This window comes from Pseudonocardia nematodicida (assembly GCF_040105385.1).
Classification (GTDB): domain Bacteria; phylum Actinomycetota; class Actinomycetes; order Mycobacteriales; family Pseudonocardiaceae; genus Pseudonocardia; species Pseudonocardia nematodicida.
Genome location: NZ_JBEDNQ010000007.1, coordinates 57,672 through 285,344, shown reverse-complemented (window position 1 = coordinate 285,344; position 227,673 = coordinate 57,672). Strand labels below are relative to the sequence as shown.

The window sequence follows — 227,673 nt, the reverse complement described above, 5'->3', positions numbered from 1 at the left end:
CGATATGACGGCTCCGGCGATCAGCGTAGGGGACGATCCGGACGCCGGGGTCACATGGGGTAGCCCCCCTCGTGGCCGAGAGTGACCACTCCGCCACTCAGCCGACCGAGCGACGCTCCCCGCGCTGCGCGGCCCGGCGGACCCGGCGCGCCGAGGTGAGGGTGCGGCGGACCTGGCGGACCGGCCCGATCTGGGTCGCCCGGTGCAGCCGGTAGTGCAGGCGGCCCATGTCGCCGCGCCGGTCGAGCAGCGCCCAGGCGAACTCGACCGGGTCCTCGCCCCGCTCCAGCCGCTGCCCGGCGCGCTCGAACCACTGCATGTTGCGCCGGGCCATGTCCTGCACCGGTCCCAGTGCGGCACGCCGGCGGGCGTCGTAGGCGGCCAGCGCGGCGCCGCGCCCGCCCGGTCCGGCCGGGTCCATGTCGATGCGCGGGCGCCCGGGCGAGCCGTAGAGCGCGTCGGCGAGGGCGACCGCGTCCTGCACGGCCAGCACCGTGCCGGAGCCGATGCCGAAATGCGTGGTGTGCGCGGCGTCGCCGGCCAGGACGAGGTCGCCGTCGCGCCAGGTGCGGTTGCGCACCTCCTGGAACCGCAGCCACGGCTTCTCCCCCGGCCGCCCGGCGGGCGGGAGCAGGCGGTGCCCGCCGAGCGCGCCGGAGAAGACCGACTCGAGCAGCCGGTACCCGTCCGTGACCGGCATGGTGTCCAGGCCCAGCCCGGTCCAGGTCTCCGGCGCGCACTCGACGATGCAGGTGCTGGACCCGTCGGCCGAGGGGTAGGCGTAGAACCAGATCCAGCCGGAGTCGGTGCGCTCGAAGGCGAAGGTGAACACGTCCACGACGCGGTCGGTGCCCAGCCACACGTACCGGTTCCCGCCCGGCTCGACGACGGTGCCGAAGTGCTCGGCCCGGGCGGTCCGCAACCGGCTGTTGATCCCGTCGGAGGCCACGACGACGTCCGCGTCGAGCTCCTCGCGGGACCCGACGGTCGAGCCGAACCGCAGATCCACCCCGAGCTGCTCGGCCCGGCGGGTCAGCACGTCGAGCATCGTGGTGCGGGCCATCGAGTAGCCGTACTTGCCGCCCAGGTGGACCGGTCGCAGGTCGCCGATCCGGACCATCTGGTCACTCCACAGCCGCGACGCGCGGCGCAGCGCCGGGGCGCCGTGCGGGTCGGTGCGGAAGAAGTCGTCGAGCAGGTCCTCCCCGAAGGTGACCCCGAAGCCGTGGGTGCGTCCCGGCTCGTTCCGCTCGTGGAGGACGACCTCGTCACGGCCGTTGGACCGCAGCCTGGCCAGGATGGCCAGGTACAGGCCAGTGGGTCCGCCGCCGACGCACGCCATACGCAACTGAAGCCCCCTCGGTTCACCGGTTCACCCCGTCGGAGGCACGGTAGCGCAGCGGTTGCGGCCCCCGTTCGGGTGTGCAAGGGGGTGTCCCGGGAACCCGGACCGTTACGATCGAGAACGGCTCGTTAGCGTGGTCGTGTGTACGCTCCCCCGCCGACGGCCCCGCCCGCCACGCACTGCGCGGCCCCCTGGTGAGCGTGGGCGGCGTCGTGGCCGGTCGTCTCCGGTCGGCACGGCGGGAGATGAACAACCCGCTCTACCGCAACGCGTACGCGTTGATGCTGAACACCGTCGTCAACTCCGGGTTCGGCCTGCTCTACTGGATCTTCGCGGCACGCACCTACTCGCCCGAGGACGTCGGCCGCGGCTCCGCGCTCGTCAACCTGATGATGCTGATCTCGGTGCTGACGTCGCTCAACTTCGGTCAGGCCCTGATCCGCTTCCTGCCGACCGCCGGGAACGACTCGTCCCGGCTGGTGAACCGGGCGTACGTGGTGTCGGCCGGGCTCGGCACCCTGGCGGCCGCCGGGGTGATGACCTACCTGAACCTGACGAACTCCCCCGGCGACCCGCTGTGGGTCTCGCCGCTGTTCGGCTTCTGGTTCGTCGTCTCCACCGCCGCGTGGTCGATCTTCAACCTGCAGGACCAGGTGTTCACCGGGCTCCGCTCGGCGGTGTGGGTGGCGTTGAAGAACGGCGTCTACGGCGTCGTGAAGCTGATGCTGCTGGTCGCGGTGTCGTTCACCTCGGTGTCCGACGGCGTGTTCACCTCGTGGTCGGCGCCGGTCCTGGCGCTGCTGGTGCCGTTCTCGCTGCTGATCACCCGCCGGGTGCTGCCGCGGCACGTGACGTCCTCCGCCGCGGAACCGGGAGCGGGGGCGCCGGACGGCGGCACCCTGCGCCGGTACATGGCCGGCGACTACATGGGCCAGGTGTTCAACCAGGCGACGTCGTCGTTCCTGCCGGTGCTGATCATCGCGCTGCTCGGGGCGCAGCAGAGCGCCTACCTGCTGCCCGCCCAGACGATGTTCATCGCGCTCAACCTGCTCAGCGTGGCGATCATGTCGTCGCTGGTGGTCGAGGGCTCCCGGGACCCGTCCCGGTCGCACCTGCTGGCCAGGGCGATCCTGCGCCGCATCATGATCGTCGTGGTCCCGGCCGCGCTGGCGGTAGGCCTGGCCGCGCCCTGGCTGCTGCTGCTGTACGGCGGCGACTACGCCGACAACGCGACGCTCCTGCTGCAGCTGCTGATGGCCTCGATCATGCCGCGGGTGGTCGTCACGCTGTGGATGACCCGGTCCCGGCTCGCGAGCCGCACCTTCCCGCTGGCGGCGCAACAGCTCTTCCACGCGGTCGTGGTGATCGGCGGGACGACGCTGCTGGCCCCGGTCATGGGCCTGGAGGCGGTGGGCTGGTCGTGGCTGGCCGCCGAGTTCGCGCTGGCGGCGTTCCTGCTCCCGATCGTGGTGCGGTGGCTGCGCGGCACCAGCCCGCTCCCGGCCCGGGACGTCGATCTCGACACGGAGACGACCCGCCGGATCGACCCCGTCGACCCGGTCGCCGAGACCACCGAGATCCCCCGGGCCCGCGACTGAGCCGGGCCGGCTCCGGGACGGGGCCGGTCGACGGGACGGGGTCAGCCCCGGTCGATGAACCGTTCCGGGATCGGGGTCCCGTTGCGCCAGAGCTCCCCGAGGGCGAGGTCGAACTCGCGCGGACGCAGCCGCACCAGCCCTCCGCCCGGGTTGTGCGTGATCTCCCCGAAGTAGACCTGTCCGTCGTGGTCGTAGAGGTCGATCCGCGCGAAGGTGAAGTCCTTGCCCAGCGTGCGCGCGATCTCGAGCATGCGCTCGTAGCCCGCCGGCTTCGGCGGCAGCGCCTCCGCCTGGCCGAACCGCCCGGAGATCCGGAACGGCACCCAGTCCGGGTGCAGCATCGTCGAGGTGTGCGCCACGAAGCGGTTCTGGTCGACGACGACCATCGCCGGCTCGCCGTGGAAGACGAAGAACTTGTAGTCGTTCGGCGCCTTCGTCCCGTCGCCGAGGAAGTCCTCGACCACCGCGCGCGGGGTGAGACCCTTGTACGGCCGCTCCCGCCAGCCGTGGCGGAAGAAGTCGGTCCGCAGCCAGCGCGCGACCTTCGCGCGGATGCCCGCGTGGTCGGCCGCGTCGGGATGCGGCACGAGGATGGTCATGTCGCACCCGTGCGTGCCCTTGACGACGTAGGGCCGCTCCGGCGCGGCCAGGTCGAGGTCCTCGGCCCGCTCGACGACCTGGAGCAGCGGGATGAGGTGCTCGGCCCCGATGCGGTCGGCGACGTGCTCCCGCACCCGGTACTTGTCCGCGGTGATGTGCACGAGTTCGGGCTGCTCGGCGAGATTCTTGCGCGCGAGCAACTGCGCATACGTTCGAGGATTGCGGAATGTCGTGATCTCGCCCTGGAACAACGCGTGATGCGCGATCGCGAAAGCGCGATGCGGCAGGAAACGAAGCCGCCTGGACAGCATCACGCGGGTGTCGAACGACATTCTTCGATCCTAGTGCGACACGGGTCACGACTCACCACGGGGTCCTACGTTGACTCACCCAAGGTGCACACAAGATCACGCAGCGCGACCACGGCGCAAGGCCGCCACACGACTTGTTCGGATCCGGAGACGTTCCGGTTCGCAGACGATCATCACACTTCCGGACCAGCGCGGATGCGCCGCAGACCAGCGCGGTTGCCCTTCGGAGCAACGCGTCGGGGTGCATGGTGGGGTGCATCGACACGGACGGATGCTTGATAGCGTGCCCGCCGTGCGGAACAACGTTCTCGTGACCGTGATCACCCCGGCGTACAACGTCGGGCCGTGGATCGGCGAGGCCATCGACTCCGTCCTCGCGCAGACCGAATCCCGATTCGAGTACCTCGTGGTGGACGACGGGTCGACCGACGACACCGCTCAGATCGTCGCGGGTTATGCCGAACGCGATCCGCGCGTGCGTCTGATCCAGGTCGAGAACGGCGGGTCCGGCGCCGCACGCAACCGCGCGCTGGCCGAGAGCGAATCCCCGTTCGTCGCGTTCCTCGACGGCGACGACCGCTGGCACCCGCAGTTCCTGCGGCACATGCTCGAGACGATGCACACCGCCCCGCCCGGGGTCGGCATGGCCTACTGCCACACCCGGGTGATGCTCGAGAGCGGGCAGGTCGTGGCGCTGCGCTGGCAGCCCGCCGGCAAGGTCGACATCGACAAGCAGCTCGTCGAGAACAACCCGCCGCACAACGGCAGCTCGCTGATGATCCGGCGGTCCTGCTTCGACCAGGTCGGCGGTTTCGACTCGACGCTGCCGTCCGCCGTGGACTTCGAGATGTGGCTGCGGATCGCCGCGTCGTCGAACTTCCCGCTGATGTGGGGCACCCGCCGGTTCCTGCTCGACATGCGCCTGATGCGCACCGGCTCGATCAGCTCCAACCGCACGCGGCGCTTCGAGTGCCTGGACAAGGTGATCGCGGACTACGCGCCGTCGATGGCCCGGCTGCATCCGGGGATGGCCTGGATCCGCCCCGCGGTGTTCGCCTACCGCGACGGGCTCGACGACTACGGCGACCGCTGGGCGATGCTCGCCCGCGAAGCCGGCACCTCGGCGCTGGCGCGGGACCCGTGGGGCCGCACCCTGCTGGCCTGGAACAGCGCCGGCAGCGAGCGGCGGGGCCAGCTGCGCGCGCTGCGCGACGGCGCCCGCAGCAGCGCCTACAAGGGTGTGGCCGGTGCGCTCCGGACGGCGGGACGGATCGGCGCCCTCAGGAACTGAATGTGAGGTCGCGCCCGGCGTGGGTATCCCGCCGGTGTGCGACTCACCCGTGCCGAGCCGTACCGCGCCGGCGTCACCCGCCGCCGGCGCGGACGGGGTTTCAGCTACCACTCCCCCTGCGGCACCGTCGTCGCCCCGGAGGTCCGCGCGCGGATCGACGCCCTGGTGATCCCGCCGGCCTGGCGCGACGTGTGGATCTCCGACCGGGACTCCGACCACATCCAGGCCGTCGGCTACGACGCGGCCGGACGGCGGCAGTACGTCTACCACCCGCGCTGGCACGCCGACCGCGACGGCGAGAAGCACGACCGGGTGCTGAGCCTGGCCCGCCGGCTGCCCCGTTTCCGGACGCGGGTCGACGCCGACCTCGCAGCCCGCGGCACCGGCCGGGTCCGGGTGCTCGGCGCGGCGATGCGGATCCTCGACCTGGGGGTGTTCCGCACCGGCGGTGAGCAGTACGCCACCGAGAACGGCACCTACGGGCTGTCGACGCTGCGCCGGGAGCACGTCCGGCTGCGCGGCGGCGGGCTGGAGTTCTCCTACACCGCCAAGGGCGGGATCCACCGGCGCGTCCGGATCTCCGACGACGGCCTGGTGCGGCTGATCCGCTCCCTGCGGCGCGCGCGGCCCGACACCGACCGGCTGCTCGTCCACCGGGACGGGCGGGTGTGGCGCGAGGTGCACTCCGACGACGTCAACGACCACTTCCGCGCGCTCACCTCCGACGAGCACACGGCCAAGGACCTGCGCACCTGGAACGCGACGGTGGTCGCCGCCGTCGCGCTGGCCGAGCAGGAGACGCCGACGTCGGCGACCGCGCTGCGCCGCGCGGAGGCGGCCGCGATGCGGGCGGTCGCCGACGCGCTGGGCAACACCCCGGCCGTCGCCCGCAGCTCCTACGTGGACCCACGGGTGGTGCACGCCTTCGAGAACGGCCGCACCGTCGCCGACGGGCTGCGGCGGATCGGTGAGGACGCCGGTGAGGCGCGGATGCGGGCCGGCGTCGAGCGGGCCGTGCTGCGGCTGCTGGAGGCCGAGGCGGGGTAGCGCGGCACCGTAGGGCACCCTGGACGCCCGTGGCGGAACGGACGGCGGCACCGGGGCGGACGGAACGACGGGCCCGGCTCGGGGTCGCGGTGGTGTTCGCGACCAACGGGCTGGTGTACGCGAACGTCCTGCCGCGGTTCCCGCAGATCAAGGACTCGCTCGGGCTGAGCAACGCCGAGCTCGGGCTGGCGGTCGCGGCGTTCCCGCTCGGCGCGCTGCTGGCCGGGCTGACCGCCGGCGCGCTCGTCGCCCGGTTCCGGTCCTCGCGGGTCGCCTCGTTCGGGATGGCGGTGATCGCGCTCGGCGTGACGCTGGTCGGTCTGGCCCCGACCTGGGGGCTGTTCGCGGCCGCGATGTTCCTGGCCGGGGCGGCGGACGCGATCGTCGACGTCGCCCAGAACGCGCACGGGCTGCGGGTGCAGCGGCGCTACGGCCGCTCGATCCTCAACTCGTTCCACGCCTGGTGGTCGGTCGGCGCGGTCGCCGGCGGGCTGATGGGCTCGGCCGCGGCCGGCGTCGCGTTGCCGATCGCGGTCCACCTCGGACTCTCCTCGCTGCTCTCGGTCGTGATCGCGATCGCGGTGTACCCGCTGCTGCTGGCCGGCCCGGAGGACGCCGAACGCGGCTCCCCGGTCCCGGAGGAGGCACCCGGGGCGGCGCGCCGCCCGTGGGCCGGGCTCGGACTGCGCACGGTCCTGCTGCTCGGGGTGTTCGGGATCATCGCGAACTCCGGGACGCTGGTCGAGGACGCCGGCGCGACCTGGGCCGCGGTCTATCTGCAGGGCCTCGGCGCGGGTGCGGCACTGGCCGGGTTCGGGTTCGTCGCGCTGCAGGGCTGCCAGTTCGTCGGGCGGGTGCTCGGCGACCGGATGGTCGACCGGTTCGGCCAGCGGGCGGTGGCCCGGGCCGGCGGCGGGTTCGTGCTGCTCGGGATGGGCACGGCGCTGGCGTTCCCGACCGTGCCGGGCACGATCGCCGGGTTCGGGCTGGCCGGGTTCGGCGTCGCCACCCTGGTCCCGGCCGCGATGACGGCCGCCGATCGGCTCCCCGGGCTCGCCCCGGGTACCGGCCTCACCGTGGTGACCTGGCTGATGCGGGTCGGGTTCCTGGCCTCGCCCCCGGTCGTCGGCGTGATCTCCGACGCCGCCGGGCTCCGGGTCGGGCTGCTGGTCGTCCCGCTGGCCGGGCTCGCCGTCCTCGTCGCGGCCGGGGCGCTCGCCGGACGGTCCCGGCCCGCTCCGGCATCCGGGTCACACTGAGAGCGGACCACTGTCTCATCTCGACACGAAACGGGCGGGCGTTTACGGTCGGCGCCCATGTCCTCCGTCCCGCCGGCGTCGCCGGGACAGCACACCGGAGCCACCCTCCGGTCGTCCCGCAAGGTCGCCACCGCCAGCCTCATCGGCACCACCATCGAGTGGTACGACTTCTTCATCTTCGGCACGGCCGCGGCCCTGGTGTTCGGCCAGGTGTTCTTCCCGTCGGTCGACCCGGTCGCCGGCACGCTGGCCTCGTTCGGCGCCTTCGCCGTCGGGTTCATCGCCCGCCCGTTCGGCGGTGCGGTGTTCGCGCACTTCGGCGACAAGGTCGGGCGCAAGCCGATGCTCGTCTACTCGCTGCTGCTCATGGGTGGCGCGACCGTCCTCATGGGACTGCTGCCGGGATACGACACGCTCGGCATCTGGGCCCCGGTCATCCTCGTGACGCTGCGGTTCCTGCAGGGCTTCGGGGTCGGCGGCGAGTGGGGCGGGGCCGCGCTGATGGCCGTCGAGCACGCCCCGGCGCACCGCCGCGGGTTCTACGGCAGCTGGCCGCAGGTCGGCGTCCCGCTCGGCCTGGTCCTGGGCACCGCGACGTTCGCGGTGCTGTCGGCGGTGCTCACCGACGAGCAGTTCCTGACCTGGGGCTGGCGGGTGCCGTTCCTGGCCAGCATCGCGCTGATCGGGGTCGGGATGTGGATCCGGCTCGGGGTGCACGAGTCGCCGGTGTTCACGAAGGCGATGGACGAGAAGGCCGCGAACCGGATGCCGGTGTTCGAGGCGATCACCACCTACCCCAAGGAGATCATGCTGGCCGCCGGGTCCTTCCTGGCGACCAACTCGACGTTCTACGTCGGCTCGGTCTGGCTGGTCACCTACGCCACCCAGGAGCTGGCCTACGACCGCACGACGATCCTCACCGCGAACGCGGTCCTGTCGCTGTCCGACATCCCGCTGATCCTGGCGTTCGGTCTGCTGTCCGACAAGCTCGGCAGGCGGCCGATGTTCCTGGCCGGGATGGGGCTGCTGGCGCTGTTCGCGGTGCCCTACTTCTGGCTGGTGTCGACGAGCAACGTCTGGCTGTTCCTGCTCGGCGGCCTGGTCGTACAGGCCTGCCGCAGCGCCGTCTACGGGCCGCAGTCGGCGTTCTTCGCCGAGCAGTTCTCCACCCGGATGCGGTACTCCGGGGCGTCGCTGGCCTACCAGATCGCCTCGATCCTGGGCGGCGTCGCGCCGCTGCTGTGCACCGCGCTGGTCGCCTGGACGGGCTCGCTGTACGCGGTCGCCGGCTACGTCGTAATGATCTCGCTGGTGTCGCTGGGCTGCTCGTACCTGATGACCGAGACCCTGCGCTCCGGGCTGCGTGACGAGACCGCGCAGCCGGCGGCCCGCCGCTAGTCGCCGCCGGTCGGCCCGCTGAGGTGGGTCGGCCGGTGCACGCCGCACCGGCGACGGGCCCGGCGGCGCGCCGCGACCAGGTCGGAGACCCCCAGCGCCAGCGCGACGGCGACCAGCCCGACGGTCACCCACAGCCCGTGCGAGATCGCCGTCGCCCAGTCCCCGGTCGCGGTCAGCTGTCCGAAGAAGACCGCGCCGACCGCGGACAGCCCGAGCGCCGTCCCGATCCGCTGCCCGGTCTGCAGCACGCCCCCGGCTGTCCCTCCGGAGGTGTGCGGGATCTCCGAGAGCGCCATCGTCTGGTTCGGCGCGACCACCAGCCCGCCGCCGGCCCCGGCCACCAGCAGCGGCCCGGCGACGGCGACCCCGGCCCACGGGCTCCCGGCGGTCACGGCGAGCACGACGTCGGTGGCGACCAGCCCGGCGAGCACCACGGCCAGACCGGTGACGATCATCCGCTGCCCGAACCGGGAGACCAGCCGGCCGCCGAGCGCGGACGTCACCGCCGAGCCCAGCGCGAACGGGGTCAGCGTCAGGCCGGTCTGCAGCGGCGTGTAGCCGAGACCGTTCTGCAGGTAGAGCGTGAGTACGAAGAAGATCGAGGTGAACCCGGCGAAGTAGGTCATGCCGAGGGTGACGCCGACGGCGTAGCTGCGGGTCCGCAGCAGCGAGAAGTCGATCAGCGGGTGCCCGTGTGCGCGCTTGGCCCGCCGCTCCCAGGCGGCGAAGGCGAGCAGCGCGGCCGCCGAGACCGCGAGCACCCACCACGGCGCGGACGCCGGGTCCCGCTCGGAGAGCACGAGCGGCAGCATGAGGCAGACCACCGCGACGCCGAGCAGGACGGCGCCGACGACGTCCAGCGGCCGCCGCTCGGCGCCACGCACGGTGTCGTGCGGCAGCAACCGGGCGGCCGCGACGAGCGCGGCGAGCCCGATCGGGACGTTGACGTAGAACACCCAGCGCCAGCCGTCGGCGTCACCGGCCCAGGCCAGGAGCAGCCCGCCGAGCAGCGGGCCGACCGCCGTCGAGATGCCGACGACGGCGCCGAACATCCCGAACGCGGTGCCCCGTTCCGGCCCGCGGAACAGGTCCTGGATGAAGCCGACGACCTGCGGGCTCAGCAGTCCCGCGGAGACGCCCTGCAGCAGCCGCACCACGACGAGCACGTCCGGGTTCCACGCGAGCCCGGCGACCGCGCTGGTGAGGGTGAACAGCGCCAGCCCGGCCAGGAACATCCGGCGCCGGCCGCGGTCGTCGCCGAGCCGCCCGGCACCGACGAGCACCAGCCCGAAGGTCAGCGCGTAGCCCGACACCACCCAGGACAGCTGCGCCGCCGACGCGCCCAGGTCGGCCTGCATCGACGGCAGCGCGACGTTGACGATGCTGACGTCGAGCAGCGTCATGAACCCGGCGACCAGGCAGACCGACAGTGCCTGCCAGCGTCGTGGATCGGGCAGTCCAGGATCGGGCGCAGCGGTCTCCCCGGAGGTGCTCACCCGACCATTCCCCGCCCGCCCGGTGCGCGGCGCAACTCGAGTCCGGGGTTCACCGCACGGGGTCACACCGTGTCCACTGGGACCATGACCGGTTCGCCGACGATGCCGTCCCCCGTCCCGTCCGTCCCCTCCCCTCCCCGCAACGGCGCCGAGTCGCTGGTCTCCTCGCTGGCCGGGGCCGGGGTCGACGTCTGCTTCATGAACCCCGGCACGTCCGAGATGCACTTCGTGCAGGCCCTCGACGCGGTGCCGGAGATGCGCGGGGTGCTGACCCTGTTCGAGGGCGTCGCGACGGGCGCGGCCGACGCCTGGGCCCGGGTCACCGGCAGTCCCGCGGCGGTGCTGCTGCACCTCGGGCCCGGGCTGGGCAACGGGCTGGCGAACCTGCACAACGCCCGCCGGGCAGGCACCCCGCTGCTGTGCGTGGTGGGGGCGCACGCCACCGACCACGTGCGGCACGACGCGCCGCTGGAGTCCGACATCGGCTCGGTGGCGCGGACGGTGTCGGGCTGGGTGCACACCTGCGGCGACGTCCGGGACGTGGCCGCGGACGCGATGCGCGCGGTCGCGGCGACCGGCGAGCGGGGCGGGCAGATCGCGACGCTCGTGCTGCCGGCGGACGTGTCCTGGTCGGACGGCGGGGTGCCCGCACCGCCGCGGACCCGGCCGGCACCCGAGCCGCCCGCCGAGGAGCGGGTGGCGGCCGCCGCGGCCGCGGTCGCCGAGCCGGGCGCGGTGATCCTGCTCGGCGGTCCGGCGCTGACCGCCCGCGCGGTCGACGCCGCGGGCCGGATCGCGGCTGCCACCGGGGCCCGGCTGCTGGTCGAGACGTTCGCGCGCCGCTGGGACACCGGCGCGGGCCGGCCGCCGATCGAGAAGCTCGGCTACTTCGACGAGCAGGCGATCGGCCAGCTCGAGGGCGCGCGGCACCTGGTGCTCGCCGGGGCGCGGTCCCCGGTGACGTTCTTCGGCTACCCGGGCCGGCGCGGGGACCTGGTGCCGGACGGGTGCACCGTCGTCGGGCTCGCCGACGCCGCCTCCGACGCGGCCGCCGCGCTGGACGCACTGGCCGAGCTGGTGGCGGGCGACGCGCGGGCCGAGGTGGCGCCGCTCGACGCCCCGGAGCCCGCGCCCGGTCCGCTGGACGTGCGGTCGATGTGTGCCGCGATCGCGGCCACCCTGCCCGAGGACGCGATCGTGATCGACGAGTCGGTCACCGCCCGCGCGGCGCTGGGCCCGGCGCTGCAGACGGCCGCACCGCACACCCAGCTGGCACTGACCGGCGGCGCGATCGGCTGGGGCCCGGCGGCGGCGGTGGGTGCGGCGGTGGCGGCGCCGGACCGGCCGGTGGTGGCCGTGCAGGCCGACGGCAGCGCCCTCTACACGATCCAGGCGCTGTGGACCCAGGCCCGGGAACGGCTCGACGTGACCACCGTGGTGATCAACAACTCGGCGTACGCGATCCTGCGGGTCGAGCTGGCCCGGACCGGCGCCGGCGAGGCGGCGCACTCGGGACGGGCGGGCCGGATGATGGACCTGTCCGACCCGACACCGGACTTCGTCGCGCTGGCGGGCGGGTTCGGCGTCCCGGCCCGGCGGGCGACGACGACCACCGAGCTGCTCGACGCGCTGCGCTGGGCGCGCTCGGAGCCGGGCCCGCACCTGATCGAGGCGATCGTGCCGGCGGTGGGCTGACGCGTGCTGCGTGCTGCCGGGTGGGCCGCCGGGTCGCGGCGACCCACCCGGGTCCTGCGGGGTCCTCGGGACCCGGTCCTAGAGGGCCAGCAGCCGGTCGAAGAACTCCCGGTAGCGGCCGAGCGCCAGCCGGAGGTCCTCGGTGGAGGCGTCCTGCCGAGAGAACTGCTGCTCCAGGTCGTCGCGCTGGTTGCGGAACAGCGTCTCCAGCTCGTCGAGCACCTCGCCGACGAGCTGGTTGGCGCCGTGCACGGCCTGCCGCGGCTCGTCGACGAACTCGCCCTTCAGCACGGTCCAGCGCTCCTGGTACTCACGCGTCCGGTCGGGCGGGATCAGGGCGCTCTCCCCCGGTGCCCCGGCCCCGGCATCCGCGGCCGGCACTCCCGCCCCGGGGTCACCGGCCATCTGGTGCCGCGGGCCGGACCGGTCGGCGGCCACGCCGGCTGCCGCACCCGCCCCGGCCGCGGCCGCGCCGCCGCCCGCCACGTGGGTGGGTGGGACGTCGCCGGTCGCACCGGCCGGTGCGCCGCCGGTCGCCGGGTCGGCCCCCGGCCTCCCGGTCTGCGCCCCGAGGTGCTGGTCGGCGGGTGCTGCCGGGGCGGCCGTGCGCGACGCCGCGCCCGGGTCGCCGGGTCCGCCGGGCGACGCCGGCGGCATGCGGTCGCCGGCGCCACGTGCTGCGGGGTCGGCCCCCGGGCCCGCTCCACCGGGACCGCCCGCGGCGGGCGCGCCGGCCGGCGGGTTCACCGGCGGGGTGCCGGCTCCCGGGTCCACGCCGGCCCGTCCCCCTCCGGCCGTCCCCGCCGCACGGTCCGGGGTGCCGGCACCACGCAGGTCTCCCCCGCGCAGATCCCGATCACGCGGATCTCCGGCACGCGGGTCCGTCTCACGCGGGTCTCCACCGCGCGGGACTCCCCCTTGCGGATCTCCGCCACGGGGGTCTCCCGCACGCAGGTCCCCGCCGCGCGGGTCCCCACCGAGCGGAGCTCCACCCCGCGGATCGGCCCCGCGGGGGTCCGCACCACGTGGATCGGCCCCGCGCGGGTCCGTCATCCGCGGATCGGCGCCCGGCGCACCGGCCCCGGGTGCACCGGGCTCGGCGCCGGGCGGCGCCGCGTACGGGTCCGCCGCCGGGGGCTGCCCGCCCGCGTACGGGTCCCCGGGCCGGTCGCGCTGGTCGGGCACGTCCGCCGGTCCGCCCCCCGCAGCCGGCGGTGCACCCGCCGCGCGCTCGTCGGCCCGCTCGTCCTCGGGCCGGCCGACCAGCTTGTCCTTGATCTCTCCGGCCAGCCGCGCGGCGCGGCCGCCCGGCTGCTGCCGGTCCGATCGATCGCTCATGCCCGTGTCCCCCGTCGTGTGTCGTATCCGGGATCGGCCCCGCCCGGGCCGTCCGCGTCGCCCTGGCCGGTCGGCCCGCCCGGAGCGACCGCGCCGTTCGTGCCCCCGGCGTTCGTGCCCCCCGCGCCGGTCGTGTGCCGCCCGCCGCCGTCCCGGTCGTCGAGCAGGGCGTCGACCAGTGCGCGGTAACTCGTGACGGCCTGCCGGAGGTCCTCGGTCCCGGCCCGGCCGGCCGAGTGCGCGTGCGAGATCGTGAGCGCCTCGCGGTAACGCTGCGTCACCACCGGGTACTCGACGGACAGGTCCTCGGCACGCTGCTCGAAGTCGTCGACCGGGTAGCCCCGGGCGGACATGATCTCGGCGACGAGCCGGTCGGCGTCGTTCACGGCCGACCCGGGGTCGTCGACGAAGGCCTGCTGGACGTGGTTCCACCGGGCCCGGTACTGCTCGCGCTCGCCCGCCTCGAGATCGCGCAGCTCCAGCTTGCGGTGCCGCTTCCGCCGCTCCTCCAGCGCCTTCTCCGCGTCCCGCGGGTCGTCGGCGTCCCGGACGGTGCGCTCGTACTCCGGCCCGAACTGCTCGCGCAGCTTCTCCGAGTGCCGCTTGCGCTGCTGCATCGCGACGACGACGGCGATCGCCGCGACGACGATCACCACCACCGCCACGATGATGATCGTTGTGAGCTGGTTCATACGCGGGAGTACCCGTCCGAAGGAGACGGAAACACGCAGCGTGGAGGCACTGCTCCGAATCGGCTTGACCTGAACCCGGGTGCAGGGCGCAGGCTGGCGGGCGTGGTCGGAACGGCGGGCGGACGCGCGGCGGAGCGGGAACCGGGAGTGTGGTCGGCGGGCCGGGCACCGACGACCGTCGGCATCCTGTTGCTGATCAGTCTCACCGCGTTCGAGTCGATGGGGGTCGGCACCGCGATGCCCGACGTCGTCGCCGATCTCGGCGGGATCGATCAGTACGCCTGGCCCTTCGTGTCCTTCCTGGCCGCGGCGGTGTTCGGCACCGCGTTCGGCGGCCGCTGGTGCGACGCGCGCGGCCCGCGGGTACCACTGGTGATCGCGCCGGCCGTGTTCGGCGCCGGACTGCTGGTCGCGGGGACGGCGTCGACGATGGCCGTCCTGCTCACCGGCCGGGTGCTGCAGGGCCTCGGTGCCGGCGTCGGCGGTGTCGCGGTCTACGTGCTGGTCGCCGCGGTGTACTCCGCGCGACAGCGGCCGGTGGTGTTCGGGCTGATCTCCTCGGCGTGGGTCGTGCCGTCGCTGACCGGACCGCCGCTGGCCGGGCTGGTCAGCGAGCGGCTGTCCTGGCACTGGGTGTTCCTCGGCCTGCTGCCGCTGGTCGGGCTCGCGCTGCTGCTGGTGCTGCCCGCGGTCCGGGGTCTCGGCCCGCCGGCGACTCCGCGTTCCCACCCGGCCGGCGGCGCCGGGCGGCCCGCCCGGCCGGGACGAGGGGCCCGGCTGGTCGTGGCCGCGCTCGGCGCCGCCGCGGGGGTGTCCGGGTTGAGCTGGGCGCTGGAGAACCTCGACGTCCGGGGCGCCCTGGCGGGCGTCGCGGCGCTGGTGGTGCTCGTCCCGTCACTGCGGGCGCTGCTGCCGCGGGGGGTGTTCGCCGCCCGGACCGGGATCGCGTCGGTCGTCGCGGCGCGCGGGCTGGTCGCCGGCGCCTTCTTCACCGTCGGCGCGTTCCTGCCGCTGGTGCTGACCGCGACGCACGGGTGGTCGCTCACCGAGGCCGGGGTCCCGTTGATCGTGGCGTCGCTGGGCTGGTCCGGCGCGGCCGCCTGGCAGGCCCGCCATCCCGACCGCGACCGCTCGGCCATGCTGCGCGCCGGTTTCGCGACGATCGCCGCCGGCCAGGCCGGCCTCGTCCCGGTCGCGGCGGGCTGGTGGCCGGGCTGGCTCGCGATCGGGTTCTGGGGGCTGGCCGGGCTGGGGATGGGCGTGGCGTTCTCCGCGATCGCCTACCTGACCCTCGCGCACTCCGCGGCCGACGATGTCGGGTCGCACTCGTCGGCCGCGCAGCTGCTCGACCAGCTCGCGACGGCGTCGTTCATCGGGCTGGGCGGGGCGATGCTGGTGCTGCTGGGCTCCCCGGACGTCGCGATGCCGGTGCTGATGGTGGTCGTGGCGGCGCTCGCGCTGGCCGGGGCCGCCACGGCGGGCCGGACCCGGCTGCCCGAACCGGGATGATCGGCGAGCGGGGGTTGAGCGGCCCGTCGCCGGGCACCCGGCGCCGGTGAGCGTTCCCCACGACGACATCGACCGCCTCGCCGCCGAGCGGTTCGGCTGGCCCTCCCTCGCCCCCGAACAGCGGGTGGCCGTCGAGCACGCCGTCCGCGGCGACGACGTCCTCGCCGTGCTCCCCTCCGGTGCCGGCAAGTCCGCGATCTACCAGCTGGCCGGGATGCTGCGGTCCGGCCCGTCGGTGGTGGTCTCACCGCTGGTGGCGTTGCAGCGCGACCAGCGGCTGTCGCTGACCGCCCGGGACGTCGACGCCGTCGAGATCAACTCCTCGCAGCGCTCCGCGGAACGCACCGACGCCTGGGAACGGCTGGAGTCGGGCACCGCGCAGTTCGTGTTCGTGACCCCCGAGCAGCTGGCCGTGCCGGAGGTCGCCGACCGGCTGGCGGCGACCCGGCCGGGGCTCCTCGCCGTCGACGAGGCGCACTGCATGTCGGACTGGGGCCACGACTTCCGGCCCGACTACCTGCGGCTCGGCGCGGCCCGCGAGCGGCTCGGCACACCCCCGGTCGTCGCGCTGACCGCGACCGCCGCACCGCCGGTGCGGGCCGACGTCCGCACCCGGCTCGCGATGCACGACGCCCGCGAGGTCGTCGCCTCGTTCGACCGGCCCGCCCTGCACCTGGCGGCCCGCACCTACACCGACGCCGGCACCCGCCGTCGCGAGCTCCTCGACCGGATCGTCGGGCTGCCGGGACCCGGGCTGGTGTACTGCGCGACCCGCCGCGACACCGAGGACGTCGCCGAGGCGCTGTGCGGCAAGGGACTGCGTGCCGCCGCCTACCATGCCGGGCTGCGCCGGGCGGTCCGCGACGACGTGCACGGCCGGTTCACCGACGGGTCCCTGGACGTGGTCGCCGCGACCTCGGCGTTCGGCATGGGCATCGACAAGCCCGACGTCCGGTTCGTGCTGCACGCCGCCGGCTCGGGCTCCCTCGACGCCTACTACCAGGAGATCGGGCGCGGCGGGCGGGACGGCGAGCCGACGGTCGCCGAGCTGCACCACCACGCCGGGGACTCCGACCTGCACCGGTTCCTCACCGCGGGCAAGCCGCGGCCCCGGTCGATCCGCGCGGTCCTCGACGCGCTCGCCGACGGCCCGCTCACCCCGGCCGAGCTGGGCCGCCGGGCCGGGATGAGCGCACAACGGCGGACGACGGCGGTGAACCTGCTCGACGAGACCGGCTCCGTGCGCGTCGACGGCGAGGGCCGCCTGGTCGCCGAGGTGTCCGACCCCGACGGCGCGGTCTCGGCCGCCGTCGCGGCCGCGCAACGGCACCGGCGCCTGGTCCGCAGCCGCGTCGAGGTCCTCGCCGAGTACGCCGGCACCGCGGGCTGCCGGCGCCGGCACCTGCTCGGCTACTTCGGTGAGGAGCTGGGCCGGACCTGCGAGAACTGCGACACCTGCGCGGCCGGCACCGCCGGGGACCACCTCCCGTCGGCGGGCGACGCGTTCGCCCCGAGCACGCCGGTGCGCCACGAGCGCTACGGCGACGGCACCGTCCTGGGGACCGACGACGACCGGCTCACCGTCCTGTTCGACGAGCGCGGCTACACCACGCTGTCCCGCTCCGCCGTCGAGAAGGGTGATCTCCTGGCGGTGCGCGGGTGAACTGCCGGGCGTCCCGCACCGAAGGACGGGTGACCGCGCAGTCGTGACCGCCTCCGGAGGTCCTGTGTCCCCCAGCCCCCGCCGGCTCCGCGTCCTCGGCGCGGGCGTCGTCGGCCTGCTCCTGGTCGCCGCGGCCGTCACCGTGTCGCTCACCCGGGCCGAGCCGCCCGTCGCCGGCGCCGCGGAATCCGGGGTCGTGCTGGACGTGATCAGCGACGTCCAGGGCGATCTCCCCGATCTCGAGCACGCCCTGGCCGGCCTGCACGAGGCCGGCCCGGCGGACGCGCTGGTCGTCGTCGGCGATCTCGTCCAGACCGGGGCGGTCGAGGAGTACGAGGCGTTCCGCGACGTGCTGGACGGGGGCCCGACCCCGGACCGGACGCTGTTCGCGATCGGCAACCACGAGTACATGACCGGCGAGCCGGCGGAGGTCCTCACCGACCGCTTCCTCGAGTACACCGGCATGCCCGCGCCGTACTCCCGCACCGACGTCGGCGACGTCCCGGTCATCGTCCTGGGCAGCCTGACCGCACCGGACGACGAGGTCCTCGCCCGGCTGGGGCCCGAGCAGCTCGACTGGTTCGACCGCGAGCTCGACCGCGCCGCGGCCGGCCCCGGACCGGTCCTGGTGTTCGCCCACCACCCGCTGCCGGACACCGTGTCGAACACCGGCGTCGCGCGCGGCAACGACCGGCGGGCGCAGTACCCGCCCGAGGAGCAGGACCGGCTGCTGCAGATCCTCGGCGAGCACCCGGACGCGGTGCTGTTCACCGGGCACACCCACCGCGACCTGCGCTACGACGACTGGGCCGTGCGCCGGGAGGTGCCCGGCGGCCATCCCGACGGGTTCACCGCCGTCAACACCGGTGCGGTCCAGACGCCGTGGTTCTTCACCCCGGACGGCGAGGAGGTCCCGGGCAGCCCGGAGGAGTTCAACCAGGGCCTGCGGGTCCGGGTGGCGGGCGACTCCGTCGACATCGAGGCGCACGACTTCCGCACCGGCGAGATCGTGAACCGGCTGGAGGTCGACGCGGGCTAGTCAGCTCCCGTCGTCCTCCAGGTCGCCCTCGGTCTCCAGGTAGGCCGCCCGCAATGCGTCCAGGGTGGACGGTTCCGGTGACTCCCACAGCCCGCGGTCGACGGCCTCCAGGAGCCGCTCGGCCATCCCGTGCAGCGCCCACGGGTTGGACTCGGTGAGGAACTTGCGGTTCTCCGGGTCCAGGACGTACTCGGCGGTGAGCGTCTCGTACTGCCAGTCCGCGATGACGCCGGTGGTGGCGTCCCAGCCGAACAGGTAGTCGACGGTCGCGGCCATCTCGAAGGCGCCCTTGTAGCCGTGCCGGCGCATCGCGGAGATCCAGCGCGGGTTGACCACCCGGGCCCGGAAGACCCGGGCGGTCTCCTCGTGCAGGCTGCGGGTCCGGACGGCCTCGGGCCGGGTCGAGTCCCCGACGTAGGCGGCCGGCGCGGAGCCGGTCAGCGCGCGCACCGTGGCGACCATCCCACCGTGGTACTGGTAGTAGTCGTCGGAGTCGGCGATGTCGTGCTCGCGGGTGTCGATGTTCTTGGCCGCGACCGCGATCCGCCGGTAGGCGTGCTCCATGTCGTCGCGGGCGGGGACGCCGTCGAGGCCGCGGCCGTAGGCGTAGCCGCCCCAGGTGGAGTAGACCTCGGCGAGGTCGGCGTCGCCGCGCCAGTCCCGGGAGTCGACGAGCTGCAGCAGCCCGGCGCCGTAGGTGCCCGGCTTGGACCCGAAGATCCTCGTCCGGGCCCGGCGGTCGTCGCCGTGCCGCTCGGTGTCGGCGGCGACGTGCGCACGGACGTAGTTCTGCTCGGGCGTCTCGTCGAGCTCGGCGACCAGCTTCACGGCGTCGTCGAGCAGGGCGAGGACGTGCGGGAACGCGTCCCGGAAGAACCCGGAGATGCGGACGGTGACGTCCACCCGCGGGCGGCCCAGCTCGTCGAGGTCGATCACCTCGAGGTCGCGGACGCGGCGGGACGCGTCGTCCCAGACGGGGCGGACGCCGAGCAGCGCGAACACCTCGGCGACGTCGTCGCCGGAGGTCCGCATGGCGCTGGTCCCCCACACGCTCAGCCCGACCGAGCGCGGGTACTCGCCGTGGTCGGCCCGGTAGCGCTCGACCAGCGACTCGGCCATCGCCTGACCGGTCTCCCAGGCGAGCTTCGACGGGACGGCCTTGGGGTCGACGGAGTAGAAGTTCCGCCCGGTCGGCAGCACGTTCACCAGGCCGCGCAGCGGGGAGCCGGACGGGCCGGCCGGGATGAACCCGCCGTCCAGGGCGTGCAGCACCTGGTCCAGCTCCTGCGCGGTGGCGTCGAGCCGAGGCACGACCTCGTCGGCGGCGAAGCGCAGCACCGTCTCGACAGCCGCCGGATCCGCGCCGGGCAGCGCTGCCGCCCCGGTCCCAGGGGTCCGTTCGTGGGACGGAGAGGGGGTGTCGGCGGGTCGGGTGTGCAGGTGCTCGGCGACCACCACCGGCGCCGCCCCGGCGTCCCAGCCAGCCGCCTCCATCCCGGCGACCAGCGCCCGGGCGACGGTCTCGACGGCGTCGGTGCGGGAGTTGGTCTCCGTGCCGTCCTCGACCAGCCCGAGCGCCTGGCGCAGCCCGGGCACGGACTGCTCGCCGCCCCACATCTGCCGCGCCCGCAGCACCGCGAGCACCAGGTCGACCCGCTGCTCGCCGGACGGGGCCAGCGCGAGGACGTGCAGGCCGTCCCGGATCTGGACGTCCTTGATCTCGCAGAGCCAGCCGTCGACGTTCATGAGCATGTCGTCGAAGACGTCCTCGTCGGGCCGCTGCTCCAGGCCGAGGTCGTGGTGCATCTGGGCCGCGGTCATCAGCGTCCAGATCTGCTGGCGGATCGCGGGCAGCTTCGCCGGGTCGAGCGCGGAGATGTTGGCGTGCTCGTCGAGCAGCTGCTCCAGGCGCGCGATGTCGCCGTAGGACTCCGCGCGGGCCATCGGCGGGATGAGGTGGTCGACCAGGGTGGCGTGCGCGCGCCGCTTGGCCTGGGTGCCCTCGCCCGGGTCGTTGACCAGGAACGGGTAGACCAGCGGCAGGTCACCGAGCACGGCGTCGGTCCCGCAGGATGCCGACATCCCCAGCGTCTTGCCGGGCAGCCACTCCAGGTTCCCGTGCTTTCCGATGTGGACGATCGCGTGCGCGCCGAACCCGCCGTCCGACGCCGGCGCGGCCAGCCAGCGGTAGGCCGCCAGGTAGTGGTGCGACGGCGGCAGGTCCGGGTCGTGGTAGATCGCGACCGGGTTCTCGCCGAACCCGCGCGGGGGCTGCACGATCAGCGTCACGTTCCCGGACCGCAGCGCCGCGACGACGATGTCGCCGTTCGAGGTGTACAGCGAACCCGGGGCCTCGCCCCAGTGCTCCTCGACGCCGGACCGGAAGTCCTCGGGCAGCGTGGCGAACCAGCGGCGGTAGACGTCGGCGGAGATCCGGATCGGGTTCCCGGCCAGCTTCTCCTCCGACAGCCAGTCGGGGTCCTGCCCGCCGGCCTCGATCAGCGCGTGCATCAGCGCGTCGCCGTCGCCGGCCTCGACGCCGGGGAACTCCCCCACCTCGTAGCCGGCCGCGTCCATCGCCTTGATCAGCGCGACGGCCGACGCCGGGGTGTCCAGCCCGACGGCGTTGCCGATCCGCGCGTGCTTGGTCGGGTACGCCGACAGCATCAGCACGATCTTCTTGTCCGCGTTCGGGACCCGGCGCAGGTTCGCGTGGTTGACCGCGATCCCGGCGACCCGGGCTGCGCGCTCGTGATCCGGGACGTAGACCGACAGGCCGTCGTCGTCGGTCTCCTTGAACGAGAACGGGACGGTGATCAGCCGGCCGTCGAACTCGGGGACCGCGACCTGGGTGGCGACGTCGAGCGGGGACAGCCCGTCGTCGTTGGACTCCCAGGTGGCGCGGGAACTGGTGAGGCACAGGCCCTGCAGGATCGGGACGTCGAGCGCGGCGAGCGCGGTGACGTCCCACTCCTCGTCCTCGCCGCCGGCCTGCGCGGACGCGGGCTTCGTGCCGCCGGCGGCGAGCACGGTGACGACCATGGCGTCGGCCTCGCGCAGCGTCTCGAGCAGCGCGGCCGGGGCCTGGCGCAGCGAGGCGCACCAGATCGGCAGCGGGCGCGCTCCCTTCGCCTCGACGGCCTCGCACAGTGCCTCGATGTAGCGGGTGTTCCCGGCGAGGAACTGCGCGCGGTAGAAGAGCACGGCCACCGTCGGGCCGTCGACCTCGGCGGTCCCCCGCTCCAGGACACCCCACTCCGGCAGCTCGACCGGGGCCTCGAAGCCCTCGCCGGTGAGCAGCACGGTGTCGGACAGGAACCGGTGCAGCTGCGCGAGGTTCTCGGTGCCGCCCTGGGCGAGGTAGGTGTGCGCCTCGGCCGCGATGCCCGCCGACGTCGTCGACAGCTCCATCATCTCAGCGTCCGGGGCCATCTCGCCGCCCAGGCAGACCAGCGGGGTGGACCGGGTCCGCAGCAGGTCCAGGCCGTCCTCGAAGTAGCGGTAGCCGCCGAGCACCCGCACGACGACGACGTCGGCGGCGTCCGCCATCGCCGCCAGCTCGTCGTGCAGCACGCGGTTGGGGTTCGCGAGCCGGTAGTCCGCACCCGAGGCGCGGGCGGAGAGCAGGTCGGTGTCCGAGGTGGACAGCAGCAGGATCACCGGGCTGCTCCGGTGCGGGCGCGCGTCATCGGCGGACCGTCCTCTCAGATCCTCGTCTGGATGTGGACGCGGCGGGACGCGGTCAGTGTCTGGCTCCCCGGGGATCACGCACCCGGGATCACAGTGGCGGGACCGCGCCGGACTCGCACCGGCTTCCTGGTCCGCACCCGCCGTCTTCGGTTGTCGGTTCACCTTCGGCGGCGGGCCGCGGTCACGTCAAGATGCGCTCGACCAGGGTGGTGATCCGCACGTGCGACGGCGTGGGCGGCGCCGAGCCGAACCCGAACCGGACCGGCGGGTCGACCGGGGCGAGCCCGCCGGCGTCGGCGCCGTCCCAGCGGACCCGCGCGCCGGCGATCCGGTGCAGGTCACGGGCCCCGTAGAACTCGCGACGCCCGCCGACGGCGCTGCCGACCGTCCGCACGCCGGGCAGCAGGCGCCGGGCGACCGGGTCGATCCCGGACAGCCAGCGGGGGTCGGTGGCGAGCCGGGCGGGCACGAGACGCAGCAGCCGGCCGAGCGCGGTGCGCTCCCCGACCCGCCAGGTCACCTCCAGCGGGCCGGCCACGACCGCGTGCACGTCGCCGACGTCGTAGCGGGTGTGCCGCACCGGGACCACCACCACGTCGTCGAAGGTGTAGGTGGCCCGGACGAAGTCGGCGACCTCGTCGGTGGGGGCGAGCAGGGTCCGGTGCCCGCGCGCGTCCTCGGTCATGACGTCGGTGAAGGGCCCCAGCGGGCTGTGCGGCCAGTGCCCGATCACCACCCGGCGCCCGCTGCGGGTACCCAGGCCGGAGATCCAGCCGTCGAACCTGTCGATCACACGCCAGGAGTACCCGCTGGTCCGGGTGCGTACCGGTGCGGGGTAGAACCGTCGCTCGACCCGAGGAGGTTCCGCGATGTCCGATCCGACGTCACCGGTCGGCCCGGTGGACGCCCAGGCCGTCCCCCGGTTCGCCGGCCCGGCCACGTTCGCCCGGCTGCCGCGGCTGGACGAGGTGGAGCGTGCCGACGTGGCCGTGCTCGGCCTGCCGTTCGACACCGGAGTCTCCTACCGCCCGGGCGCCCGGTTCGGCCCGGCGCACGTACGGGCGTCGTCGAAGCTGCTGCGGCCCTTCCACCCGCCGCTGGGCGTCTCGCCGTTCGCCGCCCAGCAGGTCGCCGACGCCGGCGACCTCGGCATCGACCCCTACGACATCGGCGCGGCGGTGCGCACCATCGAGCAGGCCGCCGACTCGCTGCGGGCGGCCGGGACGACGCTGCTCGCGATCGGCGGCGACCACACCGTCGCGCTGCCGCTGCTCCGCTCGGTGGCGCGCACGCACGGCCCGGTCGCCGTCGTGCACTTCGACGCGCACCTCGACACCTGGGGGCCGTACTTCGGCGCCGACGTCACGCACGGCACCCCGTTCCGCAACGCCGCCGAGGAGGGGCTGCTCGACCCGGCGCGCTGCCTGCACGTCGGGATCCGCGGACCGCTGTACTCCTCGGACGACCTGACCCGCGACGAGGTGCTCGGGTTCCAGGTGATCGGGACCGACGCGTTCCAGACCGAGGGGCTGCCGGCCGTCGTCGAGCGGATGCGGAACCGGCTCGGCACCGGGCCGGTGTACGTCTCGGTCGACATCGACGTCCTGGATCCGGCGCACGCCCCCGGCACCGGGACCCCGGAGGCGGGCGGGCTGACCAGCCGGGAGCTGCTGCACACGCTGCGTGCGCTGGCCGGATGCGACGTCGTGGGCGCCGACGTCGTCGAGGTCGCCCCGGCCTACGACCACGCCGAGATCACCGGGATCGCCGCCGCGCACGTCGCCTACGAGCTGCTGTCGGTGCTCGCCGCGAACCGCGGGAAGGGAGCGTCGTCATGATCGACGTCGCGGTGGTCGTCCTCTACCTGGCGGCCATGATCGCGTTCGGGTTCTGGGGGCGGCGGCGCACCCGGGACCGCACCGACTTCCTGGTCGCCGGGCGCCGGCTCGGGCCGTGGCTGTACTCGGGCACGATGGCCGCGGTCGTCCTGGGCGGTGCCTCGACGATCGGCGGCGTCGGGCTCGGCTACGAGTACGGCATCTCCGGGATGTGGCTGGTCGTCGCGATCGGCACCGGCATCCTGGTGCTGTCGCTGCTGTTCTCCGGCCGGATCCAGCGGCTCGGCGTGTTCACCGTCGGGCAGATGCTGGAGCTGCGCTACGGCAGCGGACTGGGCGCGCCCTCGGGCGTCGTCATGTGGGCCTACACGCTGATGCTGTCGGTCACCTCGACGATCGCCTACGCGACGATCTTCGGCGTCCTGTTCGGCATGCCGCGCGTCCCGGCGATCATCATCGGCGGGGCGGTCGTGGTGATCTACTCGACGCTCGGCGGGATGTGGTCGGTCACGCTCACCGACTTCGTCCAGTTCCTGATCAAGACGGTCGGGATCTTCCTGATCCTGCTGCCGGTGGTGCTGTGGCGGGCCGGCGGCTGGGACGGCCTCGCCGCGGCCGTCCCGGCGGACGCGCTGTCACTCACCGCGATCGGCGGCGGCACGATCGGAACCTACTTCGTCACCTACGGGTTCGGCCTGCTCATCGGGCAGGACATCTGGCAGCGGGTGTTCACCGCGCGCTCCCCCGAGGTCGCGCGCTGGGCCGGGGTCGGTGCGGGCGTCTACTGCCTGGCCTACGGGGTGGCCGGCGCGCTGATCGGGACCGCGGCACAGGTGCTCGTGCCCGGCCTGACCGACCCGGACGACGCGTTCGCCACGATCGTCGAGCAGGCGATGCCGCCGGTGCTGGCCGGGCTGGTGCTGGCGGCCGCCCTGTCCGCGGTCATGTCGACCTCCAGCGGGGCGCTGCTGGCGACGGCGACGGTGTTCAACCAGGACCTGCTCGGCCGGATCCGGCGGAGCGACCCACCGTCCGATGACCACGAGAACACGGCCAACCGGTGGGCGGTGGCCGGCTTCGGCGCCGTCATGATCGTGATCGCCTGCCTGCTGCAGGACGTCGTCGCGGCACTGACCCTGGCCTACGGGATCCTCGTCGGCGGGCTGCTGGTGCCGATCCTGGGCGGGCTGTTCTGGCGGCGCGCGACCCGGGCCGGGGCGCTGGCCGCGATGGCCGTCGGGACGGTGGCCACCCTCGGCACGATGGCCGCGCTGTGCGACCTCTACGCGAACGAGCCGGTGTTCGCCGGGCTCGGGTCCGGCGCGGTCGCGTTCGTCGTGGTGTCGCTGCTGACCCGCCCGACCGGCGATGACATCCGCGCCGAGTGGGACCGCCGGAGCCGCGGCACCGCCGAACGGGCCGGCGCCACGGAGGACTGAGGGACCCGTCCGCGGGCGGCCCGGGTCCGGGTCACCCCGGACGGGCGCCGGTCGGTGCCTGTCCGGCACGACGCGCGCGACCCGGACGTCATGATCATCGAATCGGTTCCGGCCGGTGCCGCCGATGGCACCGACCGGGACCGGAACGTCGATCACGGCGGCCAGGGCCGCCGGACCCGGGCCCGGCCGGCGCCGTCCCCCGGACGCGCGGCGGGACCGCCCGCCCGGGGGACCGTGCCGGTGCGCCTCCTTGCCGCGCGGCGAGCCCGCACCGAGGCTGCCCCCGCACCGTCCCGGCGACCCCTGGAGCGCCCGTGTCCCGACGCCCGTTGCTCCGCGTCCTCGTGGTCGGTGCCCTCGCGGCCCTGAGCGTCGGCCTGACCGTGCCCGCCGCGCAGGCGACCCCGGCGGAACAGGACGGCGAGCAGGTGTTCGTCGGCGTCACGGTGGCGACCGTGTGGACGTCGCCGGACAGCCCCCGACCCGGTGACCGGGCCGCCCTCGCCGCGCCCGCCGACCCGGCGGGCTGGCTGACCTCGATGTCACCCGGCGACCGCCGGGAGCTGACGACGGCCTCGCGGACCCAGACCCAGGCGCTCTACGGCGACCCGGTGCTGGTGCTCGAGCGGCGTCCCGGGTGGGCCCGGGTCGTGGTGCCCGGCCAGCCCAGCGCGAAGGACGACCGCGGCTACCCCGGCTGGATCCCGGACGCGCAGCTGACCCGGGCGGACGAGTTCCGTGGGCTGACGAGCGTGCTGCCCGCCGCGACCGTCGACGGCGTCGCCACCACCTGGCTGTACTCCGACGAGACCCGCACCGACCGGCTGCGCGAGATCAGTGCCGGCACCCGGCTGCCGGTGCGGGCCGGCGGCGGCGAGACCGTGCAGCTCGCCCTGCCGGACGGCGGGCAGGCCTGGGCCGACGCCCGGCACGTCCGGATCGGTGACCCCGAACCGCCCGGCGGCGCGGACCTGGTGCGGACCGCGGAGCTGTTCCTCGACCGTCCGTACCTGTGGGGCGGTCGGTCCGGGTTCGCGCCGGACTGCTCCGGGCTGACCGGGCTCGTCCACCAGCTGCACGGGATCGACCTCGGCCGGGACGCCGCCGACCAGGCCCGCGGCGGGCGCGACGTCCCGCGGGACGCGCTGCAGCCCGGCGACCTGTTGTTCTGGGGCGACCCCGCCACGCACGTCGCGATCTACGCCGGGGACGGCACGATGATCGAGGCCCTCGACGCGGCGACGCCGGTGCACCGCACCCCGGTCCGCGACGACTGGACCTCCGCCCGCCGGTACCTGCCCGATCCCGCCTGAGCCGGGCCCGGCCACCACCGTTCCCCGCCGAGTGGCACCTCAGGTGTCCCGCGCGCCCCGGTCCGAACACGGGGTGTGCCACTCCGCCGCGGTGGGAGCGTGTGACCGATCCCCCCGCGCCGGACCGGCTCGCGACGGCCCCCGATGTGCCTACAGTGACCGGCGTGCCGACGACCGCCCGTACCCGCACCGACGCCTGCCCGGGCGTGGTCTCGCCGCACCTCGCGGCGGACGGCGCGCTGGCCCGCGTCCGGCTGCCGGGCGGGGTGATCACCGCAGGCGGACTGCGCGCGGTGGCGCAGCTGGCCCGCGACGCCGGTGACGGCGCGGCCCATCTGACCTCGCGCGGGAACCTGCAGCTACGTGGCCTCGACCCGGGCGATCCGCGCCCGGTGCGCGTGCTCGGCGGCGCCGGGCTGCTGCCGTCGACCACCCACGAGCGGGTCCGCAACGTCCTCGCCTCACCGTGGTCCGGGATCGCCGGCGGGATCGCCGACGTCCGCGGGCTCGCCGCCGACCTGGACCGGGGCCTGTGTGCCCGCCCGGCGCTCGCCGCGCTGCCGGGCCGGTTCCTGTTCGCCCTCGACGACGGCCGCGGCGACGTCGCCGGGGAACGTCCGGACGTGTGCTGGGCCGCGACCTCCCCGACCGCGGGTGAGCTGCTCGTGGCGGGCACCGGTACCGGCCTGATCTGCGCGCCCGCGGACGCCCCGGCCGTGCTGCTGGACGCCGCCGCGGCGTTCCTGGACCTGCGCGCCGAACACGCCGGGGACCCGGAGACCCGGGCCTGGCGCGCCCGTGAGCTCCCGGACGCGGCTCGCCGCGTCGCGCACGCACTGGGCGGTCCGTTCCCCGCCGTCGACCGGGCATCTCGCCCGCGCCGCGAGCAGGTCTCGAACGTGACGGCCGGCTCGCCCACCGATCTGGCGTCGCAGCCCCGCCCCCGGCGGGGCGCGAAGGTGACCTCCGGCCCTTCCGCCGACCCCGCGTCACGTTCCCGAGCCCAGCCGGGCGCGAACGTGACGGCCGAGCCCCGTCCCGGGGGAGGACCGGGTGCGAGCCGGGCCGTCGGCGAGCTCGGCGGCGGCGCCGTCGGGGCGGCGCCGGTGCTCGGCGAGCTGTCGGCCACCCAGCTGGAGGTCCTCGCCGGGCTCGCGCCGGAGCTGATCGTCACCCCCTGGCGGACGCTGGTCCTGCCCACCCCGCACGACACGGCGGCGGTGCCCGACCGTCTCCGTGAGGCCGGGCTCGTCGTCGACCCCGGCCATCCGGCGCTGCGGGTCGGGGCCTGCGCCGGCCGTCCCGGGTGCGCGAAGTCGCTGGCCGACGTCCGCGCGCACGCCCGGGAGCTGATCGCGGCCGGTCCGGCGCGGCCGGTGTACGTCGCCGGCTGCGGCCGCCGGTGCGGGGCCCCGCACACCGGGCACGTCGACGCCGTCGCGACCGGACCGGACAGCTACCTGGTCGACGGGATCCCGGCCCGGCCGGCAGGCATCATCGACCACAGCTCCGTCGACCACAGCTCCGTCGACCACGGCTCCGTCGAACCCGAACACCGCACGAATCAGGAGGGTCAGCGCTGAGCGCCCACGAGTACCTCACCGACGGCGCCGAGATCTACCGGCGCTCGTTCGCGACGATCCGCGCGGAGGCGGACCTGTCCGGGCTCCCGCCCGGGACGGCCGACGTCGCCGTCCGGATGATCCACGCCTGCGGCCAGGTCGACCTGACCGCCGACATCGCCGCATCGGACCACGTCGTCGAGAACGCGCGGCGCGCCCTGCAGGCCGGCGCGCCGATCCTCTGCGACGCCATGATGGTCGCCTCCGGGGTCACCGCCGCCCGGCTGCCCGCCGGCAACGAGGTGCTGTGCCTGCTGCGCGACCCGCGCGTCCCCGAGCACGCCGCGCGGATCGGCAACACCCGCTCGGCGGCCGCGCTGGAGCTGCTCGCCGACCGGTTCGACGGCGCCGTCGTCGCGATCGGCAACGCCCCGACCGCGCTGTTCCACCTGCTCGACCTGATCGACCGCGGCGCGCCCCGCCCGGCCGCGATTCTCGGCATCCCGGTGGGCTTCATCGGCGCCGCCGAGTCCAAAGAGGCCCTCGCCGCACGCGACGACCTCGAGTACCTGGTCGTGCACGGCCGTCGCGGCGGCTCGGCGATCACCGCCGCCGCGCTCAACGCGCTGGCCCACGAGCAGGAGATCATCGCGTGAGCGGAGACACCGGCACCCTCTACGGCGTCGGCCTCGGCCCCGGCGACCCCGAGCTGACCACGATCAAGGCCGCGCGCCTCGTCCGGGACGCCGACGTGATCGCCTACCACTCCGCCCGGCACGGCCGCTCCATCGCCCGCCGGATCGCCGAGCCGCACCTGTCCGGCACCGCGATCGAGGAACCGCTGGTCTACCCGGTCACCACCGAGACCACCGACCACCCGGGCGGCTACCAGGGCGCGATCGACGAGTTCTACGGCGAGGCCGCCGCCCGGCTGGCCGCGCACCTGGACGCCGGCCGCGACGTCGTCGTGCTCGCCGAGGGCGACCCGCTCTTCTACGGCTCCTACATGCACATGCACAAACGGCTCGCCGTCCGCTACCGCACCGAGGTCGTCCCCGGCGTCACCTCGATCAGCGGCGCCGCGGCCGCGCTCGGGCAGCCGCTGGTGGAGCGGGACGAGGTGCTGACCGTGCTGCCCGGCACGCTGCCCCGCGACGAGCTCGCCCGCCGGCTCGCCGACACCGACTCGGCCGCGGTGCTCAAGCTCGGCCGCACCTTCACCACGGTGCGCGACGCGCTCGCCGACGCGGGGACCCTCGACCGCGCCCGCTACGTCGAACGCGCCACGATGGACGGTCAGCGCACCGGCAAACTGTCCGATGTAGACCCTGGTGGGGTTCCGTACTTCGCCATCGCGCTGGTCCCCGGCGAGGTCGCCTCCGCGGTGCCGGGCGATCATGGGCCCGGCGCCGTCGCCGACGAACGGCACTCCCGTGGCACCGGCGGGAGCGAGGGACACGGCGGGGCCCCGGGGCTCGGGGAGGTCGTCGTCGTCGGTACCGGGCCGGCTGGGCGGGACTGGCTGACCCCGCAGGTCGCCGCCGCGCTCTCGGTGGCCGACGACCTCGTCGGCTACGGCCCCTACCTGGACCGGGTGCCGCCGAACCCGCGACAGGTCCGGCACCCGTCGGACAACCGGGTGGAGGCCGAGCGGGCCGCGCACGCGCTGGACCTGGCCGCGTCCGGACGCCGGGTCGCGGTCGTCTCCGCGGGCGACCCCGGGGTCTTCGCGATGGCCACCGCGGTGCTGGAGGTCGCGTCCGGGCCGAAGTACCGCGACGTCGGAGTCCGGGTGCTGCCCGGCCTGTCCGCCGCGCAGGCCGTCGCCGCCGCGGCGGGCGCCCCGCTGGGTCACGACCACGCGATGATCTCGCTGTCCGACCGGCTCAAGCCGTGGGACGTGGTCGCCGCCCGGCTCGCCGCCGTGGCCGCCGCGGACCTCGCGATCGCGATCTACAACCCGCGCTCGAAGGCCCGCCCGTGGCAGGTCGGCGCGGCCCGCGACGTCCTCCTCGAACACCGTGCCCCGGACACCCCGGTGGTCCTCGGCCGCGACGTCGGCGGCCCCGGCGAGCGGCTCGTGGTCACCACGCTGGCCGAGCTGGACCCCGAGCAGGTCGACATGCGGACGCTGGTGATCGTCGGGTCGTCCACCACCCGGGTCGTCGAGCGCGACGGCGGCCCGGTGGTCTTCACCCCGCGGCACTACGGCACCGGGACGACGACCGGCTGACCCGCTACTGTCCGCCTGGTGACGACGACGGTCCGCCGGCTGGGCCCCGATGACTGGGAGCTGGCCCGCGCGGTCCGGCTCGACTCGATCCGCGACGGGTTCGGCGGTGACAGCGACTTCCTGCGCGAGGAGGCCGCACTGGACGAGGTCGCCTGGCGCGAGGTCCTGCACCGGCACGCCCGGTTCGCCGCGCTGAGCGACGACGGCGGGGGCCGGGCGGCCGTCGGGACCGTCGGCTGGCGCCCGCACCGCAGCGGTGGCGCCGACGCCGGTCATCTCTACGGCATGTGGGTGCACCCGGAGCACCGCGGTACCGGGCTCTCGAGGCTGTTGGTCGGGGCCGTCGTGCACCTGTCCCGCGAGCAGGGCTATGCGGCACTGGATCTGAAGGTCGAGCCGGCCAACGCGCACGCGATCGCGGTCTACCGGCGCATCGGGTTCGCGGTCGTCGAGTCACCGCCGGGTGGCCTGGTCGTGATGCGCTGCCCGCTGCCCTGACGGTCCGGTCGGAGCACCCGGGCCAGCTCGTACAGGTCGACGATCCGCAGGTCGGACGCGACCCCGACCCGGGTGGAAGGATCTGCAGGCGATGCTGCTCGACGACCTCGACACCCCGTTCCTCGCGCTGGATCCGGCCGTGCTGGAGCGCAACCTCGCCGCCGGCGCCCGGCGGGCCGCGGCCCGCGGGCTGGCCTGGCGCCCGCACGCCAAGACCCACAAGAGCCTCGCGGTCGCCCGCCGCCAGCTCGCGCACGGCGCCACGGGGCTGACCCTGGCCACGGTCGCCGAGGCCGAGGTGTTCGCCGCCGGCGGGTGCGACGACCTGTTCCTCGCCTACCCGGTGTGGGCCGCCGGGCCGCGGGCCGACCGGCTGCGCGCGCTGGCCGGCCGGGCCCGGCTGACGATCGGGGTCGACTCGGCCGACGGCGCGACCCGGCTCGCCGCGGCACTGCGCGGCGCCCCGGCCCAGGTGCTGGTGGAGGTCGACTCCGGGCACCACCGCACCGGCGTCGTGCCCGACCGGGTCGGTGCCGTCGCCGCCGCGGCCGTCGCGGCCGGGCTGGAGGTGGTGGGGGTCTTCACCTTCCCCGGGCACGCCTACGCGCCGGGCGCCCGCGCCACCGCGGCCGCCGACGAGGCCGCGGCCCTCGAGACCGCGGCCGCCGCGCTGGCCGCGGCCGGGATCGAGCCCCGGGTCCGCAGCGGCGGCTCCAGCCCGACCGAGGGGCTCTCCCCGTCGAGCGCGTCCCGATATCCGGTGAGCGAGACCCGGCCCGGTGTCTCGGTGTTCGGCGACGCCCAGCAGGTCGAGCTGAACGCGGCCGGGTTCGACGCGTGCGCGCTGACCGCGGTCGCGACCGTCGTGCACGCCCGTGACGGGCACGCCGTGCTCGACGCCGGCAGCAAGACCCTCGGCGCGGACCGGGCCCCCTGGGCGTCCAGCTACGGCCGCCTGCCGGCACATCCCGACGCCCGGATCACCGCACTGTCCGAGCACCACGCCACGGTCTCGTTCGGCGATGCCCCGGTGCCTCGCCCCGGCGAACGGGTCCGGGTGCTGCCCAACCACGTCTGCAACGCCGTCAACCTCGCCGACGAGCTGGTGGTCTGCGAGGGCGCCACGGTCACCGACCGCTGGCCGGTCGACGCGCGCGGGGCGAACACCTGATGCGCGCGGTCCTGGTCACCGGGTTCGGCGTACAGCCGACCGTGGAGCTGGTCGCCGGCCTGCGGGTCCGGCCGGACGCCGTCGTCGTGCGGGTGGAGGCGACCGGGCTCTGCGCGAGCGACCGCTTCGGCTGGCTCGGCCACGACGCGGGAGTGCAGCTCCCGCACGTCCCGGGGCACGAGCTGGTCGGCCGGATCGTCGAGACCGGGTCGCGGGTGCACCGGTTCCAGGTCGGCGACCGGGTGACGACGCCGTTCGTCTGCGGCTGCGGCACCTGCGACGAGTGCCGGTCCGGGAACTCCCAGGTGTGCCCGCACCAGGAGCAGCCGGGGTTCACCCACCCCGGCTCGTTCGCCGAGTACGTGCAGCTGCGGTACGCCGACCACAACCTGGTCGCGGTGCCCGACGACGTCGACGCCGGCGGCGCCGCCCTGCTCGGCTGCCGGGTCGCGACCGCCCACCGGGCGCTCACCGGGCGCGGCGGGGTCCGGCCCGGCGACCGGGTCCTGGTGCTCGGCGCGGGCGGGGTGGGGCTGTCGGCGGTGCTGATCGCCTCGGCGCTCGGTGCGGAGACGGTCGTGGCGGACCCGTCGCCGGAGGCTCGCGCCCGGGCTGCGGAGCTGGGCGCACTGTCCACCGTGGACCCGATGGCCGGTCCGGACGCGGTACGCGAGGCCGTCGGCGACGGCGGCGCCCGGCTCGCGATCGAGGCCGCCGGACGTCCCGAGTCGCTCGATCTGGGGCTCCGGGCGCTGCGACGCCGGGGCACCCTGGTGCAGGTCGGGCTGCTGTCCGCTCCCCCGGCCGTCCCGGTGCCGGACATGATCGCCCGGGAGCTGACGCTGACCGGCAGCCACGGCATGGCCGCCGCCGACTACCCCCCGCTGATGGAGCTGGTCGGCACCGGCCTTCTCGACCCGGGCCGTCTGGTCACCCGCCGGATCACCCTGGACGAGGCCCCGGCCGCCCTCGCCGCGGGTCCGGCACCTGGCGAGGTCACCGTCATCGAGCCCTGATCACCCGTTCCGGAGCGCAGCGCTCGCCGCGCGAACGATCCGCTCCGGAACCGGCGATCATCGCGGGCGGCGGCCCGGTCGGCTCCCGAGCAGCCGGTCGATCGCGGCGTCGACCGTCGGCTCTGACCGGACCCCGTCCGGGAGCGGCGGCCGGTCGACCATCACCACCGGGACCCCACGCTCCCGGGCCACCGTCAGCTTCGGTGCCGTCGCCTCCCCACCGGAGTCCTTGGTCACCAGCACGTCCGGCCGCACCCGGTCGAACACCGCGCGCTCGGCATCGAGACCGAACGGACCGCGGTCGAGCAGCAGCGTGTGCCGGGACGGCAGCGGCGGGTCCGGCGGGTCGACCGAGCGGATCCAGAACGCGGCGTCGAGCTGCGCGAAGCACTCCAGCCCGCCCCGCCCGGTGGTCAACAGCACCCGGCCGTCCGGGCCGGGGAGGAGACCGGCCACCGCGCCGGCGGCCGCGGCGACCGAGCGGACCCGGTGCCACCGGTCCTCCGGCCCGGCCGTCCACCCCGGGCGGCGCAGCACCACCAGCGGGATCCCTGTCGCCGCGCACGCCGCGGCGGCGTTCGCCGTCATCCCGGACGCGAACGGGTGGGTCGCGTCCAGCACCGCCGCGACCCCGCCGGCCCGCAGCCAGGCCGCGAGCCCGCCGGCGCCGCCGAACCCGCCGACCCGCACCTCACCGGCCGGCAGCGACGGTGCCCGCACCGCACCGGCCAGCGACGACACCACCCGGACCCCGTCCCGGCCGGCCAGCGCGGCCGCCGCCGCCCGGCCCTCGGTGGTGCCGCCGAGGACGAGCACCGTGCCGGCGGACGCCGTGCGGGAATCGCTCACGGCGGCCAGGGTAGGCGGATGGCGATCACGACCGTGGTGTTCGACGTCAACGAGACGCTGTCCGACCTGACCCCGCTGGAACGGAAGTTCGTCGAGCTGGGCGCACCGGAGCGGACCGCGCCGTACTGGTTCGCGAGCACGCTGCGCGAGGGCATCGCGCTGGCCGCCGGCGGCGAGCTGCGCACCTTCGCCGAGATCGGCCGGGCGACCGCGGCGCAGCTGCTGCGCCGGCACGGCGTGCGCTGGGCCGACGTCCGCGCGCAGGAGATCCTCGACGCGTTCGGGGAGCTCCCGGTGCATCCGGACGTGCACACCGGGGTCGCCGCGCTGCGGGCGGCCGGGCTGCGGCTGGTCACCCTGTCCAACGGCGCCGCGGCGGTCGCGGAGAAGCTGCTCGGCGACCACGGGCTGCGCGAGCAGTTCGACCGGCTCCTCTCGGTGGAGGACGCCGGGGTCTGGAAGCCCGCCCCCACTGCCTACGAGCACGCGCTGCGGACCTGCGGGGTCGGCGCCGACGAGTCGGTGATGGTCGCGGTACACCCCTGGGACCTGCACGGCGCGGCACGGGTCGGCATGTCGACGGCCTATCTGGACCGGGCGGGAGAGCCCTGGCCCGGATACCTGACACCGTCGCCGACGTTCACGGTGCGCGCACTGCCCGATCTGGCCCCGCACCTGAGCTGAATTGCCGAACCAGCAACAGAGTTTGCCGGGCTGGCGACCACCGGGTCATCGTGAGCGCATGACCTCCACCCCACCCGAGCACGACGACCCGGTCGACTTCTGGGAGGCCGTGTACGCCGGCCGCGACCGCGGCGCCGAACCCCGGGTCAACGCCCGGCTCGCCGAGATCGCCGCGGACCTCCCGCCCGGCGACGCCCTCGATCTCGGCTGCGGCCCCGGCGGCGACGCCCTGTGGCTGGCCCGGCACGGCTGGCGGGTCACCGCCGTCGACATCTCGGCGACGGCCACCGGCCGGCTGACCGCGCTGGCGGCCGGGCTCGGGCTCGCCGACCGGGTCCGCGCCGAGCGGCACGACCTCGCCGAGACGTTCCCCGACGGCCGGTTCGACCTGGTCAGCGCCCAGTACCTGCAGACCCCGTTCGACCTCCCCCGAGACCGGGTGCTGACGACCGCGGCCCGCGCGCTGCGCCCCGGCGGCCGGCTGATCGTGGTCGACCACGGCTCGGTCGCCCCCTGGTCCTGGTTCCAGGACCGCGACGTCCACTTCCCCACCCCGCAGGAGATCCGCGACGGCCTCGACCTCGGTCCGGACGGCTGGACCGTCGAGCGGGCCGAGACACCGCGCCGGACCGCGACCGGCCCCGGCGGGCAGACCGCCGAGGTCGTCGACCACGTCCTGGTACTGCGCCGGGACCCCTGACCCGGATCCCCTGACCCGGCACCCGCAGCCCGGCCGTGAGCTCCACCGGCGCGACCACCGACACCTGCCGCGACCCGTGCCCCGCCGCCGACGGGTCTCGGCGGGGCACCGCGGCGACCCGCGAACGGGGCGGCGTCGGCTGCCCCGTGGGCCCGACCGGTCGCGGGGTCTCAGACCGCGCCCAGCACCGGCTCGAAGGCCAGCTCCGCCGCCCCGACCAGGGCCCCGTCCCGGCCCAGCGGGGACGCCACGATCCGGGTCCCGCCGACCGCGCGGCTGACCAGGCTGCGCCGCTCGACGTCGGCCCGGACCCGGTCGGTCACCGCCGGCGGCAGCGCCGCGAACAGGTCCCCGAGCACGACGACCTCGGGCGCGAGCATGTTGACCACGGTGACCAGCCCCGCGGCCATCCACCCGGCGTAGCCGGCGAGGAGCTCGGCCGCGCGGGGATCCGCGGACAGCGCCCGCAGCTCGGCGACCAGCACCCCGCGCGGGGTGTCCTCGGGCAGCCCCAGCGCCCGGCACAGCGCGGGCTCGCCGACCTCGGTCTCCCAGCAGCCCGAGGCCCCGCAGAAACAGTCCCGCCCACCGGGGCGGACCAGCAGGTGCCCGAGCTCGCCGACGTAGCCACCGGTGCCGCGCAACGGCTTCCCGCCGGAGACGACGCCGCCGCCGACCCCGACGTCCGCGGACAGGTACACCATGTCGGCCACGTCCCGCCCGACCCCGCGCAGGTGCTCGGCCAGCGCGCCCAGCTCGGCGTCGTTGGCGACCTGGACCGGCCGGCCGAGCACCGCCGCCAGCCGGGCGCCGAGCTCCACGTCACGCCAGCCCAGGTTCGGCGCCTCCCGGACCAGCCCGTCCGAGCGGCGGACCACGCCCGGGATCGACACCCCGGCACCCTGCTCGTCCACCCCGAGCTCGTCGCGCAGCAGCGCCACCGACTCGGCGACGTGCGTGATCACCTCACCGGGCAGCCGGGTCGTGCGGTGCAGGTTCCAGCTGTGCCGGCCCAGGATCTGCCCGCCGATGCCCACCATGGCCAGCGCCACCTGGTCCACCCGGACGTCCACGGCCAGCACGACGGCCGACTGCGGCTCGGGCAGCACCAGCAGCGACGGCCGCCCGGCGCCGGTCCGCCGGGCCGGGACGGCCTCGGTGACCACCCCGGTCTCGGCGAGCCCGTCGACCACCGACTTGATCGTGCTGCGGTTCAGGCCGAGCTCCCCGGCCAGGGTGGCGCGGGTGGTCGGCCCGTCGACGTGCAGCCGGCGCAGCAGGGCGGCCCGGTTGTGCCGGCGCGCGTCGTCGGGACGGGTTCCCGAAGCCGAGGTGGTCACCTGCCGGTGGCCGCCGCGCGTCGCCGGGACAGCACGTCGACGGCCGCGGCCAGCAGCAGCACCAGCCCGGTCACCACGAACACCACCGCGGCCGGCTGCTTGAGCAGCCCGAGCCCGTTCTGCACGGTCGCGAGCACCGTGCCGCCGATCACCGCGTTGCTGATCCGGCCGCGCCCGCCGAACAGCGACGTCCCGCCGATCACCGCCGCACCGACGGCGAACAGCAGGGTGTTCCCTCCGCCGGCGGCCGGGTTCACCGACCCGATCTTCGACGAGTAGACGATCGCCCCGATCGCGGCGAACGCCGTCGCGATCACGAACACCGACGCCTGGATCCGGACGACGTCGATGCCGGCCCGCCGGGCGGCCTCCCGGTTCCCGCCGACGGCGTAGACGTGCCGGCCGAACCGGGTCCGGTCCAGCACCCAGGTGCCGAGCACCAGCAGCACCAGCACCAGCGGAACGACGTAGGGCACCCCGGAGATCTCGATGATCCCGGGCGAGCGGTCCTGCACGAGCAGGACGGTCGCCAGCCCGCCCAGCACCACCACCGCCCCGATCTTGATCAGCACCAGCCCGGTCGGCCGGGCGACCAGCCCGGCGCGGAGCCGGGAGCGCTGGCGGTACAGCTGGATCGCCGCGTAGCCGCCCGCGGCCACCACGAACAGTACCCAGGACCCGGTCGTCGAGAGGTTGCCGTTGGCCACCGCGTTGATCACCGGGTCGCGCAGGGCGAGCGTGCCGCCGTCGCCGATGAGCTGCAGGATCACGCCCTGCCAGGTGATGAACAGGGCGAGGGTGACGACGAACGACGGCATCCCGATCCGGGCCACGAGGAACCCGGTCAGGCAGCCGATCACCACGCCGACGCCGACCGCGAGCCCCATCACCACCCACGGGCTCGTCGGGACGCCGATCACCAGCACGGCGGCGGTGAGCAGGCTGATCGCGGTGCCCGCCCAGACCCGGACCAGCGCGGCGAGCCCGGCCGCGAGCACCATCGTGCCCACCAGCAGGACGTACACGACGGTCCCGGTGGCGCCGAGGACGTTGCCGTTCGAGACCAGGTGCAGCGCCATCATCGCGGCGGCGAGCCCGGACGCGGTCCCCGCGGCGAGGTCGATGTTGCCGGTGAGCAGCACGAACACCAGGCCCATCGCGATGATGGTCGGGCCGGCGCCCTGCTGCAGCAGGTTCGCCAGGTTCAGCAGGCTGCCGAAGGTGCCGCTCGGGTCGAGCACGGTGAACAGCACGAACAGCGCGGCGAGGCCGAGCAGCGCGGGCAGCGAGCCGAGCTCGCCGCCGCGCAGCCCCCTGAGGTAGGCGACGATCGCCTCGCGGGTGGTGTGCGCGGTGGTGTCGATGCCGAAGTCGGCGGCCCGGTTGCCGGGGTTGGCCCGCTGTGCGGCGGAGGTCTCGGGCTTCTCGGACTGCTGGGTCACCTCACATCACCGCCGACTCGGGACGGGCCAGGCCGAGCTCGCCGGACCGGCCGGCGGTGATCAGCTGGACGACCTCGGAGTGCGTGACGTCGCGGGTCGGGACCTCTGCGACCATCCGGCCCAGGTACAGGCAGGCGATCCGGTCCGAGACCTCGAAGACGTCGGCCATGTTGTGGCTGATCAACAGGACGGCCAGGCCCTGCTCGGCGAGCCGGCGCACCAGGTCGAGCACCTGGCGGGTCTGGGCGACGCCGAGCGCCGCGGTCGGCTCGTCGAGCAGCACCACCCGCGAGTCCCAGAGCACGGCCTTGGCGATCGCGACGGTCTGGCGCTGCCCACCGGACAGCGACGCGACCGGCGTCCGGACCGAGGTGACGGTGCGGACCGAGAGCGAGGCGAGGGTGTCGCGCGCGGCCTGCTCCATCGACCCCTCGTCGAGCATCCAGGACCGGCCGCGCTCCCGGCCGAGGAACATGTTGCCGACGACGTCGAGGTTGTCGGCCAGCGCGAGGTCCTGGTAGACGACCTCGATGCCGAGCCGGGCGGCGTCCGCCGGTGCGGACAGGGTGACCGGCTCGCCGTCGAAGAGCACCTCGCCGCCGTCGATCGGGTGGATGCCCGCGACGCACTTGACCAGTGTGGACTTCCCGGCGCCGTTGTCGCCGACGAGTGCGGTGACCTCGCCGGCGCGGACCGTGAGGTCGACGTCGTGCAGGACCCGCACCGCGCCGAAGCTCTTGGAGACCGCGTTCAGGCGCAGGATCGGTTCGGCCATGGCCGTCCCTCCGGTGGGGCCCGGGACGCGGCGGGGATCGCCGGCCGCGTCCCGGGCGGGTGGTGAGCGGCTACTGGATGCCGAGCTCGGAGCACGCGGCGGCGTTGTCGCCGCCACAGATCTCGTCCGGCGTGATGTAGCCGGCGTCGGTGACCGTCTTGACGTTGTCCCGGGTGATCAGCTGCGGGTCGAGCAGCACGGACTTCACGTCCCGGCCGGCCTCCGGGTCGTTCACCGTCTGGGTGGCGATGGCGTCGGCGGCGGCGGTGTCGCCCTGGGCCAGTGCGGCGGCCAGCTTCGCGGCGGCCTCGGCCTCCTCCTGGATCGGCTTGAAGACCGTCATGTACTGGTCGCCGCGCAGGATCGCGGACAGCCCGTCGGCGGTGGCGTCCTGCCCGGTGACCGGGACCTGGCCGTTCAGGCCGTACTTGGCCAGCACGGTGATGACCGACCCGGCCATGCCGTCGTTGGCGACGACGACGCCGTCCACCCGGCCGCCGTTGCCGGTCAGCAGCTGCTCGAACGTCGTGCCGGCGACCTGGTTGTCCCACTGGTCGATGGCCTGGCTGGCGACCAGGCTCAGGTCCCCGGCGTCGTACATCGGCTTCAGCACCGTCTGCTGGCCGTTGTAGAACAGCGTGGCGTTGTTGTCGGTCGGGGCGCCCTCGATCTCGATCACCTGGGCGCCGGGCTTGTCGCCGATCCCCTGGACCAGGCCCTCGCCCTGGATGGCGCCCACCCGCTCGTTGTCGAACGAGACGTAGTAGTCGCTGACCCCGCCCAGGTTCAGCCGGTCGTAGTCGATCACCGGGATGCCCTGGGCCTTCGCCTTCTCCGCGACGGTGTTCCCGCCGTCGGAGCTGATCGAGGCGATGACCAGCACCTGTACCCCGCTGGAGATCATCCCGTCGGCCAGGGTCGAGAACTTCTGCTCGTCGCCCTGCGCGTTCTGGATGTCGGGGTCGAGCCCCTCGGCGCGCATCGCCTGCTCCAGCATGGGCTTGTCGAAGCCCTCCCAGCGGGCCGAGGTGTCGGTCTCGGGGAGGATCACCCCGACCTTGACCCCGCCGCCCTCCGGAGCGTCCCCCTCGGGGGCCTCCTGCCCGCCACCGGCGGCGTTCTGCCCGCAGGCCGACAGCGTGAGCAGCAGGCCCAGGCCCACCGCCGTCGCCGCCCGCCGCATCCGGGGCCCGCGCCCCGCCTCCCGAAGCCTCATCGGCACGTCCCTCCACGACATTGTGGTCTCCACAACTCAGGTGATTCCCCGCTGAAAGTTGCGAGCGCCAACTTATTGGGCGGACGGATCCGGCGAACAGACCGCTGGATCGAGCAAGTACGCCTGATCGCGTCACGATCGGATCACGGAGATCGGCTTTTGTTGTGCGACGTCCCCACCCCTACGCTGCGTGAGGTGTGAGCAGCGATCACCGCATCCCGGTCGACGAGCACGTGGCCCTGACCGTCGCCGTCCTCACCGGACTGGGCGCGCCGGAACGGACCGCCCGGATCCAGGGCGAGTGGCTCTGCGAGGGCGACCTGCGCGGGCATGCCTCGCACGGCATCCGGCGCCTGGAGGTGCTCGCCGGACGCGTCCGCGCCGGGCTGATCGACCCGGCCGCCGAGGCGTCGGTGCAGTGCCCCCGGCCCGGTGTGCTGCGGGTGGACGGCAACGAGGGGTTCGGACCCCCGACCGCGCTCGCCGCGTGCGACGCGCTGCCGGCCCTCGCCGCGGAGGCCGGGATCGCGATCGCCGCGATCCGCCGCTGCGGCCACCTCGGGATGCTCGCCCCCTACGTCGAGCGGCTCGCCGCCGCCGGGCTGGTCGGGATCGCGACGACGACGTCCGAGGCGCTGGTGCACCCCTGGGGCGCCGCGCCGGCGATGCTCGGCACGAACCCCCTCGCGGCCGGCCTCCCGGTCGACGGCGGCGAACCGGTCGTGCTCGACATGGCGACCGGGCAGGTGTCCCGGGGCAAGGTGCTCGACCACGCCGCCCGCGGCGAGCCGCTGCCCGACGGCGCGGTCGTCGACGCCGAGGGGCGGCCGACGACGGACGCCGCCGCGGCCCTCGACGGCGCGATCACCCCGTTCGGCGGCCCCAAGGGCTACGCGCTGGCGCTGGTGCTCGAGGTGCTGGTCGCCTCGCTCACGCACACCGCGCTGGGCACCGAGGTGCGCGGCACGCTCGACGTCACCGATCCGGTCACCAAGGGCGACCTGCTCCTCGCGATCGACCCCGCGGCGTTCGGCGGTCCCGGCGCCGGCGTGGCGGCCTACCTGGACACGCTGCGCGCGCTGGAGCCGGCGCCCGGGCACGGCCCGGTCACCGTCCCGGGCGATCGCGCCCGCGCGGTCCGGGCGCGCAACCTGGAGCTCGGCGTACCCGTCGACCCCGGCACCTGGAGCCGGGCCCGGGAGCTCCTCGTCGACGCGGACCGCTCACGTTAGGTGATCGTCAGGGTCACTCGGGAGCCGGTGTCACCTTCGGACAGTAGAGTCGTTATCCTGCGATCCGAGACGGCGACGCTGAGTGACTGCCTGTCACTCCGCGCTTCGCGGAAGGGACGAGATGGCGGCCTCGCTCTGGACCTCCGGCCTGCCCGGGCGGCCCGCGCCCGATCCGGCGCCCGCGCTGGTGCGCGTCGCGCTGCAGGCCGGGGCGACCTCGGTCGCGCACGTCGACGTCGCCGCGATGCTGTCCGGGATCTGCGTGGCCGTGGTCCCCGCCGCGGGCGTGGCCGGGGCGGTGCTGATGCTGCGCGAGCCGGCCGACCCCCGCGATCCCGAGGCACGACGGGTGTTCGGCTCGGACACCGCCGCGCTCCGCCTGGGCGATCTGCAGCGCCGGGCCGACGCCGGACCGGGTCCGGCCGCCGAGCGCGGCGAGCGCATGCTGCTCACCCCGGACCTCACCCGCTCCGGTCCGCCGGAGCTGGCCGCGGCCGCCGCCGACTGCGGCCTGGTCCGGTCGATGGTGGTGCCGGTCGTGATCGCCGGCCGGACGGCGGGTGCGTTGCAGGTCCTCGCCCGCGGCCTGCACGGTGGCGCCGCCCGCGAGGAGACGCTCACCGACGATCTGGCCGCCGCGCTGGCCCCCGTCGTCACGGCGCTCGCCGCACGGCTGTCCGACGTCCGCGAGATCGCCCGCCTCGACCGGATCGCCACCCGGCCCACGCCGCCGGTCGAGGGCCGCTGGCCGGGGCACCGGCAGGGTCGCGAGGACATCCCTGCGCACGACACTCCCGTGCACGACAGCCCTGCACACGACACCCAGGACCACGTCCGCACGAGGCACAACGGGTCCGGTCCCAGCGGCCCGGGCCGCAACGGATCGGGCCACGACGGATCGGTGCACGGCGGCCCGCCGAACGGCCGGCCCGCCGTCGGACACTCCGCGCACGGCCGACCGGCCGACGGAGGCCCGCGCAACGGCCGGCGGGGCGACGGCGGCCCGGTGAACGGGAGCCCGTGGACCGGCACGGCGTGGACCGGCATCCCCGAGCCGGCCGGCCCGGGACGTAGCGGTCCCGCCGGCCGGGACCGCGACACCCCGGGAACCGACGGCCCGGCACCCGAGCGCGGCGCGCCCGAGGGCACCGCGCTCATCCCCGCCGCGCGCCGGGGCGGCGGCCCGCCCACCGGACCACAGGTCCCCGCGCCGCGCCGCGCGCGGCACCGCCGGAACTGACACGCCCCACGGGGTCGCGCCCGGGAGCTACGGGCGCTCCTGCAGGTATGCCGACACCCGCTGGCGGCTGACACCGAACAGCCGGCCGATCCCGCTGATCGTCTCTCCCTCGGCGTGCAGCGCCACCGCCTCCGCGCGCCGGAACCGTCCACCTGCTCCGCCGATGCCGTCCAGCGCCCGGCTGAGGCTCTCGACGACCAGCGGCCGCTCCTCCTGGTGCACGATCTCGCGCCAGGACGCCCCCCGGGCGCGCATGGCCTGCAGATCCCGGACCCGCTCGCGGGCGGCCTCCAGGTCGACGATCGAGGCTGCGAGCTGGGCGTTCAGCTCCGTCAGCAGAACGTCGGCGTTCGCGGGACCACCGCGCCCGTCCGGAGGAACGGCACCCTCCGCGACCGGGTCGTTCTGCCTCGTGTTCACCCGTCCGAGGGTACGGGCCCCCGCCGGGTGGCCGGGAGCACGGCGTAGCCTGATCGATTGCAACAGGGGTTGCTCACCCCATCAGGGCAATTCGGACACCTTGTCGGAATCTGGAGGTACGGGTGCGCTACGACGCGATCATCGTCGGGGGTGGCTCGGCAGGCGCCGTGCTCGCCAACCGGCTCAGCGCCGATCCCACCCGGCGTGTGCTCGTCCTGGAGGCAGGCCAGCCGGACCACCGCTGGGACCCGTCGATCCGGATGCCCGCGGCGCTCGCGCGGATGTGGGGCAACCCCCGCTACGACTGGTGCTACTTCACCGAGCCGGAGCCATCCCTGGCCAACCGCCGCATCGCCGTCCCACGGGGGAAGGTGCTCGGCGGCAGCAGCACCATCAACGGGATGGTCTACCAGCGCGGCAACAACGGCGACTACGACCGCTGGGCCACCGGCGAGGGCATGTCGGGCTGGAGCGCCGCGCACTGCGTGCCGTACTTCCGCAAGCTCGAGCGGCGGTTGTCCGAGCACGGCATCCCCCTCGAGCCCTCCAGCAACGGGCCGCAGATCCTGGAGCGCGCGCCCGCGCTCGGCACGCTGAACGGCGCCTTCATGATCGCGGCCAAGCAGGCCGGGCACGCGATCCTGGACACCACGAACGCGGCCCGGCAGGAGGGCTTCGCCCGCACCGAGCGCGCGATCCACCGCGGCCGCCGCTTCTCGGCGACCGACGCGTACCTGCACCCCATCTCGGCGGCGCGGCCGAACCTGCAGGTCCTCACCGGCGTCCAGGTGCACGGCCTGCGGTTCCACCCCACCGACGCCACCCGGGTCATCGGCGTCCGGTACCGCACCGCGGACGGCCGCACCCAGGACGTCGACGCCGCCGACACGATCCTCGCCGCAGGGGCGATCGCCACGCCGCAGCTGATGCAGGCCTCCGGCATCGGCAACCCGGCACACCTGCAGGGCCTCGGGATCGACGTGCGCGCCGAGCTGCCGGGGGTCGGGGAGAACCTGCAGGACCACGTGGCGGTGCACCTGCAGCACGCCTGCACCCGCCCGCTCTCGCTGTCCTCGCGCCGCAAGGTGCACCGGCTGCCCGGCGAGGCGGCCCGCTGGCTGCTCAACGGCACCGGCATCGGGGCCAGCAACCACTTCGAGATCGGCGGGTTCGCCTCGACCTCGCTGGCCGGCGGCATCCCCGACGTCATGATCCTCTTCGCACCGGTCGCGATGCGGTTCGCTCCGGACATCGACGTCGCCGAGCACGGCTACGAGATGCACGTCAGCGTGATGGCCAACGACTCCCGCGGGCACGTGAGGATCACCTCGCGGGACGTCAGCGTGCACCCCGAGCTGGTGAACAACTACATCGCGACCGACCGCGACCGGCAGCGCTGGGTCGAGGCGATCGAGATCGGGCGGACCATCCTCAGCAGCCCGGCCTTCGCGGGGCTCGACGCCGGGGAGACCTTCCCCGGCCCGGCCGTGCGCACCCCGGAGCAGGTCCTGGAGTGGGTCGGCGAGCGGGCCCAGAACGGGCTGCACCCCACCAGCACCTGCGCGATGGGCCTCGGCCCGGATGCCGTCGTCGACCCGTCGTCGATGCGGGTGCACGGTGTCGACGGTCTGCGGGTCGTCGACGCGTCGGTGTTCCCGGACGTGCCGAACTCCAACACCTACGCGCCGGTGATGATGGTGGCCGAGAAGGCCGCGGACCTCGTCCTCGGGAACACCCCGCTGCCGGCCGACCCGCCGGCCCAGAACCAGGCCCAGACGAACGGCGAGGCCCGCCGTACGGGGCTCGTGGAGGCCTAGCAACCGCACACGGACGACGGGGCGGGATCCGGTTACCGGATCCCGCCCCGTCGTCTCAGGTCGGTCGGGGTGCAGTCACGCACCCGCGAGCGTCACTCGCCGTTCTGGACCTCCACCCCGGACTCACGCAGCTTCTCGGCGTGCGCGTTTCCGTGGTGGTTGCAGAACAGGAGCTCCCCTCCGGAGGGAAGGATCGCGCGCACCTTGGCCGCCGCACCGCAACGGTCACAGCGGTCGGCGAGGGTCAGTTCGGGCCGGGTCAGCGTTTCGGGCTGCATAGCGGTCTCCCTCCATCGCGACGGTGGGCTCGGGCGGCCCTCCGCCGTATCACTGTGACGATCACACCGGGGGTGCGTCGCCCACACCATTACAGACGCTCGAGGCCCCTGCACGTGTTCCCGCGGCGCGTCGCGACGACCGTCACGTCCGGATCATGTGTCCGGCGAGCCGATCACACGGCGGTGAACCGCGGTGACTGACTGCGTATGAAGTTGACTGCGGGTGAATCATGCGGGGACGCCTGCCACCCGTGCAAGCGCCCCACGGTAAACACGGCGTGTCGGCGGCTACCGTGGCGGGGTGCCTGCTCGACCGATCGCCGACCGGCTCCCCGCCCCGTTGCTCTTCCTGGCGGGCGGCGTCTCGATGTACGTCGGTGCGGCACTCGCCGTAGGCCTGTTCGACCGTTTGGCCCCCTCCGCCGTCGCTGAGCTGCGTCTGCTCGGCGCCGCGATGATCCTGCTGGCGTGGCGGCGACCCGGTCGCGACGCGTGGCGCGGGATCCGTCTCGTCCGTGCCGGGATGTTCGGGCTCGCCACCGCGCTGATGAACGTCGCCTACTACGAGGCGATCGCCCGGCTACCGCTGGGCACAGCGGTGGCCATCGAGTTCACCGGTCCGGTGCTGGTCGCGGCCCTGGCCTCGCGCCGGCTCCGGGACGGGGGCGCGGTGCTGCTCGCGGCGGCCGGCGTGGTGCTCATCGCCGACGTCCAGTGGTCGGGCAGTCCGTCGGGGGTGCTGTGGGCGCTCGCCGCGGCCGCGATGTGGGCGGCCTACATCCTGCTCGGCAAGCGGGTCGCGCGGGCCGGTAGCGGCATGGACGACCTGGCGACCGGCTTCACCGTCGCCGCGGTCGCGCTGCTGCCGCTGCTGCTGGTCGGCGGAGAGGGTGCCGCGAACCCCTTCGGTGTGACGAACCTCGCACCGCTGGCCGATCCGGGAGTGATCGCCCTGTCCGTCGGTCTGGGTGTGCTGTCGTCGGTCGTGCCCTACGTGCTCGACCAGGTCGTGCTGCGGCGGGTCGGGCAGGCCCGGTTCGCCGTCCTGCTGGCCCTGCTGCCGGCGACGGCGACGCTGGTCGGGATCGTGATGCTCGCGCAGCTGCCGGGCGGGCTGGAGACCCTCGGGATCCTGCTGGTGATCGCGGCGGTCGCCGTGCGCTCCAGGGACGGCGACGAGCCCGTCCCCGACCCGGCCCCCGCCGCCCGGACGGACGCACAGGAACCCGATCCCCGCGCTCCCGGCTGACCCGCGGCCGCCCCGGCCCCGCCCGCATCCCGCGACGCTCACCGAACCCGGCCACGCTCACGCGATCGCGCGAGCAGCGGCACGTCCGGTGAGCGTGGGCGGTCCGGCGAGCGGATCGGCTCCACGTCGCAGGTCAGCTGCGGGGGCCCGGGTGCGGGTCAGCGCCAGGAGCGCAGGGTGGCGATCCGCTCCTCGAGCTGCTCGATCGACGCCATCGCGACCGGCGGGCCGCCGCAGTGCGCCCGCAGCTCGTTGTGGATCTTCCCGTGCGGCTTGCGGGTCTTGTGGTTGTGCAGCGCCACCAGGGTGTTGAGCTCCTTGCGGAGCGTCTGCAGCCGCTCGCGCACGCTCTGCCCCCGCTCGGCCGGCGGTGGCGGGGTCGGCGCGGTCGCCGGGGTGGCCCGGGCCTGGGCGCCCGAGCGCGGCGAGCCCTTCGCGACCCAGTCGGCCTGGCGCTGGGAGAGCAGCGTCCGCACCTGGTCGGGCTCGAGCAGGCCCGGCAGGCCGAGGTAGTCCTCCTCGTCGGCGGAGTAGGTGGCGCCCTCGTAGATCAGCTGGTCGAGCTCGGCGTCGGCGCCGAGGGAGGTGAAGGCCTCCTCCTGCTCGCCGGGCTCGTCCTTGGCCTTGTTGGCCTCGTTGAGCTCGGCGTCGTTCCAGACCTCCTCGGGGCGCTGCGGCTTGCCGATGACGTGGTCGCGCTGCGCCTCCAGCTCGCTGGCCAGGCCGAGCAGCACCGGGACGCTGGGGACGAACACCGACGCCGTCTCCCCCGGCCGCCGCGACCGCACGAAGCGGCCGATGGCCTGGGCGAAGAACAGCGGGGTGGACGCCGATGTCGCGTAGACCCCGACGGCCAGGCGCGGCACGTCGACGCCCTCGGACACCATCCGGACCGCGACCATCCACCGTTCCTGGGAACGGCCGAACTCGGCGATCCGGTCCGAGGCGCCGGCCTCGTCGGAGACCACCACGGCCGGCTGGTCACCGGTGATGGTGCGCAGGACCGCGGCGTAGGCCCGCGCGGTGGTCTGGTCGGTGGCGATGACCAGGCCGCCGGCGTCGGGCATGCCGCCGTCGCGGTGGCTCTGCAGCCGCCGGTCCGCGGCCGCGAGCACGGCCGGGATCCAGTCACCCGCCGGGTCCAGCGCGGTCCGCCAGGCCATCGCCGTCTGTTCCCGGGTCAGCGGCTCGCCGAGCCGGGCGGTGATCTCCTCGCCGGCGCTGGTGCGCCAGTTCGACGTGCCGGAGTAGGCCAGGAACACCACCGGCCGGACGACGTTGTCGGCGAGCGCCTCGGCGTAGCCGTACTGGTGGTCGGCCCGGCTGCGCGGGGCGCCGTCGGAGTCGGGGACGTACTCGACGAACGGGATCGGGTTGTCGTCGGACCGGAACGGGGTCCCGGTCAGCGCGAGCCGTCGGACGGCGGGCGAGAACGCCTCGAAGACCGCCTCGCCCCAGCTCTTCGCGTCACCGGCGTGGTGGATCTCGTCGAGGATCACCAGCATCCGGCGGTTCTCGGTGCGGTTGCGGTGCAGCATCGGGTGCGCCGCGACGCCGGCGTAGGTGACCGCGATGCCGTGGTAGTCCCGCGAGGTGCCGCCGGCGGAGTTGCGGAACTCGGGATCGATCGCGATGCCGGCCGCGGTCGCCGACTCGGCCCACTGGTACTTCAGGTGCTCGGTCGGCGTGACGACCGTCACCGCGTCGATCTTGCGGTCGGACAGCAGCTCGGCCGCGACCCGCAGCGCGAAGGTCGTCTTGCCCGCGCCGGGCGTCGCGACCGCGAGGAAGTCCTGCGGCGCGGTGGCCAGGTAGCGGGCGAGCGCGCTGCGTTGCCACGCGCGGAGCGGGCGGGTCTCGGGCGATACGAGCTGGGCTTGCGACACACGTCTCCCCTGGTCCGTGGGTCGTTCCCGGGAGGGAACCGGCGAGCCCCTGCGGGGTCCGGGCGGCTCGGGCGTCGGCGCCACCACCCGGCTGCGGGGCGTCGATGAGGGTAGCCGGGCCGGTCCGCGAGGACGGCGGGTGGGCGCGTCCCGCGACCCCGCTCCGGGTCGGCGGGCGGCACGGTACGACGGCCCGGTGGCCCTCCGTGGCACCCCGCCCCGCCGGGCCGCCGGGGCCGCGCGGTGGACGGCCGGGCACGGTCGCCGGGACGACCGGCGACGCCGGACGGTCGAGCGGCGCGACGCCCCCCGAGCGGTCGGCGAGGCGCCGGACGGCGCGACCGCGGCCGGCCCCCCGGCTTGGGGTCGGAGCGCGGGGGCGGCGGCTCAGTGAGACCGGCGCGGGCGCCGGGCGGTCAGGACGAACGCCGGCGGGAGGTTCCCGCTGATCGTCCGCCCGACGACGACCTCCTCGAACGCCTCGCCGAGCCGCTGCCGCAGCCGCCGTGCGGGCGGTGCCCACCGGGTGGCGGCGTAGCCGAACTGGGTGAGGGCGCCGCCGTCGTGCAGCGTGCCGGCGATCACGTCGGTGAGCTGCGGCCCGCGAGCCGGGTAGGCGGCCCAGGGCAGCCCGGACACGACGACGTCGGCACCGGCCAGACCGCGTTCGGCGAGCAGCCGCGGGAGTTCGGCCGCCCCGGTGGCGGCGACGTCGAGGCCGGGGTGCCGGCGCGCGAGCAACGCGGCCAGCCGCGGGTTCAGCTCCACCGCCAGCTGGTGCCCGCGCCCGCCGAGCTTCTCGGCGATGAGATCGGTGAGGGCGCCGGTGCCCGCCCCCAGCTCCACGACGACGGGGTCCCCGGTCTCCGGCACCGGTGCGGTCACCGCCCGGGCGAGCGACCGCGAGCTGGGCAGCGCGGACGCCGTCCGCACCGGGTCGCGCAGGAACTCCCGGAGGAACGGGGCGGTACCGGTGGTCATCTGACTCCCGTGGCGAGGGGTGGCGGACGGCGGCGCGACGGCCGCTCCGGCCACCCTCCCCGGCGCGGCTGACCGGACGACCACCACCGGGTGAACGCGACGCAACCGTCCCGCGGGGATGATGGGTCGCGATGAGCGCGCGCGACGGTGGTCCGGTGACCGGGGGATCTCCCGGCCGCCCGGGCGCGCCGCCGCCCCATCCGCTCGTCCTGCCCGCCGCGGGGCTGCGGCTGCTGGCGGCGCTGGTGGCGCGGCCGTCGTCGGTGCTGCGCCGGGGCGGGGCCTGGGTCGGCGGGCTGGGCCGCGCCGGACTCGGCCTGCCCACGGGAGCAGGGCGCACCGGCAGCGGCAACGGCGCACCGGCCGCCGGTACCGCAGGCCAGGGATCCGCCGCACCGGCAGCCGGTGCGGCGGGCGGCGGGCACCGTCCCCCGGTCGCCGGGTGGTGGGGGGTCCTGCACCGCCGCGCCGCCGCCGCCGGGCACGTGACCGTCCGGACACTCCACGACCTGCTCGACGACGCCGCGACACCCGGACCGCACCCGCTCCCCCGGGCCGACGCGGACGTCCTGCGCGGCGTTCTGCCCGGCCCCGGCACGACGCACCCGCGAGCCCCCGGGACCGCCGGCGCACCCGCACCGGGCGCGACCGGCACACCGGCCGGACTCGCACCATCCGTGTCCGCCGCCCCCACCTTTCCGGAGCCCGCACCGGCGACTCCGGCCACGGCCCCCATGGAGCCCGCGCCGGACCGCGCCGCCGTCTCGGGCCGGATCTTCACCCCACCCGGCCCCGGCGACCCGCAGGTCCCCTTCGACACCGGCGCCCGCGACGCCGGCGGCGGCCCCGTCCGCGGCCGGGACGTCGCCGCGACCCCGGGCGCGGTCGTCCTGCGCACCCCGATGTTCGAGCTGCTGCAGTACCTCCCGGTCACCGAGGAGGTGCACGACACCCCGGTCCTCGTCGTCCCGCCGCTGGTGCACCGCTACTGGCTGGCCGACCTCGCGCCACGCTTCTCGCTCGTCGAGCACCTGCTCGCGCGGGGGCTGCAGGTGCTCGCGCTGTCCTGGCGCCCGGCCGGCCCGGCGGACGCCGACCGCGACCTCGACGCGCACGCCGCCGCCGTCCTCGACGCGCTGGAGGTCACCACCCGGATCACCCGGGCGCCGCGGGTGTCGCTGCTCGGCGTGCGCACCGGCGGGCTGCTCGCCGCCGCGGTGCAGGCGCACCTGGCCGCGATCGGGCTCGAGGACCGGGTGGCCACGGCCGGCTACCTGGCCACCGTGCTGGACCCGGCCGCGACGCTGCCGGGGTTCCGCCCGGATGCCGGTGTCACACGGGCCGCGGCCGAGCAGGCGGCCCGGGACGGCGTCCTGGACGGGCCGACCGCGGTCCGCGCCTGGGAGTGGCGGCGCGGGACGGAACGGGTGCTGCCCTTCTCGGTGCCGGCCGGCCCGGCTCCGGGGCCCGGCGACCGCCCCGCACCGGTCCCGGGCCGGGTGTCGCGCGCGATGCGGGCCTGGGCCGCCGACCTGATGCCGCTGCCCGCCGCGCTGCACACCGATCTGGTCGCCCTGGCCGGCACGCGGGTCGGTGCGGTGGGCGGGCTGCGGGTGCTCGGCACGCCGCTGCGGCCGGCCGTGCTGCGCCGCGACGGCTACGTCCTGGCGGCCGCCGACGACCCCGTCCAGCCGTGGACCGGTGGCCTCCGCACCGCGCGGATGCTCGGCGGCCGCTGCCGCCTGGTGCTGGCGCCGGGCGACCAGGCGGGGGTCGTCGTGGCCCCGCCGGGACCGGTCACCTCGTTCCTGGCCGGCGGGTGCGCGCCGGGGACCGCCGACCCGGAGGCCTGGCGCGCCGCCGCCACGCACGTCGAGGGGTCGTGGTGGGACGACCTGGCCGACTGGCTGGCCGAGCGCTCCGGCACGCTGCGGGACGCACCCCCGGAGCTGGGCGGACGCCGGCTCCGGCCGCTGTTCCCCGCGCCCGGCACCTACCTCGGGACCACCGACACCGCGCGAACCGGGATGTGACGTCCCCTCCCCGGGCGGGCGCGGCGGGTCCCCGCCGCCCTACTCTCCGCCGTGATGGTCACTGCCGCTTCCGGATCCCCCGGGCCCGCCGGAGCCCGCACCGAGGTGCACGACGTCGTCGTCGGCGGTCGCGCGCTGCGCGTGGTCCGCCGGCCGGCGTCGGGCCCCGGCGCCCGGCGCACCCCGCTGCTGCTGTGCAACGGGATCGGGGCCGCCACCGACGTGCTCGACCCGCTCGTCGAGGCGCTGCCGGCCGATCTCGACGTCATCCGGTTCGACCCGCCCGGGATCGGCGGGTCGCCGTTGCCCCGGATGCCGTACCACCTGACGTGGCTGGCGCACCGGCTCGGCCAGGTGCTCACCCGGCTCGGCATCCGGGAGGCCGACGTCCTCGGGTTCTCCTGGGGCGGGATGCTCGCCCAGCAGCTGGCGATCAGCCGCCGGCGACGGGTGCGCAAGCTGGTCCTGGCCGCGACCGGTCCCGGGGCGCTGATGATCCCCGCATCACCGCGGGTGCTGGCCGTGATGACCTCGCCGAAGCGCTACCAGGACCCGGCCTACCTCGACACGGTCGCCGCCAAGATCTACGGCGGGTCGTTGCGCGAGAACCCGGAGCTGGCCGCCGAGAAGCTGGGCGCGGGGAGCAAGCGCGGCCCGATGCGGGGCTACTACTACCAGCTGATGTCGCTGTCGGGCTGGACCAGCCTCCCGCTGCTGCCCGCGATCACCGCGGACACCCTGATCATCGCCGGGGACGACGACCCGATCGTCCCGGCCGGCAACGCCACCCTGCTGCACCGCGGTATCCGCCGGTCACGGGTGCACCGCTACCCCGGCGGGCACCTGGAGATGCTGCTGGACCCGGAGCCGTTCGCCGCCGAGATCGACCGGTTCCTCTCGTCCTGAGCGGACACGCCCGCTCCGCCGGTCCGGTCGGGACACGGACCGGCGCGAGCACGCCGCCCGCGAACCCGCATCCGGTGTGACCGCGACAGCCGGGCCCACGGCGGGCAGGCTGGCCGGGTGACCGTCCTGCTGACCCTGCGCCCGGCCCGTCCGGGAGACGGCAGGACCCCACCGCCGGTGGCCCGTGGCCCCGCGGCACGGGACGACACGGCGGCTCCGGACGGCGCGACGGCACCGGACGGCTCAGTGGCACCGGACAGCACAGTGGCACTCCACTACGCAGCGGCACCGGACGACTCGGCGGCGCTGGACGCCTGCGATGCCGGGGCGACCGGCGTGCTGGGACGGACCGGGCCGGCTTGGCACGCCCGGACCGCCGCAGACCCGGATCGCGCCCACCTCGTGCTCGACGACGGCCGGGCGCTGGCCGGCTACCTGGTCCTCGCGGCCCCGCGCGGCCCGGAACGGGGGGTGGAACTGCACCGCCTGGTGATCGCTCCGCCGTGGCGGGGCGCCGGCGTCGGCCGGGCCCTCCTGCGGGCGGTGCTCGACCTCACCGCGGTGCCGGACCGGACCGGCTCACGACCGGCCGGCTCGTCCACCGGGGCCCGGCCGGCCACCGGGAACGGCGCGCCGCCGGCGCCGGCACCGGATGTCGTCGTCGACCCGGCCTGGACCACGCCGGGCTGGCTGCCGGCCGGGCGGCTCTGGCTGGAGGTGGACCCGGGCAACGGACCGGCGCTGGCGCTCTACCGGTCGGCGGGCCTGGTCGTCGAGGCCCGGCTGCCGACGGTGCCGGGTGACCCGGACTCCGCGACCCGGCGGCTGGTGCTGTCCCGGGGCTGAGCGCCCGCAGGCGCGGCCGTCACTCGCCGCTGTCGCCGCCCTTGGGCAGACCCTCGAAGATCTCCTTGCACTCCGGGCAGACCGGCGAGCCGGGCTTGGGCGACTTCGTGACCGGGAAGGTCTCGCCGCAGAGCGCCACCACCATGCTGCCCAGCACCGCACTCTCGGTGATCTTGTTCTTCTGGACGTAGTGGAACATGTCCGGGCGGTCGTCACTGGTGGTCTCGGTGCCCTCGGGCCGGGTGTCGACCTCGGGAAGAGTCATCGTGGACATGCGGTCCATGATGCACGACACCCCGGCCCGGGGTGACGGCTGCGGCGCCGCGGGGCGTCAGCCGGGTCCGGGGGTGTCCGGACGCCCGGTGCTGCCCGCCGCGGGACGCTCTTCCTGGGCGGCGCCCGGCGCGTCGGGGCCGCCGTCGCCGGTCGTGCCGTCCCCGGCGGTCTCGTCGATCACCGCGTGCGGGCGGGCCTCGATCCGGTTCCGCTCGCGGGAGTACCGGTTCGGCTTCTCCGCCTTGCGCGGGAGCCGGTCGTTCGCGATGAGCACGGCGATCCACGGCAGCGGGACGGAGATGAGGAGCAGTGTCACGGCCACCCAGGGAACCTGGTAGAAGAGCCCGGCCGCGATCATGCACGGGATGCGCATGCCCATCATCCACTTGTAGCGCCGCTTGCGAACCGCCAGCTCCTCCTCGTAGGACATCTGCGCGTCCGTGATGAGCACAGGGTCCTGGCGTCGCCGGTCGGCCACGTGACCACCTCCTCCCCCATGGTGTCACCCGCAACGGTGACCCGCGCGGGGACCACCGTCGTCGATCCGGAAGCCGGTCAGGCGCCGTCGGGCCCGTTGCCCAGCAGGGGTTCGTCGGCGGAGCGCACCTCGGTTCCCGGCAGCCCGTCGGGGTGCTCGAGCCGGACCCGGTCGACCGCCTCCAGGGCGATGCCCAGGTGCTTGCGCTTGCTCGCCTCGTAGAACGCCCGCGCCCCGCCGGCCAGCTTCGGCTCGGCGTGCAGCGGCTTGTCCGACACACACAGCAGGGTGGCGTTCGGGATCCGGTACCGGAAGCCGTTCGCCGCGATCGTCGCCGACTCCATGTCGACCGCGACCGCCCGCGCCGCCCGCATCCGGGCCAGCGTCGCGGACTGGTTGAACTCCCAGTTCCGGTTGTCGGTCGTGTGCACCACGCCCGGCCGGTAGGTCGCGCCGGCCCGGTCCAGGGCGTCCATCAGGTAGCCGTTGAGCCGCAGGCTCGGGATCACCGGGACGTCCGCGCCCAGCACCTCGTCGAGCACGTGGTCGGCCCGCTGGTAGGCCGTCGCCAGCACGAAGTCGCCGAGCTCCTGCCGGTTCCGCAGGCCGCCGCAGTGCCCGATCATGATCATCGTGTCCGGCCGGAGGACGGCCAGGTGGTCGGTGACGGTCTTCGCGTTCGCCGGGCCGACGCCGATGTTGACCAGGCTCACACCGTCGCCGTCGGCCCGCGCGTGGTGGTAGGCGGGCATCTGGACGCCCTCGCGGTCCGGGCGCTCGGCGTCTCCGAAGCGCTCCAGGAACGACTCGACGTGCATGGCGTAGTTGGTGAACAGCACGTGCCGCTGGAACGACTCCGCGGGCGTCCCGGTGTAGTGCGACAGCCGGTCCAGCGAGAGCGCCATCCGCTCCGGGCCGAAGAGGAAGAGCTTCTTCGTGCGCAGGTCGAACCGGTCCTCGTCGAGCGCGGCGAAGAAGTCCGGGTCGGTGAAGGCGCGCGCCGGGCGGGCGGCCCGGGCGGTGACGGTGGCCCCGGCGGCGACCAGCCCGCGCAGCTCGCGGTGCAGGTAGCGGCGGATCGCGTTCGGCCGGGCGAACTCACCGGAGATCCGGGGGTTGTGCGTCGACCAGGGCCGGACGACCTCCAGCTCGGGATACCAGCCGTCGGCGTACACCGCCTCGGCGGCGTCGAGCAGGCGGCCGATCTCGTCGTCGAGCTTCTCGTCGGGCACCGGCGGACGGACCTGTTCGATCATGGCGGGGGTCACGCGCGGTCCTGCGCGGGGTCGGTCTCGCCGTGCGCGTGCAGCGCTCCGGGTGAGACGGCCACCTCCGAGACGACCTCCAGCAGCCGGCGGGCCAGCCCGTCGGTGAGCCGGTAGCGGACCAGCCGGCCCTGGCGGTGCGCGGTGACCATGCCGTGCGCGCGCAGCAGGCGCAGCGCGTGCGACACCGCCGAGTCGCTCATCCCGACCGCCACGGCCAGGTCGGAGACGCACAGGTCCCCGGCGTGCTGCAGGGCCAGCAGGAGGGACAGCCGGTTGGCCTCGCCGAGGACGTCGAGCACGGTCGCCGCCTCGGCCACCTTGCCGGAGTCGGACAGCACCGCGACGGCGTCGCAGACCTGGTCCGGGTCGATCACGCGTGCGCCGCTGAGCGCCTCCGGAACCTTGTGCACGCCACCGATGCTAGCCCGGCGAGCCGCTCAGCCCGCCGACGCCGCCTTCTTCTCGCGCGCCGCGGCCTTGATCGCCTTCTTGGTGTCGCGCACCTCGACGAGGGTCTGCGCGTCGACGACGTCGGCGGCCGAGAGCCGGGTGTCGGTCCCGCCGTAGTCGCCCGCGGCCTCCCGCCAGCCGTCGGGGGTGACGCCGTACTGCTTTCCGAGGATCGCGACGAAGATCTTCGCCTTCTGCTCGCCGTACCCCGGGAGCGCCTTGAGCCGGCGCAGGACCTCCCGGCCGTCGGGTTCGGCTCCGTCGGATCCCGGAGCGGTCCAGATCGCGGCCGGGTCGCCGTCCCAGTCCTCGACGATCGCGCGGCACATCTCCTGCACCCGCCTGGCCATCGACCCGCCGTAGCGGTGGATCGCCGGCGGGGTGGTGGCCAGCGTGGCGAACGCGTCCGGGTCGTGGTCGGCGATGACCCGGACGTCGAGCCCGCCGAGCCGGTCGTACAGCTTCTTCGGCCCGCGGAACGCGATCTCCATCTGGATCTGCTGGTCGAGCAGCATGCCGATCAGCAGCGCCAGCGGGTCGCGCTCGAGCAGCGCGTCCGCCTCGGGTTCCTGAGCGATGCAGATGCTCGTCATGGGAGACAGGATCGCACGCATCCGGTGGGTCAGAATGGTCGACGTGCTCCCCCATCTGGAACGCGGACAGGCCGAGCGGGTGCGCGGCTGCCTGCTCGACGCCGGCTACACCCCGGACGGCGTGCGCGCGCTGCTCGGCGGCTCCGCGCACGACGCGCTGACCCGCGGCGAGCCCGAGCCCGCCGCCCGGGCCAGCCGCGACGGCGGCGAGCTCGGCACCCTGGTCCGGCTGTTCCTGCTGGAGGACACCGAGCCCGAGCCCGCGGTCACCGCGGCGCTCGGCGACCTGGACCCGCTGCTGGAGGGCCGGGTCCTGCGCCGCACCCCGGACGGGATCCGGGCCGCGCTCGACGTCCGTCCCTACGGCGAGGGGCCGGGCTCCGAGGGCGAGCCGGGCGCGGACTGGTGGGTGGTCTCGGACCTCGACTCCCCCGCCGCCCGGCAGGACCGGGACCACGTCACGGGTGTCGGGGGCGCGTCGCTGACGCTGGCCGCGGCGACCGTGCGCCGGCCGGCCGGGTCGCTGCTCGACCTGGGTACCGGCTGCGGGGTGCAGGCCCTGCACGGCTCCCGGCACGCGGTGCGGGTGGTCGCCACCGACGTGCTGCCGCGCGCACTGGCGCTGGCCCGGCTGTCCTTCGACCTGTCCGGTGTGGACGTCGATCTGCGCGAGGGTCCGTGGTTCGCACCCGTCGCCGGGGAGCGGTTCGACCACGTGGTGTCGAACCCGCCGTTCGTGCCGGGACCGCCACGGGTCGACTACGTCTACCGCGACTCCGGGCAGGCCGGCGACTCGGCGCTGGCCGCGCTGCTCGGCGAGCTGCCGGGCCTGCTCACCGAGGGCGGGGTGGCCCAGCTGCTCGGGTCCTGGCTGCACGTGCGCGGCGAGGACTGGCCGGACCGGGTGCGCTCCTGGCTGCCCGACGGCGTGGACGCCTGGATCCTGCAGCGCGAGGTCGTCGACCCGGCCATGCACGTCGGCACCTGGCAGCGCGACGCCGGGCTGGTCCCGTCCTCGCGCGCGGCGCGCGAGCAGGCCACCGGCTGGCTGGACTGGATGGAGTCCGAGCGGGTCGAGGGCGTCGGTTTCGGCTTCCTGCTGCTGCGCCGCACCGACTCCGAGCCGACCGTGGTGATCGAGGACCTGCCCGGGGAGCTCGGCGAGGGCCTCGGCCGGGAGATGACCGGCTGGCTGGACCGGATCGACTGGCTGCGCGCGCACTCCCGCGACGACGACCTGCTCGGCGCCCGGCTGCTCATCGCCCCCGAGACCGTGCTGGAGTCGGCCTCCTCGGTCGACCCGGACGGCGGCTGGGCGGAGCTCACCACGACCGTGCGCCGCTGGGGCGGCCCCGGCTGGGAACACCAGGTCGACGGCCCCGCCGCGGCGCTGCTGGCCGGGTGCCGGGGCGACCTGCCGCTGTCCGAGCTGATCGCGCTGCTGTCGTTCGCGCACGACCGCCCCGCCGACGCGCTGACGGCCGCGACACTGCCCGCGGTGCGCGAGCTCGTCCGGCACGGGCTGCTGCTCCCGGTCGACGGCTGGCCGCACCCCACCGCCGCCCGCAGCGCGGCCGCGGCCCCCGCCGGACCCGTCGGATGAGGCACTCGCCTCACCGTCCCGGGCCACGAGCGGACCGTTCGTGGCGACGGTTCCCCCGAAGGATCCACTCGTGAGGGCGGTCGTGGCCCGGGTGCGCCGGGCGTCGGTGACGATCGTCGGCGAGGGCGGCGAGGCGCTGCGGACCTCCGGCGCGATCGGGCCCGGGCTGCTGGTCCTGCTCGGGGTGCACCGCGACGACGTCGCCGACGCGGGCTCGACGGTCGACACGATGGCCCGCAAGCTGCACGAGCTCCGCCTGCTGCGCGACGAGCGCTCGTGCGCCGAGACCGGCGCCCCGCTGCTGGTGGTCAGCCAGTTCACGCTCTACGGCGACACCCGCAAGGGACGCCGGCCGTCCTGGTCCGCCGCGGCCCGCCCGGCCGACGCCGAGCCCGTCGTCGACGCCGTGGTGGCCGCGCTGCGCGGGCGGGGCGCGCACGTCGAGACCGGCGAGTTCGGCGCGATGATGGAGGTCGGGTCGGTGAACGACGGCCCCTTCACCGTCCTCGTCGAGACCTGAGCTCGGCGAGACCCGGCTCTCACCCTGCTCTCAGCTCCGCAGGGCACCATGGGGCACAGCTCGGAAGGAGTCCCATGGTTGTCGCCCCACTGCTCGGATGGGTCCTGCTCATATTCCAGTTCGTCCTGATCGCCCGGGTCGTCGTCGACTGGATCGACGTCCTCGGATCGGGTCGCGGCGGCGCCGCGCTGGACACCGCCCGCCGGATCACCCACGGCGTGACCGAACCGGTCGTCGCGCCGATCCGGCGGCGCATGAACACGGTGCGGATGGGGTCGGTCGGATTCGACTTCTCGGTACTGATCGTCTTCCTGGTCGTGCTGGTGCTGCGGCTCGTCGTCGTGCCGCTGATCCCGTTCTGATCCGCCGTCCGGCAGACGAGTGATCATCGCCCGGGTGCCGGTCGGTGCCGTCCGCGGCACGGATCGGCACCCGGGCGACGATCACGACCGGCGGGGACCGGGACGATGATCACGGTGGGCCGGATCCGACCGGCCCGAGCCGGACCTCGGTGACCCGGCCGTCGTCGTCCAGCCCGGCCTCCACCCGCCCGAGTCCCTCCGGGCCGTCGGGCGGCGTGACCCGCACCGTCCACGTCCCGCGGTCGCCCGCGACCTGCTTGCGGCACAGGTCGACGGTGAACTCGCCGGCACACAGCTCCGCGAGGTGCTCGCGCAGCGGGACGCCCTCGGGGTCGCGCTCGCGGAACGGCGCGGACGAGTGCAGCAGCGCATCGGGCGCGACGAGCGGCGCCAGCGCCTCCGGGTCCCCGTCCCGCACCGCCCGCTCGACGGCCAGCGCCCCCAGGAACCGGTCGGCCTGCCGCGCCCCGCGGCGCTGCAGGTGGTTCAGGAACGCGACGTCCCGGTTCAGCTTCGACGCCGACCCCAGGACCCGGGAGGCGAGCACCGAGCCCGGCATCTCCAGCACCCGCACGGTCACGTGCCGGTACTTGCTCCCCGGGCGCAGCGTGCCGTCGGCCAGCAGCCGGTCGACCTTCTCGATGAACCCGAGCTCCTGGTACAGCGACAGGTTCCCGGACAACGCGTTGCGCCGGTCCGAGATCTCGACCAGCGAGCGCGGCTCGCTCGGGATCCGGGACGGGTTGATCTGGACGACCCACAGCTCGTCGGGCCCGGCGTCGAGCAGGTCGCGCACCGGCGGGTTCTGCGAGAACAGCCCGTCCCAGTAGGTGCCGCCGTGCGTGCGCACGGCGCGGAACAGGTTCGGGATCGCGGCCGACGCCAGCACGGTGTCCGCGGTGATCCGGTCGGTACGGCTGGAGAACGCGCGGAAGCCGCCGGTCAGGACGTCGACGGCGCCGAGCAGCAGCAGCGGGTCGCGCCCCGCCGGGTCCGGCGTGATCGCGTCGAAGTCGACGTGCCGGGCCAGCAGGTCTCCGAACGCACGGGACCCGTCGATCGCGCGCGGCAGCGCGTACGGCGTCCCGGCCGGGATCAGGCCGAGGCCCTGCAGCGCCCCCGCCCAGACCAGGCCGGCGTTCTGCAGCCGGGCCAGCGGGGACCGGGCCGCGTTGTCGGCCCAGAAGGCCTCGAGCGCGGCCGCCGCCTCCTCGCGCTGCGCCCGCCCGGCGCCGGCGCGCAGCCGGTCCCACGCCACGAGCGCGCAGATCGCGCCGCCGGAGGTGCCGGACAGGCCGACGATCTCGGTGTCGTCGAGGTAGTCGCTGCGCAGCAGCCGGGCGAGGACGCCGGCGGTGAAGGCGGTGTGGCTGCCCCCGCCCTGGCACGCGATGGCGATCCGGCGGCGGGCGGGAGTGGTCATGGCACCAGGTCTATCGGTCCCGGGGCGGTACGCGACAGGACGATCACGTCACAGGTCCGCGGACGCGAGACGGCCCCGTCCCGGGTGGGACGGGGCCGTCGGGGCTCGGAGCGGTCAGGCCGAGGCGGAGCGGGTGGTCCGGCCGGCCTTCTTCGCGGTGTCGGCGGCCTGCTCGGTCGACTGCGCGACCGCGGACGCGGCCTGGTCGTTCCACTGGTCGACCAGCGAGCTGCCGGCACCGACGACGGTGCGGGCGAGCTCGCGCTGGTGCCCGAGCACCTGCTCGTAGAAGTCGAAGACCCGGTCGACGGCGGCGCCGGCGTCCGGGAGCTGCGGGCGGGCCTCGCCGGCGAACTGGCGGGTGACGCCCTGCACGGCGCCGGTCCAGCTGCGGACGGACTCGGTGACCAGGTCCTGGCCACGCTTGGCGATGTCGGCGAACTGCTCGGTGGAGGCGGTCATGCCAGAAAAACTACGCGCGTCCGTTAAGTATGTCAATCGCGCCTGGTCAACACCGGTCATCCGCGCGCGATGAAGCTCCGGTAGACCCCCAGCAGCGCCGAGCGCTGCTCCTCGGACAGCCGCGGGTCGGCGGCGATCGCCGTCTCCACCGACGGCGAGGCGGTCGTCTCCGCGGGCGCCGTCGGGGACGCCTCCTCCTCGCCGGAGTCGTCGCGCACCGACCAGCCCGCCCGGCTGAGCATCTGGTCGGTGTTGAGATGCAGGGCGTCCGCGATCGAGCGCAGCACCTTCAGCGACGGCTGGTGCAGGCCCCGCTCGACCTGGCTGAGGTAGGCGTTGGACACCTTGGTCATCGCCGCCATCTCGCGCAGCGACAGCTTGGCCATCTGGCGCTGGGCACGGATGAACCCGCCGAGCGCGTTGACCTGGGCGCTCCAGGCGTCCTCCGCGGCCTTCCGGCCGGCCTCGTGCAGGCTGTCGGCCCCGGTCGCGGCGGCGGAGGCCGCACTCTCCCCGTCGGAACCGGACCGCCGGCGGCCGGCCCGGCGGCCGTCCGATGTGGAGTCGGTGCTCGCGCGGCTCACCGCCGGCTCCCGGCCCGGATCGGTCCGCGCGGACGACGCCGGCGCGCGGAGGGGATGACTACGCGGTCCATGACCGCGGATTGTCCCGGTTCCGCCGCCCGTGCGCACGCACCGGGCACCGACACCCCGTGCGCGCGTCCGGACCGGCGGAACTCAGCCCGCGAAGACGTACCGACCGGGTGCCGGCTCCAGCGGCGGGTGGGCCTCGCTGCCGACCCGGGTCGGCGCCGGGACCTGCTTCCCGGCGCGCTCGGCGATCCACGGGGTCCAGTCCTCCCACCAGGAGGCCCGCTGCTCGGCGGCGTCCTCGCGCCAGTCGTCGGACGAGGCGGGCAGCTGGTCGGACTCGCCGTACCAGTGCCGCGACTTGGGCGAGGGCGGGTTCACCACGCCGGCGATGTGCCCGGAGTTCGACAGCACGAACCGGACCGTGCCGCCGATCTTCGCCGCTCCGGTGTAGACGGACCGCCACGGTGCGATGTGGTCGGACTCGGCGCACACGACGTAGGAGTCGGTGAGGATGTCGGCCACGTCGAGGCGCTCCCCCGCCAGCTCCAGCTTGCCCTCGGCGAACTGGTTGTCCAGGTAGAGCGTGCGCAGGTACTCGGTCTGCATCGCGGCCGGCATCCGGGTGGAGTCGGCGTTCCAGCTCAGCATGTCGAACGGCCGCGGGTCCTCGCCGAGCATCCAGTCGTTGACGACGTAGTTCCACACCAGGTCGGTGGCGCGGAGCAGGTCGAAGGTCGTCTTCATGCTCGACGCCGGCAGGTAGCCGTCCCGGCGCATGGTGCGCTCGAGCCGGTCGACGGTCTTCTCGTCGGTGAACACGCCCAGCTGCCCGGGACCGGTGAAGTCGAGCAGCGTGTTCATCAGGGTCAGCGAGTGCACCCGCTGGTCACCCCGGGCGTGCAGCCAGGCCGTCGTGGCCGAGGACAGCGTGCCGCCCAGGCACAGCCCGGCGACGTTCACCTCGTCCTGCCCGGTGACCTCACGGACCACGTCGAGCGCCGCGATCGGCCCCTCGAGCAGGTAGTCGCTCATCGTCACGTCGGCCAGCGCGGAGTCCGGGTTCCGGTAGCTGATCATGAAGACCGTGTGGCCGTGCCGCACCGCCCACTCGACCAGCGACTTCTCCGGCGCGAGATCCATGATGTAGTACTTGTTGATCCACGGCGGGCTCATGAGCAGCGGGATCTCGTGCACCTTCTCGGTCTGCGGCTCGTACTGGATGAGCTCGATCAGCCGGTTCCGGTAGATCACCTGGCCCGAGGTGACGGCGAGGTCCTTGCCGACGACGTACTGGCCCGGTGTGGTCTGGCGCGGCATCCCCCGGTTCTGGACGGCGTCGCGCAGCATGTTCCGCGCGCCGCGCACCACGTTCTGCCCGCCGGTGTCGACGATCTTCTTCGGCCAGGCCGGGTTCGTGGCGACCGCGTTCGCCGGGGCGAGCGCCTCGATCGTCTGCCCGACCAGCCAGTCCAGCTTGCGACGCGCGACCGGCGAGACCTGGGCGGCCTGCGACAGCTCGGTGAGCCGGTCGGCCAGCAGGGCGTGCTCCTGGCGGGCCAGGTAGTACCAGGCGTTGCCCTCCCAGGCCGGATCGCCGTAGCGCTTGTCCTTCTCGGGCAGCGACGCCGGACCGGTGGCGGTACCGCCGACGGCGCGCGACGCGGCCACCGCGACCGCCTTCGCCGAGTCGAGACCGAAGCCGAAGCCGGCCCGCAGGACCGCGCCGGGGCTCGTCGCCAGTGACTTCGCCGCCTCGCCCAGCGCACCACCGAGACCGATCGGGTCGACGCGGGCGGCCAGCCCTTCCGGGTCGGCCAGCTCGCGCAGGTCGCGGACCAGGCCGGCCGCCTGCCGCCGGAGCACCTCGGCGGCGGTGTCGGACGCCGTTCCGTCGGCCCCGGCGGGGGCTGCGGACTCGGGCTGGGAAACGGACGGGCTGCTCACGGTCGCCTCACTCCTGACGTCGGCCGGTATGTCTCCGTGCCTCGTTGCGCGGTCCCAGGACGGGGCGCGAGGGGTCCACACATCGTGACGGGGTACTGACAAGTAAGCAGCCCGGAACACGATCCTGACCATGAGAGTCCCCTCACCTGCGCTTGAGAGAGCAAGCACTACTCAGGAGTAGGCATGCGCTTGCTTGGCATCCCGAACGCGTTTTACGCTTCGGTAACCGGTTCGAGCCCCGGTCATCAGAGTTGATGGGAGAGGCCCATGAGCATGGCGACGACCCACACCGCCGACGTCCCCACCCCCGGACACGGCCCGCACGCGCTGCCCGACACCCCCGCGGTCCCCGCGTCGCACGGCGACACCCGGCCGGATCCCCTGCGCTACCTGGTCTCGTACAACACCCGGAACCTGGCCAAGGTCGTGACCGAGGTCGGCCGCGCCACCGGCGCGTACTGGATCGACTCGGTGCAGCGCCTCGCGAACCCGGGCGACGCGGCCCGCCGCTCCCTGCTGTGGTTCGCGACGATGGCCGACCGGCGCGAGCCGCGGTGGCACCTGGCCAACGAGGTCGTGCTGTCCACCCCGTTCGCGCTGCTGCGCGACTTCACCTCACCCGAGCACCGCGACGACGACGTGGTCCCGACCCTGGTGCTGCCACCCCAGGCCGGGCACTCCTCCACCGTCGTCGACTACTCGCCGCAGCAGAGCCAGCTGGCGATGATCCGCGCGGCCGGGCTGACCCGGCTCTACGCACTGGACTGGCGTCCGGCCACCACCGCCACCCGGCACGTCACGATCACCGACTACCTCGACGTGATCGACCGGTCCATCCGCCGGGTCGGCGGCAGGGCGAACCTGGTCGGCGACTGCCAGGGCGGCTGGCTGGCCACCATCTACGCGGCGCTGCACCCGGAGCGGGTCAACACCCTGACCCTGGCCGGCGCGCCGATCGACTTCCACGCCGGCGAGTCGGTGATCGCCGCCTCCACCCGGCTGATGGCCGGGACCATGGGCATGGCCCCGTACAAGGCGCTGGTCGCCGCGGGCGGGGGCAACATGCCCGGGTCGGCGGTGCTGTCGAACTTCATCTCGATCCAGCCCCAGTCGGAGATCTCGCGGCAGCTGCAGCTGCTGGAGAACATCGACGACGCCACGCACGTCGAGCGCTACCGGGTGTTCGAGGACTGGTTCAAGTACACCCAGGACATCCCCGGGGCCTTCTACCTGTGGCTGGTGGAGAACCTGTTCTGGCGCAACCGCCTGATCGACGGGACGCTGACGGTCGACGGCCGCACCGTGGACCTGGCCGCGATCGACTGCCCGGTGCTGCTGCTGGCCGGGTCCACCGACCACATCACCCCGGCCCCGCAGCTGTTCGCGATCGCCGAGAAGGTCACGACACCCGCCGCGGACATCACGTTCCGCACCGCCACGGCCGGGCACCTGGGCCTGTTCATGGGCCGGGACGCGCTGCGCCACGACTGGCCGGTGCTGATGGAGGCGGTGTACGGGCACTCGGTCCCGCAGCCGCCACGGAAGGGCTCCGAAGTGAAGGGACAGGCCGGGAAGGCCGGCCGGCGGCGCAGCAGCGTCCGGGCCGTCGCCGACCCGCGGGACACTCCGCGGGTCCCGGCACCGTGACCGGGTCGTGACCCGGCTCTCGTTCTAAGAGGAACCTGAGAGAGTTCCGCAACCGCATGTGATCGACGTCATAGGCCCCGGCCGCGATTTCCCCGCGGTCGGGGCCGCGTCGCGGGAACGATCCCCCCACACGGCGCGTTGGACCGGGTGTAGGGCGAGCCGACGAGCCCCCATCCGTCGCTCGTCGCGCCCGAGCAGGGGAGGAAATGCACATGACGGTGACCACGACCGCGTCGGCCGTGCCCGAAACCGGGACCCCGGCCGTCCCGGACCCCCGCCCCGCGGCGGAGGCGCCCGCCCCCGTGAAGAAGAGCTCCACGGCCGTGAAGAAGAGCTCCGCGAAGACGTCCCCCGTGAAGCGCTCCCGCACCGCGTCCTCCGACGCGGACGGCACCACTCCGCTCACCGTACCCGGTGCGGCGGCCGCGGTGGCCGAGGACCTGGATGCCCAGAGCCCGGCCGCCGACCTGGTCCGGGTCTATCTCAACGGGATCGGCCGTACGGCACTGCTCACCGCGGCCGACGAGGTCGAGTTGGCCCGGCGCGTCGAGGCGGGCGTCTTCGCCCAGCACCGGCTCGACACGGCGCGGGCCGACGGGACCTACGAGTCCCTCGACCTGCAGTACCGCCGTGACCTGCAAACGATCGTGCGGGACGGTGCGCTCGCCAAGAACCACCTGCTGGAGGCCAACCTCCGGCTGGTGGTGAGCCTGGCCAAGCGCTACACCGGGCGCGGGATGCCGCTGCTGGACCTCATCCAGGAGGGCAACCTGGGTCTGATCCGCGCGGTGGAGAAGTTCGACTACACCAAGGGCTTCAAGTTCTCGACCTACGCGACCTGGTGGATCCGGCAGGCGATCACCCGCGGGATGGCCGACCAGGCCCGCACGATCCGGCTGCCGGTGCACCTGGTCGAGCAGGTGAACAAGCTGGCCCGGATCAAGCGGGACATGCACCAGCGGCAGGGCCGCGAGCCCAGCGAGGCCGAGCTGGCCGCCGAGTCCGGCATCCCGGAGCACAAGATCTCCGACCTGCTGGACCACGCGCGTGACCCGGTGAGCCTGGACATGCCGGTCGGCGCCGAGGAGGAGGCCCCGCTCGGGGACTTCATCGAGGACGCCGAGGCGACCGACGCCGAGAACACCGTCATCTCGCACCTGCTGCACGACGATCTCCGCCGGGTGCTGGGCACCCTGGAGGACCGCGAGCAGAAGGTGATCCGGATGCGGTTCGGCCTCGACGACGGCCAGCCGCACACGCTCGACCAGATCGGCCGCGCGTTCAAGCTCTCCCGGGAGCGGGTGCGCCAGATCGAGCGCGAGGTCATGGCGAAGCTGCGGGTCGGCGAGCGCGCCGACAAGCTGCGCGCCTACGCCAGCTGAGCCCCGGCACACGACGAGGACGGCCGGGCGGAGCGGACTCCGCCCGGCCGTCGTCGTGTGCGGCCCCTCCGTCCCGCGGACATCTGTCCTGCGGAACACGGCGGTGATCGGTGGCCGGTCGCTCCCCCGCTGCCTAGGGTCGGGGTCATGTCCGGTTCCACCGCCCCCGCCGACCCCGGTGGGATCAGCTCCGACGCCCTGCGCGCGACACTCGGAGCGTTCGCGTCCGGGGTCGTGGTCGTGACCGCGCAGGGTCCCGACGGCCCGCTCGGGTTCACCTGCCAGTCGTTCTCCTCGCTCTCCCTCGACCCGCCGCTGGTCAGCTTCGCCCCCGCCCGCAGCTCGACGACCTGGCCCCGGATCCGCGAGGTCGGGCGGTTCTGCGTCAACGTCCTCGCCGCGGACCACGAACACCACAGCACCGGCTTCGCCCGCTCCGGCACCGACAAGTTCGCCGGCGTCACCTGGACCCCCGCACCCTCGGGCGCACCGATCCTCGAGGGCGTCGGCGCCTGGGTCGACTGCACCCTGTGGAACGAGTACGACGGCGGCGACCACACCATCGTCGCCGCCCGCGTCTCCGCGCTCGGCGCCGACCCGGCACGCCAGCCACTGCTGTTCTTCCGCGGCGGCTACACCCTCACCCCGGGAACCGGGCGATGACCCGGATCATCGGCGTCGTCGCCGGACCCGAACCCGGCGGGCGCACCGCCACCGCCGTCGCCGGCCTGCTCGCCGGCACCGGCGTCGACACCGAACTCATCGAGCTCTCGCGCACCCCGTTCGAGGAGGTCACCGCCGCGTTCGCCGACGCCGACGCCGTCGTGTTCGGCAGCCCCGTCTACCGGGCCGGGCACACCGCGTCCCTCAAGGCGCTGCTGGAGGCCACCGAACGCGGGAAGTGGGGCGAGAAGACCGCACCGCTGCAGGGCAAGGCCGCCGCCATCGTGTTCACCGGGGCCAGCGGGCACCACTTCCTCGCCCTCGACGGGCTGCGCTCGGTGCTCGCCGGATTCTTCGCCGTCCAGGTCCTCTCCCCCGGCCTCTACCTGGACCACTCCGGCTACGAGGACCGCAACACCCTCACCCCCGACTCCGCCGAGCTGGCCGCCGCACACGGCCGCGCCCTGGCCGACCTGACCACCGCCGTCCGCTCCTCGGAGGCGCTGCGGGCGATCACGCCCGTCGTCTGAGCGGCCGCCGAGATCCTTCTCCGCGGAACCCGGACACCACTCGACCGGCACGCAGGCTCCACAGAGAAGGATCTTGCGGGGTCAGGCGCCGGCGGCGCCCGGGCCGTGCAGGACCCGCGCGGCGGTCGCGTGCCCGTCGGCCGCCGCGGCGGCCGGGTCGGCCCCGCGCGTGATCGCGGCCAGGTAGCCGGCGGCGAAGGCGTCCCCCGCACCCGTCGTGTCGCGGACCGCGGGCACCGGCACGGCCGCGACCTGGACCGCGGTGCCCGTCCCCGGGAGGTACACCCGGGCCGGGCGGGGACCGTCCTTCACCACCACGACCGTCCCGTCCGGCGCGGAGTCCGGCAGCCCCAGCAGGCCGGCCTCGTCGGCGTTGGCCAGCAGGTGGGCCGGCGCGAGGGCGGCGAGGCCGTCGAGGAACCGGCGCACGCCGTAGGTGCGCAGCGGTGCCGCCGAGGACGCGTCGACCGACACCGCGCCGCCGTCGTCGCGCACCCGGGCCGCGAGCGCGCGGGCCGACCCCGCGCACGGGTCGGCGAGCAGGCCGTAGGCGGGCAGGTGCAGCAGGGCCACCCCGCGTACCCAGGCGGGGTCGGCGTCGTCGAGCTCGGCGGCGGCACCCCGGTCGGGCAGCATCGTGCGCTCCCCGCCGGGGTCCACGAGCACGACCACGGCGCCGGTGCTCCCCCGGCGCTGCACCCGCACGTCGACCCCGCGGCCGGCCAGCTCCGCGGTGAGTGCCCGGCCGGTCGCGTCGTCCCCGACGCGGCCCAGGAACCGCACCGGCGCGCCGAGCCCGGCGACGGCCGCGGCGACGTTCGCGGCGCTGCCCCCGCGCCGCCGGAAGATCCGGGCCGGGGTGTCGGTGCCCGGCTCGACCGGCCCAGCCGGCCACACGACCACGTCCTCGACGAGGTCCCCCAGCACCGCGAGCATGCAGCCGATCCTGACGGAACTCAGCCCGCGAGGGCGGCCGCGATCCGGGCGCCGAGCTCCATGTTGTTCCGGTAGACCGCGACGTTGACCTCGAGGCTGCGGTCCCCGGTGGCGTCGCGGACCCGCTGCAGCAGGAACGGCGTGGCGTCCTGCCCGGAGACACCGGCGTCGGCGAGGGCGGCGAGCGCGTCGGCCAGGGCGGCGTCGTGCACGTCCGGGGGCAGCTGCTCCCCGGCCGGCACCGGGTTCGCCACCAGCAGCGCCGCGTCCAGGCCCAGCTCGCGGGCCGCCCGCCAGGCGGCCGCGGCCTGCTCCGGCGACTCGATCCGCTGCGACACCGGGTGGCCGGAGTCGGCGACGTAGAAGCCGGGGAACGCGTGCGTCCGGTAGCCGGCCACCGAGATCCCGAGCGTCTCCAGGCGCTCCAGGGTGGCGGGGACGTCGAGCACCGACTTCACCCCGGCACTGACGACGACGATCGGCAGCCGGGCCAGCGCCGGCAGGTCGGCGGACTCGTCGAACGTCGACGACGCCCCGCGGTGCACCCCGCCCAGCCCGCCGGTGGCGAACACCCGGATCCCGGCCCGGTGCGCGAGGTGCGCGGTCGCGGCGACGGTCGTCCCGCCGGAGGCGCCGGTCGCGGCGGCCACCGGGAGGTCACGGGCGCTGAGCTTCACCACGCCGGGATCGGAGGCGAGCCGGTCCAATTCGGACTCCGACAGCCCGACGACGGCCTCGCCGTCGACCACACCGATCGTGGCGGGCAGCACGCCCAGGCCGCGGACCAGGTCCTCGGCCTCCCGGGCGACCTGGGAGTTCCGCGGCCGCGGGAGGCCGTGCGTGACGATCGTGGACTCGCAGGCCAGTACCGGCCGGCCGGCGGACACCGCCGCCGCGACCTCCTCGGCGATCCTCATCATGATCGACCCTACCGGCCCGGCGACCCGCGGTCAGGCCGCGGGGAGCCGCCGCAGCACCGCCTCGGCGCACCCGTCCGGCGAGGAGTTGAACGCGATCTCGGCGCCGGGCTGGTGGGTCCGGGAGAGGTTCACGACCTCCTCGAACAGCTCCAGCGAGTCGGGGTCCGAGCGGATCCCGCCGCCGACCACGACGCAGTCGTAGGCCCGCGCCCGCAGCGCCGCGGTGATCGCCGGCAGCGCACCCTCACCCGGAGCGACCAGACAGTCGTGCGCGTCGATCCCCAGCGCCGCGAAGCGGGCCCGGCTGTGCTCGAGCCCCCGCAGGACGGGTGTGGGGTCGTATTCGGGGAACGCGACCGGGTCCCACCCGATCACCAGCACGGTCGTCATGGCTGTCCCCCTCCCTCGGGTACCGGGACCGGAGTCTGCTCCGCCCGGCGCGCGCAGGCCAGCGCGACCACGGCCCCGGCCAGCGTCACCGCGACGGCGACCAGCACCGCGACCCGCCACCCGGCGAGCAGCTCCGCCGGGGTCTCGGCGCCCGTCGGCGAGGTCAGCACCGAGGTGACCGTCACCCCGATCGCGGCACCCAGGTAGCGGCTGGTGTTGTTGATCCCGCTGCCGGTCCCGGCGCGGTCCGGCGGCACCGAGGCGACGGCCTCCCGGCCGAGGGTCGCGTTGACGACGCCGGTCCCGGCACCGGTGACGACGAGCGCGGCGAGCACCACCCCGGCTCCGGCCCCCGCGGCGAGGAGCCCGAGCTGTCCCACCGCCATCACCAGCAGCCCCCCGCCGAGCCGGGCCCCGCCGACCACCCGCTCGCTGATCCGGCGGGTCAGCAGCGCGGTCACGATGCTGGTGCCCGACCAGCCCAGCAGCAGCGCCGCGGCGACCAGCGGCGTACCGCCGTGCAGACGCCCCCACAGCGCGGGCAGGTAGGAGCTGAGCGCGATGATCCCGAGCCCGGTGACCAGGCTCGCCACGGTCGCCGCGACCAGGCCGGGATGCCGGAACAGCTCCGGGCCGGCCATCGGGCGCCGGGACCGGACCTGCACGACGACGAACCCGGCCAGCAGCACCGCCCCGGCGACCAGCAACGCGAGCGCGGGCGCGCCGATCGGGAGCCGCCGCGCCCCGGTCAGCCCGGCCAGCAGCACCGCGAGCCCGGCCGCGAGCAGCAGCATGCCGAGCACGTCCGGCCGCCGCGGCCGCGACGCCGTCGACTCCACGAGCAGCGCCCGCGCGGCCACCGCGAGCACCAGCCCGGCGAGCCCGATCAGCAGGTACAGCACCCGCCATCCCACGGCGCCGGCCAGCAGCGGGCCCGCGGCGATCCCGGCCGCCAGCGCCGCGCCCCACAGCCCGGTCGCGCGCGACCGGGCGGGTCCGGGCGGCAGCGCGTGCGAGATCAGCGCCAGGCTGCAGGCGATCACCGCGGCCGCGCCGACGCCCTGGACCACCCGGCCCGCGACGAAGCCCCCGGTCCCGCCGGACAGCGCGCCGCCGGCCGAGGCGAACGCCAGCACCAGCGCACCCGCGACGAATGTGCGACGCCGGCCGAACCTGTCGGCGAGCGTCCCCGCGGTGAGCAGCACGGCGGTGAGCCCGAGGCTCATCGAGCTGAGGATCCAGGACTGCCCGGACGGCCCGCTGCCCAGATCGGCCGCGATCCGCGGCAGGGTCGCCAGCGGCGCGGTGTAGGAGACCAGGCAGAGGGTCGTCCCCAGGGCCGCCACCGCCACCGTGCGTCGCGCCACGTCCGGACCCTACGCCGGTCGGACGGGAGCGGCGGGGTCAGCTCGGCAGCCGCAGCAACGACGGCAGGTCGGCGACCGAGTCGATCACGGCGTCCGCCCCGGCGGCGCGCAGCCGGGGCTCGCCGTGCGCGCCCCCGCGGACGCCGACGGCCAGCCCGGCACCGGCCCGGACCGCGGCGTCGATGCCGGCCGTCGCGTCCCCGGCCACGGCCGTCTGCGACGGGTCCGTCCCGGCCCGCCGGACGGCGGCGTGCAGCAGGTCCGGGTCGGGCAGGCCGCGGCCGTCGACGTCGGCCGGCGACAGCAGGTCGTCCGCGCGGTCCGCGAAGCCCAGCGCGGAGACCAGCCGGTCCCGCAGCTCGGGGGCGAACCCGCAGGTCAGGGCGATCGCGAGGCCGGCGTCACGGAGCGCGTCGAGCGCCTGCGCCGCGCCCGGGACCGGCCGCACCCGGCCGTCGTCGATCGCCGCCACCAGATGCTCGACGAAGGCCGTGTGCGCGCGCCGGGCGCGGTACATGTCGCCGTCGAGCAGCTCGCCGAACACGGTGATCGTCGAGCGGTCCATCGTCGCCCGGGCCTGCCGGTCCAGCGCCGGGTAGCCGGGACCGTCGAGCCGGACCCGGGCCGCACGCAGGCCCTCGCGCAGGGCGGCGAGCACCAGGCCGTCGTCGGACATGGTGGTACCCGCGAGGTCGAGCACCGCCAGCCGCACCCGTGCACCTCAACCCCCGCGGGTGTCGGGATCCCGTCGCGCACCTGACGATCCGGTGAACCGCGCCGGTCGTTCCGATGTCGGACGCAACATCTCACCGGAGCCGGCTCACCAGAGCTCGCCGTCCCGCCAGTCGCAGACCAGCGGGGCCGCCGGGTCGAGGTCGGCGCACACCCGCAGCACGTACACCGCGCCGCGTTCGTCCGGGGTGTCGACGACGCCGTCCGGGGTGAGCGCCCCCAGCGGCCCCGGCCAGGCCTGCCAGCCGTGCCGGCGGTAGAGCCGCGCCGCCGGGTCGCCGGCGCCGAGGGCGCCCAGCTGGAAACCGCCCCGGACCAGCCGCCCGACCGCGTCGACCAGCTCGCCACCGAGACCGCGACCCCACGCGTCCGGCCGGACGGCGACCCCCTCGACGTAGCCGGTGCGCAGCGCGACCCCGCGGTGCAGCACCCGCCGGAGCACGACGGCGGCGTGCCCGACCGGCCGCTCCGGCGGGCCGGCGAGGACGTGCAGGCCACCGAGAGCGTGGTCGAACGAGAGGTCGTCGAACCCGCTGGAGCCGGCGAACGCCTCGTCGAGCAGGGACCGCAGTGCGCGCAGCCCGTCCGGCCCGAGGTCGGCGGTCGGGAGCACCCGGAGATCGTTTCGCACCCGCCGGATACTGCACCGTCCCCGCGGCCGTCGCACGCGTCCGGGGCGATCCGGACACCCGTCGCAAAACAGAGAGCCCACTATCGTTTGGCGGCGTAGCGTCGACCGGGACGCACCCGTGCCCACCCGGAGGACCACCCACGATGACCGAGACGACAGGCCGGACCGAACCCCTCCCCATCCACATGCGCCGGGACCGCTTCACCCCCGACCCGGATCTGGACCGCTACCGCGACTCCGGGGAGATCCCGCTGGTCCGCACCGCGTTCGGCGCGGACGCCTTCCTCGTCACCCACTACGACGACGTCCGCGAGGTGCTCGGCGACGCCGCCACCTTCTCGAACGCCGCGGGCACCGCGCTGCGCCGCCCGGACGGCCCGCAGCTGTCCGACGAGGAGCTGGACCGGTTCCGGGCCGGCAACCTGCTCGCGCAGGACCCGCCCGAGCACACCCGGCTGCGCCGGATGCTGACCCGGGAGTTCACCCAGAAGCGGATGGCCCGGCTCGAGCCGCGGATCCACGAGATCGTCGACGACCACCTGGACGGGCTGGAGAAGGCCGGGCCGGGCGCCGACCTGGTCCGTGAGTTCTCGCTGCCGGTCCCGTCGCTGGTGATCTGCGAGCTGCTCGGGGTGCCCTACGCCGACCGCGACGAGTTCCAGGCCCGCTCGTCGCGGCTGCTGGACCTCGGCCTGCCGCAGGAGGAACGGCTCGCGGTGTCCCGGCAGAACCGGGAGTACATGTCCCGGCTGGTCCGCGGCGCGCAGGCCGACCCCGGCGAGGACATCCTCGGGATGCTGGTCCGCGAGCACGGCGACGAGCTCACCCACGACGAGCTCACCGGCATCGCGGGCCTGCTGCTGATCGCCGGGCACGAGACGACGTCGAACATGCTCGCCCTCGGCACGCTGGCGCTGATGGAGAACCCGGAGCAGGCCGACGCGATCCGCGCCGACCCCGACCTGGCGCGTCCCGCCGTCGAGGAGCTGCTGCGCTGGCTGTCCATCGTGCACACCGGCGTGCCGCGGGTGACCACGGTGGACACCGAGCTGCGCGGCGTGCCGATCCCGGCCGACTCGATCGTGGTCTGCTCGCTGCCGTCCGCGAACCGCGACCCCGCCGCCGGGGCGGCGGACCCGGCGCACCTGGACGTGCGGCACGGCGGGGCCGGGCACGTCGCGTTCGGGCACGGCGTACACCACTGCCTTGGCGCACCGCTGGCCCGGATGGAGATGACGACGGCGTTCCCCGCCCTGCTGCGCCGGTTCCCGGCGCTCGCCCCGGCCGGACCGGTGCCACCGACGGCGTTCCGCGCCTACCACTTCGTCTACGGCATGCACACGCTGCCGGTCACCTGGTGACGGCTGTTCGATGCCGAGGACTACCGTGCCGGGGTGACCACCACGACCGGGGCAGGGTCGGCCCGGCCGTTGCGCGCCGACGCCGCCCGCAACCACCGACGGATCGTCGAGGCGGCGGCGGCCGCGTTCGAGACGGACGGCCCGGACGTCGCGCTGGAGGAGATCGCCCGGCGGGCCGGCGTCGGCGTCGCCACCCTGTACCGCCGCTTCCGTACCAGGGACCAGCTGGTGCGCGCGGTGCTGGAGGAGGTCTTCGCGACCGAGATCGTGCCGACCGCCGCGGCCGGCGACGGCGACCCGTGGTCGGACCTGGCCGGATCGCTGTCCCGCGCGGTCGAGGCGGTCGCGGCGCGGACGACGATCCTGCGGCTGGCCCGCGAGTGCGGTGCGTTCGACGTCGGCTCGGTGCAGCGCTACGGCCGCGCGCTGGACCGGCTGCTCGACCGCGCCCGCGACGCCGGGGTGGTCCGGCCGGAACTGACCGTCAAGGACCTGTCGGCCCTGCTGGTGATGGTCATGGCGGTCAGCCCCGCCGCCGGCAGCGGGACCCACGGCGACGACGACCGGGACGCCGGGGCCTACCGGCGCCGCTATCTCGCGCTGCTGCTCGACGGGCTGCGCCCCGGCAGCCCGCCGCTCCCGCCGGCGCCCCACTAACCGATCTTCGTCGCAGATGCAATCTGTTCTCTGCCATAGGTGAGGCGCTACGGTTCGCGCGTCCGCTCGGCAACGGCGCCGGGCGGATGTCCCCGTTCCCGGGCAGATCGCGCCGCGTCCGCGGTGCCCGGTCAGCGCGCCGCGAGAACCCGGGCCCAGGGCTCGTCGACACCGTCCAGATCCAGCACGGCGACCACGTTGTCCAGCATCCCGGAGCCGAACCAGCGCCGCACCGCGTCGTCGTCGCCGAGCATCCGCCGGACCGTGTCGACCTGCGTGGCGTAGCACCGGCGCACGGCCTCCGCCACCAGCGTCTCGTCGGCGGCGCAGTTCGCGTGCATCAGGAACCGCAGGATCGCCCGGTCCGCGACGAGCGCGGTGTAGGCGTCCCGTGCGGCGCGCACCGCCGCCTCCGGGTCGGCAGCCCCGTCCGACGGCGTGGAGTGCGCCGTCAGGGTCTCGGTCATGATCACCGACACGTGGTCGACCGCCGAGGCGAACAGCGCCTCCTTGTTCGGGTACAGGCGGTAGAGGTACGGCTGCGAGATGCCGACCGCCTCGGCGATCTCGTTCGTCGTCGTCCCGTAGAAGCCCTTGTGCGCGAAACAGCGGACCGCGGCGGCCACGACGGCACGACGCCGCGCGTCGCTCTTGGTGGTGGAGCCGGCGGCGGGCATGGGCACCACTTATACGCGACCGGCGATCAGCCGGTCGGAGTGAGCGCCTCGATCGCCACCAGCGGGTTCCAGTAGTCCAGGTAGTGGGTGATGAGGCCGTCGTCGTCGGTCCGGACGACCGAGATGCAGGTCTGCTCGTACGGCTTGCCGGTCTGCCGTGCCGTACCCGTCGAACGGAACTCGGCGACCGCGAGGCCCGGGTCGACCGTCTCGTGGAACACCAGGTCGACGAACTCCACGTCGAACATCTCCGGGAACCCGCTCATGTAGGCGGCGAGCTCGTCGTGTCCCGCGAGCCGCCGCGGTACGCCGTCGGGCGCGAACGGGAACTCCAGCACCGCGTCCGGGGCGAACAGCCGCACCCACTCCCCGGTGTGCCCCGACGCCGTGAGACGCAGGTGCTCGGTCACGGCGTGCTGGGCGGCGCTGCGGCGGTCGTTGCCGGTGTTCATCGGGCCTCCTCAGTTTGTGATTACTCAATAACGTACGCGGGCGAGCGCCTCGCGTCGACCTCGCCCACCGCGGGCGGGGCCGGCCGACCGATGCGACGGGGCCGCCGGCCCGATCTCGGACGATCGGGCCGGCGCCCCGTCGAGCAGGCGGCCCCGGGGCCGCCGGTGGTCCTACAGCGTGCGCTCCAGCCGCCCGGCGAGCAGACCCACGAACCGGGCCGGGTCGCCGAGCTCGCCGCCCTCGGCGAGCAGCGCCATGCCGTGCAGCAGCTCCGCGGTCTCGCTCTCGTCCCTGCCCGCGGCCTGCGCCTCGCGCAGCCCGGTCACCAGCGGGTGGGACGGGTTGAGCTCCAGGATCCGCTTGACCTTCGGCGGCTCCTGCCCCATCGCCCGGTACATCTTCTCCAGGGTGGGGGTCATGTCGAACTCGTCACCGACGAGCACGGCCGGCGAGGTGGTGAGCCGCGACGACAGCCGGACCTCCTTGACGTCGTCGTCGAGCACGCCGGTCATCCACTCGCAGAGCGCGGCGAACTCGGTCGCCTGCTCGCCCGCCTTCTCCTTCTCCTCGTCGGTCTGCAGGTCGACCTGGCCCTTGGCGATCGACCGGAACGGGGTGCCCTCGAAACCCTCGACGCCGTCGACCCACACCTCGTCGACCGGGTCGGTGAGCAGCAGGACCTCGTAGCCCTTGTCCCGGAACGCCTCCATGTGCGGCGAGGCCTCGATCGCGGTGCGCGAGTCGCCGGTCATGTAGTAGATCGCCTCCTGGCCCTCACGCATCCGCTCGCGGTAGGCGGCCAGGCCGGTCGGCTCGTCGCCGTGCGTGGAGGCGAACGACGAGACGCCGAGGATCGTCTCCCGGTTGTCGGCGTCGGAGAGCAGGCCCTCCTTGAGCGCGCGACCGAACTGGTCCCAGAAGGTGGCGTAGGCCTCGGGCTTCTCGTCGCGCAGCGTCCCGATCGTGGCGAGCACCTTCTTGACCAGCCGGCGCCGGATCGCCGAGATCTGCCGGTCCTGCTGGAGGATCTCCCGGGAGACGTTCAGCGACAGGTCGGCGGCGTCCACGACGCCCTTGACGAACCGCAGGTACTCGGGGACGAGCGCCTCGCAGTCGTCCATGATGAACACCCGGCGCACGTAGAGCTGGACGCCGCGGCGGGCGTCGCGCATGTGCAGGTCCATCGGCGCGACCTGCGGCAGGAACAGCAGCGCCTGGTACTCGAAGGTGCCCTCGGCGGCGAGCCGGATCGTCTCCAGCGGCTCCTGCCAGTCGTGGCTGACGTGCCGGTAGAACTCGGCGTACTCCTCGTCGGAGACGTCCTTCTGGGGCCGGGCCCAGAGCGCCTTCATCGAGTTGAGGGTCTCGGGCTCGGTCATCTCCTCGCCCTCGGCCGGGGGCTCGCCCGCCAGGCGCACGGGCCAGGTGATGAAGTCGGAGTAGGTCTTCACGATCCGCCGCAGGACGTTGCGGTCGGCGTAGTCGTGCATCTGGTCCTCGGCGTCGGACGCCTTCAGGTGCAGCGTGACCGAGGTGCCCTGCGGGGCGTCGTCGGCCGGCTCGATCGTGTAGGAGCCCTCGCCGTCGGACTCCCAGCGCACGCCGGCGTCGGTCCCTGCCCTGCGGGTGGTCAGCTCGACCCGGTCGGCGACCATGAACGACGAGTAGAACCCGACCCCGAACTGGCCGATCAGCTGCGCGGCCTCGCCGTCCCCGGCGTCGCGCAGCTGTGCGAGCAGCTCGGCGGTGCCGGACTTGGCGATGGTGCCGATCAGCTCGACGACCTCGTCGCGGGTCATGCCGATCCCGTTGTCGCGCACGGTCAGCGTCCGGGCCTCGGGGTCCGGGACGAGCTCGATGTGCAGGTCGTCGGTCTCGGCGCCCAGCTCCTTGTCCTGATAGGCGGCGAGCCGGACCTTGTCCAGCGCGTCGGAGGCGTTGGAGATCAGTTCCCGGAGGAACACGTCCTTGTTCGAGTAGATCGAGTGGATCATCAGCCGGAGCAGCTGACGCGCCTCTGCCTGGAACTCGATCGTCTCCGTGCTCACGTCTCTCCCTCTCCCTGTACTGCCTGGTCCGCCGTACTGCGTGGTCCGACCTCGGCGATTGTGCCGTGCCCGGGCAGCGCCCGCGGCGCCCCTCCCCGGTGCCCTCCGGGGTCGCCGGTACCGTCGTGCCCGCACCATCCCCCTGCTGATCCGGACGGACCCCCTCGTGCGACTCCCCCTGCTGCCGGCCCGGCACGCGGTCGTCGCGTTGCTGGTCGCGCTGCTCGCGGTCCTCGCACCGGCGACCGGTCCCGCGGTCGCCGCGGCGGCACCCGAGTCGCCCTCGGCGATCGGCAGCGAGGTCGTCCCGGTGGCCGCCGGGCCGCACGCGGTCCAGGCGAGCCGGTCCGGCCACGGCGGCCCCGGGGACGGTGCGCCCCTCGACGGGCCTCCCGGCCCGGCACTCGACGTGCTGCTCCCCGAGCTGCCGTCCCCCCAGGTCCCGACGGCGGTCGACGACGGCCCGCGGCACGGTGGCGGGACGGCCGGTGGCCCCGATCCCGGGCACGGCGTCCCGGCGGATCCGCGGGGGCCGCCTGCGGTCTGAGCCCCGCGCTCCGACCCCGCCCCCGCTCGTCTCCCGTCCCTTCGTGAGGGACGGCTCCCCCGAGGAACCCCGTGCAGAGACCCGTCCTGTGGCGCGCGCTGTTGGCGTTCGTCGTCCTCGCCCTGTCCACCACCGTCGCGCTGACCACCGCCCCCACCCTGGGCCTGGACCTGCGCGGCGGCACCCAGATCGTGCTCGAGACCAGCGACACCGACGAGGTCGTCGCCGACGCCGAGGCGACCGACCGCACCCTCGAGGTCCTGCGCGGCCGGGTCGACTCGCTCGGTGTCGCCGAGCCGACCCTCGCCCGCTCGGGTGAGAACCGGATCATCGTCGAGCTGCCGGGTCTCACCGACCCGACCGAGGCCGCCGAGGTGCTCGGCCGGACCGCGCAGCTGACCATGCACCCGGTGCTGGGCGTGGGTGCTCCGGACGGCGCCGACCTCGCCGACGAGGAGGGTCAGCCGCTGCAGCTCGGGCCGCCCGCCATCGCCGGTGACCAGGTCGACTCCGCGCAGTCCGGCCCGGACCCGCAGGGTGTCGGGCACCTGGTCAACATCAACTTCGCCGGTGAGGGCGCACAGCGCTGGCAGGCGCTCACCGCGCAGGCCGCCTGCGCGCCGTCCGGTGACCCGCAGCGCCGGGTCGCGATCGTGCTCGACTCCGACGTCATCTCCTCGCCGCAGGTCAACGAGTCGGTGGCCTGCAACGTCGGGATCACCGGTGGCCAGACCTCGATCAGCGGCAACTTCGGCCCCGAGCAGGCCTCCGAGCTCGCGATCCTGATCGAGGGCGGCGCGCTGCCGGTGCCGGTCGAGATCATCGAGCAGCGGACCGTCGGGCCGACGCTCGGCGCGGACGCGATCGAGGCCAGCGCGCTGGCCGCGATCATCGGTTCGGCGCTGGCCGGCGCGTTCCTGATCGTGGTCTACCGCCTGGTCGGCCTGGTCGCCGTCGTCGCGCTCGGCGGTTACGCGTTGATCGCCTACTCGGTGCAGACCGGGCTCGGGGCGACGCTGACCCTGCCGGGCCTGGCCGCGTTCGTGCTGGCCGTCGGCATGGCGGTCGACGCGAACGTGCTGATCGCCGAACGCTCGCGCGAGGAGTACGCACTCAAGCCACGCCTGGAACGCGCCTCGGAGAACGGCTACAAGTTCTCGGTGTCGGCGATCGGCGACGTGGCGGTGACCTCGCTGCTCGCCGCGGTGCTGCTGTTCGGCCTCGCCAGCGGACCGGTCCGCGGGTTCGGTGTCACGCTGGTCATCGGTGTCGTGGTCTCGCTGTTCTCGGCACTGGTGCTGTCCCGGCTGCTCACCCTCGCCGTGCTGAAGATCCCCGCGGTGCGCCGCCGGCCGAGGATCACCGGTATCGCGGCGATCGGCCCGATCCGGCGCAAGCTCGAGGCCCGCGACCCCGGGTTCCTGGTCCGCCCGGCGCGGGTCCTCGGCGTCGCCGCCGTCGTCCTGGTGGTCGCGGTCAGCGGGCTGCTGGTCCGCGGCCTCGAGCTGGGCGTGGAGTTCACCGGCGGCCGGCTGGTCGAGTTCACCACCACCAACGAGATCGACGCCGACCAGGCGCGGGTCGCCCTCGACAACGCCGGCTTCGGCAACCTCGCGGTGCAGACCACCGGCGACGGCGCGATCGGGGTGCGGGCCGGGGAGCTCAGCGACACCGACGTGCAGGCGCTGCGCCAGGCCGTCGCCGAGGTCGGTGGCGGTGCCGAGACGCTGCGCGACGAGATGATCGGGCCGAGCCTGGGCGCCGAGCTGGCCCGCGGCGGGCTGATCGCGCTGGTCGTGGCGCTGGCCGCGCAGTTCGCCTACCTGGCGTTCCGGTTCCGCTGGACCCTCGGTGCGGGTGCGGTGGCCGCGCTGTTCACCAACGTGCTGGTCGTGGTCGGGGTGTTCGCCTGGACCGGCCGGACCGCGGACGGGGTGTTCCTGGCGGCGCTGCTGACCGTCATCGGCTACTCGGTCAACGACACGGTGGTGGTGTTCGACCGGGTGCGCGAGCACTGGACCCAGCGCGCGAAGGAACCGTTCCACCGCGTGGTGGGCTCGGCGGTGCTCTCGACCCTGCCGCGGACGGTGAACACCGGTGTCTCGACGCTGGTGATCCTGGTGATGCTGCTGGTGCTGGGCGGTGCGACGCTGGCGGACTTCGCGCTGGCACTGATCATCGGCATCGTGGTGGGCACGATCTCGACGATCGTGGTCGCCGGTCCGGTGGCGATCCTGTTGCAGCGCCGCTGGGGCGGGGTGCCGAAGGCGAGCTCGTCGAAGCAGCCGGTCGGCAAGGCGGGGCGGCGCAACCCGTCCCGGCAGGACCGGGCACGCACGCGCAACGGTGACGGCGCCGTCGTCTGAGCCGGCGTCCGCCGGGCGTGGAGCCCCGTGCTCTCCGCCCGGCGGATCAGTCGCGCACATCGGCGCCCAGCCGTTCGCCGCAGCGCTCGATCCCGTTCCGGATCATCCGGCCGTAGCCGTCGTCGGTGAGCACACCCACGTGCTCACGCGCCCGCCGCAGGTGCAGGAGTGCCTCGTCGTCGTGGCCCAGCCGCCGGTGCACGTCGGCCAGGTTGAGGTGCAGGGACGGGTAGAACCCGGCGACCGCCTCGTTCCCGGTCACCTCGGTCGCCGCGGCCAGCGCCTCGGCGTCCCAGCGCAGCTCGGCGTGCGGGTCGTCCTGCACGTCCGCGGCGTAGTGGGCGAGGACGCAGCGGAGGAACGGGTCCCCGTCGTCGCCGAGGTCCTCCCGGATCCGGTCGAACCGCGACCGGGCGCCCGCCCGGTCGCCGCCGTGACCGAGCTCAACTGCCGTGCCGATCTCCGCCATGACGGGGTCGTCGTACGGTCCGGTCATCGTGATCCTCCTCCGGGGCTCGACGCTCGCGGCGGAGCGTGCCGGAGGGGTCCGACATTCTCGGGCGGGTGCTATCCCGCCCCGACCCGCCGCGACACGTTCTCCCGCAGGTCGCCGGGCAGTTCGGGCGCGTCCAGCAGCCGTGGCAGCAGTTCCGGCTCGCCGGTCAGGGCGCGGAACGCGAGCCCGACCGTGACGTCGTGCTCCGGCCGCTGCACGACGACGACCGGGTCACCGGCCCGCACCTCCCCCGGCTCGACGACGCGCAGGTAGGCGCCGGGCAGCGCGGCCCGGGTGAAGGTGTCGATCCAGCGCTCCCGGCCGAGGTGTGCGGAGAACGTCGCGCACGGCACGCGCGGCAGCGTCACCTGCAGCACCAGCGACCGCCCGACCCGCCAGCGCTCCCCGATCCGCGCCCCCGTGACGTCCACACCGGACAGCGTGAGGTTCTCGCCGAACGTGCCGGGCGCGACCCGTCCGAGCGTCGCCGCCCAGCGGTCGAGGTCCTCACGGGCGTACGCGTAGACGGCCTTGTCGCCACCGCCGTGGTGGCGGGCGTCGACGATCGCGTCCCCGGCCAGCCCGCTGCCGCCGGGCCCGGGCGCCTCGACGCGCACCGGGCCGTCGACGGGACGCTTGTCGATCCCGGTGCGGCCCGACTTGGCCGCGACCGGGGTCGCTCCGCCGACGTTGACCGCCTCCACGTGGGGTCCGGCACCCATCTCGCCACGGTATCCCCGGGCGGCCCGGACCTCACGTCGTGTCCGGACCGCCCGGGCCGCGCCGGTGCGCCTCGACCAGGTCGGCGTCGGCCCGCTCGCCGGCCGCCCGCAGCCCGGCCAGCACGCCGTCGACGTCGGCGGCCGGCCGGTTCTGGCTCAGCTTGAACTTCGCGTACCAGGCGGGGGTGACGTAGAAGTCGTGCAGGAACGGCAGCAGGGTCGCCTCGGGCCCGTCCGGGCCGTCGGTGACCAGGTCCGCGGCGCCGGGCCGGGACAGCAGGGCGCGGACGGCGTCGTCGTCGGGAGCGAAGTGGCGGGGGACGTACACGGTGGGCCGTCATGCGCGCCGGATCGGCCTCGCGTCACGGCCGATCGCGACGGAAACCGGGAGGCCACTCGCGTTCCGCGGAACGCGGTTCCCGCTGCGACCCGCCGGGCACTCCGGTGCATGACCGGTCCCCAGCCCGCAGCCACCACGTCGAGCCGGGTCGTGGGTGCCCGTCCCGCGGCCGTCCTCGCCGTGCTGGCCGACCCCAGGCGCATTCCCGAGTGGGCGCCCGCGTTCGCCGATGCCGTCGACGGAGGTCCGGACGCCGGGTGGAGCGTCACGAAGGACGGCCGGACGTTCCCCCTGCAGGTCACCGTCGACCCCGCCGGCGGCACCGTCGCCTACCTCCGCGAGGTCTCCCCCGGGCGGACGGGTGGTGCCCGGCTGCGGGTCGACCCGGTCGACGGCGACCGCTGCGAGGTCACGATGAGCGTGCCGTTGCCGCCCGACGACGCGGAGGGCGATGTCCGGACCGTGCTCGACGCCGAGCTCGACCGTCTGGCCCAGCTGGTCACCGGGTCGGGCTGACGGCCACTTCAACCGGGCCGTTCAACCGGGCGGTTCGGCCGATCGGTTCAGCCGAGAACGTCGGCGAACCGGCCGACCGCGTCCGCGCCGACGAGCTCACCGGGCATCAACGGCAGCTCCGTGACCTCCGTCCCGGGCAGGTCCGCGGTCAGCATCCGCACGGCCCGGTCCTCGAGCTCCCGGCGCCCGGCCAGGAACTCGCCGGCGTCGCCCGGGGAGCGGCGGTTCACCACCATCCCGCCGACGTGCACGCCGGCCGCGCGGAGATCACCGTGCAGCTCGAGGCTCTCCAGCACGGGCAGGCGTTCGGCGGTCAGCACGACGACGAACGACGTGAGCTCGTCGTCGGTGAGCGTGTCGCGGAGCTTCTCGAACTTCTCCCGGCGCGCGATCAGGGTCCGCCGGATCCGCAGGTCACGCTCGACCAGCGGATCGTGTGCGGGGTCGTCGACGAGCGTGCTCCGATCGGTGTCGCGGGCCAGACCGCGCAGGGCGGCGCCGAGGCGCTCCGACTTCCGCCGGTTCCGCAGCAGCCCCTCCGTCCAGGACGCCATGATCTCCGGCAGGGCCATCAGCCGGGACGTGTGGCCCGACGGTGCGGTGTCGAACACCACCAGGTCGTAGGACGCCAGCCCCATCTGCAGGACACCGGCGATCCGTTCCAGGGTGGCGGCCTCGTGTGTGCCCGGCGACTGCCGGGACAGGGCCAGGTACCGGTCGACCTCGGGCCGCAGGTGCTCCGGCATCACCGAGTACAGCGTCTCCCGGATCGCCGCGAGGTGCTCGTCGGTCGTCGCCTCCGGGTCGATCTCGACGCCGTCGAGGTTCTCGGCCAGGCCGACGACCTCGGGGCCGACGGTGCGCTCCCACAGGTGGCCCAGGTTGTGCGCCGGGTCGGTGGAGACCACGAGCACGCTCCGCCCGGCGCGCGCCTGGGCGAGCCCGACGGCGGAGGCGACGGAGGTCTTCCCGACCCCGCCCTTGCCGCCGAAGAACAGGACGCGCCGGCGGCCGGCCAGGTCTAGCAGCATGAGATGTCGTCCAGCGGTGAGCGTTCCATGCCCATCCGTCGGTGCCAGTCGTGGAAGTTGTCGTAGACCACCGGGAGCAGCTCCATGGTGTAGAAGCCGGCCGGGTTCGGCAGCCCGAGCGCCTCCGAGAGCACCATCATCATGAACAGGTCGTCCTGGTCGCGCCGGGCCCGGGCGAACGACCGCCGGTACGGCGCGGCGTAGAACTCCTCGAGCCCCGCGGCGACGCGGCGGCCGAGCGCGACGAGCCCGGCCCGGCCGTCGCCGTCAGCCGGAGGTCTCATCCCGGGTGTTCGCCTCCGCCAGCTCGTCGTCGTCGGGCTCCGGGGCCTCGTTGCGGGCGCGGGCGATCGCCATCGCCGCCTCGGTCACGACCCAGACCGCCGCGACGAGGATGACGATGTCCAGGACCAGGAGCAGCCAGTTGCCCTCGTTGTAGAACGAGACGACCTGCACCAGCAGCGCGTAGACCGTCATCACCAGCACGAACAGCAGCGGCAGCAGCACCGGGAGGTAGGGCCGGCGCTTCCGGACCAGCATCACCGTGATGATCGACAGCGTGAGCGCGGCCAGCAGCTGGTTGGTGGTGCCGAAGAGCGGCCAGATGATCATGCCGCCCTGCCCGGAACCGGACACGTCCGCGCCGAAGGCCAGCGCCAGGCCGGACAGGACGACGATCACCGTCGCCACCGTGGTGTTCAGCCTGCGCCCCAGCAGGGCGCCGATCTCCTCGACGATGTAGCGCTGCAGCCGGACACTGGTGTCCATCGTGGTCGCGGCGAACAGCACCGCCATCGTGGCCAGGATCGTCGCCGACAGCGACACCGGGAGCCCGAGACCGTTCTCGAGGATCGACCCGCCCGAGGAGACGAAGGTGACCACGCCGCCCTCGTTGAACGCCGAGTAGGTCTCCTCCCAGGCGGCCAGGGTCTCGAAGCCGGCCGTCACCACGATGATCGTGCCCAGCGCCAGCATGCCCTCGCCGACGGCACCGAAGTACCCGACGAACCGGGCGTCGGTCTCCTTCTCGAGCTGCTTCGAGGACGTACCGGAGGAGACCATGCCGTGGAACCCGGAGATCGCGCCGCAGGCGATGGTGACGAACAGCAGCGGGACCAGACCGGGCGTGCCCTCGGGCACGTCGGCGTTGTAGGCCGGGGCGACGATCGTCGGCGAGGAGATCAGGATCGCGGCGTAGAGGATGCCCAGGCCGATGAACAGCTGGAGCCCGTTGATGTAGTCGCGCGGCTGCAGCAGCATCCACACCGGCAGCAGGGAGGCGACACCGGCGTAGAGGAACAGGACGATGATCCAGAACGCGCCGGCCGAGAGCCCCAGGATCGTGTCCGGGAGCTCGATCGGGAAGCGGTCGCCCAGCAGGATCAGCGAGTAGAGCGCGACGACGCCCACCACCGACACCAGCGGCAGGTTCCAGCGCATCCGGTAGATCGCCTGGCCGATCAGCACGGCGACGACGATGGCTCCCCACACCGGGATCACCGCGGTGGGCTGGGCCACCAGCAGGTTGGAGATCACGACGGCGAACACCGCGTTCACCATCAGCAGCAGCAGGAAGATGACGACGAGGAACAGGTTCCGCCCCCGGCCGCCGATGTAGCTGCCCGACAGCGAGCCGATGGACCGGCCCTTGTTCCGCACCGACGCCCACAGGGCACCGAGGTCGTGCATCCCGGCGAAGAAGACGGTGCCGACCGTGACCCACAGGAACGCCGGGAGCCAGCCCCAGATCACGGCCACCGCCGGGCCGACGATCGGTGCCGCGCCGGCCACCGAGGTGAAGTGGTGTCCCCAGAGGACGAACTTGTTGGTCGGCACGTAGTCGACGCCGTCGTTGAACTCGCGCGACGGCGTGAGGAACGACGGACTCAGCCTGTACACCCGCTGGGACAGATAGCGGGAGTAGAGGACGTAGCCGGCGAGGATGATGGCCAGGCCGATCACCACGAGCACCACTGAGTTCACGATGTCCTACCCCGCTTCGCTGCGCTGCGCCGCTCTTCGCCGTTCGAGGGACACTAACCCGGCAGGACGGTCGAATCGACCCACGCCGGGGCGAATCAGACACAACTGTGACCGGATCGTGCACCGGGCGAGCGCAGCGGACGGGCCGGCTCGACGGCGCACCCGCGCGCGGCGATGAGTTCCGGCCGGGGCCGGAGTCGGATATCGGTGCGCCCGCACACGTCGCACCGGGTACGAGACCCTGGAGGACACCATGACCGCCACGCCGGACACGCCCGCGACCACGCGGACCGGCCGCCCGCCCGTCGTCGACCTCGCCACCTGGCAGGCCGCCCGGGACGAGCTCCTCGCCCACGAGAAGGCCCACACCCGCGCCGGCGACGCCCTCGCCGCGGCCCGCCGACGCCTGCCGATGGTGGAGTTGGACGGGACCGTCGAGGTCGTCGGCCCCGACGGCCCGGTGCCGTTCCTGGACCTGTTCCAGGGCCGGGACGAGCTCGTCGTCTACAAGCACATGTGGTGGGACGGTGTACCGCACCAGGGCCAGTGCGAGGGCTGCACCACCACGGTCTGGCACATGAAGGACGCGGTCTACCTCAACGCCCGCGGGGTGTCGTACGCCGTCCTGACCGTCGGCGCGTGGGACGAGGTCGCCCCGTACGTCGCGTTCATGGGCTACACCGAACCCTGGTACTCGGTGAAGGACCTGCCGGAGCCGGTCGGCGGCGAGATGGGCTACCTCTGTAGCTTCCTGCGCGACGGCGACCGGGTGTTCCTCACCTACTCCACGACCGGCCGGGGCACCGAGCGGGTCAACGGCTCCGCCGGTCTGCTGGACATGACGGCCTACGGCCGCGGCGAGGCCTGGGAGGACGATCCCGAGGGCTGGCCGGAGGGCGAGGTCGCGGGCTGGTTCTGGCGCACCGACGCGGACGGGAACGGCACCTGGGGCCCCACCGGACGGCCGGTGCCGCAGTGGACCCGCCCCGGCGCGACGCCCGAGACCACCCTCGGCCGGCCGGGGCCGGAGGGCTGAGAGCGCGCAGCGTTGACCTGGAAGGTCCCGAGCTCGAGCCCGCCGGCCGTGCCTGCTTGGCCGTCTCGACGAAGCGATCGCCGATCCGGTGGCCACGCCAGGCCGGTTCCAGGTAGAGCTGTTCGACCGCGCCGGGCCCGAGTGCCAGCAGGCCGACGACGGTCCCGTCGGCGACGGCGACCCAGCAGTCGTGGTCCGGGACCACTGTGGAGGCGAACCACGCCCGGACCGCGGGGTCCGAGTGGGCGCGCCGCACCGTGGGCAGGGCCGCGGCGAAGGACCGCAGCCACACTCCGGCCATCGCGGAGGCGTCGGCGGGGCGCGCCAACCGGATGGTGACGGAGTGACCGGGCGGCTCCGGACGTCGGACGGGGCTCATCTCGGCGATCCTCCGGCATCTCGGAGCCCGGACCAGAACGGGATGCGAGCTGCGGGCCTCGTCCGTGACCGGGGCGTCGTCAACTCTGGGTATCGGCGGCCCCCGGCGCTGCCGGTGCACGGATGATGTCGACATGTGCGTCTACGTTCCGGCCCCCCGCGACGAGAGCCGCTCGCTCCCGTGACCCTCACCCCGGACGAGGAGAACGCCCTGACGGGCGAGGCGAGGGAGCTCGGTGGCCAGGACCTCGTCGACGACCTCGGCCGCCGCGCCACCCGCCTCGCGTCGACGATGCTCGAGTGGGACGGCATCCCGCCGGTGCCGCCGCGGTACCGGGCGATGTGGTTCCTCTGCTTCCGGCAGATCCTCGAGTCGCACAAGGCCGGGGAGGAGAAGCCCCGGCGGGACCCGGGCAGGACCCCACTGCCGGCGCCGCCGGAGGTGACCTCCGAGGACGGCCGGGCTGCGCTCGCCCACGAGCGAGCTCTGATCGCGGAGACCCTGCTCAGCGCGCTCGACACCCTCACCGACACCGAGCTGCGGAGCCACCTCGCGCAGCTGGCCGCGTACCTGCGGCGCCTGGCCCACGGCGAGAGCTGATCGTGGGAACGGGGGCGGACGAGCCGGTCTGTAAGCCGGATCCTGTTCCCGGGCACCTCGCGGTGCTCCGTTCGGCGACCATCCATCTCGGCCTGCCGTCGCCGGCAGGCTCCAGCGGTCCACCCGCAGGCTCGGGCGGGCAGCCCTCGAACGCCTGCGCAGCCACGTCTCCCTGAGGAGGCGCGGCCTCTCGACCTTGCTCCGGGTGGGGTTTACCGAGCCACCCCGGTCACCCGGGGTGCTGGTGGTCTCTTACACCACCGTTTCACCCTTACCTCCGAGCGAGCCCGGAGGCGGTCTGTTCTCTGTGGCACTGTCCCGCGGGTCGCCCCGGGTTGCCGTTGACAACCACCCTGCCCTGTTGGAGTCCGGACTTTCCTCGGCGAGACCCCGGCGGGAACCGGGACCCCGACGCGGTCGCCCGACCGACTCGTCCGCGCAGACGAGTGTAGTCATGGCCCGCCGAGCGCCGACGGCGCCACCTCTCCCCCACCGAGATGCAGCTCAGGGCTCTCCGAAGATCGGCAAATCGCCCAGGTCTGCAACTCGGCGCGGATCCGTCGAGGCCGGCCGAGCGGCGGAACGTCCGGTGCGGCTCAGGTCCCGCAGAAGGTCACGAACGGGGCCGTGCCCGGGCCGGGTGGCTGTGCGAACCGCTCGTAGCCCTCCCGCTCGTCGAAGGGGCGGGCCAGCACCTGCAGCATCCACTGGACCGGCTCCAGGTCCCCCGCCACGGCGGCCGTCAGCGCCTCCTCGACGAGGTGGTTGCGCGGGATGTAGATCGGGTTGACCCGGTCCATCACCTCCGGGTCCGGGCCCGCGGCGCGCCACGACTCCAGCCAGCCGTCGACCACCGACGGGTCGTCGACGAGGTCCCGCACCGGACCGGCGTCCCCGCGCGCGGCGTCGGACAGCCGCCGGAAGAACAGCGTGTGGTCGGGCTTGGCCTCGGCCAGCAGGGCGGCCAGGTCGGTGAGCAGCGGAGCGGCGTCCAGGCCGTCGGGGAGGCCGAGTTTGCGTCGGTAACCGGCGTCACGGGCGGCGAGGTAGGCGTCGGCGAACCCCTCCAGGACGCCGGTCGCCTCGCGGACCGCGACGTCCTGGTCGTCGTCGAGCAGCGGGACGAGCGCCTCCGCGAAGCGGGCCAGGTTCCACTGGGCGATGCCGGGCTGGTTGCCGTAGGCGTACCGGCCACCGGAGTCGATCGAGCTGTAGACGGCGGCCGGGTCGTGCGCGTCGAGGAAGGCGCAGGGGCCGTAGTCGATGGTCTCGCCGGAGATCGTCATGTTGTCGGTGTTCATCACGCCGTGCACGAACCCGAGGTGCATCCAGCGGGCGATCAGGGCGGCCTGGGCGTCGACGACCCGCCGGAACAGCTCCAGGTAGGGGTTGTCGGCGTCGGCGCAGGACGGGTGGTGGCGGGCGATCGCGTAGTCGGCCAGCCGGCGGAGCACGTCGCGGTCCCCGGTCGCGGCGGCGAACTGGAACGTGCCCACCCGCAGGTGGCTCGACGCCGTCCGGGCCAGGATCGCGCCCGGCTCCGGCCCCCGCTCGCGCATCACGAACTCCCCGGTCGCGACGACGGCCAGCGACCGGGTGGTGGGCACGCCGAGCGCGTGCATCGCCTCGGAGACCAGGTACTCGCGCAGCATCGGCGCGAGCGGGGCCTTGCCGTCGCCGCCGCGGGCGAACGGAGTCCGGCCGGATCCCTTCAGGTGCAGGTCACGGCGCTGCCCGTCGGGGGCGACGAGCTCGCCGACCAGCAGTGCGCGGCCGTCGCCGAGGCGCGGCGAGTACCCGCCGAACTGGTGTCCGGCGTAGGCCTGCGCGACCGTCGTCGCGGACTCGGGCGGGGCGGTGCCGGTCAGCAGCCCGAGACCCTCGGCGGTGCGGAGCCAGGCCGGGTCCAGGCCCAGGTCGACGGCGAGTGCCTCGTCGAGCAGCACCAGCCGCGGTTCGGGCGCCGGGGCGGCGTCCCACGGCAGGTAGAGGCCTTCCAGGTCGCGGACGAAGGTGTTCTCGAACGCGACGTCGGCGGCAGCGGTCATGGGTCCAGGCTACGAGCCGGGTCCGGGAAAGGCCCGGCACGCCGGGGCCGCGGGTACCCGGCCGGCTCAGCCGGTCGCGCTCAGCCGGTCGCGCTGAGGGCCGGGACGACGCGGGGGGCGTCCTGCATCGGTATCGCCGGCGTGCTGAGGACGGCGCCGACCAGCAGGCCGACGACGAGCGCCCCGGAGACGGCCGCGACGGTCCAGCCGGAGACGTCACCGCGGGACCGCGGGAGCCGCGAGTGCATGAGGGGGCCGGGAGGGGTGCGCACCACCCCGCGACAGGTCGGCACGGACAGGCGGTCGTGCTGGTCGGCCATGTTCTCCACTCATCGGTCGCGCTCGATCCCGGTCGTGTCTACGACCGGGGCCGGCCCGGCGTTACGGTGTCCGCGACACGGTACTTAATTGTGGGGAAACGTCTCGCGGAATCCGGTGCGGAATGTTATGCGAGCCACCGGAAACCGCCCGTCGAATTGCGGCCGCAATGTCAGGAAAGCGGAAGATCCGCCATCGCCCCGGCGTGCGAGGGTCGGCCGTGGCCGGTGTGGTGACGTCGGGAGCCGGGTCACACCGGCAAGTGCCGAGGCGCGGCGCACAACGGTGTCCGCCGCGCCCCGGGGCGCTGGGTCCCGTCAGTCCCGGGTCGTCTGTTCGGCCGGTGCGGTCGTCGCCGGCCGCCGGGACCAGTATCCGGCCACGATCGAGCCGGACACGTTGTGCCACACGGAGAACAAGGCTCCGGGCAGCGCGGCCGCCGGACCGAAGTGGACGGTCCCGAGGGTGGCGGCGAGCCCGGAGTTCTGCATGCCGACCTCGATCGAGATCGCCCGGCGGGCGGCCACGTCGAGTCCGCAGGCCCGGGCGGCGACGTAGCCCAGCGCCAGCCCGGCGACGTTGTGCAGCGCGACGACGGCGAGGATCACCAGCCCGGCGGCGAGCAGGGCGTCCGCGCTCCCCGCGACGATGATCATCACGACGGTGGTGATGCCGACGACCGAGAACAGCGGCAGGGCGGGGATCACCCGGTCGACGGCCGCACCGGCGAACCGGCGCAGCAGGAATCCGAGCACCACCGGGATCAGCACGATCTGCACGATCGACAGGAACAGGCTGCCCGGTGCGACCGGGAGGAACTGCCCGGCGAGCAGCAGCACCAGCGCCGGCGTCAGCAGCGGGGCGAGCAGGGTGGACACCGAGGTCATGGCCACCGACAGCGCGACGTCGCCGCGGGCGAGGAACACCATCACGTTCGACGCCGTCCCGCCGGGCGCGCACGCCACGAGGATCACGCCCACGGCGATCTCCGGCGGGAGGCTGAAGATCTGGGTCAGCAGCCATCCGAGCCCGGGCATGACGACGTACTGGGCGGCGATCCCGATCGCGAACGCCACCGGCCGCCTGGCGATGTAGGCGAAGTCGACCGGGCGCAGCGTCATGCCCATCCCGAGCATGATCAACGCTAGCAGCCAGGGCACCGCGGAGCTCCAGCCCGCGAACGGCCCCGGTACGGCGAGCGCCATTCCACCGGCCGCCACCACGATCACCGCGAACCAGCGACCCACCACGTCACCGATCGCCTGCACCCGATCCATCTCCGAGCTCCTTCGCGACGTCGAACCGGCCGAGCACATGCCCGTCGCGGCACCGACGGTGCACGTTCGACAGCCCGCACTCGCCCGGACCTTCGCACCGGACACCACCGTCGACGCAAACCGGGCGTCCGAATGGCGGGACGATGGCATGCCGATACGGTCGATCCGTGATCGAGCACCGCCTGATCGACCGCTGCCCCCGGGCGCCGCTGCGGTGAGCCTCGTGCTCGCGGTCGCGCTGCTGGCCGCGGTGCTGGCGGCGGCGACGCTGCGCCCGTTCGGGTTGCCGGAGGCGGTCGTCGCGGTACCGGCCGCCGCGATCGCGGTGCTCGCCGGGCTGGTCACCCCGGCCGGGGCGTGGGGCGAGGTCGCCGAGCTCGCGCCGACGATCGGGTTCCTCGCCGCGATCCTGCTGCTCGGCCACCTCGCCGACGCCGAGGGCGTGTTCCGCTGGCTGGGCGCGCTGCTGGGATCGGCCTCGGCCGGGTCCCCGCGACGCCTGCTGGTGCTGGTGTTCGCCGCGGCCGCCGGGACGACGGCGGTGCTGAGCCTGGACGCGACCGTGGTGCTGCTGACGCCGGTGGTGCTGGCGACCGCGGCGCGGCTGCGGCTGCCCGCGCGGCCGCACTCCTACGCCTGCGCGCACCTGTCGAACTCGGCGTCCGGACTGCTGCCGGTGTCGAACCTGACCAACCTGCTGGCGTTCTCGGCGTCCGGGCTGAGCTTCCTGGGCTTCGCCGGGCTGATGGCGGCGCCGTGGGTGGCGGTGATCGTCGTCGAGTTCCTGGTGCTGCGCTGGTTCTTCGCCCGGGAGCTGCGGGGCTCCGCGGTCGGGAGCGGCGGTCGTGACGGTCGCACCCAGGTCGCCGCCGACCGATCGGCCGAGGCGACGTCGCGCGCCGACCGGGGCGCGGACAGCGAGTCCGACGCAACCCTCGCTGCGGACGACGCGCGGGGGCTGGATGCGGGGACCGCTACCGGGACGCCCGCACCGCGGTTCGCGCTGACGGTCCTCGCGCTGACCCTCGTCGGGTTCGGCGCCTCGTCGGCGCTGGGCATCGGCCCGGGCTGGATCGCGGCCGCGGGCGCCGCCGTACTGGCGGTGCGGGCACTCGCGCGCCGGGAGACCGGGCCGCTCCGGCTGGTCGCGGCCGCGTCGCCGGGGTTCTGCCTGTTCGTGGCGGCCCTGGGCGTGGTCGTCGCCGGGCTCAGCGGGCAAGGCCTGGCCGGGTGGCTCGGCGCGCTCCTGCCCGACACCCCGGATCTGGCGGGCCTGCTCCTCACCGCGGCGATCGCCGCCGTGCTGGCGAACCTGGTCAACAACCTGCCGGCGACCCTGGTGCTGCTCACCGCGCTCGGGCCGAGCCCGGCCGCGGGGCTGGTGCTGGCGGTGCTGCTCGGGGTCAACATCGGCCCAAACCTGACCTACGCCGGGTCCCTGGCGACACTGCTGTGGCGGCGGATCGCGACCGGGCACGGCGAGCCGCCCCGGCTGGGGACGTTCGTCGGGCTGGGGGTGCTCACGGTGCCGCTCGGGCTGGTCGCCGCGACCGTCGCGCTCTGGGCGGGCCTCGCGCTGGCCGCCTGACGAGCCGTGTGGCTCGGTCCCGCAGGTTCCGCGGAACGCGCATCGACCCCGTCCCCCTCCCGGGGCTCCGGCCCGTCCGCACGACGTCCCGCCGCACGCTCCGGGAGCCGCTCACCCGGTGGACGATGTCCACACCGCGTTCCGCGGAACGCACGTGGGCCCCGATCGAGGCGTCGAGGGGCACACCAGGCCCCTCGACGGCCGCGGCGCGGCAAGGCGCCGGCCCCGCGCGGTGGGACTCTGCGCGGGGCCGGTGGGGAGGGACGTCGGATCGGGTCAGATCTCGTGGGCCATGTCGTGCCCGAGATCGGTGTCGGGGTCCAGCTCGCGCGGGACGGCCGAGTACGTGATCGGACGGGCGGACCCGCGGCGCTGCTGCGGCAGCCGCGCGATCACCTTCATCTCGTGGGCCAGGTCGTAGCCGTAGTCGTGTTCATGGGACCCCGTCCCAGTAGGCCGCACCGACATCGTCGTCTCCCGTTCCCCGCGACACCGAGACGCCGCCACACCGTGACACCGCCACACCGGCAGATCATCACCCTCTGTAGGGCGACCGACCCGTACGGTGTGCGCGAATCTTCGCCCGGGTGACGGTGCAGGGCAAGGATGATGGACGCTCGGCAGCCGAACACTGCCCGTTCGGGGGACGACCGGATCGATCAAGCCACCCGCCGGTGACGCACCGTGCCCACCCGTCCGCGCCCCGGCCGGACCGGACACGGCCGCGCCCGCCCGGGGCGCCGCGATCAGTCCAGATAGGACGTGTCGTTGACCAGCCGGACCGAGGCACCGCCGTCGGGGTAGAAGTCGACGACGCTGGTGCATGCGAGATCGAGGTGCATCCGGTAGAGCACGCCGTCACCGGCGTCGAGCGCCTCGCGCAGCAGCATCTTGATCGGCGTCACGTGGCTGACCACGATCACCGTCTCGCCGCCGTACTGCTCGACGATCCGGCGTCGCTCGGCGCCGACCCGTTCCCCCACCGCGGTGAAGCTCTCGCCACCGGGCGGCTCCACGTCGGGCGAGGAGAGCCAGCGTCCGTGCAGCTCCGGGTCGCGCTCGCGGGCCTCGGCGAAGGTCAGTCCCTCCCAGCCACCGAAGTCGGTCTCGACCAGCGCGTCGCGGACCTCGAGATCGGCACCGGTCGTCTCGGCGACGGCGGCCGCGGTCTGGCGGGCCCGGCGCAGCGGCGACGACAGCACCGCGGCGGGCCGCACGCCGTCGCGCGCCAGCCGGGCGGCCAGCGCACGGGCGGCGGCGACGGCCTGCTCCTGGCCGAGCTCGGTCAGCTCCGGGTCGCCGTGCCCGGAGTACCGGCGCTCCACCGACAGCTCGGTCTGGCCGTGCCGCAGCAGGATCATCCGCACCGGCGTCCCGACCTGCCCGGTCCAGGCGGCGGCGACGGCGGCCGAGTCCGCGGCGGCCGCCCCGGCTCCGGCGGAGCGGGCGGCGGAGTCCGCATCGGCGAGCTCCGCGGCGAAGTCGTCGTCGGGCACCGCCGCGGTGGACGGCGCGGGCTTCGTCGCCGGCCCGGCGGCCAGCGACGGGTCCAGTCCCGGGCTCGACTCGCCGTCCATCGCCTTGTTCGCCAGCTTGTCGGCCCGGGAGTTCTCGGCGCGCGGGATCCAGGTGTAGGAGACGGCGTCGAGCCGCCCGGCCAGCGCGCGGGCGTCGTCGGCGATCTCCCGCAGCGCGGCGTGCTTGATCTTCCACCGGCCCGACATCTGCTCGACGACCAGCTTGGAGTCCATCCGGACCTCGACCTCGGTCGCGCCCAGCTCCAGCGCCGCGGCGAGCCCGGCCAGCAGGCCCCGGTACTCGGCGACGTTGTTGGTGGTGGTGCCGAGACCGTCGTAGACCTCGGCCAGCACCTGCCGCCCGGCGGCGTCCAGCACCGCCGCGCCGTACCCGGCGGGCCCGGGGTTGCCGCGCGACCCGCCGTCGGCCTCGACGACGAGCCTCACGCGACACGCACCAGGATCGCGCCGCACTCCTCGCAGTGCACGACCTCGTCCGCGGCCCGGCCGCGCACCTGGGACAGGAAGGTGCGGTCCAGCTCGAGACGGCACGCGCCGCAGCGCGACTCGCGCAGCGCGCCCGCCCCGACCCGGCCCTTCGCACGGATCCGCTCGTAGTCGGCGAGCAGGTCGGCCGCGGTCCCGAGCGTGCTGACCAGCTCGGCGCGGGCCCGGTCCCGCCCGGCCCGCGACGCGTCCAGGTCGGCTTCGGCGGTGTCCTTGCGCCCGGTGACGTCGGTGACGGCGGCGTCGGCCTTCGTCAGCTCGGTGCGGGCGTGGTCGAGCTCGATGCCGACCGCCTCGCGCTCCTCCATGATCCCGAGCTGCTCGTCCTCCAGCACCCCCCGGCGGCGGGCCAGGGTCTCGAGCTCGCTCTGCAGCTCGGTCGCCTGCTTCGCGCCGATGCCCGAGCCGGCGAGCAGCTGCTCGTCCCGCTGGGTGCGGGCCCGGACGCCGTCGACGTCGCGCTCGATCCGGGCGATGTCGCGGTCCAGGTCCGCGGCGCGGGTCTCGGCGCGGACGACGGCGTCGCGCGCGTCGCGCGCGACCTGCTCGGCCTCGGTGAGCTCGCGGAGCTCGGCCAGCGTGCGGCGCTGGTGGTCGAGCCGGCCGATCTCGGCGTCCACCTCGGCCAGCGTCAGCACTGTCTTCTGTGCGGCGGGATCGGCCTTCATGGACTCGCCTCCGGGTTCGGTTCTGCGGACGACCGCGCCGCGGTCGTCCAGGGGTCGGTGCGCCGCCGGGACACGGTCGTCCCGACGCTACCGCCGAGGGCCGAGCGGACCACGTCCGCCGCCTGCGCGCACCACGGCCACTCCGAGGCCCAGTGCGCGACGTCGACCAGTGCCGGTGCCGGGCCGTGCGGCCCGGCCCCGGCCAGCTCGTGCTCCGACGCCGGGTGGTGGCGCAGGTCGGCGGTGACGAACGCGTCGACCCCGGCCTTCGCCGCGGTGCCGAGCGCCGAGTCGCCCGCTCCCCCGCACACGGCGACCCGCCGGATCTCCCGGTCCGGGTCGCCCGCCCCGCGCACACCCCACGCCGTGTCCGGCAACGCGGCCGCGACGCGCTCGGTGAACGCCGAGAACGGCTCCGGCGACGCCAGCGACCCGACCCGGCCGAGACCGCGGGCCGTGGGCAGCGGTGCCATCTCGACCAGGTCGAACGCCGGTTCCTCGTACGGGTGCGCGGCGCGCAGCGCGGCGACGACGGCACGCCGGCGCGACCGCGGCAGCACCATCTCCAGCCGGGTCTCGGCCACCCGCTCCAGCTTCCCGACCCGGCCGATCGCCGGGACCGCGCCGTCGAGCGGGAGGAACTGGCCGGTCCCGGCGGTGGCGAACGAGCAGTGCGAGTAGTTGCCGAACCGGCCGGCGCCGGCCCCGGCGAGAGCGTCGTGCACGGCCGCGATGGCCGGCCCGACGGGCACGAAGGTGACGATCTTGTCCAGGGCCTCGGCGGGCGGGGTCCCCAGCGGTTCCAGCGGCCCCTCGACGGTCAGGCCGAGCGCGCCGGCCAGCGCGTCGGAGACCCCCGGGTCGGCGACGTCGGCGTTGGTGTGCGCGGTGAACAACCCGACCCCGGCCCGGATCAGCTTGTGCAGCATCGCCCCCTTCGGGGTGTCGGTGCCGACGCCGTGCACCCCGCGCAGCAGCAGCGGGTGGTGGGTGACCAGCAGCTGCGCCCCGCCGGTGATCGCCTCGTCGACGGTGTCCGGGGTCGGGTCGACGGCGAACAGCACCCGCGACACCGGCTCGGACGGGTCGCCGCAGACCAGCCCGACGGCGTCCCAATCCATCGCCAGCTCGGGCGGGTAGGCGGCCTCGAGCGCCTCGATGACATCGGAGAGAGTCGTCATGCCGGCACCGCCAGCGTCCGCAGGACCCGTTCGAGCTCCTCGACCAGGCGGCGCGCAGTCTCCGGCGGGCGCACCGCGACCCGGACGTGGTCCGGCCCCAGGCCGGGGAACGTGTCCCCGCGGCGGACCGCGATCCCGTTCTCGCGCAGCCGCCGTCGCACCTCGGGGCCGGTGCCGTCGGGCAGGTGCAGCAGCAGGTAGGGGGCCAGGCCGGGCTGCACGGCGACGCCTTCGATCCGGCGCAGGGCGGCGGCCTGCGACACCCGGTGCGCGGCCAGCTCGCGGGCCCGCTGGTCGGCCGCCGACAGCGCGTCCGGCTCGCAGCAGGCGATCAGCGCCTCCAGCGCCGGGGTGGACACCGGCCACGGCGGGCGCGGCGCGGCGAGGCGTGCCAGCAGGGCCGGGTCGCCGAGCGCGTAGCCGGCGCGGAGCCCGGCCAGCGCCCAGGTCTTGGTCAGCGACCGGAACACCAGCAGCCCGGGCAGGTCCGCGTCCCCGGCGAGCGACTCCGGCTCGCCGGGGATCGCGTCGGCGAAGGCCTCGTCGACCAGCAGTACCCGGCCCGGGCGGGCGAGCGCGCGGACCGAGTCCGCCGGGTGCAGCACCCCGGTGGGGTTCGTCGGGTTCCCGACGACGACCAGGTCGGCCTCGGCGGGGACGGCGGCGGGGTCGAGGAGGTGCCCGTCGGCGGCGGCGGTCGGTACCCGGACGACGTCCACACCGGCTCCGCGCAGCGCCGCCTCGGGCTCGGTGAACCCCGGATGGACGACGGCGGCGCGGCGCGGCCGCAGGCCCGGGAGCAGCGCGAAGCCCTCGGCGCTCCCGGCCAGCGGCAGCACCTGTCCGGGCGCGCGGCCGTGCCGGGCGGCGACGGTCTCGCGGGCCCGCCGGTCGTGGTCGGCCCGCGGGTAGCGACCCAGCCCGTCGAGGGTGGCGACGAGGCGCTCGCGCAGCCACGACGGCGGTCCGTCGCCGACCACGTTGACGGCGAAGTCGACGAGACCGTCGCCGGCCTCGGCGTCGCCGTGATGGCGCAGGTCGTATCCACCCGGGCCGTCGGGACCGGCGCCCGGCTCAGCATGATCGGACGGCATCCGGACACCCTATGATGCCCACTGTCAGCGTCGACGTCCGAGCCCGAGCTCCCCCGGGAGGAAGACCGTGAACGTCGTGTTCGTGTGCACCGGCAACATCTGCCGGTCCCCGATCGCCGAGAAGATGCTCGCCGCCGAGGTCCAGGCGATCGGGCTGTCCGACCGCGTCCGGGTCACCAGCGCGGGCACCGGGCACTGGCACGTCGGCCAGCCGATGGACGACCGCGCCGCCGGGATCCTGGCCGAGCACGGCTACGACACCGCGCACGACGCCCGCCAGGTCGACTCCGAGACCCTCGCCGCCGACCTGCTGATCGCCCTGGACGCCGGGCACCTGCGGTCGCTGGAGGGCTCGGTGCCCGACCCGAAGCGGGTCCGGCTGCTGCGCTCGTTCGACCCCGCCGCGGCCGACGGCGCGGAGGTCCCGGACCCCTACTACGGCGGCCCCGACGGCTTCGCCGAGGTCTACGAGATGATCGCCGCCGCGCTGCCGGGCCTGGTGACACACATCGAGCAGCACGCGTGAGACCCGCGGCCGCGGCCGACGTCGAGCGGCTGACCGGCCGCGCCACCGTCGCCCGGCCGGGTGGTCTGTTCGAGCTGGACGGCGGTGTGACCGTCGTCGTGAAGGACGGCGGCGGAGATCCCGGGTCGATCCCGGCGGAGGCGGCCGGGCTGCGCTGGCTCGCCGAGGCCCACGCCGGCGGCGGCCCGCCGGTCCCCGACGTCCTCGGCGCCGACGACGACCTGCTGGTCACCGCGCTCGTCCCGCCGGGACGCCCGTCCCCCACCGCCGCGACCGAGCTGGGACGCCGGCTGGCCGCGCTGCACGCCGCCGGGGCCGAGGCGTTCGGCTGCCCGCCGCCCGGCGGCCCGGCCGAGGCCTGGATCGGGCACACCGGCATGCGCAACCGTCCGCACCCGGGCCCGTGGGGCGACTGGTTCGCCGCGGACCGGGTGCTGCCCTACCTGCGGACCGCCCGGGACCGCGGCGACCTCGACCCCGGCGGGGCCGCCGTGATCGAGCGGGTCTGCGACCGGATCGGCGGCCTCGCCGGGCCGGACGAGCCGCCGGCCCGGCTGCACGGCGACCTGTGGTCGGGCAACGTGCTGTGGTCGTCTCCCGTGGGCTCCCCCGGACGCGACACCGAGGCCTGGCTCATCGACCCGGCCGCGCACGGCGGGCACCGCGAGTCCGACCTGGCGATGCTCGCGCTGTTCGGCCTGCCGCACCTCGACACCCTGCTCGCCGCCTACGACGAGGCCGCCCCGCTCGCCGACGGCTGGCGGGGCCGCGTCGCGTTGCACCAGCTGTTCCCGCTGCTGGTGCACACCGTGCTGTTCGGCGGGGGCTACGGCGCGCAGGCGGTCGCCGCGGCGCGCCGGTACCGCTGAGCCGGAGTTCAGTAGGCGCCGTGGGCGCCCCGCAGCGGGAAGTCCGACGAGCGGTCGTCGTGCAGCTTGACCCCGAGCACCTGCTGGAGCTGGATGTTGTTCAGCTCGAACCCGAGCCGGCACGCGGCCATGTAGAGCCGCCAGACCCGAGCCCGTCCGAGGCCGACCTCGGCGACGGCGTCGGTCCAGTTCCGTTCCAGGTTCGCGCCCCAGTCCCGCAGCGTGAGCGCGTAGTGCTCGCGCAGGTTCTCCGAGTGCCGGATCTCGAAGCCCGCCTCGTTCATCGCGTCCACCACCACCGCGACCGGCTCCAGCTCGCCGTCCGGGAAGACGTAGCGGTGGATGAACGGGTCGGTGTTGCGGTGGTCGGGGCGGTGCGGCTGGGTGATGCAGTGGTTGAGCATCCGCCCGCCCGGCCGCAGCTTGGCGTGCATCGCGCGGAAGTAGGACCCGATGTTCGCCTTGCCGATGTGCTCGGTCAGCCCGATCGAGGAGACCGCGTCGTAGCCGCCGTCCGGCACGTCGCGGTAGTCCAGGTGCCGGACCTCCGCCAGGTGCCCGAGGCCGTCGCGCTCGATCCGGTCCTGCGCCCACTCGGCCTGCGCGCGGGACAGCGTCACGCCCAGCGCGCGGACGCCGTGCTCGGCGGCGGCGTGCCGGACCATGCCGCCCCAGCCGCAGCCGACGTCGAGCAGCGTCATCCCCGGTTCCAGGTCCAGCTTGGCCGCCACCAGCTCGTACTTGGTCGCCTGCGCGGTCTCCAGCGAGGCGCCGGCGTCCGGGTAGGCGGCGCAGGTGTAGGTCATCGACTCGCCGAGGACGAACTCGTAGAAGCGGTTCGACACGTCGTAGTGGTGCGAGATCGCCTGCGAGTCCCGCCGCTTCGAGTGCAGCAGCCCCCGCGGCCGCGCCTCGAGGTCCGGCGGCGGCATCCGGTGCTCACGCCAGTAGGGCAGCAGCCGCCGGGCCAGCCACAGCTGGTCGCGGCGCGGGATCGAGTGCAGCGTGACCTCGGACATCGCGCGCAGCCCGGTGTACAGGTCGCCGTCGACGTCGATCTCCTCGGTCACGTAGGCCCGCGCGAGCCCGAGCGACCCGGGCGCACTCACCAGCCTCCCCAGCGCCCGCGGGGAGTTCACCCGCAGCGTGACCGGCGCGTCGGACGGGCCGGCCGCCGACCCGTCGAACGCCTCGATCCGCAGGTCCCGGGACGAGCCCAGGACCCGGTTCAGTATTCCGGCGACCGGCTCGGTCGTCGTCTCTCGTTCCAGCACTCCCGTCATCGCCGAACCCCCATCGACAGAGCTACATCGATACAGCGGGCCGCCTCAGCGGCCGGTCACCTTGCGGTACAGGTCGGGCGCCCGCCCGTCCGGGTCGTACCGCTGCTTCACCGCCTGGTACGCCTCCCCGTTGTAGTGCGCCCAGAACTCGTCCTCGCCGTAGTGCACGGTCGAGTACAGCGACTTGTGGCCGCCCAGCGCGGCCACCTGTTCCTCGATCAGCCGGTTGTGTGCCCACCGGTCCCCCGGCCGCTCCGGCACCGACGACCAGAACCCGACGTTGACGTAGAGCCGGCCGGGTTCCATCGGGTACAGCGGCCACGTCCGCTCGCCGCGCAGCCGCAGCGGGCACAGCCACACCGGTGCGATACCCACCTCGGCGTGGAAGAACTCCAGGAACGCGGGCAACCGCTCGACCGGGATCTCGACGTCCTGCACCACCATCTCCTCGGGTGTCCCGCCGAGCGCGGTGCGGACCCGGTTGGAGGCGCCGACACGCTGGTCCAGCGCGACCAGCCGGCGGTAGACGTCCGAGCGCCGGTAGCGGCGGGGCCAGAACCGGCGGACCAGGGGCTGCTGGACACCGAAGGCGCGCGAGCACCAGAACCAGTCCGGATCCCAGCGCCACAGGAAGTCGCGGACGCTCAGGTGGTCGACCGGGCGCCGGCGCAGCGAGCGGTAGAAGACCTCCTGTCCGGTGTAGTCGGAGATCCGCGCGCCGGGCATCGGGGTGTCGACGAACTCCCCCGTCGTCAGGTACTGCTCCCCGGGGGAGAACACGACCCCGTCGAGGAAGTCGGTACCGCTGCCGGCCAGGTCCTCGATCGCCGTCGCGGCGCGGGCGGCCGAGCCGTACCGGTGGTGGGTGAGCTTCACGAACGGCCGGACCGGGGCCAGCTCGACGACGAGACGGACCGCGTAGCCGAGCGTGCCGTAGGAGTTCGGGAACGCCGCGAACAGGTCGGCGTGCTCGCCGTCCGGGGTGACGTGCAGCAGCTCCCCGGCGGGGGTGAGCACGTCCATCTCCAGCACCGACTCGTGCGGCAGGCCGTCCCGGAACGACGTCGCCTCCACGCCGAGCCCGGTGACCGCGCCCCCGAGGGTGATCGTCTTGAGCTGCGGGACGACCAGCGGCATCAGCCCGTGGGCCAGGGTGGCGTCGACGACCGTCTCGTAGGTGGCCATGCCCTGGACCTCCGCGGTCCGGGCGACCGGGTCGACCGCCAGTACGCCGTCCAGTGCCGAGGTGTCCAACCGGGTCGCCGCGCGGCCGGTGTCGCGGTCGGTGAACCGGAACAGATTGGACGACGGCTTCCCCAGCTGGACCTGTCCGGACGCGGTACGGGCGCGGCGCAGCCCGTCCACCGCCGCGTCGTGGGCGACACGGGCTCCAGGACCGGCGGAAGCCACCATGACAGCGAAGATAGCCCTCTATCGTTTGTGGGGCTGCCGTTTTCTCCGTCACACGATGCAACGATCTTTCGGCGCGCGCGGCCCGGGTGACCGTGTTGTCATCTCGCCCGTGACGGAACACATCGGACACAGCACTGACAATCCGGCGCAGAACGTGACCTTCGCCAGCCACGGCGGCACGGCCCACGGCTATCTCGCGGTGCCCGAGTCCGGTTCGGGGCCGGGCGTGGTCGTCATCCAGGAGTGGTGGGGGTTGACCGACCACATCGTCGACGTGACGAACCGGCTGGCGGCGGAGGGCTTCGTCGCGCTCGCCCCGGACCTCTACGGCGGGCGCACGACGCACGACTCGGACGAGGCCGGGTCGCTGATGGCCGAGCTGCCGGTGCAGCAGGCCGCCACCGACCTCGGTGGCGCGGTGCAGTACCTGCTCGAGCACGAGGCCGTCACCTCGGAGACCGTCGGCGCGATCGGCTTCTGCATGGGCGGCGGGTTCGTGCTGGTCCTGGCCGCGCAGCAGCCGGACAAGGTCTCCGCCGCGGTGCCGTTCTACGGGGTCCTCTCCGAGGACTACCCCAGCTTCGGGCAGCTGACGGCCGCGGTGCAGGGCCACTTCGGGCGCGACGACGAGATGGCCGACCCGGCCTCGGTGGAGCAACTCGCACAGCGGATCGAACGCGAGTCCGGCCGGGCGCCGGAGATCCACCAGTATCCGGCGGGTCACGCCTTCTTCAACGACGAGAACCACATGGGCACCTACGACGCCGAGCAGGCCGGCATCGCCTGGGACCGGGCGACGTCGTTCCTGCGCGAACGCGTCACGTAGCTGTCAGGTCAGCAGGTCCCGCGCCAGCGCCGGGTAGGCGCGGGGCCCGACGACCCGGTGCACGGCCTCGGCGGCCGCGGTCAGCCCGGCGTACTCGCCGTCGCTGAGCACGATCTCCGCAGCGGCCACATTGGACTCCAGCTGGTCCACACTCGACGCACCGGGGATCGCGACCGTCTGCGGGTGGTGCACCACCCAGGCCAGCGCGACCTGCGCGGGCGACGCGTCGTGCGCCGACCCGACGTCGCGCAGGGTGTCGAGCAGCGGGCGCAGCGCGCGCAGGTTGTCCGGCAGCCAGGCGGAGTTGCGCCGCACCCGGTTCGACGGCCGGTGGGACTCGTCGTAGCGGCCGGTGAGCAGTCCCTGCGCGAGCGGGCTGTAGGCCATGATCACCCGCTTCCCGGCCGAGGCGTGCGGGACGAGGTCGGCGGCGGGTTCGCGGCGCAGCAGGCTGAACTCCACCTGGTTCGACAGCACCGGTGCGCCGAGCGCGGCGTCGGCGGCGCGCCAGCGCTGCAGCGAGTACGCCGAGACGCCGGCCTCGCGGACCAGCCCGATCCGGCGCAGTGCGGCCATCCCGCGCATCGCCGGGCCGTCGCCGAGCACCGGGTGCGGCTTGTGCACCTGGTAGAGATCCATCGTGGACACGCCGAGCCGGGCGGCGGAGGCGACCGCGCGCTGCTGCAGCACCGGGGCGAGCGGCAGGACGGGGAAGAACTTCGTCGCCAGGACCACGTCGTCGGTCCCGCCGGACGCCCGCAGCGCGTCGCCCAGGATCCGTTCGCTGCGCCCGAACCCGTACATCTCGGCGGTGTCGAACACCGTCACGCCGAGCTCGCGGGCGCGGGCCACGATCCGGGCCGCCTCCGGCGCGAAGCCGGCGCCGTAGCCCCACTCGGCCGAGCCGAACTGCCAGGTGCCCAGGCCGATCACCGACCAGGGGGCCGGGATGCTGCCGAGCCGTTCCAGGTACCGCATCCGCCCGATCGTCCTCCTCCTCAGGCGCCGGCGGCGGGCGTTCCGGTCGCGGCGCCGGCGTCCCAGCGGACGAGGGCGCGGTCGAGCTCGGGCCAGGTGGTGTGCCGGGCCCGGCGACCGGTGAGGACGCCGAGGTGCCCGCCCGGGGCCGTCGCGAACCGCACGTCCGGGCTGCCGGTCAGCAACGGCACCACGCTGCGCACCGCCTTGAGCGGGGCGATCACGTCGTCGCGTCCGGCGACGACCAGCACCGGCACGTCGACGTCGGCCAGCTCGACGTCCCGCCCGGCCAGCCGCAGCCCGCCCGAGGCGAGGTCGTTGTTGCGCAGCATCAGGTGGAAGATCTGTCCGAACACCCGGCCCGGGTAGCCGCGCATGTTGTTCATCAGGTGGTCGACGGCCTCGATCTGGGCCAGGCAGTCCCGGTCGTCGATCCGGGAGGCGATCGCCAGTGGGCGGGTGACCAGGCGGTCGACCGCGGACAGGTGGAACGCCCAGCTCACCATCGGCGCCGGGACGCTGCCGATGCCCCGGTAGATCGTGGAGATCATCCGGCCGCCGGCGACCTCGGCCAGCGGGCGCAGCGGCGCCACCAGCGGAACCCGGGAGATGTCGACCGGCGTACCGATCGCGGCGACGCCGGCCACCGGCAGCGGGCGGCGCGCCTGCACGGCCGCGGCCACGGTGAGCAGCGCGAAGACGCCGCCGAGCGACCACGCCACCAGGTGCACGTCGGATCCCTCCGAGTCGGCGACCTCGCGGATCGTGCGGGGCAGCAGGCCGTCCACGCCGTCTTCCAGAACCCAGTGCTCGATTCCGAGGCTGCGGTCGGCGAACGACATCGGGCCGTAGTCGATCAGGTAGACGGTGCGGCCCCGGCGCAGCAGGTGCTCCACCAGGGAGCAGCCCCGGCGCAGGTCGTAGGCGAAGTCGGGGGCGCCCAGCGGCGGGACCAGCAGCACCGGCGGCTCGTCGAGCGGGTCGATCCCGGACAGCGGCCGGTAGCGGTAGAGGATGCCCGCCGGCGAGCCGACGACGGCGTCGCGCGGCATCCGCTCGAGATCGGCCAGGTGCCCGACGACGACCCGGTCCCAGATGTTGGCGGCGGCGTCGAGCGGGTTCACGACGCCCAGGCTACTTCGTAGCCTGTGAGTACTTTTCGTGGTCGGGACCACGAAAAGTACTCACAGGCGTGCCAGCGCCTGTTCCAGGTCGGCGACCAGGTCGCGCGGATCCTCGATCCCGACGCTGCACCGCAGGTGCCCGTCGCGGCGGAACTCCGGCGGGAAGTGCGCCGCCCGGCCCTCGCTCCCGGCTCCCACGTGCACGATCAGCGACTCGTCGTGGCCGAGCGAGACGGCCGAGGTGAACACCCGCAGGTTCGCGACGAACCGGTTCTGTGCCGACGGCGGTCCGTCCACGGCGAAGGCGAGCATCCCGCCGAACCCGCCGTCCAGGGTCCGGGCGGCGAGCTCGTGCTGCGGGTGCGAGGGCAGGCCCGGGTAGGCGACCCAGGCCACCCGCGGGTGGGCGTCCAGGAACCGGGCGACGGCCAGCGCGTTGTCGCAGTGCGCCCGCATCCGCATCGGCAGGGTCACCGCGCCGCGGGAGATCAGCCAGGCGTTGAACGGGCTGATCACCCCGCCGGCGTCGACCATCGCGTCGGCCCGGATCTCCTCGACCAGCTCGCGGCGGCCCAGCACGGCCCCGCCCATCGCGTCGCCGTGGCCGTTGACGTACTTGGTCAGCGAGTGCACGACGAGGTCCGCGCCGCGCTCGAGCGGCCGCTGCAGCACCGGCGTGGCGAACGTGGCGTCCACCGAGCAGAGCGCCCCGGCGTCGTGCGCGATCGCGGCGACGGCGTCGACGTCGGTGATCCGGGTCGTCGGGTTGGCGGGGGTCTCGACGTGCACCAGCCGGGTCTCCGGCCGGATCGCCGCCCGCACCGCCGCCGGGTCGGACGAGTCGACCAGCGTCGCGGTGATCCCGTAGCGGTCCGGCAGCAGCTCGGTGAGCAGCCGGTGGGTGGCGACGTAGGTGACGTCCGAGCTCACCACGTGCTCGCCGGAGCGCAGGAAGGTGAAGAACACCGCGTGCAGCGCCGCCACCCCGGACGCCAGCGCGACCGCCGTGCACCCGCCGGGCGTCACCCCCGACGGGTCCTCCAGTGCGGTGAGCTTGTCCTCCAGCCAGCCCTGGTTCGCCCCGCCGTTGCGGGTGTAGAGCCGGGTCGACGTCCCGGACCAGTCCAGTTCGGACGGGTCGTCGGGCAGCGCGTAGGAGTTCGCGGCGACGATCGGGCGGCGGATCGCGCCGGTCCCGGGGTCGACGTCGTTCCCGGCGTGCACCGCGCGGGTCGCGAGGTACGGCGGACGGTCGCTGCTCATGCGGCCATCCTGCCAAGCTCGGGATCAGGCGAACGCGCCCGCGATCAGGAAGATCGGCAGGACCGCCAGGAACCCGGCGACCGACTGGATGGTCTGCTGCACGGTCCAGGTCTTGAGCGTGGTCTTCACGTCCAGCCCCATCAGCCGCCCGACCAGCCAGAAGCCGGAGTCGTTGACGTGGCTGGCGAAGACCGACCCGGCGGCGGTCGCGAGCACGATGCAGGCGATCTGGACCGGGTTGAACCCGCCCTCGAGCACCGCCGGCGCGACCAGCCCGGCCGAGGTGACCAGCGCGACGGTCGCCGAGCCCTGCGCGAGGCGCAGGAGCACCGCGATCAGCCAGGCGGCGAGGACGACCGGGAGCCCGACGGCCTCCAGCGCGCCGGCCAGCGCGTCGCCGATCCCGGAGGCACGCAGCACCCCGCCGAACATCCCGCCGGCACCGGTGATCAGGATGACCGACGAGATCGGTCCGAGCGAGGAGTCCAGCAGCTTCTCCATCGCGGTGCCCTCCTCGCCGCGACGGCGGCCGAGGACGATCATCGCGACGAACACCGCGATCAGCAGGGCGACCCCGGACGAGCCGAGGATCGCCAGGAACTGCACCCAGCCCGCGTCGGCGTCGACGGCGCCGACCTGTGCGAGGGCGTCGAGACCGGTGTTGCCGAGGATGAGCACGACCGGCAGCGCGAGCAGCCCGATCACCGTGGCCAGCCGCGGCGGCTCGGCCGGCTGGTCGTCGTCGACGGTGCCGAACAGGGCGGGCACCGGGTGCACGATGCGGCGGCCGATCCAGGTGCCCCACAGGTACCCGGCGACCCACCACAGCGGCAGCACGATGACCAGGCCGATCAGCAGCACCAGGCCGAGGTTCGCGTCGAACAGGTCGGTCGCGGCGACCGGGCCGGGGTGCGGCGGCAGGAACACGTGCATCACCGAGAACGCAGCGGCCGCGGGGATGCCGTAGAGCAGCACGTTGGTCCCGCCGTCGACCCGCCGCGCGACCGCGAAGATGATCGGCAGCATCAGCACGAGGCCGGCGTCGAAGAAGATCGGGAACCCGATCAGCAGGGACGCGAACGACAGCCCGAGGACCGCGCGCTTCTCCCCGACCGCGTCGACCAGCGACTCGGCGAGCACCTTCGCGCCGCCGGAGTGCTCGATCAGCTTGCCGAGCATCGCGCCGAGCGCGATGAGCAGGGCGACCGTGCCCAGCGTGCTCCCGAACGAGTCGGTCAGGACGTCGACGACCTCACCGAGCGGGACACCGGTCGCCAGGACCGTCAGCAGCGAGACGAGGATCAGGGTGAGGAACGCGTGCACCCGGAACCGGATGATCAGCAGCAGGATCAGCGCGATCGCCGCCGCCGCGATGCCGAGCAGCGGCCCTGCCCCCAGCGTCTGGTTCCACTCGTCCACACGTACCCCTTTGTCGCCCGTCCGGCCGCATTCGACCGGTTCGATTCAGGGGGATTTGTCTACCTTGTGTGATCGTTGCGCGACGCCCCGGGGTGCGCGACCGGCATCACGTCACTGCTGGTCCGCGACCGGTTCCGGTGCGTGCAGCGACGGTCCCGCCGCCGGGACGACGAGCGGGGTCCCGGTCACCGGGTCCGGCAGCACCCGGGCGCGCAGCCCGAACACGTCGGCCAGCAGCTCCTCGGTCACCACGTCGGCCGGCTTCCCGGCGGCGACGATCCGGCCGTCCTTCATGGCGACGAGCCGGTCGGCGTAGCGGGCGGCCAGGTTCAGGTCGTGCAGGACCATGACGACGGTCCGGCCGGCCTCGGACTGCAGCCGGCGCACCAGCTCCAGGACGTCGACCTGGTGGGCGAGGTCGAGGAACGTGGTGGGCTCGTCGAGCAGCAGCAGGTCGGTCTCCTGGGCCAGCGCCATGGAGATCCACGCCCGCTGCCGCTGCCCGCCGGACAGCTCGTCCACCGGCCGGTCGGCCAGCTCCGCGATGCCGGTCCAGCCCAGCGCGTCGGCGACGGCGCGCTCGTCGTCGGCCGACCACTGCCGGTACCAGGCCTGGTGCGGGTGCCGCCCGCGCGCGACGAGGTCGCCGACGGTCAGCCCCTCGGGCGCCAGCGGGGACTGCGGCAGCAGGCCCAGGACCCGGGCGATCTCCTTGGTCGGGGTCTTGTCGATCCGCTTGCCGTCGAGCAGCACCTGCCCGGTCCGCGCCGGCAGCAGCCGCCCGAGCGCGCGCAGCACGGTGGACTTGCCGCAGCCGTTCGGGCCGATCACCGTCGTCACCGCGCCGGGCAGGACCTCCAGGTCCAGCGAGTCGACGACGGTGCGGTCGCCGTACCCGAGGCTCAGCTCCTCGGCCCGCAGCCGGACCACGCCGGGCTGCACGGGCGTGCCCTGCGTGGTGATCCTCTCCTCGAGGTGCGTACTCATGAGCGGGCCTCCTGACGGGCGCGGGCGAGCAGGAACAGCAGGTAGGGCGCGCCGAGCACGGCGGTGACGATCCCGACCGGCAGCTCGATCGGGAGCACGGTGCGCGCGATCAGGTCGGCCAGCACGGTCAGCGCGGCGCCGAGCACCAGCGAGACGGCCATCGGCGGGCTGCCGACCCGGCAGATCCGGCGGGCGATCTGCGGGACGACGAGGGCGACGAAGGCGATCGGCCCCGCGGCGGCGGTGGCGGCCGAGGCCAGGCCGACCGAGACGATGAGCAGCGCGGTCCGCGCCCCGTCGACCCGGATGCCCAGCCCGCGGGCGGTGTCGTCGTCGAACCGGAGCCCGCCGAGCAGGTGGGCGAGGATCAGCGCGGCGGGCACCAGCACCGCCATCGCGATCGACAGCGGGATCACCTGGTCCCAGCTGCGCGCGTTGAGGCTGCCGGTGAGCCAGACCTGGGCCTGCGCGGCCTGGTAGATCTGCGCGACGGTCAGCAGCCACTGCACGGCCGCGACGAGCACCGCCTGGACACCGATGCCGATCAGCACCAGCCGGTAGCCCTGGATCCCGCGGCGCCAGGCCAGCACGTAGACCAGCGTGGAGCTGACCAGGCCACCGGCCAGCGCGGCCAGCGGGATCCCGAGCGAGGCGAACAGGCCACCGACCCCGGCCATGCCGCCGCCGAGGACGATGACGAACACCGCCGCGGCACTGGCACCCCACTGCACACCGATGATGTCCGGGCTGGCCAGCGGGTTGCGGGCGACGGACTGCAGGATCGCCCCGGACACCGCGAGCGCACCGCCGACCAGCGCGCCGACCAGGGTGCGCGGCAGCCGCAGCTCCAGGACCACCAGCTGCTGGCCGGCGTCGCCGCCGCCGAACAGGGTGGCGAGCACGTCGGTGATCGCGATCGGGTAGTCGCCGCGCCCCATGTTCGCCGCCGCCGCCAGGAGCAGGACGAGCGCGCAGATCAGCAGCACCACCAGCGGGCGGGTGCGGAGCACGGCGGAGAACGGGCCCGTGCGCAGCGGGCGCCGTCCGGCCACCGCCGGCGGCTCCGGGGGCGCCACGGCGACCTCCCGGGGCGGGGCGGCGCTCACACCGACCCCAGCTTCCGGCGCCGCACGAGCGCGATGAAGAACGGTCCGCCGATCAGCGCGACCACGATGCCCACCTGCAGCTCCCCGGGCCGGGCGACCACCCGGCCCACGACGTCGGCCAGCAGCAACAACACGGCCCCGGCCAGCGCGGACGCGGGCAGCAGCCACCGGTGGTCGGGTCCGGTGAAGGCGCGCACCACGTGCGGCACGATCAGGCCGAGGAACACGATCGGCCCGCAGGCCGCGGTCGCCGACCCGGCCAGCAACGTGATCGCGACGACGCCGACCACCCGGGTGCGGCGCACCGAGTGCCCGAGGGACGTCGCGACGTCGTCGCCGAGCGAGAGCGCGTTCAGCGCCGGCGCGCTGGCCAGCGCGAGCACGATCCCGGCGACGATGAACCACATCACCTGCCCGCCGACGGCCGCGTCCCGGCCGGCCAGCGAGCCGACGTTCCAGAACCGGTAGGCGTCCAGGCTGGTCTCGTCCATCAACACGATCGACGACGTGAGCGCGGCCAGCAGGAAGCTCACCGCCGCGCCCGCGAGTGCCAGCGACACCGGCGTCGCGCCGCCGGGTGCCCGGGTGCCGATCGCGAACACCACCACGCTCGCGACCAGCGCGCCGGCGAAGGCGAACCAGACGTAGCCGAACAGCGAGGTGACGCCGAACAGGTAGATGCCCACGACGACGAAGAACGCCGCCCCGGCGTTCACCCCCAGCAGGCCGGGGTCACCGAGCGGGTTGCGGGTGAACCCCTGCACCAGGGCCCCGGCCAGCCCGAGCGCGATCCCGACGAGCACGCCGAGCACGGTGCGCGGGATCCGCAGCGACCGGATGACGATGTCGTTCTCGGTGCCGGTCGGCGCCACGAGAGCCGAGACGACCTCGTGCACCGGGATGACCTTGGTACCGATCGCGATGCTGGCCAGCACCGCGAGGGCCAGCGCACCGGCCAGCCCGGCGAGCCCGAGCAACCGGCGACGGCGGAGCGTCGCCTTCGCCCGCGCCGGGGCGGGCCGGCGGGGCCGGACGCCGATCGCATTCACCTGACTGTGCTCATCTGAACTGCGGTCATCTGAACTGCGGTCCCCCGCCTCGTGGTCACCCGCTCATCGAAAGGTCTGCTCACCATAAGTGAGGCTGCCCTTGGGCAGAACACCCCGTCCCGGGACGCCGATCACGTCACGGATCCCGTCATGCTCACGCCGTGCACACCGAGCCACCACCGCCGCCGCACCCGCCCCGCCCGCGGGTCACCGCGATCATGGTCGCGTCCCTGGACGGCGCGGTCGCCGCTCCGGGCACCGCGCCGGGGCCGGGCACCTCACGGGGGCTGAGCACCCCCGCCGACCGCGAGCTGTTCCGGCGGCTGCGGCGGGCCACCGACGTCGTCCTGGTCGGCGCGGGCACCGCGCGCGCCGAGGACTACCGCGGCGTGCGCCGCCGCCGGCCCTTACCGGACGAACCGGCCCCCGGACCACCGCCGCCGGTCGCCGTCGTCACCGGCTCGGCCGATCTCGACCCGGGCGCGGTCCTGTTCACCGACACCCTGACCGCGCCGATCGTGCTCACCACGGCCGCCGCCCCGGCCGGTCGGCGGGACGCGCTGGCCGCGGCGGGCGCGGACGTCGCCGTCCTGCCGGACCTGGAGCCGGGCACGCTGCTGGCCGAGCTCGCCCGGCGCGGGCACGCCGCGGTGCTCTGCGAGGGCGGCCCGACCCTGCTCGGGGCGCTGATCGACGCGGACGCGGTCGACGAGCTGCGCCTGACCCTGGTGCCGGTGCTGCTCGGCGGCCCGGCCGGGCGGATCGCGACCGGCCCGGTCGCCGCCGTCCCGCCGCGAGCCCTGCGCCTGGCCGGACACGCCGCCGCCGCCGACGGCACGCTGTTGCTGCACTACACGAGGCGTGCGCATCCACCGAACGGGTGAACTGGCGTGAGGACCGGGCACCGCGGGGCATCACACGCACGACAGCCGACCGAGATCGGGGCCGGCCGCAGCCGGCGGCCCCGTCCGCGAGAGGAGTGCAGCATGACCTCCACCAGCCCGACCTCCGGGACCACCCCGAAGACGCCCGCCTCGACGCCGGCCGCGGCCGCCGCACCGGCGACGCGACTGGACGACGGCACCGGCCAGGGCAAGACGTCCATCGCCGCCTCGGTGGTGCAGAAGATCGCCGGGATCGCCGCCCGCGAGGTGTCCGGCGTGCACTCGATGGGCACCGGCGCCTCCCGCGCGTTCGGCGCGCTGCGCGAGCGGATCCCCGGCGGCGGGTCCACCGGGGCCTCGAACGTCGCCGGCGTGGCCGTCGAGGTCGGCGAGAAGCAGGCCGCGGTCGACCTGGACATCGTCGTCGAGTACGGCGTCGCCATCGCCGATCTGGCAAGGGCGGTGCGCCGCAACGTGATCGGCGCCGTCGAGCGGATGACCGGGCTCGAGGTCATCGAGGTCAACATCTCGGTCAACGACATCTACGTCCCGTCGGAGGACGGCGGACCCGACGGGACCGAGCAGGTCCAGCCGCCGGCTCCGACCGGCCGCGTCGTGGAGTGACGCCCGTGATCGACCCCGCGCCGGTCGACCGGGCGGCGGGCACCCCGGCGCCGGACCCGGCCGTGCTGGCCGAGCTGGTCGCCGACGCGGTCGTCGCGCACCCGTCGGTCGCCCGGCTCGACGGGGGCACGTTCGGGACCGTCGCCACCTGGCTGTCCGGGCGGCGGCTGGTCGGCGTGCACGTCGGCGGGGCCGGCGAGCCGGTGGAGATCGGCGTGGTGCTGACCCTCGACCGGCCGATCCCGGCTACCGTCGCCGCACTGCGCCGCACGGTCGCACCGCTCGTCGCGGGCGCCCCGATCGACGTCACGGTCTCGGACGTCGAGGTTCCGGGCCTTCCCGGCGCAGGTCACGCATGACCGCGCAGACGGAGGTACGGGTGGACGGACGGGACGGCGCTCCGGGCGGCGGACTCACACCCGAACAACGCGCCGCCTACCGGGCGTTCGTCCGCACCCACCATCCGGACCGCGGCGGCGACCCGGAGGTGTTCCGGGCCGGACTCGCCCGGTACCGGGCGCTGGCCGCCGGGCAGCCCCCCGGCGGTGCGGCCGACGGCGCGTCCGGCAGCCGGGCCGACCGGCAGCCGGCCGGGGACCGCTACGACCGTCCGGTCGAGATCGTGCCCGACCTGCCGTTGCCCACCCGGGTGCTGGTGGCGCTCATCCGCACCGTCCGCAAGCGCACCCACCCGCGGGTGGACCGGCCCGGCTGGTTCGACGGCCGCGGCCCGGGTCACGACCGCGACTCCTGACCTTTCGAGAGGAACCTCATGAACGCCACCCAGACCGGCCTGCTGGCGGGTCTCCTGCTGGGGATCGCCGGCGCCACCGGTGGATTCAGCCAGTTCGTCATCGCCCTCGTGCTCGGCATCGTCGGGCTCGGGCTCGGCCTGGTGCTCGACGGGAAGATCGACGTCGGCGGCCTGGTGGGCCGCGGACGGGACCGGTGAACGCACCCGCGCCCGGGACGGACACGGCCGCGGTCACCGGGACCCGGCCGGCCGATCCGGGTGACCGGGGCGCGCTCGACATCGACACCGCGGTCCTCCGCAAGATCGTCGAGTTCGCCGCGAACGGCGCGTCCGCGGCCCGGCACCGGGTCCGCTCCGTCGCCGGGGTCGGGGTCGGTGACTCCGGGCCCCGGGCCCGGGTGACGCCGCGGTCCGACGCCGACGTCGACGTCCGGCTCCGGATCACGCTCGCCTACCCGGGACCGGTCCGGGCGGCCGTCGCCGACATCCGCGAGCGGGTCGCCGGCGACCTGTGGCGGATGACCGGGTACCGGATCCGCGAGTTCAGCGTGGAGGTCGACGCCCTGCAGTCGGCCCGGCAGTCCGACCGGGCGCACGCCGCGAGCACCGCCCGGGTGTCCTAGCCCGTCCTAGCCCGGGCCCCGTAGAAGGAGAACGCATGCGTGTCCTGCTCCGCGTCCTCGCGCCGCTGGTCAGCCTGGCCGTGGCCGCGCTCGGCGCGCTGCTCGTCGTCGAGGTCGTCGCGGTCTGGGCCGGCTGGGGGTCCGGCGCCGGGCTGCTGGTCCCCTGGCGGGACTGGCGGACCAGCCTCGAGACCACCCTGTGGACCTCACCCGTGGTGCTGTGGACGGCCGTGGCGGCCATCGTGGCCGGTGCGCTACTGCTGGTGATCGGGCTGCTCGCCCGCCGGCACGACGTCCCGCTGACCTCGCCGTCGCCCGGGATGACCGTGGCCACCGCCCCGCGGGTGCTCGCCCGGCTGGTCGGCAGCCGGGTCCGGGCCGCCGATCCGGTCACCGCGGCGACCGTCACCGCGTCGTCCCGCTCGGTGGTCGTGCGAGCCCGCGGCCGCGGCGACATCGACGCCGAGGTCCGCACCGCGGCCTCCGGCGTGCTCGACGCGCTGCCCCTGGCCCGCCGTCCGCGGCTCACCGTCCGCACCGCGCCCGACCAGCCGACCTCGCGCCAGGGAGTGCACTGAGATGGCCACACCGGACACCCGCAGCGACGACGCCGCGCGCACCGTGGAGGTGGACACCGGGGGTGGACCTCCGCCGCCGGCCGGGTCCACCGCACCCACCGGCTCCCGGCGGGCCGCGAAGATCGCCCGCCGGGCCCGGCACCGGTCCGCGCGCGGCGCCCGCACCGGGCTCGTGCTGCTCGGCGCGGTGCTGCTGGCCGCCGGGGTACTGACCGTCCTGCTGGTGAACGGCGTCTTCGGGGAGAACCGTCCACTGCGCCCGCTGTTCGACCCGCTGATCGCCCAGTTCCTGACCGCACAGGACACGCCGGCGCGGATCGTCGCGATCGTCGCCGGGGTGCTGCTGTTCGTGCTCGGCCTGGTCTTCGCGGTGCGGGCCGTGCGGCCGGAGCCGCGCCCCGACGTCGTCCTCGACGACGGGGCCGGGACCCGGATCCGGATCGACGCCGGCGCCGCGGCCGAGGCCGTCGCCGACGGCGCCGAGGGCCTGCCCGGCGTCACCCGGGCCCGCGCGCGGATGGTCGGCAGCAACGCGGCCCCGGCCGTGCGCGCGACCGTCTGGATCGACGAGGACGCCGCCGACACCACCGTCGCCGAGACCTGCCGCCGGCTCGACGCCGAGGTCCTCGCGCAGGTGCGGGACTCGCTCGGGCTCCCGGACCTGGCCGTCGCCGTGCGGCTGGAACTGGACTCCGTCCGGCGGGACCGCGCACCGCGCGTCGCCTGACCGACCTCCACGGCGCCCGGTGACCCGGCTCACAGAAGTCCGGGTCCACCGGGCGCCGTACGGTCGGCTCCATGAGTGCAGCGTCGGACGGCAAGCAGGCCCCACTGGACGGACGGAAGGCTCCGCTGGACGGCCGGAAGGCCCTGGTGACCGGTGCGGGCAGCGGTATCGGGGCGGCCGTGGCCCGCCGCCTGGTCGCCGACGGCGCCGCGGTGTACGTGGTGGACATCGACCCGGAGAAGCTCACGCCGCTCGCCGCCGAGAGCGACCTGGTCACGCCGCTCACCTGCGACCTGTCCGACCTCGACGCCGTCGACGAGCTCCCCTCCGACGTGGACGTCCTGGTCAACAACGCCGGCCGCCAGCACGTCTCGCGGCTCGAGGACTTCGACCCGGACACCTTCTCGCAGATCCTGCGCATCATGCTCGAGGCCCCGTTCCGGCTGATCCGGCGGACGCTGCCGCACATGTACGCCCGCGGCTGGGGCCGGGTGATCAACATCTCCAGCGCGCACGGCCTGCGTGCCAGCCCGTACAAGTCGGCCTACGTGTCGGCCAAGCACGGCCTGGAGGGCCTGTCGAAGGTCACCGCGCTGGAGGGTGCCGAGCACGGCGTCACGAGCAACTGCATCAACCCGGCCTACGTGCGCACCCCGCTGGTCGAGGCGCAGATCGCCGACCAGGCCCGGACCCACGGCATCTCCGAGAGCGAGGTCGTCGAGAAGATCATGCTCACCCCGGTGGCGGTGAAGCGGCTGATCGAGCCGGCGGAGACCGCGGAGCTCGCGGCCGTCCTGTGGGGACCGGCGTCGCCGTCGATCACCGGGGGCTCGCTGACCCAGGACGGCGGCTGGTCCGCCCGGTAGCGGGACACCCCGTCGGCGCTCACCGCGCCCTCACCTGCCGGCGGGCAGACTGCCGCGCAACGGGCTCCGTACACCGGGCCCGGCGACGGCCGGGCCCGGTGAGCACCGGACGACGACGGCAGGGGGCTGGGACGACGTGCGGCGTCGGTACACCGGTGGCGGAGTGCCACTGCGCGCCGCCGTATCGACCGGGCGGCTCGCCGCCGTATCGACCGGGCGGCTCGCCGCCGTATCGACCGGGCGGCTCGCCGCCGTCCTGGCCGCGGCGCTGTGCGCGCTGCTGCTGGCCGGGTGCGCGGTCGGCCCGTCCCAGCGGCCCCCGGTCGCCGTGCGGGGCGAGCAGCTGCCCGCCTCTCCCCCGCCCACCGCGACCGAGCAGCCCGCCGATCCGGACGCGCTGCCCCGCACCGAGCCGGTCCGCGGCGGCCCGGCCTTCACCGACTGCACCACCGAGGTGCTCGACGGGCTCGCCGCGGACGGCACGCCCGCACCCGCGGGCCGGGAGCTCCAGGTCGGCTGCGCCCGGCTGACCGTGCCCGCCGACCGCTCCAGCCCCGCCCTCGGCCCGGCCCGGCTCGGCCTCACCCGGGTGACCACGCCCGGCGCCGCCGCCGACCTGCCGGCGCTGGTGGTGCTGGGCGACGTGGGGTCGGACGGCTCCGCCCGGGCCGCGGCCGGGCTGGCCACCCGGCTGCCCGACGCCGTCCTCGAGCGCTACCAGGTGATCGGCATGGACCGCCGGGGCGCCGGTGAGGACCTGCTCGACTGCGCTCCCGCCGACGCCCGCGCCGCACTGCTCGACGCCGACCCGGGCGGCAGCGACGAGGCCGCGATGACCGCGCTGCTGGAGCGCTCCCGGGCCATCGTGCAGGACTGTTACCTCATGCTCTCCGGCACGCTGACCAGCTTCCGGGCGACGACCGGCGCCGACGACGTCGAGTCGCTGCGCAGCGCGCTGGGGGTCGCCCGGCTGAACCTGCTCGGCATCGGCGACGGCGCGGACGCGGCCGCCGCCTGGGCCGCCCGCAACCCGGACTCCGTCGGCCGGGTCGTGCTGGACGGGCCGGACGACCCGACGCTCGACGAACCCGCCCGTACCGAGGCCGCGACGGTCGCCGCCGAGGCCGCCTTCGACGCGTTCGCGACCGCCTGCACGGCCCGTCCGGACTGCGCGCTGGGGCCGGACCCGCGGACGACCGTGCGGGCGCTGGTCGACCGCCTCGAGGTCACCGCACTCCCGACCGGCGACGGCGACGCCGTCACCGCCGGCGCCACGCTCCGGGCGCTGCGCGCCACCCTGTCCCGCCCCGAGCGGTGGCCCGAGCTGGAGGCCGCGCTGGCCGCCGCCGACGCCGGGGACCCGGCCGGGCTCGTCCGGATCCTGGCACCGCTCGGGGGACCCCGCGGCCGGTTCGACGCCGACCTGGCCACGACCTGCAACGACAGCCGTGTCCGGGTCTCCCCCGGCGAGGCCGCCGACCTGGCCGGGCAGTGGGCGGACCGGTTCGGGCTGTTCGGGGTGCCGGCCGCGCAGCAGCTCGTCGCCTGCGGACCGTGGCCGTCGGGCGGGCCGGAGCCACCCGCGAGCCCGCAGGGCGAGAACCCGCCACCGGTGCTGGTCCTGGGTACCGCGGGCGACCCGCGGTCCCCGCAGACCGGCGCCGAACGGACCGCCGAGCGGATCGGGAGCGGGCGCGTCGTGCGCTGGCAGGGCGCCGGGACCGGGGCCTACCCGCGCACCCCGTGCATCACCGAGGTCGTCGACCGCGTGCTCGTCGACGGGCGCGCGCCGGCGGAGGCCGTCGTCTGCCCGCCGTAACGGGCTGCACCCTTCGGCCTACCCTCCGTGTTCTCCGCACGTGGCGAAGATGACCCGGAAGGTCACGATTCCGTATCCGCGATTTTCCGGACGGGTTGCCGGGCATCGGCACGCCACGCGTTCCACCTGCGGCAACGGATACCCGAAACGTTTCCCTAATCGGGCACCGCTGGTCACGGAAGCGCACGAGTCACTTACCCAGCCCCCGGGTTCCGGCTAGGCTTCCCCGGCGACAGGGTCATCGCAGGTCGTCCCGGGTTTCGGGGCGGCCGCGGAAGGCCCGCCCTCGTCGAACCGGCCACCTGTAACGCCGCCGGCACCGGTCGACGAGAGGTGCTGAGGGACCGGTGAGCCTGACCGCTCGGCGGGCGGGGATCCGGGCGGAAGGAGCACGGTGGATTTCTTCACCTATGTCGGTTCACAACTCGACCAGTTGGTGTTCTACGGCCAGCAGCACTTTCTGCTGGTCTTGTTTGCGGTCGGAATCGCGGCGGCGATCTCGCTGGCGGCGGGCACGCTGCTGCACACGAACCGGCTGACCCCGGACTCCTGGAAGCGGCCGGTGCGCGCCGGATCCATGGAGGGCCTGCTGATCGTCAGCTCGGCGGCGCTGACCATCCCGTCGCTGGCGCTGTTCGGCCTGCTGCAGCCCGTCCTCGGGCTGGGGGCGACGCCGTCGCTGACCGCCCTGACGATCTACGCGATCTATCCGGTGCTGCGCAACGTCGTGGCCGGGCTGTCCTCGGTCGACGACGCGGTGCTGGAGTCCGCGCGCGGGATGGGCATGAGCCCGCTGCGCCGGATGCTGACCATCCAGCTCCCGCTGGCCTGGCCGGTCATCCTGTCCGGCATCCGGGTCGCGGTACTGATCATCATCGGCGTCGCCGTCGTCGCCGGCGCCATCAACGGCCCGGGCTTCGGGTCGTCGCTCATCCTCGGCCTCGCCCGCCTCGGGTCGGTCAACTCGTTCAACCAGGTACTGGCGGCCACGCTCGGCTGCCTCGTCGTGGCTGCCGTCTACGAGATCGTCTTCTGGATCGTGCAGCGTTTCACCACCCCGAGGGGGATCCGTGTCTGATTCCGGCAAGCCGATGATCGCCCTCGAAGGCATCAGCAAGACCTATCCGAAGTCCACCGCGCCCGCCGTCCAGGAGCTGAACCTGGAGGTACCCGCAGGCACCATCTCGATGTTCATCGGGCCCTCGGGCTGCGGGAAGACCACCTCGCTCAAGATGATGAACCGGCTGATCGAGCCCACCACCGGCCGCATCGTGCTCGACGGCGCCGACGTCACCGAGGTGAACGCCGACGAGCTGCGCCGGAAGATCGGCTACGTCATCCAGCAGGTCGGGCTGTTCCCGCACTTCACCATCGGCGACAACATCGCCGTCGTGCCGCGGATCCTCGGCTGGGACAAGAACCGGATCTCGGCCCGCGTCGACGAGCTGCTGCACCTGGTCGGCATGGAGCCCAAGGACTACCGGCACCGCTACCCGCGCCAGCTCTCGGGCGGGCAGCAGCAGCGCGTCGGCGTCGCCCGCGGGCTCGCCGCGGACCCGTCGGTGATGCTGATGGACGAGCCGTTCGGCGCCATCGACCCGATCACCCGGGAGCGGATCCAGGACGAGTTCCTGGAGCTGCAGCGCCAGATCGCCAAGACCATCTGCTTCGTGACCCACGACCTGTCCGAGGCGGTCAAGCTCGGCGACCGGATCGCGGTCTTCGGTCCCGGCGGGACGCTGCAGCAGTACGACACCCCGGACAACGTCCTCACCCACCCGGCCAACGAGTTCGTCGCCGAGTTCGTCGGCTCCGGCGCGGCGGTGCGACGCCTGTCGCTGCTGGAACTGTCCCGGCTCGAGCTCCAGACCGTCGGCCTGGACGGCACCGGCGACCGGAACGGCTCGCCCACCTACGAGGCCGACGCCGAGGGCCGCCCGGTGCGCTGGGCCTACCTCCCCGGCACCGAGGTCATGCCGAAGCTGGTCACGGTGCCGCATTCGGGCACCGTCTACGACGCCGTCGACCTGATGCTCGACTCGCAGACCGAGCTGGTCGGCGTGGTCGACGACCAGCAGAAGCTGCAGGGCGCGCTGTGGTGGAAGGACCTCGTCGAGGGCCTGAAGACCAAGGGGCAGGTGTGAGCGCCCCCGCGTTCGAGACCGCCGAGGCGCCGGAGGAGACCGGCGCCGGCCGCGCGGCCGACGAGCAGGTGGCGCGCCAGCCGCGCCGGAAGCTCGACAAGCGACTGATCGTCAACCCGCTCATCGCCGTCCTCGGTCTCATCGGCGTCTTCAGCTACGCGGCGGCGCAGGGTCTCGACGCCGTCGAGGCCTCGGTGATCAATCCGCAGGCGCTGGGACAGCGGCTGTGGGAGCACCTGGTGCTCACCGGGCTGTCCACCCTGGTCGTCATCGTGATCGCGATCCCGGCCGGCATCGCGATCAGCCGTCCCGCGGCGCGCCGGTTCCAGCGCCCGGTGCTGGCCTTCACCGGCTTCATGCAGGCGCTGCCCGCGTTCGGTGTGATCATCCTGCTCGCGTTCTCGCCGCTCGGGCTGGGTCTGACGACCGCCGTCGTCGCCCTCGCGCTCGCCGCGCTGCTGCCGGTGCTGACCAACACCGTCGTGGGCCTGCAGCAGGTGGACCGGGCGCTGATCGAGGCCGCCCGCGGCATCGGGATGTCCGCCCGGCAGACCCTGCTGCGCGTCGAGCTGCCGCTGGCCACACCGGTCATGGTGGCCGGCGTGCGCGTCGCGCTCGTGCTGAACGTCGGCACCGCGGCGCTGGCGACCTTCATCGGTGCCGGCGGACTCGGCGAGCCGATCAAGGGCATGCTCGAGCTGGGCCGCCCCACCGGAACCCTGGTCGCGGCGGCCATCGTCGCCGCCCTGGCCCTCATCGTGGACTGGCTCGCCGGTCTCGCCGAGTACGCCGTCCGCCGGTCCGCCGGCTGACACGTCACTCGGTCCCACCACCCCGATAGCCAGCAACACCCGATACCCAGCACCACCCGAAATCGCAGTACTGCATTCTTCTCTGGAGGACACGTGAAGTTCGGACGATCCCGGCGTATCGCCCTGACGGCCATGGCCGCCGTCACCGCGGTCGCCCTCGCGGGCTGCGGAGGCCTCGAGGCCAGCGGGCCCCAGGCCTCCGGCGGGTCACTCGCCGAGGCCGGCAACCTGGAAGGTGTCGACTACATCGTCGGCGGCAAGAACTTCGACGAGCAGCTGGTGCTCTGCGAGATCACCGTCGCCGCCCTGGAGTCGGTCGGCGGCAACGTCACCCCGCGCTGCAACCTCGGTGGCACCGACGTCGCGCGGCAGGCGCTGCTGTCGGGCGACATCAACATGTACTGGGACTACACCGGCACCGCGTGGGCGTCGTTCTTCCAGGAGACCGAGCGGATCCCGGACGACAACGAGCTCTACCGCCTGGTCGCCGAGCGCGACCTGCAGGAGAACCAGCTCGTCTGGCTGGACAAGGCGGACTTCAACAACACCTACGCCTTCGCCGTGAACGGCGACAAGGCGCGCGAGGAGAACCTCGTCACGCTGTCCGACATGGCCGCCTACATCCGGGACGGCAAGCCGGGCCGGGTCTGCGTGGAGACCGAGTACAACTCCCGCGACGACGGCCTCCGCGGCCTGGAGCAGGCCTACGACTTCCAGGTCGGCGACCGGCTCGACGTGCTCGCCACCGGGCCGATCTACCAGGCCACCCAGGACGGCACCTGCACCTTCGGCCTGGTGTTCACCACCGACGGCCGCATCCCCGGTCCGGGCCTGACGGTGCTCGAGGACGACAAGAGCTACCACGTCACCTACAACGCGGCGCCGATCGTGCGCGAGGAGACCTACAACCAGAACGAGGCCGTCCGCGCGGTCATGGCGCCGATCGCCGGCGCGCTGACCCAGGACACCATGCTGCGGCTCAACGGCGAGGTGTCCTCCGACGGCCAGGACGCGCGGACCGTCGCGCGCAACTGGCTGACCCAGGAGGGCTTCATCGGCTGAGGTCCGCTTCCGCGGCCCCACCGGCAGCACCGCACTACGGCACGGCCCCGCCTCCGCCCGCACGACGGGCGGAGCGCGGGGCCGTTCCGCATCCACCCGTTCCGGCGCCGCCCGTTGCGCGGCGACCCGTTCCGTGGTCGTCTGACCAGGATCGATCGTTCCGCCGTCCCCCGCCCCACGCCCCGCAGGAAGACAGCACGTGAAGGACTCCCCAGCCCGCCGCGTCCGGCGGTCCGCCGTGGTGCTGACCGCCGCCCTGCTGGCCGTCGTCCTGCTCGCGACCGGATGCTCCGGGTTCACGTCCTCCGAACCGGGCTCCCTGGCCCGCGACGTCGATCTCTCCGGCCAGACCTACGTCGTCGGTTCCAAGGACTTCGACGAGCAGATCCTGCTCTGCCAGATCTCGATCGCCGCCCTCGAGTCGGCCGGCGCCTCGGTCACCGACCGGTGCGACGTGGGTGACACCGAGACCACCCGTCAGGCGCTGCTGTCCGGGGACATCTCGCTGTACTGGGAGTACACCGGGACGGCGTGGGCGTCGTTCCTGCGTGAGACCCGCCGGCTGTCCGACAGCGAGGTGCTGTACGAGCTCCAGCAGCGCGACCGGCGGGAGAACGGCGTGGTGTGGCTGGAGCGGGCCGGGTTCGACAACACCTACGCCTTCACCGTCGCCGGCGCGACGGCCGCCCGGCTGGGGCTGCGGACGTTGAGCGACATGACCGCCTACCTGGGGTCCGGGCAGCCGGGCACGGTGTGCGTCGAGGCCGAGTACCACTCGCGTGAGGACGGCCTGCGCGGGCTGCAGGAGGCCTACGAGACGGAGTTCCCGCCGGACCGCGTCCAGGTCCTCGACCAGAACGTGATCTACCAGTCCACGTCCGACGGGGTCTGCCTGTTCGGCGAGGTCGCCGGCACCGACGGCCGGATCCCGGGCCTGGGGCTGCGGGTGCTCGAGGACGACCGCGGCTACCACATCACCTACAGCCCGGTCCCGACGATCCGGCAGGACGTGTTCGACCGGAATCCGGACATCGCCCGGGTCCTCGACCCGATCTCCCAGGCGCTCGGCCAGGACACCATGCAGGAGCTCAACGGCCGGGTGTCGGCCGACGGCGAGAGCGCACGCGACGTCGCACGGGACTGGCTGTCCGAGCGCGGCTTCATCGGGAGCCCCTGATGGCGGGCCGGTCGGTCGACGAGGTCCGCGACGGGGTCGAGCTGACCAACCTGGACGCGCCGCTGTTCGACGACGCCGGCGGAGTCACGAAGCGGGAACTGGTCGACCACCTGGACGCGTTCGCCGACCGGATCCTGCCCGGCCTCGCCGACCGCCCGCTGTCGGTCGTCCGCGCCCGGCCGGGACAGGCGCCGTTCATGCAGAAGAACCTGCCCCGCGGGGCGCCGGACCGGATCCCCACGCTCCCGGTCTGGGCGGCGTCGTCGCAGCGGACCGTGCACTACCCGCTGTGCCCGGACCGCCGGACGCTGCTGTGGTTCGGCAACCAGCGGGCGATCGAGCTCCACCCGACCCTGCTGCCGCACGACGCGACCACCACCGGCGAGCTCGTGATCGACCTGGACCCACCCGACGACGGCGGGTTCGCGCAGGTCGTGGCCGCCGCCCAGCTGGTCCGCACGGCGCTGGACGCGGTCGGGATGGACGCGGCCGTGAAGACCAGCGGTGCGAAGGGCCTGCACCTGGTCGTCCCGCTGAGCGAGCCGCTGGCGATCGACGACGCCTTCGCCGCCACCCGCGCGCTCGCCGCACGCGCCGAAGCGCTCGGGCCCGACACCGCCACCACGGCCTTCATCCGGGCCGACCGGGGCGGCCGGGTGTTCCTGGACCCGACCCGGGCCGGCGGCGCCACGCTGGTAGCCGCCTACAGCCCGCGGGCCCGGCCGGGCCTGCCGGTGTCCTTCCCGGTCGCCTGGGACGACCTGGAGCACGTCACGCCCGCGGACTTCACGGTGCGCACCGCGGCCGGCCTGCTCGGCGGCACCGACCCGTGGCGCGACCTGCGTCCCGCGCCCGCCCCACTGCCCGCCGACGTCGTCGAGGAGGGGCACCGCATCCCCGTCCCGCGGGTGCAGGCGATGCACGAGGGCAAGCGCCGCAAGCGGGCCCGGGAGCGCGGCGAGAGCTGATCTCCTGCGCCCGCTCTCCTGCGCCCGCTCTCCTGCGCCCGCTCTCCTGCGCCCGCGCCGCTCAGCCCGATCTGCCGCCGCCGGTCCCCCGGGCCCGGCGGTAGATCCACCAGTCGTCGTTGTGGTGCGGGCCGAGGAGCTCGTAGCGCGCCGCGTCGCCGTCCGGCCCGGTCAGGTCGACGGTGCGCGGCGGGCGGCCGTCCTCGCCCGGCTCGATCCGCATCCGCTCACCGGCGTGCGGACCGTCGTCGAGGTACGCGTACACGGTGGGATCCTCCCACCGTTCACGCCTCGCGGGACCGTGCCCGGCTCGGCTGCACCCGCATCGGCTCGCCGGGCATCTTGGGATACTCCGGCGGGTAGGGCATCTCCCCCAGCCCGAGCTCGGCCTCGTCCTCGGCGTACCACCGCAGCGCGGTCTCGCAGCCGCCCGGCTGCTCGTCCATCCGCTCGTGCGGGTCCCCGTGGCGTTCCAGGATCCCCGGGACCGTGCGCAGGGTGAACTCCGCCGGGTCGACGTCGGCGACGGCGTCCCAGCCCAGCGGCATCGACACGGTCGCGTCCGGGAGCCCGCGCACCGACCAGGCGGAGGCGATGGTGCGGTCCCGGGCGGCCTGGTTGAAGTCCAGGAACACCCGCTCGCCGCGCTCCTCCTTCCACCAGTCCACGGTCGCCCGCTCCGGGATCCGGCGGCAGACCCGGCGGGCGATCGCGATCACCGCACGACGGACCTCGACGAAGTCCCACTCGGGACGCACCGGGCAGAAGACGTGCAGGCCCCGGCCGCCGGAGGTCTTGGGCCAGCCGGTCAGGCCGGCCTCCTCCAGCACCTCCCGCAGCACCCCGGCGACGACGGCGGCGTCGGCGAAGTCGGTGCCCGGCTGCGGGTCGAGGTCGATCCGCAGCTGGTCGGGGCGGTCGGTGTCCGCGCAGCGCACCGGCCACGGGTGGAAGTCGAGGGTGTTGAGGTTGGCCGCCCACGCGATCGTCGCCGGCTCGGTCACCGCGACCGACTCGGCCTTCCGGCCGCTCGGGAACGTGACGGTGCAGGTCCGCACCCAGTCGGGAGCCCCCTTGGGCACCCGCTTGACGAAGAACGGCTCGCCGTCCACGCCGTCGTTGAAGCGCTTGAGGTTGGTCGGGCGTTCGTGCAGCGCCCGTGCCATGGGCGCGCCGACGGCGAGGTAGTACTCCACCACCTCGCGCTTGGTGATCCCGAGCTTCGGGAACGCGATCTTGTCCGGACTGGTCAGCCGGACGTCCCGGGGGCCGTCCGGCCCGTCCACCTGCAGCATCACGACGTCGCGGCTCGCCACCGCGCGAACCTACCGCCCCCGGCACGGCGGCGCCGATTATCGTGGGGCGCATGAGCGACGACCGGTCTCCCCGGTTCGACGACGACCTCGTCGGGCTCGACCCCGACGACCCGGACGCCCGGGCCTTCGCCGCGCACCTGGACCGGATGCAGCGGGTCCCGTCGTGCTCGGTCGAGGGCTACATCCAGGGCGTCGGCGACTTCGCGGAGTCGGCGAACCGGCTGCGCGGACCGCGCCGGACGGCGGCCGTCGCCGCGACCGTCCTGATGCTGCTGTTCGCCGCGTGGGTCATCGCGAACGCGGTCGTCTTCGTGGTCACGACCTGGATCTGAGCCGCACCGATCCCAGCGGCGGCCCGCGGGAAAGGGTTAGCGTGGTCGCATGGGTCTGTTCAGCCGCGGTACCGACGAGTCCACCACGAGCACCGAGCCCGCCCCGAAGGTCGTCAAGTCCGACGACGAGTGGCGGGCCCAGCTGAGCCCGGCCGAGTACCAGGTGCTCCGCCAGGCCGGCACCGAGCGGCCGTTCACCGGTGAGTACACCGACGAGAAGCGCACGGGCGTCTACCGCTGCCGGGCGTGCGGCGCCGAGCTGTTCCGCAGCGAGACGAAGTTCGAGTCGCACTGCGGGTGGCCGTCGTTCTTCACCCCGCTCGCCGGGGACGCCGTCATCGAGCGCACCGACAGCACGCTGGGCATGACCCGGACCGAGGTGCTGTGCGCGAACTGCCACAGCCACCTCGGGCACGTGTTCGCCGGTGAGGGCTACGGAACGCCCACCGACCTGCGCTACTGCATCAACTCGGTCTCGCTCAGCCTGGAGCCGAGCGAGTAGCCCGGCGCCCGACGCGGTCCCGCGTTCCGCGGAACCGCGCACGACCGGGCGGAGCCGGTTGCGATCAGGTGCGCAACTGACGGCGCGACTCCCGACGAGCGCAGACGTGCGACGCCGCACGGCCGCGTACGCCGCGGAGCGCCGATCCGAACGGCCTCACCTGGCCCGCGGGACCGGCGGCGTCGGTCGCACCGCGTTCCGCGGGACACCACGACATCCCTCCTGAGGACCGCCGCCGATCGGGTTCCGCGGAGATCGACGGTGCCGGTCGCCTCGTCCGAACCGTCACCGCCTCGTCGCCCGCCTCCCGCGGAGACGACAGCGCCTCGGTGCTCGAACCCCGCGGGACAGCGCAGCCGATCGCAGGTCGCGTTCCGCGGAACGCGGCGGACCCGAGCCGCACCGCGCGACCGTCGCTCGGCGCGTTCCGCGGAACGTGGCGGTCCGGCGTCTCCGATCGGAGGCGAGCCCGACCGCCGGCTCCTGCCGACGGGGCCTGCCGACGGGGCCTGGATCCGCCCCCTTCTCCGGGTCGTCCGGCCCTCGCGAGGTCCAGCCCACCCGCGTGCCGTCGCCGTCGCCGTCGACGGCGCGCACGGTGCCGAGCATCCGGTGTCGCGTTCCGCGGAACGCGACACCGGAGTTCCGGGCACCAGGGCAACGGCCGCCAGGACACCGGATGCGACGGGCAGCCGGGGCACGGGCACCTGGAGACCGAGAGACCGGGAATCCGGTACTCCGAGCCGGTCGGAGCGCCACCACGACCCGGGCCGCCGCGGATCACGGTCGCCGCTCGTTGTCGGACCCCGGTGCCACACTCGGTTCGAACATGAATTCGAGCCCTGGAGGTTCCGATGCCCGCCACCGCCGACCCGTCCACCCCGTCGACGCTGACCCTGCCCGACCTCGAGACCGAGCTGCTCGGCCTGGCCGGGCACATCGCCGCAGCCGAGTGCCGGTTCCTGCAGCTCCTCGCCGAGTTCGACCGCCGCGGCGGGTGGGCAGGGGTCGGCGTGCGGTCCTGCGCGCACTGGTTGTCCTGGCGGGCCGGGATGAGCATGCGCACCGCGACCGAACACCTGCGCGTCGCCCACGCCCTGACGAACCTGCCCCGCATCACCGAGGCCTTCGCGGCGGGGCGGATCTCCTACTCGAAGGTGCGCGCACTGACCCGGGTGACCGGCTCGGACACCGCCGCGCTGGCGCGGTACGCCGGAGCCACGGCCGGCTCGGGTTCCGCGGCCCCGCCCGCCTCCGCGGCCGCCGTCCCGCTACCGCGCACGGCTCCCGAGGGGCCGGGCTCCCCGGCTGCCGCAGCGGAGCCGGTCACCGAGCCGGAGTCGGCGACCCGATCGACATCGTCCGCCGGCCACGCAGCCGTGGCCGATCCCGCGGTGTCCACATCTCGCGACACCGACACCGACACCGACACCGACCCCGCGACGCCACCGGCCGCTCACGATCCGGAGGTCGCCGAGCGGGTACTGCTGAACCTGGCCCTGTCCGGAACGGCGAGCCACGTCGAGACCGTCGTGCGGGCGGTCCGCCGACGCACCGCTCCCCCGTCGGAGCTGGCGGCGCGCCGCTCCCTGTCCTGGCACCACGACACCGACGGCTCCCTGGTGCTCCGTGGCCGGTTCACGCCCGAGGAGGGTGCGGTGCTGATCGCCGCGATCGACGCGCTGCTGCCGGCACCCGTACCGACGCGGCACTCCGACGCCGGTCGCCCGGCGGACCTGGACGAGCAGATCGTCGAGCGGGAACCCGGACCGGCCGTCGATCGCACGGCGGCCCGCCGGGCCGACGCGTTGCTGGACCTCGTCAGGGACACCGACGAGGAGACGGAGGGCCCCGTCGTCGCCCGGGGCGCGGTGGAGGTGGTGGTGCACCTCGACGTCGGCACGGGCACCGCCCGCCTGGCCGACGGCCCCGAGATCCCGACGCCGACCGCGGAACGGCTCGCCTGCGACGCGCGGGTGCGTGTCCTGCTCGACGACCGTGCGCGGAATCGGCTCTACCTGGGGCGCCGTCGCCGGCTCGCGACCCCCGCCCAGATCGCCGCACTCACCGCGCGGGACTGCGCCGACGGCGGCGGGTGCCGGTTCCCCGGCTGTGACCGCACCCGGCACCTGCACGCCCACCACGTCCGCCCGTGGCTGCGCGGCGGGCCCACCGACATCGACAACCTGATCCTTCTCTGCAGCCACCACCACCGCGTGGTCCATGATCACGGCTACCTGATACTCATCGGCGACAGCGGCGGCTGGGATGTCCGGCGACCGGACGGAAGCCCCGTCCCGCGGGCCGGCGAACCGCTGACCGGCCTCTCCGATGGGGTGGTCGAGATCAACACCCGGGCCGGGCTGCGGCTCGGCCGCACCAGCCTGACCCCGGACTGGTACGGCGATCGGCTCGATCCGGAGCCGATCCTCGACGCGCTGCTCCCGCCGCGGGTCGCCCACCGCGCCGCGGCCTGAGCCGGCGGGTGGGCGGGCAGATCAGGGCAGGGAGGTGACCAGGTCCCCGACCTCGACGCGCGGCCCGGTGTAGAACGGGATCTCCTCGCGGACGTGCCGCCGTGCCTCGGTCCCGCGCAGGTGCCGCATCAGGTCGACGATCCGGTACAGCTCGTCGGCCTCGAACGCGAGGATCCACTCGTAGTCCCCCAGCGCGAAGGCGGGGACGGTGTTGGCGCGGACGTCGGCGTAGTCCCGCGCCTCCTTGCCGTGGTCGGCCAACATGGTGCGGCGCTCGGCGTCGGGCAGCAGGTACCACTCGTAGGACCGGACGAAGGGATAGACGCACACGTAGCCCTTGGGGTCCTCGCCCGCCATGAACGCCGGCACGTGGCTCTTGTTGAACTCGGCCGGGCGGTGCAGCGCGGTCTGGCTCCACACCGGCACCGACGCCCGCCCCAGCGCGGTGGTGCGGCGCAGGTCGGCGTAGGCGGCCTGCAGCGACTCGATCTCCGCGGCGTGCCACCAGATCATGTAGTCGGCGTCGTGCCGGAGACCGGCCAGGTCGTAGACACCGCGGACGGCGACGTCCTTGTTGGCCAGCGAGTCGAGGTACTCACCGGCCTCGCGGGCGGCGTCGCTGCGGTCGTCGCCGAGCCGGCCGGGCTCGACGCGGAACACCGACCACATGGTGTAGCGGATGGTCTCGTTGATCGCTTTGACGTCGACGCGGGCCATGGCCGGGATGTTACGCCGCGGGGTGGGGTGACCCTGAGCACGGCGCCCGGTCCCGCGGGGCCCGGTCAGGCCGGCCGCAGCGCCGACGCCAGCCGCTCGGCCGCGGCACGGGCGGACCCGACGCAGGCCGGCACCCCGACGCCGTGCAGCATCGCCCCGGCGACGGCCAGGCCCGGCTCCGCCGCGACGGCCGACTCCAGCGCCGCGACGACCTCGCCGTGGCCGACGCCGTACTGCGGCAGCCCGCCGCCCCAGCGCTGGACGTGCACGGCCACCGGCTCGGCGTCGACTCCGTCGAGCTCGCGCAGGTCGGCGCGGGTGCGGCTGACGAGCTCGTCGTCCTCGACCTGCAGCGTGGCCTCCTCGCCGAAGCGGCCGATCGAGGCGCGGATCCGCACGAGGCCGTCGGTGCCGAGGTGGGCCCATTTGGTCGAGGCGTGGGTGACGCCCTTGACCGACAGGGGCTCGTCGGCGGCGACCAGGCAACCGGAGGTCGTGGGCATGGTGGCGGCGACGTCGGACGCGCGGTAGGCCAGCCCGACGACCGCCGAGGACGCCAGCGCGACCCGGGCCGCCGCGCCGGCCGCCGCGGGAACGACCGGCTCGAGGAGCCGGCGGAGCGCCGGCGGCGGGACCGCCAGCAGCACGGCGTCGACGTCGACGATCTCGGGCGCAGGAACCGGGCCGAGCACCAGCCGCCAGCCGCCGCCCCGGCCACGCGGGTCACCGGACGGCCCACGAGGGTCGGCACCCGGCTCCCCCGGGTCACCGGCCCGGCCGCGTGCACCCGGCGGCTCGGCGCCGGGCGCCTCCGGCAGCCGGAGGAGCTCGCGCACCGTCACCCCGGTCCGGAGGGTCACGGCCGCGGCGTCGACCAGGGCGTCGACCACCTCGCGGTACCCACCGCGCACGGCACCGAACACCGGCCCGGCCGCGGCGGGCTGCACTGCGGCAGGGACCGCGCCACCCGGCCCGTGCGGCCCACCGACGACGCCCGTCGCACGCCGCTCGCCCGGTTCCGCGGAACCGGAACCGGGGCCGCCGGCCCCCGACCGGGACCCGGCACCGGGCCCGGCGGCCAGCGTGCCGGCCTTCTGCCCGCTCGACGCCATGCCCACGCTCGCGGCCTCGGTCAGTGACCGGGCACCCGCGTCCAGCGCGGCGGCCAGCGCGGGGACGGTCGCCCGCAGGCCGAGCGTGTCGACCCGGCCCGCGTACACCCCGCCCAGCAGCGGGTCGGCGATCCGGTCGACGACCTCGGGGCCGAACCGGTCCCGCAGCAGCGCGCCGAGCGCGGTGTCGCTCCCGGCCGTCCAGTCCAGCGGCCGGTCCGGTTCGGCGGCGACCGCGCGCAGTCCGGCGTCGGAGAGCACCCCGTCGAGGACGGCGTCGCGGCCGGGGACACCCATCAGCGTCCCGCGGGGCATTCCGACGGTGCGTCCGCCGGCCCGGATCGTCGCGGTCGCCGGGGTCGGGTGGGTCAGCGACGCCGACAGGCCGAGCTCGGCCAGCAGGTCGGTCATCTCGGGCCGCCGGACGAGGAAGGCCTCGGCGCCCACGTCGAACGGGGCACCGGCCAGCTCGACGGTACGCAGCACACCGCCGAGCCGGTCCCGCTGCTCGAGCAGGGTGATCTCCGCGGACGGCCCGAGCAGGGTGCGCAGCCGGTGCGCCGCGGCCAGGCCGGAGATCCCGCCACCGACGACGGCGACGCGCGGCGGACGGGAGGGACTCAACCGGCCGGTTGGGCGTGGATCGTCTCGACGGTCCGGGTGATCACGTCCGGGTCGGTCTGCGGGAGCACACCGTGCCCGAGGTTGAACACGTGACCGGGGGCGCGGGCACCCTCGGCGGCGATCCGGACCACCTCGGCGTCGACCGCGTCCTGCCCGGCGAACAGCACCGCCGGGTCGAGGTTGCCCTGCACCGGGACCGCTCCCCCGGCCCGGGCCGCCGCGACGTCGAGCGGGGTGCGCCAGTCGACCCCGATGACGTCGGCCCCGGCCTCGGTCATCGCGCCGTAGAGCTCCGCGGTGCCGACGCCGAAGTGGATGCGCGGCAGCCCGGTCCCGGCGAGCGAGCCCAGGAGCTCGGCGGAGTGCGGCAGGACGAACTCGCGGTAGTCGCGCTCGGACAGTGCGCCGGCCCAGGAGTCGAACAGCTGCACGGCGTCCACCCCGGCGGCGGCCTGACGGTGCAGGAAGGTGCCGGTGAGCCGGGCCAGCTTGCCGAGCAGGGCGTGCCACACGTCCGGCTCGGAACGCATCAGGGCCTTCGTCTTCTCGTGGTTGCGGCTGGGCCCGCCCTCGATCAGGTAGGACGCGAGGGTGAAGGGCGCGCCCGCGAAACCGATCAGCGGGGTGTCCCCCAGCTCGGGCAGCAGCAGCCCGATCGCCTCGGTCACCGGGTCCACCTGCTCGGGGGCGAGCTCGGGCAGCGCCTCGACGTCGGCCGCGGTGCGCACGGGCGCGTCGACGACGGGGCCGGTGCCGGGCACGATGTCGACGCCGATCCCGGCCAGGTACAGCGGCACCACGATGTCGGAGAACAGGATCGCCGCGTCGACCCCGTGCCTGCGCACCGGCTGCAGGGTGATCTCGCAGGTCAGGTCCGGCGTCAGGCAGGCCTCGAGCATTCCGTTGTCCGCCCGCAGCGCCCGGTACTCGGGCAGTGAGCGCCCGGCCTGGCGCATGAACCAGACGGGCAACCGGGACGGGCGGCGGCCGCGCGCCACGTCGAGGAACGGCGCCCCGGCCAGGTCGCGGCGACGGTCCGAGGGCGCGGGAAGGGTGCTCGAGATGCCTGCTGTCATGACCCCACCATCGTCGCACGCAGCAGCGGAAGGGCGGCGAGCAGTCCCCACCGGTCGGCGCGCCTGACCGGCGGAAGGCCCTGCGCGGCCTAGAGTTCCGCGCCGTGCCGGACGCGATCTCTCCACCACCGCTGTTCCGCCGCGCCGTGTCCTCGCTCGGATCGGTGGCGCCGCGCCCGGAGCTCGTGGTGCGCGCGCTGGAGGCCCCGCCCCGGCTCGCGCCCTTCAGCTGGGCCACGAGCGTCGAGGCCGACATCGGCCACCGCGGCGACGGCACCGACGACCTGGACGAGCCCGACACCTCCGGCCGGCTGATCCTGCTGCACGACCCGGAGGGGCAGGAACGCTGGCAGGGGACGTTCCGGCTGGTCTGCTTCGTCCAGGCCCGGCTGGAACCGGGTCAGCTCGGCGACGACATGCTCCCCCGGATCGGGTGGTCCTGGCTGACCGACGCGTTCGAGCAGACCGGCGCCGAGTTCACCGCGCTGGGCGGGACCGTCACCCAGACGTCCTCGGTCCGCTTCGGCGGGCTGCGCGACACCGGCGACGCGCCACCCCGGGAGGACGACGTCGAGCTGCGCGCGTCCTGGACGCCTACGGAGAGCGACGCGGACTTCGCGCGACACGCCGCCGCGTTCGGGGCACTCGTGGCGACCGCGGCGGGCCTGCCTCCGGTCGGCGCAGTACCGTTGAGCCGAACTCCAGGCTGATCCGCACTGGTCAGCCACGTTCCGCGAAGAAATGTCACCCGTCGGAGTGGGAGCGCACCCACATCCATGTAACTTCGGGGGCCAGAAGTTCGAATGCATACGCGACGTTAGGCCGCATGGAGGGATACCATCTCCCGCATGGCACCCACCCGGGCGGCCGAGCGCCACTCTCTCCGTCCCTCGGGTTCCGGTGTTGGTCGGGGGCTGACGACCGACTCCAGGAAGGTTGACGACGTGGCTGTACTTGGCCAGCAAGTGCCGGCGCAGGGCTCCGGCATGACAACGAGCGGTAGCACCACCACCGGTGGAGCGCCGATCGGTGGGGCGGTGCTCTCTCCGGGAGTCGTCCCGCAGCCGCGGGAGGAGTTGTTCACGGTTCTCGTCGTGGACGACCACCCGCTGCTCCGGGAGGCCATCGCCGGGCGGCTCCGCTCGATGGGAGCCGGCACCGTGCACGAGGCCGCCTCGGTCACCGAGGCCCGCGCCCGTGCGCACGCCGCGGGTCCGTGCGACCTCGCGGTCCTCGACCTGACCCTGCCGGACGGCAGCGGCCTGGACCTGGTCAGCGAGCTCCGTTCGCTGGGCTGGAACCGGCTGGTCGTGCTGGCGTCCTCGGACGACCCGTACGCGGTCCGCTCGGCGTTCCAGGCGGGCGCCCAGGCGTACCTGCTGAAGTCGGCGTCGCCCTCGGTGGTGACCGACGGCGTCAAGCGGGTGCTCGACGGCGGCGTCTACGCCGACCCGACGGTCGCCCCGCTGCTCGCCACCGGTTCCCGGGTCCCGGGCACCGACAACACCCCGCGTGAGCTCTCCGCGCGCGAGGTCGAGGTGCTGCAGCTGGTCGCCGACGGCCAGTCGAACAAGGAGATCGGCGAGGCCCTGAACCTCTCCGCACTCACGGTGAAGAGCCACCTGTCCCGGATCGGGCGCAAGCTCGGCACCGGCGACCGCGCCCAGATGGTGGCGCTGGCCATGCGTGCGGGCGTGATTCGCTGAGCCAGGGCGAGGAGGCGGGCGGCGGCACGGGTACCACGGTCACCCGGTCGCCCGCCGTGTCGTCCCCCGAACCCCCACCCGAGGCCGTGCCGCTGCTGCGGCCGGCCGACGGGTTGCCGCCGGTGACGACGTCGGCCGACGCGCTCGGCGACGTCGTCACGGCACTCGCCGGGGGCACCGGCCCGATCGCGGTCGACGCCGAGCGCGCCTCCGGTTTCCGCTACTCGCAGCGCGCCTACCTGGTGCAGCTGCGGCGGGCGGGTTCCGGCAGCGCGCTGGTCGACCCGATCCCGCTGCGCGACGACCTCGCGCCGCTGGCCGACGCGCTGGACGGGCCCGAGTGGGTGCTGCACGCCGCATCCCAGGACCTGCCCTGCCTCGCCGAGATCGGGCTGCGGCCCGCGTCGCTGTTCGACACCGAGCTCGCCGGCCGGCTCGCGGGGCTCCCCCGCGTCGGTCTCGGACCGATGGTCGAGAACCTGCTCGGGCTGGCGCTGGAGAAGGGACACGGCGCCGCGGACTGGTCCCGGCGGCCGCTCCCCGAGGACTGGCTGGTCTATGCCGCGCTCGACGTCGAGGTGCTCGTCGAGCTCCGGGACGTGCTCGCCGGCCTGCTCGCCGAGCAGGGCAAGCTGGACTGGGCACAGCAGGAGTTCGAGGCCGTCCGGACCGCGCCGCCGCCGGCTCCGCGGGCCGAGCCGTGGCGGCGGACGTCCGGCATCCACAAGGTCCGCAAGTCGCGGCCGCTGGCCGCGGTCCGCGAGCTGTGGCTGGCGCGTGACTCGCTGGCCGCCGAGCGGGACATCGCGCCCGGCCGGGTCCTGCCCGACGCCGCGATCGTCGACGCCGCCGTACGGAACCCGGACTCCGCCCAGACGCTGGCCGGGCTGCCGGTGTTCCGCGGCCGGTCGCAACGCCGGCTGGCCCGGTACTGGTTCGACGCGCTGCGCCGGGCCGCCGAGCTGCCCGACGCCGAGCTCCCCCGCGGTTCGGCCACCACCGACGGACCGCCGCCGGTGTCCCGGTGGGCCGATCGCGACCCCGCGGCCGCCGAGCGGCTGTCGGCCGCCCGGGCGGCCTTGGCGGACGTCTCGGAGAAGTACGACGTCCCGGTGGAGAACCTGCTGCAGCCGGACCTGCTGCGCCGGCTGTGCTGGACCCCGCCCGCCGACGGCGACGTGTCCGCCGCCCTGCGGGCCGGTGGGGCCCGCACGTGGCAGATCGAACTGCTCGCGCCGCTGCTGGAGCCGGTGCTCGCGTCCCGCTGACCGGCGGCGACCGGTTCGCGGACGGCACCGCGTCGACGTACTGCGCTCTCAGCGGTCCTTCGAACGGACCTCTCGTGGCGATCCTTCCCACGAAGGGTCCCTTCGTGGCACCGTCGGCGGCGGTGCGGTCGGCGGCGGTGATGCGATCGGTGGCGGTGCGGCCGGCGGTGATGCGGCCGCACCCGGCCGTCCGGTGCCGGACAGGGTCACCCGGACCTCGAGCCCACCCCCGGGCACCGGCTCGCCCCGGACGTGCCCGCCGTGCGCGGCGGCGATCGCCCGGACGATCGACAGGCCCAGGCCCGACCCACGGGTGTGTGCCGTGCGGGCCACCGGCCCCCGGCGGAACGGCTCGAAGAGCTCCGCCACCTGCCCGTGCACCAGCTCGGGACCGGAGGAGGCGACCCGCAGCCGTACCCCGCCGTCCGGCATCGTCTCGCAGCCCGCCTCGATCCAGCCGCCGTCGCGGTTGTGCCGCACCGCGTTCTCCATCAGATTGGCCACCAGCCGGTGCAGCAGGACGCCGTCCCCGGCGACCGTGGCCGGTCCGCCTGGAGCGGCGGGCACGCCGGTCCGGACGGTGAGCGCGCGGGCGGCCACGTCGGCGGCGACCGCGTCCAGCTCGGTGGCGAGCACCCCGGCCAGGTCGACCTCGGTCCGGTCCGCGCCGGCCAGCGGGCCGGTCGCCTCGGTGCGGGCCAGCAGCAGCAGTCCGGAGACGAGCTCGTCGCAGCGCCGGCCGGCGTCGCGGACGACCTCGGCCATCCGGCGCAGCTCGGCGGGATCGGGGTCCGGGTCCTGCAGGGTCACGTCGATCTCGGTCCGCAGCACCGCGAGCGGGGTCCGCAGCTCGTGCCCGGCGTTCGCGACGAAGCGGCGCTGGGCGTCGAACGCGGCCTGCAGCCGGTCGAGCATCGCGTCGAACGCGGCGGCCAGCTCGGCGACCTCGCCACGGGCCGACTCCAGCCCGACACGCTCGTCCAGCGACCCGGCCGACAGCCCCGAGGCGGTCTCGACGACCCGGTGCAGCGGGTCCAGCACCCGTCCGACCAGCACCCACGCCGTGACGGCCCCGGCCACCACGACCAGCGGGAACGCGATGAGCCCGGCCCGGAGCACCTCGTCGCGGGCGGACGCGGCGATCGCGTCCCGGGCGGTCTCGGCGGGCACCGGCACCCCGTTCACGACGACCGTGCCGGGCAGTGCCGGCGTCCCGGCGACGGCCGCGCCGACCAGCGCCCAGCCCAGCCACAGCAGCAGGGCCGCCACCACAGCGACCAGGACGGTCGCCAGCAAGGTCAGCCGATGGCGCAGCCGCCAGCGGGCAGGGAGCACGGCGCGGGACACGGCTCAGCCCGCGGCGGAGGCCCCGGCGTCGCCCGTCCCGGGAACCCGGTAGCCGGCGCCGACCACGGTGTCGATGATCCCGGGCTCCCCGAGCTTCTTGCGCAGGGTCATCACCGTGACCCGCACCGTGGTGGTGAAGGGGTCGGCGTTCTCGTCCCAGACCCGCTCCAGGAGCTCCTCGCTGGACACGACGGCGCCGCCGGCGGCCAGCAGCACCTCCAGCACGCCGAACTCCTTGCGGGTCAGCTCCACCGGCCGCCCGGACCGGGTCACGGTGCGCCGGGCCGGGTCCAGGACCAGGTCCCCCGCGGACAGCGTCGGCGGGACCGCCGGGGTGGCGCGCCGGCCCAGGGCCCGGACCCGGGCGACGAGCTCGGGGAAGTCGAACGGCTTGGCGAGGTAGTCGTCCGCGCCACGGGACAGCCCCTCGACCTTGTCGGCCAGCGTCCCGGACGCGGTGAGCATCAGCACCCGGGTGGTCCCCCCGGCGGCGACCAGCTCGTCGCACAGCTCGTCGCCGCTGCGCCCGGGCAGGTCCCGGTCGAGGACGGCGACGTCGTAGCGGGTCACCGACAGCTTCTCGGACCCCTCGTCGCCGTCGTAGGCCACGTCGACGGCCATCCCGTCGCGGCGCAGGCCGCGCGCCACCGCGTCGGCCATGGCCGGCTCGTCCTCGACGACGATCACCCGCATCAGGACTCCCGGACCGCCCGGTCCGCCGCGTCCAGCGCGGGGACCGGCGGGACGGACGCGGCCGCCCACTCGGTGACCCGCCGGGCGACGTCCTGTTCGGTCAGGCCGGCGGCGGCGAGGACGTCGTCGCGGCTGCCGTGCTCCAGGTAGGACTGCGGCAGGGCGAGGTCGCGCTGGCGGACGTCGATGCCGTTCTCGCGCAGCGCGTCGGAGAGCGCGGAGCCGAACCCGCCGTGCCGCCCGCAGTCGGACACCGTGACCACCAGCTGGTGGTCCGCGGCGAGGGTGAGCAGCTCGCGCGGCACCGGCAGCACCCAGCGCGGGTCGACGACGGTCACGTCGACGCCCTGGTCGGCGAGCCGGCGGGCGGCACCGAGCCCGAGCCCGGCGAACGCGCCGACGCAGACGAGCAGCACCTGCGCGCGCCCGTCGGCCGGCTCGTGCAGCACGTCGACCCCGGCCGGGCCGTCGAGCCGGCGCACCGCGGGCAGCGGGGCCGCGACCGACCCCTTCGGGTAGCGCAGCGCGGTCGGGCCGTCGGTGACCGCGGCCGCCTCGCGGAACTCCTCGCGCAGCGTGGGCTCGTCGCGCGGCGCGGCGACCCGCATCCCGGGCACGACCCCGAGCAGCGACAGGTCCCACATCCCGTTGTGCGAGGGGCCGTCGCTGCCGGTCACCCCGGAGCGGTCGAGCATCAGGGTGAGCCGCTCGCGGTGCAGGCCGACGTCCATCAGCAGCTGGTCGAACCCGCGGTTGAGGAACGTCGAGTAGAGCGCGACGACCGGGTGCAGCCCGGCCCGGGACAGCCCCGCGGCGGTGGTCAGCGCATGCTGCTCGGCGATCCCGACGTCGATCAGCCGGTCCGGGTAGGCCTGCGCGAACGGCGCCAGCCCGGTCGGCCCGAGCATCGCGGCGGTGATCGCGACGACGTCGGTCCGCCGCCTGCCCAGCTCGACGACCTCCTCGGCGAAGACGTCGGTCCAGCCGGTCGACGGGGACCCGGTCGGCTCGCCGGTCTCCGGGTCGAACGCCGACGGGCTGTGCATCTGCTCGGCCTCGTCGTTCTCGGCCGGCGGGTAGCCGTGGCCCTTGCGGGTCACCGTGTGGACGATCACCGGGCCGCCGAACCGCTTGGCCCGCGACAGCGCCGACTCGACCTGCACGACGTCGTGGCCGTCGACCGGGCCGAAGTACTTGAGACCGAGGTCGGAGAAGAGCTCCTGCGGGCTGACGGCGTCCTTGACGCCCGCCTTGATCGCGTGCAGGCCCGCGTACAGCGCCTCCCCCACGACGGGGGTCCCGCGGACGGTCCGCTTGCCGGCGGCCAGCACGCGCTCGTAGCCCGGCTGCAGCCGCAGCGAGGCCAGCCGGTCCGCGAGGCCGCCGATCGTCGGCGAGTAGGACCGGCCGTTGTCGTTCACCACGATGACCACGTTGCGGTCCTCGGACGCCGCGATGTTGTTCAGCGCCTCCCAGGCCATCCCGCCGGTCAGCGCGCCGTCCCCGATCACCGCGACGACGTGGCGGTCCCGGCCGGTCAGCGCGTTCGCCCGGGCGATCCCGTCGGCCCAGGACAGCGACGACGACGCGTGGCTCGACTCGACGTGGTCGTGCTCGCTCTCGGCGCGGCTCGGGTACCCGGACAGCCCGCCGGTCTTCTTGAGCCGGTCCCAGCCGTCGTGCCGGCCGGTCAGCAGCTTGTGGACGTAGGCCTGGTGCCCGGTGTCCCAGATCAGGGTGTCCCGCGGCGAGTCGAAGACCCGGTGCAGTGCGATCGTCAGCTCGACCACGCCCAGGTTCGGGCCGAGATGGCCCCCGGTGCGCGACACCGCACTGATGAGGAAGCCACGGATCTCGGCCGCCAGCGCCGCGAGCTCGTCCGGACCGAGCGCGCGCAGGTCGGCCGGGCGCCGGATCGCGGCGAGTCCCCGGTTCGTCGTCACGTGCAGCCTCCTCGTCGCCGGGCGCCTGAAGGCGGGGGACCGCTGGGGCGGCCCGGCCTCGACTCGTCGGCCCACTCTACGGAGCGGCCGACGGGGGCACGCGGCGACGCACGCCCCGCCGCGGCGGAAGGGCCGTCCTCAGGACGGCGACCTCCGCCGCAGCGCCGGCGTGATTGCGCAGCGCGAAGACTCTACTCCGCATTTCACGCTGCACATCGCAGCCACCTCGACGGTGACCGCACAATTCTCGATCATCAAGATCGGTGTTTCTACAGAGATCAGAACTCCCAGCCGCGCACAACGACCTCCTCAGATGCCAGAGCGACAATTTCGATCTTCGATACCGAGCTTCCGACCTGCTCAGAACTCCCAGCCGCGCATGCTCGCACCCCCTTGCACCACACACCGTCAAAATGCCGATCTTCTCGCGGCCCGGGCTCCGGAGGCTCGGTCGCGACGTTCCGCAGCAATTCACCCCGACTGCCGCCGGGAATGTCGCTGACTAGTACCAGAATGCGGCGTCGAGCCGGGCAAGACAATGCGGCCCGCCCCATTGCGCACGCAAGCAACTCGTGATGATCCGAAGTGGCGTTACACAGGGTGATGCTTCCGACAACCCCGAGCAGCGACGAGCACGCGTCGTCCATCCGATCGGTCACGATGCGCGACACGGCGACCGGATAGGATCGGCCGACATCTGCTACGAGGGACGCGTCACGCGCGAACGATCTCGAGGACCACGGCGAGGGGAGGCGGCATGACGTCGCCACCCGCCCGGTTCCGCGAGGTCACCCGCTGGCCCGTCTGGCGGACTCCCCACCAGCTGATCGGCGCGATCGTCGTCGTCGAGGTGCTGGCGAGCGCACTCGTCGTCGCCGGGCTGTGGGCACTTCCCCTGCCGACCGGCCCGACCCTGTTCACCATGGCCACGCTGTGCGTCGGCGGTGTCCTGCACACCGAACTCGTGTCCGGGATCGAGCGGATCCGGCGATACGCGATGGACACCCACCACGTGAACCTCACGTCGGTGTGGACCTTCGCCGCCGCGCTGCTGCTGCCACCTGCGCTCGCAGCGCTCGTCGTGGCGATCGTGTACGGGCACCTGTTCGTCCGGGTCCAGCGGCCGGTCCCGCCACCCGAGCGCCGGCCGACGTATCGCGCGCTCTACAACGCCAGCACCATCGTGCTGGCCGTGCACGCCGCTGCGGGTGTCGTCGCCGCGACGGAGCCCGGAGGGATCTACGCCGGGCTCCCCTACCCGCTGACCATCGTTCTCGCGTTGCTCGCCTTCACCGTGGTCAACACCTGCCTCGTCCTGGGTGCGATCGCCATCGTCAACCCCGAGGCCCGGTTCATGCAGATCCTCTTCGGCGGCGACGATCTCAACCTCGAGCTCGCCACGCTCTGCCTGGGCGCGCTGGTCGCGAGCGCGTTGACGGCCATCGGACCGGTGGCGGCGTTGCTGGTGCTCCCGCCGATCCTGGCCCTGCACCGCACGATCCTGGTCCGGCAGCTCCGCGAGAAGGCCGACACCGACGCCAAGACGGGGCTGCTCAACCACGCCGCGTGGCACCTGCGCGGGTCGCACGCGCTGCAGGTCGCCGAGCGGGAGAGCAGGCAGGCCGCGTTGCTGATCCTCGACCTGGACCACTTCAAGGAGATCAACGACACGCACGGGCACCTCTACGGCGACCAGGTCCTCGCCTCGATCGCGCGGGTGCTGCGCGAGGAGCTGCGCGACCACGACCTGGTCGGCCGGTTCGGCGGCGAGGAGTTCGTGGTGCTGCTCCCCCGGCTGTCCGGGCACGACGGTCGCGACGAGGTCGTGCACATCGCCGAACGGCTGCGCCGCCGGGTGGGGGGCGGCTCGATGGCCACCGGGCCGGACGGGCCCACGATCCCTGCCGCCCGCACGGAGGGCACCCCGACGATCGGGCCACGGGCCGTCACCGTCTCGATCGGCGGCGCGGTGTTCCCCCGAGACGGCGGCGGGATCACCGCGCTGCTGGAGGTCGCCGACTCGGCGCTCTACGCGGCCAAGAAGGCGGGCCGGGACACCGTGCGGATCGGCCCGCCCCCGTTCCCGACCGCCGAGCGGGCCTGACGGGTCACCGACGTCCTGTGCTGCGGTGCCGCATCGGCCGGACCCGGTTCCGCCCGGCCCGTTTGGCGGCGTAGAGCGCGTAGTCGGCGCTCCGGAGCAGATCGTCGAGGGCACGACGATCGGCGCCGGAGAAGGCGACGCCGACCGAGACCGACACGCCGTCCACCGTGGTCCGGCCGCCGGACGGGTCGATCGGCACCTCGAGGTCGCTCACCGCGCGCCGGATCCGTTCGGCCGCGAGGTGGGCCCGCTCCCGTCCCTCCGTTCCCGGCGGCAGACCGGCGAGCAGCACCACGAACTCCTCGCCGCCGAACCGGCCGACCGGGTCGTCGTCGCGCACCTGGGCGGCGACGGTCCCGGCGACCGCGGACAGCACCTCGTCCCCGGCCAGGTGCCCGTGCCCGTCGTTGATCTCCTTGAAGTGGTCGAGGTCGAGCAGGAGCACGGCGACGGCGAGCCGGCGACGCCGGGCCCGGGCGAGCTCGCGCTGTGCCCGGTCGCGCCAGGCACCCGCCGTCAGCAGGCCGGTCTTGGCGTCGGTGTCGACCCGGTCCTGGAGCTGGCGGATCAGCACGGCCCGGTGCAGCATCAGCAGCGGTGGCAGCACCAGCGGCACCAGGAGCGGCTGGGCCGGTGCCGCGAGCGCGACCAGCACGGCCAGGCACAGCGTCGAGACCTCGATGCCGTGCTCGTCCCAGTCGCCCAGGGCTGCCCGCCACCCGAACCGCCGGGTGCTCAAGGTCAACGCCAGCACGACCAGTGCCTGGTTGACCAGGCAGTACACGACGACCGCCGCGAGCAGCAGGCCGTAGTCGGCCGCCGAGCCGCCCGCTCCGATGTCCCCGGTGACGCCGACGCGGGCCGGACCGGCCACGACCGACGCCGCGACGACGGCCAGCACGACGGTCGCGGCCGTGTACAGGATCCGGTACGCCGCCACCCCCGCGCGACGCCACACCCGGAACCAGAGATGGCCGTACACACCGAGCACCGTCAGCGCCGCCGGCCCCGGGGGCAGCACCAGCGCGCCGGCAAAGGTCCACACGGTCATCAGGTCGAGGTAGGCCCCCTCCGGGAGTCGTCGCCGCAGCCGCTCGATCCCGATCGCCAGCTCGGTGTGCAGCACGCCGAGCGCGGTCAGGCCGGCCGCACCCAGCACGGCGACGGCGGTGGCCCGATCGGCCGGCAGGACCGCGAGAGCGGCGACGACGAGGCCGCCCGCGAGCAGCACGACGGCCAGCAGCACGACGATCAGCGACCGCCGCAGCTCCCAGACCGGCCAGCGGGCGACGGACCTCATCCGGCCGGCCCGGGGGCCGGGTGGTCGCCACCGAGCCGACCGAGCTGCCGGACGACGAGCGCGAGGACCACACCGAGGATCCCGAACACCCCCAGCGCGAGGGCGGGATCGGTCCGGTCGGCGAGCAGGCCGCCGAGCAGCACCGCGACGCCCTGGCTCGCGACCAGCCCGGAGGCGGCGACCCCGGTCGCGCTGCCCCGGACCTCCGACGGTGTGGCCCGCGCGAACTCGGACTGGGCCTGCACCAGGCAGGCCGTCGCGCACCCGCCGGACAGCGCCCACAGGCCCACGGCCGCCCACAGCCCGGGCGCGAGCGGCGTCAGCGCCAGGCACACCGCGGCCCCGGCGGCGAGCGGGACGATCCCCCCCTCGCGGTTGCGGGCCGGGAGCACGAAGGCGAACAGGGCCGCCCCGACCACGCTGCCCGCCGGGTTGGCCGCCATCAGCACCCCCGTCTCGGCGGGGCCGGCGCCGATCGCGACGGCGTGCGCGGCGGCGAGCGCCTCGGGCAGCATGTAGATCCCGACCACCCAGCAGGCGATCACCAGGTAGCGGCGGCGGGGGTGGCCGAGGACGAGCCCCAGCCCCGTCCGCGCGCCGTGCAGCCAGCGGGCCGCCGAGGCGGTGCGGTCCGGCGCGGCCGCTCCGCCGGCCCGGATCGCGGACCGGGCCCGCAGCCCGAACCCGACGATCACGGCCGACACGGCGAAGGTGCCCGCGTCGATCAGCAGTGCCCCGGACGGCGTCATCAGCGCGACCAGTACTCCCCCGGCGCCGAACCCGGCCACCTGGGCGACCTGCACCGAGACCTGGCGCACGGCCATCCCGCGGGTGAGCAGCGCCCCGGGCAGCAGGTCGGGCAGCAGCGCCGACCGCGCCGCGGTGTTCGGGCCCCGGATCAGCACCACCAGCACGAGCAACGCGGACAACAGCGGCAACGGGAGCCCGGGCAGCGCCATCAGCACCACGAGCCCGGCCCGCAGCAGGTCGGTCACCACCATGACCGCCCGGCGCGGGAAGCGGTCCGCGAGGTGGCCGAGCAGCAGCGCGCCGAACAGCGCCGGGAGGAAGGTCAGGGCGTAGAACGTCGCGGACCAGGCGACCGAACCGGTGCGCTCGAGCACCAGGATGCTGAGGGCGACGCGGGCGACCTGGTCACCGGCGGTGGAGAGCGCCTCGGCCGCGAACAGCGCGCGGAAGTCCGGGCTCCGGAACGGGGTCGTGGGTTCGTCCGCCGCGTCCGCGCCGTCGTCGGGACCTCGGGTGTCGCTCACCGCCATCGGACAGCCGGTGTCCCTTCGCCGCTGGGCAGGGCAACTCCGGTCGGGCCGAAGATCCCCCGACTGTAGGCACACCGTGCGTGATCGTCAGGTGACGCATGCCACGGACCGGCGGGCGGCCGATCTTCGGCGGGGAGCGGCGGCGTAGCGGTCTCCGATCCCGTCACAGCAGGTCGGCGACGTGGCCGGTCTCGTTGACCGTCCGGACCCGGCGCATCCCGTCCCGCGCACACACCAGCCGGCTGACGCCGACGTGGTCCAGCGGGAACGGCAGCGGCCGGGCGGTGCCCAGGACCGTGGCCAGGTACGCGTTCACCACCCCGGCGTGCGCGACGACGACCACGGTGCTGCGGCCGGGGTGCGCACCGACGATCTCCTCCAGCCCGGCGCACACCCGGTCGGTGAACGCCGCGGCGTCGACGTGGCCGGGCAGGTGTCCGTCGCGCATCCGCCGCCAGGTGTCCGGGTCGGCCTCGGCCAGCTGGTCGACCGGCACGTACTCGGGGCGGCCGTCGTCGAACTCACGCAGGTCCGGCCGCGGGACCGGGGTCAGCCCGCGGGCCGCGGCCAGCGGCTCCGCGGTCTGGACGGCGCGGCGCATGGTGCTGGTGTAGAGCGCGTCGACCGGCTCGCCGGCGAGCGCGCCGACCAGCCGCTCGGCCTGCGCGCGGCCCTGCGGGGTCAGCGCCGGGTCGGCGGGGGCCGGCGGGTGGTCGGTGTGGTCGGTGACAGGGCCCGGATCGACCCGTTTGGGGAGCGCGTGCCGGATCAGGACGAGCTGCACGCGCTCAGGCGTCCGGGACGTGCGCGGCGTGCCCGGCGGCGACGAGCGCGGACCGCAGGGACCGCGCGTACCCGTCCTGCTCGGCGGCGTCGACCTCGGCGGCGGCGTTCGCGAAGTCGAAGGCGCGCATGTCCCAGGCCGGGAAGACGTGCACGTGCAGGTGCGGCACCTCGAACCCGGCGACCAGCAGGCCGACCCGCGGCGGGGACCAGATCTCCCGGACCGCCAGCCCGACGGTGCGCGAGACCTGCATGAGGTGCGCGGTCAGGTCCGGATCGGCATCCACCCACTCGTCGATCTCCGCACGCGGCACGACCAGGGTGTGCCCCGGACCGAGCGGGTTGATCGAGAGAAAGCCGACGCACCGGTCGTCGGACCAGACGAAGCGACCCGGGATCTCGCCATTGATGATCTTCGTGAAGACGGTGCTCACATCGCGCGACCCTAGGGCAAGCGCCCTACCCTCACGTCGTATGCCTCGCACGATCGCCACGAACACCCGCGTCGAGCGCGACGATCTGATCGAGTTCGTCCGCCCGCGGCACCACATGATCCTCATGACCACCCGGTCCGACGGCGGGGTCCAGGCCTCCCCGGTCACCGGCGGAGTCGACGCCGAGGGCCGGATCGTGATCTCGACCTATCCCGAGCGGGCCAAGTCGGCCAACGTCGCCCGGGCCGGCCGGGCCTCGGTGGTGGTGCTCTCCGAGGAGTTCGACGGCGCCTGGGTGCAGGTCGACGGCGACGCCGAGCTGCTCACGCTGGGCGGGCGGGACGGAGACTCTGTGCTGGAGGCGCTCGTCGACTACTTCCGCGCGATCTCCGGCGAGCACCCGGACTGGGACGAGTACCGGGCCGCGATGGCCGACCAGGGCAAGGCGCTGGTCCGGATCACCCCGACCCGGTGGAGCCCGATCGCGACCGGCGGGTTCCCGCCCCGGTTCGCCGACGAGTGACGTTTCTCCCCGGCCGCCCGCACCCGCCCGCCGGGTGATCGTCCCCACCTGCTGGGAGACTGGGTCGCCGATGACAGCGGCAACGATGACAGCGGCAACGGCGCCCACCCCGATAGGTTGAGCGCGCACACGGCCGGTGGCCGGGTCGCGAGGAGAGGACGTACTTCGATGCAGCCCTGGCCCGGGCACGCCTACCCGCTGGGCGCCAGCTACGACGGCACCGGCACCAACTTCGCGCTCTTCTCCGAGGTCGCCGAGTCGGTCGAGCTCTGCCTGTTCGACCCGGACGACGACGCGCCCGGCGGCCTCACCGAGACCCGGGTGCGGCTGACCGAGGTGGACGGTTTCGTCTGGCACGGGTACCTGCCCGGTGTCGAGCCCGGCCAGCGCTACGGCTACCGGGTGCACGGGCCCTACGACCCGGCCCAGGGCCTGCGCTGCAACCCGCACAAGCTCCTCGTCGACCCCTACGCCAAGGCCTTCGACGGCCCGGTGGACTGGGACGAGGCGGTGTTCGGCTACAACTTCGGCGACCCGGACTCGCGCAACGACACCGACTCCGCGCCGTACGTGCCGAAGTCGGTCGTCGTGAACCCGTACTTCGACTGGGGCTCGGACCGCCCGCCGAAGATCCCGTACAACGAGACCGTCGTGTACGAGGCGCACGTCCGCGGGCTGACGATCCGGCACCCGGACGTCGAGGAGGACCTGCGCGGCACCTACTCCGGCATCGCGCACCCGGCGATGATCGAGCACTACAAGACGCTGGGGATCACCGCCGTCGAGCTCATGCCGGTGCACGAGTTCGTGCAGGACCACCACCTCACCGAGAAGGGCCTGTCGAACTACTGGGGCTACAACACGCTCGGCTTCCTGGCCCCGCACCACGCCTACGCGTCCGGATCCGTCCGGGCCGGGTCGCAGGTGCCGGAGTTCAAGGCGATGGTCCGCGACCTGCACGCGGCGGGCATCGAGGTGATCCTCGACGTGGTCTACAACCACACCGCCGAGGGCTCGGACATGGGCCCGACACTGTCCATGCGCGGCATCGACAACCACGCCTACTACCGGCTGGTCGACGACGACGCGCGGTACTACATGGACTACACCGGCACCGGCAACTCGCTGAACGTCCGGAACCCGCACACCCTGCAGCTGATCATGGACTCGCTGCGGTACTGGGTGACCGAGATGCACGTCGACGGCTTCCGGTTCGACCTGGCGTCCACTCTGGCCCGGGAGTTCTACGACGTCGACCGGCTGTCCACGTTCTTCGACCTGGTCCAGCAGGACCCGGTGATCTCGCAGGTCAAGCTGATCGCCGAGCCGTGGGACGTCGGTCCCGGCGGTTACCAGGTCGGCAACTTCCCGCCACTGTGGACGGAGTGGAACGGCAAGTACCGGGACACCGTCCGCGACTTCTGGCGGGGTGAGGCCGGTTCGCTCGGCGAGTTCGCGTCCCGGATCACCGGCAGCTCGGACCTCTACCAGGGCGACGGCCGCCGTCCGTACGCCTCGATCAACTTCGTCACCGCGCACGACGGGTTCACCCTGGCCGACCTGGTCTCCTACAACGAGAAGCACAACGAGGCCAACGGCGAGGGCGGCAACGACGGCGAGAGCCACAACCGGTCCTGGAACTGCGGCGTCGAGGGACCGACCGACGACGAGGCGGTGCTGGAGCTCCGGGCCCGCCAGCAGCGCAACTTCCTGGCCACCCTGCTGCTGTCCCAGGGCACCCCGATGCTGCTGCACGGCGACGAGCTCGGCCGCACCCAGAACGGGAACAACAACGTCTACTGCCAGGACAACGAGCTCGCCTGGCAGGACTGGGAACTGGCGGACAAGCAGCAGCACCTCGCGGCCTTCGTCTCCGGGGTCGCGGCGCTGCGGCACGCGCACCCGGTCTTCCGCCGCCGCCGGTTCTTCGCCGGCCGGCCGATCGGCCGGTCCTCGCGGACCGAGCAGATCGCCGACATCGGCTGGTTCACCCCGGCCGGGCTGGAGATGACCGAGGAGAACTGGGACGACGAGCTCGGCCGCGCGGTGGTCGTGTTCCTCAACGGCGAGCAGATCGCCGACGTCGACCAGCGCGGGCAGCGGATCACCGACGACTCGTTCCTGCTCTGCTTCAACTCCTACTGGGAGGACATCGACGCCACCCTGCCGCCGGCCGAGTTCGGACCGGCCTGGGAGATCGTCGTCGACACCGACTCCGGGCAGGTGCACCCGCCGGCCGTCACCTCGATCGCCGGCGGCGTCGACCTCGACCCGGTCTCGGCGGGCTCGGTGCTCACCCTGCCCGCGCGTTCCCTGCTCGTCCTGCGCTCGAAGGGCTGAGCTCCGACCCGATGAGAGGCCACCCCGCATGACCCGCCGCCTCCCCGGTTCCACCTACCGGCTGCAGTTCTCCGCGGACCGCACGTTCGCCGACGCGCGTGCGATCACCGGTTACCTGGACCGGCTCGGGATCGGGGCGCTCTACGCCTCCCCGCTGCTGGCCTCGGGCACCGGCTCGAACCACGGCTACGACGTCGTCGACCCCACCCGGATCTCCGCCGAGCGCGGCGGCCCGGACGAGCTGGCAGCGCTGCTGGCGACGCTGCGCGAGCACGGCCTGACCCTGCTGCTCGACATCGTCCCGAACCACGTCGGGGTGGCGCGGCCGGCGGAGAACCCGTGGTGGTGGGACGTGCTCACGCACGGGGAGGCGTCGCGCTGGGCGGGGCACTTCGACATCGACTGGGGCGCCGGGCCGCTGCTGCTGCCGGTGCTCGACGCCGACGAGTCGGACGCCCTGCTGAAGCTGACGCTCTCGACCGACGGCACCGAGCTCGAGTACTACGAGCACCGGTTCCCGGTCGCGCCCGGTACCGGCGAGGGCACTGCGGACGGGTTGACGGCACAGCAGGTGCACGAGCGCCAGCACTACCGGCTGGTGTCCTGGCGGCGCGGCGCCGCCGAGCTGACCTACCGGCGGTTCTTCGACGTGTCCGACCTCGCCGCCGTCCGGGTGGAGGACCCGGAGGTCTTCGCCGACACCCACCGCGTCGTGCTGGATCTCCTCGCGTCCGACGACCGGGCCACCGAGAGCGCTGTGGTCGGGCTGCGCGTCGACCACCCGGACGGGCTGTCCGACCCGGGTGCCTACGCGCGCCGGCTGCGGGAGGCCATCGGGCCGGACCGCTGGCTGCTGGTGGAGAAGATCCTGCACCCCGGGGAGGACGTTCCCGCGTCCTGGCCGGTGGACGGCACCAGCGGCTACGAGGCGCTGCGCGAGGTCTGCGGGGTGTTCGTCGACCCCGACGGCGCCGGGCTGCTCACCCAGTTCGCCGCCGAGCACACCGGCGAGAAGCGCTCCGCGCACGCGGTGGCCGACGACGGCCGGCACCTCGTCGTGGGTGAGATCCTGGTCGCCGAGGTCCGCCGGATCGCCGACGCGTTCCGCGCCGGGCCCGGTGCCGACGCCACGCTGACCGGGGTGGACCTGACCGGGGTCAGCGCGCAGGACCTGCACGACGCCGTCGGCGAGCTGCTCTGCGGGTTCCCGGTGTACCGCTCCTACCTCACTCCGGACGCCCCCGAGGGCCGCGACTCCGCGGACGTCGCGGTGAGCGTGGCCCGCACCCGTCGTCCGGACCTGGGCGCGCTGCTGTCCGGGCTGCACGCCGCCCTGGTCGCCGACCCGGGCTCGGAGTACGCGGTCCGGTTGCAGCAGACCTCCGGCATGGTGACCGCCAAGGGCGTCGAGGACACTGCGTTCTACCGGTACAACCGGCTCGTCGCGCTGAACGAGGTCGGTGGCGACCCGGACCGCTTCGGCGTCTCCCCCGCCGAGTTCCACACCGGGCTCGCGCACCGTGAGGCCGCCTGGCCGCACACCATGACCACCCTGTCCACCCACGACACGAAGCGCTCCGAGGACGTGCGCGCCCGGCTCGCCGTGCTGGCCGAGCGGCCGGGCGAGTGGGCGTCGCTGCTGCGCCGCTGGGCCGTGCGGCACCCGCTGCCCGACCGGTCCCTGGAACTGCTGGCCTGGCAGAGCCTGGTGGGCGCGTGGCCGATCTCCGCCGAGCGGCTCGCGGGGTACCTGGGCAAGGCCGCGAAGGAGGCCAAGCTGGTCACCTCGCACGTCGACGCGGTCGCCGAGGTCGACGAGGCGATCGCCGCCTGGCCCGCCGAGGTGCTCGCCGACGCCGAGCTCGTCGCCGAGATCGAGGCGTTCGTCTCCCGGATCGCCGGGCTCGGGTGGTCGAACTCGCTGGGCCAGAAGCTGCTGCAGCTGGCCGGGCCCGGGATCCCGGACGTCTACCAGGGCACCGAGCTGTTCGAGTACTCGCTGGTCGACCCGGACAACCGGCGCCCGGTCGACATCGGAGAGCGGGAACGGCTGCTGTCCGCCCTCGACGAGGGCGCCCTCCCCCCGGTCGACGCCGAGGGGGCGGCGAAGCTGCTGGTCACCGCCGCGGGCCTGCGGCTGCGCCGGTTCCGGCCCGAGCTGTTCACCGGCTACACCCCGCTGCCCGCCCAGGGCCCGGCCGCGGCGCACGCGGTCGCGTTCTCCCGGGGCGGTGGGTCGCTGGTGGCCGTGGCGACCCGGCTGCCCGACGGGCTGGCCGAGCGCGGGGGCTGGGGCGACACCGCGCTGCCGCTCCCGGGCGGGGCCACCGACTGGCACGACATGATCGCGAACGAGCCGGTCGCGTCGCCTGCGCCGAAGCTGGGGGACCTCCTGGCCCGCTACCCGGTCGCGCTGCTGGTCCGCCCGGCCTGACCGAGCGCGACTCGCTCCACCCCGCGAGGGGTACACGAGAGCTGTTCTCGGAACCACCGACAGCGCTGGTGTACCTCTCGCGGGCGGCTATTCCTCGTCGTCGACCACGTGGACAGCGGCTTCCTCGGCGGAGGCGCCGGCGCCGTCGATGCCGGCGTCCCCGGCGACCATCTGCTCCTCGCCGCCGTCGCTGCCGTCGAACGAGGCCTCGTCGATGGTGAGGCGGCCCGCCCGCCGGTCGCCGACCTCGACCGTCTCCTCGTCGAGGATCTCGGGCTCCTGGTCGTCGCGCACGAGTGCCGGGTCCTCGGCGTTCCAGGGATCCGGGATCTCGTCGGCGAGCCGCTCGTCGAGGGTCTCGTCGTCGCGGGTGTTCCACGGCCGCTCCGGCGGCGAGTACCCCTCGTCGAGGACGTCGACGAGGTCGGGATCGGCCAGCGTGTCCTCGGGCTGGAGCTGTGCGTTCTGGTCGGTGTCCGTCTCGCTGTCCGGGTCGGTCATGACGATGCAGCGTAGAACCTTCGCCGGTGACCGTCGCCACTCCCGCCCGGACGGGCACGTCCGGGCCCGCGTACGGGAGGATCGGTCCCCGTGACGGAGTTCGCCGTGTGGGCCCCCGACAGGAACCGCGTCAGCGTGCAGGTCGGCGACGACCGGCACCCGCTGCAGCCCGCCGCCGGAGGCTGGTGGCGCACCGTGCTGCCCGACCACGGGCACGGCACGGACTACGCCTTCCTGCTCGACGACGACCCGGCGCCGCTGCCGGACCCGCGCTCGCTCTGGCAGCCGGCCGGCGTCCACGAGCGGTCCCGGGTCTACGACCACGAGTCGTTCTGGTGGACCGACGACGCCTGGACCGGCCGCACCCTGGCCGGCTCGGTGCTCTACGAGTGCCACATCGGCACGTTCACCGACGAGGGCACCTTCGACGCCGCGATCGGCCGGCTCGACCACCTGGTCTCGCTGGGGATCGACCTGGTCGAGGTGCTCCCGGTCAACGCCGTCGACGGCCCGGTGAACTGGGGCTACGACGGCGTCGGCTGGTACGCGGTCACCGAGAACTACGGCGGCCCCGACTCGTTCAAGCGGTTCGTCGACGCCTGCCACGCCCGCGGGCTCGGCGTGGTGCTCGACGTCGTCTACAACCACCTCGGGCCCTCGGGCGCCTACCTGGACCGGTTCGGCCCGTACTTCGCCGGCTCCAACATCTGGGGCCCGTCGCTGAACCTGGACGGCACCGGGTCCGACGAGGTCCGCCGCTTCGTGATCGACAACGCGTTGATGTGGCTGCGCGACTTCCACGTCGACGGGCTGCGGATCGACGCGGTGCACGCGCTGCGCGACACCCGCGCCCAGCACGTCCTGGAGCAGCTCGCCGTCGAGGTCACCGCGCTGGAGGCGCACGTCGGGCGGCCGCTGTCGCTGATCGCCGAGTCCGACCTCAACGACCCGAAGATGATCACCGCGCGGGAGGGCGGCGGCTACGGCCTGGACGCCCAGTGGTGCGACGACGTGCACCACGCGCTGCACACCGTGCTCACCGGCGAGGGCCAGGGCTACTACCGCGACTTCGCCGACGCCGGGATGAACGGGCTCGCGCACGTGCTCACCCGCGGGTTCCTGCACGAGGGCACCTGGTCGTCGTTCCGCGGGCGCAGCCACGGCGCCCCGATCGACACCGCCCGGGTCCCGGGCAGCCGGCTGGTCACCTACCTGCAGAACCACGACCAGATCGGCAACCGGGCCACCGGCGACCGGCTCACCCACACGCTGTCGCCGGGGCTGCTGGCCTGCGGCGCGGCGCTGGTGTTCACCTCCGGCTTCACCCCGATGCTGTTCATGGGCGAGGAGTGGGGCGCGCGGACGCCGTGGCAGTTCTTCTCCCGGTTCCCCGACCCCGGTCTGCAGAAGGCCGTCCGGGAGGGCCGCCGCTCCGAGTTCGCCGACCACGGCTGGGCGGACTCCGCCGAGGTGCCGGACCCGAACGCGGACGCCACGTTCCTGGACTCGAAGCTGGACTGGTCCGAGCCGGAGAAGGAGCCGCACGCCACCCTGCTGCGGATGCACCGGGAGCTGATCGCGCTGCGCCGCGCCTGGCCGGAGCTCTCCGACCCGTGGCTGGACTCGGTCGGGGTGGACGTGCACGCCGAGGCCCGGACGCTGGTGGTGAACCGGGGCGCGATGCGGGTCGTGGTGAACCTCGGCCCGGACCCGGTGACCCTCTCGCTCGGGTCGACGATCACCCGGATCCTGCTCGCCTCGGAGCCCACCCGCAGCGAGGACGACTCGTTCACCGTCCCGGCGGAGGCGTTCGCGATCTGCCGGCTGTAGGCGCTGCGCACCTGTGAGTGCTTTTCGTTGCCGGGACCACGAAAAGCACTCACGGGTGCCACGCGCCATTCACCCGGACGCATGACGGACGCCACGGACCGTCCACACCGGGCTGTCAGGGTCGCGTCGGTCGCGAGGACGCGATCTCCCCCGCCCGACGCGCCCTCCGCGAGGTCCGATGACGTCCACTGCCGCCCCACCCGGGGCTCCACCCACCGGCCGGGAACCGGACCGGCCGCCCCGCCGCCGTCGCCGGTTCTCCGCCCGGGACCGGCATGACTTCTGGGTCTTCCTGGCGCTGGTCCTGCCGAACGTCGCGCTGATCATCGCCTTCGCCTACCGGCCGGTGCTGACGAACATCCAGTACTCGCTGCTGAACTGGACCCTGGGCTCGCAGACGGCGACCTTCGTCGGCCTGGACAACTACGTCCGGTTCCTGACCTCGCCGTCCAGCGTGACGATCCTGTGGACGACACTGGTGTTCACCGTCGTCACCGTCGGCGGGTCGATGGTGCTGGGCCTGCTCATCGCGCTGGCGCTGAACCGGCGGGTGCCCGGGACCGGCGTCGCGCGGGCCGCGGTGTTCTCGCCGTACGTGCTCTCCGGCGTCGGCGTCGGCCTGGTCTGGCTGTTCGTGTTCGACCCGACGATCGGCGTGCTGGGCTCGGTGCTGCGGGCCTTCGGCGGGACCGCCCCGGACTTCTTCAACGACCCGACGCTGTCGCTGGTCATGATCTGCGTCGTCTACGTGTGGAAGAACATGGGCTACGCCGCGGTGATCTACCTGGCGGGCCTGCAGTCGATCCCGCGTGACCTGCTGGAGGCCTCCGCGCTGGACGGCGCGTCGCCGAGGAGGACGTTCGTCAAGGTCGTCCTGCCGCTGCTGTCGCCGACGACGTTCTTCCTGCTGGTCACCAGCGTGCTGAACTCGCTGCAGGCGTTCGACCTGATCCGGATCATGACGCCGCTCGGTCGCGGGACGACGACGCTGATCTACGAGGCGTACCTGCAGGCCTTCGGCGGCTACAACCGCGGCGGCTACTCGGCCGCGGTGTCCACGATCCTGTTCGCGCTGCTCGTGGTCTTCACGATGGTGCAGCTGCGCTGGATGGAGAAGCGGGTGCACTACGCGTGAGAGCTCTGACTCCCCGCAAGCTCGCCGACGCCGCGCTGAGCGCCTACGTGCCGCTGCTGCTCGCCGTGATCGTCGTGGTGTTCCCGCTGCTCTGGATGGTGTTCTCCTCGTTCAAGCCGCTGCCCGAGATCATCACGCGGACGCCGGAGCTGTTCCCGGCCGACCCGACGTGGACGAACTACGCCACGGCCACCGACCGGCTGCCGTTCGCGCAGGTGTTCGTCAACTCGGTGCTGGTGACCACGATCGGCTCGGCGATCAAGGTCGCGCTGGCGATCCTCACCGCCTACGGCCTGGTGTTCGTCCGGTTCCCGTTCAAGAACGTCATCTTCGCGGGCCTGCTGGTGACGCTGATGGTCCCGCCGCAGGTGTCGCTGCTGCCGAACTACACGCTGATCACCGCGTTCGGCGGCGCCGACACCTACTGGGGGATCATCCTGCCCGGTCTGGGCACCGCGTTCGGGACGTTCCTGATGCGCCAGCACTTCCGGACGCTGCCGCCGAGCCTGCTCGAGGCGGCCGAGCTGGACGGCGCCGGGCACTGGCGGCGGCTGACCCGGGTGGTGCTGCCGGTGTCCGGGCCGACCGTGGCCACGGTCGCGCTGGTCACCATCGTCAACGAGTGGAACGACTACCTCTGGCCGCTCGTGATCGTCTCCCGGCCGGACATGATGACGCTCCCCGTGGGACTCACCCTGCTGGCCAACGTGGACAACCGCGCCGCGGCCTACGGGCAGCTGATGGCCGGGTCGGTCGCCGTCATCGTCCCCGTGCTCATCGTCTTCATCGCACTCCAGCGACACATCATCGCCGGCCTCACCCAGGGCGCGGTCAAGGACTGAGCCGTTCGGTCCTCCCCCGCCCACCCCTCGAAAGGAACACCTCGCCATGCGCGCTCCGTCCGTCGACCGGCGCTCCCTGTTCAAGTTCGCCGGCCTGGCCGGCGCCACCGCCGCCCTCGCGGCCTGCGGCGGTCCCTCCACCTCCGGCGGCGCCGGCGACACGGGAGGCGACATCGACTACTCCGGCGTGACGCCGGCCGGCGAGATCACCTGGTGGTCGAGCAACCCGGGCAGCTCCGAGGAGGTGTCCCGGCAGATCATCGAGCGCTTCCACCAGCAGAACCCTGACATCCGGGTCAACCTGGTGACCGCGGGCCAGAACTACGAGGAGATCGCCCAGCGGTTCCAGACCGCGCAGGCCGGCGGCACCCTGCCGGACCTGGTCCTGCTGTCGGACGTGTGGTGGTTCCGCTACTACATGCAGCGCTCGATCGTCCCGATGGACCCGCTGATCGAGGCGGTCGGGATCGACACCGCCGACTACCGCCAGGGGCTCATCGAGGACTACCGCTACGACGGCAGGCTGTGGGCGCTGCCCTGGGCCCGCTCGACGCCGATCTTCTACTACAACAAGGCGCACTGGGCCGCCGCCGGGCTGCCGGACCGTGCCCCGGAGACCTGGGCCGAGATGGCCGAGTGGGGCCCTCGCCTGCAGGGCGCCGGCAACGGCACGCAGAACGCCTTCCAGCTGCCCGCGCTCGCCGACTACGCGGGCTGGTCGTTCCAGAACAACCTCTGGGGCGAGGGCGGCGCGTGGAGCGACGAGTGGGACGTCACCTGCGACTCGGCCGAGTCGGTCCGGGCCATGCAGTTCCTGCAGGACGCGGTCTACACCGGACGGTGGGCCGGCGTCGCGGGCACCGACGGCACCACCGACCTCTCCGCCGGCGCGGTCAGCGCCACGATCGGCTCCACCGGCAGCCTGGTGACCGTGCTGGAGTCGTCGAACTTCGACGTCGGCGCCGGGTTCCTGCCGGCCGGCTCGGTATCTGGACCGGTCTGCCCGACGGGTGGGGCGGGCGTCGGCATCCCGGCCGGGATCGAGCCGGAGCGCCAGCTCGCCGCGGCCACCTTCGCGGCGTTCCTCACCTCGCCCGAGAACACCGTCGCGCTGTCCCAGGCCACCGGCTACCTCCCGGTCCGCGAGTCGGCCGACGTCGCGCCGCTGCTCGCCGAGACCGCGCTGCGCCAGGTCGCGCTCGACCAGCTCGACGTCACCCGCACCCAGGACCGGGCCCGGGCGTTCTTCCCGGGCGCCGACGGCGAGATCGCGCGGGCCTGCGCGAACATCCTCACCCAGCAGGCCGACGTCCAGGCCGAGCTGACCACGCTCAAGGGGACGCTGGCAGGCATCTACGACGGCGACGTGGCGCCGAACCTGTAATGGCCGCCGTCAGCTACGAGACGGCGACCCGGCGCTACCCGGGTTCGGACACCCCGGCCGTCGACGCCCTGGACCTGGAGATCACCGACGGCGAGTTCCTGGTCCTGGTCGGCCCGTCCGGGTGCGGCAAGTCGACGTCGCTGCGGATGCTGGCCGGGCTGGAGGACGTCGACGGCGGCGCCATCCGGATCGGCGAGCGGGACGTCACCGACGTCCGGCCCAAGGACCGCGACATCGCGATGGTGTTCCAGAACTACGCCCTGTATCCGCACATGACGGTGGCGCAGAACATGGGGTTTGCGCTGACCAACGCGGGCCGCCCGCGGGAGGAGATCGCGCGGCGGGTGGGCGAGGCGGCGGAGATCCTGGACCTGTCGGCACTGCTGGACCGCAAGCCGCGGGCGCTGTCCGGCGGGCAGCGCCAGCGGGTGGCGATGGGCCGGGCGATCGTGCGCGAGCCCGCGGTGTTCTGCATGGACGAGCCGCTGTCCAACCTGGACGCCAAGCTGCGGGTCTCGACGCGTACGCAGATCGCCGGGCTGCAGCGCCGGCTCGGGGTCACCACCGTCTACGTCACCCACGACCAGGTGGAGGCGATGACGATGGGTGACCGGGTCGCGGTGCTCGACCGCGGGGTGCTGCAGCAGTGCGCGACGCCGCGGGAGCTCTACAGCCGGCCGGTGAACGCGTTCGTCGCCGGGTTCGTGGGGTCGCCGGCGATGAACCTGGTGACCGTGCCGGTGTCCGGGGCTGCGAGGTCCGGGGCTGCGGTGTCCGGGGCTGCGGTCTCGCTCGGCGGGGTCTCCATCCCACTGCCCCGGGTCGCGCACTCGGGCTCGGTGACGGTCGGGATCCGGCCGGAGGACCTGCGACCGGCCGGCGAGGGTGTGGACGGGCTGGAGATCGTGGTCGACGTCGTCGAGGAGCTCGGGGCGGACGCCTACGTCTACGGCACCCTGCGTGCGAGCTCGACCGCAGCCGCCGCCGACGGGACCGCCCTCATCGCCCGGGTGGACCCGCGGACGCCGCCGGAGCGGGGCGCGTCGCTGCGCCTGGTACCGGACCCGGACCGCACGCACCTGTTCGACGGCGAGTCCGGCGCCCGGCTGGCCTGACCGGGCTGTCCTGACCGGGCTGGCCGGCGAAGATCATGGAATGGGTTCCGGTCGGTGCCACGGATGGCATCGACCGGAACCCGGACGGCGATCTTGCCAGTCCTCCGGGCGGTGAGGACCCGGGACAGCACTCGGCCGCGACCACCCACCTGGGGTGATCGCGGCCGGGTCGTGCGTCGGGGGACGGCTCAGATCAGGCCGAGCTTGGCGACCGCGTCGCGCTCCTCGCCGAGCTCGGCGACGCTCGCGTCGATCCGCCCGCGGGAGAACTCGTCGATCTCCAGGCCCTGGACGATCTTCCAGGAGCCGTTCTCCGAGGTGACCGGGAACGAGGAGATGATGCCCTCGGGGACGCCGTAGGAGCCGTCCGAGGGGATCGCGGCGGAGGTCCAGTCGCCGGCCGGGGTGCCGTTGACCCAGTCGTGGACGTGGTCGATCGCGGCGTTCGCGGCCGACGCGGCCGAGGACGCGCCCCGGGCCTCGATGATCGCCGCGCCGCGCTTGGCGACGGTCGGGATGAAGTCGTTCTCCAGCCACTCCCGCTCGACCTGCTCGGCGGCGATCTTGCCGCCGACCTCGGCGTGGAACAGGTCCGGGTACTGGGTGGCGGAGTGGTTGCCCCAGATCGTGAGCTTCTTGATGTCGTCGAGGCCCACGTCGAGCTTCTTGGCCAGCTGGGCCAGCGCGCGGTTGTGGTCGAGGCGGGTCATCGCGGTGAACCGCTCGGCCGGGACGTCCGGCGCGGAGGCCTGGGCGATCAGAGCGTTGGTGTTGGCCGGGTTGCCGACGGCCAGGACGCGGATGTCGTCCGCGGCGCCGTCGTTGATGGCCTTGCCCTGCGGGCCGAAGATGCCGCCGTTGGCCTCGAGCAGGTCGCCGCGCTCCATGCCCTTGGTGCGGGGGCGGGCGCCGACCAGCAGGGCGACGTTGGTGCCGGAGAAGGCGGCTCCTGCGTCGTCGAAGATGTCGATGCCGCGCAGCAGCGGGAACGCGCAGTCGTCGAGCTCCATCGCGGTGCCCTCGGCGGCCTTGACCGCCTGCGGGATCTCCAGGAGGTTCAGCTTGACCGGGGTGTCGGACCCCAGCAGCTGCCCGGAGGCGATCCGGAAGAGCAGCGCGTAACCGATCTGGCCAGCGGCTCCGGTGACGGTGACGGTAACGGGGGTAGCAGACACGCGCAGGACCCTAGCCCCGTCGCGGCGGGAGCGCCGCGACGGGGAGCACACCGATCGATACAGGTGGTCGGAAGCACATCCCGCATGGGCCGTTTGCGAACGAGACGTCGGTGTTTCCCCGGCAGCCGGGCGCCCCGGATCGGGCGAGCATGGCGACACCGTAACGCCGACGACCGGGAGGTCGACCCTCCACATGACACACCGCTACGCCCGCTACCGATCCACAACGGACGGTCGGGTCGAGGCGCGTGCTTCCGACTCGCCGCCCGGTGCGTCGTGGACCGAGGCCGGGGACCGGAGATTCGTCGTGGACTCGAGGGCGGAGTCTCCGCTGCGGCACCACCCCCGCGGCTGGCTGATCCCCGGAGCCGGTGCACTCGGCGCCGCGGTCCTGGCCGGTGCCTCGTTCGCCCCTCTGCTGCGCGAGAGCGTCGTGATCGGACTGGTCAACATCATGGTGGCGATCACGTTCACCGCCACCGGCCTCCTGCTGTTCGGCGAACGGGGGCAACGCGGCACCGGAGTCGCACTGGTGGGGGCGGCCGGGTTCTACGTCGTCTCGTACTGGTGGTCCTGGCCCGCGCACTGGCAGGTCGGGCCGGTCGCGCTGCTGTCCTACGTCGGCGGATACCTCTGGTTCGTGCTCGGCATCTACGCACTGCTGCGCTATCCCGGACCGCGGCTCGCGCGCTGGTGGGACCGGACCTACGTCGCCCTGCTCGCCGGCTGGGTCGTGCTCCCGAAACTGCTGCTCGCCACGGTGTCGTCGCCCGCCTGGATCGGCGACGGTTTCGGCCCCGCCGCCTGGTGGCCGGCTCTCGCCCCCGACGCCGATCTGTTCCGGAGCGGAGCGCAGGTCGCGGACGTCGGACTCGTCGTGGTCGCCGTGCTGGTGCTGGTCCCGCTGACGCTGAAGGTGCAGCGCTCGCACAGCGTCGACCGGATCGACGCGGTGCCCGGGATGGTGGCCGCTGCCACGGTCATGCTGTCCGGATCGGCCTACCTGCTCGCGCGGTTCGGCCCCGTCTCCGCCGAGACCGTCGACGTGCTCCGCGCGGTGATCGGGATCGCCGCCCTGTTCACCCCGATCGCTTTCCTCACCAGCGCGATGCAGCGCCGCCTCGCGCGCGCCGCACTGGCGGACCTGGTGGTGCAGCTCGTCGACTCGCCGGAACCGCGGGCGGTCCAGGACGAGCTGCGTCGTAGCCTGCCCGACCCGACGCTCACGGTGTGGTTCTGGCTGCCCGAGCGCGCCGTGTTCGTCGACGTCGACGCCCACCCGGCCGAGGTGCCGCCGACCGAGGGCCGCTTCCCCGTCGAGGTCCGCACCGGCGACGACGCCCCGCTCGCCGTGATCGTCTGCGATCCGTCGCTGCGCCGGCATCCCGGCCTCGTCGCGCCGGCGGTCGCCGCGTGCCGGTTCGCTCTGGAGAACACCCGGTTGCAGGCCGACCTACGCGAACAGCTGCGCGAGCTGCAGGCCGCGGCGATCCGCCTCACACACGCCGAGTCGACCGGTCGGCGCAAGATCGAGCGGGATCTGCACGACGGTGCCCAGCAGACCCTGTGGGCCGCCCGGATGAGTCTGGGCGAGGCCCGGCGGCAGGTCGAGGCGGGAAGCGTCGCGCATGCCGCGATCCGGAAGGCACAACACGATCTGACCGCGGCCACCGACGAGCTGCGCCGGCTCGCCGGCGGGATCTCGCCGCCGATTCTCACCCAGTCGGGGTTGCGGCCGGCGCTGGAGGGCGTGATCGAACGACTGGACATGCGGATCGTGTCGTCCATCCCGGACCGGCGCTTCGACGCCGCCGTGGAGAGCACCGCGTACTTCGTCGCCTGCGAGGCGCTGACCAACGCCATGAAGTACTCCGCGGCGACGGTCGTCCGCGTGGACATCGAGGTCGAGCCCGACACGCTCGCGATCCGGGTCGTCGACGACGGCACCGGCGGCGCCTGCCCGTCCGACGGCACGGGTCTGGCCGGGATCCGCGACCGCGCCCGGGCGATCGGAGGATCGATGACGGTGTGCAGTCCCGTCGGTGGCGGGACGCGGGTGGAGGTCTCGTTGCCATGCGCGTAGCGATCGCCGACGACTCGGGCATCTTCCGCGACGGCCTGACCCGGCTGCTGGTCAACGCCGACGTCGAGGTCGTCCATGCGGCCAGGGACGGGGCCGAGCTCGTCGCCTTCGTCGACCACGATCCGCCCGACGCCGTGATCGTCGACGTGCGGATGCCGCCGACGCTCACCGAGGAGGGTCTGGACACCGCCGAGCGGATCAAGGCCCTGCACCCGGCGGTCGGGGTTCTGGTGCTGTCGACCTACGGCGAGACCTCGTACGCGATGCGCCTGATGCGGATCCCGCAGCAGGGGGTCGGTTACCTGCTCAAGGACCGGGTCGACGACGTGGGCGTGCTGGTCCGTTCGCTGCACACGGTGATCGCGGGGAAGCCCGCCGTGGACCCCGAGATCATCGCGCGGCTGCTCCGGCGCGAGGTCGCCCGCAGTGCGGTGACCGATCTGGCCGAGCGTGAGCGCGAGGTTCTGCGCCTGATGGCCGAAGGACGATCGAACGCCGGGGTCGCCGAGGAGATGGGGATCAGCGCACGGACGGTCGAGACCTACGCCGCGCGGGTGTTCACCAAACTGTCCATTCCGGACGACAGCAGCGGCAACCGTCGCGTCCTCGCCGTACTCGCCTGGCTCCGGGACGGCATGCCGCCGCCGTGACTCCATTGCTCCGAAAGGACCAACCGGGCGCGGGTTCCCCCGCCCCCGATCGCGGGACATCGCGGATTCGCGAGCCCCCCTCACCGCCCTAGCGTCGGTGCCGACACGATCTCCTCCCCCTCGTCTCGTCCCCCGAGAGGAACGACATGCGCCGCACCCTCGTGCTCACCGCGATCCTCGCCGCAGTCACCGTCGGCGCAGCTCCGACGGCCCTCGCCGCCGTTCCCACCGCCGCCGTCGCCCAGCCCGGTCCGACCCGTCTGGTCGACTGCGGCCGCGTCTCCGAAGGAGACGTCGGTCCGTGTTCCGCGATGGTCCAGGCCGCGCTCAACGACACCGGCGCTCCGTACGGCCTCACCGAGGACGGCCGCTTCGGGCCCGGCACGCGGATCGCGCTGCTGGACTTCCAGGGGCGGAACCGCCTCGGCGCCGACGGCATCGCCGGCCCCGAGACGCTGCGGCTCCTCGACCACGTCGCCGCCGTGGCGCGTCAGGGCGGGGTCGCCTCGCCGCGGCCGGCGCCGCTCCAGCCGTGCGGCCAGCGCCAGGTCCGGCACAACGGCACCTGCCTCGACACCGGCGGCGTCGTCGCCGGTGGCAGGTCGGCCGTCGAGTGCGCGGACGAGGCGACCCGCAGGGCCGTCAAGAAGATCCTCGACGAGGAGACCGCCGCCGGTGCCGCCAAGCAGGGGGCACGGCAGCTCGGCAAGAAGCTGCTCAGCGTGCCCAGCATCTTCAAGTGCGCGCTCTGGGACCTCTGATCCCCCGTTCCCCCATCTCTACCCGAGGAGCACACCATGCCCCGCACCACCCTGCGACGCCGTCTCGCGGCGTTCTCCGCCGCGACCGCGGCTGCTCTCGCACTGGCCGTGACGGTCGCGGCCCCGGCCCAGGCCGCCCAGTCCGACCCGCTGCGGGACGAGGCCCGGCGGATCATGTCGATGGACTATCAGACCTTCGTCGATCACAAGGCGAACGTCGCCTACCCGACCGCCTTCAACTGGACCGACGACGGCTGCAGCGGACCGCAGGAGGTGCGCTGGATCTATCGCGACCTCTTCGAGAAAGCGTGCGAGCAGCACGACTTCGGCTACCGGAACTACGGCCTCGAGACCGGCGGGCTACACCTCGGCCCGAACGAGGACACCCGGGCCTGGATCGACAGGAGGTTCTCCGAGGAGATGCGTCGGACCTGTGCACGCAGCTTCTCCAAGCCGTGGCAGACGTACAACCGGATCTTCTGCGACGGGCAGGCCGCACACGTGTTCGCCGCTGTGCGCAACGCCAAGGAGGCCAAGGACTCCTTCTACTCCTGATCGACCGGCCGGAGGACGCCGGTAGCGTCACCGTGGTGCCCGGCCGCGCGGTCGCAGACCGCTCCCCCGCCCCGGATCTCGCGCGCGGCGCCGTCCTGCTGCTGATCGCGGTGGCGAACGCGCACACCTTCGTGACCGACCGCGGGATCGGGGTGCGCGGCTATCCGCGCGACCTCACCGGTGCGGACGGGCTGGTCGCCGCGGTGCAGCTGGTGTTCGTCGACGGCCGGGCGTACCCGATGTTCGCGCTGCTGTTCGGCTACGGCGCCGTCACGCTGGCCCGCCGACGGGCCACCGGCGACCCGGACGAGGGGGCGGCTCTCGTCCGGCGGCGCGGTCTCGCGCTGTTCGCGATCGGTGCCGCGCACGCGGTCCTGCTGTGGTCCGGCGACGTCGTCGCCGCCTACGGGCTGCTCGCGGTGCTGCTGGCCGGTCTGCTGGTGCGCGGCAGCACGACGGCCCTGGTCGCGACGGCGGCCGGCACCGTCACCGTGGCCTGCCTGCTGCACCTGCCGGTGGCGCTGACCGATGCCGACGTCGCGTCGTCGTCGCCGTCGCTGGTCGAGCCCTCGGTGTTCGCAGCGGCCGCGGACCGGTTCGGGGAGTGGCTGTTCGGCTACCTGCCGGTGAACGCGCTCGCGCTGGCCGGCGCGGTCGCTGCCGGAGTGCTCCTGGCGCGGGCCGGCTGGCTCGACGACCCGGTGCGCCACCGGCGTCCGCTGACCTGGCTCGCCGCTGCCGGGGCGGGCGCCGGGATCGCGGGCGGGCTGCCGCTGGCGCTCGTCGCCGCCGGGGTGTGGACGCCGTCGCTCGGGCCCGCGCTGCTGGCCGGCGGGGCGCACGCGGTGTCCGGCTACGCCGCCGGGGCCGGCTACGCCGCGATCGCCGGCCTGGTGGCCGGGCGCTGGGCGCGGTCCGGCAGCCGCACCACCCGCGCCGGCGCCGGGTCACCGGGCACCGACGCCGGTGCGTCGAGCACCCACGCCACGGTCCCGATCCCGGTCTCGCCCGCCGCCGGCGCTCACACGCCCGCCGGAGCCGGTCCGGGCCCGGTCGGGCGGGCGCTGCTGGCGACCGGGCAGCGGTCGCTGTCGGCGTACCTGGCCCAGTCGGTGGCGTTCGTGGCGCTGTTCCCCGCGTGGACGCTCGGGCTCGGGTCCGGGCTGCCGGTGTGGGCGGCGACGCTGTGCGGGATCGGCGTGTGGCTGGTGAGCGTGCTGGTGGCCGCCGCGTCGGCCCGCGCCGGGTGGCGGGGCCCCGCCGAGGTGGCCCTCCGCCGCCTCACCGACGGCCGCGGCCGCGCCGCCCGGCGGCCGGACGCTCCCGAGCCCGGCTGACGCTCAGGTGCGGCGGCGGGAGGTGACGACGCCGGTGTTGAACCCGGCCAGGTGCAGGCCGCCAGCGAACCGGGCGTGCTCGACCTTGAGGCAGCGGTCCATCACGACCTCGAGCCCGGCCTCCTCCGCGCGGCGCGCCAGGTCCTCGTCGAACAGCCCGAACTGCAGCCAGAAGGTGCGCGGGAGCGGCTGCTCCGCCGTCCCACGCAGCGCGAGGACCTCGTCGAGGACCCCGCCGAGGTCCGCGGGCTTGCGGAACACGTCGACCAGGTCCGGGACGACCGGCAACGCGTCCAGGGACGGGTACACCGGCCGGCCGAGGATCTCGTCCGCCATCGGGTTGACGAAGTAGACCTCGAACCCGGTGGAGCCGAGCAGGTAGGTGGCGACGAAGTTGCTGGCCCGCGACGGGTTCGGCGACGCCCCCACCATCGCGACGGTCCGGGTCTCCGAGAGGATCTGCGCGCGCCGCGCGGCGGACGGGTTCTCCCAGGTCATGCGCCTTCTCCCTTGCTCGCCGCGGTCAGCGCCTGGTCGAGGTCCCAGATGATGTCGTCCGGGTCCTCCAGGCCGACCGAGATCCGGATCATGTCGGCCGGCACACCGGCGCTCGTCAGCTGCTCCGGGGTGAGCTGCTGATGGGTGGTCGACGCCGGGTGCAGGACCAGGGTGCGGGCGTCGCCGACGTTGGCCAGGTGGCTGCACAGCTGCACCGACTCGATGAACCGGGCACCCGCGCTCCGTCCGCCCCGCACGCCGAACGCGAACACCGCGCCGGGGCCGTCGGGCAGGTAGCGCGCGGCGCGCTCGTGGTGCGGGTGCGACGGCAGGGCCGGATACGTCACGTACTCGACCCGCGGGTCGGCCGCCAGCCAGTCGGCGACCACGCGGGCGTTGGCGACGTGCTGGTCCATCCGCTGCGGCAGCGTCTCCACCCCCTGCATCAGCAGGAACGCCGAGTGCGCGGACAGCGAGGCACCGACGTCGCGCAGCTGCTCGGCGCGCAGCTTGGTGAGGAAGCCCAGCTCCTGGAAGTTGCCCCACCAGGACAGCCCGCCGTAGGACGGCACCGGCTCGGTCATGCCCGGGAAGTTGCCGTTGCCCCAGTCGAACGTCCCCGCGTCGATCACGACCCCGCCCAGGGTGCTGCCGTGCCCGCCGAGGAACTTGGTCACCGAGTGGATGACGATGTCGGCCCCGTGCTCGATCGGCCGGCACAGGTAGGGCGTGGCCAGCGTGGCGTCGACGATCAGCGGGACGCCCGCGGCGTGCGCCACCTCGGCGAGCCCGGCGATGTCGGCCACCTCGCCGCCCGGGTTGGAGACGACCTCGCAGAACACGAACTTCGTGTTCGGTGCGATCGCGGCGGCGTAGTCGGCCGGGTCGGTGCCGGGGACGAAGGTGGTGTCCACCCCGAAGCGGCGCAGCGTCACGTCGAGCTGGGTGATCGTTCCGCCGTACAGCCCGGCCGCGGCGACGGCGTGGTCCCCGGCGCCGGCGAGCGCGGCGAAGGTCAGGAACTCCGCGGCCTGCCCGCTGGCCGTGCAGACCGCGCCGATGCCGCCGTCCAGGCTGGCCAAGCGCTCCTCGAGCGCGGCGACCGTCGGGTTCGCGATCCGCGAGTAGATCAGCCCGTACTTCTGCAGCGCGAACAGCGCGGCGGCGTCGTCGGTGTCGCGGAAGACGTAGCTGGTGGTCTGGTGGATCGGGACCGCCCGCGACCCGGTCGCCGCGTCCGGCACCGTCCCGGCGTGCACGGCGCGGGTACGGAAGCCCCACGCCCGGTCCTGCTGATGTTCGTCGCCCACTCCCCCATCCTGCCTCCTGACGGGCCGCCGCGGTTCTGGGTACCGTCCGTGACGTGAAGATCGACGCACGGCTGCGGGACACACTGGACACCGTGGCCCGGGACGTCCGGGTCTGCGAGGAGATCGGCTACGACGGCGCCTGGAACGGCGAGAACCGCGCCGACGGGTTCCTCCCGCTGGTACTGGCGGCCGAGCACTCGACCCGGCTGCAGGTCGGCCCGTCGGTGGCGATCGCGTTCGCCCGCACCCCGATGACGGTCGCCTACCCGGCCTGGGACCTGCAGCGGTACTCGCGGGGCCGCCTCGTGCTCGGTCTCGGCAGCCAGATCCGCCCGCACGTCACCCGCCGGTTCTCGATGCCGTGGTCACGTCCCGCGGACCGGATGCGCGAGTTCGTCGTCGCGCTGCGCGCGATCTGGGACGGCTGGGCGACCGACGAGCCGGTCGCGCACCGCGGCGAGTTCTACGACCACTCACTGATGACGCCCGCGTTCGTGCCGCCGGAGAACCCGCACGGCCCGCCCGCGGTGTTCCTCGCCGCCGTCGGCCCGCGGATGCTGAAGGTCGCCGCCGAGGTCGCCGACGGCCTGTTCGTCCACCCGTTCTGCACCCGACGCTACCTGGAGGAGGTCATCGCCCCGACGGTCGCCGCGCACCGGCCGGCCGGGGCGGCACCGCTGGAGATCGCGCTGTCGCCGTTCGTCGCGCTCGACGAGGCCGAGCTGGCCGAGGTCCGGCGGCGGATCTCGTTCTACGGCTCCACCCCCGCCTACCGCCCGGTGCTCGACCTGCACGGCCGCGGGGACCTGCAGGACGAGCTGAACCGGCTGTCCAAGCAGGGCCGCTGGGACGACATGGTCGGCCTGGTCGACGACGAGCTGCTCGACCTCATGTGCGCCGCCGGGGACCCGGCCGAGGTCGCCGCCGGGCTGCGCCGGCGCTGGGGCGCGACGGCCGACCGGCTCCGGTTCACCGTGCCCGGCGAGACCCCGCCACCCGAGCGGTTCGCCGAGCTGGTGACCGCGCTGCGGACGGGCTGATCAGCTCTTCCCCGTGGCCGGCACCCGGACCAGGCCCTCCTGCATGCAGGTGGCGACCAGCCGGCCGTCGGCGGTGAAGAAGCGCCCGCTGCCGAGCCCGCGGCCACCGGACGCGGCCGGCGAGAAGCACTCGTAGAGCAGCCACTCGTCGGCGCGGAACGGCTCGTGGAACCACATCGCGTGGTCGAGGCTGGCCATCTGCAGCTCGGTCGAGGGCACGTCGTGCCGGGCCGGGACCGAGCCGAGCAGGGTCAGGTCGCTGGCGTAGGTGAGCAGGCAGACGTGCAGCAGGTCCTCGTCGGGGAGCGTGCCGTCGGCCCGGAGCCACAGCCGCATCGGCTCGTCGCTCGGGCCGGTCCGCCGCGGCGACCACGTCGGCTCGTCGATCAGCCGGATGTCCAGCGGCCGGGGCAGCCGGGCGAGGTATCCCCCCTCGCCGCGCAGCGAGCGGGTGGCCAGGTCGTCGACGTCGGTCGGGGCGGGGACCCCGGCCGGCATCGGCTCGGTGTGCCACAGCCCGTGCTGGGCCAGCTGGAACGACGCGGAGAGCGCGAAGATCGCCTCGCCGCGCTGGATCGCCCGCACCCGCCGGGTCGTGAACGACCGGCCGTCGCGGATCCGCTCGGTCTCGTAGACGATCGGGATCCGCGGATCCCCGGGGCGGATGAAGTAGGCGTGCAGCGAGTGCACCCGCCGGTCGGCGGGCACGGTCCGCCCGGCCGCGACGAGCGCCTGCCCGGCGACCTGGCCGCCGAACACCCGGGGCAGCGACACCGGCGGGCTGACCCCGCGGAAGAGGTTGTCCTCGAGCCGTTCCAGGTCCAGCAGCGCGACCAGGTCGTCGAGGACGGCCTGGCCGCGCGGGATGCCGTCGGCGGCGGTCTCCCGCGCCGGCGACTCGGGATCGGAACTCACGGGATCGGCACTCACACGGGGTGAGTCTGCCAGCCCGGTCCCTGTCCCGATCTCAGGTCAGGTCGTCCTCGCCCAGCCGGTGCACCCGGATCAGGTTGGTCGAGCCGACGGTGGCCGGCGGCGATCCGGCGACGATGACCACGAGGTCGCCCGGCTTGAACCGGCCGATCGAGAGGATCGCGTGGTCGACCTGGCGGACCATGGCGTCGGTCGAGTCGACCTTGTCCACCAGGAACGTCTCCACGCCCCAGGTCATCGCCAGCTGGCTGCGCACCGCGGGCTCCGGGGTGAAGGCCAGCAGCGGCAGCCGGGTGTGCAGCCGGGACAGCCGCCGGACGGTGTCGCCGGACTGCGAGAACGCGACGAGCGCCCGCGCCGAGAGCCGCTCGCCGATGTCGCGCGCGGCGTAGGACAGCACGCCGCGCTTGGTGCGCGGGACGTGGTTCAGCGGCGGGACGTCCGCCGGCCCGGCCTCCACGGCCTCGACGATCTCGGCCATCGTGCGGACGGTCTTGATCGGGTAGCGGCCGACGCCGGTCTCCCCGGAGAGCATCACGGCGTCGGTGCCGTCGAGCACGGCGTTCGCGACGTCCGAGGCCTCGGCCCGGGTCGGGCGCGAGCTAGTGATCATCGACTCCAGCATCTGGGTGGCGACGATGACCGGCTTGGCGTTCTCCCGGGCGATCTGCACCGCGCGCTTCTGGACCAGCGGCACGTTCTGCAGCGGGAGTTCGACGCCCAGGTCACCGCGGGCGACCATGATGCCGTCGAAGGCCAGCACGATGGCCTCGAGGTTGTCGACGGCCTCCGGCTTCTCCAGCTTGGCGATCACCGGGAGCCGGCCGCGGCCGGCGTTGTCCATGATCTTGTGGACGAGGTCGATGTCGGCCGGGCTGCGCACGAAGGACAGGGCGATCACGTCGACCTGCAGCGACAGCGCGAACTCCAGGTCGGCGACGTCCTTCTCGGACAGCGCCGGCACCGAGATGTTCATCCCGGGCATCGACAGGCCCTTGTTGTCCGAGACCGGCCCGCCCTCGGTGACCCGGCAGACGACGTCGTTGCCCTCGACGCCGACGACCCGCAGGCCGACCTTGCCGTCGTCGACGAGCAGCCGGTCGTCGACCCGGGCGTCCTGGGCGAGGCCCTTGTAGGTGGTGGAGACGCGGTCCCGGGTGCCGGGGACGTCGTCGACGGTGATCCGCACCTCCTCACCGGTCTGCCACTCACAGGGGCCCTCGGCGAACCGCCCGAGGCGGATCTTGGGGCCCTGCAGGTCGGCGAGGATCCCGACGGCGCGGCCGCTGGCGTCCGCGGCGGCGCGGACCATGTCGTAGACGCGCTTGTGGTCCTCGCGGTCACCGTGGCTGAAGTTCAGCCGGGCCACGTCCATCCCGGCGTCGACGAGGTCCCGGATCCGGTCGGGGGTCGCCGTGGCCGGACCGATGGTGCAGACGATCTTGGTTCGACGTGTCACGCGGACCAGGGTAGCGCCGTACTGGAACGATCAGGATCCGGCGGTGCGGCGGGTCGGTGTCCGATTCGTGGATCTCGGGGTGCGGGAGGATGACGGTGTGCGCGCGCTCCCCTTCGTCCTCGCCCTGGTGCTCAGCGTCCTCGTGCTGTTCACCCCGGCGTCGGGGGTGCCGACGGCGCCGCCGGGCACCGACAAGGTCGTCCACCTGCTGCTGTTCGCCGCGCTGGCGGTGACCGGGCGGGTCGCGGGACTGCCCGCCCGGCCGCTGCTCGCCGGGCTCGTGCTCTACGCCGTGTTCTCCGAGGTGCTGCAGGCCCTGCTCCCGCTCGGCCGCAGCGGGGATCTCGCCGACGTCGCGGCCGACGTGCTGGGCGCCGGGCTCGGGCTGGCGGTGGCCGCCGGGGCCGGGGCCCTGCGGCGGCGCCGCTCCCGCCCCGCGGACCGGCCGGCGCGCCCCGCGGATCAGCCGGTCGACCCGCCCTCCCCGCTCGCGTAGCGCATCAGCGTCCCGGCGATCGCCTTCGTGTAGCGGTCGAGCTTGGTCCGGTCGACGTTGTCGAGCGTGTCGCAGGCCTGGTGGTAGCAGGGGTCGTGGATCTCGCCGGCCTGCCCGCCCCACTTCCGGGCCTGCTCGGCGGTCTTGATCTCGGAGTCCCCGGTGACCGCGGCCGTGGTCGGGATCCCGGCCTCGGCGAAGTAGTAGTCGTCGTCGCCGTAGAGCGCCATCCGCTCCGGCTCCACCCCGGTCTTGCTGAGCTCCTCGTACAGGACCTCGGCGGCCTCCTCCGACCCGGGCGGGCCGGTCTCCTCCTCGTCCTCGCCGACCCCGCCCTGGACGTAGTAGCCGCCGTTGACCGAGCCGAGCATGTCGGCGTTGAGATAGAGCCGGTGGCCGTCCCGTTCGGCGCGGGACAGCTCGCGCACGTAGCTCCGGGACCCGAGCAGGCCCTCCTCCTCGCCGCCCCAGAGGCCGAACGCCACGGTGTCGCGCAGGCCCTCCGGGCTGCCCCCGAGCCGGGTCGCGATCTCGAGCATCGCGGCGACGCCGGAGCCGTCGTCGTTGATGCCCGGGCCCTCGGTGACCGAGTCCAGGTGCGCTCCGGCCAGCACCACGGACTCCGGGTCGCCGGTGCGGGTGCGGGCGACGACCTGGCGCAGCTCGTCGCCCCGGTCGGACTCGTAGAGCGGGGTCTCGACGTCGAACCCGGCCGTGCGCAGCACGCCGACCACGTAGTCGACCGACGCCTCGTACCCCGGGGTCCCCTCGGCGCGGTTGCCGCCGTTCTCGTCGGCGATCCGCTGCAGCGCCTCCAGGTGGACCCACGCCGCGTCAGCCGACACGGCGGCGGACAGCTGGCCCGCGAGCGCGTTCCCCGGTGGCGGGGCGGCGGGCGGCTGTGTGGAGGTGGCACCCGAGCAGGCGGTGAGGACGAGTGCGCCGACGACGGCCAGGGCGGCCACACGGCCCCTGTCCACCCCGCCGCGGGCCGGCCACCATCGGTGCGGCCGGACCTGCCACCCGCGCACCCGGTCCCTCACGTGTCCGCCGCCCATACCGCTCCCCCAGCGTCGTCGCCTGTTCGGTGTTCGGACCCACCCGGTCAGAAGGTTCGGGCGGTTCGTCCGGGGCGAAACGGTCGCACAGGGAGACGGCGTGCGCGATATGGGTCACCCGGTCTCGTTACCGGCGGGGCAGCTCCGATGACCCCACGTGATCATCCAGCCAGTCCGCGACCGGGCGGGCGGTGCGCCAGACCGTGCGGACCCGGTCCCGGGCCCGCGGGCCGTGCAGCACCCCGTCCGGCGGCCAGCGACGGGAGACGTAGAGCCCCTTGTGCCGCAGCAGGTCCAGCCGGGGATGGTCGGGGTCGGTGCCGCGCGGGCGGGTCTTGAGCTGCTCCCCGTCGACGGTCAGGCCGTCGGCTTCGGCGGCGGCCAGCCGGGCGCGCAGGTCCTCGCCGCGGCGCTCGTCGTCGACCGCCGTGCGGTAGCGGGACACCTGGTCGGGGGCCATCACGTAGTAGCCGCCCGCGGCCAGCATTCCCTCGGACGAGACCTCGACGTAGAACGGTGCCGTGTAGCCCCCGCAGTGCGTCTTGAACGGCGTCTTGTCGTGCGAGAACCGGACGTCGCGGTACGGGCGGAAGACTTTTCCGGGGCCGAACTCGGGCTCCAGGTCGTCGAGCAGCGCCAGCATCGGCCCGCGGACGTCGCGTTCGTAGACCTCGCGCTGGTCGGTCCAGTAGGCCCGCGAGTTGTCGGCGAGCAGGCCGTCGTAGAACTCGACGGCGCCCTCGCCGAAGCCCGCGAAGGCGCTCATCCGCCCTCGCGCCCCGGAGACTCGGCGGGGTCGGCCGGCTCGGCCTCCGGATCGGGCTGGTGGAAGTCCTCCCGGCCCTTCGGGGCGACGACGAGGTAGACCACGGCCCCGAGGAACACCACCGCGGAGACGACGACGTTGATCCGCACGTCACCGAAGACGGTCGTCGCCGGGTCGGTGCGCATCAGCTCGATGAAGAACCTGCCGAGCGTGTAGCCCGCGACGTAGACCGCGAAGGCCCGCCCGTGCCCGAGCCGGAACCGGCGGTCGGCGACCACCACCACGGCGGCGACCAGCAGGTTCCACAGCAGCTCGTAGAGGAAGGTCGGGTGCACGACGGCGATCGCCGAGCCGGTCGCGACCCCGCCGAGCGGGTCCTCCAGCCCGGTTCCCGGGTCGACCCGCCGGTAGATCTCCAGGCCCCACGGCAGCGTCGTCGGCCCGCCGTAGAGCTCCTGGTTGAACCAGTTCCCGAGCCGGCCGATCGCCTGCGCGACGACGATGCCCGGCGCCACGGCGTCGGCGAACAGCGGCAGCGGGACACCCGCCCGCCGGCAGCCGATCCAGGCACCGACCGCGCCGAGCGCGATCGCGCCCCAGATCCCGAGCCCGCCGTTCCAGATCGCCAGCGCGGCCCACGGGTCGCCACCGGGTCCGAAGTAGACGTGCCAGTCGGTGGCGACGTGATAGAGCCGGCCGCCGAGCAGGCCGAACGGCACCGCCCACACCGCGACGTCGAGCACCGTGCCGGCCCGCCCGCCGCGCGCGACCAGGCGACGCTCACCCCACCACAGGGCGACGGCGATGCCGGCGATGATGCAGAGCGCGTAGGCCCGCAGCGGGATCGGGCCGATGTGCCAGACCCCGCGGTCCGGGCTCGGGATGTACGCCGGGAGCATCCCGGCGGCGGTCGACAGCACCGCTCAGCTGCCGGTGCGGCTGCAGGAGGGGTGGAACCCGGCGGCGACCAGCCCGCGGACCGCGGCGGCCGGGTCCCCGCTGGTGACCAGGCCCTCACCGACGAGCACCGCGTCGGCGCCCCAGCCGGCGTAGGTGAGCAGGTCACCCGGGCCGCGGACCCCGGACTCCGCCACCTTGATCACGTTCGACGGCAGCCCGGGCGCGATCCGCCCGAACACCGAACGGTCCACCTCGAGGGTGTGCAGGTCGCGGGAGTTGACCCCGATGAGCTTCGCCCCGGCCTCCAGCGCGCGGTCGCACTCCTCCTCGGTGTGCACCTCGACCAGCGGGGTCATGCCGAGCGACTCGACCCGGTCGAGCAGCGACGCCAGCACCGGCTGCTCCAGCGAAGCCACGATCAGCAGCACGACGTCCGCGCCGTGCGCACGGGCCTCGTGCACCTGGTAGGGCGTGACGATGAAGTCCTTGCGCAGCAGCGGGACGTCCACCCGGGCGCGGACCGCGTCGAGGTCGGCGAGCGAGCCGCCGAACCGGCGCTGCTCGGTGAGCACGCTGATCACCCGGGCGCCGTTGTCCGCGTAGGCGGCGGCCAGCTCGGCCGGGTCCGGGATGTCGGCCAGGTCGCCCTTCGACGGGCTGGTCCGCTTCACCTCGGCGATCACGCCGACGCCGGGCTCGCGCAGCGCGGCCATCGCGTCCCGGGGCGGCGGGGCCGCCGCCGCCCGCTTCTTGATCTCAGCCAGGTCGACGGCCCGCTCGCGCTCGGCGAGATCCTCCCGGACACCGTCCACGATGGACTCCAGGACGCTGGGTACGCGTCCGCCGTCACCGTTCTGCCGGTCCACCGCGCGGTCCCCCCTCCGCTCGTCCGACGAGTCGTCGCCGGTCATGCTAGTTGTCACCCTCACGCGGCCCGACGGTCGGGTCGCCGCCCGCGTCGAGCCGCTCCCAGGCCGCACGGTCCGGGTCCGAGGGAGGCGCCGCCTGCGCCCCGGGGGCCGCGTAGCGCGACCCCAGCTTCGGCAGCCGCGGTTCGCGCACGACCAGCAGCACCGACGCCGCGACGGCGAGCACCCCGCCGGCGACGGCCAGCCACGGCCAGCCGGTCGCGGTCACCGCGCCGATCCCCTCCGGCGCCGCACCGGAGTTCAGCCCGGACCGGGCAGAGGCCAGCTCGACCGGCGTCGGGGGGACGGCCAGCAGCCGCAGCGTGAGCACGACGGCGGCCGCCGACGCGAGCCCGACCAGCACGCCGAGCACCCGGCGGGCGAGGCCGGACAGCGCCACGAGCGCCGCGACCGCCGCGGCCAGCAGCGCGGCGGCCGCGGTGACCACCGGCTGCAGCTGCGCCCCGGTCGCCGAGGCCTCCACGGCGCCGCGGGTCGCGGTCGGGACCTCCACGGTGAACCAGGCCGCGGTGCCCGAGCCCCACAGCGCGGCCGCGCCGGCGAGCAGGCCCGCGAGGACGATCGCGTACGAGCGCCGGTCGGTGCGCGGGTCCGCCCCGGCCGTCACGTCCGGGCCGCCCGCCGTCATGCGGGCTCCGGGACGTGCTCGTCCCGCGAGGCGGCGGGCGCCCGCAGCGACCCGGCCGCGGCCACGGCCGAGAGCACCGCCTTGGCCTTGTTCAGGCACTCGGTGTCCTCGGCGGCCGGGTCCGAGTCCGCGACGATCCCGCCGCCGGCCTGCACGTAGGCGGTGCCGTTGCGGATCATCGCGGTGCGGATCGCGATCGCGGTGTCGGCGTTGCCGGCGAAGTCGAGGTAGCCGACGATGCCGCCGTAGAGCCCGCGCCGGGTCGGCTCGAGCCGGTCGATCACCTGCATCGCGCGGACCTTCGGAGCGCCGGACAGGGTGCCCGCCGGGAAGCAGGCCAGCACCGCGTCGAACGCGTTGCGGCCCTCGCGCAGCAGCCCGGTCACCGTGGAGACCAGGTGCATGACGTGGCTGTAGCGCTCGACCTCGAAGAAGTTCCGCACCGTGACCGTGCCCGGCGTGCAGACCCGGCCCAGGTCGTTGCGCCCCAGGTCGACCAGCATCAGGTGCTCGGCGCGCTCCTTCTCGTCGCCGCGCAGCTCCTTCTCCAGCAGCAGGTCCTCCTCGTCGGAGGCGCCGCGCCAGCGGGTGCCGGCGATCGGGTGCGTGGTGGCGCGCCCGTCGAGCACGCTGACCAGGGCCTCCGGGCTGGACCCGACGATGGAGAACGGCGGGCCGCCGGCGACGTCGTCGAGCCGCAGCAGGTACATGTACGGGCTCGGGTTGGTGGTGCGGAGTACCCGGTAGACCTCGAGCGGGTCGGCCTCGCACGGCATCTCGAAGCGCTGTGAGAGCACGATCTGGAACGCCTCACCGGCCCGGATCTGCTCCTTCGCGTCCTCGATGACGGCGTGGTGCTCGGCCGGGCTGCGCCGGCGCAGGAACTCCGGCTCGCCCGCCCGCCGGTACACCGCCACGGTGCTCGGCGCGGGGATGCCCAGCTCCCCGGTCATCCGGTCCAGCCGGGCGACGGCGTCGTCGTAGGCCTCCTCGACCCGGGAGTCGCTGGCGTCCCAGTTGATCGCGTTCGCGATCAGCGTGACGGTGCCCTCGTGGTGGTCCAGCGCGGCCAGGTCGGTGGCCAGCAGCATCACCAGCTCGGGCAGGCCCAGGTCGTCGGTCGCCGGGTCGTCCGGGTCGGCGATCCGCTCCACCCGCCGCACGACGTCGTAGCCCAGGTAGCCGACCATCCCACCGGTCAGCGGGGGCAGGCCGGGCAGCGGCTCGGAGTGCAGCTCGGTGATCACCGTGCGCAGCGCCTCGAGCGGGTCGCCGGTGGTGGGCAGGCCCTCGGGGACCTCACCGGTCCAGCGCACGTCGCCACCGACCGCGGTCAGCGCGGCGGCGCTGCGGGCACCGACGAACGACCAGCGCGACCAGGAGCGGCCGTTCTCCGCGGACTCGAGCAGGAAGGTGCCCGCCCGGTCCCCGGCCAGCTTGCGGTAGACCCCGATCGGGGTCTCGTCGTCGGCCAGCAGCCGACGGGTCACCGGGATGACCCGGTGCGCGCGGGCGAGCTCGCGGAACTCCTCGCGGGTCGGGCTCACCTCGCCCAGCGCGGCGGCCGCGGGGACGGGCAGGGTGCCGGGCGTCACGGTCATGCGACGCATTCTCCCCGACCGTGACGGGCCGGGTCGCGGGGGTGAGGATGAGGTCCATGAGTGCGCCACCCGACGATCACGCCCCGGGGCGCCGGCGGCGCGGGCCGCGGTCGGCCGGCACCGACACCCGGGCCGCGCTGCTGTCCGCGGCCCGCGACGAGTTCGCCGCGCGCGGCTTCGACGGGGCCACCGTGCGCCGGATCGCCGAGCGCGCCGGGGTGGACCCGGCCATGGTCAACCACTGGTTCGGGGGCAAGGAGGCGCTGTTCGCCGCGACCCTGGAGATGCCACTGGACCCGCGGGCGATCCGGAGCGAGATCCTCGGGGGCGTCCCGGACGCGATCGGCGCGCGGATCGTCGGCCGGTTCCTCACGGTCTGGGACGGTGGCACCGACGGCAGGGCCGCCGACGGCGGGGCGATGGCCGCGTTGCTGCGCAGCGTCACCACCCGCGACCTCGCCGCGCGGACGCTGCGCGAGTTCGTGACCCGCGCGCTGCTCCGCCCGGTCGTCGAGCGGGTCTCCCCGGACCGGCACGCCGAGCGGGGCGCGCTGGTCGCCACCCAGCTCGTCGGGCTGGCGATGGTCCGCTACGTGCTCCGGCTGGAGCCGCTGGCCTCCGCGGCCCGCGACGACGTCGTGGCCGCCGTGGGCCCGACCGTGCAGCACTACCTGACGGGGAACCTGGGGTCGACGAACCCGGACTCGTAGGCGGCAACGACGGCCTGGGTCCGGTCCCGGCTCCCGGTCTTGGCGAGCACCGCGCCCAGGTGCGCCCGCACGGTCCGGGCGTCGGTGTGCAGCTCCGCGGCGACCTCGGCGTCGGTCAGCCCGCGGGCCACCCGGCGCAGCACCGCGCCCTCACGGTCGGTGAGCCCGGCGCCGGCGAGGGCGTCCCCGCCTGCCGTGGTGAACCCCGCGACGAGCTCGCGGACCGCGGCCGGGAACAGCAGCGACTCCCCCGCCGCGACGACGCGCACGGCGCGCAGGACGTCACGCGGCGGGGTCCGCTTGAGCAGGAACCCGTCGGCTCCGGCGCGCAGCGCCTCGTAGACCCGCCGGTCGTGGCCGAACGTGGTGAGCACCAGGACACGGGGCGGGTCGGGGCGGCGCACGAGGTCGCGGGTGGCGGTGACCGGGTCCGTCCCGGGCATCCGGACGTCCATCAGGACCACGTCCGGGCGGAGCCGGTCGACCAGGGCCGGGATCGCGGAGCCGTCGGCCCCCTCGCCGACGACGGCGACGTCCGGGTCGGCCGCCAGCACGCCGCGCAGGCCGGCGCGGACCGGCTCCTCGTCGCCGACGAGCAGCACGCCGATGGACATCCGCCGCGGTCCTCCCGTTCTCGTCCTGCTCCTGGGCACACGATGCCACCGCCGGCCGGACGGGTCCGCCATCCCGCCCGGCGGGTCGCCCGTCCGACCCCGGCACGGGTGACACGGACCTCCGGTCCGTGCACAATCCGGCGACCAACTCGGTGGCGATATCGACGTCGTCCCTTGATCGACGCATCGATACTGCCTACTTTGTGCACATCACGAGGAGGTGAGCGCGTGGCACGTCCGCCCGTGGAACCGCCGGGAACCGTCTCGGCCGTGGCCGAGCCGGTCGCCGACCGGCTGCACGCCGCGCTGCGCACCGAGATCCTCGACGGCAGCCGGCCCGCCGGGGCGCGGCTGCGCGAGGAGGAGATCGCCGAGGCGCACGGCACCAGCCGCACGCCGGTCCGCGAGGCCATCCGCCGGCTCGTCGCCGACGGGCTGGCCGTGCTCACCCCGCACCGTGGCGCCGAGGTCGTGTCCTGGACCGAGGAGGACCTCGACGAGCTGTTCGACCTCCGGGTGCTGCTGGAGGGTCACGCCGCGGCCCGGGCGGCGGCCTCCGGACGGGCCGACACCGACCGGCTCACCGCGCTCTGCGACGCGATGGAGGCCCGGCGCCACCCGCCGGACCACGCCGAGATCACCCGGCTGAACCTGGAGTTCCACCGGGAGGTGCACCGGGCCGGCGGCCAGCGGGTGCTGCCCGACCTGGTCGGCCGGGTCGTCGAGGTCCCGCTGGTGCACCGCACCATCCGCCGCTACCGCCCCGAGCGGCTGGACGCCAGCTTCGCCCAGCACCGCGACCTGATCGCCGCCATCGAGGCCGGGGACGCCGACTGGGCGCGCGCGGTGATGACCGCGCACCTGCGCGCGGCGCGGGAGGTCGTGCGCGACACCTACCGGGACCCGCCGATCCCGACCCCGCCCGCCGCGCCGCACCGGCCGTCCCGCTGACCTCCGACGCCCGCCGCACCGTGCTGCACGTCCCGCCCGAACGACGAGGAGACCCCGTGGACCGACGACGATCCGCCGACCCCGACCCGGACGAGCAGACCGGCTCGTCCTCGCCCGCCGCACCGATCGCCCCGACGGGGGTGGACCCGGCCGCCGAACGGGAGCCGATCCGCTCCCCGTGGCTGTTCGCCGTGCTGTTCGCGCTCGTGCTCGTCGGGACCCCGCTGTGGTACCCGACCGGCGCGATCGAGCCCCTGGTGTTCGGTGTCCCGTTCTGGTTCGCGATCGCGGTGGCGACGACGGTGCTGTTCTCCGCGATGTGCTGCTGGATCTGCCTGCGCCGCTGGAACCTGGTCGAGCCCGTCGAGCAGGCCACCGGCGCACCGATCGGCCCGGTCCCCGGCGCCGACGACGCCGAGGACCACCGCACCGGGGGCCACCGCACCGGAGAGGACGTCCGATGACCGAGCTGACCTTCGCCGGACCCAGCGGGGTGCTGATCCTCAGCGCCTACGCGGTGCTGATGCTGCTGATCGGCTGGTGGGCCGGGCGTGGGCAGGGCGGCGGCGGCCGCACCGCCCGCGGTTACTACACCGCCGGTGGCGGCCTGGGGATGGTGACGCTGTTCTTCACCCTCTACGCCACCCAGTACAGCGGGAACTCGGTCGTCGGCTACGCGCCACAGGCCTACCGGTCGGGCTTCCTGTGGTGGCACTCGGTGCCCTTCATGATCGCCATCATCGCGGTCTACCTGCTGTTCGCCCCGCGCCTCTACGTGCTCGCGAAGCAGCAGCGGTTCGTCACCCCGACCGACTTCGTGCGGCACCGGTTCGGCAGCACCCGGCTGTGCCTGCTCACCGCCGTCGTGATGCTGTGGGGGCTCGGGAACTACGTGCTCGAGCAGCTCGTCGCGATGGGGCACGGCATCGCCGGGCTCACCGGCGAGACGGTGCCCTACGAGGTCGGCGTCCTGGTCTTCGTGGTCGTGATGCTGACCTACTCGTGGATGGGCGGGATGCGGGCGGTCGCGATGACCGACGTCATGCAGGGCATTGCGCTGCTGGTGGGGGTCGCGGTGCTCCTGATCGGAGCGCTGTACCTGGCCGGTGGCGGCCTCGGCTCGCTGACCACGTACCTGACCGAGACCGCGCCGGAGAAGGTCGGCGTGCCGGAGGGCTCGGACGCCGTCAACTGGCTGGCGATGATCGTCATGATCGGCTTCGGCGCCGCGGTCTACCCGCACGCCATCCAGCGGGTCTACGCGGCCCGCACCGAGCGCACCCTCAAGCGGTCCCTGGCCTGGATGGCCTGGATGCCGCTGGTCACCACCGGCGTCGTGTTCGTCGTCGGCCTGGCCGGGCTGCAGCTGTTCCCAGGCCTCGACACCGAACGGTCCGAGCAGCTCGTCGGCATGATCGCCAACGAGGTGGCCGGCGTGAACCTGTTCTTCTACCTGATGATGATCCTGCTGTTCGGCGGTGTCGTCGCGGCGATCGTCTCGACCGCGGACTCGGCGATCCTGTCGTTCTCCTCGATCGTGTCCTCGGACATCTACGGCCGGCACATCGCGCCGGACGCGCCGGAGAGCCGCAAGGTGCTCGTCGGCAAGCTCGCCGGGGTCGCCGCCGTCGCCGTCCTGCTGCTCCTCGCCTGGAACCCGCCGGGGACGCTGCTCAGCATCTTCGTGCTCAAGTTCGAGCTGATCGTGCAGCTGGCGCCGGTATTCATCCTCGGCCTCTACTGGAAGCGGATGGCCGCCGGACCGACGTTCTGGGGGATGCTCTCCGGCGCCGTCGTGGCCGGCGCCGCGACCCTGCTCGGGTTCGGGCCGTTCTACGGAGTCCCTGCCGGGCTCGTCGGTCTCGCCGTGAACGTCGCGATCTGCGTGATCGGGTCGCTGATGGTGGGTCGGTCCGCCGTCTCCGACGACGACGGGGACCGCACGGCGGCCACCCGGGCCTGACCGGCCGACGCCCGTCCGGTCGGGTCGCGTTCCGCGGAACGCGACCCGACCCGGCGTCGGACGCCGGGCGGGCACGGCCCGCGCCCCGCACACTGGGGTCGTGGTCGATCTGTCCTCCCGCCTCCCGGCCGTCGTCACCGACCGGCTCGCGGCCCTGCGGTCGCAGGTCGGGTCCGCGGTGTTCTCCCGGGTCGCCGGTGACGAGGGCCGCGGGCGGCGCAACCGGATCCTCGGCGCCGACGGGCCACGCTGGTTCGCCGAGGACGCCGCGATCAAGCGGGTGCACGGGGACGCGTCGATGTTCGTCGGCGGGCTGCGGGCGCTGCTGCTGCAGTCCCTGCACCCGCTGGCGATGGCCGGGGTCGCCGGGCACTCCGGGTTCCGCGGCGACCCGTGGGGGCGGCTGCAGCGCACGTCGTACTTCCTGGCCGCGACGACGTTCGGCCCGGCCACCGAGGCCGAGCGGGTCATCGCCCGGATCACGCGGGCGCACGCGTCGGTGCGCGGCGTCGCGCCGGACGGGCGGCCGTACTCGGCGTCCGACCCGCACCTGCTGCGCTGGGTGCACGTCGCCGAGATCGACAGCTTCCTCGCCGCGCACGACCGCTACGGCAGCCGGCCGCTCGACGACGCCGGGCGGGACGCCTACGTCGCCGACACCGCCTTCGTCGCCCGCAAGCTCGGGGTGCCCGACCCGCCGGAGACCGTGGCCGAGCTGGCGGCGCAGATCGAGGCCTACCGCCCGGAGCTCGCCGGCACCCCGGAGGCCCGTGACGCCGCCCGGTTCCTGTTGTGGGAACCGCCGCTGCCGCTGACGGCCCGGGTGCCCTACGGCGTGCTGGCCGCCGCGTCGGTCGGGCTGCTGCCACGCTGGGCACGGCTGCCGCTGCGGCTGCCGTGGCTGCCGGTCACCGAGGCTACCGTGGTGCGGGCCGGCGGGAACCTGATCACCGCGGGGATCCGCTGGGTGACCAGCGCGCCCCGGGACCCGAGCCCGCCCCCTATGCCTCCGGTGCACCCCTGAGCAGGACGTCGGTGTCGAAACAGGTGCGGGTGCCGGTGTGGCAGGCCGGGCCCTCCTGGTCGACGACGAGCAGCACCGCGTCGCCGTCGCAGTCCAGCCGGACCTCGTGCACGTGCTGGACGTGCCCGGAGGTGTCGCCCTTGACCCAGTACTCCTGCCGGGACCGCGACCAGTAGGTGCCGCGGCCGGTGGTCAGCGTCCGGTGCAGCGCCTCGTCGTCCATCCAGCCGACCATCAGCACCTCACCGGCCCGGGACTGCACGACCGCGCAGACCAGGCCGTCGGCGTCCCGCTTGAGCCGGGCGGCGATCGCCGGGTCCAGCGCGGACTCCGTGACTCGCAGGCTCATCGGACCTCCACTCCCCCGGCGCGCATCGCGTCCTTGACCTCGCCGATCCTCAAGCGTCCGAAGTGGAACACGCTGGCGGCGAGCACGGCGTCCGCGCCGGCCTTCACCGCCGGGGTGAAGTGCTCGACCGCGCCGGCGCCGCCGGAGGCGATCACCGGGACGTCGGCGACCTTGCGGACCGCGTCGATCATCTCCAGGTCGAACCCGGCGCGGGTGCCGTCGGCGTCCATCGAGTTGAGCAGGATCTCGCCGACGCCGAGCTCCTGGCCGCGGGCGGCCCACTCGACGGCGTCGACGCCGGCCGAGCGGCGCCCGCCGTGCGTGGTGACCTCGTAGCCCGAGGGCTGCGGCTGCCCGCCCTCGGGCACCCGGCGGGCGTCGACCGACAGCACGATGCACTGCGAGCCGAACCGGCGCGACATCTCGTGCAGCAGCTCCGGGCGGGCGATCGCGGCGGTGTTCACGCTGACCTTGTCGGCGCCGGCGCGCAGCATCCGGTCGACGTCGTCGGGGGTGCGGATCCCGCCGCCGACGGTCAGCGGTATGAACACCTGCTCCGCGGTACGGCGCACCACGTCGATCATCGTCCCGCGCTCCGACGAGGACGCGGTGACGTCGAGGAAGGTCAGCTCGTCGGCGCCCTCGGCGTCGTAGACCCGGGCCATCTCGACCGGGTCGCCGGCGTCGCGCAGCTCGCGGAAGTTGACGCCCTTGACCACCCGCCCGGCGTCGACGTCCAGGCAGGGGATGACGCGGACCGCGACGCCCATCAGGCGCCGACCTCCGCGACGGCCGCCAGGGCCTCGGGCAGGGTGAACCGGCCGGCGTAGAGCGCCTTGCCGATGATCGAGCCCTCGATCCGGACGCCGGTCGCGGCGACCTCGGCGAGCCGGACCAGGTCGTCGACCTCGGAGATCCCTCCCGACGCGATCACCGGCGCCGTCGTGGCCCGCGCGACCTCGGTGAGCAGCTCGACGTTCGGGCCGGCCAGGGTGCCGTCCTTGGAGACGTCGGTGACCACGTAGCGGGTGGCGCCGTCGCCGTCGAGCCGCTCCAGGGCCTCCCAGAGGTCGCCGCCGTCGGTGGTCCAGCCGCGGCCGGCGACCCGGCGCCGGCCGTCGATCATCTTGACGTCCAGCCCGATCGCGATCCGGTCACCGTGCTCGCCGAGCACCCGCCGGCACCACTCGGGCTGCTCCAGCGCGGCGGTCCCCAGGTTGAGCCGGGCCGCGCCGGTGGACAGCGCGCGGGCCAGGGACTCGTCGTCGCGGATGCCGCCGGACAGTTCCACCCGCACGTCCAGCTTCCCGACCAGCTCGGCCAGCAGCTCGGCGTTCGAGCCGCGGCCGAACGCGGCGTCGAGGTCGACCAGGTGCACCCACTCGGCGCCGTCGCGCTGCCAGGTCAGCGCCGCCTCCAGCGGCGAGCCGTAGCCGGTCTCGGTACCCGCCTCGCCCTGCACCAGTCGGACGGCCTGGCCGTCGACGACGTCGACGGCGGGCAGCAACGTGAAGCTCACCGCGCCAGGGTATCCGCGCGCGTCGTAGCGTCCGGGGGTGGCCGAGGGGGACAGCATCTTCCGGCTCGCGGCCCGGCTGGACGCGGCGACCGCGGGGGCGGTGATCGCGCGGTCCGACGTCCGGCACCCCCGCTGTGCGGGGGCCGACCTGGCCGGGCAGGAGATCAGCGGCTGGTCGCCGCGCGGCAAGCACCTGCTCCTGCGGACGACGGCCGGCTGGACCGTGCACTCGCACCTGCGGATGGCCGGACGGTGGTCGGTGCTGGGCCCGGGCAAGCGGCTGCCGACGGCGGTCGCGGCGGACCTGCGGGTCGCGCTGCACCTGGCGGACGGGCGCACGCTGGCGGGGATCGGACTGCCGGTGCTGGCCGTGCTGCGCACCGCCGACGAGCACACCGTCGTCGGGCACCTCGGGCCGGACCTGCTCGGGGCGTCGTTCGATCCCGGCGCCGCCGGGCCGCGGCTGCTCGCGGACCCGGGCCGGGCGGTGCTGGCGGCACTGCTGGACCAGCGCGTCGTCGCGGGGCTCGGGAACATGTGGGCGCAGGAGCTGCTGTTCCTGAACCGGATCTCCCCGTGGCGGGCCGCCGGCGCGGTGCCGGACCCCGCGGCGCTGCTGCGCCACGGCAGCGACCTGCTGTGCGACGCCGTCGCGGGCAACCCGGAGCAGAACACCACCGGGCGGGCCCGTCCCCGGCACTGGGTCTACGGCCGGTACCGGCGCCCCTGCCTGCGGTGCGGCACCGCGGTGGCGTTCGCGCCGCCCGGACGGACCCCGCACGGGCGCGAGACGTGGTGGTGCCCGCGTTGCCAGCGGTGAACCCGCCGGCGATTCGCCGCGCGGTCGTCGCCGGGGCGCCCTACGGTCCGGGAATGGATCTCTCCGGGGCGCGCACGCTGGTGGTCGGGGCGACGGGGGTGCTCGGCGACGCACTCGCCGGGGCACTGCGATCCGAGGGCGTGGTCCTCGCGCTGGCCGGGCGGTCGGCTCCCACCGCGCAGGACGACGAGCCGGTGTTCACGTTCGACGCGCTGGACCTGGAGCGGTGCGCGGCGGTCGTCGACGAGGCGGCGGACGCGCTCGGCGGGCTGGACCTGCTCGTCGTCGCGATCGGGGTCGCCGCGTTCGGCGAGAAGGCCGAGACCGACGTCGTCACCGAGCACCTGCTGACGGTGAACGCCCAGGCCCCGATGGCGTTCGGCCGGGCCGCGCTGCCGCACCTCACGGAGTCCGGCGGCACGCTGGCGATGATCTCGGCGATCCTGGCCGACGTGCCGACCCCGGGGATGGCGGCCTACTCGGCGTCCAAGGCGGCGCTGTCGGCGTGGCTCACCGCGACCCGCCCCGCGGTGCGCCGGCAGGGGGTCCGGGTGCTCGACGTCCGGCCGCCGCACATCGAGACCGGGCTGGCCGACCGCGCCGTCGCCGGGACCGTGCCGGACGGGATCAAGCCCGGGTCCGACGTCGACACCCTCGTCGGACAGGTGCTCGAGGCCCTGCGCGCCGACCGGCGGACCGTCACCTTCGATCTGAGGGCCGGCGAGTACGCGCTCGGGTGACTACCGGACCGAACCGAGCCAGTTCTGCAGGACCGCCGCGCCGGCGTCGCCGGACTTCTCCGGGTGGAACTGGGTGGCGGTCAGCGCACCGTTCTCGACGGCGGCGACGACGTCCTCGCCGTGGTGGGTCCAGGTGACCTTCGGCGCCGCGATCGCGTGCGAGGGCTCGAGCTCCCAGCGCCGCACGCCGAACGAGTGCACGAAGTAGAACCGGGTGTCGGGGTCGAGCCCGGCGAACAGCGTGCTGCCCTCGGGCACCGAGACGGTGTTCCAGCCCATGTGCGGCAGGACCTCCGCCTCGATGCGCTCCACCGTGCCCGGCCACTCGCCGCAGCCCTCGGTGTCCTCGTCGAACTCCACGCCGCGCTCGAACAGCACCTGCATGCCGACGCAGATGCCGAGCACCGGGCGGCCGCCGGCCAGGCGCCGGCCGATGATCTGTTCGCCGCGCACCGCGCGCAGCCCCTGCATGCAGGCCGCGAAGGCGCCGACCCCGGGCACGACCAGGCCGTCGGCCTCCAGCGCGGTGCCGAAGTCGGCCGTGACGGTGACGTCGGCACCGACGCGTTCGAGCGCCCGTTCGGCGGAGCGGAGATTCCCCGAGCCGTAGTCGAGGACGACGATGCGTGCCACGCCGTGAAGGGTAGACGGCTGTCCGTCACCCCCTGCTCGCCCGTGCGGGGTGAGACTCGGCGGGCTCGCGGCGTGGACCGCCACCGGGCACCCGGCGGAGTCCGGCGATCCGGCCGCGACGGCGGCCACGTTCACCCCGCACTGGCGTCCCGAGCTGCTCGCCACCCTCGACGAGGTGCGCGAGCTCAGCACCGCCGGCGACGTGTACGACGGGTCGCTGTCGGAGTGGACCGCCGACCCCGCGCTCCCGGTCGAGACGGGGTGAGGCTCACCCGGGGCGGGTGGTGCGCACGGTCGCGATCGCGCCCGCCCCGGCCGCGGCGACCAGACAGATGCCGACCGCCACCACCGGCAGAGCGGGGTCGAGCACCGGCCGGACGGGTGCGCCCGTGGCGACCGAGAGCCCGGACGCGACGGCCGCGAGCGGCGGGAGAGCCGCCGCCAGACCGAGCACCGCCCCCAGTCCCACCGCGCACGCGGACTCGAGCGCGACCAGCCCGGCCAGCCGCCGGCGGGTCGCCCCCGCCGCGGCGAGCACCGCCAGGTCGGGCCGGCGCGACCGGACGGTCGTGGCGATGCCGTTCACCACGGCGATCCCGCCGTAGCCGGCCGACACCGCGACCAGCATCGCCGCGAGCGCGCCGGTGAGCCGGGCGTCGACGGCGTAGTCGGCCAGCGCGTAGGCCTGCGCGTCCCGCGCGACGGCGCCGGTGGGCAACCGGACGGGCACCGCGGTCGCGGGCAGGAACGCGGTGTCGGTGAGCGCGCCCGGGTCGTGCGCGCGGGCGTCGGCCCGGGCGATCGCCACGTCCCCCCGGCGCTCGTCCGGCGGCAGTACCCGGCTCACCCGCAGCCCGACGGTGACGCCGTCGGCGAACCGGGCGGGCAGGACGTCCCCGGCGGCGACCCCGAGCCGGGCCGCGGCCGGCTCCGACAGCACCGTCTCCCCCGGTCGCACCAGCGTGGGGTCGTCGGAGCCGACCGCGTCCACGGCGACCGGACCCGCCGGGCCCGGCAGCGTCAGGACGGTGGGCAGCGGGATCCGGGCGCCGGGGACGGCGAGCGCGCGGGCCGAGGAGTCGGGCAGGCCGGGTGCGCCGTCCTGCTCGACCGCGACGGTGCCGGCCAGCGCGGCGGTCCGCTCGGCCGGGTAGGCGGCGGCCATCGTGTCGACGAGGCCGCCGATCAGCACCGCGAACCCGACCGCGACGATCACCGGGGCGGCGACGGCGGCGGTCCGGCGAGGCGAGTCCGACAGCTCGGCCCGCACCAGCATCGCGGTCGCGCCGGCGCCGGGCCCTCCGGCCCACCGGCCGAGCGGCGCGACGACGGCCAGCGGCGCGAGCAGCGCGGCGGCGACGACCAGTGTCGCGCCGGTCGCCAGCGCCGCGCCGATCCGTCCGTCGCCGTCGGTGCCCGCGGTGAGGACCGCGAGCCCGGCGGACGCGCCGAGCGCGACGAGGCCGGCGCCCAGCCGGGTACGGGTCACCGGCCGCTCCGGCGCCCGGTCACCGATCGCGTCGAGCGGTGCGGCAGCCGCCGCGGCCCGGGAGGCGAGGAGCCCACCGGCGACCGCCAGGGTCACCCCGACCGCCCCCGCCACGAGCAGCGGTCCGGGTGCCGGCCCGACCGGGGCGGGCCGGGTCGCGTCCGCGTCGACCAGCAGCCGGTGCAGCCACGGCGCGATCCCGGTGGCGGCGAGCATTCCGACGAGGGACCCGGCCGCGCCGGTGAGCGCGACCTCGCCCAGCACCGTCCGCCGTACCTGGGCGGGCGTCGCACCGGCCGCCCGGAGCAGGCCCAGCTCGCGTCGCCGTCCGGCGACGGTGGTGGCGACAGCCGCGGAGACGACGACGACCGTCGTCACCCCGGTCAGCAGGCCGAGCACCCCGAGCAGCTGGTCGCCCCGGTACCGGATCCGTGCGTCCTGCACCGGCTCGACGGCGCCGCGCTCGTCCCCGGTGAGGACGGTCGCACCGGGCGGGGCCGGCGGGACGGCGCCGAACACCCCGATCGTCCGGGCGCCCGGGGCCAGCCGGGCGGCCTCGTCGTCGGTGAGGTGGACCCCGGGGGCGTCGCTGATCCCGGTGACCCGGACCGGGCGGAGTGCGTCGGCGAACAGCACCGGCAGCGTGTCCCCGGGCGCGACGCCGAGCGAGCGGTCCACCACGGCCTCGCCGGACGCGCGGGGCGGCCGCCCGTCGAGCACCCGGTACCCGCCGAGGGCGAGGCTCGCGATCCCGTGCCCGCCCTCGGCGTTCTCGGGATCACCCCACGGACGTCCACCCGGCATCGGGACGGCCGGGAACGTGCGGTCCACGACCGCGGCCGTCACACCCGGTGCGGCGGCCAGCCCGGCCGCGAGCTCCTCGGCCACCGGGCCGCTCCACGGCACCCACCCGTGCGTGCGCGGGGTGCGTGACTCGGCCACCCGCGGCGGGACGACGAGCGCAGCCGTCTCCGCGAACCGGTCCTGCACCGCCGGCCGGGCCGCGGCGGCGCACAGCAGCACCGCACCCAGCAGACCCACCCCGACCGCGACCGCCAGCAGCGTCGCCACGAGCTCGCGCCACCGCGTGCGCAGGTTCGCCCACGCGATCATCGGACGGCCCCCGGTGCGACGCCGGCCGTCACCGAGGTGAGGCGGTGCGCGATCAGGGCGGCGCTCTCCGGCGCGCCCCGCCGCCCCGGCACCGCGAACCGGTCGGTGACCCGCCCGTCGCGCAGCACCACGACCTCGTCGGCGTGCGCGGCGGCCGCCGGGTCGTGGGTGACCAGGACGGTGGTGCCGCCGTGCACGTCGGTGTAGTGGCCCAGCAACCCGAGCACGGTGGCCGACGACGCCGAGTCCAGCGCGCCGGTCGGCTCGTCGGCGACCACCACGTCGGGCCGGGTCAGCAGGGCACGGGCGATCGCGACGCGCTGCTGCTGCCCGCCGGAGAGCTGCGCCGGCCGGTGACCGGCCCGGTCGGCGAGCCCCACCTCGTCCAGGGCGGCGCGCACCGCGGCGGCCCGCACCCGGCGCTCGGCCAGCCGGGCGGGCAGTGCGACGTTCTGCGCCGCGGTCAGCGAGGCGACCAGGTTGAACGCCTGGAACACGACGCCGACGTGCGCCCGGCGGAACAGCGTGCGCCGCCGTTCGGACAGCGTGCCGAGGTCGGTGCCGGCCAGCAGCACCCGGCCCGACGTCGGAACGTCCAGCCCGGCCGCGCAGTGCAGCAGGGTGGACTTCCCGGATCCGGACGGTCCCATCAGCGCGGTCACGGTCCCACCGGGAACGGTCAGCGAGACGCCGTCGAGCGCGGTCACCGGCGCGGTCCGGGCGGCGTGGTGCACCCGTCGCAGATCATGCAACTCGAGCACGGGTGGTTCGGTCGTCGCAGTCATGCCCGCGATCCGACCGCGCGGTCGTGCTCGGCGCGGTCATCCGGGGACGACAGCCGGGGTAGCCCCTGCACTACCGCGCTCCCCCGGCCCGATCACCTACGTTCGTCGTCGTGCGGATCGCGTCGGCCTGGCAGGCCATGGACCAGCAACCGCTGCGGTTCCTCGCAACGGGGTGGCCGTGGCGGTCGCTCGGCTACCTGGTCTCGGGCGCGGCGCTGGGCACGGTCGTGGTCGGCGCGTTCGCGATCCCGGCCTCGGGGCTGGTCCTCGGCGGGCCGGTGACCGCGGTCGCGACGGCGGTGCTGCTCGTCGCCGGTGTCCTCGCCGTCGGGCCGTGGCTGGCCGCGCTGGAGCGGTGGCGGCTCCGGCTGGTCGACGACGAGCCGCTGCGTCCCCCGCCGGACCCGCCGGGCCGGGCGACGGGCCGGTGGCGGTCCGGGCGGGCCTGGCGGGAGACGGGGTTCGCGGCGTTGTCGGTGACCGGGCTGGCCGGGCTGGACGCCTGCGTGCTCGGGTTCGCCGTCGTCGTGCCGGTCGTGCTGTTCGCCTCCCCGGTCGACGATCCGGCCACCTGGCCGCTGGTGATCATCGGCGTGCTCGTGCTGGCGGCCGGTCCGTGGACGGTCGCCGCCTGGGCGGGCGCACGGGCGACGCTGACCCGGACCGTGCTGGGACCCCGCGGCGCCGAGCTCGGTGCCGGTCTCGCCGACGTCGCGGCGATCCGGGAACGGCTCCTCGGCGCGTTCGAGACCGAACGCGCCCGGATCGAGCGGGACCTGCACGACGGGGCGCAGCAGCGCCTCGTCGCGCTCGGGGTGTCGCTGGGGCTGGCACGCCTGGACGCGGGTGAGGACACCGCGCTGGCCGCCCGGCTGGACGACGCCCGCGATCAGGTCTCCGCCGCGCTGACCGAACTGCGTGACCTGGTCCGCGGCCTCGACCCGCGGATGCTCGCCGACCACGGCCTCGCCGCCGCCGTGGACGACCAGGCACGCCGCTGCCCGATCCCGGTGACCGTGGACCTGCGCCTGCCGGAGCGGCTTCCCCCGCACGTCGCGAGCGCCGCGTACTTCGTGCTCACCGAGGCGCTCACGAACGTCTCCCGGCACAGCGCCGCGACGACCGCCACGGTGTCCGGCCGCTGGCACGCCGACCAGGTCGTGCTCGACGTCCGCGACGACGGACGCGGCGGCGCCGATCCCGCCGCCGGCTCGGGACTGGCCGGGCTGGCCGAACGGGTCGCGCTGGTCGACGGCCGGCTGCGGCTGTCCAGCCCGGACGGCGGGCCGACACTCGTCCACGTGGAGATCCCGTGCCGCTTCGCGTGATCGTCGCCGAGGACTCCGTGCTGATGCGCGCGGGGCTGACGGGACTGCTCGACCGGTTCGGGCACACGGTCCCGGCCGCGGTCGGCGACGCGCCCGCGCTGCTGGGGGCGGTGCGGCGTGAGCGGCCCGACCTGGTCCTGACCGACGTCCGGATGCCGCCCGGGCACACCGACGACGGCCTGCGTGCGGCCGTGGAGCTGCGCCGCACCGACCCCGCGCTGCCGGTGCTGGTGCTGTCCCAGTTCGTCGAGCCGGCCGCCGCCGAGGCGCTGCTCGACACCGGCGACGGCGCGGTCGGCTACCTGCTCAAGGACCGGGTCGCCGACGTCGGCGGGTTCGCCGCGGCGGCGGAACGGGTCGCCGCCGGCGGGACCGTGCTCGACCCGGAGGTGGTGCAGCGCCTGGTCCGGCGCCGCCGCGACCCCGTCGGCCGGCTGAGCCCGCGCGAGCGCGAGGTGCTGGACCTGATGGCGCAGGGCCGCTCGAACACCGAGATCGCCGGGACGCTGGTGCTGTCCGACGCGGCGGTGAACAAGCACGTCCGCGCCGTGTTCACCAAGCTCGACCTGCCGGCCGACGCGACCGGGCACCGGCGGGTGCTGGCCGTGCTGGCCTGGCTGCGGTCCGGTCGCTAGAGCGCGCCCTTGGTGCTCGGCACCCCGGTGACGCGGGGGTCGATCTCGGTGGCCGCCCGCAGCGCGCGGGCGATCGCCTTGAACTCCGCCTCGGTGATGTGGTGCGGGTCCCGGCCGTCGAGCACCCGGACGTGCAGGGCGAGGTGGCCGTGGAAGGCCAGCGACTCGAAGACGTGCTTGTTCAGCACGGTCGGGTAGTGCCCGCCGACGACGAAGCCGCGCATCATCTCCGGCTCGCCGGTGCACACCGTGTACGGCCGGCCGGAGACGTCGACGACGGCGTGCGCGAGCGCCTCGTCCATCGGGATCCAGGCGTCGCCGAAGCGGCGGATGCCCTTCTTGTCCCCCAACGCCTGGCGGATGGCCTGGCCGAGGACGATCGCGACGTCCTCGACGGTGTGGTGGGCGTCGATCTCGATGTCCCCCTCGGCGGACACCGACAGGTCGAACGAGCCGTGTTTGCCGAAGGCGTCGAGCATGTGGTCGAAGAACGGCACCTTGGTGTCGATGTCGGTGCGGCCGGTGCCGTCGAGGTCGATCTCGACGGTGATCCGGGTCTCCTTGGTGACGCGCTCGACGCGACCGATGCGGCTCACAGCAGCTCCTTGGTGGCGAGGTCGGTGGCGACCTGCAGGAAGACGTCGTTCTCCTCGGGGGTGCCGATGGTGACCCGCAGGCGTTCCGGGATCCCGACGTCGCGGATCAGGACGCCGGCCTCGAGGAAGCCCTTCCAGGCCCGGCCGGCGTCGGCGAACCGTCCGAACAGGACGAAGTTGGCGTCGCTGGGCACCACGTCGTACCCGGCGGCGGCGAGCTCGGAGGACACCCGGTCCCGCTCGGCGGCCAGCACGGCGACCGAGCCGAGGGTGGCGTCGGCGTGCCGCAGCGCGGCCCGCGCGGACGCCTGGGCCAGCACCGAGAGGTGGTAGGGCAGCCGGACCAGCTGCAGCGCGTCGACGACGGCCGGGGCGGCGGCGAGGTAGCCGAGCCGCCCGCCGGCGAACGCGAAGGCCTTGCTCATCGTGCGGGACACCACGAGCTTGTGGCCGTGGCTCCCGATCAGCGTGGTCGCGCTGGGCCGGCCGGTGGCCTCGGCGAACTCGGCGTAGGCCTCGTCGACGATCACCATGCCGGGCGCGGCGTCGACCAGCCGGGCCAGGTCCGCGGGGGCGATCGACTGGCCGGTGGGGTTGTTCGGGCTGGTCACGAACGTGATGTCCGGGGCGTGCTCACCCACGGCGGCGACCGCGGCGTCGACGTCGATCGAGAAGTCGTCGCGCCGCGGCACCGGCAACCAGTCCGTCCGGGTGCCCGAGGAGATGATCGGGTGCATCGAGTAGCTCGGCACGAACCCGAGCGCGGTGCGGCCGGGCCCGCCGAAGGCCTGCAGCAGCTGCTGGAGGATCTCGTTCGACCCGTTGGCCGCCCACAGGTTCCGCGCGGTCAGCGCGGTACCGGTCTGCCGGCTCAGGTAGCCCGCGAGGTCCTCGCGCAGCGCGACCGCGTCCCGGTCCGGGTAGCGGTGCAGGTCCCGGGCGGCCTCCTCGGCCGCGGCGGCGACGTCGGCGACCAGCTCGGGCGGCGGCGGGTACGGGTTCTCGTTGGTGTTGAGCCGGACCGCGACGTCGAGCTGCGGGGCGCCGTACGGGGACTTCCCGCGCAGGTCGTCGCGCAGCGGCAGGTCGTCGAGCCGGACCGTGTCCCCGGGGGTCGAGCGCGCGGTCATGCCTTCTCCTCGAACCGGGCCGTGACGGCCTCGCCGTGCGCGGGCAGGTCCTCGGCGTTCGCCAGGGTGACGACCCGGCCGGCCACCTCGCGCAGCGCGTCGGCCGTGTAGTCGACGACGTGCACGCCGCGCAGGAACGTCGAGGTCGACAACCCGCCGGAGTGCCGGGCGCAGCCGCCGGTGGGCAGCACGTGGTTCGACCCGGCGCAGTAGTCGCCCAGCGACACCGGCGACCACGCCCCGACGAAGATCGCACCGGCGTTCCGGACCCGGGCGGCGACGGCGGACGAGTCCCCGGTCTGGATCTCCAGGTGCTCGGCGGCATACGCGTCGACGACGGCGATCCCGTCGTCGACCGAGCCGACCAGGATGACCCCGGACTGCGGGCCGGTCAGCGCCGTGCGGACCCGCTCGGTGTGCTTGGTGGCCCCGACCCGGTTCTCCAGCTCCGCCTCGACCTGCTCCACGAGTGCGTCGGACGTGGTGACCAGCACCGACGCGGCGTTCGGGTCGTGCTCGGCCTGCGAGATCAGGTCCGCCGCGACGTGCCCGGCGTCCGCGGTGCCGTCGGCCAGGATCGCGATCTCGGTGGTGCCGGCCTCGGCGTCGATCCCGACCAGGCCGCGCAGCAGCCGCTTGGCCGCGGTGACGTAGACGTTGCCCGGGCCGGTGACCATGTCGACCGGCTCCAGCTCGGTGCCGTCGGTGTCCGTGCCGCCGTAGGCGAGCAGCGCGACGCACTGCGCGCCGCCGACCGCCCACACCTCCTCGACGCCCAGCAGCGCCGCGGCGGCCAGGATCGTCGGGTGCGGCAGCCCGCCGAACTCGGCCTGCGCCGGGGAGGCGACGACCAGCGACTCCACTCCGGCGGCCTGCGCCGGCACGACGTTCATGATCACGCTGGACGGGTAGACCGCGAGCCCGCCCGGGGCGTAGAGACCGACCCGGCCGACCGGCACGAACCGCTCGGTGACGGTGCCGCCGGGCACGACCTGGGTGACGACGTCCGGCCGCCGCTGCTCGGTGTGCACGATGCGCGCGCGGTCGATGGAGGTCTGCAGCGCGGCCCGCACCTCGGGGTCCAGGTCGCGCAGCGCGCCGGTGATCGCGGCGGCCGGGACGCGGACGGTCGCGGGGCGGACCTTGTCGAAGCGCTCGGTCGCGTCCAGCGCGGCGGGGACGCCGCGGTCGCGCACGTCCTCGACCAGGGTCCGGGCGGCGGCGAGCGCGGTGTCGACGTCGACCTCGGCGCGCGGCAGCATCCCGCGCAGGGTCGCCGGGCGCGGCAGCGGTTCGGCTCGCAGGTCGAGGCGGTGGAGCATGGTCTACAGCCTACGGCGGGGCACCGACGGTCCTGCGGGCCGCCGCCGGGCCTGTGGACGGATGAGCGAGGTACCGCAGAACTGGGGACGACCGGCCGTCGCGGCGGTGCGGCGGAGGCGGAACTGTCCGGGACGGTCCCGATGCTGCGACCATGACACCCGACCCTCGACACCGGGAGGTGACCCGACCGTGGCCGCACCCGCCCAGGTCCCGCTCGACCCGTTCGCCGGGCCGTGGACCGAGGAGAGCTTCCTCGATCTGCCCGACGACTTCCGCCGGGCGGAGCTGCTCGACGGGGCTCTCCTCGTGAGCCCCCATCCGGGCACCCCCCACATGCGGCTCTCCGCCCGCCTCTGGAACCTGTTCGAAGGCGCCCGCGGCGACGACCTCGAAGCGCTGATCGAGGTGAACATCCGGCTAGGGCCCGAACGGATCCTGATCCCGGACATCTCGGTGGTCGCCGCCGGCGCGGGGATCGACCCGGACGTCGTGAAGTGGGAGGCCCGGCACGTCCGCATGGTCGTCGAGATCGACGGGCCGAACCGGCGCCGGTTCTCCGAGCGCATCAAGCCGGCGCTCTACGCCGCGGCCGGGATCCCGCACATGCTGCGCATCGACCTCACCGACCACGGCCCGGACGCCTCCGCCTACGACCTCCGGGACGGGACGTGGGCCGAGACCGCCCGGGCGCGGCCCGGCGAGGAACTGATCCTCACCGACCCGGTGCCGCTGAGCGTCGACCTGGCGGCGCTGCTCGGCGCCCCGCGCCTGGCGGAGTGACGTCCCGCCCGGTCACCCGGGTCAGCGTGCGCACCCCGAGCCTGCTCAGCGCGGGCGCCGACGAGCGGTAGTACCAGACCAGGCCCATGGCCTGCTCGAACGCCCACGCCCGGCCGCGGTCCCACTCGACATCGCCGCAGCCGAGCAGGTCCCGGAACACCGCGCGCGGGCCGTCGTCGAGCAGGTGCCAGGCCGCGACGAGCTCCAGGCCGGGGTCCGCCGGGCCGAAGCCGCCGGTGTCGAGCACACCCGCCAGCCGGCCGTCGCGGACCAGGACGTTGCCGGGGATCAGGTCGCCGTGGGTCATGACATCGTCGCCGGCGCGGGGCAGGTCGCGGTGGTCGACCCACCAGTGGCGCAGGGCCGGCACGTCGAGCAGCCCGGCCGACGAGCGGAAGCAGGTGTCCATCCAGTCGTCGTGGTCGCGCAGATCGCCGCCGCGGCCGTCGCCGGTGAACCGCCGCCCGCCGGTGTGTGCGGTGCGCAGGGTCGCGACGAGCCCGGCCAGGTCGCGCGCGAAGCCGGTCGAGGCGCCCGGGTCGCGGTCTGCGGCGGTGTCCCCGGGCAGCCAGGTCCAGACCGACCACGGCAACGGGTGGCCCTCCCCCGGTTCGCCGAGCACGACGGGTTCCGGCGCGGGGACCGTGCTGTGCGACGCGAAGTCGGCGCCGGCGGACATCTCGGCGACGAGCCGCCGTCGCACCTCGCCGGGATCGGTGCCCCGCAACGGGAAGCGGGCGACCAGGTCGTCGCCGATGCGGTGGATCGCGTTCGTCGTGCCGTCGGCCCCGGCCTCGGTGACGGCCCGGCCGGTCCAGCCGGGGAACTGCGCGGCGACCAGGCGCCGGGCGCGGGCGGCCGTGACCCGGAGCTCGTCGTCGTGCAGCATCCGGGGCAGTCTGCCGGACGGCGCGGAACCGTCGGGGGTCCGTGGCACGCTGCGCGGTGTGCCCCCCGAGGTGATCCGCCACGTGAGCGACGACGAGCGCCGGGCCCGGCTGGTGACCCGGCACCGGCTCGGCGCCGCGACCCGCACCGACGACGTCGTCACGATCGCCGACGACCTCGTCGCGCTGCACTCCAGCGACCCGGTCCCGGTGTACCTGTCGGCCGCCGCCCGGATGGTCACCCCGTCCCTGGCGCCGCTCGCGGCGGCGCTGCACGACGAGCGCACCCTGCTCCGGCACCACGCCATGCGCCGCACGCTGTGGGTGTTCGGTCGCGAGCACGCCCGGCTCGCGCACCACGCGGCGACCGTGGACGTCGCCGCCGTCCAGCGCCGCAACCTGCGCAACCAGCTCACCGCCGCCGGGATCACCGACCCGGATGCCTGGTACGCCCGCGCGGCCGACCAGGTCCTCGGAGTACTCGCGGCGCGCGGCCCGAGCACCGCCCGCGAGGTCGGCGCCGCGCTGCCGGAGCTCGCCGCGCAGCAGATCCCGATCCAGGGCGGCACTCATCCCGCGCACAGCCGGGTGCTGCTCGTACTCGGCTTCGAGGGCCGGGTGCTGCGCGGGACCCCCACCGGCAGCTGGATCAACGGGCAGTACCGGTGGGCCGCCGCATCCGACTGGGTACCCGGCGGGCTCGGCGAGCCGCTGGAGCGGCGCACCGCGGCGGCCGGGCTGGCCCGGGCCTACCTGCGGGCGTTCGGCCCCGCGACCCGGGACGACCTGAGGTGGTGGGCCGGCTGGACGGTCGCGACCACCCGCGCGGCGCTCGCCGACGTCGGCGCCGTCGAGGTCGGGCTGGACGGCGGCGGCACCGGGTACCTGCTGCCCGGCGATCTCGACCCGGTGCCCGACCCGGGCCCGTCGGTGGCGCTGCTGCCCGGCCTGGACCCGACGACGATGGGCTGGAAGGCACGCGACCACCTGCTGGCCCCCGGCGTGGCCGCGCAGCTGTTCGACCGCAACGGCAACGGCGGTCCGGCGGTGTGGGTGGACGGGCGGATGGTCGGGAGCTGGGTGCAGCGCCCGGACGGCGAGATCGCGGTGGCGCCGCTCGCCGAGACCGAGACCGGGGCCAGGGCCAGGACCGACGTCCGCGCCGGGATCGACGCGGCCGCCGGGCGGCTGCGCGACCTGCTCGGCGACACCCGCTTCTCGGTGCGCTTCCCCGCCCCGAGCCAGCCCGAGCTGCTGGCCGGCGGCGCGGTCACCGGTGGCCGCCGGTGACCGCGCCCGCAGAGGTCACCGGCCGGGTACGGACGGCTCCAGGTCGAACCCGAGGTCCAGGGCCGTGACCGAGTGCGTCAGGCCGCCGACGGCGATGAAGTCCACCCCGGTCGCCGCGTAGTCGGCCGCGACCGGCAGCGCCAGGCCACCGGAGGACTCCAGCAGGGTGCGGTGCCCGGAGCGCGTGGCCCGGTCGTCCCGGCGCCGGACCGCCTCCGCCGTGTCGGCGACGGTGAAGTTGTCGAGCAGCACCAGATCCGCGTCCAGGCCGAGGACCTCGTCGAGCTGGTCGAGCGAGTCGACCTCCACCTCGCAGGGCATCTCCGGGGCCGCGGCGCGGGCAGCCGCGAGCGCCGCGGACACCGAGCCGGCGGCCGCCACGTGGTTGTCCTTGATCAGCACGGCATCGCCCAGGCCGAGCCGGTGGTTGACCCCGCCGCCGCACCGCACGGCGTACTTCTCCAGGAGCCGCAGGCCGGGAAGCGTCTTGCGGGTGTCCCGGATCACCGCCCCCGTGCCGGCGACCGCATCGACCCACGCCCGGGTCGCGGTGGCGATCCCGGACAGGTGACAGAGCAGGTTGAGCGCGGTGCGCTCGGCCGTCAGCAGCCCCTGCACCGGGGCGTACACGACCAGCGCCGGGGTCCCGGCGGTGAGCCGGTCGCCGTCGGCGGCCCGCGCCTTCACCTGGTAACCCACCTCGTACTGCACCTGTCCGGTGCCGGGGCCCGCGCCGTCACCCAACACCGCGTCGAGCACCGCGAGGGCCGCCGGCAGACCCGCGAGCACGCCGTCGGTGCGCGGGGTGAAGGCGCCCACCGCCATCGCATCCGGGGCGACGGTGGCCTGCGTCGTCACGTCCCGCCCGTAGCGCAGGTCCTCGCGCAGCGCGGTCCGCACCACCCGGTCCAGATCGTCGGGGTCCGGGACCCCGATCCCGGACACCCCGCCGACACCCGCGGCGACCAGCCCGGTCATGCCGCACCGACCAGGGCGTCGCCGGCGACGACCGGACGCCCCGAGGCGTCGAGCCGGATCGGCAGCGAGGCCCGCTGGTGGGTGTCGTCGCGGTCCGGGAAGTCGGTGCGGACGTGGCAGCCGCGGGATTCGCGGCGAGTGCCGGCGGCGGCGACCACGGCCTGGGCGAGCAGGGTGAGTGCCGCGTCCTCGACCCCGGCCCGCGCGGTCGGCACGGCGATCGTGGTCGCGGCCTCGACCGCGTCCGAGGCGGTGGCCAGTCCGGTGGCGTCCCGGCCGATGCCGGCGAAGGTGCTCATCGCCCGCTGCACGACCGCCCGGTCCGCGACGGGCAGTGCCGGCGCGGGGGCGAGCGGCTCGCCGACCCCTCTGATCACCCGGTCCCCGAGCACCGCGCGGGCGGCGCGCTCGCCGACGACCAGGCCCTCCAGCAGCGAGTTCGACGCCAGCCGGTTCGCCCCGTGCAGCCCGGTCCGGGCCACCTCCCCCGCCGCGTACAGCCCCGGGACGCCGGTGCGGCCGTCCGTGTCGGTGACGACGCCGCCACAGGCGTAGTGCGCGGCGGGTGTCACCGGTATCGGGTCGGTCGCCGGGTCGATCCCGATCGCGGCGCAGGACGCGTGCACGGTCGGGAAGCGGCGGGCGAACCCGGCGAGCGAGGTGGCGTCGAGGAACACGCACCCGCTGCCGGTCTCGGCCATCCGGCGGGTGATGGCGGCGGCGACGACGTCGCGCGGCGCGAGGTCGGCGCGCGGGTGGATCCCGGCCATGAACGCGGTCCCGGTGCGGTCGCGCAGGATCGCGCCCTCCCCGCGGACCGCCTCGGTGACCAGCGGCCGCCGCCCGGCAGCCCCGGCACCGGTGTGCAGCACGGTCGGGTGGAACTGCACGAACTCCAGGTCCGACGCCGTCGCACCGGCCCGCAGCGCGAGCGCGACGCCGTCGCCGGTGGCCGTCGGCGGGTTCGTGGTGGAGGCGTAGAGCGCGCCGTAGCCGCCGGTGGCCAGCAGCACGGCCGGCGCGCGGAGCACCCCGGGGCGGCCGTGGTCGTCGAGCACCGCCAGGCCGGCCACCCGGCCGCCGGCGTCGCGCAGCACGTCCGAGGCCACGTGCCCGTCGAGCACGGTCAGCCCCCTGAGCTCGCTGCCGCGGGCCGCGGCGACCAGCGCGCGCTCGATCTCCGCACCCGTGGCGTCGCCGCCGGCGTGCACCACCCGGAACGCCGAGTGCCCGCCCTCCCGGGTCCGGTCCGGACGGGAGTCGCGGGCGTCGAAGCGCGCACCCCGCTCCCGCAGCCGGCGGACCGCGTCCGGTCCGCAGCGGACGATCGCCTCGACCGCGGCGGCGTCGTTCAGCCCGCCGCCGGCCGCGAGGGTGTCGGCGACGTGCGCGTCGAGCGAGTCCCCGGCGATGTCGCCGAGCACGACCGCGACCCCGCCCTGCGCCCAGCGCGTCGAGCCCTCCGCGATGCCGTCCTTGGTGACGACGACCGTGGCCAGCCCGGCAGCGGCCGCGTCCAGCGCGGCGGTCAGCCCGGCCACCCCGGAGCCGACGACGACCAGGTCGGCGCCCGCCTCCCAGGTCACTCGCCACCCCCGGGGTTGCCGATCTCGATCATCCGCTGCACCGCGGCCTGGCCGCGCCCGGCGAGGTCCGGGTCGACGTGCACCTCGTCGGTGCCCTCGCGGACCGACCGCAGCAGCGCCTCCGGGGTGATCATCTTCATGTAGCCGCAGGACGCCCGGTCGTTCACCGCCCGGAAGTCGATCTCCGGGGCGGCCCGGCGGAGCTGGTGCAGCATCCCGACCTCGGTCGCGACCAGCACCTCCTTCGCGCCGGTGGCCCGCGCGGCGTCGACCATCCCGCCGGTGGAGAGGATCTTGACCCGGTCCGCCGGCACCGCGCCGGACCCGGCCAGGTAGAGCGCCGAGGTGGCGCAGCCGCACTCGGGGTGCACGAACAGCTCGGCGTCCGGGTGGGCAGCGGCCTGGTCGGTGAGCTGCCGGCCGTTGATCCCGGCGTGCACGTGGCACTCGCCGGCCCAGACGTGCATGTTCTCCCGGCCGAGCTCGCGGCGGACGTGCGCGCCGAGGAACTGGTCGGGCAGGAACAGCACCTCCCGGTCGCGCGGGATGGAGGCGACGACCTCGACCGCGTTCGACGAGGTGCAGCAGACGTCGGTCTCCGCCTTCACCGCGGCGGTGGTGTTCACATAGGACACCACGACGGCGCCGGGGTGCTCGGCCTTCCACCCCCGCAGCTGCTCGGCGGTGATCGAGTCGGCCAGCGAGCAACCGGCCCGGGCGTCCGGGATCAGCACGGTCTTGTCCGGAGCCAGGATCTTCGCCGTCTCGGCCATGAAGTGCACACCGCAGAACACGATCGTCGAGGCGCTCGAGGCGGCCGCGATCCGGGACAGCGCGAGCGAGTCCCCGACGTGGTCGGCGACGTCCTGGATCGCGGGCAGCTGGTAGTTGTGCGCCAGCAGGACGGCGTCGCGGCGCCGCGCCAGCGCACGCACCTCCTCGGCCCACCCGGGGCCGGGCGGAGCATCCACGGCATCCCCAGGGTCCACACCGCTCGGCTCCGATGCCGTCGTCAGCGTTCCGGTCATGCGCCCTCCCGGGCCGGTCTGGTTTTCGCCTGATGAGCGGAAACTAGGGTGATGGTAGCACCGGCTCCCCCGGTCGAGCACCTCCTCGGTGACCCGGGCCTCACCTGCCGGACACCCCGTCGTCACGTACCGGTGCCCCGCGGAACGCCCCTCTAGGCTGCGGAGATGACCTCGCCCGCGTTCGGCCACGAGGTGCTCGCCGCCGTGCTCGGGATCCGCGACGGCCGGCTCCGGGTGCTGCTCTGGGAGCGCGCCCGCGACCCGGACCGGGGCCGCTGGGCGCTGCCCGGCGGTGGCCTGCGGGCCGACGAGGACGTCGAGACCTCGGTGCGCCGGCAGCTGGCGGAGAAGGTCGACGTCCGCGAGGTCGCCCACGTCGAGCAGCTCTCGGTGTTCTCCGACCCGGACCGGACCCCCGGGCCGCGGACGATCGCCACCGCGTTCCTCGGGCTGGTGCCCTCCGACGCCGACCCCGTGCTGCCCGCGGACACCGCGTGGCACCCGGTGGACGCGTTGCCGCCGACCGCGTTCGACCACGCCGCGATCGCCGCGTCGGCGCGGGACCGGCTGCGCGCCAAGCTGTCCTACACCAACCTCGGGTTCGCGCTCGCACCCAGGGAGTTCACGATCTCGGGCCTGCGCGAGCACTACGTCGCAGCGCTGGGGCACCCGGTGTCGGCGACGAACCTGCAACGCGTGCTGACCCGGCGCGACCTGCTCGCCCCGACCGGCGAGACGGCGCCCTCGGGCCGGGCCGGCGGGCGTCCGGCGGCGGTGTTCCGGTTCACCGACCGGACCCTGCGGGTGACCGACGCCTTCGCCGTGCTGCGCCCGCCCGCGCAGGCCGGAACCGCCTCGTGACCGGGCGATCCGACCCGCGCCGTCATACAGTGAACCGGTGACCGCGACCATCCCACTGTTCCCGCTGGGGACGGTGCTGATGCCGGGCGCGGCCCTACCCCTGCACATCTTCGAGCCGCGGTACCGGCAGCTCACCGTCGACCTGATCACCGGCGAGGTGCCGGGCAAGGAGTTCGGCGTGGTCGCGGTCCGTGAGGGCCACCACCCCGACCGCTCCGGGGCGGCGGGGATGCACGCCGTCGGGTGCACCGCGGTGCTGCTCGACGCCCGCCGGCTCCCGGACGGCCGCTACGACATCGTCACCCGCGGCGCCCGCCGGTTCCGCCTGCTCGACCTGGACACGACGTCGCGGTCGTACCTGACCGGCACCGTCGAGTTCCTGCCCGACGACGCCTCCGCCGCCGACACCCCCGACCCGCGGCTGGTCGAGATGCTGGAGCGCGCCGCCCGCGAGGCACACCGCGGTTACTGCAACACGGCATGGCGCTCCGCCGACTGGTCCGAGCCCGCCGCCGACACCCCGACCGCCGACCTGCCCCACCTGCTCGCCGGGGACTGCCTGCTGCCACTCACCGACCGCCAGCAGCTGCTGGAGCAGACCAGCCCGGTGCAGCGGCTGCGCGAGGTGCGGCGGCTGCTCGCCCGGGAGAAGGGCCTGCTCGGGACGCTGCGCGCCGTCCCCGCGCCGCACGGGACCTTCCCGGACGACCACAGCAGCAACTAACGTCCGCTCGTGTGGCGAGCATCCGCAAGGTCATCATCACCTGTGCCGTGACCGGGGGGATCCACACGCCCTCCATGTCCCCGCACCTGCCGTCGTCGCCGGACGAGATCGCCGACGCGGCGCTGGGCGCCGCCGAGGCGGGCGCGGCGATCCTGCACCTGCACACCCGCGACCCCGCCGACGGCCGGCCCTCGCAGGACCCGGCGCACTTCGCGCCGGTCCTGCAGAAGGTCGCCCCGCACACCGACGCCGTCCTCAACATCACCACCGGCGGGAACCCGGCGATGACCGTCGAGGAGCGGTTGCGGCCCGCGCGCGAGTTCAAACCGGAGCTCGCGTCGCTGAACATGGGCTCGATGAACTTCGGGCTCTACCCGATGCTCGAGCGGTTCACCGACTTCCGCCACGACTGGGAGCCGCAGGCCCTGGAGCGGTCCCGCGACGTCGTCTTCAAGAACACCTTCGCCGACATCGAGACCGTCCTCGCGATGGGCGCCGAGAACGGCACGCGCTTCGAGTACGAGTGCTACGACATCTCGCACCTCTACAACCTCGCGCACATGCACGGCCGCGGGCTCACCCCGCGCGGCCCGCTGCTGGTGCAGTCGGTGTTCGGCCTGCTCGGCGGGATCGGGGCGCACCCCGAGGACCTGATGCACATGCGCCGCACCGCGGACCGGCTGCTCGGGACGGACTACCTCTGGTCGATCCTCGGCGCAGGGAAGGCGCAGATGCCGCTGGCCACCATGGGCGCGACGATGGGTTCGCACGTGCGGGTCGGGCTCGAGGACTCGCTGTGGATCGAGCCGAAGGAGCTCGCGACCAGCAACGCGCAGCAGGTGGCCAAGATCCGGGCCGCGCTGGAGGCGCTGAGCTTCGAGATCGCGACCCCGGCCGAGGCCCGGGGGATGCTCGGGCTCAAGGGCGCCGACGCGGTCGGGTTCTGACAGCGCCTTCCGGCAGAGGCTCACCCGCCCAGCGCCAGCACCGGCCCGTCCCAGCGGGCCCGCCACCAGCGGTCGTGCGAGGTGACGACGACGGTGCCCGGCGCCGTGGCGAGCGCCTCCTCCAGCTCGCCGGCCAGCCGCAGCGACACGTGGTTGGTGGGCTCGTCGAGCAGCAGCAGGTCGGGCGCGTCGGCGATCGCGACGGCCAGGGCGAGCCGGCGGCGCTGGCCCAGGCTCAGGTCCCCGGTCGGCGTGCCGTGCTCGCGCGGGTGCAGCAGTCCCAGCTCGCGCAGGGGCGACCGCTCGGCGCGTTCGGTGCCGACCGCGGCGGTGTAGGCGTCGCGGGCGGTGCGGTCCGGCGGGCCGAGGTCCGGGTCCTGGGCGAGCAGACCGACCCGGCGGGCGCGGACGTCGACGGTGCCGGCGTCCGGTGCGAGCTCGCCGTGCAGGACGGCGAGCAGGGTGGACTTCCCGGCGCCGTTCGGCCCGGTGACCAGCAGCGTCTCCCCCACCGGGACGTCGAGCCGGTCCAGCCGGAGCCGGCTCTCCACCCGCAGGTCGCGGACGGACGCGGCGAGCCCGCTCGCACCGCCGTCGTCCCGACCCGAGGTGGTGAGCCGGCCGGAGAACCGCAGCGGGCGCGGGGGTTTCGGCAGCGCCTCGCGTTCGGCGACCTCCAGGCGGCGCTGCGCGTCGTTCACCCGCCGGGCGCGGGTGCGCTCGACCCCGGCGCCCTTGAACCTGGTGATGAACTTGTCGTTGTCGCGCGGGCCGCGGCCCGGCGCGATCGCATGGGTGGAGACCCGGGTCGCGGCGCGCAGCCGGTCGAGTTCCTCCTGCTGCGCGGCGAAGGTCTCCTCCCAGCGGCGGCGGCTCGCGGCCTGCGCCTCGAGGTACTCGGTGAAGGAGCCGCCGAAGCGGCGCCCGCCGTGCCCGTCGGTGCCGAGCGCGCCGGCGTCGAGGTCGACCAGCTCGGTGCAGACCCGGTCCAGGAAGGTCCGGTCGTGGCCGGCGGCCACGACGACGCCCGGCAGCTCGACCAGCGTGCGTTCCAGCAGGTCGAGGGCGGCGTCGTCGAGGTGGTTGGTGGGCTCGTCGAGCAGCAGGCAGGCGGGCCGCCGGACCAGCGCGGCGGCCATCGCGAGCCGGGTGCGCTCGCCGCCGGACAGTGTCCGGACCGGGCGGTCCCGCTCGAGGTCGCCGACGCCGAGCGTGCCGGCGGTGACCTCGGCGCGGCGGTCGGCGTCCCAGGCGTCGTGCGCGACCGCCCAGGCCAGGACCCGGTCGTAGGCGGCGGCCGCGTCCGGGTCCTCGGCGAGCGCGCCGGCCAGACGTTCCAGCTCGGCGACGGCGGCGTGCAGCGGTGCGAGCGCGGCGTCGAGCAGGTCACCCACCGTGCCGCCGGCGCCGGTGGCGGGTTCCTGCGGCAGGTACACCAGGTCGGCCGGGGCGGCGACGGTGCCGGCGTCGGGCGTGTCGACGCCGGCGAGCAGCCGCAGCAGCGTCGACTTGCCGGTCCCGTTCTCACCGATCAGGCCGAGCCGGGCACCGGGTGCGACGGTGAGATCGATCCCGTCCAGCACGGGCGGGTCGCCGGCGCGGGTCGCGTAGGACCGGACGAGGCCGCGCGCGGTCAGCGCGGTGGCAGAGGTGATCGGGAGCGATGACACGACGACGTCTCCGGGAACGGAGGGAGACCGGCGGGGGCGGGGCCACGTCCGCGGTCGGTACGTCGTCAGAGCTCCATGATGGCGGCGACCTTACCGCAACGATCAGCTCCAGCCGAACCGGTTCCGGAGCTCGGTCGCGACCCGCTCGAAACGGGCGCGGTCCAGCACGGCCGCCTCCCGGCGGATGCCGTGCTCGTCGATCTCCAGGACCCGGTCGAGGCGGACGTAGGAGTCCCGCCCCTCGCGGTCCCAGGCGCCCGACCCGATCCCGACCCAGTCCGCGTCGTGGGCGCGCCGGTCCTGGCTGGAGAGCATCAGCGCGAGCAGGTCGCCGCCGGTGCGGCCGACGACCAGCAGCGGCCGGTCCTTGCCCTGGTTCGGGTCCTCCTCGTACGGCACCCAGGTCCAGACGATCTCGCCGGGATCCGCGGCCCCGTCGGGCTCCGGGGCGTAGACGACGGTGCGGGCGCGCTCGGCGGTCGGCGCGGTGCGCACCCGTCCGGCGGTGCCGGTGCCGGCGGCGGGCCGGGTGCCGCCCGGGCCCTGCTGCTTCCGGCCCTGCTGCTGCGAGTCCTGGAGCAGCCGGACCGCGACGCGGGCGGCCCTGCGCAGGACCGACCCCCAGTTGATCGCCATGCGCTCAGCCTGCCGCACGGGCGTCGCCGCTCCGACGCCAGGGTGAGCGCGAGGTGTCCGGGCGCGTTCCGCGGAACGCGTCCGGACACGACACGGCCCCGCACACGGGCTGGTGTGCGGGGCCGGACGCCGGACGCGGGCGGTCAGCCCTGCGGGTTCTCGCCCTCCTGCTTCTCCTGCTCGGCGACGGCCGCCTTCACCTCGTTCATGTCGACGGCCTTCACCTGGCCGATGAGGTCCTCGAGCGCCTCGGCCGGCAGGGCACCGGGCTCGGAGTACAGGACGACGCCGTCGCGCACGGCCATCACGGTCGGGATCGAGGAGATCCCGAACGCGCCGGCCAGCTCCTGCTGCGCCTCGGTGTCGACCTTCCCGAAGGTCACGTCCTGGTGCTTCTCGGACGCGGCGTCGTAGACCGGCGCGAACTGCGTGCACGGTCCGCACCAGGACGCCCAGAAGTCGATCAGCACGGTCGACCCGGGCGTGCCCACGACGTCGTTGAAGTTGTCGGCGGTCAGTTCCACGGTGGCCATACGCGGTCGAACGGGTGCGGAACGCCCGTTGTTCCCGCGTGGGCTCACACGTTCAGCGCGCGACGGGTGGCGGCGACCACGCCGTGCCCGTGCCCTGCGGCGATCCGGTCCAGACCGGAGCCGACGGCGTCGTCGTCCGGGCGGACCTCCACGAACCGGCCGGCGCCGGAGTCGAGGACCAGCACCCGCGCGGTGGCGATGTCGTAGAACAGGCCCAGCACCTCGGCGCCGCCGTCGCCGGCGGACACGCCGTCCTGGGCCCGCAGCATCTCCAGCTGCATCGCCACGTTCACCATGGCCAGCTGGTCGGTCTCCGACCAGCCGTCCTCGGCCGCCGCGACGCCGACCGGGTGGCCCTGCCGGTGCGCGCGCAGCACCGGCCGGGCCTCCAGCAGCCACCTGCCGAGCGCCGAGTCGCCGCCGGCGGCGCCGGCCTGCAGCCCCTTCATCGCGCCGCAGCCCGAGTGCCCGCAGACGGTGATCAGCGGGACGTTCAGCGCGGACGTCGCGAACTCGACCGCGGCCGCGGTGCCCGGCCCGACGGCCAGGTTGCCGACGTTCTGCACGGTGAACACGTCACCGGGACCGCTGTGCGTGATGACGTGCGGCAGCACCCGCGAGTCGGCACACGTGATCATCATCGCGGACGGGGCCTGGCCGTTCGCCAGCTCCGACATCGTCGGGCGGATCTCCTCGCGGGTCTGCTCGTGGTACGCGGTGAGCCCCGCCATCAGCGGCTGGTGCGGCGCCTGCTCGGCCGGGCGCACCGACTGCCACTGTGCCCAGGTCGCGAACCGCGATCCGGGTGCCACGCCGGCGGACGACGCGCTCTCCGGCTCGAGGACCCGCACGGTCCCGCCGGTGCCCTCGTGCCGGGCCTTCCAGGCCATCAGGTGGTCGTAGGCCGCGTGGTCCAGGTAGTTGGTCACCAGCCGGACCGTGACGTCGACGCCGCGCGGCACGCCACCCAGCTCACGGGACAGCGCCGGCACCGACAGGAACGACAGCGACCCGGTGACGACGAGCTCGCAGCTCCCGTCGGCGTGCTGGGTCAGCTGCGGGCGGGCCCGCACGGCCCGCACCAGGAGCAGCAGCCCGGCGAGCACGAGGCCGATCAGCACACCCTCGAGCAGGTTGAGGAACACTACGCCGGCCAGTGTCGCCAGGTAGACCACCAGCTCACCGTGTGCCCGCGCGGTGCGCACGTCGGCCGGTTTGATCAGCCCGACGCCCATCATGACCAGCAGCCCGGCGAGCGCGGCCATCGGGATCAGCTCGATGACGTCGATCAGCACGATCGCGAACAGCGCGATCCAGACACCGTGCAGCACGGCCGAGGCCCGGGTCTGCGCGCCCGCCTTCACGTTGGCCGCGGACCGGACGATCACACCGGTGATCGGCAGGCCGCCGATCATGCCGGAGACGGTGTTGGCGGCGCCCTGGCCGAGCAGCTCGCGATCGGTGTCGGTCCGCAGGCCGGGGCGCATCCGCTCGACCGCGACGGCCGAGAGCAGCGACTCGACGCTGGCGATCAGCGCGACGGTCAGCATGCCGGCGAGCACGCCGGCCCAGTCGGACTCCGGCAGCACCGGCGTCGACAGCGCGTCCAGCAGCGAGCCCCCCAGCTCGACCCGGACGACGCCGGCCAGCGGCAGCGAGACCACCGTGGCCAGCAGGATCGCGACCAGCGCGGCCGGCACGACGGTGATCCGCGCTCGCCACCGGCCCCAGCCCAGCATGACCGCGATGACCAGCGAACCGAGCAGCAACGCGGGCCAGGAGACGTTCACGACCGACGACGGCAGCGCGGCCAGCGACGCGACTCCCCCGGTCTGCGACTCACCGCCGAGGACCACGTTGAGCTGGCCGAGCGCGATGGTCGCGCCGATGCCGGCGAGCATCCCGTGCACCACCGCCGGCGGGATGGCCTGGGCGAACCGCGCGAGGCGGGTCAGGCCGAACACCACCTGCAGGACGCCCGCGCCGGCGGTGATCAGGCAGGTGACCTCCCAGCCGAACCGGTTCACCAGCTCGGCGACGATCACCGTCAGGCCCGCCGCGGGCCCGGAGACCTGCAGCACCGACCCGCCCAGCAGACCGGCGACGACCGCGCCGACGACGGCGGCGACCAGGCCGGCCAGGATCGGCGCGCCCGAGGCGACGGCGATGCCGAGTGAGAGCGGCACCGCGACGAGGAAGACCACGATCGACGCCGAGAAGTCGGCGCGGGCGTGCGGGAACGTGCGGCCGAACCAGCCGCCCGGCGGCCCTTCCGTGTTACCTGTGTGACTGGTGGTGTTCATGGGGCTGATGTGGTCCTGGGACGGCACGCGTTCCTCCGAGATCGGTCGTGGGGGCGTCCGACCGCGACGGCGCGGTCTGATCGGGCCCGGTCGCTGCGACGGCGTCGCCACCGCGGTGTGGTCCACGGCGGGGTGGTCCACGGCGGTGTGGTCCACGGCGGTGTGGTCCACGGCGGGGCGGTCCACGGCGGCGTGGTCACGGCGTCGCTCGGGCCCGCGACGAACCACCACGAAAACCGAGCACGATGAGAGCGTTTCTCATCGATTCGGTCGTCCACGACGAAACAGCCGGTCAGCGGGATTCATCTCTGCGTAACGTGATCCAGAACACGTCGAGATCCACCCGACGAGGTGGCGGCGATCGGCGGCGGACCGGGCCGCGCCGCCGTCGTCGCACCGCGGTGTTCCGGCCGCACCGCCGTCACCAGCCCGAACCCGCCGGGTCCTAGGCTGCACCCACCATGGCCACACCGTTCCGAGAGCCGGCCCCGGACGCCGCCGAGGGCCCGTCCTCGCGCCGCCGCGAGCTCGGTCAGACGTCCGCCCGGTCGCTGCTGCTGACGATCCTCGGCGAGTTCGTCCTGCCCGACGGCCGGCCGGTGTGGACCCGCGCGCTGCTCGACGTGCTCGGCTCGCTGGGGATCGAGCCCAAGTCGGCGCGCCAGGCGCTCGCCCGCACCGCCGCCGAGGGCCTGCTGCACTCCGACCGGGACGGCCGCCGGGTGCGCTGGTCGCTGACCGGGGCCGGGGTACGGCTCCTGTCCGACGGCGCGGCCCGGATCTACGGCTTCGGCGCGCCCGGCGGGGAGTGGGACGGCCGCTGGCTGGTCCTGCTGGCCAGCGTCCCGGAGTCGCGGCGCCGGCTGCGGCACCGGCTCCGGACCCGGCTGGCCTGGGCCGGGCTCGGCTCGCCCGCCCCCGGCGTCTGGGTCTCCCCCGACCCGGGCAAGGAGCCGCAGGTGTCCGCCGTCCTCGACGAGCTCGATCTGCACGGGATGAGCAGCTCGTTCGTCGGGCACTACGGCGGCATCGGCCGGGCGGGCGACGTCGTCGCGCAGGCCTGGGACCTCGACCGGGTCGAGCAGGCCTACCGGGAGTTCCTCGACGACTTCGGTCCCGATCTCGCGGCGGGCACCGGACCGGAGCCCGGGGTGCTGGCCCGGCAGGTGCAGCTGGTGCACGCCTGGCGGCGCTTCCCGTTCCTGGACCCGGAGCTACCGGCCGCGCTGCTGCCGGAGCACTGGGCCGGCACCCGCGCCGCCGAGCTGTTCACCACCCTGCACACACGCTGGGACGCCCCGGCCCGCACCGCGTGGGCCGAGCTGGCCGCGAAGCGCTGACCGGCGCCCTGGTCAGCCGAGGCAGCCGGGGCCGAGCAGGGTCTTCAGGTCGCCCATCAGCGCGGAGGTGTGCGTGACCTTGAGCGAGTCGTCGAGCCGCAGCGCGGTCTTCTTGGTGCCGTAGACCAGCGACAGGTGCACCTCGGAGGTGCCCGGGTGGTGGGTCAGCACCTCCTTGAGCTTCGCGACGCGCTCCGGAGTGCACTGGTCGGTGCGCAGCGACACCCGGATCGGCAGCCCGGCCTCACCGGCGGCGGCCAGCTCGGGCACCGCGAGGTCGTTGGCGATCAGCGAGATGCGGTCGTCGCGCTTGTTCACCCGGGCCTTGACCAGCACGATCGCGTCCTCGGCGACGTCCACGCCGACGACCTGGTAGGCCCGCGGGAAGAACAGCACCTCGATCCCGCCGGCGAGGTCCTCGATCTGCGCCGACGCCCACGGCTCGCCGTTCTTGTTCACCCGCCGGTTGACGTTGGCGAGGATCCCGCCGACGGTCACCTGGGCGCCCTCGGACACCGTGCCCTCGACGATGTCGGCGATCGAGGTGTCGGCCTTCGCAGCCAGGGACTGCTCGAGGCCCTGCAGCGGGTGCCCGGACACGTAGAGACCGAGCATCTCCCGCTCGACGGCGAGCTTGTACTTCTTGTCCCACTCGTCGTCGGGGACCTTGACGTCGAAGATCCCGCCCAGCTCGTCGCCGCCCTCGCCGCCGCCGGAGCCGTCCATCGACCCGAACAGGTCGAACTGGCCCAGCGACGCGGCCTTCTTGGTGCTCATCACCGCGTCGATCGCGTCGGCGTGCACCAGCAGCAGACCCTTGCGGGAGTGCCCGAGCGAGTCGAACGCCCCGGACTTGATCAGCGACTCGACGACCTTCTTGTTGCAGACCACCGCGTCGACCTTGCGCAGGAAGTCGGAGAAGTCGACGAAGTTGCCCTTCTCCCGGCGCGCGGCGACGATCGCGTCGACCACGTTGTGCCCGACGTTGCGGATACCGCCCAGGCCGAACCGGATGTCGTCGCCGACCGGGGCGAAGTTCCGCACCGAGTCGTTGACGTCCGGCGGGAGCACGCTGATCCCCATCCGGCGGCACTCGGCCAGGTAGACCGCGGCCTTGTCCTTGTCGTCCCGGACGCTGGTGAGGACCGCGGCCATGTACTCGGCGGGGTAGTTCGCCTTGAGGTAGGCGGTCCAGTACGACACCACGCCGTACGCGGCGGAGTGCGCGCGGTTGAACGCGTAGTCGGAGAACGGGAGCAGGATGTCCCAGAGCGTCTTGATCGCGTTCTCGGAGTAGCCGTTGTCCTTCATGCCCTGGGCGAAGCCGGCGTACTCCTTGTCCAGGATCTCCTTCTTCTTCTTGCCCATCGCGCGGCGGAGCAGGTCCGCCTGGCCGAGCGAGTAGCCCGCCAGCACCTGCGCGATCGACATGACCTGTTCCTGGTAGACGATCAGGCCGAAGGTCTCGCCGAGGACGTCCTTGAGCGGCTCGGCCAGCTCAGGGTGGATCGGCGTGATCTCCTGGCGGCCGTTCTTGCGGTCGGCGTAGTCGTTGTGCGCGTTCGCACCCATCGGGCCGGGCCGGTACAGCGCGCCGACCGCGGAGATGTGCTCGAACTCCGACGGCGCCATCCGGCGCAGCAGGTCCCGCATCGGGCCGCCGTCGAGCTGGAACACGCCGAGGGTGTCGCCGCGGGAGAGCAGCTCGTAGGTCGTGCGGTCGTCCAGCTCGAGGTGGTCGAGGTCGACCTCGGCCTTGTCGTTGAGGGTGATGTTCTCCAGGGCGTCGTCGAGGATCGTGAGGTTGCGCAGCCCCAGGAAGTCCATCTTGAGCAGACCGATGGTCTCGCAGACGCCCATGTCGAACTGGGTGATGATCGCGCCGTCGGACTCGCGGCGCTGGATCGGGATGACGTCGATCAGCGGCGTCGACGACATGATCACGCCGGCCGCGTGCACGCCCCACTGCCGCTTCAGGCCCTCCAGGCCCCGCGCGGTGTCGATGATCTCCTTGACCTGCGGGTCCGCCTCGTAGAGCGCGCGGACCTCGGTGGCCTCCGAGTACCGCTTGTGCGACGGGTCGAACACTCCGGACAGCGGGATGTCCTTGCCCATCACCGCCGGCGGCATCGCCTTGGAGATCCGGTCGGCGACCGAGTAGCCGGGCTGGCCGTAGAGCACCCGCGCCGAGTCCTTGATCGCGGCCTTCGCCTTGATCGTGGAGTAGGTGATGATCTGGGCGATCCGGTCCTCGCCGTACTTCTCGGTCGTGTACCGGATCATCTCGCCGCGGCGGCGGTCGTCGAAGTCCATGTCGATGTCGGGCATCGACACGCGGTCCGGGTTGAGGAACCGCTCGAAGATCAGCTTGTGCCGGATCGGGTCCAGGTCGGTGATGCCCAGGACGTAGGCGACCAGCGACCCGGCGGCCGAGCCACGGCCGGGGCCGCACCGGATGCCGACCGACTTGGCGTGCTGGATGAGGTCCGCGGTCACCAGGAAGTAGCCGGGGTAGCCCATCTTGATGATGACGCCGACCTCGTAGTTCGCCTGCTGGCGGTACCGCTCGGTGACGCCGTTCGGGAACCGCGTGTGGAGTCCCCGCTCGACCTCCTTGATCAGCCAGGACTCCTCGGTCTCCCCCTCGGGCACCGGCGCCTTGGGCTGGAGGTCCTGCCCGGTCGTGAAGTCGATGTTGCAGCGCTCGGCGACGAGCAGGGTGTTGTCGCAGGCCTCGGGGTGGATCGGGTCCCAGAGGTCGCGCATCTCGTTCGCGGACTTGAGGTAGAAGTCCTGCGCGTCGAACTTGAACCGGTTCGGGTCGGCGAGGGTCTTCCCGGTCTGGACGCAGAGCAGCACCTCGTGCGCCTTGGTGTCGTCCGGGTAGGTGTAGTGCAGGTCGTTGGTGGCCAGGCCGGGCAGGTCGAGCTTGTCCTTGAGCCGGAACAGCTCCTCCTGGACCTGCTTCTCGATCCCGATGCCGTGGTCCATCAGCTCCAGGAAGAAGTTGTCCTTCCCGAAGATGTCCCGGTAGTCGCTCGCCGCCTGGCAGGCGCCGTCGAAGTCGTTCTGCTGGAGCAGCCGGGCGACCTCGCCGGACGGGCACCCGGTCGTCGCGATGAGCCCCTTGCCGTACTGCTCGAGGAGCTCGCGATCCATACGCGGCTTGTAGTAGTACCCCTCGAGGCTGGCCAGCGACGAGAGCCGGAAGAGGTTGTGCATCCCCTCGGTGTTCTCGGCCAGCAGCGTCATGTGGGTGTACATGAGGTCGGGGTTGTTCTCGCTGCCGTTGCCCAGCGCCGTGCGCTTGCGCTCGTGCCGCGAGCCGGGCGCGAGGTAGCCCTCCATGCCGATGATCGGCTTGATGTCGTGCGCCTTGGCCTTGCGCCAGAACTCGAAGGCGCCGTAGACGTTGCCGTGGTCGGTCATCGCCACGGCCGGCATCTCGTACTTCGCGGCCTCGGAGAAGAGGTCGTCGAGACGGGCGGCGCCGTCCAGCATCGAGAACTCGGTGTGGGTGTGCAGGTGGACGAAGGAGCCCGTGCCCGAACTGCCGGCCATGTGTGTTCCGCGCTCCTCTCCCGCGCCCTGGGGTGGCGCGGTGCTCCCCGGTCGTGCGTCTCGCGTGCCCGCCGGCTCGGCGCGGAGGCGCGGGCCACGGGCGTGCCCACCGGGACGGCGGCGACCTCCGCAACAGCGGTGCCGCACGGCCCCGCACGACCTCTGGCGGGAGGCTGCGCGGCGCCCGGTGGGCCCCGCCACGGTGGGTGGACGGACCGGATCCGGTGAGGGCCCCAGACTAGCCGCGGGGTCCGACAGTTCCGGCGACGGCGGCCCCCGCGGACCGGTCTCCGCGCGTCCATCCTGGTCACGCCGCCGGCCGGCGGCGCCCGGCGTGTCGGCCGCGCCGACGGGCGGGCGGGCGGCGGAGTGGGCGGGCGGCGGAGTGGTCGGGCGGCGGAGTGGTCGGCCCGTGCTCCGGGCTCCGGGCCCTGCCCCGCCGAGATACGGCTCAGCGGGCCCCAGAGATCGACAACTCCCGATGGTGCGTATCCCGACGGGGATCGCCCTACTCGTCAGACGGCTCGTCGGGACGGCTCGTCACGCGTCGAGCGCCGACGGTCGGGGAGGGCCCAGCACTCCGGCCACCTCCTGTGACGTCATCCGACACGGTGCTTCGGGACACCCTCTCGCGGCGTGTCCGGCCGGTCGGACGCCCGGGACGGGACGCTTCGGCCATGCCGATGCCCACGCGTGCCGCGCGGCGGTCCCGGCTGCTGTTCGCCGGGCTGGTCGTGCTGGCCGGAGTCCTGTCCTGCGCGGCCCCGGCCGCCCGCCCGTCCGCGGCGCCGGTCATGGCCGCGGACTCGCGGGCCGCTCCGCCGGGCGGCCCGCTGGAGCGGCTCACCCCGGCGGTGCAGGAGCTGCTGGACGAGATGTCCGTGCCGGGAGCGGTGGTGCTCGTCGACACCGGCGGGGACCGCTACCTGCGAGCGTTCGGTACCCGCCGGATCGGCGCGGACGACCCGGTGGGGACCGGCGACCACTTCCGGATCGGGTCGATCACCAAGACGATGACCGGCACCGCGCTGCTGCAGCTGGCCGGCGAGGGCCGGGTCGCGCTGACCGACCCGGTGTCGAAGTACCGGCCCGAGGTGCCGGGCGGGGACCGGATCACGCTGGCCGAGCTGCTGGAAATGCGCTCCGGGCTGGCCAGCTACACCACACAGCTGCCGTTGAACCAGGCCGCGGACGACGACCCGGCCCGGATCTGGTCCCCCGACGAGCTGGCCGCGATGGGCACCGCGGTGCCGCCGGTGGCCGCGCCGGGCGAGGAGTTCTACTACTCCAACACCAACACCGTGCTGGCCGGGCTGGTCGTCGAGCAGGTCACCGGGCAGGACCTGCGGACCGTGCTGCAGGAGCGCGTGTTCACGCCGCTGGGGCTGACGAGCACCTCGTTCCCGGCGCCGGCGGACGCCGCGCTGCCGGTGCCGTACCCGCAGGGCTACCTGTTCGGGACCAACGTCTCCACGTTGTCCTCGCCCGCGCTCCCGGAGGCCGAGCAGCGCGCGGCGGCCGCCGGGACGCTGCGGCCGAACGACGTGACCGGGCTGAACCCGTCGTGGGCCTGGGCGGCGGGCGCGGCGATCTCGACGGCCGAGGACCTCGCCGTCTACGCGCAGGCCCTGGTCGACGGCAGGCTGCTGCCGCCCGCCGTCGCGGCCGAGCGGACCCGCAGCGTCCGGCCGATCGACCCGGCCGACCCGGCGAGCCCGGGCTACGGGCTCGCGCTGGCCCGGTTCGGCCCGATGCTGGGCCACGACGGATCGCTGCCCGGCTACCAGTCGTTCATGGGCCACGATCCGAAGACCGGCGCCACCCTCGTCGTGCTCACCGACCTGCAGGCGGCGCCGGACGGGCGGGAGACGGCCAACACGGTCGCGATGAAGGTGCTCGAGCTGCTGTGATCCTTCTCCGTGGAAGCCGGACGGCACACGAGTGGCACCCGGACTCCACGGAGAAGGATCATGAGGGCGGGACCGGGCCGTCGTCGCGGGGCGGGGAGGCGGTCGTCGTCTGCTCGGGCAGCAGCGGGGACAGCGCCAGCTCCTGCGGGGTCGTGCCGGGTGGCGCGGCCTGGACGGCCCGGACGGCGTCGTGGGCGGCCACTGCCTCCAGCCCGGCCCGGTCGGTGGTCAGCACGAGCGCGATCGCACAGGCGCAGCCGGGGTCGGCGAGCGCGCGGCCCTCGGCGGCGGTGACCGCGGCCCGGCGGGCGAGCGCAAGGCCGGCCTCCGGCGCCCCGTCGGACCCCGCGGCACCGTCGGACCCCGCGGGACCGTCCGGGACCCCGCTCCCGGCGCCGGACGCGGCGCGGTCGGCGTCGGCGTCCGCGGCGAACGCGGCCCGCTCCCGGGCGACCCCCAGGGCTGCGGCGAGGTCTCCCGTGCCCGTCACCGGCTCGAACCGGAGGGCGGTCTGCACCCGGGGCAGCGGCACCCGGAACACGACGGTCTGCACCGGATCGCTGCCGGCGATCCCGGCCGCGGCGCCGGCGTCGAGCGGGCGGGTGAACTGGACCAGCGCGGGCGCGGTCTCCCCCGCCGGCGGCAGCTGCGCGGGCAGCGAGGCCAGGTAGCCAGCGACGTCCTGCCCCGGATCCGGGCCCAGGCGCACCGACCCGACCGGCGGACCGGAGGGGACCGCGGGCCCGGAACCCGCCACCCAGGCCGTCCCGAGCAGCACGACGACCATCCCCACCACGATGCCGATCCAGCCCCGCCGGCCGAGACGGATCACGGGTCGCGCAGGGCCTCGAGGGCCGCGGCCAGGTCGTCCGGGTAGGGGCTGGTGAACTCGACGTACCGCCCGTCGGACGGGTGCTCGAAGCCCAGCGTGCGGGCGTGCAGCCACTGCCGCGAGAGCTTCACCCGCGCGGCCAGGGTGGGGTCGGCGCCGTAGGTGAGGTCCCCGACGCACGGGTGGCGCAGCGCGGAGAAGTGCACCCGGATCTGGTGCGTGCGGCCGGTCTCCAGGTGCACGTCGAGCAGGCTGGCCGAGCGGAACGCTTCGATCGTGTCGTAGTGCGTGACGCTGGGCTTGCCGCCCTGCAGGACGGCGAACCGGTAGTCGTGCCGCGGGTGCCGGTCGATCGGCGCGTCGATGGTGCCCGACGACGGGTCCGGATGACCTTGCACGACGGCGTGGTAGCGCTTCTCCACGGTCCGTTCCTTGAACGCCCGCTTCAGCACGGTGTAGGCGTGCTCGGACGTCGCGACGACCATGACACCGGTGGTGCCGACGTCGAGCCGGTGCACGATGCCCTGGCGCTCCGCGGCGCCGGAGGTGGCCAGCCGGTACCCGAGCGCGGCGAGCCCGCCGGTGACGGTCGGCCCGGTCCAGCCCGGCGAGGGGTGCGCGGCCACTCCGACCGGCTTGTCGACGACGACGATGTCGTCGTCGTCGTGCAGCACGGTCAGCCCGGCGACGACCTCGATCGGGCCCTCGATCACGGCCGGCGCCTCGGGGTCGGGCAGCTCGACCTGCAGCCAGGACCCGCCTGGCAGCCGGTCGGACTTGCCGGCGTCGCGGCCGTCGACCTGGATCCGGCCCTGCTCGGCCAGCCCGGCGACGACCGTGCGGGACAGCCCCAGCAGCCGGGACAGCCCGGCGTCGATCCGCATGCCGTCCAGCCCGTCGGGCACGGGCATGCTGCGCAGTTCACCCATGCTCAGGCCTTCGTTCCGTCGATCTCGATGCCGCGCAGCGCCATCAGCACCAGCAGGATCCCGCCGCACACGATGCCGGAGTCGGCCAGGTTGAACACCGGGAAGACGCTGCCGTCCGGTGAGAACACGGCGAGCATGTCGACCACGTGCCCGCGCATCGGGCCGGGCGAGCGGAAGAACCGGTCGACCAGGTTGCCCAGCGCGCCGCCGAGGACCAGCCCGAGGCCGATCGCCCAGCCGGTCGAGGCCAGCTTCCGGGAGATCCGGATGATCACCCCCACGACCACCACGGCGACGATCGTCAGCACCCAGGTGTAGCCGGTGGCCAGCGACCACGCGGCGCCCGGGTTGCGCAGCAGGGTCAGGTAGAAGAAGCCGTCGATCACCGTGATCGGCGGGCGGTTCTCCAGCGTCGCCACCGCGGCGATCTTGGTGATCAGGTCGAGGGCGAGCACCGTGCCCGCGATCCCGGCGAGCAACAGCACCCCGCGACGCCGGACGGCGGGATCGACGGGGGTGTCACTGGCGGGTGGATCGGCACTCACCCTTCAGATTATGACGATCGCCTGCGCCCGGAGTGCCAGCGGACCAGCTTGCCGCCGCGGTCGACGTCGCGGATCCGTTGCTCGGCCGCGTCCCGGACCTCGCGGGTGCTCACGACGAGGAACTGGTCGCCCTCCCGCAGCCGCGCCTCACCGCCGGGGGTGAAGGGCGTCCGGTCGCGCACGATCAGGCTGACCGTGGCCCCCACCGGGAGCCGCAGCTCGCGCAGGTAGACCCCGTGCAGCCGGGACCCCTGCGGCACCCGGACCTGCAGCAACTCGGCGCCCACCTCGTCGAGCGGGGCCGAGTCGACCTCGACGGTGTGCGTGCCGGTCCGCGAGACCACCCCGAGTATCCGGCCGACCCACGGCAGCGTCGTCCCCTGCACCACGGTGAGGATCACGACCAGCACGAACACGACGTCGACCAGCGGCTCGTAGCCCGGTCCGGCCTCGGTGACCGCGATCAGCGCCAGCACGATCGGCACCGCCCCGCGCAGCCCGGCCCAGGACAGGAACGCCTGCTCGCGCAGCGGGACCCGGAACGGCAGCGCCGCGACCAGCACCGACAACGGACGGGCGGCGAGCAGCAGCACCCCGGCCGCGATCACGGCCGGGAGGACGGCGGCCGGCAGCCCGTGCGGGTCGACGTAGAGCCCGAGCAGCACGAACAAACCGATCTGCGCGAGCCAGCCGGTCCCCTCGGCGAAGGAGAGGACGCCACTGCGGTGCGGCATCCGGCAGTTGCCGAGCACGAGCGCGCAGCAGTAGGTGGCCAGCAGCCCGGAGGCGTGCACGGCCTGGCCGCCGGCGTAGGCGAGCAGGCACACCGCGATCGACGCGAGCGGGTAGAGCCCGGTCGCGGGCAGCGCCGCGCGGCGCAGCGCCCAGGCCCCGCCGAGGCCGAGCAGCACCCCGATCACCGTGCCGGCGGCGAGCTCGTAGACGACCAGCAGCGGGGTCGTCCAGCCGATCGGGCCGGATCCGGCCAGTACCACGACGGCGATCACCACCGGGGCGTCGTTGATCCCGGACTCGAGCTCGAGGGTCCCCGCCAGCCGTCGCGGCACGGCGACGCTGCGCAGCACGCTGAACACCGCGGCGGCGTCGGTGGAGGACAGCACCGCCCCCCAGAGCAGCGCGGTGCGCCAGCCGAGGTCGAGGAACAGGTGCAGCAGCCCGCCGGTGACGGCGATCGACACCGCCACCGAGACGGTGGACAGCACCAGGCCGAGCCCGAGCGCGGGCCGCACCGTCGACCAGCGGGTGGTCATCCCGCCCTCGACGAGGATGAGCACCAGCGCGGCGATGCCGAGGGTCTCGGTGAGCCGGGCGTCGACGAACGGGATCCCGACCACGGGCTGGCCGAGCACCAGGCCGATGGCGAGGTAGAGCAGCAGCGACGGCAGCCCGACCCGGTCCGAGATCCGCACCGCCAGCACCGCGAGGAGCAGCACCCCGGCGACCGCGCCGAGGGTGACGGTCAGGTCCACGACGACCTCATCACACGGCCCCCATCACACGGCCCCCATCACACGGCCCCCATCACACGGGCCACGTCACGGCGACCACGCCAGCGTGACGGCGTCGGTACGCCGTGGCGGCGTCCCGGCCAGCGCCGCCTCGACCTCCGGCACCCGCGCGGCGGGCAGGCACAGCCGTCGGGCCACCCATGCGGCGTCGTGCGGGAGCCGGCGCTCCCGTTCCCAGCGGTGCACCTCGGGGGTGATCCCGAGCTCCTCGCCGAGGACCGCGACCGCGTCGTCGGCGGTGGCCGACGGCGGCCGGTGCAGGTCGTGGAACCGCACCCACAGCGGGTCGAGCCAGGCCATCGGGTGCTCGGGGAGCATCTCGACGACCACGCCCCCGGTCCCCCGCGCCGCCGCGGTCAGCGCGGCCAGGAACGGGGGAAGGTCGACGACGTTGTGCAGCACGTGGTGGCAGACGACGACGTCGTGCCGGCCCGCCCGCGGGGCCGCGTCCGGCCAGGACCCGTGCACGGTGCCGTGCGGGATCCCGCGGGCGCGGGCCGCGCCGGCGAACACCGCGAGCATGTCGGCCTGCCGGTCGGTGCCGACGACCCGCGACACCGGGGAGGGCTCGGGCCACGCGGCGCCGAACGCGGCGTCCCCGCCACCGCAGCCGACATCGAGCACCGACGCCCCGCCGCAGCCCAGCGCCGCGGCACGCTCGGCCAGTGTGCGGGCCGCCCGGTGCGACGGGGTGTCGGCGGGGACCTGCGGCGGGGCGAAATCGGGGGCGTGGTGCGTCCACGGGTCCGCCGGGGCGTGCCGCAGGATGTGCTCCGGGATACCGCGGGCCGACTGGCGTTCCCTCCACCGTTCCGCCGCGACACCCATGTGGTGAGGGTAATGGGCGGTACCGGTCGACCGGACCGGTCGCAGCACTCCCGCGAGGATTCTGGCCTGCGGAAACACCCGGTCGGTGTCCGGTGTGTACCGATCTTCGCCGGTCCGGGGGGCTCGCCCGTTCCACGTGCGTCGCCGGGTACGCACCGGGCTACGTGGTTCCACCGGCGACGGCGGCGCGCGGGGCGGCCAGACTGCCGGGCATGTCCGGTTCGCGCCGTCCGCGGTGGTGGCTCCCGCTCGTTCTCGTCGTCGTGTTCCTGCCGCTCGCGCTGGTGCTCCTGTCCCAGCACGAGCCGCTGCCGTCGCCGGAGGAGGGCGAGGGGCTGGTGGTCGCCGCCGCGCAGCGCGACGGGCACCCCGGCTCGACCGCGTGGTGCCGGGTGATCGGCGAGCGCGACCCGTCGCTGGGCTGCCGGATGCGCGACGCGGACGGCCGCTACGGCTGGGGCTCGGTGCGGGTCGACGAGACCTGGGTGGAGGGCTACCGCGGGCGCACCCCGCAGGACGTCGTCCGGACGACCGTCGAGTTCCCGGTGGACGCCGGGGGCGTCGCGGTGCTGGACGCCGTCGTCCCCGACCTCGGCCCCGGGCCGACCGGATCGACCACGATGGCCGGGGTGCTGATGTTCGCGTTGCGCGCCCCGCTGGAGGCCGCGGGCTACGACGCCACGCTGCCGGGCGTGCGCTGCCCGCCGGTGCCCGAGGGCGGCTCGGTGGCGTGCACCGTGGCCGGGATCCCGGCAACGGTGACGGTCACCCGCGGCGCCGGCGCCGAGCACCGCATCCACCTCACGGTGACGCCCCGCCCCTGACCTCCCCGGGAACCACCGGATCGTCGATCACGGTCGGTCAGGCTCGGGCGACCGCCGCGCGCAGGGTGACGGTCGCGCCGTCGGGGGCGACGACCTGTCCCGCCGAGGCGGAGCCGGCCGTCTGCGCGGATGCCTCGGCTCCGTCGCCGTAGGTCACCGCCGTCGCCAGCACCTCACCCGCGACGAACGCCTCGTGCGTGCGGACCGCGGCGAGCACCGCGTCCGGCCCGTCCAGGGCCAGCGCGATCCGGTCCGCGACGGCCAGCCCGGCGTCGCGGCGAGCCTGCTGGACGACGCGCACGACGTCCCGCGCGGTCCCCTCGGCGGCCAGCTCCGGGGTGACCGCCGTGTCCAGCACGACCAGTCCCGCATTGCCCGGCAGCGCCTGGGTGTGCTCCGGGTCGGCGGCGACGAGGCGCTCGGTGAACTCCCCGTCGAGCAGGGTGATCCCGGCGGCGACGACGGTGCCGTCGTCGGACTGGGACCACTCCCCCGCCTTCACGGCGCGGATGCACTTCTGCACGTCCCCACCCAGGCGCGGCCCGGCGGCCCGGGCGTTCACCGCGATCTCGAACCGGCCGTGCGTGGCGACGTCGTCGGTCAGCTCCACGGCGCGGACGTTCACCTCGTCGCGCAGCAGCCCGACGAACGGCTCCAGGGCCGCGGCATCGGCCGCGGCAACGGTCAGTCCGGGCAGCGGCTGGCGCACCCGCACCTTGGCCGACTTCCGCAGTGACAGTGCCGCGGAGGCGACCTGGCGGATCCGGTCCATCCCGGCGACCAGCCCGGCGTCGTGCGGCAGGGTCGTGCCGGCCGGCCAGTCGGTGAGGTGCACCGACCGGCCCCCGGTCAGCCCGCGCCAGATCGCCTCGGTGGTCAGCGGCAGCAGCGGCGCCGCGACCCGGCAGGTCACCTCCAGCACGGTGTGCAGGGTGTCGACGGCGTCCCGGCGGGCGGCGTCGGCGTCGTCGGAGCCGGTCGCCCAGAACCGTTCCCGGGAGCGCCGGACGTACCAGTTGGTCAGCGTCTCGGCGTGCTCCCGGATCCGCTCGCACGCTCCGGCGATGTCGTAGGTGTCCATCGCCGCGGTGACGCCGTCGACCAGGTCCGCGGTCTTGGCCAGCACGTAGCGGTCCAGCACGTGCGGCGAGTCGGTGCGGAACGTGCCCCGCCCGCCGCCGGCGTAGAGCGACAGGAAGTACCAGGTGTTCCACAGCGGCAGGATCGCCTGCCGGACGCCCTCCCGGATGCCCTGCTCGGTGACGACCAGGTTCCCGCCGCGCAGGATCGGGCTCGCCATGAGGAACCACCGCATGGCGTCCGAGCCGTCCCGGTCGAACACCTCGTTGACGTCCGGGTAGTTCTTGCGGGACTTCGACATCTTGGCGCCGTCGTCGCCGAGCACGATGCCGTGCGCGACGCAGGTGCGGAACGCGGGCCGGTCGAACAGCGCGGTGGCCAGCACGTGCAGCGTGTAGAACCAGCCGCGGGTCTGGCCGTTGTACTCGACGATGAAGTCGCCCGGGTAGTGGTGCTCGAACCAGTCGGCGTTCTCGAACGGGTAGTGGACCTGGGCGAACGGCATCGAGCCGGACTCGAACCAGCAGTCCAGCACCTCGGGGACCCGGCGCATGGTGGACGCGCCCGTGGGGTCGTCCGGGTTGGGCCGGGTGAGCTCGTCGACGTAGGGGCGGTGCAGGTCGGCCACGCGCACGCCGAAGTCGCGCTCCATCTCGTCGAGCGAGCCGTAGACGTCAGTCCGCGGGTAGCGCGGGTCGTCGGACTGCCAGACCGGGATCGGGCTGCCCCAGTAGCGGTTGCGGGAGATGCCCCAGTCGCGGGCGCCCTCCAGCCACTTGCCGAACTGGCCGTCGCGCACGTGCGCCGGGGTCCAGTCGATCTGCTGGTTGAGCTCGACCATCCGGTCCCGGAACTGGGTGACACGCACGAACCAGGAGTCGACGGCGCGCTGGATCAGCGCGTTGCCGCACCGCCAGCAGTGCGGGTAGGGGTGGTCGTAGGTCTCGTGCCGGAGCAGCACGCCCTGGACGTGGGCGCCCTGCTCCTTCAGGTCCCGGATGATCTGCGGGTTGGCGTCGAACACCTGCATCCCGGTGTAGGGCGGGACCTCGACGGTGAACTCCCCGCGGGAGTCGACCGGGTTGACGACCTCGATACCGGCCGCGTCGGTGACCTCCTTGTCCTCCTCACCGAACGCGGGGGCGATGTGCACCAGGCCGGTGCCGTCCTCGGTGGTGACGTAGTCCGCGGCGAGCACGCGGTGCGCGTTCTCGCGGCCGGTGAAGAAGTCGAACGGCGGGGTGTAGGACGCGCCGAGCAGGTCCCGCCCGGTCAGCCGCGCGACCACGGGCGGCTCCTCCCCCAGCTCGCGGGCGTAGGCGGCGACCCGGGCCTCGGCGAGCAGCCAGCGCTCCCCGTCGGCCTCGACCACGACGTAGTCGACGTCCGGGTGCACCGCCATGGCGAGGTTGGACGGCAGCGTCCAGGGAGTGGTCGTCCAGACCAGGGCGAGCGCGCCGTCGACGTCCGCGTTCCCGGTCCCGGCCAGCCGCAGGCCCACCGTGACGGCCGGGTCCTGGCGGTCGGTGTAGACGTCGTCCATCTTGGTCTCGGTCGCCGACAGCGGCGTCTCGCAGCGCCAGCAGTACCAGAGCACCCGGAACCCCGAGTAGACCAAGCCCTTGTCCCACAACGACTTGAACGCCCACATCACGGACTCCATGTAGTCCAGGTCGAGCGTCTTGTAGTCGTTGTCGAAGTCGACCCAGCGGGCCTGGCGGGTCACGTAGTCGCGCCACTCGCCGGTGTAGCGCAGCACGGAGGAGCGGCACGCCTCGTTGAAGGCGGCGACGCCCATCTCGTCGATCTCGGACTTGTGCTTGATGCCGAGCTGGTTCTCGGTCTCGACCTCGGCGGGCAGGCCGTGGGTGTCCCACCCGAAGCGGCGCTCGACCCGGTTCCCGCGCATCGTGCGGTAACGCGGGACGACGTCCTTGACGTAGCCGGTCAGCAGGTGCCCGTAGTGCGGCAGGCCGTTGGCGAAGGGCGGACCGTCGTAGAAGACGTACTCGTCCGCGCCGTTCTCGCCGGCCGGGCGCTGCTCGACCGAGGCGCGGAAGGTGTCGTCGTCCTCCCAGCTCGCGAGCACCTCGCGCTCGAGCTGCGGGAACGTCGGGTGCGCAGGGACCTCGGGATAGCCGGGGGAACCGGTGGTGTCACTCATGCGGCGCGTCTCCTCGTGCGGTGGCGTGTGTCGCTGCCTCTCGCACGGGGACGACGCCGGCCCCTCGCAGGCCGTGCCGCGGTACCACCCCGCTTGCGTGCGCCCGGCCCCGGGGAACCCGCGGGCACGCCTCTCGTTCGACGGCGATGACGGGCCGCGACCGTCCGGTTCTACTCCGGCCGCGGCGGCGGCCGTTTCTTCCGGAGACTCCCCGGTGATGGCCGGATCGACGTCTGTGTGACGAGGGTAGCGCGCGGGCGCACCCGGATATTCCGCAGGCCCGCCCGCCTCCCTGTCGGCCTACCGCACCTGTGCGGGGTGCCGCTCGCCGAGCACCCGGTTCGGCGCGCACCACGCGCACGGGGTGAACCCGAGCTCGACGGCCTCGCTGACCGGCAGCGGGATCACCGCCCGTCCGGACAGCGCCCGGCAGGTCTGCACGTGGTAGCGCGGGTGCTCGTCGATGACCAGCACCTCGTCGGGGAGCCGGGCGACCAGTCCCGCGAGGGTCGGGTCCCGGGGCTCCTCGGGGGCGTCGCCGATGTCCTGCACCGGTGGCGGCTCGGCCGGCGCGCCGGCCGGCGGCTGTCCGGCCGGTTCACCGGTCGCGACGACGGCCGTGGCCTCCGCCGCGCTCCCCTGCCCGAACTCCGGGTCGCCGGCCGGATCGGCCGGGCGTCCGGGGGGCTCGGCGGCCGCTCGGCTGTCGGCCGCTCGGCTGTCGGCGCCCGGGTTCTCGGCACCGACGTTCCCGGCACCGGCCGGGGCACGGTCGCCCGGCGTCCCCGCCGGCGCGTCGTGTCCGGCGCCCACGGGTTCCTGCGGCCGGCCGGCACCGGCACCGGGGTCGTCGGACGGACGGGACGCCGCGGCGCCCGCCGTGCCGGCGGCCGCAGCCGCCGTCACCGCCGTCGTGTCGTCGCGCGGGCCGGCGGACCCCTCGGCGTCGGCCGCGGGTACGTCAGTGCCACCGGCACCGCGCCCGGACGAACCGTCCGGAGGGACGGGGCCGCCGCCACGACCCGCGTCCTCCCGCTCGCCCGCCGCCGGGGCGACGGCCGTCTCCGCGCCCGAGCCGGGGCCCGCCGATGCACCCGACCCGGTCGTGGAACCGGCACCCGACGGGACGGCCGGAGGCTCCCCATCGGTCACGGACGGTGACGAAGAACCAGCCGATCGGGAAACGCCAGGCGGTCCCTCGGAAGAGCCGGACGGCCGAATCACGGGTATCTGGATGGTCGCGTCGGTGGCGTTCGCGGTCACCGCCGGCCCGGCTGCACCACCCCCGCCGTCCGGCCTGGCCGCACCCGCGTCACCGGAGTCCGGCCGGACGACCGGCAGCACCTGCGTCGCGGGCTCCATGTCGGCGCCGTAGCGCGCCTCCATCTCCGCACGGTCGCCAGGCGGCGCCGCCACACCGTGGCCGACCTCCCCGCGTTCGCCCGCCCGCTCCACGGACCGGCTCTGCCACCAGTCGTAGAACAGCGCGATCCCGGCGATGACGCAGACACCCACGGATATCCAGAACAGCGCCACCACCTGCAGGAACCACCCCGCGAGCCAGAGCGCCATCGCGATGACCACGAGGATCAGGACCAGCAGTATCATCCGCGAACTCCGTCGGTCGGCAGCGGCACCCGGCCGCTACCCGGTCGTCGTCGGTCGTACCGCGGCGCTCCTTCCCGCGCCGCGGAACCGTCAGCTTCCGGTGTCCGCCCGTTGGCCGTATCCGGAAGGTGCGTACCCACCGTTCGACGACGACCGGTTGGCGGTTCCCGACGCATCCGACGGGGCGGCCGACCCGCGACCCTCCAGGTCGCGCAGCTGCGACTCCAGGTAGGTCTTGAGCCGGGTGCGGTACTCGCGCTCGAAGGTACGGAGCTCGTCGATCTTCTTCTCCAGCACGGACTTGTCCCGCTGGATGGCACCCATGATCTCGTTCTGCTTGCGCTCGGCGTCGCTGACCAGGCCCGCGGCCTTGTCGCGCGACTGCCGCTCGAGCGTCTCGGCCCGGGTGCGGGCGTCGTTCAGCATGGTCTCGGCACGCGAGCGCGCGTCGTTGACCAGGCCGTCGGCCTTGGTACGGGCGTCGGAGAGGAGCTGCTCGGACTTGGTCCGGGCGTCCGACAGCATCGTGTCGGCCTCGTTCTTCGCCTCGGCGGTCAGCCGGTCGGCCATCTCCTGGGCGAGGCCCAGGACCTTGGCCGCCTGCACGTGGTGGTCGCCACCGTCGTCGGCGCCGACACCACCACCCATGGCTCCGGCCAGCTGGGGGGCCGGAGCGCCACCGCCACGGCCCAGCTGGGCCGGCGTCTGCAGCGCCTGGGTCTGGCTCGGGGCGGGCTGGTTGCGCGCCTCGTCCAGGTCGGCCTCGGCGTCTCCCAGCCTCTGCTCGAGCTGGGCGACCTGGTCGCGGAGGTCGTCGTTCTCCCCGATCAGCCGGGCCAGTTCGGCCTCGACCAGATCGAGGAAGGCGTCGACCTCGTCCTCGTTGTACCCCCGTTTCCCGATCGGGGGTTTGCTGAACGCGACGTTATGAACGTCGGCGGGCGTCAGCGGCATCGGATCACCTCATGCGGTCCTCGGCGGCATACCGGGTGACTGGGGCTCACACCGGTTTGGCGATGCTCATCCCGATGAACACCACCAACAGAAGCACCATAATCGACAGGTCCAGTCCTACGCCTCCGATGCGGACGACGGGAATCACTCTCCGCAGCGCCTTGACGGGAGGGTCGGTCATGGTGAAGACGACCTCGAGCGCCACCGCGCCGGTGCCGGCGGGTCGCCACTGGCGCGCGAAGGACCGGGTCATCTCCACGACGATCCGGGCCGCGAGCAGCAGCCAGAAGAAGAAGAGCGGGTAGTAGATCACGTAGCCGATGGCGGTGGACACGGCTCAATCCTGTCGGAAAGCTCCGCGCTCGGCGAGCCTCCGCGCGTCGTCAGCCGGCACCTCGACGTCCGCGGGGGTGAGCAGGAACACCCGGTCGGTGACCTTGTCGATCGATCCGCGGAGGGCGAACGCCAGGCCTGCGGCGAAGTCGACCAGGCGTTTCGCCGCGGCGCCGTCCAGGTCGGTGAGGTTCATGATGACCGGCACACCGTCGCGGTAGCGCTCACCGATCGTGCGCGCCTCGTTGTAGCTGCGCGGGTGCAACGTGGTGATCGCGGCCGGTCCGGCGGGGGTCCGATCGCGCTGCTCGGGCGACGTGGACGGCTCCGGCACGGGGGCCACGGGGACCTCGCGCTCGGCCTTCCGGAAGGCGTCCGGATCCATCGCGAGCGCCCCGCGCACGGGCGCGCCGGCACCGCCGCCGATCGGCGAGGGGAGACCACCACGGTCGCCGAGGGATCCGACGGTCCCCCGCTCGCCGCGCGGATCGGTCCGCACGGCGCGCGCCGGACGGGCCTGCTCCCGCGCCGTGCGGGGGCCCCAGCCGTCGTCGTAACGGTCGGCGGCGTCGAAACGGTCCTCGTCGTACCGGCTCGTGTCGCCGAAGCGACCCCCGGCGGAGGTCCAACGGTCGCCGCGCGCGCCCGAGTGGTGGTCGTGGCCGCCCCGGTAGTGATCAGACTCGTCCACGTAGTCCATCTCGTCGGCCGGGACCATGCCGAAATAGGCCTTCAGCCGGTACATCGCGCTCATCCGCCGTCCCCTCGCAGTACTGCTCGACATCGCGTGCGCCGGTGTCCGGAGAGGACCGGCGAGCACGCCGCGTTCTGGCGATGGTCTCGCCGATGGATCTATACCCACATCGACCAGCGATTACTCGGAGGTTAGCCGCCGTTCCCCCACAAGGGCCGTACCGACACGCACCACTGTCGAACCGTGATGGACGGCGATCTCCAGGTCAGCGCTCATGCCGGCGGAGAGCTCGCGGGCTCCGGGATGCCGCTCGCGAGTGCGCCGGAACACCTCGGAGATCCGCTCGAACGCCCGCTCCGGCTCCCAGCCGAGCGGCGCGACGGCCATCAGGCCGGCGGGTTCGGTCCCCGGCAGCTCCGCCACCAGGTCGACGAGGGAGTCCAGGCCGTCGTCCGGGACACCGCCGCGGTCCGGGTCACCGTCCACGCTGTACTGGACGAGGACGGGCAGCGGGGCGTCCCGCTCGCCGCGGTCGCGGGCCTTCCCGACCTCGGAGTCGATCGTGCGGGCCAGCCGGGGCGAGTCGACCGACTCGATACGCGTCACCCACGGGAGCACCAGCCGGACCTTGTTCCGCTGCAGCCCCCCGACGAAGTGCCAGCGCGGCGCCGCAGCCGGGCGGAGCGCGGCGACCTCGGTGACCTTCGACGACGCCTCCTGGGCCCGGTTCTCCGCGAACGCGGTCAGCCCGAGGTCGAGCAGCTCGGCCACGTCACCGGCCGGGACGGTCTTCGTCACGGCGAGCAGCGCCACCTCGGACGGGTCGCGGCCGGCCGCGCGACAGGCCGCGTCCAGCCGGTCCCGGACGGTGCCGAGGCGTTCCTTCAGCTCCGCGCCGCGTGCGGTCCCGTGCGTCGTGCCGCCGCTCGTCGTGTCGCTCGTCGTGTCGTTCGTCGTGTCGTGCTCGGCCACGGCGTCATCGTGCCGCGCGGGCGGGGGCCCCGCGAGGGTCACCCGCGGCACGGGGGTCGAGCCAGGTGATCGCCGCCTGGCGGCCGCAGCGGCCCTCCCGGCGGTGGCTGAACAGGTCGGGGTCCTCGATGGTGCAGCGCGGGTCGGTACCGACCTTCGTCACGCCGAGGCCGGCGAGCCGGCGGGCGAGCCCGGCCCGCAGGTCGAGCCCGGCGGTGCCGGTACGGGTGACCGAGGCGCTGCCCGGCAGGGCGGCCTCGACCTCGTCGCGCATCGCGGCGGGGACCTCGTAGCAGCGGCCGCACACGGCCGGCCCGAGGAGCACCTCGAGCCGCTCGACCGCGGCGCCGAGCGCGGTCATCTCGCCGATCACCGCGTCCAGGACGCCCTCCGCGGCGCCGACCCGGCCGGCGTGTGCCGCCCCGACGACGCCGGCCCGCGGGTCGCCGAGCAGGACCGGGACGCAGTCGGCGGCCAGCACCGCGATACCGAGCAGCGGCACGTCGGTGACCACGGCGTCGACGTCCGGGACGTCCGGGGCCACCCCGCCGGTGCCCGACCGGGCCCGGGGCGCCTCGCGGAGCACCGCGACGTCACGACCGTGGACCTGCTTCAGGAACACCAGACCGGACAGGCCGATCTCGCGGACGATCCGGGCGCGGTTGGCGGTGACCGCCGCGGGGTCGTCGCCGACGCCCAGCGAGAGGTTGAAGCGCGCGAACGGGCCGGCGGACCGGCCGCCGGCCCGGGTCGTCGTGACCCGCCGGATCCGCAACGGCGCCCCTCCCCCGTCGGACGGCCCCGCCGGCCGCCCCGTCTCGGACGGCACCGCCGTCAGCCCCGTCTCGGACGGCACCGCCGTCAGCTCCGTCTCGGACGGCACCGCCGTCAGCGCCGCATGAACGGCGGCACGTCGACCTCGTCCTCGACCG

Annotated in this window: 214 protein-coding genes, 1 other RNA gene, 1 pseudogene and 1 riboswitch (1 of these 217 cut by a window edge); of the genes and pseudogenes, 101 read left to right on the top strand and 115 right to left on the bottom strand. The window is 74.4% G+C overall.

Translation table 11 applies throughout. The features are described 5' to 3' along the window. Positions 1–97: 97 nt before the first annotated feature. A complete protein-coding gene (locus tag WIS52_RS18545; protein WP_349299642.1) occupies positions 98–1,342 on the bottom strand; it encodes an FAD-dependent monooxygenase in 1,245 nt (414 codons plus the stop codon). 215 nt (positions 1,343–1,557) lie between these two features. On the opposite strand from WIS52_RS18545, the gene WIS52_RS18540 reads away from it, so the two are divergent. Beyond that, positions 1,558–2,943 (top strand): lipopolysaccharide biosynthesis protein, encoded by a 1,386-nt coding sequence (locus WIS52_RS18540; RefSeq protein ID WP_349299538.1) that lies wholly within the window; start codon positions 1,558–1,560, stop codon positions 2,941–2,943. 41 nt (positions 2,944–2,984) lie between these two features. Here the strand turns inward: WIS52_RS18540 and WIS52_RS18535 are convergent, their stop codons facing one another. Then, entirely contained in the window at positions 2,985–3,743 is a 759-nt protein-coding gene (locus WIS52_RS18535; RefSeq protein WP_349299537.1) for an ATP-grasp fold amidoligase family protein, read from the bottom strand. Positions 3,744–4,146: 403 nt separating this feature from the next. Between WIS52_RS18535 and WIS52_RS18530 the strand changes: the two genes are divergently transcribed. Genes WIS52_RS18530 through WIS52_RS18515 form a run of 4 tightly spaced genes read left to right on the top strand, consistent with a single transcriptional unit; the run spans position 4,147 to position 8,849 of the window. Beyond that, positions 4,147–5,145, top strand: a complete 999-nt coding sequence (locus tag WIS52_RS18530) for a glycosyltransferase family 2 protein (RefSeq protein ID WP_349299536.1) — start codon at positions 4,147–4,149, stop codon at positions 5,143–5,145. A 36-nt stretch (positions 5,146–5,181) separates the two neighbouring features. Continuing rightward, complete coding sequence (locus tag WIS52_RS18525) at positions 5,182–6,192, top strand: DNA topoisomerase IB (protein ID WP_349299535.1); 1,011 nt, start codon at positions 5,182–5,184, stop codon at positions 6,190–6,192. Positions 6,193–6,221: 29 nt separating this feature from the next. After that, a complete protein-coding gene (locus WIS52_RS18520) occupies positions 6,222–7,451 on the top strand; it encodes an MFS transporter (protein ID WP_349299534.1) in 1,230 nt (409 codons plus the stop codon). A gap of 57 nt (positions 7,452–7,508) precedes the next feature. Beyond that, positions 7,509–8,849: an MFS transporter gene (locus tag WIS52_RS18515; RefSeq protein ID WP_349299533.1), complete on the top strand. Its 1,341-nt coding sequence runs from the start codon at positions 7,509–7,511 to the stop codon at positions 8,847–8,849. On the opposite strand, the gene WIS52_RS18510 is transcribed toward WIS52_RS18515, so the two are convergent. After that, positions 8,846–10,345 carry an MFS transporter gene (locus tag WIS52_RS18510; RefSeq protein WP_349299532.1) on the bottom strand — a complete coding sequence of 500 codons (1,500 nt, stop codon included), beginning with the start codon at positions 10,343–10,345 and terminating at the stop codon, positions 8,846–8,848. The two genes, WIS52_RS18515 and WIS52_RS18510, sit on opposite strands and share 4 nt — an antisense overlap. 84 nt (positions 10,346–10,429) lie before the next feature. On the opposite strand from WIS52_RS18510, the gene WIS52_RS18505 reads away from it, so the two are divergent. Beyond that, positions 10,430–12,040 carry an acetolactate synthase large subunit gene (locus tag WIS52_RS18505; RefSeq protein ID WP_349299531.1) on the top strand — a complete coding sequence of 537 codons (1,611 nt, stop codon included), beginning with the start codon at positions 10,430–10,432 and terminating at the stop codon, positions 12,038–12,040. 78 nt (positions 12,041–12,118) lie between these two features. Here WIS52_RS18505 and WIS52_RS18500 read toward each other — a convergent pair whose 3' ends face one another. Then, the gene (locus WIS52_RS18500) at positions 12,119–13,378 is read right to left on the bottom strand and encodes a hypothetical protein (RefSeq protein ID WP_349299530.1); all 1,260 of its coding nucleotides are present in this window, start codon (positions 13,376–13,378) and stop codon (positions 12,119–12,121) included. Beyond that, a complete protein-coding gene (locus WIS52_RS18495; RefSeq protein WP_349299529.1) occupies positions 13,375–14,070 on the bottom strand; it encodes a hypothetical protein in 696 nt (231 codons plus the stop codon). The genes WIS52_RS18500 and WIS52_RS18495 overlap by 4 nt, the downstream gene beginning before the upstream one ends. A 102-nt stretch (positions 14,071–14,172) precedes the next feature. On the opposite strand from WIS52_RS18495, the gene WIS52_RS18490 reads away from it, so the two are divergent. The 3 genes from WIS52_RS18490 (at position 14,173) to WIS52_RS18480 (ending at position 18,281) form a co-directional block, all read left to right on the top strand. Continuing rightward, entirely contained in the window at positions 14,173–15,579 is a 1,407-nt protein-coding gene (locus tag WIS52_RS18490; protein WP_349299528.1) for an MFS transporter, read from the top strand. Positions 15,580–15,625: 46 nt separating this feature from the next. After that, a complete protein-coding gene (locus WIS52_RS18485; protein WP_349299527.1) occupies positions 15,626–17,242 on the top strand; it encodes a RecQ family ATP-dependent DNA helicase in 1,617 nt (538 codons plus the stop codon). A gap of 64 nt (positions 17,243–17,306) precedes the next feature. Beyond that, positions 17,307–18,281 carry a metallophosphoesterase family protein gene (locus WIS52_RS18480; RefSeq protein WP_349299526.1) on the top strand — a complete coding sequence of 325 codons (975 nt, stop codon included), beginning with the start codon at positions 17,307–17,309 and terminating at the stop codon, positions 18,279–18,281. Here WIS52_RS18480 and cobN read toward each other — a convergent pair whose 3' ends face one another. Together cobN and WIS52_RS18470 are read right to left on the bottom strand one after the other, a co-directional pair. Continuing rightward, positions 18,282–21,941 (bottom strand): cobaltochelatase subunit CobN, encoded by a 3,660-nt coding sequence (gene cobN / locus WIS52_RS18475; RefSeq protein ID WP_349299525.1) that lies wholly within the window; start codon positions 21,939–21,941, stop codon positions 18,282–18,284. It lies immediately after the preceding gene. Between the two features lie 83 nt (positions 21,942–22,024). Continuing rightward, a riboswitch (cobalamin riboswitch) is annotated at positions 22,025–22,100 on the bottom strand. 52 nt (positions 22,101–22,152) lie between these two features. Next, positions 22,153–22,764: a hypothetical protein gene (locus WIS52_RS18470; RefSeq protein WP_349299524.1), complete on the bottom strand. Its 612-nt coding sequence runs from the start codon at positions 22,762–22,764 to the stop codon at positions 22,153–22,155. A gap of 76 nt (positions 22,765–22,840) precedes the next feature. Here WIS52_RS18470 and speB point away from each other — a divergent pair, with 76 nt between their 5' ends. The 9 genes from speB to WIS52_RS18425 all read left to right on the top strand — a co-directional run bounded on the left by speB (position 22,841) and on the right by WIS52_RS18425 (position 33,041). Then, the gene (gene speB, locus WIS52_RS18465) at positions 22,841–23,809 is read left to right on the top strand and encodes an agmatinase (protein WP_349299523.1); all 969 of its coding nucleotides are present in this window, start codon (positions 22,841–22,843) and stop codon (positions 23,807–23,809) included. After that, positions 23,806–25,248: a sodium:solute symporter family protein gene (locus WIS52_RS18460; RefSeq protein WP_349299522.1), complete on the top strand. Its 1,443-nt coding sequence runs from the start codon at positions 23,806–23,808 to the stop codon at positions 25,246–25,248. The genes speB and WIS52_RS18460 overlap by 4 nt, the downstream gene beginning before the upstream one ends. A 314-nt stretch (positions 25,249–25,562) precedes the next feature. Next, positions 25,563–26,561: a C40 family peptidase gene (locus WIS52_RS18455; protein ID WP_349299521.1), complete on the top strand. Its 999-nt coding sequence runs from the start codon at positions 25,563–25,565 to the stop codon at positions 26,559–26,561. 164 nt (positions 26,562–26,725) lie between these two features. Further along, positions 26,726–28,144, top strand: coding sequence for a precorrin-3B synthase (locus tag WIS52_RS18450; RefSeq protein WP_349299520.1), 1,419 nt, complete (start codon positions 26,726–26,728; stop codon positions 28,142–28,144). Then, a complete protein-coding gene (locus WIS52_RS18445; protein WP_349299641.1) occupies positions 28,141–28,779 on the top strand; it encodes a precorrin-8X methylmutase in 639 nt (212 codons plus the stop codon). The genes WIS52_RS18450 and WIS52_RS18445 overlap by 4 nt, the downstream gene beginning before the upstream one ends. Then, the gene (locus tag WIS52_RS18440) at positions 28,776–30,356 is read left to right on the top strand and encodes a precorrin-2 C(20)-methyltransferase (protein WP_349299519.1); all 1,581 of its coding nucleotides are present in this window, start codon (positions 28,776–28,778) and stop codon (positions 30,354–30,356) included. The genes WIS52_RS18445 and WIS52_RS18440 overlap by 4 nt, the downstream gene beginning before the upstream one ends. Before the next feature lie 18 nt (positions 30,357–30,374). After that, positions 30,375–30,854, top strand: a complete 480-nt coding sequence (locus WIS52_RS18435; protein ID WP_349299518.1) for a GNAT family N-acetyltransferase — start codon at positions 30,375–30,377, stop codon at positions 30,852–30,854. 91 nt (positions 30,855–30,945) lie between these two features. Further along, the gene (locus tag WIS52_RS18430; protein WP_349299517.1) at positions 30,946–32,025 is read left to right on the top strand and encodes an alanine racemase; all 1,080 of its coding nucleotides are present in this window, start codon (positions 30,946–30,948) and stop codon (positions 32,023–32,025) included. Continuing rightward, positions 32,025–33,041 (top strand): alcohol dehydrogenase catalytic domain-containing protein, encoded by a 1,017-nt coding sequence (locus WIS52_RS18425; protein WP_349299516.1) that lies wholly within the window; start codon positions 32,025–32,027, stop codon positions 33,039–33,041. Before WIS52_RS18430 ends, WIS52_RS18425 begins: the two co-directional genes overlap by 1 nt. 57 nt (positions 33,042–33,098) lie before the next feature. Here WIS52_RS18425 and WIS52_RS18420 read toward each other — a convergent pair whose 3' ends face one another. Further along, positions 33,099–33,890 (bottom strand): cobalt-precorrin-6A reductase, encoded by a 792-nt coding sequence (locus tag WIS52_RS18420; RefSeq protein WP_349299515.1) that lies wholly within the window; start codon positions 33,888–33,890, stop codon positions 33,099–33,101. Positions 33,891–33,908: 18 nt separating this feature from the next. Here WIS52_RS18420 and WIS52_RS18415 point away from each other — a divergent pair, with 18 nt between their 5' ends. Further along, positions 33,909–34,574, top strand: a complete 666-nt coding sequence (locus tag WIS52_RS18415; protein WP_349299514.1) for a haloacid dehalogenase type II — start codon at positions 33,909–33,911, stop codon at positions 34,572–34,574. Positions 34,575–34,632: 58 nt separating this feature from the next. Beyond that, entirely contained in the window at positions 34,633–35,274 is a 642-nt protein-coding gene (locus tag WIS52_RS18410; protein ID WP_349299513.1) for an SAM-dependent methyltransferase, read from the top strand. 170 nt (positions 35,275–35,444) lie between these two features. Here WIS52_RS18410 and WIS52_RS18405 read toward each other — a convergent pair whose 3' ends face one another. From WIS52_RS18405 to WIS52_RS18390, 4 genes are all read right to left on the bottom strand, one after another. Continuing rightward, complete coding sequence (locus WIS52_RS18405) at positions 35,445–36,614, bottom strand: ROK family protein (RefSeq protein ID WP_349299512.1); 1,170 nt, start codon at positions 36,612–36,614, stop codon at positions 35,445–35,447. Then, positions 36,611–38,056 carry a sugar ABC transporter permease gene (locus WIS52_RS18400; RefSeq protein WP_379610317.1) on the bottom strand — a complete coding sequence of 482 codons (1,446 nt, stop codon included), beginning with the start codon at positions 38,054–38,056 and terminating at the stop codon, positions 36,611–36,613. The genes WIS52_RS18405 and WIS52_RS18400 overlap by 4 nt, the downstream gene beginning before the upstream one ends. 1 nt (position 38,057) lies before the next feature. Continuing rightward, positions 38,058–38,831 carry an ATP-binding cassette domain-containing protein gene (locus tag WIS52_RS18395; protein WP_349299511.1) on the bottom strand — a complete coding sequence of 258 codons (774 nt, stop codon included), beginning with the start codon at positions 38,829–38,831 and terminating at the stop codon, positions 38,058–38,060. Positions 38,832–38,901: 70 nt separating this feature from the next. After that, positions 38,902–40,047: a sugar ABC transporter substrate-binding protein gene (locus tag WIS52_RS18390; protein WP_349299510.1), complete on the bottom strand. Its 1,146-nt coding sequence runs from the start codon at positions 40,045–40,047 to the stop codon at positions 38,902–38,904. 197 nt (positions 40,048–40,244) lie between these two features. On the opposite strand from WIS52_RS18390, the gene WIS52_RS18385 reads away from it, so the two are divergent. Further along, positions 40,245–41,279, top strand: a complete 1,035-nt coding sequence (locus tag WIS52_RS18385) for an Ldh family oxidoreductase (protein ID WP_349299509.1) — start codon at positions 40,245–40,247, stop codon at positions 41,277–41,279. 121 nt (positions 41,280–41,400) lie between these two features. Next, entirely contained in the window at positions 41,401–42,519 is a 1,119-nt protein-coding gene (locus tag WIS52_RS18380; RefSeq protein ID WP_349299508.1) for a hypothetical protein, read from the top strand. 27 nt (positions 42,520–42,546) lie between these two features. Here the strand turns inward: WIS52_RS18380 and WIS52_RS18375 are convergent, their stop codons facing one another. Continuing rightward, positions 42,547–42,939 carry a helix-turn-helix domain-containing protein gene (locus tag WIS52_RS18375; protein ID WP_349299507.1) on the bottom strand — a complete coding sequence of 131 codons (393 nt, stop codon included), beginning with the start codon at positions 42,937–42,939 and terminating at the stop codon, positions 42,547–42,549. Between the two features lie 122 nt (positions 42,940–43,061). On the opposite strand from WIS52_RS18375, the gene WIS52_RS18370 reads away from it, so the two are divergent. After that, entirely contained in the window at positions 43,062–44,756 is a 1,695-nt protein-coding gene (locus WIS52_RS18370) for a choline dehydrogenase (RefSeq protein WP_349299506.1), read from the top strand. A 92-nt stretch (positions 44,757–44,848) separates the two neighbouring features. Here WIS52_RS18370 and WIS52_RS18365 read toward each other — a convergent pair whose 3' ends face one another. Then, entirely contained in the window at positions 44,849–45,034 is a 186-nt protein-coding gene (locus tag WIS52_RS18365) for a DUF7455 domain-containing protein (RefSeq protein WP_349299505.1), read from the bottom strand. A 367-nt stretch (positions 45,035–45,401) separates the two neighbouring features. Here WIS52_RS18365 and WIS52_RS18360 point away from each other — a divergent pair, with 367 nt between their 5' ends. After that, on the top strand, positions 45,402–46,283 hold the full coding sequence (locus tag WIS52_RS18360; RefSeq protein WP_349299639.1) for an EamA family transporter: 882 nt from the start codon (positions 45,402–45,404) through the stop codon (positions 46,281–46,283). 158 nt (positions 46,284–46,441) lie between these two features. Here the strand turns inward: WIS52_RS18360 and WIS52_RS18355 are convergent, their stop codons facing one another. Together WIS52_RS18355 and WIS52_RS18350 are read right to left on the bottom strand one after the other, a co-directional pair. Then, on the bottom strand, positions 46,442–48,169 hold the full coding sequence (locus tag WIS52_RS18355) for a DEAD/DEAH box helicase (protein ID WP_349299504.1): 1,728 nt from the start codon (positions 48,167–48,169) through the stop codon (positions 46,442–46,444). A 387-nt stretch (positions 48,170–48,556) separates the two neighbouring features. After that, the gene (locus WIS52_RS18350; RefSeq protein ID WP_349299503.1) at positions 48,557–49,150 is read right to left on the bottom strand and encodes a class I SAM-dependent methyltransferase; all 594 of its coding nucleotides are present in this window, start codon (positions 49,148–49,150) and stop codon (positions 48,557–48,559) included. Between the two features lie 131 nt (positions 49,151–49,281). Here WIS52_RS18350 and WIS52_RS18345 point away from each other — a divergent pair, with 131 nt between their 5' ends. From WIS52_RS18345 to WIS52_RS18335, 3 genes are all read left to right on the top strand, one after another. Continuing rightward, positions 49,282–51,183, top strand: a complete 1,902-nt coding sequence (locus WIS52_RS18345) for a hypothetical protein (protein ID WP_349299502.1) — start codon at positions 49,282–49,284, stop codon at positions 51,181–51,183. Between the two features lie 54 nt (positions 51,184–51,237). After that, a complete protein-coding gene (locus WIS52_RS18340; RefSeq protein ID WP_349299501.1) occupies positions 51,238–52,089 on the top strand; it encodes an alpha/beta fold hydrolase in 852 nt (283 codons plus the stop codon). Between the two features lie 117 nt (positions 52,090–52,206). Beyond that, a complete protein-coding gene (locus tag WIS52_RS18335) occupies positions 52,207–52,935 on the top strand; it encodes a GNAT family N-acetyltransferase (protein ID WP_349299500.1) in 729 nt (242 codons plus the stop codon). 19 nt (positions 52,936–52,954) lie between these two features. Here the strand turns inward: WIS52_RS18335 and WIS52_RS18330 are convergent, their stop codons facing one another. The 5 genes from WIS52_RS18330 to WIS52_RS18310 form a co-directional block, all read right to left on the bottom strand. Next, complete coding sequence (locus tag WIS52_RS18330; RefSeq protein WP_349299499.1) at positions 52,955–53,209, bottom strand: DUF3039 domain-containing protein; 255 nt, start codon at positions 53,207–53,209, stop codon at positions 52,955–52,957. A 57-nt stretch (positions 53,210–53,266) separates the two neighbouring features. Next, entirely contained in the window at positions 53,267–53,689 is a 423-nt protein-coding gene (locus WIS52_RS18325; protein WP_379610324.1) for a DUF3099 domain-containing protein, read from the bottom strand. 77 nt (positions 53,690–53,766) lie between these two features. Beyond that, the gene (locus WIS52_RS18320) at positions 53,767–54,957 is read right to left on the bottom strand and encodes an AMP nucleosidase (protein WP_349299498.1); all 1,191 of its coding nucleotides are present in this window, start codon (positions 54,955–54,957) and stop codon (positions 53,767–53,769) included. After that, entirely contained in the window at positions 54,954–55,367 is a 414-nt protein-coding gene (locus WIS52_RS18315) for an ArsR/SmtB family transcription factor (RefSeq protein ID WP_349299497.1), read from the bottom strand. The genes WIS52_RS18320 and WIS52_RS18315 overlap by 4 nt, the downstream gene beginning before the upstream one ends. A gap of 27 nt (positions 55,368–55,394) precedes the next feature. After that, positions 55,395–56,000, bottom strand: a complete 606-nt coding sequence (locus WIS52_RS18310; RefSeq protein ID WP_349299496.1) for an HhH-GPD-type base excision DNA repair protein — start codon at positions 55,998–56,000, stop codon at positions 55,395–55,397. A 34-nt stretch (positions 56,001–56,034) separates the two neighbouring features. Here WIS52_RS18310 and WIS52_RS18305 point away from each other — a divergent pair, with 34 nt between their 5' ends. The 3 genes from WIS52_RS18305 (at position 56,035) to WIS52_RS18295 (ending at position 58,485) form a co-directional block, all read left to right on the top strand. Continuing rightward, complete coding sequence (locus tag WIS52_RS18305) at positions 56,035–57,603, top strand: DUF7782 domain-containing protein (protein ID WP_379610327.1); 1,569 nt, start codon at positions 56,035–56,037, stop codon at positions 57,601–57,603. Between the two features lie 70 nt (positions 57,604–57,673). Then, the gene (dtd, locus tag WIS52_RS18300; protein ID WP_349299494.1) at positions 57,674–58,123 is read left to right on the top strand and encodes a D-aminoacyl-tRNA deacylase; all 450 of its coding nucleotides are present in this window, start codon (positions 57,674–57,676) and stop codon (positions 58,121–58,123) included. A 74-nt stretch (positions 58,124–58,197) separates the two neighbouring features. Next, a complete protein-coding gene (locus tag WIS52_RS18295; protein ID WP_349299493.1) occupies positions 58,198–58,485 on the top strand; it encodes a YggT family protein in 288 nt (95 codons plus the stop codon). Between the two features lie 109 nt (positions 58,486–58,594). Here the strand turns inward: WIS52_RS18295 and WIS52_RS18290 are convergent, their stop codons facing one another. From WIS52_RS18290 to WIS52_RS18275, 4 genes are all read right to left on the bottom strand, one after another. Further along, a complete protein-coding gene (locus WIS52_RS18290) occupies positions 58,595–59,908 on the bottom strand; it encodes a patatin-like phospholipase family protein (RefSeq protein WP_349299492.1) in 1,314 nt (437 codons plus the stop codon). A gap of 114 nt (positions 59,909–60,022) precedes the next feature. Then, on the bottom strand, positions 60,023–60,370 hold the full coding sequence (locus tag WIS52_RS18285; RefSeq protein ID WP_349299491.1) for a hypothetical protein: 348 nt from the start codon (positions 60,368–60,370) through the stop codon (positions 60,023–60,025). A 56-nt stretch (positions 60,371–60,426) separates the two neighbouring features. Further along, positions 60,427–60,954 carry a helix-turn-helix domain-containing protein gene (locus tag WIS52_RS18280; protein ID WP_349299490.1) on the bottom strand — a complete coding sequence of 176 codons (528 nt, stop codon included), beginning with the start codon at positions 60,952–60,954 and terminating at the stop codon, positions 60,427–60,429. A 153-nt stretch (positions 60,955–61,107) separates the two neighbouring features. Beyond that, positions 61,108–62,907: a PHA/PHB synthase family protein gene (locus WIS52_RS18275; RefSeq protein WP_349299489.1), complete on the bottom strand. Its 1,800-nt coding sequence runs from the start codon at positions 62,905–62,907 to the stop codon at positions 61,108–61,110. Between the two features lie 267 nt (positions 62,908–63,174). On the opposite strand from WIS52_RS18275, the gene WIS52_RS18270 reads away from it, so the two are divergent. From WIS52_RS18270 to WIS52_RS18255, 4 genes are all read left to right on the top strand, one after another. Beyond that, positions 63,175–64,554 (top strand): alpha/beta fold hydrolase, encoded by a 1,380-nt coding sequence (locus tag WIS52_RS18270; RefSeq protein ID WP_349299488.1) that lies wholly within the window; start codon positions 63,175–63,177, stop codon positions 64,552–64,554. A gap of 212 nt (positions 64,555–64,766) precedes the next feature. Then, positions 64,767–65,936, top strand: coding sequence for a sigma-70 family RNA polymerase sigma factor (locus tag WIS52_RS18265; protein WP_379610331.1), 1,170 nt, complete (start codon positions 64,767–64,769; stop codon positions 65,934–65,936). Positions 65,937–66,083: 147 nt separating this feature from the next. Beyond that, positions 66,084–66,599 carry a flavin reductase family protein gene (locus WIS52_RS18260; protein ID WP_349299486.1) on the top strand — a complete coding sequence of 172 codons (516 nt, stop codon included), beginning with the start codon at positions 66,084–66,086 and terminating at the stop codon, positions 66,597–66,599. Next, complete coding sequence (locus WIS52_RS18255; RefSeq protein ID WP_349299485.1) at positions 66,596–67,129, top strand: NAD(P)H-dependent oxidoreductase; 534 nt, start codon at positions 66,596–66,598, stop codon at positions 67,127–67,129. Before WIS52_RS18260 ends, WIS52_RS18255 begins: the two co-directional genes overlap by 4 nt. Before the next feature lie 81 nt (positions 67,130–67,210). Here the strand turns inward: WIS52_RS18255 and WIS52_RS18250 are convergent, their stop codons facing one another. The 6 genes from WIS52_RS18250 to WIS52_RS18225 form a co-directional block, all read right to left on the bottom strand. After that, positions 67,211–68,065 carry a carbohydrate kinase family protein gene (locus tag WIS52_RS18250; RefSeq protein ID WP_349299484.1) on the bottom strand — a complete coding sequence of 285 codons (855 nt, stop codon included), beginning with the start codon at positions 68,063–68,065 and terminating at the stop codon, positions 67,211–67,213. A gap of 20 nt (positions 68,066–68,085) precedes the next feature. Then, the gene (locus WIS52_RS18245; RefSeq protein WP_349299483.1) at positions 68,086–68,982 is read right to left on the bottom strand and encodes a pseudouridine-5'-phosphate glycosidase; all 897 of its coding nucleotides are present in this window, start codon (positions 68,980–68,982) and stop codon (positions 68,086–68,088) included. A gap of 33 nt (positions 68,983–69,015) precedes the next feature. Beyond that, a complete protein-coding gene (locus tag WIS52_RS18240) occupies positions 69,016–69,375 on the bottom strand; it encodes a hypothetical protein (protein ID WP_349299482.1) in 360 nt (119 codons plus the stop codon). After that, a complete protein-coding gene (locus WIS52_RS18235; RefSeq protein ID WP_349299481.1) occupies positions 69,372–70,742 on the bottom strand; it encodes an MFS transporter in 1,371 nt (456 codons plus the stop codon). The genes WIS52_RS18240 and WIS52_RS18235 overlap by 4 nt, the downstream gene beginning before the upstream one ends. A gap of 37 nt (positions 70,743–70,779) precedes the next feature. Next, positions 70,780–71,454 (bottom strand): HAD family hydrolase, encoded by a 675-nt coding sequence (locus tag WIS52_RS18230; RefSeq protein ID WP_349299480.1) that lies wholly within the window; start codon positions 71,452–71,454, stop codon positions 70,780–70,782. A gap of 108 nt (positions 71,455–71,562) precedes the next feature. Further along, positions 71,563–72,105 carry a GNAT family N-acetyltransferase gene (locus WIS52_RS18225; protein WP_349299479.1) on the bottom strand — a complete coding sequence of 181 codons (543 nt, stop codon included), beginning with the start codon at positions 72,103–72,105 and terminating at the stop codon, positions 71,563–71,565. Positions 72,106–72,248: 143 nt separating this feature from the next. Between WIS52_RS18225 and WIS52_RS18220 the strand changes: the two genes are divergently transcribed. Then, positions 72,249–73,466, top strand: coding sequence for a cytochrome P450 (locus tag WIS52_RS18220; RefSeq protein WP_349299478.1), 1,218 nt, complete (start codon positions 72,249–72,251; stop codon positions 73,464–73,466). Between the two features lie 33 nt (positions 73,467–73,499). Then, the gene (locus WIS52_RS18215) at positions 73,500–74,123 is read left to right on the top strand and encodes a TetR/AcrR family transcriptional regulator (protein ID WP_349299477.1); all 624 of its coding nucleotides are present in this window, start codon (positions 73,500–73,502) and stop codon (positions 74,121–74,123) included. A 131-nt stretch (positions 74,124–74,254) separates the two neighbouring features. Here WIS52_RS18215 and WIS52_RS18210 read toward each other — a convergent pair whose 3' ends face one another. The 3 genes from WIS52_RS18210 to htpG all read right to left on the bottom strand — a co-directional run bounded on the left by WIS52_RS18210 (position 74,255) and on the right by htpG (position 77,301). Further along, on the bottom strand, positions 74,255–74,800 hold the full coding sequence (locus WIS52_RS18210; RefSeq protein ID WP_349299476.1) for a TetR/AcrR family transcriptional regulator: 546 nt from the start codon (positions 74,798–74,800) through the stop codon (positions 74,255–74,257). 26 nt (positions 74,801–74,826) lie between these two features. Further along, positions 74,827–75,252 carry a nuclear transport factor 2 family protein gene (locus WIS52_RS18205; protein ID WP_349299475.1) on the bottom strand — a complete coding sequence of 142 codons (426 nt, stop codon included), beginning with the start codon at positions 75,250–75,252 and terminating at the stop codon, positions 74,827–74,829. A 171-nt stretch (positions 75,253–75,423) separates the two neighbouring features. Continuing rightward, a complete protein-coding gene (gene htpG, locus WIS52_RS18200) occupies positions 75,424–77,301 on the bottom strand; it encodes a molecular chaperone HtpG (RefSeq protein WP_349299474.1) in 1,878 nt (625 codons plus the stop codon). Between the two features lie 166 nt (positions 77,302–77,467). Here htpG and WIS52_RS18195 point away from each other — a divergent pair, with 166 nt between their 5' ends. Together WIS52_RS18195 and secD are read left to right on the top strand one after the other, a co-directional pair. Next, positions 77,468–77,848: a hypothetical protein gene (locus tag WIS52_RS18195; RefSeq protein ID WP_349299473.1), complete on the top strand. Its 381-nt coding sequence runs from the start codon at positions 77,468–77,470 to the stop codon at positions 77,846–77,848. A 71-nt stretch (positions 77,849–77,919) separates the two neighbouring features. Beyond that, the gene (gene secD, locus WIS52_RS18190) at positions 77,920–80,214 is read left to right on the top strand and encodes a protein translocase subunit SecD (protein ID WP_349299472.1); all 2,295 of its coding nucleotides are present in this window, start codon (positions 77,920–77,922) and stop codon (positions 80,212–80,214) included. Positions 80,215–80,260: 46 nt separating this feature from the next. Here secD and WIS52_RS18185 read toward each other — a convergent pair whose 3' ends face one another. From WIS52_RS18185 to WIS52_RS18175, 3 genes are all read right to left on the bottom strand, one after another. After that, on the bottom strand, positions 80,261–80,710 hold the full coding sequence (locus WIS52_RS18185) for a tetratricopeptide repeat protein (RefSeq protein WP_349299471.1): 450 nt from the start codon (positions 80,708–80,710) through the stop codon (positions 80,261–80,263). A 71-nt stretch (positions 80,711–80,781) separates the two neighbouring features. Next, positions 80,782–81,432 (bottom strand): MOSC domain-containing protein, encoded by a 651-nt coding sequence (locus WIS52_RS18180; RefSeq protein ID WP_349299470.1) that lies wholly within the window; start codon positions 81,430–81,432, stop codon positions 80,782–80,784. Between the two features lie 31 nt (positions 81,433–81,463). Then, entirely contained in the window at positions 81,464–81,760 is a 297-nt protein-coding gene (locus WIS52_RS18175; protein ID WP_349299469.1) for an FMN-binding negative transcriptional regulator, read from the bottom strand. Positions 81,761–81,880: 120 nt separating this feature from the next. Here WIS52_RS18175 and WIS52_RS18170 point away from each other — a divergent pair, with 120 nt between their 5' ends. After that, complete coding sequence (locus WIS52_RS18170; protein ID WP_349299468.1) at positions 81,881–82,288, top strand: SRPBCC family protein; 408 nt, start codon at positions 81,881–81,883, stop codon at positions 82,286–82,288. 47 nt (positions 82,289–82,335) lie between these two features. Here WIS52_RS18170 and WIS52_RS18165 read toward each other — a convergent pair whose 3' ends face one another. From WIS52_RS18165 to WIS52_RS18155, 3 genes are read right to left on the bottom strand one after another with little or no spacing between them, the layout of a single operon-like run. Continuing rightward, positions 82,336–83,319 carry an ArsA family ATPase gene (locus WIS52_RS18165; protein ID WP_349299467.1) on the bottom strand — a complete coding sequence of 328 codons (984 nt, stop codon included), beginning with the start codon at positions 83,317–83,319 and terminating at the stop codon, positions 82,336–82,338. Beyond that, positions 83,310–83,603: a cory-CC-star protein gene (locus tag WIS52_RS18160; RefSeq protein ID WP_349299466.1), complete on the bottom strand. Its 294-nt coding sequence runs from the start codon at positions 83,601–83,603 to the stop codon at positions 83,310–83,312. Before WIS52_RS18160 ends, WIS52_RS18165 begins: the two co-directional genes overlap by 10 nt. Next, positions 83,587–85,302 (bottom strand): carbon starvation CstA family protein, encoded by a 1,716-nt coding sequence (locus WIS52_RS18155; protein ID WP_349299465.1) that lies wholly within the window; start codon positions 85,300–85,302, stop codon positions 83,587–83,589. The genes WIS52_RS18160 and WIS52_RS18155 overlap by 17 nt, the downstream gene beginning before the upstream one ends. A gap of 253 nt (positions 85,303–85,555) precedes the next feature. On the opposite strand from WIS52_RS18155, the gene WIS52_RS18150 reads away from it, so the two are divergent. Beyond that, positions 85,556–86,338: a DUF899 family protein gene (locus WIS52_RS18150; RefSeq protein ID WP_349299464.1), complete on the top strand. Its 783-nt coding sequence runs from the start codon at positions 85,556–85,558 to the stop codon at positions 86,336–86,338. A gap of 112 nt (positions 86,339–86,450) precedes the next feature. Here the strand turns inward: WIS52_RS18150 and WIS52_RS31715 are convergent. After that, positions 86,451–86,639, bottom strand: a pseudogene (locus tag WIS52_RS31715) (GNAT family N-acetyltransferase); the annotation flags it as partial. Between the two features lie 258 nt (positions 86,640–86,897). Between WIS52_RS31715 and WIS52_RS18145 the strand changes: the two are divergent. Continuing rightward, positions 86,898–87,317 (top strand): hypothetical protein, encoded by a 420-nt coding sequence (locus WIS52_RS18145; RefSeq protein WP_349299463.1) that lies wholly within the window; start codon positions 86,898–86,900, stop codon positions 87,315–87,317. A 15-nt stretch (positions 87,318–87,332) separates the two neighbouring features. Here the strand turns inward: WIS52_RS18145 and rnpB are convergent. The 4 genes from rnpB to WIS52_RS18125 form a co-directional block, all read right to left on the bottom strand. Then, positions 87,333–87,750: RNase P RNA component class A (gene rnpB / locus WIS52_RS18140), an RNA gene on the bottom strand. A gap of 163 nt (positions 87,751–87,913) precedes the next feature. Continuing rightward, on the bottom strand, positions 87,914–89,365 hold the full coding sequence (locus tag WIS52_RS18135; RefSeq protein WP_349299462.1) for a protein adenylyltransferase SelO: 1,452 nt from the start codon (positions 89,363–89,365) through the stop codon (positions 87,914–87,916). 80 nt (positions 89,366–89,445) lie between these two features. Continuing rightward, a complete protein-coding gene (locus tag WIS52_RS18130; protein ID WP_349299461.1) occupies positions 89,446–89,685 on the bottom strand; it encodes a hypothetical protein in 240 nt (79 codons plus the stop codon). A gap of 315 nt (positions 89,686–90,000) precedes the next feature. Beyond that, positions 90,001–90,960 carry a bile acid:sodium symporter family protein gene (locus WIS52_RS18125; RefSeq protein WP_349299460.1) on the bottom strand — a complete coding sequence of 320 codons (960 nt, stop codon included), beginning with the start codon at positions 90,958–90,960 and terminating at the stop codon, positions 90,001–90,003. 214 nt (positions 90,961–91,174) lie between these two features. On the opposite strand from WIS52_RS18125, the gene WIS52_RS18120 reads away from it, so the two are divergent. Then, positions 91,175–92,548: an SLC13 family permease gene (locus WIS52_RS18120; protein ID WP_349299459.1), complete on the top strand. Its 1,374-nt coding sequence runs from the start codon at positions 91,175–91,177 to the stop codon at positions 92,546–92,548. A 276-nt stretch (positions 92,549–92,824) separates the two neighbouring features. On the opposite strand, the gene WIS52_RS18115 is transcribed toward WIS52_RS18120, so the two are convergent. From WIS52_RS18115 to cobC, 5 genes are all read right to left on the bottom strand, one after another. Continuing rightward, on the bottom strand, positions 92,825–93,016 hold the full coding sequence (locus WIS52_RS18115; protein ID WP_349299458.1) for a hypothetical protein: 192 nt from the start codon (positions 93,014–93,016) through the stop codon (positions 92,825–92,827). Between the two features lie 278 nt (positions 93,017–93,294). Next, positions 93,295–94,512 (bottom strand): bifunctional RNase H/acid phosphatase, encoded by a 1,218-nt coding sequence (locus WIS52_RS18110; RefSeq protein WP_349299457.1) that lies wholly within the window; start codon positions 94,510–94,512, stop codon positions 93,295–93,297. Beyond that, positions 94,509–95,240 (bottom strand): zinc ribbon domain-containing protein, encoded by a 732-nt coding sequence (locus tag WIS52_RS18105; protein ID WP_349299456.1) that lies wholly within the window; start codon positions 95,238–95,240, stop codon positions 94,509–94,511. Before WIS52_RS18105 ends, WIS52_RS18110 begins: the two co-directional genes overlap by 4 nt. Next, positions 95,237–96,421, bottom strand: coding sequence for a Nif3-like dinuclear metal center hexameric protein (locus WIS52_RS18100; protein WP_349299455.1), 1,185 nt, complete (start codon positions 96,419–96,421; stop codon positions 95,237–95,239). Before WIS52_RS18100 ends, WIS52_RS18105 begins: the two co-directional genes overlap by 4 nt. Continuing rightward, positions 96,418–97,515, bottom strand: a complete 1,098-nt coding sequence (gene cobC / locus WIS52_RS18095) for an Rv2231c family pyridoxal phosphate-dependent protein CobC (RefSeq protein WP_349299454.1) — start codon at positions 97,513–97,515, stop codon at positions 96,418–96,420. Before cobC ends, WIS52_RS18100 begins: the two co-directional genes overlap by 4 nt. Positions 97,516–97,582: 67 nt before the next feature. On the opposite strand from cobC, the gene WIS52_RS18090 reads away from it, so the two are divergent. Both WIS52_RS18090 and WIS52_RS18085 read left to right on the top strand, forming a co-directional pair. Then, positions 97,583–98,041, top strand: a complete 459-nt coding sequence (locus tag WIS52_RS18090; RefSeq protein ID WP_349299453.1) for a low molecular weight protein-tyrosine-phosphatase — start codon at positions 97,583–97,585, stop codon at positions 98,039–98,041. Next, complete coding sequence (locus tag WIS52_RS18085) at positions 98,038–98,910, top strand: fructosamine kinase family protein (RefSeq protein WP_379610343.1); 873 nt, start codon at positions 98,038–98,040, stop codon at positions 98,908–98,910. Before WIS52_RS18090 ends, WIS52_RS18085 begins: the two co-directional genes overlap by 4 nt. An 8-nt stretch (positions 98,911–98,918) precedes the next feature. Here WIS52_RS18085 and WIS52_RS18080 read toward each other — a convergent pair whose 3' ends face one another. Further along, positions 98,919–100,193, bottom strand: coding sequence for a cyclopropane-fatty-acyl-phospholipid synthase family protein (locus tag WIS52_RS18080; protein ID WP_349299452.1), 1,275 nt, complete (start codon positions 100,191–100,193; stop codon positions 98,919–98,921). Positions 100,194–100,238: 45 nt separating this feature from the next. After that, positions 100,239–101,606 carry an FAD-binding oxidoreductase gene (locus WIS52_RS18075; protein ID WP_349299451.1) on the bottom strand — a complete coding sequence of 456 codons (1,368 nt, stop codon included), beginning with the start codon at positions 101,604–101,606 and terminating at the stop codon, positions 100,239–100,241. A 109-nt stretch (positions 101,607–101,715) separates the two neighbouring features. Between WIS52_RS18075 and WIS52_RS18070 the strand changes: the two genes are divergently transcribed. Next, positions 101,716–102,432 carry a dienelactone hydrolase family protein gene (locus WIS52_RS18070; protein WP_349299450.1) on the top strand — a complete coding sequence of 239 codons (717 nt, stop codon included), beginning with the start codon at positions 101,716–101,718 and terminating at the stop codon, positions 102,430–102,432. A gap of 3 nt (positions 102,433–102,435) precedes the next feature. Here the strand turns inward: WIS52_RS18070 and WIS52_RS18065 are convergent, their stop codons facing one another. The 7 genes from WIS52_RS18065 to WIS52_RS18035 form a co-directional block, all read right to left on the bottom strand. Further along, positions 102,436–103,410, bottom strand: coding sequence for an aldo/keto reductase (locus tag WIS52_RS18065; protein WP_349299449.1), 975 nt, complete (start codon positions 103,408–103,410; stop codon positions 102,436–102,438). A gap of 20 nt (positions 103,411–103,430) precedes the next feature. After that, positions 103,431–104,534 (bottom strand): alpha/beta hydrolase, encoded by a 1,104-nt coding sequence (locus WIS52_RS18060; protein ID WP_349299448.1) that lies wholly within the window; start codon positions 104,532–104,534, stop codon positions 103,431–103,433. A 60-nt stretch (positions 104,535–104,594) separates the two neighbouring features. Continuing rightward, complete coding sequence (locus WIS52_RS18055) at positions 104,595–105,797, bottom strand: trans-sulfuration enzyme family protein (RefSeq protein WP_349299447.1); 1,203 nt, start codon at positions 105,795–105,797, stop codon at positions 104,595–104,597. 24 nt (positions 105,798–105,821) lie between these two features. Next, the gene (locus WIS52_RS18050) at positions 105,822–107,216 is read right to left on the bottom strand and encodes a GntP family permease (RefSeq protein ID WP_349299446.1); all 1,395 of its coding nucleotides are present in this window, start codon (positions 107,214–107,216) and stop codon (positions 105,822–105,824) included. A 111-nt stretch (positions 107,217–107,327) separates the two neighbouring features. Continuing rightward, positions 107,328–108,203 (bottom strand): ABC transporter ATP-binding protein, encoded by an 876-nt coding sequence (locus WIS52_RS18045; RefSeq protein ID WP_349299445.1) that lies wholly within the window; start codon positions 108,201–108,203, stop codon positions 107,328–107,330. Continuing rightward, on the bottom strand, positions 108,200–109,279 hold the full coding sequence (locus tag WIS52_RS18040; RefSeq protein WP_349299444.1) for a FecCD family ABC transporter permease: 1,080 nt from the start codon (positions 109,277–109,279) through the stop codon (positions 108,200–108,202). Before WIS52_RS18040 ends, WIS52_RS18045 begins: the two co-directional genes overlap by 4 nt. A gap of 26 nt (positions 109,280–109,305) precedes the next feature. Continuing rightward, positions 109,306–110,358, bottom strand: a complete 1,053-nt coding sequence (locus WIS52_RS18035) for a FecCD family ABC transporter permease (protein ID WP_349299443.1) — start codon at positions 110,356–110,358, stop codon at positions 109,306–109,308. Between the two features lie 161 nt (positions 110,359–110,519). On the opposite strand from WIS52_RS18035, the gene WIS52_RS18030 reads away from it, so the two are divergent. The 16 genes from WIS52_RS18030 to WIS52_RS17955 all read left to right on the top strand — a co-directional run bounded on the left by WIS52_RS18030 (position 110,520) and on the right by WIS52_RS17955 (position 123,396). After that, the gene (locus WIS52_RS18030; RefSeq protein ID WP_349299442.1) at positions 110,520–111,242 is read left to right on the top strand and encodes a dihydrofolate reductase family protein; all 723 of its coding nucleotides are present in this window, start codon (positions 110,520–110,522) and stop codon (positions 111,240–111,242) included. Between the two features lie 102 nt (positions 111,243–111,344). Then, entirely contained in the window at positions 111,345–111,866 is a 522-nt protein-coding gene (locus WIS52_RS18025) for an Asp23/Gls24 family envelope stress response protein (protein ID WP_349299441.1), read from the top strand. A 5-nt stretch (positions 111,867–111,871) separates the two neighbouring features. Beyond that, on the top strand, positions 111,872–112,225 hold the full coding sequence (locus WIS52_RS18020; protein WP_349299440.1) for a hypothetical protein: 354 nt from the start codon (positions 111,872–111,874) through the stop codon (positions 112,223–112,225). Next, positions 112,222–112,620 (top strand): hypothetical protein, encoded by a 399-nt coding sequence (locus WIS52_RS18015; RefSeq protein ID WP_349299439.1) that lies wholly within the window; start codon positions 112,222–112,224, stop codon positions 112,618–112,620. Before WIS52_RS18020 ends, WIS52_RS18015 begins: the two co-directional genes overlap by 4 nt. Positions 112,621–112,638: 18 nt before the next feature. Further along, positions 112,639–112,818, top strand: coding sequence for a hypothetical protein (locus WIS52_RS18010; RefSeq protein WP_349299438.1), 180 nt, complete (start codon positions 112,639–112,641; stop codon positions 112,816–112,818). Further along, positions 112,815–113,243: an Asp23/Gls24 family envelope stress response protein gene (locus tag WIS52_RS18005; RefSeq protein WP_349299437.1), complete on the top strand. Its 429-nt coding sequence runs from the start codon at positions 112,815–112,817 to the stop codon at positions 113,241–113,243. The genes WIS52_RS18010 and WIS52_RS18005 overlap by 4 nt, the downstream gene beginning before the upstream one ends. 35 nt (positions 113,244–113,278) lie before the next feature. After that, on the top strand, positions 113,279–113,821 hold the full coding sequence (locus WIS52_RS18000) for a DUF6286 domain-containing protein (protein ID WP_349299436.1): 543 nt from the start codon (positions 113,279–113,281) through the stop codon (positions 113,819–113,821). A gap of 1 nt (position 113,822) precedes the next feature. Next, the gene (locus WIS52_RS17995; RefSeq protein WP_349299435.1) at positions 113,823–114,548 is read left to right on the top strand and encodes an alkaline shock response membrane anchor protein AmaP; all 726 of its coding nucleotides are present in this window, start codon (positions 113,823–113,825) and stop codon (positions 114,546–114,548) included. Positions 114,549–114,619: 71 nt separating this feature from the next. Continuing rightward, complete coding sequence (locus WIS52_RS17990; protein ID WP_349299434.1) at positions 114,620–115,414, top strand: SDR family NAD(P)-dependent oxidoreductase; 795 nt, start codon at positions 114,620–114,622, stop codon at positions 115,412–115,414. 163 nt (positions 115,415–115,577) lie between these two features. Then, entirely contained in the window at positions 115,578–117,233 is a 1,656-nt protein-coding gene (locus WIS52_RS17985) for an alpha/beta hydrolase (protein WP_349299433.1), read from the top strand. A 394-nt stretch (positions 117,234–117,627) separates the two neighbouring features. Further along, positions 117,628–118,311 (top strand): ABC transporter permease, encoded by a 684-nt coding sequence (locus tag WIS52_RS17980; protein ID WP_349299432.1) that lies wholly within the window; start codon positions 117,628–117,630, stop codon positions 118,309–118,311. Then, entirely contained in the window at positions 118,304–119,377 is a 1,074-nt protein-coding gene (locus WIS52_RS17975) for an ABC transporter ATP-binding protein (protein ID WP_379610354.1), read from the top strand. The genes WIS52_RS17980 and WIS52_RS17975 overlap by 8 nt, the downstream gene beginning before the upstream one ends. After that, the gene (locus tag WIS52_RS17970) at positions 119,374–120,189 is read left to right on the top strand and encodes an ABC transporter permease (RefSeq protein ID WP_349299431.1); all 816 of its coding nucleotides are present in this window, start codon (positions 119,374–119,376) and stop codon (positions 120,187–120,189) included. Before WIS52_RS17975 ends, WIS52_RS17970 begins: the two co-directional genes overlap by 4 nt. Positions 120,190–120,282: 93 nt before the next feature. Then, complete coding sequence (locus WIS52_RS17965) at positions 120,283–121,251, top strand: glycine betaine ABC transporter substrate-binding protein (RefSeq protein ID WP_349299430.1); 969 nt, start codon at positions 120,283–120,285, stop codon at positions 121,249–121,251. A 199-nt stretch (positions 121,252–121,450) separates the two neighbouring features. Next, positions 121,451–122,428 carry a glycine betaine ABC transporter substrate-binding protein gene (locus tag WIS52_RS17960; RefSeq protein WP_349299429.1) on the top strand — a complete coding sequence of 326 codons (978 nt, stop codon included), beginning with the start codon at positions 121,451–121,453 and terminating at the stop codon, positions 122,426–122,428. Further along, positions 122,428–123,396 carry a DNA polymerase domain-containing protein gene (locus WIS52_RS17955; RefSeq protein ID WP_349299428.1) on the top strand — a complete coding sequence of 323 codons (969 nt, stop codon included), beginning with the start codon at positions 122,428–122,430 and terminating at the stop codon, positions 123,394–123,396. Before WIS52_RS17960 ends, WIS52_RS17955 begins: the two co-directional genes overlap by 1 nt. 61 nt (positions 123,397–123,457) lie before the next feature. On the opposite strand, the gene WIS52_RS17950 is transcribed toward WIS52_RS17955, so the two are convergent. Together WIS52_RS17950 and ligD are read right to left on the bottom strand one after the other, a co-directional pair. Then, the gene (locus WIS52_RS17950; protein ID WP_349299427.1) at positions 123,458–123,661 is read right to left on the bottom strand and encodes a hypothetical protein; all 204 of its coding nucleotides are present in this window, start codon (positions 123,659–123,661) and stop codon (positions 123,458–123,460) included. 19 nt (positions 123,662–123,680) lie between these two features. Further along, positions 123,681–124,691: a non-homologous end-joining DNA ligase gene (gene ligD / locus WIS52_RS17945; protein WP_349299636.1), complete on the bottom strand. Its 1,011-nt coding sequence runs from the start codon at positions 124,689–124,691 to the stop codon at positions 123,681–123,683. 71 nt (positions 124,692–124,762) lie between these two features. On the opposite strand from ligD, the gene WIS52_RS17940 reads away from it, so the two are divergent. From WIS52_RS17940 to WIS52_RS17930, 3 genes are all read left to right on the top strand, one after another. Further along, complete coding sequence (locus WIS52_RS17940) at positions 124,763–125,044, top strand: hypothetical protein (RefSeq protein ID WP_349299426.1); 282 nt, start codon at positions 124,763–124,765, stop codon at positions 125,042–125,044. 49 nt (positions 125,045–125,093) lie between these two features. Further along, a complete protein-coding gene (gene msrB, locus WIS52_RS17935) occupies positions 125,094–125,546 on the top strand; it encodes a peptide-methionine (R)-S-oxide reductase MsrB (protein WP_349299425.1) in 453 nt (150 codons plus the stop codon). Between the two features lie 854 nt (positions 125,547–126,400). Next, the gene (locus WIS52_RS17930) at positions 126,401–128,023 is read left to right on the top strand and encodes an HNH endonuclease signature motif containing protein (RefSeq protein WP_349299424.1); all 1,623 of its coding nucleotides are present in this window, start codon (positions 126,401–126,403) and stop codon (positions 128,021–128,023) included. Between the two features lie 21 nt (positions 128,024–128,044). On the opposite strand, the gene hemQ is transcribed toward WIS52_RS17930, so the two are convergent. The 3 genes from hemQ to hemE form a co-directional block, all read right to left on the bottom strand. After that, on the bottom strand, positions 128,045–128,740 hold the full coding sequence (gene hemQ, locus WIS52_RS17925) for a hydrogen peroxide-dependent heme synthase (protein WP_349299423.1): 696 nt from the start codon (positions 128,738–128,740) through the stop codon (positions 128,045–128,047). Between the two features lie 65 nt (positions 128,741–128,805). After that, positions 128,806–130,476, bottom strand: coding sequence for an FAD-dependent oxidoreductase (locus tag WIS52_RS17920; RefSeq protein ID WP_349299422.1), 1,671 nt, complete (start codon positions 130,474–130,476; stop codon positions 128,806–128,808). After that, entirely contained in the window at positions 130,473–131,552 is a 1,080-nt protein-coding gene (gene hemE, locus WIS52_RS17915; RefSeq protein WP_349299421.1) for a uroporphyrinogen decarboxylase, read from the bottom strand. The genes WIS52_RS17920 and hemE overlap by 4 nt, the downstream gene beginning before the upstream one ends. A gap of 104 nt (positions 131,553–131,656) precedes the next feature. On the opposite strand from hemE, the gene WIS52_RS17910 reads away from it, so the two are divergent. From WIS52_RS17910 to WIS52_RS17900, 3 genes are all read left to right on the top strand, one after another. Then, positions 131,657–132,262 (top strand): DUF3000 domain-containing protein, encoded by a 606-nt coding sequence (locus tag WIS52_RS17910; RefSeq protein ID WP_349299420.1) that lies wholly within the window; start codon positions 131,657–131,659, stop codon positions 132,260–132,262. Positions 132,263–132,697: 435 nt separating this feature from the next. Beyond that, positions 132,698–133,258 (top strand): LuxR C-terminal-related transcriptional regulator, encoded by a 561-nt coding sequence (locus tag WIS52_RS17905; RefSeq protein WP_379610466.1) that lies wholly within the window; start codon positions 132,698–132,700, stop codon positions 133,256–133,258. Positions 133,259–133,314: 56 nt separating this feature from the next. Further along, positions 133,315–134,526 (top strand): ribonuclease D, encoded by a 1,212-nt coding sequence (locus WIS52_RS17900; RefSeq protein WP_349299418.1) that lies wholly within the window; start codon positions 133,315–133,317, stop codon positions 134,524–134,526. 48 nt (positions 134,527–134,574) lie between these two features. Here WIS52_RS17900 and WIS52_RS17895 read toward each other — a convergent pair whose 3' ends face one another. Genes WIS52_RS17895 through dxs form a run of 3 tightly spaced genes read right to left on the bottom strand, consistent with a single transcriptional unit; the run spans position 134,575 to position 138,509 of the window. Further along, positions 134,575–135,873, bottom strand: coding sequence for a sensor histidine kinase (locus WIS52_RS17895; protein ID WP_349299417.1), 1,299 nt, complete (start codon positions 135,871–135,873; stop codon positions 134,575–134,577). A 3-nt stretch (positions 135,874–135,876) separates the two neighbouring features. Further along, on the bottom strand, positions 135,877–136,566 hold the full coding sequence (locus WIS52_RS17890; protein ID WP_349299416.1) for a response regulator transcription factor: 690 nt from the start codon (positions 136,564–136,566) through the stop codon (positions 135,877–135,879). Next, entirely contained in the window at positions 136,566–138,509 is a 1,944-nt protein-coding gene (gene dxs / locus WIS52_RS17885) for a 1-deoxy-D-xylulose-5-phosphate synthase (RefSeq protein WP_349299415.1), read from the bottom strand. The genes WIS52_RS17890 and dxs overlap by 1 nt, the downstream gene beginning before the upstream one ends. 757 nt (positions 138,510–139,266) lie before the next feature. Here dxs and WIS52_RS17880 point away from each other — a divergent pair. Next, the gene (locus WIS52_RS17880) at positions 139,267–140,613 is read left to right on the top strand and encodes a GGDEF domain-containing protein (RefSeq protein ID WP_349299414.1); all 1,347 of its coding nucleotides are present in this window, start codon (positions 139,267–139,269) and stop codon (positions 140,611–140,613) included. 4 nt (positions 140,614–140,617) lie between these two features. Here WIS52_RS17880 and WIS52_RS17875 read toward each other — a convergent pair whose 3' ends face one another. The 4 genes from WIS52_RS17875 to WIS52_RS17860 form a co-directional block, all read right to left on the bottom strand. Beyond that, on the bottom strand, positions 140,618–141,913 hold the full coding sequence (locus WIS52_RS17875) for a GGDEF domain-containing protein (RefSeq protein ID WP_349299413.1): 1,296 nt from the start codon (positions 141,911–141,913) through the stop codon (positions 140,618–140,620). Beyond that, entirely contained in the window at positions 141,910–143,187 is a 1,278-nt protein-coding gene (locus WIS52_RS17870; RefSeq protein ID WP_349299412.1) for an MFS transporter, read from the bottom strand. The genes WIS52_RS17875 and WIS52_RS17870 overlap by 4 nt, the downstream gene beginning before the upstream one ends. Positions 143,188–143,356: 169 nt before the next feature. Beyond that, on the bottom strand, positions 143,357–143,977 hold the full coding sequence (locus tag WIS52_RS17865) for a histidine phosphatase family protein (protein ID WP_349299411.1): 621 nt from the start codon (positions 143,975–143,977) through the stop codon (positions 143,357–143,359). A 4-nt stretch (positions 143,978–143,981) separates the two neighbouring features. Continuing rightward, positions 143,982–144,410: an HIT family protein gene (locus tag WIS52_RS17860; protein ID WP_349299410.1), complete on the bottom strand. Its 429-nt coding sequence runs from the start codon at positions 144,408–144,410 to the stop codon at positions 143,982–143,984. A 40-nt stretch (positions 144,411–144,450) separates the two neighbouring features. On the opposite strand from WIS52_RS17860, the gene WIS52_RS17855 reads away from it, so the two are divergent. The 3 genes from WIS52_RS17855 (at position 144,451) to treY (ending at position 149,707) form a co-directional block, all read left to right on the top strand. Continuing rightward, the gene (locus WIS52_RS17855; RefSeq protein WP_349299409.1) at positions 144,451–144,933 is read left to right on the top strand and encodes a PPOX class F420-dependent oxidoreductase; all 483 of its coding nucleotides are present in this window, start codon (positions 144,451–144,453) and stop codon (positions 144,931–144,933) included. 168 nt (positions 144,934–145,101) lie between these two features. Continuing rightward, a complete protein-coding gene (gene glgX, locus WIS52_RS17850) occupies positions 145,102–147,273 on the top strand; it encodes a glycogen debranching protein GlgX (protein WP_349299408.1) in 2,172 nt (723 codons plus the stop codon). Positions 147,274–147,301: 28 nt separating this feature from the next. Next, positions 147,302–149,707 (top strand): malto-oligosyltrehalose synthase, encoded by a 2,406-nt coding sequence (treY, locus tag WIS52_RS17845; protein WP_349299407.1) that lies wholly within the window; start codon positions 147,302–147,304, stop codon positions 149,705–149,707. Positions 149,708–149,794: 87 nt separating this feature from the next. Here treY and WIS52_RS17840 read toward each other — a convergent pair whose 3' ends face one another. Next, positions 149,795–150,208: a DUF5709 domain-containing protein gene (locus tag WIS52_RS17840; RefSeq protein ID WP_349299406.1), complete on the bottom strand. Its 414-nt coding sequence runs from the start codon at positions 150,206–150,208 to the stop codon at positions 149,795–149,797. Positions 150,209–150,298: 90 nt separating this feature from the next. Between WIS52_RS17840 and treZ the strand changes: the two genes are divergently transcribed. From treZ to WIS52_RS17815, 5 genes are all read left to right on the top strand, one after another. Continuing rightward, complete coding sequence (treZ, locus tag WIS52_RS17835) at positions 150,299–152,038, top strand: malto-oligosyltrehalose trehalohydrolase (RefSeq protein WP_349299405.1); 1,740 nt, start codon at positions 150,299–150,301, stop codon at positions 152,036–152,038. Between the two features lie 178 nt (positions 152,039–152,216). Further along, positions 152,217–153,173, top strand: coding sequence for a carbohydrate ABC transporter permease (locus tag WIS52_RS17830; protein WP_349299404.1), 957 nt, complete (start codon positions 152,217–152,219; stop codon positions 153,171–153,173). Further along, positions 153,170–154,015, top strand: a complete 846-nt coding sequence (locus WIS52_RS17825) for a carbohydrate ABC transporter permease (RefSeq protein ID WP_349299403.1) — start codon at positions 153,170–153,172, stop codon at positions 154,013–154,015. Before WIS52_RS17830 ends, WIS52_RS17825 begins: the two co-directional genes overlap by 4 nt. 46 nt (positions 154,016–154,061) lie before the next feature. Next, entirely contained in the window at positions 154,062–155,399 is a 1,338-nt protein-coding gene (locus tag WIS52_RS17820) for an ABC transporter substrate-binding protein (protein ID WP_349299402.1), read from the top strand. Then, positions 155,399–156,514 carry an ABC transporter ATP-binding protein gene (locus WIS52_RS17815; protein ID WP_349299401.1) on the top strand — a complete coding sequence of 372 codons (1,116 nt, stop codon included), beginning with the start codon at positions 155,399–155,401 and terminating at the stop codon, positions 156,512–156,514. The genes WIS52_RS17820 and WIS52_RS17815 overlap by 1 nt, the downstream gene beginning before the upstream one ends. A 188-nt stretch (positions 156,515–156,702) precedes the next feature. Here WIS52_RS17815 and WIS52_RS17810 read toward each other — a convergent pair whose 3' ends face one another. Then, positions 156,703–157,689 carry a malate dehydrogenase gene (locus tag WIS52_RS17810; protein WP_349299400.1) on the bottom strand — a complete coding sequence of 329 codons (987 nt, stop codon included), beginning with the start codon at positions 157,687–157,689 and terminating at the stop codon, positions 156,703–156,705. Positions 157,690–157,996: 307 nt separating this feature from the next. Here WIS52_RS17810 and WIS52_RS17805 point away from each other — a divergent pair, with 307 nt between their 5' ends. The 5 genes from WIS52_RS17805 to WIS52_RS17785 all read left to right on the top strand — a co-directional run bounded on the left by WIS52_RS17805 (position 157,997) and on the right by WIS52_RS17785 (position 163,075). Next, positions 157,997–159,772, top strand: a complete 1,776-nt coding sequence (locus WIS52_RS17805) for a sensor histidine kinase (RefSeq protein WP_349299399.1) — start codon at positions 157,997–157,999, stop codon at positions 159,770–159,772. Then, entirely contained in the window at positions 159,763–160,422 is a 660-nt protein-coding gene (locus WIS52_RS17800) for a response regulator transcription factor (protein WP_349299398.1), read from the top strand. Before WIS52_RS17805 ends, WIS52_RS17800 begins: the two co-directional genes overlap by 10 nt. Positions 160,423–160,568: 146 nt before the next feature. Then, positions 160,569–161,183, top strand: a complete 615-nt coding sequence (locus WIS52_RS17795) for a peptidoglycan-binding domain-containing protein (protein WP_349299397.1) — start codon at positions 160,569–160,571, stop codon at positions 161,181–161,183. Positions 161,184–161,219: 36 nt separating this feature from the next. Continuing rightward, positions 161,220–161,738: a phospholipase A2 gene (locus WIS52_RS17790; RefSeq protein ID WP_349299396.1), complete on the top strand. Its 519-nt coding sequence runs from the start codon at positions 161,220–161,222 to the stop codon at positions 161,736–161,738. A gap of 35 nt (positions 161,739–161,773) precedes the next feature. After that, entirely contained in the window at positions 161,774–163,075 is a 1,302-nt protein-coding gene (locus WIS52_RS17785; protein WP_349299395.1) for a DUF418 domain-containing protein, read from the top strand. A 3-nt stretch (positions 163,076–163,078) separates the two neighbouring features. On the opposite strand, the gene WIS52_RS17780 is transcribed toward WIS52_RS17785, so the two are convergent. Then, entirely contained in the window at positions 163,079–163,573 is a 495-nt protein-coding gene (locus WIS52_RS17780) for a CoA-binding protein (RefSeq protein WP_349299394.1), read from the bottom strand. Continuing rightward, a complete protein-coding gene (locus WIS52_RS17775) occupies positions 163,570–164,883 on the bottom strand; it encodes an O-acetylhomoserine aminocarboxypropyltransferase/cysteine synthase family protein (RefSeq protein ID WP_349299393.1) in 1,314 nt (437 codons plus the stop codon). The genes WIS52_RS17780 and WIS52_RS17775 overlap by 4 nt, the downstream gene beginning before the upstream one ends. 53 nt (positions 164,884–164,936) lie before the next feature. Between WIS52_RS17775 and WIS52_RS17770 the strand changes: the two genes are divergently transcribed. After that, complete coding sequence (locus tag WIS52_RS17770) at positions 164,937–165,923, top strand: TIGR03617 family F420-dependent LLM class oxidoreductase (protein ID WP_349299392.1); 987 nt, start codon at positions 164,937–164,939, stop codon at positions 165,921–165,923. Here WIS52_RS17770 and WIS52_RS17765 read toward each other — a convergent pair whose 3' ends face one another. Beyond that, positions 165,924–166,838 (bottom strand): acyl-CoA thioesterase, encoded by a 915-nt coding sequence (locus WIS52_RS17765; RefSeq protein WP_349299391.1) that lies wholly within the window; start codon positions 166,836–166,838, stop codon positions 165,924–165,926. Between the two features lie 52 nt (positions 166,839–166,890). Next, positions 166,891–168,315: a pyruvate kinase gene (pyk, locus tag WIS52_RS17760; RefSeq protein WP_349299390.1), complete on the bottom strand. Its 1,425-nt coding sequence runs from the start codon at positions 168,313–168,315 to the stop codon at positions 166,891–166,893. A gap of 97 nt (positions 168,316–168,412) precedes the next feature. On the opposite strand from pyk, the gene WIS52_RS17755 reads away from it, so the two are divergent. Then, positions 168,413–168,811, top strand: a complete 399-nt coding sequence (locus WIS52_RS17755) for a VanZ family protein (RefSeq protein WP_349299389.1) — start codon at positions 168,413–168,415, stop codon at positions 168,809–168,811. Here WIS52_RS17755 and WIS52_RS17750 read toward each other — a convergent pair. The 6 genes from WIS52_RS17750 to WIS52_RS17725 all read right to left on the bottom strand — a co-directional run bounded on the left by WIS52_RS17750 (position 168,778) and on the right by WIS52_RS17725 (position 174,693). Beyond that, the gene (locus WIS52_RS17750; protein ID WP_349299388.1) at positions 168,778–169,776 is read right to left on the bottom strand and encodes a M28 family peptidase; all 999 of its coding nucleotides are present in this window, start codon (positions 169,774–169,776) and stop codon (positions 168,778–168,780) included. The genes WIS52_RS17755 and WIS52_RS17750 overlap by 34 nt on opposite strands. 220 nt (positions 169,777–169,996) lie before the next feature. After that, a complete protein-coding gene (locus tag WIS52_RS17745) occupies positions 169,997–170,635 on the bottom strand; it encodes a DUF2461 domain-containing protein (RefSeq protein WP_349299387.1) in 639 nt (212 codons plus the stop codon). Then, on the bottom strand, positions 170,632–171,534 hold the full coding sequence (lgt, locus tag WIS52_RS17740; RefSeq protein ID WP_349299635.1) for a prolipoprotein diacylglyceryl transferase: 903 nt from the start codon (positions 171,532–171,534) through the stop codon (positions 170,632–170,634). Before lgt ends, WIS52_RS17745 begins: the two co-directional genes overlap by 4 nt. Positions 171,535–171,558: 24 nt before the next feature. Further along, positions 171,559–172,446, bottom strand: coding sequence for an indole-3-glycerol phosphate synthase TrpC (trpC, locus tag WIS52_RS17735; RefSeq protein WP_349299386.1), 888 nt, complete (start codon positions 172,444–172,446; stop codon positions 171,559–171,561). Between the two features lies 1 nt (position 172,447). Next, positions 172,448–173,092 (bottom strand): Trp biosynthesis-associated membrane protein, encoded by a 645-nt coding sequence (locus WIS52_RS17730; protein WP_349299385.1) that lies wholly within the window; start codon positions 173,090–173,092, stop codon positions 172,448–172,450. Next, the gene (locus tag WIS52_RS17725) at positions 173,089–174,693 is read right to left on the bottom strand and encodes an anthranilate synthase component I (RefSeq protein ID WP_349299384.1); all 1,605 of its coding nucleotides are present in this window, start codon (positions 174,691–174,693) and stop codon (positions 173,089–173,091) included. The genes WIS52_RS17730 and WIS52_RS17725 overlap by 4 nt, the downstream gene beginning before the upstream one ends. Before the next feature lie 56 nt (positions 174,694–174,749). On the opposite strand from WIS52_RS17725, the gene WIS52_RS17720 reads away from it, so the two are divergent. Further along, entirely contained in the window at positions 174,750–175,403 is a 654-nt protein-coding gene (locus WIS52_RS17720) for a TetR/AcrR family transcriptional regulator (protein WP_349299383.1), read from the top strand. Here WIS52_RS17720 and WIS52_RS17715 read toward each other — a convergent pair. Continuing rightward, complete coding sequence (locus tag WIS52_RS17715; RefSeq protein ID WP_349299382.1) at positions 175,361–176,017, bottom strand: response regulator transcription factor; 657 nt, start codon at positions 176,015–176,017, stop codon at positions 175,361–175,363. The genes WIS52_RS17720 and WIS52_RS17715 overlap by 43 nt on opposite strands. 228 nt (positions 176,018–176,245) lie before the next feature. On the opposite strand from WIS52_RS17715, the gene WIS52_RS17710 reads away from it, so the two are divergent. The 4 genes from WIS52_RS17710 (at position 176,246) to WIS52_RS17695 (ending at position 179,955) form a co-directional block, all read left to right on the top strand. Continuing rightward, positions 176,246–176,968: a GntR family transcriptional regulator gene (locus WIS52_RS17710; protein ID WP_349299381.1), complete on the top strand. Its 723-nt coding sequence runs from the start codon at positions 176,246–176,248 to the stop codon at positions 176,966–176,968. 56 nt (positions 176,969–177,024) lie between these two features. Further along, the gene (locus tag WIS52_RS17705) at positions 177,025–177,432 is read left to right on the top strand and encodes a hypothetical protein (RefSeq protein WP_349299380.1); all 408 of its coding nucleotides are present in this window, start codon (positions 177,025–177,027) and stop codon (positions 177,430–177,432) included. Then, positions 177,429–178,931, top strand: coding sequence for a sodium:solute symporter family protein (locus WIS52_RS17700; RefSeq protein ID WP_349299379.1), 1,503 nt, complete (start codon positions 177,429–177,431; stop codon positions 178,929–178,931). Before WIS52_RS17705 ends, WIS52_RS17700 begins: the two co-directional genes overlap by 4 nt. Before the next feature lie 100 nt (positions 178,932–179,031). After that, positions 179,032–179,955: an oxygenase MpaB family protein gene (locus tag WIS52_RS17695; RefSeq protein ID WP_349299378.1), complete on the top strand. Its 924-nt coding sequence runs from the start codon at positions 179,032–179,034 to the stop codon at positions 179,953–179,955. On the opposite strand, the gene hisI is transcribed toward WIS52_RS17695, so the two are convergent. The 3 genes from hisI to priA are packed head-to-tail and all read right to left on the bottom strand — an operon-like array spanning position 179,933 to position 181,823. Next, positions 179,933–180,304: a phosphoribosyl-AMP cyclohydrolase gene (gene hisI, locus WIS52_RS17690; protein WP_349299377.1), complete on the bottom strand. Its 372-nt coding sequence runs from the start codon at positions 180,302–180,304 to the stop codon at positions 179,933–179,935. The two genes, WIS52_RS17695 and hisI, sit on opposite strands and share 23 nt — an antisense overlap. Next, complete coding sequence (gene hisF, locus WIS52_RS17685) at positions 180,301–181,074, bottom strand: imidazole glycerol phosphate synthase subunit HisF (protein ID WP_349299376.1); 774 nt, start codon at positions 181,072–181,074, stop codon at positions 180,301–180,303. Before hisF ends, hisI begins: the two co-directional genes overlap by 4 nt. Further along, a complete protein-coding gene (gene priA / locus WIS52_RS17680; RefSeq protein WP_349299375.1) occupies positions 181,074–181,823 on the bottom strand; it encodes a bifunctional 1-(5-phosphoribosyl)-5-((5-phosphoribosylamino)methylideneamino)imidazole-4-carboxamide isomerase/phosphoribosylanthranilate isomerase PriA in 750 nt (249 codons plus the stop codon). Before priA ends, hisF begins: the two co-directional genes overlap by 1 nt. Positions 181,824–181,860: 37 nt before the next feature. Here priA and WIS52_RS17675 point away from each other — a divergent pair, with 37 nt between their 5' ends. Continuing rightward, positions 181,861–182,643 carry a DNA-formamidopyrimidine glycosylase family protein gene (locus WIS52_RS17675; protein WP_349299374.1) on the top strand — a complete coding sequence of 261 codons (783 nt, stop codon included), beginning with the start codon at positions 181,861–181,863 and terminating at the stop codon, positions 182,641–182,643. 53 nt (positions 182,644–182,696) lie between these two features. Next, entirely contained in the window at positions 182,697–183,383 is a 687-nt protein-coding gene (locus WIS52_RS17670; RefSeq protein ID WP_349299373.1) for an SDR family NAD(P)-dependent oxidoreductase, read from the top strand. Here the strand turns inward: WIS52_RS17670 and hisH are convergent, their stop codons facing one another. After that, positions 183,384–184,016: an imidazole glycerol phosphate synthase subunit HisH gene (gene hisH / locus WIS52_RS17665; protein ID WP_349299372.1), complete on the bottom strand. Its 633-nt coding sequence runs from the start codon at positions 184,014–184,016 to the stop codon at positions 183,384–183,386. A gap of 49 nt (positions 184,017–184,065) precedes the next feature. Between hisH and WIS52_RS17660 the strand changes: the two genes are divergently transcribed. Beyond that, entirely contained in the window at positions 184,066–184,281 is a 216-nt protein-coding gene (locus WIS52_RS17660; protein WP_349299371.1) for a hypothetical protein, read from the top strand. Positions 184,282–184,284: 3 nt separating this feature from the next. Here WIS52_RS17660 and WIS52_RS17655 read toward each other — a convergent pair whose 3' ends face one another. Both WIS52_RS17655 and WIS52_RS17650 read right to left on the bottom strand, forming a co-directional pair. Then, entirely contained in the window at positions 184,285–186,618 is a 2,334-nt protein-coding gene (locus tag WIS52_RS17655) for an ABC transporter permease (RefSeq protein ID WP_349299370.1), read from the bottom strand. Beyond that, positions 186,615–187,403, bottom strand: coding sequence for an ABC transporter ATP-binding protein (locus WIS52_RS17650; RefSeq protein WP_349299369.1), 789 nt, complete (start codon positions 187,401–187,403; stop codon positions 186,615–186,617). Before WIS52_RS17650 ends, WIS52_RS17655 begins: the two co-directional genes overlap by 4 nt. 110 nt (positions 187,404–187,513) lie before the next feature. Here WIS52_RS17650 and WIS52_RS17645 point away from each other — a divergent pair, with 110 nt between their 5' ends. Both WIS52_RS17645 and WIS52_RS17640 read left to right on the top strand, forming a co-directional pair. Beyond that, on the top strand, positions 187,514–188,731 hold the full coding sequence (locus WIS52_RS17645; protein WP_349299368.1) for a sensor histidine kinase: 1,218 nt from the start codon (positions 187,514–187,516) through the stop codon (positions 188,729–188,731). A gap of 23 nt (positions 188,732–188,754) precedes the next feature. Beyond that, positions 188,755–189,366, top strand: a complete 612-nt coding sequence (locus WIS52_RS17640) for a response regulator transcription factor (protein WP_349299634.1) — start codon at positions 188,755–188,757, stop codon at positions 189,364–189,366. On the opposite strand, the gene hisB is transcribed toward WIS52_RS17640, so the two are convergent. The 3 genes from hisB to hisD are packed head-to-tail and all read right to left on the bottom strand — an operon-like array spanning position 189,363 to position 192,414. After that, the gene (gene hisB, locus WIS52_RS17635; protein WP_349299367.1) at positions 189,363–189,962 is read right to left on the bottom strand and encodes an imidazoleglycerol-phosphate dehydratase HisB; all 600 of its coding nucleotides are present in this window, start codon (positions 189,960–189,962) and stop codon (positions 189,363–189,365) included. The genes WIS52_RS17640 and hisB overlap by 4 nt on opposite strands. Continuing rightward, the gene (locus WIS52_RS17630; protein ID WP_349299366.1) at positions 189,959–191,092 is read right to left on the bottom strand and encodes a histidinol-phosphate transaminase; all 1,134 of its coding nucleotides are present in this window, start codon (positions 191,090–191,092) and stop codon (positions 189,959–189,961) included. The genes hisB and WIS52_RS17630 overlap by 4 nt, the downstream gene beginning before the upstream one ends. Continuing rightward, positions 191,089–192,414, bottom strand: a complete 1,326-nt coding sequence (gene hisD, locus WIS52_RS17625; RefSeq protein WP_349299365.1) for a histidinol dehydrogenase — start codon at positions 192,412–192,414, stop codon at positions 191,089–191,091. Before hisD ends, WIS52_RS17630 begins: the two co-directional genes overlap by 4 nt. A 190-nt stretch (positions 192,415–192,604) precedes the next feature. Between hisD and WIS52_RS17620 the strand changes: the two genes are divergently transcribed. Next, positions 192,605–193,195 (top strand): Uma2 family endonuclease, encoded by a 591-nt coding sequence (locus tag WIS52_RS17620; protein WP_349299364.1) that lies wholly within the window; start codon positions 192,605–192,607, stop codon positions 193,193–193,195. Here the strand turns inward: WIS52_RS17620 and WIS52_RS17615 are convergent. Then, positions 193,128–194,084, bottom strand: coding sequence for a phosphotransferase (locus WIS52_RS17615; protein WP_349299363.1), 957 nt, complete (start codon positions 194,082–194,084; stop codon positions 193,128–193,130). The two genes, WIS52_RS17620 and WIS52_RS17615, sit on opposite strands and share 68 nt — an antisense overlap. Before the next feature lie 82 nt (positions 194,085–194,166). On the opposite strand from WIS52_RS17615, the gene WIS52_RS17610 reads away from it, so the two are divergent. Next, positions 194,167–195,372, top strand: a complete 1,206-nt coding sequence (locus WIS52_RS17610; protein WP_349299362.1) for a winged helix DNA-binding domain-containing protein — start codon at positions 194,167–194,169, stop codon at positions 195,370–195,372. A gap of 15 nt (positions 195,373–195,387) precedes the next feature. Here the strand turns inward: WIS52_RS17610 and nadC are convergent, their stop codons facing one another. Genes nadC through nadA form a run of 3 tightly spaced genes read right to left on the bottom strand, consistent with a single transcriptional unit; the run spans position 195,388 to position 198,964 of the window. Next, a complete protein-coding gene (gene nadC / locus WIS52_RS17605) occupies positions 195,388–196,350 on the bottom strand; it encodes a carboxylating nicotinate-nucleotide diphosphorylase (protein WP_349299361.1) in 963 nt (320 codons plus the stop codon). After that, on the bottom strand, positions 196,347–197,936 hold the full coding sequence (locus WIS52_RS17600; RefSeq protein ID WP_349299360.1) for an L-aspartate oxidase: 1,590 nt from the start codon (positions 197,934–197,936) through the stop codon (positions 196,347–196,349). Before WIS52_RS17600 ends, nadC begins: the two co-directional genes overlap by 4 nt. Then, the gene (gene nadA / locus WIS52_RS17595) at positions 197,933–198,964 is read right to left on the bottom strand and encodes a quinolinate synthase NadA (protein ID WP_349299359.1); all 1,032 of its coding nucleotides are present in this window, start codon (positions 198,962–198,964) and stop codon (positions 197,933–197,935) included. Before nadA ends, WIS52_RS17600 begins: the two co-directional genes overlap by 4 nt. A 165-nt stretch (positions 198,965–199,129) precedes the next feature. Between nadA and WIS52_RS17590 the strand changes: the two genes are divergently transcribed. The 3 genes from WIS52_RS17590 to WIS52_RS17580 are packed head-to-tail and all read left to right on the top strand — an operon-like array spanning position 199,130 to position 201,496. Further along, positions 199,130–199,825, top strand: coding sequence for an NUDIX hydrolase (locus tag WIS52_RS17590; protein ID WP_349299358.1), 696 nt, complete (start codon positions 199,130–199,132; stop codon positions 199,823–199,825). A gap of 37 nt (positions 199,826–199,862) precedes the next feature. Beyond that, positions 199,863–200,549 (top strand): LON peptidase substrate-binding domain-containing protein, encoded by a 687-nt coding sequence (locus tag WIS52_RS17585; protein WP_349299357.1) that lies wholly within the window; start codon positions 199,863–199,865, stop codon positions 200,547–200,549. A gap of 11 nt (positions 200,550–200,560) precedes the next feature. Beyond that, positions 200,561–201,496 carry a beta-keto acid cleavage family enzyme gene (locus WIS52_RS17580; protein WP_349299356.1) on the top strand — a complete coding sequence of 312 codons (936 nt, stop codon included), beginning with the start codon at positions 200,561–200,563 and terminating at the stop codon, positions 201,494–201,496. Between the two features lie 20 nt (positions 201,497–201,516). Here the strand turns inward: WIS52_RS17580 and WIS52_RS17575 are convergent, their stop codons facing one another. The 4 genes from WIS52_RS17575 to WIS52_RS17560 form a co-directional block, all read right to left on the bottom strand. Then, on the bottom strand, positions 201,517–203,166 hold the full coding sequence (locus WIS52_RS17575) for an ABC-F family ATP-binding cassette domain-containing protein (RefSeq protein WP_349299355.1): 1,650 nt from the start codon (positions 203,164–203,166) through the stop codon (positions 201,517–201,519). Positions 203,167–203,268: 102 nt separating this feature from the next. Further along, on the bottom strand, positions 203,269–203,802 hold the full coding sequence (locus tag WIS52_RS17570; protein ID WP_349299354.1) for a type II toxin-antitoxin system PemK/MazF family toxin: 534 nt from the start codon (positions 203,800–203,802) through the stop codon (positions 203,269–203,271). Between the two features lie 143 nt (positions 203,803–203,945). After that, positions 203,946–204,335 (bottom strand): thioredoxin family protein, encoded by a 390-nt coding sequence (locus WIS52_RS17565; RefSeq protein WP_349299353.1) that lies wholly within the window; start codon positions 204,333–204,335, stop codon positions 203,946–203,948. A gap of 44 nt (positions 204,336–204,379) precedes the next feature. Beyond that, complete coding sequence (locus WIS52_RS17560; protein ID WP_349299352.1) at positions 204,380–206,638, bottom strand: SulP family inorganic anion transporter; 2,259 nt, start codon at positions 206,636–206,638, stop codon at positions 204,380–204,382. Between the two features lie 461 nt (positions 206,639–207,099). Between WIS52_RS17560 and WIS52_RS17555 the strand changes: the two genes are divergently transcribed. Continuing rightward, the gene (locus WIS52_RS17555) at positions 207,100–207,978 is read left to right on the top strand and encodes a PaaX family transcriptional regulator (RefSeq protein WP_349299351.1); all 879 of its coding nucleotides are present in this window, start codon (positions 207,100–207,102) and stop codon (positions 207,976–207,978) included. 12 nt (positions 207,979–207,990) lie between these two features. On the opposite strand, the gene dnaE is transcribed toward WIS52_RS17555, so the two are convergent. Continuing rightward, positions 207,991–211,539, bottom strand: coding sequence for a DNA polymerase III subunit alpha (gene dnaE, locus WIS52_RS17550; protein ID WP_349299350.1), 3,549 nt, complete (start codon positions 211,537–211,539; stop codon positions 207,991–207,993). A 677-nt stretch (positions 211,540–212,216) separates the two neighbouring features. Between dnaE and WIS52_RS17545 the strand changes: the two genes are divergently transcribed. Further along, positions 212,217–213,449: a serine hydrolase domain-containing protein gene (locus WIS52_RS17545; RefSeq protein ID WP_349299349.1), complete on the top strand. Its 1,233-nt coding sequence runs from the start codon at positions 212,217–212,219 to the stop codon at positions 213,447–213,449. Between the two features lie 58 nt (positions 213,450–213,507). On the opposite strand, the gene WIS52_RS17540 is transcribed toward WIS52_RS17545, so the two are convergent. From WIS52_RS17540 to WIS52_RS17520, 5 genes are all read right to left on the bottom strand, one after another. Next, a complete protein-coding gene (locus WIS52_RS17540; protein ID WP_349299348.1) occupies positions 213,508–214,281 on the bottom strand; it encodes a hypothetical protein in 774 nt (257 codons plus the stop codon). Next, positions 214,278–215,210, bottom strand: a complete 933-nt coding sequence (locus WIS52_RS17535) for an RluA family pseudouridine synthase (protein ID WP_349299347.1) — start codon at positions 215,208–215,210, stop codon at positions 214,278–214,280. Before WIS52_RS17535 ends, WIS52_RS17540 begins: the two co-directional genes overlap by 4 nt. A gap of 2 nt (positions 215,211–215,212) precedes the next feature. Beyond that, positions 215,213–215,755: a signal peptidase II gene (lspA, locus tag WIS52_RS17530; protein WP_349299346.1), complete on the bottom strand. Its 543-nt coding sequence runs from the start codon at positions 215,753–215,755 to the stop codon at positions 215,213–215,215. A gap of 8 nt (positions 215,756–215,763) precedes the next feature. Continuing rightward, complete coding sequence (locus WIS52_RS17525; protein ID WP_349299345.1) at positions 215,764–217,245, bottom strand: potassium/proton antiporter; 1,482 nt, start codon at positions 217,243–217,245, stop codon at positions 215,764–215,766. Positions 217,246–217,311: 66 nt separating this feature from the next. Further along, a complete protein-coding gene (locus WIS52_RS17520; RefSeq protein ID WP_349299344.1) occupies positions 217,312–218,112 on the bottom strand; it encodes a class I SAM-dependent methyltransferase in 801 nt (266 codons plus the stop codon). Between the two features lie 212 nt (positions 218,113–218,324). On the opposite strand from WIS52_RS17520, the gene WIS52_RS17515 reads away from it, so the two are divergent. Continuing rightward, positions 218,325–218,936 (top strand): hypothetical protein, encoded by a 612-nt coding sequence (locus tag WIS52_RS17515; protein ID WP_349299343.1) that lies wholly within the window; start codon positions 218,325–218,327, stop codon positions 218,934–218,936. A 37-nt stretch (positions 218,937–218,973) separates the two neighbouring features. On the opposite strand, the gene ileS is transcribed toward WIS52_RS17515, so the two are convergent. The 8 genes from ileS to ftsZ form a co-directional block, all read right to left on the bottom strand. Next, positions 218,974–222,180: an isoleucine--tRNA ligase gene (gene ileS / locus WIS52_RS17510; RefSeq protein WP_349299342.1), complete on the bottom strand. Its 3,207-nt coding sequence runs from the start codon at positions 222,178–222,180 to the stop codon at positions 218,974–218,976. A gap of 300 nt (positions 222,181–222,480) precedes the next feature. Further along, a complete protein-coding gene (locus WIS52_RS17505) occupies positions 222,481–223,788 on the bottom strand; it encodes a hypothetical protein (protein ID WP_349299341.1) in 1,308 nt (435 codons plus the stop codon). 90 nt (positions 223,789–223,878) lie between these two features. Next, a complete protein-coding gene (wag31, locus tag WIS52_RS17500) occupies positions 223,879–224,742 on the bottom strand; it encodes a DivIVA-like cell division protein Wag31 (RefSeq protein ID WP_349299340.1) in 864 nt (287 codons plus the stop codon). Between the two features lie 46 nt (positions 224,743–224,788). Continuing rightward, a complete protein-coding gene (locus WIS52_RS17495) occupies positions 224,789–225,076 on the bottom strand; it encodes a YggT family protein (RefSeq protein ID WP_349299339.1) in 288 nt (95 codons plus the stop codon). A gap of 3 nt (positions 225,077–225,079) precedes the next feature. Next, positions 225,080–225,829 (bottom strand): cell division protein SepF, encoded by a 750-nt coding sequence (locus WIS52_RS17490; protein ID WP_349299338.1) that lies wholly within the window; start codon positions 225,827–225,829, stop codon positions 225,080–225,082. Between the two features lie 120 nt (positions 225,830–225,949). Continuing rightward, complete coding sequence (locus WIS52_RS17485) at positions 225,950–226,741, bottom strand: YggS family pyridoxal phosphate-dependent enzyme (protein ID WP_379610380.1); 792 nt, start codon at positions 226,739–226,741, stop codon at positions 225,950–225,952. Positions 226,742–226,745: 4 nt separating this feature from the next. Further along, positions 226,746–227,516 carry a peptidoglycan editing factor PgeF gene (gene pgeF / locus WIS52_RS17480; protein ID WP_349299632.1) on the bottom strand — a complete coding sequence of 257 codons (771 nt, stop codon included), beginning with the start codon at positions 227,514–227,516 and terminating at the stop codon, positions 226,746–226,748. Positions 227,517–227,629: 113 nt separating this feature from the next. Further along, a protein-coding gene (ftsZ, locus tag WIS52_RS17475; protein ID WP_349299337.1) for a cell division protein FtsZ crosses the window boundary here: on the bottom strand, positions 227,630–227,673 show its 3' end. 1,351 nt of this gene lie beyond the right edge of the window; the window shows 44 of its 1,395 coding nt (coding positions 1,352–1,395); the start codon falls outside the window, past its right edge; the stop codon is at positions 227,630–227,632.

Excerpts from the sequence above, each read along its gene's own strand:
- WIS52_RS18545 (WP_349299642.1), bottom strand. The coding sequence starts at position 1,342 with ATGGCGTGCGTCGGCGGCGGACCCACTGGCCTGTACCTGGCCATCCTG.
- WIS52_RS18515 (WP_349299533.1), top strand. The coding sequence starts at position 7,509 with ATGTCCTCCGTCCCGCCGGCGTCGCCGGGACAGCACACCGGAGCCACC.
- WIS52_RS18505 (WP_349299531.1), top strand. The coding sequence starts at position 10,430 with ATGACCGGTTCGCCGACGATGCCGTCCCCCGTCCCGTCCGTCCCCTCC.
- WIS52_RS18500 (WP_349299530.1), bottom strand. The coding sequence starts at position 13,378 with ATGAGCGATCGATCGGACCGGCAGCAGCCGGGCGGCCGCGCCGCGCGG.
- WIS52_RS18495 (WP_349299529.1), bottom strand. The coding sequence starts at position 14,070 with ATGAACCAGCTCACAACGATCATCATCGTGGCGGTGGTGGTGATCGTC.
- speB (WP_349299523.1), top strand. The coding sequence starts at position 22,841 with ATGTCCGATCCGACGTCACCGGTCGGCCCGGTGGACGCCCAGGCCGTC.
- WIS52_RS18460 (WP_349299522.1), top strand. The coding sequence starts at position 23,806 with ATGATCGACGTCGCGGTGGTCGTCCTCTACCTGGCGGCCATGATCGCG.
- WIS52_RS18430 (WP_349299517.1), top strand. The coding sequence starts at position 30,946 with ATGCTGCTCGACGACCTCGACACCCCGTTCCTCGCGCTGGATCCGGCC.
- WIS52_RS18425 (WP_349299516.1), top strand. The coding sequence starts at position 32,025 with ATGCGCGCGGTCCTGGTCACCGGGTTCGGCGTACAGCCGACCGTGGAG.
- WIS52_RS18415 (WP_349299514.1), top strand. The coding sequence starts at position 33,909 with ATGGCGATCACGACCGTGGTGTTCGACGTCAACGAGACGCTGTCCGAC.
- WIS52_RS18410 (WP_349299513.1), top strand. The coding sequence starts at position 34,633 with ATGACCTCCACCCCACCCGAGCACGACGACCCGGTCGACTTCTGGGAG.
- WIS52_RS18395 (WP_349299511.1), bottom strand. The coding sequence starts at position 38,831 with ATGGCCGAACCGATCCTGCGCCTGAACGCGGTCTCCAAGAGCTTCGGC.
- WIS52_RS18390 (WP_349299510.1), bottom strand. The coding sequence starts at position 40,047 with ATGAGGCTTCGGGAGGCGGGGCGCGGGCCCCGGATGCGGCGGGCGGCG.
- WIS52_RS18380 (WP_349299508.1), top strand. The coding sequence starts at position 41,401 with ATGGCGGCCTCGCTCTGGACCTCCGGCCTGCCCGGGCGGCCCGCGCCC.
- WIS52_RS18365 (WP_349299505.1), bottom strand. The coding sequence starts at position 45,034 with ATGCAGCCCGAAACGCTGACCCGGCCCGAACTGACCCTCGCCGACCGC.
- WIS52_RS18360 (WP_349299639.1), top strand. The coding sequence starts at position 45,402 with ATGTACGTCGGTGCGGCACTCGCCGTAGGCCTGTTCGACCGTTTGGCC.
- WIS52_RS18350 (WP_349299503.1), bottom strand. The coding sequence starts at position 49,150 with ATGACCACCGGTACCGCCCCGTTCCTCCGGGAGTTCCTGCGCGACCCG.
- WIS52_RS18345 (WP_349299502.1), top strand. The coding sequence starts at position 49,282 with ATGAGCGCGCGCGACGGTGGTCCGGTGACCGGGGGATCTCCCGGCCGC.
- WIS52_RS18340 (WP_349299501.1), top strand. The coding sequence starts at position 51,238 with ATGGTCACTGCCGCTTCCGGATCCCCCGGGCCCGCCGGAGCCCGCACC.
- WIS52_RS18330 (WP_349299499.1), bottom strand. The coding sequence starts at position 53,209 with ATGTCCACGATGACTCTTCCCGAGGTCGACACCCGGCCCGAGGGCACC.
- WIS52_RS18310 (WP_349299496.1), bottom strand. The coding sequence starts at position 56,000 with ATGACGAGCATCTGCATCGCTCAGGAACCCGAGGCGGACGCGCTGCTC.
- WIS52_RS18305 (WP_379610327.1), top strand. The coding sequence starts at position 56,035 with ATGGTCGACGTGCTCCCCCATCTGGAACGCGGACAGGCCGAGCGGGTG.
- WIS52_RS18295 (WP_349299493.1), top strand. The coding sequence starts at position 58,198 with ATGGTTGTCGCCCCACTGCTCGGATGGGTCCTGCTCATATTCCAGTTC.
- WIS52_RS18290 (WP_349299492.1), bottom strand. The coding sequence starts at position 59,908 with ATGACCACTCCCGCCCGCCGCCGGATCGCCATCGCGTGCCAGGGCGGG.
- WIS52_RS18285 (WP_349299491.1), bottom strand. The coding sequence starts at position 60,370 with ATGACCGCCTCCACCGAGCAGTTCGCCGACATCGCCAAGCGTGGCCAG.
- WIS52_RS18270 (WP_349299488.1), top strand. The coding sequence starts at position 63,175 with ATGAGCATGGCGACGACCCACACCGCCGACGTCCCCACCCCCGGACAC.
- WIS52_RS18265 (WP_379610331.1), top strand. The coding sequence starts at position 64,767 with ATGACGGTGACCACGACCGCGTCGGCCGTGCCCGAAACCGGGACCCCG.
- WIS52_RS18260 (WP_349299486.1), top strand. The coding sequence starts at position 66,084 with ATGTCCGGTTCCACCGCCCCCGCCGACCCCGGTGGGATCAGCTCCGAC.
- WIS52_RS18255 (WP_349299485.1), top strand. The coding sequence starts at position 66,596 with ATGACCCGGATCATCGGCGTCGTCGCCGGACCCGAACCCGGCGGGCGC.
- WIS52_RS18250 (WP_349299484.1), bottom strand. The coding sequence starts at position 68,065 with ATGCTCGCGGTGCTGGGGGACCTCGTCGAGGACGTGGTCGTGTGGCCG.
- WIS52_RS18245 (WP_349299483.1), bottom strand. The coding sequence starts at position 68,982 with ATGAGGATCGCCGAGGAGGTCGCGGCGGCGGTGTCCGCCGGCCGGCCG.
- WIS52_RS18240 (WP_349299482.1), bottom strand. The coding sequence starts at position 69,375 with ATGACGACCGTGCTGGTGATCGGGTGGGACCCGGTCGCGTTCCCCGAA.
- WIS52_RS18220 (WP_349299478.1), top strand. The coding sequence starts at position 72,249 with ATGACCGAGACGACAGGCCGGACCGAACCCCTCCCCATCCACATGCGC.
- WIS52_RS18210 (WP_349299476.1), bottom strand. The coding sequence starts at position 74,800 with ATGCCCGCCGCCGGCTCCACCACCAAGAGCGACGCGCGGCGTCGTGCC.
- WIS52_RS18205 (WP_349299475.1), bottom strand. The coding sequence starts at position 75,252 with ATGAACACCGGCAACGACCGCCGCAGCGCCGCCCAGCACGCCGTGACC.
- WIS52_RS18185 (WP_349299471.1), bottom strand. The coding sequence starts at position 80,710 with ATGACCGGACCGTACGACGACCCCGTCATGGCGGAGATCGGCACGGCA.
- WIS52_RS18180 (WP_349299470.1), bottom strand. The coding sequence starts at position 81,432 with ATGGGTGCCGGACCCCACGTGGAGGCGGTCAACGTCGGCGGAGCGACC.
- WIS52_RS18170 (WP_349299468.1), top strand. The coding sequence starts at position 81,881 with ATGACCGGTCCCCAGCCCGCAGCCACCACGTCGAGCCGGGTCGTGGGT.
- WIS52_RS18165 (WP_349299467.1), bottom strand. The coding sequence starts at position 83,319 with ATGCTGCTAGACCTGGCCGGCCGCCGGCGCGTCCTGTTCTTCGGCGGC.
- WIS52_RS18160 (WP_349299466.1), bottom strand. The coding sequence starts at position 83,603 with ATGAGACCTCCGGCTGACGGCGACGGCCGGGCCGGGCTCGTCGCGCTC.
- WIS52_RS18150 (WP_349299464.1), top strand. The coding sequence starts at position 85,556 with ATGACCGCCACGCCGGACACGCCCGCGACCACGCGGACCGGCCGCCCG.
- WIS52_RS18135 (WP_349299462.1), bottom strand. The coding sequence starts at position 89,365 with ATGACCGCTGCCGCCGACGTCGCGTTCGAGAACACCTTCGTCCGCGAC.
- WIS52_RS18130 (WP_349299461.1), bottom strand. The coding sequence starts at position 89,685 with ATGGCCGACCAGCACGACCGCCTGTCCGTGCCGACCTGTCGCGGGGTG.
- WIS52_RS18125 (WP_349299460.1), bottom strand. The coding sequence starts at position 90,960 with ATGGATCGGGTGCAGGCGATCGGTGACGTGGTGGGTCGCTGGTTCGCG.
- WIS52_RS18115 (WP_349299458.1), bottom strand. The coding sequence starts at position 93,016 with ATGTCGGTGCGGCCTACTGGGACGGGGTCCCATGAACACGACTACGGC.
- WIS52_RS18105 (WP_349299456.1), bottom strand. The coding sequence starts at position 95,240 with ATGAAGGCCGATCCCGCCGCACAGAAGACAGTGCTGACGCTGGCCGAG.
- WIS52_RS18100 (WP_349299455.1), bottom strand. The coding sequence starts at position 96,421 with ATGACGACTCTCTCCGATGTCATCGAGGCGCTCGAGGCCGCCTACCCG.
- cobC (WP_349299454.1), bottom strand. The coding sequence starts at position 97,515 with ATGCCGTCCGATCATGCTGAGCCGGGCGCCGGTCCCGACGGCCCGGGT.
- WIS52_RS18080 (WP_349299452.1), bottom strand. The coding sequence starts at position 100,193 with ATGACGGGAGTGCTGGAACGAGAGACGACGACCGAGCCGGTCGCCGGA.
- WIS52_RS18075 (WP_349299451.1), bottom strand. The coding sequence starts at position 101,606 with ATGGTGGCTTCCGCCGGTCCTGGAGCCCGTGTCGCCCACGACGCGGCG.
- WIS52_RS18065 (WP_349299449.1), bottom strand. The coding sequence starts at position 103,410 with ATGCGGTACCTGGAACGGCTCGGCAGCATCCCGGCCCCCTGGTCGGTG.
- WIS52_RS18055 (WP_349299447.1), bottom strand. The coding sequence starts at position 105,797 with ATGAGCAGCGACCGTCCGCCGTACCTCGCGACCCGCGCGGTGCACGCC.
- WIS52_RS18045 (WP_349299445.1), bottom strand. The coding sequence starts at position 108,203 with ATGAGTACGCACCTCGAGGAGAGGATCACCACGCAGGGCACGCCCGTG.
- WIS52_RS18025 (WP_349299441.1), top strand. The coding sequence starts at position 111,345 with ATGACCTCCACCAGCCCGACCTCCGGGACCACCCCGAAGACGCCCGCC.
- WIS52_RS18015 (WP_349299439.1), top strand. The coding sequence starts at position 112,222 with ATGACCGCGCAGACGGAGGTACGGGTGGACGGACGGGACGGCGCTCCG.
- WIS52_RS18010 (WP_349299438.1), top strand. The coding sequence starts at position 112,639 with ATGAACGCCACCCAGACCGGCCTGCTGGCGGGTCTCCTGCTGGGGATC.
- WIS52_RS18000 (WP_349299436.1), top strand. The coding sequence starts at position 113,279 with ATGCGTGTCCTGCTCCGCGTCCTCGCGCCGCTGGTCAGCCTGGCCGTG.
- WIS52_RS17995 (WP_349299435.1), top strand. The coding sequence starts at position 113,823 with ATGGCCACACCGGACACCCGCAGCGACGACGCCGCGCGCACCGTGGAG.
- WIS52_RS17990 (WP_349299434.1), top strand. The coding sequence starts at position 114,620 with ATGAGTGCAGCGTCGGACGGCAAGCAGGCCCCACTGGACGGACGGAAG.
- WIS52_RS17955 (WP_349299428.1), top strand. The coding sequence starts at position 122,428 with ATGGCGGGCCGGTCGGTCGACGAGGTCCGCGACGGGGTCGAGCTGACC.
- ligD (WP_349299636.1), bottom strand. The coding sequence starts at position 124,691 with ATGCTGCAGGTGGACGGGCCGGACGGCCCCCGGGACGTCCGGCTGACC.
- WIS52_RS17940 (WP_349299426.1), top strand. The coding sequence starts at position 124,763 with ATGAGCGACGACCGGTCTCCCCGGTTCGACGACGACCTCGTCGGGCTC.
- msrB (WP_349299425.1), top strand. The coding sequence starts at position 125,094 with ATGGGTCTGTTCAGCCGCGGTACCGACGAGTCCACCACGAGCACCGAG.
- WIS52_RS17930 (WP_349299424.1), top strand. The coding sequence starts at position 126,401 with ATGCCCGCCACCGCCGACCCGTCCACCCCGTCGACGCTGACCCTGCCC.
- hemQ (WP_349299423.1), bottom strand. The coding sequence starts at position 128,740 with ATGGCCCGCGTCGACGTCAAAGCGATCAACGAGACCATCCGCTACACC.
- hemE (WP_349299421.1), bottom strand. The coding sequence starts at position 131,552 with ATGACAGCAGGCATCTCGAGCACCCTTCCCGCGCCCTCGGACCGTCGC.
- WIS52_RS17905 (WP_379610466.1), top strand. The coding sequence starts at position 132,698 with ATGGGAGCCGGCACCGTGCACGAGGCCGCCTCGGTCACCGAGGCCCGC.
- WIS52_RS17890 (WP_349299416.1), bottom strand. The coding sequence starts at position 136,566 with ATGCGGGTGATCGTCGTCGAGGACGAGCCGGCCATGGCCGACGCGGTG.
- WIS52_RS17880 (WP_349299414.1), top strand. The coding sequence starts at position 139,267 with ATGACGTCGCCACCCGCCCGGTTCCGCGAGGTCACCCGCTGGCCCGTC.
- WIS52_RS17875 (WP_349299413.1), bottom strand. The coding sequence starts at position 141,913 with ATGAGGTCCGTCGCCCGCTGGCCGGTCTGGGAGCTGCGGCGGTCGCTG.
- WIS52_RS17855 (WP_349299409.1), top strand. The coding sequence starts at position 144,451 with ATGCCTCGCACGATCGCCACGAACACCCGCGTCGAGCGCGACGATCTG.
- glgX (WP_349299408.1), top strand. The coding sequence starts at position 145,102 with ATGCAGCCCTGGCCCGGGCACGCCTACCCGCTGGGCGCCAGCTACGAC.
- treY (WP_349299407.1), top strand. The coding sequence starts at position 147,302 with ATGACCCGCCGCCTCCCCGGTTCCACCTACCGGCTGCAGTTCTCCGCG.
- WIS52_RS17840 (WP_349299406.1), bottom strand. The coding sequence starts at position 150,208 with ATGACCGACCCGGACAGCGAGACGGACACCGACCAGAACGCACAGCTC.
- WIS52_RS17830 (WP_349299404.1), top strand. The coding sequence starts at position 152,217 with ATGACGTCCACTGCCGCCCCACCCGGGGCTCCACCCACCGGCCGGGAA.
- WIS52_RS17820 (WP_349299402.1), top strand. The coding sequence starts at position 154,062 with ATGCGCGCTCCGTCCGTCGACCGGCGCTCCCTGTTCAAGTTCGCCGGC.
- WIS52_RS17815 (WP_349299401.1), top strand. The coding sequence starts at position 155,399 with ATGGCCGCCGTCAGCTACGAGACGGCGACCCGGCGCTACCCGGGTTCG.
- WIS52_RS17800 (WP_349299398.1), top strand. The coding sequence starts at position 159,763 with ATGCGCGTAGCGATCGCCGACGACTCGGGCATCTTCCGCGACGGCCTG.
- WIS52_RS17795 (WP_349299397.1), top strand. The coding sequence starts at position 160,569 with ATGCGCCGCACCCTCGTGCTCACCGCGATCCTCGCCGCAGTCACCGTC.
- WIS52_RS17790 (WP_349299396.1), top strand. The coding sequence starts at position 161,220 with ATGCCCCGCACCACCCTGCGACGCCGTCTCGCGGCGTTCTCCGCCGCG.
- WIS52_RS17780 (WP_349299394.1), bottom strand. The coding sequence starts at position 163,573 with ATGACCTGGGAGAACCCGTCCGCCGCGCGGCGCGCGCAGATCCTCTCG.
- WIS52_RS17745 (WP_349299387.1), bottom strand. The coding sequence starts at position 170,635 with ATGAGCGCCTTCGCGGGCTTCGGCGAGGGCGCCGTCGAGTTCTACGAC.
- lgt (WP_349299635.1), bottom strand. The coding sequence starts at position 171,534 with ATGCTCCCGGCGTACATCCCGAGCCCGGACCGCGGGGTCTGGCACATC.
- trpC (WP_349299386.1), bottom strand. The coding sequence starts at position 172,446 with ATGACCGGCGACGACTCGTCGGACGAGCGGAGGGGGGACCGCGCGGTG.
- WIS52_RS17730 (WP_349299385.1), bottom strand. The coding sequence starts at position 173,092 with ATGACGGCGGGCGGCCCGGACGTGACGGCCGGGGCGGACCCGCGCACC.
- WIS52_RS17725 (WP_349299384.1), bottom strand. The coding sequence starts at position 174,693 with ATGACCGTGACGCCCGGCACCCTGCCCGTCCCCGCGGCCGCCGCGCTG.
- WIS52_RS17720 (WP_349299383.1), top strand. The coding sequence starts at position 174,750 with ATGAGTGCGCCACCCGACGATCACGCCCCGGGGCGCCGGCGGCGCGGG.
- WIS52_RS17715 (WP_349299382.1), bottom strand. The coding sequence starts at position 176,017 with ATGTCCATCGGCGTGCTGCTCGTCGGCGACGAGGAGCCGGTCCGCGCC.
- WIS52_RS17700 (WP_349299379.1), top strand. The coding sequence starts at position 177,429 with ATGACCGAGCTGACCTTCGCCGGACCCAGCGGGGTGCTGATCCTCAGC.
- hisI (WP_349299377.1), bottom strand. The coding sequence starts at position 180,304 with ATGAGCCTGCGAGTCACGGAGTCCGCGCTGGACCCGGCGATCGCCGCC.
- hisF (WP_349299376.1), bottom strand. The coding sequence starts at position 181,074 with ATGGGCGTCGCGGTCCGCGTCATCCCCTGCCTGGACGTCGACGCCGGG.
- WIS52_RS17670 (WP_349299373.1), top strand. The coding sequence starts at position 182,697 with ATGGATCTCTCCGGGGCGCGCACGCTGGTGGTCGGGGCGACGGGGGTG.
- WIS52_RS17655 (WP_349299370.1), bottom strand. The coding sequence starts at position 186,618 with ATGATCGCGTGGGCGAACCTGCGCACGCGGTGGCGCGAGCTCGTGGCG.
- WIS52_RS17650 (WP_349299369.1), bottom strand. The coding sequence starts at position 187,403 with ATGACTGCGACGACCGAACCACCCGTGCTCGAGTTGCATGATCTGCGA.
- WIS52_RS17640 (WP_349299634.1), top strand. The coding sequence starts at position 188,755 with ATGCGCGCGGGGCTGACGGGACTGCTCGACCGGTTCGGGCACACGGTC.
- WIS52_RS17630 (WP_349299366.1), bottom strand. The coding sequence starts at position 191,092 with ATGACCGCGCGCTCGACCCCCGGGGACACGGTCCGGCTCGACGACCTG.
- hisD (WP_349299365.1), bottom strand. The coding sequence starts at position 192,414 with ATGCTCCACCGCCTCGACCTGCGAGCCGAACCGCTGCCGCGCCCGGCG.
- WIS52_RS17615 (WP_349299363.1), bottom strand. The coding sequence starts at position 194,084 with ATGCTGCACGACGACGAGCTCCGGGTCACGGCCGCCCGCGCCCGGCGC.
- nadC (WP_349299361.1), bottom strand. The coding sequence starts at position 196,350 with ATGACCGGGCTGGTCGCCGCGGGTGTCGGCGGGGTGTCCGGGATCGGG.
- nadA (WP_349299359.1), bottom strand. The coding sequence starts at position 198,964 with ATGACCGGAACGCTGACGACGGCATCGGAGCCGAGCGGTGTGGACCCT.
- WIS52_RS17590 (WP_349299358.1), top strand. The coding sequence starts at position 199,130 with ATGACCTCGCCCGCGTTCGGCCACGAGGTGCTCGCCGCCGTGCTCGGG.
- WIS52_RS17570 (WP_349299354.1), bottom strand. The coding sequence starts at position 203,802 with ATGGCGATCAACTGGGGGTCGGTCCTGCGCAGGGCCGCCCGCGTCGCG.
- WIS52_RS17565 (WP_349299353.1), bottom strand. The coding sequence starts at position 204,335 with ATGGCCACCGTGGAACTGACCGCCGACAACTTCAACGACGTCGTGGGC.
- WIS52_RS17560 (WP_349299352.1), bottom strand. The coding sequence starts at position 206,638 with ATGAACACCACCAGTCACACAGGTAACACGGAAGGGCCGCCGGGCGGC.
- WIS52_RS17555 (WP_349299351.1), top strand. The coding sequence starts at position 207,100 with ATGGCCACACCGTTCCGAGAGCCGGCCCCGGACGCCGCCGAGGGCCCG.
- dnaE (WP_349299350.1), bottom strand. The coding sequence starts at position 211,539 with ATGGCCGGCAGTTCGGGCACGGGCTCCTTCGTCCACCTGCACACCCAC.
- WIS52_RS17545 (WP_349299349.1), top strand. The coding sequence starts at position 212,217 with ATGCCGATGCCCACGCGTGCCGCGCGGCGGTCCCGGCTGCTGTTCGCC.
- WIS52_RS17535 (WP_349299347.1), bottom strand. The coding sequence starts at position 215,210 with ATGGGTGAACTGCGCAGCATGCCCGTGCCCGACGGGCTGGACGGCATG.
- WIS52_RS17520 (WP_349299344.1), bottom strand. The coding sequence starts at position 218,112 with ATGGGTGTCGCGGCGGAACGGTGGAGGGAACGCCAGTCGGCCCGCGGT.
- WIS52_RS17515 (WP_349299343.1), top strand. The coding sequence starts at position 218,325 with ATGTCCGGTTCGCGCCGTCCGCGGTGGTGGCTCCCGCTCGTTCTCGTC.
- ileS (WP_349299342.1), bottom strand. The coding sequence starts at position 222,180 with ATGAGTGACACCACCGGTTCCCCCGGCTATCCCGAGGTCCCTGCGCAC.
- WIS52_RS17505 (WP_349299341.1), bottom strand. The coding sequence starts at position 223,788 with ATGATACTGCTGGTCCTGATCCTCGTGGTCATCGCGATGGCGCTCTGG.
- wag31 (WP_349299340.1), bottom strand. The coding sequence starts at position 224,742 with ATGCCGCTGACGCCCGCCGACGTTCATAACGTCGCGTTCAGCAAACCC.
- WIS52_RS17490 (WP_349299338.1), bottom strand. The coding sequence starts at position 225,829 with ATGAGCGCGATGTACCGGCTGAAGGCCTATTTCGGCATGGTCCCGGCC.